At 36.6% G+C, this 204378-nt stretch carries 182 protein-coding genes, 12 tRNA genes, 3 rRNA genes, 2 pseudogenes, 6 riboswitches and 1 other annotated feature (1 of these 206 cut by a window edge); of the genes and pseudogenes, 165 read left to right on the plus strand and 34 right to left on the minus strand.

What is annotated here, in order from left to right; translation table 11 throughout:
• The 4 genes in view from NSS71_RS23450 to tuaH are tightly spaced (at most 29 nt apart) and all read left to right on the plus strand, a layout consistent with a single transcriptional unit that may run on beyond the window.
• Positions 1-517: the end of an O-antigen ligase family protein gene (locus NSS71_RS23450; RefSeq protein ID WP_341152074.1), read on the plus strand. Its footprint begins 923 nt before the window's first position; 517 of the gene's 1440 nt are visible here — the last part of the coding sequence; the start codon falls outside the window, past its left edge; its stop codon occupies positions 515-517.
• 29 nt (positions 518-546) lie between these two features.
• Entirely contained in the window at positions 547-1212 is a 666-nt protein-coding gene (locus tag NSS71_RS23455; protein WP_341152075.1) for a hypothetical protein, read from the plus strand.
• 15 nt (positions 1213-1227) lie between these two features.
• Entirely contained in the window at positions 1228-1977 is a 750-nt protein-coding gene (tuaG, locus tag NSS71_RS23460; RefSeq protein WP_047944264.1) for a teichuronic acid biosynthesis protein TuaG, read from the plus strand.
• Between the two features lie 20 nt (positions 1978-1997).
• The gene (tuaH, locus tag NSS71_RS23465) at positions 1998-3164 is read left to right on the plus strand and encodes a teichuronic acid biosynthesis protein TuaH (protein WP_341152076.1); all 1167 of its coding nucleotides are present in this window, start codon (positions 1998-2000) and stop codon (positions 3162-3164) included.
• 40 nt (positions 3165-3204) lie between these two features.
• Here tuaH and NSS71_RS23470 read toward each other — a convergent pair whose 3' ends face one another.
• On the minus strand, positions 3205-3627 hold the full coding sequence (locus NSS71_RS23470; RefSeq protein ID WP_047944262.1) for an Rrf2 family transcriptional regulator: 423 nt from the start codon (positions 3625-3627) through the stop codon (positions 3205-3207).
• Between the two features lie 296 nt (positions 3628-3923).
• On the opposite strand from NSS71_RS23470, the gene NSS71_RS23475 reads away from it, so the two are divergent.
• The 15 genes from NSS71_RS23475 (at position 3924) to murB (ending at position 20385) form a co-directional block, all read left to right on the plus strand.
• Positions 3924-5312, plus strand: coding sequence for a protoporphyrinogen oxidase (locus tag NSS71_RS23475; protein ID WP_144580924.1), 1389 nt, complete (start codon positions 3924-3926; stop codon positions 5310-5312).
• Between the two features lie 219 nt (positions 5313-5531).
• Entirely contained in the window at positions 5532-7112 is a 1581-nt protein-coding gene (locus NSS71_RS23480) for a histidine kinase N-terminal 7TM domain-containing diguanylate cyclase (RefSeq protein WP_341152077.1), read from the plus strand.
• 324 nt (positions 7113-7436) lie between these two features.
• The gene (locus tag NSS71_RS23485) at positions 7437-7760 is read left to right on the plus strand and encodes a DUF3870 domain-containing protein (protein WP_047944259.1); all 324 of its coding nucleotides are present in this window, start codon (positions 7437-7439) and stop codon (positions 7758-7760) included.
• Between the two features lie 121 nt (positions 7761-7881).
• Complete coding sequence (locus tag NSS71_RS23490) at positions 7882-8709, plus strand: M55 family metallopeptidase (protein WP_047944258.1); 828 nt, start codon at positions 7882-7884, stop codon at positions 8707-8709.
• A 12-nt stretch (positions 8710-8721) separates the two neighbouring features.
• Positions 8722-9651, plus strand: coding sequence for an ABC transporter permease (locus tag NSS71_RS23495; protein WP_047944257.1), 930 nt, complete (start codon positions 8722-8724; stop codon positions 9649-9651).
• Between the two features lie 2 nt (positions 9652-9653).
• Positions 9654-10616: an ABC transporter permease gene (locus NSS71_RS23500; RefSeq protein WP_176473312.1), complete on the plus strand. Its 963-nt coding sequence runs from the start codon at positions 9654-9656 to the stop codon at positions 10614-10616.
• A complete protein-coding gene (locus tag NSS71_RS23505; protein ID WP_047944255.1) occupies positions 10616-11608 on the plus strand; it encodes an ABC transporter ATP-binding protein in 993 nt (330 codons plus the stop codon). Before NSS71_RS23500 ends, NSS71_RS23505 begins: the two co-directional genes overlap by 1 nt.
• Positions 11609-11708: 100 nt before the next feature.
• Positions 11709-13322, plus strand: a complete 1614-nt coding sequence (locus NSS71_RS23510; protein WP_328283229.1) for a peptide ABC transporter substrate-binding protein — start codon at positions 11709-11711, stop codon at positions 13320-13322.
• An 83-nt stretch (positions 13323-13405) separates the two neighbouring features.
• Complete coding sequence (locus tag NSS71_RS23515; protein ID WP_328283228.1) at positions 13406-14326, plus strand: S66 peptidase family protein; 921 nt, start codon at positions 13406-13408, stop codon at positions 14324-14326.
• Positions 14327-14410: 84 nt separating this feature from the next.
• Entirely contained in the window at positions 14411-15511 is a 1101-nt protein-coding gene (locus NSS71_RS23520) for a dipeptide epimerase (protein WP_047944251.1), read from the plus strand.
• The gene (locus NSS71_RS23525) at positions 15508-16425 is read left to right on the plus strand and encodes a C40 family peptidase (RefSeq protein ID WP_341152078.1); all 918 of its coding nucleotides are present in this window, start codon (positions 15508-15510) and stop codon (positions 16423-16425) included. The genes NSS71_RS23520 and NSS71_RS23525 overlap by 4 nt, the downstream gene beginning before the upstream one ends.
• 12 nt (positions 16426-16437) lie before the next feature.
• Positions 16438-17397 (plus strand): ABC transporter ATP-binding protein, encoded by a 960-nt coding sequence (locus NSS71_RS23530; protein ID WP_047944249.1) that lies wholly within the window; start codon positions 16438-16440, stop codon positions 17395-17397.
• A gap of 11 nt (positions 17398-17408) precedes the next feature.
• Positions 17409-18200 carry a serine hydrolase gene (locus tag NSS71_RS23535; RefSeq protein WP_341152079.1) on the plus strand — a complete coding sequence of 264 codons (792 nt, stop codon included), beginning with the start codon at positions 17409-17411 and terminating at the stop codon, positions 18198-18200.
• 256 nt (positions 18201-18456) lie between these two features.
• Positions 18457-19275 (plus strand): ABC transporter ATP-binding protein, encoded by an 819-nt coding sequence (locus tag NSS71_RS23540; protein WP_341152080.1) that lies wholly within the window; start codon positions 18457-18459, stop codon positions 19273-19275.
• A gap of 198 nt (positions 19276-19473) precedes the next feature.
• On the plus strand, positions 19474-20385 hold the full coding sequence (gene murB / locus NSS71_RS23545) for a UDP-N-acetylmuramate dehydrogenase (RefSeq protein WP_341152081.1): 912 nt from the start codon (positions 19474-19476) through the stop codon (positions 20383-20385).
• A gap of 82 nt (positions 20386-20467) precedes the next feature.
• On the opposite strand, the gene NSS71_RS23550 is transcribed toward murB, so the two are convergent.
• Positions 20468-21097 carry a VanZ family protein gene (locus NSS71_RS23550; protein ID WP_053215787.1) on the minus strand — a complete coding sequence of 210 codons (630 nt, stop codon included), beginning with the start codon at positions 21095-21097 and terminating at the stop codon, positions 20468-20470.
• 174 nt (positions 21098-21271) lie between these two features.
• On the opposite strand from NSS71_RS23550, the gene NSS71_RS23555 reads away from it, so the two are divergent.
• Positions 21272-22171 carry an aldo/keto reductase gene (locus NSS71_RS23555; RefSeq protein WP_235850483.1) on the plus strand — a complete coding sequence of 300 codons (900 nt, stop codon included), beginning with the start codon at positions 21272-21274 and terminating at the stop codon, positions 22169-22171.
• Positions 22172-22581: 410 nt separating this feature from the next.
• Entirely contained in the window at positions 22582-24258 is a 1677-nt protein-coding gene (gene ilvD / locus NSS71_RS23560) for a dihydroxy-acid dehydratase (protein WP_047944245.1), read from the plus strand.
• Between the two features lie 93 nt (positions 24259-24351).
• On the opposite strand, the gene NSS71_RS23565 is transcribed toward ilvD, so the two are convergent.
• Entirely contained in the window at positions 24352-25383 is a 1032-nt protein-coding gene (locus tag NSS71_RS23565; RefSeq protein ID WP_047944244.1) for an AI-2E family transporter, read from the minus strand.
• Between the two features lie 229 nt (positions 25384-25612).
• Between NSS71_RS23565 and NSS71_RS23570 the strand changes: the two genes are divergently transcribed.
• From NSS71_RS23570 to NSS71_RS23665, 20 genes are all read left to right on the plus strand, one after another.
• Positions 25613-25750 carry a MerR family DNA-binding transcriptional regulator gene (locus tag NSS71_RS23570; protein WP_186440704.1) on the plus strand — a complete coding sequence of 46 codons (138 nt, stop codon included), beginning with the start codon at positions 25613-25615 and terminating at the stop codon, positions 25748-25750.
• A 388-nt stretch (positions 25751-26138) separates the two neighbouring features.
• Complete coding sequence (locus NSS71_RS23575; RefSeq protein WP_047944243.1) at positions 26139-27443, plus strand: hemolysin family protein; 1305 nt, start codon at positions 26139-26141, stop codon at positions 27441-27443.
• A 241-nt stretch (positions 27444-27684) separates the two neighbouring features.
• On the plus strand, positions 27685-29121 hold the full coding sequence (locus NSS71_RS23580; protein ID WP_341152082.1) for a PTS mannitol transporter subunit IICB: 1437 nt from the start codon (positions 27685-27687) through the stop codon (positions 29119-29121).
• A gap of 246 nt (positions 29122-29367) precedes the next feature.
• Entirely contained in the window at positions 29368-31446 is a 2079-nt protein-coding gene (locus NSS71_RS23585) for a BglG family transcription antiterminator (protein ID WP_047944241.1), read from the plus strand.
• Between the two features lie 15 nt (positions 31447-31461).
• Positions 31462-31893, plus strand: a complete 432-nt coding sequence (locus NSS71_RS23590; protein ID WP_047944240.1) for a PTS sugar transporter subunit IIA — start codon at positions 31462-31464, stop codon at positions 31891-31893.
• Between the two features lie 4 nt (positions 31894-31897).
• Entirely contained in the window at positions 31898-33049 is a 1152-nt protein-coding gene (locus NSS71_RS23595) for a mannitol-1-phosphate 5-dehydrogenase (protein WP_341152083.1), read from the plus strand.
• A gap of 427 nt (positions 33050-33476) precedes the next feature.
• Positions 33477-35576, plus strand: coding sequence for a PBP1A family penicillin-binding protein (locus NSS71_RS23600; protein ID WP_341152084.1), 2100 nt, complete (start codon positions 33477-33479; stop codon positions 35574-35576).
• A gap of 617 nt (positions 35577-36193) precedes the next feature.
• Complete coding sequence (qoxA, locus tag NSS71_RS23605) at positions 36194-37123, plus strand: cytochrome aa3 quinol oxidase subunit II (protein WP_047944237.1); 930 nt, start codon at positions 36194-36196, stop codon at positions 37121-37123.
• Positions 37113-39065 (plus strand): cytochrome aa3 quinol oxidase subunit I, encoded by a 1953-nt coding sequence (qoxB, locus tag NSS71_RS23610; RefSeq protein WP_047944236.1) that lies wholly within the window; start codon positions 37113-37115, stop codon positions 39063-39065. The genes qoxA and qoxB overlap by 11 nt, the downstream gene beginning before the upstream one ends.
• Entirely contained in the window at positions 39065-39673 is a 609-nt protein-coding gene (gene qoxC / locus NSS71_RS23615) for a cytochrome aa3 quinol oxidase subunit III (protein WP_047944235.1), read from the plus strand. Before qoxB ends, qoxC begins: the two co-directional genes overlap by 1 nt.
• Positions 39674-39679: 6 nt before the next feature.
• A complete protein-coding gene (qoxD, locus tag NSS71_RS23620; protein WP_047944233.1) occupies positions 39680-39985 on the plus strand; it encodes a cytochrome aa3 quinol oxidase subunit IV in 306 nt (101 codons plus the stop codon).
• A gap of 234 nt (positions 39986-40219) precedes the next feature.
• Positions 40220-41176, plus strand: a complete 957-nt coding sequence (locus NSS71_RS23625) for an ABC transporter permease (RefSeq protein WP_341152085.1) — start codon at positions 40220-40222, stop codon at positions 41174-41176.
• Positions 41166-42119: an iron chelate uptake ABC transporter family permease subunit gene (locus tag NSS71_RS23630; protein WP_341152120.1), complete on the plus strand. Its 954-nt coding sequence runs from the start codon at positions 41166-41168 to the stop codon at positions 42117-42119. The genes NSS71_RS23625 and NSS71_RS23630 overlap by 11 nt, the downstream gene beginning before the upstream one ends.
• Positions 42113-42871, plus strand: coding sequence for an iron ABC transporter ATP-binding protein (locus NSS71_RS23635; RefSeq protein WP_341152086.1), 759 nt, complete (start codon positions 42113-42115; stop codon positions 42869-42871). The genes NSS71_RS23630 and NSS71_RS23635 overlap by 7 nt, the downstream gene beginning before the upstream one ends.
• A gap of 282 nt (positions 42872-43153) precedes the next feature.
• Positions 43154-44104, plus strand: a complete 951-nt coding sequence (locus NSS71_RS23640; protein ID WP_061800086.1) for a siderophore ABC transporter substrate-binding protein — start codon at positions 43154-43156, stop codon at positions 44102-44104.
• A 172-nt stretch (positions 44105-44276) separates the two neighbouring features.
• Positions 44277-45269 (plus strand): Gfo/Idh/MocA family protein, encoded by a 993-nt coding sequence (locus NSS71_RS23645; RefSeq protein WP_341152087.1) that lies wholly within the window; start codon positions 44277-44279, stop codon positions 45267-45269.
• A 32-nt stretch (positions 45270-45301) separates the two neighbouring features.
• Positions 45302-46183 carry an ROK family protein gene (locus tag NSS71_RS23650; RefSeq protein ID WP_047944223.1) on the plus strand — a complete coding sequence of 294 codons (882 nt, stop codon included), beginning with the start codon at positions 45302-45304 and terminating at the stop codon, positions 46181-46183.
• Between the two features lie 288 nt (positions 46184-46471).
• Entirely contained in the window at positions 46472-47893 is a 1422-nt protein-coding gene (locus NSS71_RS23655; protein ID WP_047944222.1) for a sensor histidine kinase, read from the plus strand.
• A gap of 195 nt (positions 47894-48088) precedes the next feature.
• Positions 48089-49528 carry a S1C family serine protease gene (locus tag NSS71_RS23660; RefSeq protein ID WP_047944221.1) on the plus strand — a complete coding sequence of 480 codons (1440 nt, stop codon included), beginning with the start codon at positions 48089-48091 and terminating at the stop codon, positions 49526-49528.
• A gap of 186 nt (positions 49529-49714) precedes the next feature.
• Positions 49715-50617 (plus strand): peptidylprolyl isomerase, encoded by a 903-nt coding sequence (locus NSS71_RS23665; RefSeq protein ID WP_061800108.1) that lies wholly within the window; start codon positions 49715-49717, stop codon positions 50615-50617.
• Positions 50618-50679: 62 nt separating this feature from the next.
• Here the strand turns inward: NSS71_RS23665 and def are convergent, their stop codons facing one another.
• On the minus strand, positions 50680-51261 hold the full coding sequence (gene def / locus NSS71_RS23670; protein WP_047944219.1) for a peptide deformylase: 582 nt from the start codon (positions 51259-51261) through the stop codon (positions 50680-50682).
• A gap of 211 nt (positions 51262-51472) precedes the next feature.
• Here def and NSS71_RS23675 point away from each other — a divergent pair, with 211 nt between their 5' ends.
• The 8 genes from NSS71_RS23675 to NSS71_RS23710 all read left to right on the plus strand — a co-directional run bounded on the left by NSS71_RS23675 (position 51473) and on the right by NSS71_RS23710 (position 58366).
• A complete protein-coding gene (locus tag NSS71_RS23675; protein ID WP_095322687.1) occupies positions 51473-52186 on the plus strand; it encodes a hypothetical protein in 714 nt (237 codons plus the stop codon).
• 417 nt (positions 52187-52603) lie between these two features.
• Positions 52604-52855, plus strand: coding sequence for a hypothetical protein (locus NSS71_RS23680; protein WP_047944217.1), 252 nt, complete (start codon positions 52604-52606; stop codon positions 52853-52855).
• Positions 52856-53127: 272 nt separating this feature from the next.
• Positions 53128-53670 (plus strand): helix-turn-helix domain-containing protein, encoded by a 543-nt coding sequence (locus NSS71_RS23685; RefSeq protein ID WP_047944216.1) that lies wholly within the window; start codon positions 53128-53130, stop codon positions 53668-53670.
• 45 nt (positions 53671-53715) lie between these two features.
• Positions 53716-54822, plus strand: a complete 1107-nt coding sequence (locus NSS71_RS23690) for an ABC transporter ATP-binding protein (RefSeq protein ID WP_047944214.1) — start codon at positions 53716-53718, stop codon at positions 54820-54822.
• The gene (locus tag NSS71_RS23695; RefSeq protein ID WP_047944213.1) at positions 54812-55609 is read left to right on the plus strand and encodes an ABC transporter permease; all 798 of its coding nucleotides are present in this window, start codon (positions 54812-54814) and stop codon (positions 55607-55609) included. The genes NSS71_RS23690 and NSS71_RS23695 overlap by 11 nt, the downstream gene beginning before the upstream one ends.
• A gap of 1 nt (position 55610) precedes the next feature.
• Positions 55611-56414, plus strand: a complete 804-nt coding sequence (locus NSS71_RS23700) for an ABC transporter permease (RefSeq protein WP_047944212.1) — start codon at positions 55611-55613, stop codon at positions 56412-56414.
• Positions 56411-57484, plus strand: coding sequence for an ABC transporter substrate-binding protein (locus NSS71_RS23705; protein WP_047944211.1), 1074 nt, complete (start codon positions 56411-56413; stop codon positions 57482-57484). Before NSS71_RS23700 ends, NSS71_RS23705 begins: the two co-directional genes overlap by 4 nt.
• Before the next feature lie 96 nt (positions 57485-57580).
• Positions 57581-58366 carry a divergent polysaccharide deacetylase family protein gene (locus NSS71_RS23710; protein WP_047944210.1) on the plus strand — a complete coding sequence of 262 codons (786 nt, stop codon included), beginning with the start codon at positions 57581-57583 and terminating at the stop codon, positions 58364-58366.
• Between the two features lie 199 nt (positions 58367-58565).
• Here the strand turns inward: NSS71_RS23710 and NSS71_RS23715 are convergent, their stop codons facing one another.
• The 5 genes from NSS71_RS23715 to mgtE all read right to left on the minus strand — a co-directional run bounded on the left by NSS71_RS23715 (position 58566) and on the right by mgtE (position 64614).
• Positions 58566-60071 carry a mechanosensitive ion channel gene (locus NSS71_RS23715; RefSeq protein WP_341152088.1) on the minus strand — a complete coding sequence of 502 codons (1506 nt, stop codon included), beginning with the start codon at positions 60069-60071 and terminating at the stop codon, positions 58566-58568.
• 303 nt (positions 60072-60374) lie between these two features.
• Entirely contained in the window at positions 60375-61034 is a 660-nt protein-coding gene (locus NSS71_RS23720) for a potassium channel family protein (RefSeq protein WP_047944208.1), read from the minus strand.
• A gap of 177 nt (positions 61035-61211) precedes the next feature.
• Positions 61212-61664 carry a Dps family protein gene (locus tag NSS71_RS23725; protein WP_172865829.1) on the minus strand — a complete coding sequence of 151 codons (453 nt, stop codon included), beginning with the start codon at positions 61662-61664 and terminating at the stop codon, positions 61212-61214.
• Positions 61665-61940: 276 nt separating this feature from the next.
• On the minus strand, positions 61941-63101 hold the full coding sequence (locus tag NSS71_RS23730) for an FtsW/RodA/SpoVE family cell cycle protein (protein WP_144545978.1): 1161 nt from the start codon (positions 63099-63101) through the stop codon (positions 61941-61943).
• Between the two features lie 154 nt (positions 63102-63255).
• The gene (gene mgtE, locus NSS71_RS23735; protein WP_095257993.1) at positions 63256-64614 is read right to left on the minus strand and encodes a magnesium transporter; all 1359 of its coding nucleotides are present in this window, start codon (positions 64612-64614) and stop codon (positions 63256-63258) included.
• Between the two features lie 227 nt (positions 64615-64841).
• Positions 64842-64940, plus strand: a riboswitch (purine riboswitch).
• A 63-nt stretch (positions 64941-65003) separates the two neighbouring features.
• On the opposite strand from mgtE, the gene NSS71_RS23740 reads away from it, so the two are divergent.
• The 23 genes from NSS71_RS23740 (at position 65004) to NSS71_RS23850 (ending at position 87946) form a co-directional block, all read left to right on the plus strand.
• A complete protein-coding gene (locus NSS71_RS23740) occupies positions 65004-66338 on the plus strand; it encodes a 5'-deoxyadenosine deaminase (RefSeq protein ID WP_341152089.1) in 1335 nt (444 codons plus the stop codon).
• A 99-nt stretch (positions 66339-66437) separates the two neighbouring features.
• Positions 66438-66575, plus strand: coding sequence for a hypothetical protein (locus NSS71_RS23745; RefSeq protein ID WP_176474081.1), 138 nt, complete (start codon positions 66438-66440; stop codon positions 66573-66575).
• 310 nt (positions 66576-66885) lie between these two features.
• Positions 66886-67662, plus strand: a complete 777-nt coding sequence (locus NSS71_RS23750) for a hypothetical protein (RefSeq protein ID WP_047944203.1) — start codon at positions 66886-66888, stop codon at positions 67660-67662.
• A 27-nt stretch (positions 67663-67689) separates the two neighbouring features.
• Entirely contained in the window at positions 67690-68406 is a 717-nt protein-coding gene (gene sfsA / locus NSS71_RS23755; RefSeq protein WP_341152090.1) for a DNA/RNA nuclease SfsA, read from the plus strand.
• An 80-nt stretch (positions 68407-68486) separates the two neighbouring features.
• A riboswitch (cobalamin riboswitch) is annotated at positions 68487-68685 on the plus strand.
• 126 nt (positions 68686-68811) lie between these two features.
• Positions 68812-69774: an ABC transporter substrate-binding protein gene (locus NSS71_RS23760; protein ID WP_341152091.1), complete on the plus strand. Its 963-nt coding sequence runs from the start codon at positions 68812-68814 to the stop codon at positions 69772-69774.
• On the plus strand, positions 69761-70798 hold the full coding sequence (locus NSS71_RS23765; protein ID WP_341152092.1) for a FecCD family ABC transporter permease: 1038 nt from the start codon (positions 69761-69763) through the stop codon (positions 70796-70798). Before NSS71_RS23760 ends, NSS71_RS23765 begins: the two co-directional genes overlap by 14 nt.
• Positions 70798-72264 (plus strand): adenosylcobinamide amidohydrolase, encoded by a 1467-nt coding sequence (locus NSS71_RS23770; protein ID WP_341152093.1) that lies wholly within the window; start codon positions 70798-70800, stop codon positions 72262-72264. Before NSS71_RS23765 ends, NSS71_RS23770 begins: the two co-directional genes overlap by 1 nt.
• Positions 72261-73223, plus strand: a complete 963-nt coding sequence (gene cbiB / locus NSS71_RS23775) for an adenosylcobinamide-phosphate synthase CbiB (protein WP_341152094.1) — start codon at positions 72261-72263, stop codon at positions 73221-73223. Before NSS71_RS23770 ends, cbiB begins: the two co-directional genes overlap by 4 nt.
• On the plus strand, positions 73198-74289 hold the full coding sequence (cobD, locus tag NSS71_RS23780) for a threonine-phosphate decarboxylase CobD (RefSeq protein WP_341133243.1): 1092 nt from the start codon (positions 73198-73200) through the stop codon (positions 74287-74289). The genes cbiB and cobD overlap by 26 nt, the downstream gene beginning before the upstream one ends.
• Positions 74259-74810, plus strand: coding sequence for a bifunctional adenosylcobinamide kinase/adenosylcobinamide-phosphate guanylyltransferase (locus tag NSS71_RS23785; RefSeq protein WP_341152095.1), 552 nt, complete (start codon positions 74259-74261; stop codon positions 74808-74810). Before cobD ends, NSS71_RS23785 begins: the two co-directional genes overlap by 31 nt.
• A gap of 2 nt (positions 74811-74812) precedes the next feature.
• Positions 74813-76318: a cobyric acid synthase gene (locus tag NSS71_RS23790; protein WP_163185669.1), complete on the plus strand. Its 1506-nt coding sequence runs from the start codon at positions 74813-74815 to the stop codon at positions 76316-76318.
• Complete coding sequence (cobS, locus tag NSS71_RS23795; RefSeq protein ID WP_163185667.1) at positions 76315-77109, plus strand: adenosylcobinamide-GDP ribazoletransferase; 795 nt, start codon at positions 76315-76317, stop codon at positions 77107-77109. The genes NSS71_RS23790 and cobS overlap by 4 nt, the downstream gene beginning before the upstream one ends.
• Positions 77067-77693 (plus strand): histidine phosphatase family protein, encoded by a 627-nt coding sequence (locus tag NSS71_RS23800; protein ID WP_095258000.1) that lies wholly within the window; start codon positions 77067-77069, stop codon positions 77691-77693. The genes cobS and NSS71_RS23800 overlap by 43 nt, the downstream gene beginning before the upstream one ends.
• Complete coding sequence (locus tag NSS71_RS23805; RefSeq protein WP_047944192.1) at positions 77642-78079, plus strand: bifunctional adenosylcobinamide kinase/adenosylcobinamide-phosphate guanylyltransferase; 438 nt, start codon at positions 77642-77644, stop codon at positions 78077-78079. The genes NSS71_RS23800 and NSS71_RS23805 overlap by 52 nt, the downstream gene beginning before the upstream one ends.
• 76 nt (positions 78080-78155) lie before the next feature.
• Positions 78156-78755, plus strand: a complete 600-nt coding sequence (locus NSS71_RS23810; protein ID WP_341152096.1) for a cob(I)yrinic acid a,c-diamide adenosyltransferase — start codon at positions 78156-78158, stop codon at positions 78753-78755.
• Positions 78736-79221, plus strand: coding sequence for an ECF transporter S component (locus tag NSS71_RS23815; protein WP_341152097.1), 486 nt, complete (start codon positions 78736-78738; stop codon positions 79219-79221). The genes NSS71_RS23810 and NSS71_RS23815 overlap by 20 nt, the downstream gene beginning before the upstream one ends.
• A complete protein-coding gene (locus NSS71_RS23820) occupies positions 79218-79931 on the plus strand; it encodes a hypothetical protein (RefSeq protein WP_047944190.1) in 714 nt (237 codons plus the stop codon). The genes NSS71_RS23815 and NSS71_RS23820 overlap by 4 nt, the downstream gene beginning before the upstream one ends.
• 236 nt (positions 79932-80167) lie before the next feature.
• Positions 80168-81241: a D-alanine--D-alanine ligase gene (locus NSS71_RS23825; protein WP_047944189.1), complete on the plus strand. Its 1074-nt coding sequence runs from the start codon at positions 80168-80170 to the stop codon at positions 81239-81241.
• Between the two features lie 116 nt (positions 81242-81357).
• On the plus strand, positions 81358-82719 hold the full coding sequence (locus tag NSS71_RS23830; RefSeq protein ID WP_410796096.1) for a UDP-N-acetylmuramoyl-tripeptide--D-alanyl-D-alanine ligase: 1362 nt from the start codon (positions 81358-81360) through the stop codon (positions 82717-82719).
• Between the two features lie 141 nt (positions 82720-82860).
• Entirely contained in the window at positions 82861-83553 is a 693-nt protein-coding gene (locus NSS71_RS23835) for an alpha/beta hydrolase (protein ID WP_047944188.1), read from the plus strand.
• Positions 83554-84430: 877 nt separating this feature from the next.
• A complete protein-coding gene (locus tag NSS71_RS23840) occupies positions 84431-85897 on the plus strand; it encodes a DEAD/DEAH box helicase (RefSeq protein ID WP_047944187.1) in 1467 nt (488 codons plus the stop codon).
• A gap of 149 nt (positions 85898-86046) precedes the next feature.
• A complete protein-coding gene (locus NSS71_RS23845) occupies positions 86047-86526 on the plus strand; it encodes a PH domain-containing protein (protein WP_341152098.1) in 480 nt (159 codons plus the stop codon).
• Positions 86519-87946, plus strand: coding sequence for a PH domain-containing protein (locus tag NSS71_RS23850; protein ID WP_047944185.1), 1428 nt, complete (start codon positions 86519-86521; stop codon positions 87944-87946). The genes NSS71_RS23845 and NSS71_RS23850 overlap by 8 nt, the downstream gene beginning before the upstream one ends.
• 376 nt (positions 87947-88322) lie before the next feature.
• Here the strand turns inward: NSS71_RS23850 and NSS71_RS23855 are convergent, their stop codons facing one another.
• Positions 88323-89048 (minus strand): rhomboid family intramembrane serine protease, encoded by a 726-nt coding sequence (locus NSS71_RS23855; protein WP_341152099.1) that lies wholly within the window; start codon positions 89046-89048, stop codon positions 88323-88325.
• 109 nt (positions 89049-89157) lie between these two features.
• Here NSS71_RS23855 and acpS point away from each other — a divergent pair, with 109 nt between their 5' ends.
• The 14 genes from acpS (at position 89158) to NSS71_RS23925 (ending at position 100112) form a co-directional block, all read left to right on the plus strand.
• Positions 89158-89508: a holo-ACP synthase gene (gene acpS / locus NSS71_RS23860; protein ID WP_047944183.1), complete on the plus strand. Its 351-nt coding sequence runs from the start codon at positions 89158-89160 to the stop codon at positions 89506-89508.
• A gap of 318 nt (positions 89509-89826) precedes the next feature.
• Complete coding sequence (locus tag NSS71_RS23865) at positions 89827-90837, plus strand: LolA family protein (RefSeq protein WP_047944182.1); 1011 nt, start codon at positions 89827-89829, stop codon at positions 90835-90837.
• Positions 90838-90990: 153 nt separating this feature from the next.
• Entirely contained in the window at positions 90991-92148 is a 1158-nt protein-coding gene (gene alr / locus NSS71_RS23870; protein ID WP_047944181.1) for an alanine racemase, read from the plus strand.
• Between the two features lie 335 nt (positions 92149-92483).
• Complete coding sequence (locus NSS71_RS23875) at positions 92484-92765, plus strand: CopG family ribbon-helix-helix protein (RefSeq protein WP_047944180.1); 282 nt, start codon at positions 92484-92486, stop codon at positions 92763-92765.
• A gap of 4 nt (positions 92766-92769) precedes the next feature.
• The gene (ndoA, locus tag NSS71_RS23880; RefSeq protein ID WP_016201246.1) at positions 92770-93120 is read left to right on the plus strand and encodes a type II toxin-antitoxin system endoribonuclease NdoA; all 351 of its coding nucleotides are present in this window, start codon (positions 92770-92772) and stop codon (positions 93118-93120) included.
• 122 nt (positions 93121-93242) lie between these two features.
• Positions 93243-93452, plus strand: a complete 210-nt coding sequence (locus NSS71_RS23885; RefSeq protein WP_095258005.1) for a hypothetical protein — start codon at positions 93243-93245, stop codon at positions 93450-93452.
• A gap of 196 nt (positions 93453-93648) precedes the next feature.
• A complete protein-coding gene (locus tag NSS71_RS23890) occupies positions 93649-94014 on the plus strand; it encodes an STAS domain-containing protein (RefSeq protein WP_047944178.1) in 366 nt (121 codons plus the stop codon).
• Between the two features lie 3 nt (positions 94015-94017).
• Positions 94018-94419: an anti-sigma regulatory factor gene (locus tag NSS71_RS23895; protein WP_047944177.1), complete on the plus strand. Its 402-nt coding sequence runs from the start codon at positions 94018-94020 to the stop codon at positions 94417-94419.
• Between the two features lie 11 nt (positions 94420-94430).
• Positions 94431-95441 (plus strand): PP2C family protein-serine/threonine phosphatase, encoded by a 1011-nt coding sequence (locus NSS71_RS23900; RefSeq protein ID WP_047944176.1) that lies wholly within the window; start codon positions 94431-94433, stop codon positions 95439-95441.
• Positions 95442-95496: 55 nt separating this feature from the next.
• Entirely contained in the window at positions 95497-95829 is a 333-nt protein-coding gene (locus NSS71_RS23905; protein ID WP_047944175.1) for an anti-sigma factor antagonist, read from the plus strand.
• Positions 95826-96296: an anti-sigma B factor RsbW gene (rsbW, locus tag NSS71_RS23910; RefSeq protein ID WP_047944173.1), complete on the plus strand. Its 471-nt coding sequence runs from the start codon at positions 95826-95828 to the stop codon at positions 96294-96296. The genes NSS71_RS23905 and rsbW overlap by 4 nt, the downstream gene beginning before the upstream one ends.
• Positions 96274-97071: an RNA polymerase sigma factor SigB gene (gene sigB, locus NSS71_RS23915; protein ID WP_047944172.1), complete on the plus strand. Its 798-nt coding sequence runs from the start codon at positions 96274-96276 to the stop codon at positions 97069-97071. Before rsbW ends, sigB begins: the two co-directional genes overlap by 23 nt.
• Complete coding sequence (locus NSS71_RS23920; protein ID WP_047944171.1) at positions 97068-97664, plus strand: PP2C family serine/threonine-protein phosphatase; 597 nt, start codon at positions 97068-97070, stop codon at positions 97662-97664. The genes sigB and NSS71_RS23920 overlap by 4 nt, the downstream gene beginning before the upstream one ends.
• A 258-nt stretch (positions 97665-97922) precedes the next feature.
• Positions 97923-100112: a Tex family protein gene (locus tag NSS71_RS23925; protein WP_341152100.1), complete on the plus strand. Its 2190-nt coding sequence runs from the start codon at positions 97923-97925 to the stop codon at positions 100110-100112.
• An 88-nt stretch (positions 100113-100200) separates the two neighbouring features.
• Here NSS71_RS23925 and cmpA read toward each other — a convergent pair whose 3' ends face one another.
• Complete coding sequence (gene cmpA, locus NSS71_RS23930; protein WP_095258007.1) at positions 100201-100317, minus strand: cortex morphogenetic protein CmpA; 117 nt, start codon at positions 100315-100317, stop codon at positions 100201-100203.
• 221 nt (positions 100318-100538) lie between these two features.
• On the opposite strand from cmpA, the gene NSS71_RS23935 reads away from it, so the two are divergent.
• The 20 genes from NSS71_RS23935 (at position 100539) to tsaD (ending at position 110549) form a co-directional block, all read left to right on the plus strand.
• The gene (locus NSS71_RS23935; protein ID WP_047944169.1) at positions 100539-101015 is read left to right on the plus strand and encodes a SprT family protein; all 477 of its coding nucleotides are present in this window, start codon (positions 100539-100541) and stop codon (positions 101013-101015) included.
• 156 nt (positions 101016-101171) lie between these two features.
• Positions 101172-101246, plus strand: a tRNA-Asn gene (locus NSS71_RS23940).
• A gap of 7 nt (positions 101247-101253) precedes the next feature.
• A tRNA-Ser gene (locus tag NSS71_RS23945) sits at positions 101254-101344 on the plus strand.
• A gap of 22 nt (positions 101345-101366) precedes the next feature.
• Positions 101367-101438: transfer RNA gene (locus NSS71_RS23950), tRNA-Glu, on the plus strand.
• A gap of 23 nt (positions 101439-101461) precedes the next feature.
• Positions 101462-101538: transfer RNA gene (locus tag NSS71_RS23955), tRNA-Asp, on the plus strand.
• A 14-nt stretch (positions 101539-101552) separates the two neighbouring features.
• A tRNA-Gln gene (locus NSS71_RS23960) sits at positions 101553-101627 on the plus strand.
• Between the two features lies 1 nt (position 101628).
• A tRNA-Lys gene (locus NSS71_RS23965) sits at positions 101629-101704 on the plus strand.
• A gap of 16 nt (positions 101705-101720) precedes the next feature.
• A tRNA-Leu gene (locus NSS71_RS23970) sits at positions 101721-101805 on the plus strand.
• A gap of 57 nt (positions 101806-101862) precedes the next feature.
• Positions 101863-101946: transfer RNA gene (locus NSS71_RS23975), tRNA-Leu, on the plus strand.
• A gap of 64 nt (positions 101947-102010) precedes the next feature.
• Positions 102011-102087 (plus strand) — tRNA-Arg (locus NSS71_RS23980).
• Positions 102088-102091: 4 nt separating this feature from the next.
• Positions 102092-102168 (plus strand) — tRNA-Pro (locus NSS71_RS23985).
• A 41-nt stretch (positions 102169-102209) separates the two neighbouring features.
• Positions 102210-102283 (plus strand) — tRNA-Gly (locus NSS71_RS23990).
• A 123-nt stretch (positions 102284-102406) separates the two neighbouring features.
• Positions 102407-103954, plus strand: a 16S ribosomal RNA gene (locus tag NSS71_RS23995).
• Between the two features lie 477 nt (positions 103955-104431).
• Positions 104432-107367 (plus strand): 23S ribosomal RNA (locus tag NSS71_RS24000).
• 113 nt (positions 107368-107480) lie between these two features.
• Positions 107481-107597: ribosomal RNA gene (rrf, locus tag NSS71_RS24005) — 5S ribosomal RNA — on the plus strand.
• The 16S, 23S and 5S rRNA genes sit together here with 12 tRNA genes alongside, the layout of an rRNA operon.
• Before the next feature lie 19 nt (positions 107598-107616).
• Positions 107617-107690, plus strand: a tRNA-Met gene (locus tag NSS71_RS24010).
• A 213-nt stretch (positions 107691-107903) separates the two neighbouring features.
• Positions 107904-108359: a tRNA (adenosine(37)-N6)-threonylcarbamoyltransferase complex ATPase subunit type 1 TsaE gene (gene tsaE, locus NSS71_RS24015; protein WP_047943321.1), complete on the plus strand. Its 456-nt coding sequence runs from the start codon at positions 107904-107906 to the stop codon at positions 108357-108359.
• Positions 108356-109072: a tRNA (adenosine(37)-N6)-threonylcarbamoyltransferase complex dimerization subunit type 1 TsaB gene (gene tsaB, locus NSS71_RS24020; protein ID WP_047943322.1), complete on the plus strand. Its 717-nt coding sequence runs from the start codon at positions 108356-108358 to the stop codon at positions 109070-109072. The genes tsaE and tsaB overlap by 4 nt, the downstream gene beginning before the upstream one ends.
• On the plus strand, positions 109072-109518 hold the full coding sequence (gene rimI / locus NSS71_RS24025; RefSeq protein WP_047943323.1) for a ribosomal protein S18-alanine N-acetyltransferase: 447 nt from the start codon (positions 109072-109074) through the stop codon (positions 109516-109518). Before tsaB ends, rimI begins: the two co-directional genes overlap by 1 nt.
• Positions 109515-110549, plus strand: a complete 1035-nt coding sequence (gene tsaD / locus NSS71_RS24030) for a tRNA (adenosine(37)-N6)-threonylcarbamoyltransferase complex transferase subunit TsaD (protein ID WP_144581469.1) — start codon at positions 109515-109517, stop codon at positions 110547-110549. Before rimI ends, tsaD begins: the two co-directional genes overlap by 4 nt.
• A 200-nt stretch (positions 110550-110749) precedes the next feature.
• Here tsaD and NSS71_RS24035 read toward each other — a convergent pair whose 3' ends face one another.
• On the minus strand, positions 110750-112678 hold the full coding sequence (locus NSS71_RS24035; protein ID WP_341152101.1) for an ABC-F family ATP-binding cassette domain-containing protein: 1929 nt from the start codon (positions 112676-112678) through the stop codon (positions 110750-110752).
• 139 nt (positions 112679-112817) lie between these two features.
• Here NSS71_RS24035 and moaC point away from each other — a divergent pair, with 139 nt between their 5' ends.
• Entirely contained in the window at positions 112818-113303 is a 486-nt protein-coding gene (moaC, locus tag NSS71_RS24040) for a cyclic pyranopterin monophosphate synthase MoaC (protein WP_047943326.1), read from the plus strand.
• Between the two features lie 39 nt (positions 113304-113342).
• Complete coding sequence (locus NSS71_RS24045) at positions 113343-114023, plus strand: redox-sensing transcriptional repressor Rex (RefSeq protein ID WP_047943327.1); 681 nt, start codon at positions 113343-113345, stop codon at positions 114021-114023.
• A 105-nt stretch (positions 114024-114128) separates the two neighbouring features.
• Here NSS71_RS24045 and NSS71_RS24050 read toward each other — a convergent pair whose 3' ends face one another.
• On the minus strand, positions 114129-114350 hold the full coding sequence (locus NSS71_RS24050) for a YdiK family protein (RefSeq protein WP_047943328.1): 222 nt from the start codon (positions 114348-114350) through the stop codon (positions 114129-114131).
• A 1-nt stretch (position 114351) separates the two neighbouring features.
• Positions 114352-115086, minus strand: a complete 735-nt coding sequence (locus tag NSS71_RS24055) for a CPBP family intramembrane glutamic endopeptidase (protein ID WP_095320928.1) — start codon at positions 115084-115086, stop codon at positions 114352-114354.
• Positions 115087-115441: 355 nt separating this feature from the next.
• On the opposite strand from NSS71_RS24055, the gene groES reads away from it, so the two are divergent.
• Together groES and groL are read left to right on the plus strand one after the other, a co-directional pair.
• Positions 115442-115726: a co-chaperone GroES gene (groES, locus tag NSS71_RS24060; protein WP_047943330.1), complete on the plus strand. Its 285-nt coding sequence runs from the start codon at positions 115442-115444 to the stop codon at positions 115724-115726.
• A gap of 73 nt (positions 115727-115799) precedes the next feature.
• Positions 115800-117434, plus strand: coding sequence for a chaperonin GroEL (groL, locus tag NSS71_RS24065; protein WP_047943331.1), 1635 nt, complete (start codon positions 115800-115802; stop codon positions 117432-117434).
• A 100-nt stretch (positions 117435-117534) separates the two neighbouring features.
• Here groL and NSS71_RS24070 read toward each other — a convergent pair whose 3' ends face one another.
• Complete coding sequence (locus NSS71_RS24070; RefSeq protein WP_341152102.1) at positions 117535-118089, minus strand: site-specific integrase; 555 nt, start codon at positions 118087-118089, stop codon at positions 117535-117537.
• Between the two features lie 579 nt (positions 118090-118668).
• On the opposite strand from NSS71_RS24070, the gene NSS71_RS24075 reads away from it, so the two are divergent.
• Positions 118669-119589, plus strand: a complete 921-nt coding sequence (locus tag NSS71_RS24075) for a DMT family transporter (RefSeq protein WP_341152103.1) — start codon at positions 118669-118671, stop codon at positions 119587-119589.
• Positions 119590-119620: 31 nt separating this feature from the next.
• Positions 119621-119950: a tRNA-binding protein gene (locus NSS71_RS24080; RefSeq protein WP_095323047.1), complete on the plus strand. Its 330-nt coding sequence runs from the start codon at positions 119621-119623 to the stop codon at positions 119948-119950.
• A gap of 158 nt (positions 119951-120108) precedes the next feature.
• On the opposite strand, the gene NSS71_RS24085 is transcribed toward NSS71_RS24080, so the two are convergent.
• Both NSS71_RS24085 and NSS71_RS24090 read right to left on the minus strand, forming a co-directional pair.
• The gene (locus NSS71_RS24085) at positions 120109-120510 is read right to left on the minus strand and encodes a GNAT family N-acetyltransferase (protein WP_095323048.1); all 402 of its coding nucleotides are present in this window, start codon (positions 120508-120510) and stop codon (positions 120109-120111) included.
• Between the two features lie 303 nt (positions 120511-120813).
• Positions 120814-121392 (minus strand): hypothetical protein, encoded by a 579-nt coding sequence (locus tag NSS71_RS24090; protein ID WP_176474115.1) that lies wholly within the window; start codon positions 121390-121392, stop codon positions 120814-120816.
• A 731-nt stretch (positions 121393-122123) separates the two neighbouring features.
• On the opposite strand from NSS71_RS24090, the pseudogene NSS71_RS24095 reads away from it, so the two are divergent.
• Positions 122124-123683 (plus strand): annotated as a pseudogene (locus tag NSS71_RS24095) (IS1182 family transposase); the annotation flags it as partial.
• 110 nt (positions 123684-123793) lie between these two features.
• Here NSS71_RS24095 and NSS71_RS24100 read toward each other — a convergent pair.
• Positions 123794-124186: a hypothetical protein gene (locus NSS71_RS24100; RefSeq protein WP_341152105.1), complete on the minus strand. Its 393-nt coding sequence runs from the start codon at positions 124184-124186 to the stop codon at positions 123794-123796.
• 812 nt (positions 124187-124998) lie between these two features.
• A complete protein-coding gene (locus NSS71_RS24105) occupies positions 124999-125517 on the minus strand; it encodes a hypothetical protein (RefSeq protein ID WP_341152106.1) in 519 nt (172 codons plus the stop codon).
• 388 nt (positions 125518-125905) lie between these two features.
• Positions 125906-126140, plus strand: a binding site (T-box leader).
• Between the two features lie 59 nt (positions 126141-126199).
• Here NSS71_RS24105 and NSS71_RS24110 point away from each other — a divergent pair.
• Together NSS71_RS24110 and NSS71_RS24115 are read left to right on the plus strand one after the other, a co-directional pair.
• A complete protein-coding gene (locus tag NSS71_RS24110; RefSeq protein ID WP_095259364.1) occupies positions 126200-127549 on the plus strand; it encodes an amino acid permease in 1350 nt (449 codons plus the stop codon).
• 279 nt (positions 127550-127828) lie between these two features.
• Positions 127829-128632, plus strand: coding sequence for an SMI1/KNR4 family protein (locus tag NSS71_RS24115; protein WP_053215736.1), 804 nt, complete (start codon positions 127829-127831; stop codon positions 128630-128632).
• Between the two features lie 188 nt (positions 128633-128820).
• Here the strand turns inward: NSS71_RS24115 and NSS71_RS24120 are convergent, their stop codons facing one another.
• Positions 128821-128943 (minus strand): helix-turn-helix transcriptional regulator, encoded by a 123-nt coding sequence (locus NSS71_RS24120; RefSeq protein ID WP_141231720.1) that lies wholly within the window; start codon positions 128941-128943, stop codon positions 128821-128823.
• A gap of 377 nt (positions 128944-129320) precedes the next feature.
• On the opposite strand from NSS71_RS24120, the gene NSS71_RS24125 reads away from it, so the two are divergent.
• Entirely contained in the window at positions 129321-129716 is a 396-nt protein-coding gene (locus NSS71_RS24125) for a VOC family protein (RefSeq protein ID WP_047943333.1), read from the plus strand.
• Positions 129717-130252: 536 nt separating this feature from the next.
• Here NSS71_RS24125 and NSS71_RS24130 read toward each other — a convergent pair.
• Both NSS71_RS24130 and NSS71_RS24135 read right to left on the minus strand, forming a co-directional pair.
• Positions 130253-130393, minus strand: a complete 141-nt coding sequence (locus NSS71_RS24130) for a hypothetical protein (protein WP_156485486.1) — start codon at positions 130391-130393, stop codon at positions 130253-130255.
• 363 nt (positions 130394-130756) lie between these two features.
• On the minus strand, positions 130757-131101 hold the full coding sequence (locus NSS71_RS24135) for a hypothetical protein (protein WP_047943334.1): 345 nt from the start codon (positions 131099-131101) through the stop codon (positions 130757-130759).
• Positions 131102-131283: 182 nt separating this feature from the next.
• On the opposite strand from NSS71_RS24135, the pseudogene NSS71_RS24140 reads away from it, so the two are divergent.
• The 14 genes and pseudogenes from NSS71_RS24140 to NSS71_RS24205 form a co-directional block, all read left to right on the plus strand.
• A pseudogene (locus NSS71_RS24140) lies at positions 131284-131420 on the plus strand (SMR family transporter); the annotation flags it as partial.
• 487 nt (positions 131421-131907) lie between these two features.
• Positions 131908-133404, plus strand: a complete 1497-nt coding sequence (locus tag NSS71_RS24145; protein ID WP_047943335.1) for a BglG family transcription antiterminator — start codon at positions 131908-131910, stop codon at positions 133402-133404.
• Positions 133394-133828, plus strand: a complete 435-nt coding sequence (locus NSS71_RS24150) for a PTS sugar transporter subunit IIA (protein ID WP_047943336.1) — start codon at positions 133394-133396, stop codon at positions 133826-133828. Before NSS71_RS24145 ends, NSS71_RS24150 begins: the two co-directional genes overlap by 11 nt.
• Positions 133829-133839: 11 nt before the next feature.
• Entirely contained in the window at positions 133840-134157 is a 318-nt protein-coding gene (locus NSS71_RS24155; protein ID WP_047943337.1) for a PTS fructose transporter subunit IIB, read from the plus strand.
• Between the two features lie 17 nt (positions 134158-134174).
• Entirely contained in the window at positions 134175-134627 is a 453-nt protein-coding gene (locus NSS71_RS24160) for a PTS sugar transporter subunit IIA (protein WP_235850147.1), read from the plus strand.
• A 43-nt stretch (positions 134628-134670) separates the two neighbouring features.
• Positions 134671-135762, plus strand: a complete 1092-nt coding sequence (locus NSS71_RS24165) for a PTS fructose transporter subunit IIC (protein ID WP_047943339.1) — start codon at positions 134671-134673, stop codon at positions 135760-135762.
• Positions 135763-135884: 122 nt separating this feature from the next.
• Positions 135885-136577 carry a D-allulose 6-phosphate 3-epimerase gene (gene alsE, locus NSS71_RS24170; protein ID WP_047943392.1) on the plus strand — a complete coding sequence of 231 codons (693 nt, stop codon included), beginning with the start codon at positions 135885-135887 and terminating at the stop codon, positions 136575-136577.
• 117 nt (positions 136578-136694) lie between these two features.
• Positions 136695-138695 (plus strand): transketolase, encoded by a 2001-nt coding sequence (tkt, locus tag NSS71_RS24175; RefSeq protein ID WP_336044553.1) that lies wholly within the window; start codon positions 136695-136697, stop codon positions 138693-138695.
• 490 nt (positions 138696-139185) lie between these two features.
• Positions 139186-139557 carry a DUF956 family protein gene (locus NSS71_RS24180; RefSeq protein WP_047943341.1) on the plus strand — a complete coding sequence of 124 codons (372 nt, stop codon included), beginning with the start codon at positions 139186-139188 and terminating at the stop codon, positions 139555-139557.
• A gap of 453 nt (positions 139558-140010) precedes the next feature.
• A complete protein-coding gene (locus NSS71_RS24185; protein WP_047943342.1) occupies positions 140011-140982 on the plus strand; it encodes a mannose/fructose/sorbose PTS transporter subunit IIA in 972 nt (323 codons plus the stop codon).
• Between the two features lie 34 nt (positions 140983-141016).
• Positions 141017-141823: a PTS mannose/fructose/sorbose transporter subunit IIC gene (locus tag NSS71_RS24190; RefSeq protein ID WP_047943343.1), complete on the plus strand. Its 807-nt coding sequence runs from the start codon at positions 141017-141019 to the stop codon at positions 141821-141823.
• A gap of 17 nt (positions 141824-141840) precedes the next feature.
• On the plus strand, positions 141841-142752 hold the full coding sequence (locus NSS71_RS24195; protein WP_047943344.1) for a PTS system mannose/fructose/sorbose family transporter subunit IID: 912 nt from the start codon (positions 141841-141843) through the stop codon (positions 142750-142752).
• Between the two features lie 123 nt (positions 142753-142875).
• Entirely contained in the window at positions 142876-143892 is a 1017-nt protein-coding gene (locus NSS71_RS24200; RefSeq protein WP_047943345.1) for an oxidoreductase, read from the plus strand.
• Positions 143893-144051: 159 nt separating this feature from the next.
• Positions 144052-145725 (plus strand): ribonuclease J, encoded by a 1674-nt coding sequence (locus tag NSS71_RS24205; RefSeq protein WP_047943346.1) that lies wholly within the window; start codon positions 144052-144054, stop codon positions 145723-145725.
• Positions 145726-145829: 104 nt separating this feature from the next.
• Here NSS71_RS24205 and NSS71_RS24210 read toward each other — a convergent pair whose 3' ends face one another.
• Positions 145830-147101 carry an FAD-binding protein gene (locus NSS71_RS24210; protein WP_061801103.1) on the minus strand — a complete coding sequence of 424 codons (1272 nt, stop codon included), beginning with the start codon at positions 147099-147101 and terminating at the stop codon, positions 145830-145832.
• A 215-nt stretch (positions 147102-147316) separates the two neighbouring features.
• Positions 147317-147403, plus strand: a riboswitch (cyclic di-GMP riboswitch).
• Positions 147404-147530: 127 nt separating this feature from the next.
• On the opposite strand from NSS71_RS24210, the gene NSS71_RS24215 reads away from it, so the two are divergent.
• The 15 genes from NSS71_RS24215 (at position 147531) to NSS71_RS24285 (ending at position 164681) form a co-directional block, all read left to right on the plus strand.
• The gene (locus NSS71_RS24215) at positions 147531-147899 is read left to right on the plus strand and encodes a hypothetical protein (protein ID WP_047943348.1); all 369 of its coding nucleotides are present in this window, start codon (positions 147531-147533) and stop codon (positions 147897-147899) included.
• A 55-nt stretch (positions 147900-147954) separates the two neighbouring features.
• Positions 147955-148665 carry a hypothetical protein gene (locus NSS71_RS24220; protein ID WP_235844557.1) on the plus strand — a complete coding sequence of 237 codons (711 nt, stop codon included), beginning with the start codon at positions 147955-147957 and terminating at the stop codon, positions 148663-148665.
• Positions 148666-148711: 46 nt separating this feature from the next.
• Positions 148712-149899 (plus strand): methyl-accepting chemotaxis protein, encoded by a 1188-nt coding sequence (locus NSS71_RS24225; RefSeq protein WP_047943349.1) that lies wholly within the window; start codon positions 148712-148714, stop codon positions 149897-149899.
• A 94-nt stretch (positions 149900-149993) separates the two neighbouring features.
• Positions 149994-150070, plus strand: a riboswitch (cyclic di-GMP riboswitch).
• Between the two features lie 100 nt (positions 150071-150170).
• Positions 150171-150335: a hypothetical protein gene (locus NSS71_RS24230; RefSeq protein WP_336044551.1), complete on the plus strand. Its 165-nt coding sequence runs from the start codon at positions 150171-150173 to the stop codon at positions 150333-150335.
• 44 nt (positions 150336-150379) lie between these two features.
• Positions 150380-152029, plus strand: a complete 1650-nt coding sequence (locus NSS71_RS24235; protein ID WP_341152107.1) for a pyridoxal phosphate-dependent decarboxylase family protein — start codon at positions 150380-150382, stop codon at positions 152027-152029.
• A 252-nt stretch (positions 152030-152281) separates the two neighbouring features.
• Positions 152282-153877: a DcuS/MalK family sensor histidine kinase gene (dcuS, locus tag NSS71_RS24240; RefSeq protein WP_336044549.1), complete on the plus strand. Its 1596-nt coding sequence runs from the start codon at positions 152282-152284 to the stop codon at positions 153875-153877.
• A gap of 1 nt (position 153878) precedes the next feature.
• Positions 153879-154586 carry a response regulator gene (locus NSS71_RS24245; protein ID WP_336044546.1) on the plus strand — a complete coding sequence of 236 codons (708 nt, stop codon included), beginning with the start codon at positions 153879-153881 and terminating at the stop codon, positions 154584-154586.
• 194 nt (positions 154587-154780) lie between these two features.
• Positions 154781-155749, plus strand: a complete 969-nt coding sequence (locus NSS71_RS24250) for a 2-keto-3-deoxygluconate permease (RefSeq protein ID WP_095323059.1) — start codon at positions 154781-154783, stop codon at positions 155747-155749.
• Positions 155750-155898: 149 nt separating this feature from the next.
• Positions 155899-157602: an NAD-dependent malic enzyme gene (locus NSS71_RS24255; protein WP_341152108.1), complete on the plus strand. Its 1704-nt coding sequence runs from the start codon at positions 155899-155901 to the stop codon at positions 157600-157602.
• Positions 157603-158397: 795 nt separating this feature from the next.
• On the plus strand, positions 158398-159180 hold the full coding sequence (locus NSS71_RS24260) for a sugar phosphate isomerase/epimerase family protein (RefSeq protein ID WP_061801098.1): 783 nt from the start codon (positions 158398-158400) through the stop codon (positions 159178-159180).
• Positions 159177-159986, plus strand: a complete 810-nt coding sequence (gene surE, locus NSS71_RS24265) for a 5'/3'-nucleotidase SurE (protein ID WP_341152109.1) — start codon at positions 159177-159179, stop codon at positions 159984-159986. Before NSS71_RS24260 ends, surE begins: the two co-directional genes overlap by 4 nt.
• Positions 159979-161019 (plus strand): ABC transporter substrate-binding protein, encoded by a 1041-nt coding sequence (locus tag NSS71_RS24270; RefSeq protein ID WP_095259352.1) that lies wholly within the window; start codon positions 159979-159981, stop codon positions 161017-161019. Before surE ends, NSS71_RS24270 begins: the two co-directional genes overlap by 8 nt.
• Before the next feature lie 27 nt (positions 161020-161046).
• Positions 161047-162771: an ABC transporter permease gene (locus NSS71_RS24275; RefSeq protein WP_341152110.1), complete on the plus strand. Its 1725-nt coding sequence runs from the start codon at positions 161047-161049 to the stop codon at positions 162769-162771.
• On the plus strand, positions 162764-163840 hold the full coding sequence (locus NSS71_RS24280; protein ID WP_144581454.1) for an ABC transporter ATP-binding protein: 1077 nt from the start codon (positions 162764-162766) through the stop codon (positions 163838-163840). Before NSS71_RS24275 ends, NSS71_RS24280 begins: the two co-directional genes overlap by 8 nt.
• 16 nt (positions 163841-163856) lie before the next feature.
• A complete protein-coding gene (locus NSS71_RS24285; protein WP_061801094.1) occupies positions 163857-164681 on the plus strand; it encodes a PHP domain-containing protein in 825 nt (274 codons plus the stop codon).
• A gap of 48 nt (positions 164682-164729) precedes the next feature.
• On the opposite strand, the gene splB is transcribed toward NSS71_RS24285, so the two are convergent.
• Together splB and NSS71_RS24295 are read right to left on the minus strand one after the other, a co-directional pair.
• Positions 164730-165758: a spore photoproduct lyase gene (gene splB / locus NSS71_RS24290; protein WP_341152111.1), complete on the minus strand. Its 1029-nt coding sequence runs from the start codon at positions 165756-165758 to the stop codon at positions 164730-164732.
• Positions 165755-166018: a transcriptional regulator SplA domain-containing protein gene (locus NSS71_RS24295; RefSeq protein ID WP_341152112.1), complete on the minus strand. Its 264-nt coding sequence runs from the start codon at positions 166016-166018 to the stop codon at positions 165755-165757. The genes splB and NSS71_RS24295 overlap by 4 nt, the downstream gene beginning before the upstream one ends.
• Before the next feature lie 163 nt (positions 166019-166181).
• On the opposite strand from NSS71_RS24295, the gene NSS71_RS24300 reads away from it, so the two are divergent.
• Both NSS71_RS24300 and NSS71_RS24305 read left to right on the plus strand, forming a co-directional pair.
• The gene (locus tag NSS71_RS24300) at positions 166182-166547 is read left to right on the plus strand and encodes a carboxymuconolactone decarboxylase family protein (protein ID WP_061801109.1); all 366 of its coding nucleotides are present in this window, start codon (positions 166182-166184) and stop codon (positions 166545-166547) included.
• Between the two features lie 40 nt (positions 166548-166587).
• Positions 166588-167016 carry a pyridoxamine 5'-phosphate oxidase family protein gene (locus NSS71_RS24305; protein ID WP_341152113.1) on the plus strand — a complete coding sequence of 143 codons (429 nt, stop codon included), beginning with the start codon at positions 166588-166590 and terminating at the stop codon, positions 167014-167016.
• Between the two features lie 26 nt (positions 167017-167042).
• On the opposite strand, the gene uvsE (NSS71_RS24310) is transcribed toward NSS71_RS24305, so the two are convergent.
• From uvsE (NSS71_RS24310) to NSS71_RS24320, 3 genes are all read right to left on the minus strand, one after another.
• Positions 167043-168008 (minus strand): UV DNA damage repair endonuclease UvsE, encoded by a 966-nt coding sequence (gene uvsE / locus NSS71_RS24310; RefSeq protein WP_341152114.1) that lies wholly within the window; start codon positions 168006-168008, stop codon positions 167043-167045.
• Between the two features lie 43 nt (positions 168009-168051).
• The gene (gene uvsE / locus NSS71_RS24315; RefSeq protein WP_047943366.1) at positions 168052-169005 is read right to left on the minus strand and encodes a UV DNA damage repair endonuclease UvsE; all 954 of its coding nucleotides are present in this window, start codon (positions 169003-169005) and stop codon (positions 168052-168054) included.
• 138 nt (positions 169006-169143) lie between these two features.
• Complete coding sequence (locus tag NSS71_RS24320) at positions 169144-170790, minus strand: ABC transporter substrate-binding protein (protein WP_341152115.1); 1647 nt, start codon at positions 170788-170790, stop codon at positions 169144-169146.
• A 97-nt stretch (positions 170791-170887) separates the two neighbouring features.
• Between NSS71_RS24320 and NSS71_RS24325 the strand changes: the two genes are divergently transcribed.
• Positions 170888-172144 carry an MDR family MFS transporter gene (locus tag NSS71_RS24325; protein WP_144546420.1) on the plus strand — a complete coding sequence of 419 codons (1257 nt, stop codon included), beginning with the start codon at positions 170888-170890 and terminating at the stop codon, positions 172142-172144.
• A 62-nt stretch (positions 172145-172206) separates the two neighbouring features.
• Here NSS71_RS24325 and NSS71_RS24330 read toward each other — a convergent pair whose 3' ends face one another.
• The gene (locus NSS71_RS24330; protein ID WP_047943369.1) at positions 172207-173391 is read right to left on the minus strand and encodes a DUF4317 domain-containing protein; all 1185 of its coding nucleotides are present in this window, start codon (positions 173389-173391) and stop codon (positions 172207-172209) included.
• Positions 173392-173605: 214 nt separating this feature from the next.
• On the opposite strand from NSS71_RS24330, the gene NSS71_RS24335 reads away from it, so the two are divergent.
• Complete coding sequence (locus NSS71_RS24335) at positions 173606-174250, plus strand: SDR family oxidoreductase (protein ID WP_341152116.1); 645 nt, start codon at positions 173606-173608, stop codon at positions 174248-174250.
• Between the two features lie 332 nt (positions 174251-174582).
• On the opposite strand, the gene NSS71_RS25760 is transcribed toward NSS71_RS24335, so the two are convergent.
• Positions 174583-175002 (minus strand): DUF2812 domain-containing protein, encoded by a 420-nt coding sequence (locus NSS71_RS25760; protein ID WP_445668947.1) that lies wholly within the window; start codon positions 175000-175002, stop codon positions 174583-174585.
• A 388-nt stretch (positions 175003-175390) separates the two neighbouring features.
• Between NSS71_RS25760 and NSS71_RS24340 the strand changes: the two genes are divergently transcribed.
• The 7 genes from NSS71_RS24340 to licT all read left to right on the plus strand — a co-directional run bounded on the left by NSS71_RS24340 (position 175391) and on the right by licT (position 184865).
• Entirely contained in the window at positions 175391-176080 is a 690-nt protein-coding gene (locus NSS71_RS24340; RefSeq protein ID WP_144546422.1) for an FCD domain-containing protein, read from the plus strand.
• Between the two features lie 41 nt (positions 176081-176121).
• The gene (gene uxuA / locus NSS71_RS24345) at positions 176122-177207 is read left to right on the plus strand and encodes a mannonate dehydratase (protein ID WP_047943373.1); all 1086 of its coding nucleotides are present in this window, start codon (positions 176122-176124) and stop codon (positions 177205-177207) included.
• 253 nt (positions 177208-177460) lie between these two features.
• A complete protein-coding gene (locus NSS71_RS24350; protein WP_341152117.1) occupies positions 177461-178864 on the plus strand; it encodes an MFS transporter in 1404 nt (467 codons plus the stop codon).
• A gap of 15 nt (positions 178865-178879) precedes the next feature.
• On the plus strand, positions 178880-180298 hold the full coding sequence (gene uxaC / locus NSS71_RS24355; protein ID WP_341152118.1) for a glucuronate isomerase: 1419 nt from the start codon (positions 178880-178882) through the stop codon (positions 180296-180298).
• Positions 180299-180553: 255 nt separating this feature from the next.
• Positions 180554-182461, plus strand: coding sequence for a beta-glucoside-specific PTS transporter subunit IIABC (locus tag NSS71_RS24360; protein ID WP_095259342.1), 1908 nt, complete (start codon positions 180554-180556; stop codon positions 182459-182461).
• 35 nt (positions 182462-182496) lie between these two features.
• Positions 182497-183918 carry a 6-phospho-beta-glucosidase gene (locus NSS71_RS24365; protein WP_328282915.1) on the plus strand — a complete coding sequence of 474 codons (1422 nt, stop codon included), beginning with the start codon at positions 182497-182499 and terminating at the stop codon, positions 183916-183918.
• Between the two features lie 116 nt (positions 183919-184034).
• Complete coding sequence (gene licT, locus NSS71_RS24370; RefSeq protein ID WP_047943378.1) at positions 184035-184865, plus strand: BglG family transcription antiterminator LicT; 831 nt, start codon at positions 184035-184037, stop codon at positions 184863-184865.
• A gap of 277 nt (positions 184866-185142) precedes the next feature.
• On the opposite strand, the gene NSS71_RS24375 is transcribed toward licT, so the two are convergent.
• Positions 185143-185319, minus strand: a complete 177-nt coding sequence (locus NSS71_RS24375; RefSeq protein ID WP_156485495.1) for a hypothetical protein — start codon at positions 185317-185319, stop codon at positions 185143-185145.
• Between the two features lie 339 nt (positions 185320-185658).
• On the opposite strand from NSS71_RS24375, the gene NSS71_RS24380 reads away from it, so the two are divergent.
• The 5 genes from NSS71_RS24380 (at position 185659) to guaA (ending at position 193522) form a co-directional block, all read left to right on the plus strand.
• A complete protein-coding gene (locus tag NSS71_RS24380) occupies positions 185659-187068 on the plus strand; it encodes a TerD family protein (RefSeq protein ID WP_445668948.1) in 1410 nt (469 codons plus the stop codon).
• A gap of 143 nt (positions 187069-187211) precedes the next feature.
• Positions 187212-188165, plus strand: a complete 954-nt coding sequence (locus NSS71_RS24385) for an AAA family ATPase (protein WP_047943380.1) — start codon at positions 187212-187214, stop codon at positions 188163-188165.
• Positions 188165-189370, plus strand: coding sequence for a DUF58 domain-containing protein (locus NSS71_RS24390; RefSeq protein WP_095320930.1), 1206 nt, complete (start codon positions 188165-188167; stop codon positions 189368-189370). The genes NSS71_RS24385 and NSS71_RS24390 overlap by 1 nt, the downstream gene beginning before the upstream one ends.
• A complete protein-coding gene (locus NSS71_RS24395; protein ID WP_095259338.1) occupies positions 189371-191605 on the plus strand; it encodes a transglutaminase TgpA family protein in 2235 nt (744 codons plus the stop codon). It begins immediately after the preceding gene.
• A gap of 29 nt (positions 191606-191634) precedes the next feature.
• Positions 191635-191736: riboswitch (purine riboswitch) on the plus strand.
• Positions 191737-191971: 235 nt separating this feature from the next.
• Positions 191972-193522 (plus strand): glutamine-hydrolyzing GMP synthase, encoded by a 1551-nt coding sequence (gene guaA, locus NSS71_RS24400; RefSeq protein ID WP_047943383.1) that lies wholly within the window; start codon positions 191972-191974, stop codon positions 193520-193522.
• A 224-nt stretch (positions 193523-193746) separates the two neighbouring features.
• On the opposite strand, the gene NSS71_RS24405 is transcribed toward guaA, so the two are convergent.
• The 3 genes from NSS71_RS24405 to NSS71_RS24415 all read right to left on the minus strand — a co-directional run bounded on the left by NSS71_RS24405 (position 193747) and on the right by NSS71_RS24415 (position 196277).
• Positions 193747-194550, minus strand: a complete 804-nt coding sequence (locus NSS71_RS24405; RefSeq protein ID WP_047943384.1) for a sulfite exporter TauE/SafE family protein — start codon at positions 194548-194550, stop codon at positions 193747-193749.
• Between the two features lie 263 nt (positions 194551-194813).
• Complete coding sequence (locus NSS71_RS24410) at positions 194814-195635, minus strand: pyruvate, water dikinase regulatory protein (protein WP_047943385.1); 822 nt, start codon at positions 195633-195635, stop codon at positions 194814-194816.
• A gap of 12 nt (positions 195636-195647) precedes the next feature.
• On the minus strand, positions 195648-196277 hold the full coding sequence (locus tag NSS71_RS24415; protein ID WP_144546466.1) for a CBS domain-containing protein: 630 nt from the start codon (positions 196275-196277) through the stop codon (positions 195648-195650).
• 191 nt (positions 196278-196468) lie between these two features.
• Here NSS71_RS24415 and ppdK point away from each other — a divergent pair, with 191 nt between their 5' ends.
• From ppdK to ptsG, 4 genes are all read left to right on the plus strand, one after another.
• Positions 196469-199078 (plus strand): pyruvate, phosphate dikinase, encoded by a 2610-nt coding sequence (gene ppdK, locus NSS71_RS24420; protein WP_341152119.1) that lies wholly within the window; start codon positions 196469-196471, stop codon positions 199076-199078.
• Positions 199079-199171: 93 nt separating this feature from the next.
• Positions 199172-199274, plus strand: a riboswitch (purine riboswitch).
• A 140-nt stretch (positions 199275-199414) separates the two neighbouring features.
• A complete protein-coding gene (locus tag NSS71_RS24425; RefSeq protein WP_061801243.1) occupies positions 199415-200743 on the plus strand; it encodes an NCS2 family permease in 1329 nt (442 codons plus the stop codon).
• A gap of 180 nt (positions 200744-200923) precedes the next feature.
• Positions 200924-201766 carry a glucose PTS transporter transcription antiterminator GlcT gene (gene glcT, locus NSS71_RS24430; RefSeq protein WP_047943389.1) on the plus strand — a complete coding sequence of 281 codons (843 nt, stop codon included), beginning with the start codon at positions 200924-200926 and terminating at the stop codon, positions 201764-201766.
• A 187-nt stretch (positions 201767-201953) separates the two neighbouring features.
• The gene (gene ptsG, locus NSS71_RS24435) at positions 201954-204023 is read left to right on the plus strand and encodes a glucose-specific PTS transporter subunit IIBC (protein ID WP_336045093.1); all 2070 of its coding nucleotides are present in this window, start codon (positions 201954-201956) and stop codon (positions 204021-204023) included.
• Positions 204024-204378 lie beyond the last annotated feature (355 nt).

A 204378-nucleotide genomic window follows, 5' to 3' on the forward strand; every position in this document is an offset into this window, starting at 1 on the left:
ACTAGGAGGGATTTTGTTTGCTAACAGAGGATTTAGTAAAATTCAGAGTCTTATAGAGTTAGCCGGACAATATGAGCTTAATGAAGTGTTACCATCAAACTTAGCGAGAATCAATCTTTTAAGAAATACGTTTTCTTATTTGCTCGATTCTTACGGATTTGGAATCGGAGCAGGAAATATTCCTTATTATCTGGAGTATAAGAGTTATTTTCCAACAGGAAATGTCTACCAAGTGCATAATTGGTATGCTGAAATCGCCGGCAACTTTGGGTTAATGATTTTGTTTGGCTACTTAATGATATTGATTTATGCATTTATATCATTCTATCGAGCATACGAGAAGGCGGACAGCGGTACCGATAAAATGTTGTTAGAGGCGTGTATGATCGGAATGGTAGCATTCGTTATTTCGAGTATCAGCCCAAGCTCTGTGATGAACTTATATTTTCATTGGGTATTTCTTGGGTTTATTTTATGTACTCTGTCTGTTTATAAAAATAGAAAGCTAGAATCTTAACTTTCATAGCAGAAAGGGAGAGTTCGTTTGTGAGGTCTGTTTTATCAATTATAGCAGCTAGATGGAAAAAATATTTTATCCCTTTATTATTGCTTAGTGTCCTTTTAGGAGCAATAGGATGGTTTGTCCCAGCTGGGAAAGAAAAGGGAGCAGTTAAAGCAGAGGCCACTATTTTACTAGGGAATTATGAAAATGAGTACTTAAATAATAGTGAAGTAATTGCATCCTTATTAAGAAATGAAACGACTTTTGTACACTATTTACCCAGTGTCGATATAGAGAAGGAACAGCTTCTTATTTCTGCGGATACCCCTAAAAAGATCAGCTTTACACTTACTGGTTCAAGTGAACAAGAAGCCGTAGATTCCTTATCAGAATTAGTAGCTGCCTTTCTGGAAATGGATCAACAGTATTATCAAGAAAAAGAAGAAATTATCTCAGAAAGCATTGATCAGCTTCAAGAAAAACCTGTTCAAGCAGAATCAGCTGTTGATCAACAACGATTTCTATATGAACTAAAAACGAAACAAGTAAATATGCAGCCAGCAATGTTAGTTAAGGATGTCGCAGCAATAAGTGGGGATAATCGTGTAATCTCTCCCCAAGATCGAGCGCTAATGGGTGTAATGATCGGCATCATGCTCAGTTGTTTATGGATAATTTATCCGGTGTTCTTAAAATCCGAGATCGAATAAAGAGGTGAGTGGGAGATGGTTCCATCTGTATCCATTATTATGCCTTCCTATAATTGTAAAGAGTATATATCTTTTAGCATCCAGTCTGTTAGGGAACAAACATACACAGATTGGGAACTGCTCATTGTTGATGACCATTCCACAGACGGCACAGTCGAGGTATTAAAAGAATGGGAAAAAGTAGAGGAGAGAATTCGAGTTTTTTACCGAACGGTTAATGGAGGAGCGGCTGTTGCTCGGAATATGGCGCTCGAGCATGCGCGTGGAAAATATATTGCCTTTTTAGACAGTGATGACCGATGGAAACAAGAAAAGCTTGAAATTCAACTAGCATATATGAAGGAAAATCAGTATGCTTTCACCTTTACTGCTTATGAGTGTATTGATCAAAAAGGAGAGCGGATAAATAAATATATTCGGGTTCCTGAGCAAGTGGATTATCAAACCATGCTAAAAAATACAATTGTTGGCTGTCTGACTGTTCTAATTGATCGTGATCAAGTAGGGGATTTTCAAATGCCCAACATCCGTACTCGGCAGGATCTAGCAACTTGGTTAATGATTTTGAAGCGAGGTTTCCGTGCATTTGGCTTAAACGAAATATTAGCAGAATATAGAGTAGGAAATGATTCTATCTCTAAAAATAAATGGAAAGCAGCAAAAAATAATTGGCATGTTTATCGTCAAATAGAGCAGTTAAATTTCTTGCAGTCATCCTGGTATTTTTCTCATTATGCTTATAATGCTATTCGGAAGAGACTGTAGAAGGTAGAGGAGCATAGAAAATGAGAACAATCCATGTTATCGTTGCAACTGGCGTTTGGAATTTAGACAATTTGACTTATCGAAGACATCGATTTGCAGAGTTTCTGCAAAAACAGCAGGAAACTGAGGAAGTAATCTGGTTATGTCCAGGGGAAAAACAGACATCAGAAGTAACGAGGTTAGAAAATGGTATTTACCAGTGGATAATCAGTGATTTGGGAAATTATAAAGTACAACGTTTCGCTCGATTTATCCCTTTTTTCCACCAAAAGAAGCTCCGAAGTTTAAGTAATTATTTAGCAGAAAAGAAAGGGGATTATTTGGTGAATTTATGGTATACCTATCCTGCTTTTCCGACTTTGCATAAGATATATTCATGGGATCAAATCGTTTATGACTGCAGTGATTTATGGGCAGAACAATTGAGCGGGAAATTTTCTTTCCTTTCTTATTTAAAGCAAAAGATCATCTATCAAAGTGAACAAACAATTGTTGAAAAAGCAAGTTATATTACTTGTACTTCATGCTTTTTAGCGGCGGAAATAATAAGTAGAACACCAGCCTATCGAGACAAGATTTTTACGTATGAAAACGGAGTAGAATACCAGCTTTTTCAGGAACAGAAGAATAGGGAGCCGGTTATTGAGAAAGAAGGGCTGATGATTGGGTACATTGGTGGGATTAAACCAAAACTTGATTTTGAATTAATCCAGCAAATTGCACAAAGAAGAAGAGATTGGACCATTTTATTAGTTGGACCTGATGGAACGAATAACAGCCCGGAATTTATGAAATTATTGAAGGAACCAAATATTCGATGGATGGGAAGTGTCCCGAGAAATCAGGTTCCTGCTTATATGCATATGCTTGATATAGGGATTATGCCATATAAGGATACTCCATATAATAAGGCTATTTTTCCATTAAAGCTTTTTGAATTTCTTGCTGCTGGAAAACCAGTGATAGGGATGAACTTGCCTTCAACAAAAGGATATGTGGAAGGAGGCGTTTATGAACTTTTGCTAGGGGAGACAGAAGTGAATCAATTTATTCATGCCTGTGAAAAGATGGCAGAGAATGCTGGTAGCCAAGCGTGGCAGAGCAGAAGAAAGCAACTTGCCATGTTAAAAGATTGGGAGAATATCTTCCAAGAGATGATCCAAGTCGACAAAAAAACTAGCATATGAGGATACCTGATGGCTAGTTTTTTTGTCGTTCTTATTCAGGCTAAATTTTACTGTATATTTCCATTTCATCCATTATATCTTGTAATGTAATATGTTCTAATTCCTTTTCCATTGTTAGTTGGATGGTAGAAAAAGTCTGGTTTAAGATTGGATGAATTTTGCTTCCTATCGGGCAACGGTGATTTGGATGATCATGTATTGCGAACCATTCACTTTTTGATTGAACGGCTAAATAAATGTCTAAAAGGGTAATATCAGCAGGAGGTTTTAATAAGGATGCCCCAGAAATGCCTGCTCTGCTCGTTAGCATTCCTCCTCTTTTCAAAAGTCCGCACATTCTTCTTATCACTACAGGATTTGTATTCACACTTTCTGCAATAGAATCAGAGGTTATTTGTTCGTATGGTTTCGAGGCAATTAAAGATAGGATATGAATAGCAACAGATAGCCGGCTGTTAGCCATAATAGATAAACACCACCAATCAAATTTTTTGTCATTCATTAGGAATACGTTATAATTGTTGCGTTGATAAAATTGATAGCGAATCCGAAGAGAAGCGCTTACATTACGTGGCTACTATTATTATACAATGGAATATAAGGGCATAATCAGCTAATTTGCGATTTAATTGTGAACAAATAGACACAAAAAAAGCGATGATGGTGAGAAAGAAAATGGTCATGATGCTTTATAATAAAAAAAGCTATTAATAAGAAGGTATTTAGAAGAGGGAATTTTGCTAAAAGAGGTGGAAGAAAGTGAAAACGGTTTTAGTTGTAGGTGGTGGGATAACAGGATTATCTGCCATGTATTATTTGCAGAAGGAAAATAGAGAAAGACAATTAGGACTTCGACTAGTTTTAGTGGAGGCAAATGACTACCTAGGCGGGAAAATCCATACGGTTACAAAAGATGATCTGCTTATGGAAACAGGAGCAGATTCCATTGTTGCCCGCAATAAAAATGTTCTTCCCTTTGTTAAGGAACTTAATTTAGAAGAAGAAATTGTTTATAACGCAACAGGGACATCTTATATTCATACACAAAACAAATTATTAGAAATTCCCAAGGATTCTATTTTCGGTATTCCGATGACATTAGAAGCTCTTTTTACAAGTGAACTACTTTCCACTCGAGGAAAGCTAGAGGCTTTAAAGGATCTTTTTCGTACTAAGTCAAGCTTTACGAGAGAATCCTCCATTGGTGAATTTTTAGAGTATTATCTGGGAAAGGAAATCGTAGAAAAGCAGATTGCACCAGTTCTTGCGGGCGTTTACTCTGGAAATATTTATTCATTAACAATGGGCTCCACCCTACCTTATCTGCTCGAATATAAGGAAAAGTATGGAAGCATCATCCGTGGGCTAGGGAAGAATAAAGAATCGTTTCAATCGGCTGCGAATAAGAAATTTATTTCTTTTAAAGATGGGTTATCTACAATTATTGATCGACTGGAGAAGGTATTAGAAGATGTATCCGTTAGAAAGGGAATAGCTGTTACACGAATAAATAAGGAAGCAGACCAATATAAAGTTCAATTATCCAATGGGGAAGAAGAAGTGGCAGACATGGTTGTCTTATCTACTCCCCACAATGTAACACAGCATATTTTAAGGAAGGATGAATTAAATCCTGTCTTTAGCAAGTTGAAAAATTCGTCCAATATCACCTTATATTTGTCCTATGATATTTCCGATGATGAACTGCCTAAAGATGGTACAGGCTTTATAGTCGCAGGGGATAGTGACATTGTTTGTAATGCTTGTACGTGGACAAGTAGAAAGTGGAAGCATACATCGAAGAATAATCAGCTATTATTGCGTCTATTCTATAAAAAAACAAATCCAGCCTATGAACGGCTAAATAGCCTTACAGAAGAGGAACTAATCCAAGAGGCTAGAAAGGATATAGAGAGAAGCCTTGGTATTACTTCAAAACCTAAAAGTTATGAAGTGACAAAATGGACTAATGCGATGCCTGTTTACTCATTAGAACATAAGCAAGCAGTAGAACAACTTAGCCAAGACTTAGCTCTTTTATATCCTAATGTGCATCTAGCTGGTTGTTCCTACTATGGAGTAGGAATTGCAGCATGTATAGCGAATGGGGAAGAAACAGCTAAGAAAATTTTGCATTCCATAGAATAAGAAAAGTGCAGAGCCATAGTAGGAAGGCTCTGTTCTTTTGTGAAATGATTTGATAGATGGAGCAATCGCTTGCTATTTATTTTGTAAAATAGCCGATTTTTAATCTCTTAATCTAGTAACGGGTTTTCACAAGATTTATAATAGGTGGAAGAACATAAAGAAAAGAGGAACTAACCAAATGAACAAAAGCCAGATGATGAGGATACAGGAGCAAAAGTAATGGATCATACTGTCATGGTATTTATTGTTTTAATCACGATGTCGGGTGCATTGCATGTGATATTAGCCATTATTGCGTATATGAATAGACAGGCATTTGAAGGAATGCGAACATTCCTATGGTTCTCCTGTTTTAATGCTATTTATGCATTTGGGTATGCATCAGGTCTCGCCAGCTCAACGATAGAAGAAATGAAATTTTGGACAGCTGTTCAGTATTTAGGTATGCCGTTTTCGGCACCAGCTACATTAATTCTTGTTTTACAATATATCGGCTACGATAGGCATTTAAATAAAAAAATGTATTTTTTCTATTATTTAATCCCAGCGCTTTCCTTTTTACTCGTTGCGACAAATGATTATCATCATTTATTCTATCAATCTGTATATTTAGAATATCGAAACGCAACTCCTCTCATGCAAATTACGATGGGACAATGGTATTTACTACATGGTGCTTATTCGTTTGGAACGTCTGCCATTGCCTTTATATTACTATCGATTTATTGGTTTAAAGAGAAATCTAGGCAAACAAAACAAGTAGCCATACTATTGACAGGAATTCTTGTCCCTGTTGGCGCGTCTTTTTCTTATTTGATAGGACTTACTCCAAACGGCTTAGATCCTGTTCCAATTGCCATGCTATTTTCTAGTTCTCTCTATTTATATGCCATTATATCTACGAAATTTTTGCTGGTTCCGCCAATAGAAAAAGATTATATATTTGAAAGTATGGGAGATGCAGTATTAGTTTTAGATCAGACATATCATCTAAAAGACTTTAATAAGGCTGCTTCTAGGTTGTTTTCGGATGTAAAAACAGGAAAACACATAGCAGCTGTATTAGGGTTGGATGATCAGGTTCTTGGGCTGCTAAAAAACATCGATACGGATTCTGTCATATCGGAAGTAGAGAGGACTAATAAATCAGCAACGGAATATTATCAAGTTAAGATCTCTCCGATTAAAAAAGGAGAGTCAGCTATTGTTGGTATTTCGATTATATTTACGAATATTACGGAACAAAAGAAGGAACAGCTCAGTTTAACAAAATTGGCATACACAGATAGTCTGACACAAATATCTAACCGTGCCTATGTGACAGCAATTGCTGAAGAGATGCTTACCAAGCATAGAAAGATAGCCGTTATCCTGTTTGATGTTGATCATTTCAAGAAAATAAATGATACATATGGACATTTTGGGGGAGACGAAGCATTAAAGCATATTGCCTCTCTAAGTAAAGCTCTTGTGCCTAAGAATGGAGTTTTTGGCAGATATGGTGGAGAGGAATTTATTCTTTTTCTATTTGGAAAAGAAGCAGAATCAGCCATTTCTATTTCTGGGAAATTAAGGAGGGTAATCGCAGAAACCCCTTTATATTATAAGGAAATAGTAATTAATATTACTGCGAGCTTTGGTGTAGCTATAAAGGAAAACTGTCTAGCTCTTACCCCGTTGATTAGCGAGGCGGATGAAGCGCTATATGCATCTAAAAGAGAGGGAAGAAATACCGTTTGTGTAGTAGAAAATGGAGAATACATTAAATTAGACTCTTCTCCGTTAGTAAAAGGAAAATAATATAGGAAGGGCGTCCCCTCATACGGTATGCAGATGTTAGCGGTGGTGTTCTAATAATGTTATTTTTTCTTACACCATTTGTTAAAATATTTAGAAAATACTCAAAAATGTATTGCGTAAAAAAGAGTGGTGTATTACAATTTTTTATATAATCTAAATCTATCTTTTTTCGTCTAGGTCAAAATGATAGAGAGAAAAGTTTGTTAGTTTTGCTGTTATTCAAGACAGAGCCCTTTTCTTACGACATATGCATTGCTTCGAATGTTTATGATGATCTCATAAATATCTCGTGCAATATCCAGATGTTTATAGGAGGAGTATCACATGTATCATGCAAATACCATATATATTATTGGAGAAAGTAAAACATCCTCTAATAATGCCATTATGCAGCAATACAATGGTTTTTTTATTGCATTAGTGGTGGATAGAGTCTCTCATACAATTATTGATGCAGAATGTTCTTCCACTATCAATATAACCTCTTCCTTCATTAAGTCTATTGTTGTCGGGAAATCGATGGTAGATTTAGACACCGTTTTAAAGGAAGTAGAAAATCGTTATTTTGGATCTTCTCAAAAAGCAGTTATGGTTGCTTTTAAGAATGCCCATATTAAATATAAACAACTATTAAAAGAATTGGTATAAACTGCTTTTTCTGTTATACGCAGAGAAAATCCAGTTGATAGAGATTTTACTTCTCTGTTAGCTGGATTTTTTTATTTTGTACAAATAAGATGGACCAAAAAAATGTGGGAGGTTTTTCTAAATGGGCAAAATTTATATGTCAGTTGATATGGAAGGAATAACAGGGTTAATTGATCACACACAGGTTGATTCTAATAAGCTAAATTATGAAAGAAGCCGCATCTTGATGACAGATGAAGCAAATTATGTTGTCACAAGTCTATTTGATCAAGGCATAGAAGAAGTGGTTGTAAATGACAGCCATAGTAAAATGAATAATTTATTAATAGAAAGATTTCATCCAAAAACAAAGTTAATAACAGGGGATGTGAAGCCATATTCAATGGTGCAAGGGCTTGATGCTAGTTATGACGGGGCAATCTTTGTCGGGTATCATGCGCGAGCTTCTGTTCCTGGTGTTATGACCCATAGCATGATTTTTGGAGTCCGTAATATGTACATAGATGACGTTGTTGTTGGAGAATTAGGATTTAATGCTTATGTTGCAGGATATTTTGGTGTTCCAATTATTCTTGTAGCAGGGGACGATCAAGCAGCACAAGAAGCAGAGCAGCTAATTCCTAATGTAACAACAGCGATTGTGAAAAATAGTATTTCAAGATCAGCAGCGATGAGTTTAACTCCTGCCCAGGCTGGAGAATTGCTAAAAGAAAAGACAAGGGAAGCGTTAGAAAAAAAGCACTTAGTAAAGCCTTTAGTACCACCTGCTACTCCATTGCTCCGCATCGAATTTGCGAACTATGGACAAGCTGAATGGGCTCATCTAATGCCGGGAACCGAGATAGAGCCTGGTACTACAATTGTTCGTTTTCAAGCAAAAAACATCTTAGAAGCATATCAAGCTATGCTGGTTATGACTGAACTTGCGATGAGAACAACATTTTGTTAGGTGGTGAGACCGATGAAATCTTATTATGTTAAGCGCTTTTTCTCGATGCTCGTGACGTTATGGGTCATTATTACGATTACTTTCTTTTTAATGCATTTTACACCAGGTTCTCCATTTAATGATGAAAGAACGACAAATGACGCGATTCAGAAGAATTTAGAAGAGCAATATCATTTAGATAAACCGCTCATTGTTCAATATGGTATGTATTTAAAACAAATAGCAACCTTTGACTTTGGCATTTCGATAAAAAAATCATCGCAGACAGTAAATGAAATGATTGGAAGAGGATTTCCTGTCTCTTTTGAACTTGGCATGGTTTCCTTAATAGTCGCGGTTATTTCGGGGATAACACTTGGCGTAATTGCCTCCCTTAAACACAATGGGGTCATCGATTATGCAGCGATGACAATAGCAGTAATAGGAATTTCCATTCCTAACTTTGTTTTAGCAACCATGTTGATTCAACAGTTCGCTGTTAATTGGAGGATACTCCCAACGGCTACTTGGTCAAGCTGGAAGCATATGATTCTACCAACGATAGCACTTGCGACAGGTCCAACTGCCATTATTGCTCGGTTAACGAGAACGAGCATGCTAGAGGTATTGACACAAGATTATATAAAAACAGCTAAGGCAAAGGGACTTTCTCCATTCAAAATAATTGTCAAACACGCCCTGCGCAATGCTCTTTTGCCAGTTGTAACTTTATTAGGTGCTTTGGCAGCCAGTATTTTGACTGGTACCTTCGTGATTGAAAAAATATTTGCGATTCCTGGTATGGGGAAATACTTTGTAGATAGTATTAATAATCGTGATTATCCTGTTATTATGGGGACGACTATTTTTTACAGTACCATTTTAATTATTATGCTGTTCCTCGTTGATTTAGCATATGGCATATTGGATCCGCGAATAAAACTTCAGAAGAAGGAGGGCTAGCAATGGGCTTACGTCAAGAAACAATGTATGAAAAAAAGGACGATATTGCTCTTGATGAATGGTTTGTACCAATAGAGAAACAGCTTGGGGAGGCTGAAGCCGTTGTTCGTCCAAGCCTATCCTATTGGCAAGAAGCATGGAGAAATCTTTGGAAGAATAAATTAGCGATGGGAGCATTTTTTTTCTTAATTTTATTAATTATTATGTCTATCATTGGTCCGATAATTTCTCCCCATTCGATTTCGGAGCAAAAGCTTATTAATCAAAATCAGCCGCCTTCTTCTGAGTATTGGTTTGGGACAGATAGTCTGGGCAGAGACGTCTTTTCAAGAACCTGGTATGGGGCCAGAATATCGTTGTTTGTTGGGATTGCAGCTGCCGTCATTGATTTTTTGATAGGAGTTGCATACGGTGGGCTATCGGGATACAAGGGTGGCAAGATGGATCACATCATGATGAGAATAGTAGAAGTACTATATGGACTCCCATATTTATTAATTGTTATTTTAATGTCTGTTGTGATGGGTCCGGGACTAGGATCTATTATTATTGCCTTGTCTATTACAGGATGGGTTGGAATGGCCCGCATAGTTAGAGGACAAGTTCTTCAAATAAAAAACTATGAATTTATTTTAGCATCGAAAACTTTTGGAGCTAAAACTTACAGAATAATTAGAAAAAACCTCCTTCCAAATACAATGGGCCCGATAATTGTTCAAATGACTTTAACAGTTCCCTCTGCAATATTTGCAGAAGCGTTTTTAAGCTTTTTAGGGCTTGGCATTCAAGCACCTTTAACAAGCTGGGGGGTTATGGCAGATGAAGGATTATCTGCTATTTTAACAGGTCATTGGTGGAGGCTGTTTTTTCCAACCTTATTTATATCGCTTACGATGTTTGCTTTCAATGTATTAGGGGATGGACTCCAGGATGCTCTTGATCCAAAGCTGAGGGGTGGAAAATAATGACGACTATACTAGAAATCCGTAATCTTCATGTTTCTTTTGCGTCTTATGGAGGAGAGGTAAAAGCGGTACGAGGAGTAAATTTTTCTTTGGAAAAGGGGGAAACTTTAGCCATTGTTGGAGAATCTGGCTGTGGAAAAAGTGTTACATCGCAAACGATTATGCGATTAATTCCGAGTCCGCCAGGAAGAATTACAGATGGCTCTATTTTATATAAAGGGATGGATCTCACCAAGCTGAAAGATGAAGAGATGAGAAAAATTCGCGGTGCCGATATCTCTATGATTTTCCAAGATCCAATGACAGCTTTAAATCCTACGCTGACGATTGGAGATCAGATTATGGAAGGGATTAAACAGCACAAGCAGATTTCAAAAGCAGAAGCTAAAGATAAGGCGATTGAAATGCTTACATTAGTTGGCATCCCTAATCCCGAAATGCGATTGAAACAATATCCTCACCAATTTAGCGGAGGGATGAGACAGCGAATAGTGATCGCGATGGCATTGATTTGTGAACCAGAGATTTTAATTGCAGATGAGCCTACAACAGCTTTAGATGTAACAATCCAAGCACAGATTTTGGACTTATTCCGAGAGATTCAACAAAAAAGAGAAGTGTCCATTATTCTAATCACACATGATTTAGGGGTAGTTGCTCAAGTAGCTGATCGTGTAGCGGTTATGTACGCAGGAAAAATAGTGGAGATGGGGAATAGAAGAGATATTTTCTATTCTCCCCAGCATCCATATACAAAGGGCTTGCTAAATTCTGTCCCAAGATTGGATCAGGAAGGAGAGCTGGTGCCAATAGACGGAACTCCTCCAGATTTATTTTCTCCGCCAGAAGGCTGCTCCTTTACGGCAAGATGCCCGTATGCGATGGAAGTGTGCAAAAGAGTGTATCCGTCAAAAAGTAATTTGAGTGCTCAACATCAAGTCAATTGCTGGCTGCAGGATGAGCGGGCAAGGCGGGTATTGCACACGATTTAACGATTGGAAATCTTCGAAATATAGTTTTTAGCTATTTTTTGACTTTAAAGAAAAAGTCATTTTATAGATTATGAGATGAAAACGATGTGGGGGGAATACGATGAAAAAGATAACGATCGGTTTTTTGGCTATGATGATAATTTTGTCACTTGCTGCTTGTACAGCAAATAGTGATGCAGGAAAGGAAAAGGCGACTGGGGAAACGAAAGAAAAGGTATTAAATTTAAACAATGGACAAGAGCCTAGTTCCTTCGATCCGCCGATTGGTTTTGATAGTGTTTCGTGGACAGCTTTAAACAATTTAATGGAGGGGTTAACACGATTGGATAACAATCATGAGCCTCAAGCGGCTATAGCTGAAAAATGGGATGTGTCAGAAGACGGAAAAGTATACACTTTCCATTTAAGAGAGAATGCAAATTGGTCTAATGGAGATCCAGTTACTGCGGGTGATTTTGTCTTTGCTTGGAAACGATTGTTAAATCCAGATACGAAATCGCCAGCTGCTTTCCTTGGTTATTTTATTGAGGGGGGAGAAGCATATGCAAACGGAGAAGGTTCAGCAGAGGATGTAAAACTTAAAGCAGTTAATGAAAAAACGCTTGAAGTTACCTTAACAAACCCGCAAGCTTATTTTCTAAATGTTATCACTAATCCTGCATTTTTTCCGATTAATGAAAAGGTAGCGACAGAAAATCCAGAATGGTTTTCAGAGGCAGATTCATTTGTAGGAAATGGTCCATTTAAATTAACTAAATGGGAGCATGACAGCTATTTTGAAATGGAGAAAAACGAAAAATATTGGGATGCTGATACCGTTAAGTTAGATAAAATACACTGGGCAATGGTGGATGATTCCAATACAGAGTATCAAATGTTCCAAAATGGGGAATTGGATGTTTCTGATGTTCCAGCAGAATTAAGTGAGCAGTTATTTAGTGAAGGAAAAGTTAAAGTAGAAGACCAGGCAGGAACGTATTTTTATCGATTTAATGTGACAAAAGAGCCGTTCACAAATAAAAATATTCGTAAAGCTTTTGCTTTAGCTGTTGATCAACAGCAAATCGTCGATTATGTAACAAAAAATCAAGAGAAACCTGCCTATGGCTTTGTTTCATATGGATACTTGGACAATGACGAGAAGGATTTCCGTGAAACGAGTGGAGATTTAATAAAGACAGATGTGGAAGCAGCAAAGAAACTGCTTGAACAAGGAATGAAGGAAGAAGGATATACAACCTTGCCGGAAGTAACGCTTACCTATAGTACTAGTGATACTCATAAAGCAATAGCGGAAGCTTTACAAGCAATGTTTAAGGATAATCTTGGCGTAGACGTCAAGCTTGCCAATATGGAAGCAAGTGTCTTTACGCAAGAACAAACTGCACTAAAGCTGCAATTATCCAGAAGCTCTTTCCTTGCAGACTATGGAGATCCGATTAACTTTCTTGAAAACTTCCAATCTGGTTTGGCAATGAATAGAACAGGTTGGTCAAATGCGGAATATGATCAATTAATTAAAGATGCTAAAAATGAATCGGATGAAGCAAAACGTTTTGAATTAATGTATAAAGCAGAAAAATTACTGTTGGATGAGGCACCAATTTTCCCTATTCATTTCTATAACTATGTGTATTTACAAAACGACAGTGTGACGGGAATTGTTCGTCATCCGGTTGGATACCTTGAATTAAAATGGGCGGATAAAAAATAAGAAGAGAGCAGAAGGGATGAACAAAAGGCATCCCTTCTTTCCTTAAAGCATTAAAAAAACGAAAAAAGAAAGGGATAATAAAAGTGATAAAGCCGGAACGTTTAAAAAAAGGAGATACCATTGCCGTTATTGCTCCAGCTAGTCCGCCATCGCCCGATTCTTTACAAAAAGGCATCCAGTATTTGGAAGAGGAATTAGGGTTAAAAGTAAAGGTTGGACAACATGTTTACGATCAATACGGTTACTTAGCAGGAGAAGATGAAGCCAGATTAATAGATTTAGAAAATGCTTTTTTAGATCAAGAAGTAAAGGGAATTATTTGTGCTTGTGGGGGTTATGGAACCGCTAGATTGGCAAGTCAAATTAACTATTCCATCATTGCTCAAAATCCGAAGATATTTTGGGGCTACAGTGATATAACGTTTCTGCATACTGCAATTGCTAAAAGAACTGGATTAGTAACTTTTCATGGTCCGATGCTTTCCTCGGATATTGGAATGGAAGACTGTCATCCTTTATCGAAAGCTTTATTAAAACAATTATTTCAACCGCAAGAAATAATGTATACAGAAGAGTACTCAAACGTGGATGTTTTAGTAGAAGGGAGGGCCTCAGGAAGGATGACAGGAGGAAACCTTTCTCTTATCACAAGCTCGATCGGTACTCCTTTTGAAATAGATACCAAAGCAAAAATTCTACTGATAGAAGATATAAATGAAGAGCCGCGATCCGTAGACCGAATGCTTAATCAATTACAGCAAGCTGGAAAGCTGACAGATGCTGCCGGAATTATTATTGGTGATTTTCATCAATGTCAACCCAAAAGAGACAAGTCGCTTGCGTTAGACGAAGTGATCAACCACTATATTCAAAGAGCAGGGAAACCAACTATGAAGGGATTTAAAATAGGACATTGTTCGCCACATATATCTATTCCGCTAGGGGTTAATGCAGAAATAAACACGAATGAAAAAGTACTAATGATTGATAGCGGAGTGGAATAAATTAGAAGAAGTAAAAGCTGGAGAGTAAGTTAATTGGCATAGCAACACCAGAAAACAAGATTTTAAAAATAAGGATGATACATAGTGAAAATAACTAAAATCGAAACATTCCGTGTCGCAGTTCCATTAATTAAACCTTTTAAGACAGCGTTACGAACTGTAACGATTGCTGATTCTGTATATGTAAAAATTACATGCGAAAACGGAATTGTTGGTTGGGGAGAAGCACCGCCGACTTTAGTAATAACAGGAGATAGTCTAAAAAGCATCGAAGCATCCATTCATGAAGTGTTCAAACCTTATTTATTGAGCAAAAGCATTTTGCAGCTTGAATTATTGCTTCAAGGAATCCAGCAAATACTTGTTGGAAATGTGAGTGCAAAGGCAGCAATTGATATGGCCCTATATGACTGTTTTTCTCAATATTGTAAGCTGCCACTTTATCAATTATTGGGTGGATATAATAATACATTGGAAACAGATTATACAGTTAGTGTCAATGACCCGGTAGAAATGGGAGAAGACGCAATGAGCTATGTTAAACAAGGGTTTAATGTATTAAAGATTAAAGTGGGAAAAGATGAAATACAAACAGATATTAATAGAATAATAGAGATTAGAAGAAGAGTAGGAAGTGAAATTAAATTAAGACTGGACGCTAACCAAGGCTGGAGCCCGAAAGAGGCAGTTGTAGCTATACGAAAAATGGAGGACTTAGGGCTTAATATCGAATTAGTGGAACAGCCAGTTAAAGCGGATGATATCCAAGGTTTAAAGAAGGTAACTGATTCAGTAGACACATTAATTATGGCTGATGAGGCTGTATTTACTCCACAGCAGGCCTTTGAGGTGCTGAAAACACGCAGTGCAGATTTAATTAATATTAAATTAATGAAATCAGGGGGCATCTACCGTGCCCAGATTATCAATCATTTAGCTGAAGTTTCAGGAATGGAATGTATGGTCGGAAGTATGATTGAAACTAAATTAGGAATTACTGCTGCGGCTCATTTTGCAGCAAGTAAAAAGAATATAACTCGTTATGACTTTGATGCACCACTGATGCTGGCCCGAGATATAGTAGATGGCGGTGTTCAATATGACGGAAGAAACATCATTTTATCTAAGCAATTTGGTTTAGGGATAAATCATATTCTTGTACACGAAAAGGAGAATGTGGGATGACGAAATATGATGTGAAAATAGTGGATGTTCCTGTTGCTACCCTCTGGACAACTGAATATTCAGCAAGAGAAATAGACGCAGGGGCAATTGATAATCCTTGTGATATAAAGAGCTGGATTGCGAGTCTTGATTATGAAAAAGGACTAGAGCTTTGTACAGAGAACTTAGTACAATCACAAGTATTGTATGGGCAAGAGGTATATGTATTGGAAGAAAAAGGCGACTGGACATATGTAGCATTGCCCAATCAAGCAACTCGGAAAAATCAGCTTGGCTACCCGGGGTGGATACCTAAAAAACAACTTGTAAAAAGGGAAGGTTATTCTTTACAAAGTGGACCGATTGCAATAGTTGAAGCATCTGCAGCAGAGTTATGTGATGGTAATAAAAATGCAATATTGTCATTATCCTTTCAAACGAGACTCCCGCTAAAAAAACAAGAAGGAGAATGGGTTCAAGTGTCGACACCTTCTGGGGAAGGGTGGATTAGAGCAGCGGATGTAGTCGTTTATCCCTCTTTTCAAGATGTCCGTAAAGGAACAGGGAAAGATATAGTAAAACAAGGAGAACGATTTTTGAAACTGGACTATTTATGGGGCGGCATGAGTTCGTTCGGTTATGATTGCTCTGGTTTCAGTTACAGTATGTGCTTAGCGAATGGGTATGTGATACCGAGAGATGCCAGTGAGCAAGCAGAGGCAGGGAAAAATATTCCTTTAGAGGAAATGGAACCAGGAGATTTATTGTTTTTTGCTTACGAGGAAGGGAAAGGACATATCCACCATGTAGGTATTTATTATGGAGAAAATAAATTGCTTCATTCCCCAAAGACAGGAAAGACAATCGAAATTATTCCTTTAGAAAATACAATCTATGAAAAAGAATTATGTGTAGCAAGAAGATATTGGGAATAAGGAGAGAGTGGGATGACACAGCAGGTTCTATTGAAAGTAGAAAATGTATCGAAGCATTTTGAATTAGAGAAGAATACGACATTACAAGCAGTATCTAATGTATCCTTTTCTATCAAGAAAGGAGAAACATTTGGTATTGTCGGTGAATCAGGCTGTGGAAAATCGACATTAGGCAGAACGATTATGGGATTATATAAAGCATCGAATGGGCAAGTTTTATACAATGATATCAATATGGGAAGTATGTCTGAAAAGGATAATTTTTCCTTTCGACGAAAAATGCAAATGATTTTTCAGGATCCCTATGCTTCGTTAAATCCTCGTTCCACGGTCCGGGAAATTTTGGCAGAGCCTTTAGAAATTCATGGAGTCTATCGAACAAAGGAAGAAAAAAATACTCGTATAGATGAGTTATTGGAAAGTGTAGGGCTGAATAGAGAACATGCCAATCGTTTTCCCCATGAATTTAGCGGGGGACAAAGACAAAGAATTGGCATTGCGAGAGCATTAGCCCTAGAGCCGGAATTTATTATTGCAGATGAGCCGATCTCCGCACTAGATGTTTCTGTGCAAGCACAAGTAGTAAATCTATTAAAAAGGCTGCAAAGAGAAAAACAATTAACCTATCTATTTATAGCCCATGATTTATCGATGGTAAAGCAGATTAGTGATCGAATTGGTGTCATGTACTTAGGGAATTTAGTAGAGTTAACAGACAGTAAGGCATTGTATTCCAATCCCCTACATCCATATACACAGGCACTTCTTTCTGCTATTCCTATTCCAGATCCAGATATAGAAGACAAAAGAGAACGAATTATCTTAAAAGGGGAATTACCAAGTCCAGTTGACCCGCCAAGTGGTTGTGTTTTTCGAACCCGCTGTCCCCATGCGATGGATATTTGTGCCAATAAAAAGCCAGATTGGCAAGAGCGAGAAAATGGCCATTTTGTAGCCTGTCACCTTTATTAGGATATAACAGGATGAATATGGAGAAATTAAGCAAGCTTATAAATAAAATTGTACAGGAATATGAGGGAGAAGGTCATTTTGGGATAGCTATGGAATGGAGAGGGCAAGTTTTTTTTCTAAATGAAAACGACGTCTTCCCCAGTGCTAGTCTCATTAAATTACCAGTTATGGTCGAAAGCTTTATGCAAAGCTCAGGTGGAACACTGGCGTTAGAAGATTTAGTGGAGGTTAGAAGCCTCCTAAGAACAGGGGGAGCGGGTATTGTTCAATACATGTCTCCGCAAAGTCGTTTATCGATTCGTGATTTACTTACTTTAATGATGATTGTTTCGGATAATATGGCAACCAATTATTTGATTGAGCGACTTGGCATGGACAATGTGAATAGAAGATGTCAACAGCTTGGGATGTCATCAACCGTTCTGCAGCGAAAAATGATGGACCGAGAAGCGCGAGAAAGAAAAATTGAAAACTATACCTCTCCTCATGATATTCTCCGATGTCTAAAGGCGATTTATAACGATAGAAATCAGAGTGGGAAGACAATCTTATTTCATCAGCAACTTCTTGATAAACTGCCGTATTATCGCGGAGAGAATAGTGGTATTAGAATTGCTAATAAAACTGGAGAATTGGATAAGGTGGAACACGATTGTGCCATCATAGAGCACGAGGATGAAATTATCTTTATTGCGATTTTAACAGATCAGCTTACAGCCAATCAGAAAGGGAAAGAACTAATCCAATTAATTGGAGCCAGTATTTTTGAGTGTTTATATGATAAAAAAAGTCTGAACGGATAAGGCAGACTTTTTTTTGCGTGAGTCAAATCAGAAAGGTGCAAGAAAAATTCGTGTAAATATGTGAAACAGTCTTGAATGAAATCCTCGTTCAAACTATAATAAATAATGAAAATCATTATCATTTATAATTTGTAAAGAAATAGATATCTCTTTTATCTTCGAATAAAGAAGGAAATAACGGCGGAAAATAGCAACAGAAAATGACTCCGAATTTATTATAAAACATTTAGAAAGTACAGGAAGGAGGGGAAGAAGAATGGACATACTGGCTACAGATCAACTCAAAATTGGATATGAAGATAAAATTATTGTCGATGACTTGAATCTACGCGTGAAGGAAGGGGAAATTACAACCATTATTGGGCCTAATGGTTGTGGTAAGTCCACGATATTAAAGACTCTTGCGCGGATTCATAAAGCAAAGGCAGGGTTTGTATATCTAGACGGAGAAATGATACACAAAATCCCTACTAAAAAAATTGCCCAAAGAATGGCAGTGCTTCCTCAATCACCAGACGCACCGAATGGATTAACGATTTATGATTTAGTTTCCTATGGTCGTTCCCCTCATCAAAGAGGATTTGGGCGATTAGGAGAGAAAGATAAAGAAGTGATAAATTGGGCATTAGAAGTAACTGGTTTAACAGAGCTGAAGGATCAAGAAGTTGATACATTATCAGGTGGTCAGCGTCAAAGAGCGTGGATTGCGATGGCGATTGCGCAGGAAACAAATCTTCTGTTATTAGATGAACCGACAACGTATTTAGATATGGCTCATCAACTGGAAGTACTGAAATTGTTAAAGAAACTGAATGAAGAAGAAAATCGAACTATTGTGATGGTTATTCATGATCTGAACCATGCAGCAAGATTTTCCGATCATATGGTCGCGATGAGAAATGGTAAATTGATGAAAGAGGGAACAGCGGAAGAGGTAATGACAGAAGAGGTTCTAAAAGAAGTTTTTCAAATAGATGCTGTTGTTGTAAAGGACCCTAGAACGAATAAGCCTGCTTGTCTTTCTTACGACTTATTACACCAAAAGGAAAGAGAATTAATAGCATTCGCTAAGTAATGGATAAAAGATTACTTAGCTTTTTTTATATATGAAAACTTGTCTTATTCTTTTTTTAGCATGAAGAGAAGGGGGTTCTCATATAATGGGATTGAGTAACATTTCACATAAATTTGCTTATTATCGTCGTACCTATTTATAATTTTGGTATACTATTAGAATAGTGTAGTCAGAAATATGTATAGAAGGTTGAGATTAATGGATAAAAATATACTGCTAAAAAAATTTCTTGAAATATTGCCTGAAGAAAGTGTAAAAATGGATGAGGCGTTAAATAAATATACGTATACTAAAATTGGTGGGAAGGCTGATTTTTTACTTTTTCCGCAAACATATGAACAATTACAGTCAGCGTATAAATTAGCCCTTACACAAAATGTGCCGATTACGATATTAGGAAATGGTTCTAATGTGTTGATTAGAGATGGTGGAATTCGTGGGGTTGTATTTAATTTAACTAAGCTTGAGGAAATTTCTCTTGCAGACAATAAAGTGGTTGCCCAAAGTGGTGCGGCGATTATTGAGACCTCTAGATTTGCATTAGAGCATTCTTTAACTGGATTGGAATTTGCTTGTGGAATTCCAGGTTCTGTCGGCGGAGCGTTATATATGAATGCGGGGGCCTATGGTGGAGAGGTTGCTGATGTTTTGGAATCAGCAAAAGTATTAACGAAAACAGGTGAAATTCAAACAGTAACAAAAGAGGAATTAGAACTTGGCTACCGTACTAGTAGTATAGAGAAAAATGGCTGGGTGGCATTAGAAGGAACTTTCTCTCTGCAAACAGGTGAGTATGCAGAAATTAAGGCGAAAATGGATGAACTTACTTTCTTGCGTGAATCTAAACAACCGTTAGAATATCCTTCATGTGGGAGTGTCTTTAAAAGACCGCCTAACCATTTTGCAGGGAAACTGATTCAAGACAGCGGTCTTCAAGGAACGAAAATAGGTGGTGCACAAGTTTCTACGAAACACGCAGGGTTCATTGTGAACGTAGAAGATGCTACAGCCAATGACTATCTATCCTTAATAAAACATGTCCAAAAAACAGTAAAAGAAAACTTTAACGTCGACCTTGAGACAGAAGTTAGAATTATTGGTGAGGAATAATAGGTTTGTTCTGTTTTCTTTAACAGGACAAAAGGGGTATTTGAAGGAGAATTCATCTTTTTCAGATACCCCTTTTTGGTGATTATTTTCTATCTATTTTCCGCAAAAATAACCGCATTAATAGATAGAGAAGATATCCTATTATCGCACCAAAGACATTTAGAATGAAATCATCTATATCGGCAGCTCGATCTGTAGTAAAGAAAAATTGGATTAGTTCAATGGAAAGGGAGCAGAGGATAGCAAGTCCTATTGTGATCAATGCTTGAAAGTGTTTTTTATATAACATAGGCAGTATAAAACCAAAGGGAATAAACAAGACGATGTTGCCTAAAGTATATAACATCCAAAAGAAAGGCGGCTTATATTTATATTGATACAAAATTTGAACATAGGGTGTAATATTCATTTTTCCTTCCGTTATGGTTGGTGGAGTGAAGTGAAAAGGAGCTAAAGTCACATAAGCAACAGTCAGTAAATAAAAGAAAAATAGATTGAGCAGAATTTCTTTAGAAAAAATGACTGAATTTCTTTCGTTCTTTCGTTGAAGTCGGAAATAGACCCATAACGGCACGGCCAGAATAAGAATAAAAGGAAAATTTAATCGTAATTGAACTCCACTCATCGACCATAATGTAATAAATAGAAAGAGAAAAATGATGACAAAGATTCCACTTTTTAATACATGCACAGATAATCGAAGTCCTTTCATTAATGTTTGTTCTCCTAAAAGTATATGAAGCTTGTTTGAAAATAGAATACAAAGCGAATTGCTTTACTCTTATTAAAGAAAAAAGCATACTAGGGGAGAAAGAGAATAGTTGTCTATATACTAATGAAGGAGATGAATCTTTTGAGTAGTAAAGTTCAAATCGGTCAAACGGCTATGCATGTTACGAAGCTAGGATATGGTGCAAACTCTGTCGGTGGTCATAATTTATTTCCGAATTTAAGTGATGAAACAGGAAAAAATGTAGTAAGAAGTGCATTGGATGCTGGGATTGATTTTCTTGATACCGCTTATGTATACGGATTAGGGAGATCAGAGGAATTAATCGGAGAGGTGCTGAAGGAAAGAGGCAACCGCCAAGATATTGTTCTTGCAAGCAAGGCTGCTCATAAATTAGTAGATGGCAAAATTGAACTTGATAATAGTAAAGAATTTTTACGTAAAGCGGTAGAAGATAGTTTAAAGCGTCTGCAAACAGATTATATTGATTTATTTTATGTTCACTTTCCAGATGGAGTTACTCCTATGGCTGAGGTAGCAGGAACATTAAAAGAATTAAAGGATGAAGGAAAGATTCTTGCAGTTGGAGCTTCGAATTTAGATGCCGAACAAATAGAGGAATTTAACCAAGATGGTTATCTAGAGGTATTCCAAGCAGAGTATTCTTTATTTAAAAGACAAGCAGAGGAAATATATTTACCATATTGTGTAGAAAACAATATTAGCTTTATTCCGTATTTTCCATTAGCTTCTGGATTATTAACCGGGAAGTACTCGAAGGATTCGATCATCAGCGGCGGAAAAGAAAATAATCCACTTTTCCAGGGAGAAGCATTTATTCGTAATGTAGAAAAGGTGGATCAATTAAAGCAAATGGCTGAAGCTAAAGGCTTTGATGCAACACATTTTGCACTAGCATGGCTGTTAGAGCAGCCTGCGGTTGATGTAATCATTCCAGGGGCGAAATCAACTGAACAGCTTAAGAATAATCTTCGAACATTAGACGTGTCATTAACGGAAGAAGAAGTAAAGAAAATTAGTGAGATATTTGCATAAGAAGTAATGCATCTAATGTGCGAATAAACTTGAGAGAGAATAATGATATCAATAAAAAAGCGATGAAGGGATATAAAACTTCATCGTTTTTTTTAAGGTTTTTACAACAGTCAAAAATTGAGAAAAGAAAGAAAGTTATTTTAATATATCTTTATTTTGGAGCTGTATCAAGAAAATGGAAGGAAATATAAAAAATAGACGGGACTGTTTGTTAGGTTTTCTAACATTTATCGTTAGATGGTTATTGATATAACGATGTTTTTACCTTTTTCTAGAAAAAGTAAACAAAATAAACTTATCTGAATAATCACAAGAATAAATTATACCAATTTTGTTATCATAGTGTTACAATAGGTAAAAGTTTAAATATACAGATTTTTCGATTTAGTCGGATAATTGGAGGGGTAAAAGTGACACAATTGAGAAGTAATATGATTAAGAAAGGATTCGACCGAGCTCCGCATAGAAGCTTACTGCGTGCAGCTGGTGTTAAAGAGGAGGATTTTGATAAACCGTTTATTGCAGTGGTCAATTCATATATTGATATTGTTCCAGGTCATGTCCACTTACAGGAATTTGGGAAAATTGTAAAAGATGCAATAAGAGAAGCGGGCGGCGTTCCCTTTGAAATGAACACAATTGGGGTAGATGATGGGATCGCAATGGGACATATTGGAATGCGCTATTCATTACCAAGCCGTGAAATTATTGCAGATTCTATTGAAACAGTAGTTGCAGCACACTGGTTTGACGGGATGGTTTGTATTCCTAACTGTGATAAAATCACACCTGGAATGATGATGGCTTCTTTACGCTTAAATATTCCTACTATTTTTGTAAGTGGGGGGCCGATGAAAGCTGGAGTTACTAGTGATGGCAGAAAGATCTCCTTATCATCTGTATTTGAAGGTGTAGGGGCTTACCAGTCAGGTAAAATCGATGAAAGTGGACTAAGAGAATTAGAACAATTTGGCTGTCCGACATGCGGTTCTTGTTCCGGCATGTTCACAGCAAATTCCATGAATTGTTTGGCAGAAGCTTTAGGTCTTGCTTTACCTGGAAATGGGACAATTCTTGCTGTGGCACCAGAGAGAAAGGAATTTGTAAAGAAATCTGCGAAACAGTTGATGAATCTAATAAAAGAAGATATCAAACCGAGAGATATTGTTACAGAAAAGGCAATCGATAATGCGTTTGCTTTAGACATGGCATTAGGTGGATCCACTAATACAGTGCTTCATACATTAGCATTGGCTCATGAAGCAGGTGTAGAGTATCCTCTTGAAAGAATCAATGAAGTAGCATCTAGAGTACCTCATTTATCGAAGCTTGCGCCTTCGTCTGATGTACATATTGAAGATCTGCACGAAGCAGGCGGTGTGTCAGCAGCGCTATACGAATTATCGAAAAAGGAAGGAGCTCTCCATTTAGATACGTTAACTGTTACAGGAAAAACACTTGGAGAAAATATCGCTGGATGTAAAGTGAAAGATTATCAAGTCATTCGACCAATTGATGATCCTCATACTCAAACAGGTGGATTGGCAGTCCTATTTGGGAATTTAGCTCCTCAAGGTGCTATTATTAAAACAGGTGGAGTCCAAAATGGCATTCAACGACATGAGGGACCAGCTATTGTGTTTAATTCACAAGATGAAGTGCTGGAAGGATTAGTAAAAGGAAAAGTGAAGGAAGGACATGTTGTCATCATTCGCTATGAGGGACCAAAAGGAGGACCTGGTATGCCGGAAATGCTGGCACCTACTTCCCAAATTGTTGGAATGGGTCTTGGTCCAAAAGTAGCACTGGTAACAGATGGGCGTTTTTCCGGGGCTTCTCGAGGTATTTCGATTGGTCATGCTTCTCCTGAGGCAGCCGAAGGAGGACCATTGGCATTTGTAAAAGATGGCGATCATATTGTAATTGATATTGAAAATCGTACAATGGATGTTGTTGTTCCAGAGGAAGAATGGGAACAGAGAAAAGCAGAATGGAAAGGTTTTGAGTCGAAAGTAAAAAGCGGCTACTTGGCACGTTATTCGAAGCTTGTGACATCTGCGAATACAGGAGCAGTATTAAAGTATTAATTTGAACTGCTCATTATAGAATAAAAGCAGGCTGGATTCACTTTCTTGTGGTTGAATCCAGCCTGCTTTTATTGAATAGAAATGAAGCGAGAACTATTCTTTTACTAAGTTTGTTTTCCTTTTTGGATCCATACTTTGTACTTGGAGGATATCTAAAAGAAACACAAACACAGGTATACCAATGATTAATCCCCATACTCCAAAGAAATGCTCTGAGAAGATAAGGACAATAAAGGTGAAAAATACAGGTAAATTTGTTTTCGAAGACATGAGCTTCGGGTTAAGAATATAAGCTTCGATTGCATGAATGATACAAATAAAAATAATCAAAATAATGATATAGGGGTATCCGCCAATGGTATATCCAATTGTTAATAAGGGAATGAGGGAAATAATAACCCCGGCAACTGGAATAAGACCAAGAACAAATACCATAAGAGATAATCCTAGTAATTGAGGAAAACTGAGTATCCATAATCCGATTGTCGTTAAAATGCAATTTACCAAAGCGATAATAACCTGTGCTTCTAATACTTTTCCGAAAGTTAACACAAACTTTTTGCCGAAAAACTCCATTTCGTTATAAAAAGGAGCTATTTTACTTGTGCGGAAGTTTTCTTTATATTTAATCAAACGCGGCTTCTCTAACAGGAAGAAGAAGCTTAAGATAATAGCTAGTATGAATTGTAAACTTAGGGAACTAATACTGGAAAAATATTTAACGATAATGCCCAGCCCTTGTTCCAAATAGCTGTTTATTTGTCTTTCTTGAATAATGGAAACAATATAATTTAAGACAGCATTATCATGGGGACGAGAGTAAAAATCCATTAGTTGTCTAACTAATGCTGTTATTTCTTCCACTAACATTGGCAAATATTTAATAAAGCTATAAGAAAGTAATCCGATGGTTATGAGATAGAGGATGCTAACTATAACGTTTCGTTTTACGTGAATTCGCTTAGAGATAATTTTTTCCATACGATCCATTAAAAATGAAAGAATAAAGGTAAAAAGCATTAAATTAATCATACTCCTAAGTGTGTAGATACCCAGAATCATGAGAGCAAAGATGAAAAACCTTTTTACACTTTTACTTGTAAGAAAATTGATAATTGTTTCCACTCCATTTCCCCTTTTTGATATATTTTTTCTTGTCTATCTATCTACCTATATTCTAACCTAAATTGATTTTTAATCATATAAAAAAGCCGACATTTTTGAAAATTTAGCAAGATAAAAAGCGTGTGCAAAATATATTGGAAGTATTTTGCTTGAAACTTTTCTCCTTAGACTTATATAATTAATTAAGTATAACTAAAACGTTATGGTTAGGAGGAGAAGCGATGGGGCTGTGAAATTAAGAATTGGTGATTTAGCAAAAGCTACTGGTGTGGCAAAAAGAACCATTGATTATTATACAAACCTTGGCCTTCTTCAAGCAGAGCGTTCCCAAACTAATTATCGTTACTATGGTGAAGAACAAAATTGAATAAATAAAGCGATTGAAGAATACAAAAAGAGTAAGCTTACGCTGGAGGAAAAGAAGGAACGATTAAATAATCAACAAGTGCATTCCATAGGTATAGAGGAACTGAGAGCAAATAGGAAGAGTCTAAGTGATAAAATGCCTCAGATGCTTACCCCTAGAGATGCACAGGTCCAACATAAAAATAGAGAAGTAAGAAATACTATTATCCATGAAAGCATTTCTTTATACAAGCACTGCTTCTTTTGCTAAATTAACTGTTTTGCATTTATTTATATATTCGGAAGTAGGAATGAATTTTAACTAGTAGCAGCGTCTTTCCTTTTGTAATGTGAGAAAGGCATGCGGCTTTTATTAATCAGGAGGTGTAAGCCCCTTTACGGGCTACTTATTGGAAATTTTTAATTTGATTTTATTCGTGATATTAATTGCATTTACTGCTTTTTTCGTGGCAACAGAGTTTGCGATCGTAAAAGTCAGGAGTTCAAGAATTGATCAGTTAGTTGCTGAAGGTAAAAAAGGAGCATTAGCAGCAAAAAAAGTTACGACACATTTAGATGAATATTTATCAGCTTGTCAATTAGGGATAACTGTGACAGCCTTAGGTCTTGGTTGGATTGGAGAATCTACTTTCGCAGAAATTCTAGAGCCTCTATTTGTTCATTTATCGATCGGAACGGCGCTATCGCACTTGATTGCCTTCATTATTTCTTTTTTACTTGTAACTTTTTTGCATGTCGTTGTTGGAGAATTAGCTCCGAAAACAGTAGCTATTCAAAAAGCAGAATTAATAACATTAACCTTTGCAACACCAATTATTTGGTTTTATCGTCTATTATACCCTTTTATTTGGTTGTTGAATGGCTCTGCAAGACTTTTGACAAGTATCTTTGGATTAAAGCCAGCGTCAGAACATGAACTTGCTCACTCGGAAGAAGAGTTAAGAATTTTAATGTCAGAAAGCTATAAAAGCGGTGAAATCAATAAAAACGAATTAGCATATGTAAATAATATTTTTGAGTTTGATGAACGAATTGCCAAAGAAATAATGGTCCCAAGAACAGAAATGGTGACTATCAGTGTGGACAATACATTTGATGAAATAATGGCTATCTTAGAGGAAGAAAATTATACTCGCTACCCGTTAGTAAATGGGGATAAGGATAATGTGATCGGCTTAATTAATATTCGCGAATTTCTTACTGCAACTATTCAAAGCAGAGAAGCAATTCAATTAGAGGATTATATGAAACCAATTATCCGCGTAATTGAAACAGTTCCTATCCGCGAATTGCTGATTAAAATGCAAAAGGAACGTACTCATATGGCGATTTTGCTTGATGAGTATGGTGGTACTTCAGGAATTGTTACAGCTGAAGATATTCTGGAAGAAATTGTTGGAGACATTAGAGATGAATTTGATGAGGACGAAATCTCTGACATTCGCAAAATAAAGGATAATCATTATATTCTTAATGGCAAAGTATTGATTAGTGAAGTAAATGATCTTTTAGGCACTCACTTATCAGAAGATGAAGTAGATACAATAGGCGGATGGTTTTTGACTAATAATTTTGAAGCGGTTGAAGGAGATATATTAAAAGAGGAAGGATATATCTTCAAAATTAAAAATATTGAAGAACACCATATACATTTCATTGAAGTAATCAAAGATACAAGTGTAGTGGAAGCTTGATGAAAGACTTTTAAGAGAAGGGGAAACCCTTCTCTTTTTATGTGTAGTTACGTATAAATAGGAAGGTTGGTGGCATTTTATAAAGAGGAAATTAAAGTGAATGCTGATTTTATTGAATTTTACCAATTAAATTAATTTAATTGTGTCAACATTGTGTCTGTCAAAAGTGTATTTACTTTGAATTGAGAATAATCTGTAACCGCTTTATAATCAAACTGAAATATTAAGGGGGTTAAACAAAATGTCAGACGAAAATAAAAATGGTTTTCGTGTCAAAATACAGCGTTTTGGTAGTCATTTAAGTGGCATGATTATGCCTAATATAGGAGCATTTATCGCATGGGGGTTAATTACCGCCTTATTCATTGAAACAGGATGGGCTCCTAACAAAGAGTTAGCAAAACTAGTAAGTCCAATGATTACGTATTTATTGCCATTATTAATTGGTTATACAGGCGGTAAGATGGTTTACGCAGAGCGCGGTGGTGTAGTTGGTGCAATTGCAACCATGGGTGTAATCGTCGGTGCAGATATTCCGATGTTCCTTGGTGCGATGGTTATGGGTCCACTTGGTGGCTACTTAATCAAAAAAGTGGACGATTTATTTAGAGGAAAAATTAAAGCCGGATTTGAAATGTTAGTAAATAACTTCTCAGCTGGTATTTTGGGAGCGCTTATTGCCATTATTGGTTTTAAATATGTTGGTCCAATTGTAGCAGCATTAAGTAATTTCTTATCGAACGGTGTAGAATTAATTGTTAATGCAAACCTCTTACCATTAGCAAGTATCTTTATTGAGCCTGCTAAAGTATTGTTCTTAAATAATGCCATCAACCAAGGTATTTTAGGTCCGATTGGGGTAGAACAAGCGAAAGAGGTAGGAAAATCTATTCTATTCTTACTAGAATCAAACCCTGGTCCTGGGTTTGGGGTACTATTAGCTTATTGTATATTTGGAAGAGGTACATCAAGACAGACAGCACCTGGGGCAGCAATTATTCACTTCTTGGGTGGTATTCATGAAATTTACTTCCCATATATTTTAATGAAACCTGTAATGTTATTAGCTGTAATCGCTGGTGGTATGGGTGGAGTATTCACCTTTACACTATTTGATGCAGGTCTAGTAGCGACTCCATCCCCTGGTAGCATCATTGCGTTAATGATGATGGCGCCAAAAGGACAACATTTAGGTGTTATCGCTGGTGTTGTGGTTGCAACGATTATTTCTTTCGTGATTGCAGCTATTATTTTGAAAACAAGTAAAGATAAAGAAGAAGATATTAATGCAGCAACAGAAAAAATGGAAGCATTAAAAGGGAAGAAAAGTTCAGTTGCAAGTGCAATTACTGAGACTACAGCAACTCCTGCTGCAGCTGAAACTTCAGAATTTGATTACAAATCAGTGAAGAAAGTAATCTTTGCTTGTGATGCTGGTATGGGATCTAGTGCGATGGGTGCATCAATTATGCGTAATAAAGTTAAAAAAGCAGGAATTGAAGGAGTAGATGTAACAAATACTTCTATTGCAAACCTTCCAAGTGATGCGGATCTTGTTATTACCCATAAAGATCTAACAGATAGAGCAGTAGAAAAATTACCGACTGCACACCATGTTTCTGTTGAGAATTTCATGAACAGCCCTAAATATGATGAGATCATTGAAAAATTAAAATAAGTATTAGCAGAAATACCGGCCAACTTAGTAAATTGGCTGGTATTTTTTGTGTTTAACGCGGTATATGTCTATTTAATCTTTTTCCATGAAAAAGTAGTTAATTTTCAGTATTTATAGATAAAAATAGGGAAGTATAAATTAGAATTGGCAACAATGAAATTGAAAAAAATATGTTTAATACTGTTTGAATAAGTGTATATAACAGTTTTATAATTAAATTATGTCAGGTGATTAAGGGGATAAGCTATGATTATTTCCGCTCGAGAAAGAATTATTTTACAGATACTATTAGAAAATATAGAGGAAGAAATGACGATTAAGGGAATTGCTGAACATGTAAATGTTAGTGAACGAACGATACATCGTGATTTAAAGAACGTTGAATCTATACTAAAAGATTTTCATCTTCAAATGAATAAAAAAGCTGGAGTCGGCGTGAAAATTGTAGGAAATCCTAATGATATTTATCAACTAAGGGTGTCTATCTTAAAACAGGATTATATAGAATACACACCCGATGAACGGATAATCGTGGCCTTATGTACCTTACTAGATCATCAAGAACCGATTAAACTATTTTCTTTAGCAAAAGAACTAGGAGTAACAACTGCCACGGTAAGCAATGATTTGGATAAGCTGGAACCGATTATAGCAAAGTATGATTTGCAATTAATGAGAAAAAGAGGTTATGGTATTGAATTAGTTGGAACAGAGGAAGATAAGAGAAAAGCGATTCGCAGTCTTATATCCGACCGATTTGATGTCCCAGAGTTTCTTAAAATGGTGAAGGAAAACATTCAAAAAAAGTCTAGCAATAAAATCGACTCAATTTCCGAACGGCTTTTAGGATTGGTACAAAAAGAAAAATTGCTGCGTATTGAAAATATTATTGAAGATATCAACGAGCAATTACCTTATCCGCTGGCGGATAGTTCTTATGTTGGATTGGTCGTACACATTGCTCTTGCTATGGAGAGAATCCAGCGAGGAGAAAATATTTCTTTTAAAGAAGATTATTTAGGGGAGCTGTCGCAAACAAAAGAATTTGATTTTGCGCGCCAAATCGTATCAAGACTAGAACGTACTTTTGATATTTCGATTCCTACAGAGGAAGTCGGTTATATTACGATGCATTTAAGGGGAGCAAAGGTACGTTATGACAATAAAGTCGGCATTGAAGATGAAAATGTTGAAGTAGCAATGCTAGTTAGGACATTAATTGCAAATGTCGAAAAATTACTGCATACAACATTGGCAGATGATTCTTTATTTCAAGGGTTATTAGCTCACCTTCAGCCTACATTATATCGTTTAGATCAGAAAATGAGTATTTCCAATCCCTTATTAGAAGATATTAAAGAGGATTATGCTGAGTTGTTTGAAGTGGTTCAGCAAGCTGTGGAAAAAACACTTGTTGACAGAGATGTACCAGAAGAAGAAATCGGCTATTTAGTTCTTCATTTTGGTTCTGCGTTAAATGATAGAAAAATAACAAAAAATATCAAGTTATTGATCATTTGTTCAAGCGGAATTGGGACATCTAAAATGCTTGCAGCAAAAATTGTTAATCAAATTCCAAGCCTATCAGAAGTGAAAACAGCATCTGTATTCGAGTTAAAGAATATTTCCATCGATGATTATGATGCCATTCTTTCGACTATTCCATTAGAGGATATCTCTAGAGATTATTTATTAGTAAATCCGATTTTAAATGATAAGGATTTGGAAGAAGTAAAAACCTATCTTCAAAAGAATATCGGTCATGTAATAAGGGAAGAAAAGGGAATAGAAGTTCCTAAACAAAAATGTATTGATTTCCAGACCTTTCTCCTTTTTTCAGAGCAAGCCCAGCTATTATCCTCTATTTTAAAGGAGCTGGATATTTGGGATGAGAGAGCAAGTTTAAGTGCAAGCTTAAACAAGGGATTAAGGATATTGAAACAACAAGGTTCTATTTCAAGCGTGGAAGAAGTATTTGCTGCTTTAGAAGCACGGGCTGAAATAGGGGGACTTGCTATTCCGGAAACCAATTTAGCTCTTTATCACACAAGTAATAATCAAATTGAAAAACCATCTTTCAATATCATAGACTTGCCCGAGATGGTGAGTTTGAGGGCAATGAATGGTGCTAATGAAATGGTGAAGCGGGTATTACTTTTGCTTGCGCCGTTAGATGCAAATCAAAATGTAATGGAAGTATTAAGTTTTTTAAGTGCCTCTATTATTGAATCGGAAAGAAGTATTCATGTATTCAGTAACGGCAAGAAAGAAGAACTATTAAATTTTATTAGCAGCAGGTTTTTAAAACATCATTTGAGAAATTAATAGGAGGAATAAACAATGAGTATTTTAAAAAAAGAGAACATTATTTTAAACAGCAGTCTAGCAAGTAAAGAGGAAGCAATCAAAAAAGCAGGTCAAATTCTAGTGGAACAAGGCTATGTTTCAGAGGATTATGTCCCAGCTATGCTGCAAAGAGAAGAAATTTCATCAACTTATATGGGTAACTTCTTAGCTATTCCCCATGGTACAGATGAAGCAAAAACAGCAGTATTAAACTCTGGATTATCTGTTATTCAAGCACCAAACGGAGTAGACTTTGGAGATGGCAATATTGTTAAATTAATCATTGGAATTGCTGGGAAGGATGGCGAACATTTAGAGCTGTTATCACAAATTGCCATTGTATGTTCAGAAATGGAAAATGTCGAAAAATTAGTTGCTGCGAAATCAGAAGAGGAAATAATCCAAATTTTAAGCGAGGTAGAATAATACGATGAATGCTATTCATTTTGGAGCTGGAAATATAGGTAGAGGATTTATTGGTCTATTACTACATCAGTCAAATTATGCTATTACCTTTGTGGATGTAAACGAACAGATTATCGATGAAATTAATCGTGTTGGTCAATATCATGTTTTATTGGCAAATGAAGCGAAAGATCAATTCACAGTTAAGAATATTAAAGGAATTAATAGTAAAGTAAATCCAGAACAAGTGGTTGAACAATTTATCCATGCAGACATTGTGACTACAGCTATCGGACCTAATATTCTAAAGTTCATCGCGCCGCTAATTGCTGACGGAATTAAAGCACGAATGAAAAGTAATCAAACACCTGTTAATGTAATTGCTTGTGAAAATATGATTGGTGGTAGTAGTGCCCTTAAACAGTTTGTGTTAGAGCATTTAAATGAAGAGGAAGCAGCTTGGACAGAGGAATACGTTGGTTTCCCTGACTCAGCTGTAGATAGAATTGTGCCAAACCAGAAGAATGAAAACTTATTAGATGTTCTGGTAGAACCTTTCCATGAGTGGGTTGTAGATGAAACGGCAATTAAAGGAGCGAAACCTGAAATTGCCGAGGCGCATTTCGTAAATAATTTACAGGCATATATTGAAAGAAAGTTATTTACTGTAAATACTGGTCATGCAGCAACAGCCTATTTAGGCAATAGAAAGAATTATGAAACCATTTCTGAAACAATTCAACATGAAGATGTGAAAGAAAAGGTGCTTCATGTTTTACAAGAAACGGGAAAAGTATTAGTAGCAAAATATGGTTTTAATGCAGCAGATCATCAAAAATATATCGTCAAAATTTTAGGCCGCTTTGCGAATGTTTATATTGTAGACGATGTAAAACGAGTTGGTAGATCACCGCTTCGAAAATTGGGCGGGAATGATCGATTAGTTGCTCCAGCGCTAGCATACTATAATGAGTTTAAAGAAATTCCTTCTTATTTAGTAGAAGTAATGGCATCGGCTCTTCACTTTTTTACAGCAGAAGATCAAGAGTCTGTTGAATTAAAGAACTTAATAGATGAAAAAGGAGTTCAAGCTGCTTTTAGTGAAGTCTCTGGTCTAAGCGAAGATCATGCTTTAGTGAAAGAAGTAGTGCTTACTTATAACAAAATAAATGCATAAATAAAAAATCCAATGAGGTTTCAAAGCCCATTGGATTTTTTATTTCTAGAGTAATTAGAAGCTCTTAGAGCGTGTTGCTAATGCTGAGGTTGCCTTTGACTGTTTGCGCTTGTCCCACATTTTTTTGGCGAAGGGATAAATGATAGGTCCCCACGTAATTAGTCGTCTGAACATTTTTTTCATTATCTCTCACATCCTTTTAGCCTTTACTTATTCTTTTCCCAAGAAATCAAATGGATAAACAATAACCCCTATTCTAGTTAAATTTGGTAATATTAGATAGAGATCCCTTCTTGTAATTTAGAAAAAAAGAGAATATAGTTTTCATAGATAGTTGCAACATATAAGAGAAAATAACCGTCTAATGATTAGAGAGAAAAACGGAAGAAGATTTATTCTATGAGTAAAAGTAAAGGATAGGTAATAGATGGATCGATTAAAACCATATTGGGAAGGGTTTCGACGTTTCTGGAAAAAGAGACATCTTACCCAAATTATACTGTTGGCTTTGTTATTATTTGTTTTATTAGCGATATTATATTTTACGTACCTAGCAACACAAGCGAATGTTAGTACATTAAAGGCTGGCTTAAGTCAGGCGACCATTATTTATGACAAAGATGGAGATGAAGCAACTCGAATAAGAACGGAAAGAACAGAAGGCATTGAATTAAAGGATGTCCCGAAATATGTTCCAGACGCAGTTGTTTCTATCGAAGATGAACGTTTCTATCAACATAATGGGTTTGATATTAAAGGGATCAGCCGTGCGTTTTTTAAGAATATTTTTGCAGGGAGAATTACTGGTGGAGGAAGTACGATTACCCAGCAATTAACAAAAAATGCTTTGTTAACTTCCGAACAGACCTATAAGCGGAAAGCAGAGGAACTATTCCTTGCTGTAGAAATAGAGAAGCATTATGAAAAAGATGAAATTCTACAAATGTATTTGAATCACGTTTATTTTGGCAGTGGTGCCTGGGGTATCAGCCAAGCATCCTTGAAATATTTTAATAAAGATATTAAGGATGTATCTATTAGTGAGGCTGCATTGCTAGCAGGAATAGTGCAAGCTCCATCTGCATTAGACCCTTATAAAAATTATGAGGGTGCGATTAATCGCCGCAACCTTGTTCTGAAGAAAATGGCAGAGTTAAAAAAAATTACAGAAGAGCAGTACCAGCAAGCAGTGAACGAAAAAATTGTATTAGAAAATGGGGGAGGATCTTTTATTGAAAGAGATTATCCCTACTTTGTAGATGCAGTGATCGATGAAGCAATCAGCAAGTATGGACTTACACAAGAAGAAATCTTAAAAAGAGGATATAAGATTTATACAGAAATGGATCAAAACCTTCAATCTACTTTAGAAAAAACTTTTGCAAGAGATTCCCTGTTTCCAAGAAGTTATGATGGAACACTAGTGCAAGGCGGAGCGGTTTTACTTGATCCGGAAACAGGGGGAGTAAGAGGATTAGTGGGAGGAAGAGGAGAGCAAGTTTTCAGAGGCTTTAATCGAGCTACTCAAATTAAAGTCCAGCCAGGATCTACGATGAAGCCACTTGCTGTTTATACACCTGCTTTAGAAAAAGGGTATAAAATTGACTCTATGCTTGAAGATAAGCCTTTCAAAAAGGGTGATTATGAACCGAAAAACTTCACGAAGACTTATAGAGGCGAAGTTCCTATGTATGAAGCATTAGAAGATTCTTTAAATGTGCCAGCAGTCTGGCTGCTAGATAAAATTGGTTTGGAAAATGGTCTTAAATCCCTTGATCGCTTCGGCATTCCTTATGAAAAAGAGGATGAATATCTAGGAATAGCTTTAGGCGGGATGTACAGTGGTGTTTCACCATTACAAATGGCGAGCGCTTATTCTACATTTCCTAATGAGGGAGTCCGAATGGAAAGTCATTTGATTACAAAAATTGTTGGACCGACAGGCAATGTTGTGGCTGAATATGAGCCAAAATCGACAAGAGTTACTTCCAAATCCGTGGCAAATGACATGACCTCCATGTTATTGGATGTTATTAAATCAGGAACTGGCCAAGGAGCAAAAATAACAGGATTTCAACTTGCCGGAAAAACAGGTTCCACTCAATTAAAGGATTCGAATATTCCTGGTACAAAGGATCAATGGTTTGTAGGGTATACCCCTAATTTAGTTGGGTCGATGTGGCTTGGATATGATAAAACAGATAACAATCATTATCTGCCAAGCAAAAGTTCTGGCGATGTAGTACCAATTTTCAAAACAATTATGGATCAAGCCGTACAATATGTAGAGCCAGAGAATTTTCAGGTTCAATCTGTAAGTGATAGACTTGCAAATAAGGATAGTAAAAATGTAAATAAAAAAGTAGAAGAAACAAAAAAGGCAATTAAAGAGAAAGCAGAAGAATTAGAAACAACTATAAAAGAGAATTCTTCCAAGTGGAGCCAAGTTGTAGACGAGATTAAAGAAGATGCGAAAAAGGTAAATGAAAAGGTAAAAGGGAAATTACAAGAAATACTAGGAAATTAATCGTTTCAAAAGATAGAAATTTATACTGATACTAGTGGCAGCTGCTATTAGTATCAGTATAAATTTCTATCTTTTTTTTCATAAGCAGCAAGAAGGGAAGATTTGTTTCTTATAATTTTGTATAACTAGAGATAAATAATGGATAGAATTAGGGAAGAGTATGAGGTTTATTTATATCGAGCCTGTGATAAATATAACAGAATAAATAAAAGGGGGAATGTTCATTTACAGAAGGAAAACACGAATAAAATGATGGAAAAAGCAACCAGTATAAATTATAATTGATGTAAGCGTTTTTAAAAGGGGATTTGAAGAAAGGTTCTAATTTGTAAAAATGTTTGTGACATAATTGTGGACGTGGATTTTAATAATGGTATCTGCTATAATAAAAAGGTTGATAAAATCTTGGATATAGAAAAACATAAGGATAGAAAATGTGAAAATTGGTAAAATTATACTTACGTTTTTTGTCACATATAATAGGTTCAAGATATGATATCATCATACAGGTAGTAATAATTCCTATTTTACCTCTGTAATATGAATGTTCTGTGTCTAAATATCGAACATTCTGTGAATAATTTAACATTTTAATTTATATGGAAGGAGCTGTACAAATGAAAAAGGGAGTTTTAGTTTCGCTTTTAGCAATTGTACCATTATTCATTTTAAGTGGCTGTGAATCCATGGTAGTATTTGACCCGCAAGGTCCTGTTGCTAGAAGTATTACGGACTTGATTAACTGGTCAATTGTATTAATGGCTTTTGTTTGTCTAGTAGTTTTTGCACTATTTGGCTACATAGTTTGGAAGTATCGTGCAACAAAAGAAAATGCTGACTATGAACCAGATGAACATGGAAGCACAAAGCTTGAAATTGTTTGGACTGTAATACCGTTCTTAATAATCATTGCATTAACGGTTCCAACTGTAAAAACAATCTTTGCTTTAGAAGATGTTCCAAAAGATTATAAAGATCGTGATCCAGTAGTGATTAACGTTACTTCTGCAGATTGGAAATGGATTTTTAGTTATCCAGAAGAGGGGATTGAAACAGTTAATTATGTAAATATCCCTGCTGGTGTACCTGTTGAGTTTAAGTTAACTTCTGCTGGTACCATGCAATCATTTTGGATTCCAGCTTTAGCTGGTCAAAAGTATACAATGTATGGTGCTGAAACAGAACTTTATGTGGTAGCAGATAACCCAGGTAACTATGAAGGACAAAATACAAGCTTTAACGGTAAAGGTTATGCGGAGATGAAGTTTGATGTCGAAGCAAAATCTGTTGAGGATTATGATAAATGGGTAGATGAAGTAAAAGACACTGCTCCTAAGTTAACAGAGGAGAAATACAGAGAAATTATCAAGCCTACACATTTAGGGCGTATGACTTTCTCTAATACACATTTAGAGTGGATTGACCACGGTAAAGGTGGAGACTCAAACTATTATTTAAACCCTGAGTTATATCGAGTTCATGGATATCCAGGTAGAACTTTTGAAAAGAATCAAGAGTCTGACGGAGGTGAAAAGGATGCACATTAAGTGGGATGACATTGTTATTACTGGTGATCCCCTAATATTGTCTGCTCAAATAGGTATTATTCTAACCATGCTTGCTGTAGTAGTTGGTGTTACTTATTTTAAGAAGTGGCAATATTTATGGGATGAATGGATAACAACGGTTGATCACAAAAAAATCGGTATCATGTATATTATTGTTGCCGTATTAATGTTCTTCCGTGGTGGAGTAGACGGTTTGATGATGAAATATCAAACATCAGCTCCTGAAATGAAATTTTTAGATCCACAGCATTATAATGAAGTATTTACAACGCATGGTGTTATCATGATTCTTTTTATGGCGATGCCAGCATTGATTGGATTAATGAACGTAGTTATTCCATTGCAAATTGGTGCACGTGATGTTGCGTTCCCACAATTGAATGCATTAAGCTTCTGGTTAACATTCAGTGGAGCAATGCTATTCAATATTTCTTTCGTAATTGGTGGTTCTCCTGATGCAGGATGGACATCCTATTTCCCTCTAGCGGGGAAAGAATTTACACCAGGAGTTGGAAACAACTTCTATGCAATTGGACTGCAAATCGCAGGTATTGGTACGTTAATGACAGGTATTAACTTTATTGTGACAATCCTGAAAATGCGTGCTAAAGGGATGACCTTAATGAAAATGCCAATGTTTACTTGGACTTCATTAATTACAAACGTAATTATTGTGTTTGCATTCCCTATTTTAACTGTTGCATTAGCATTAATGACATTTGACCGTCTATTCGGAACTCATTTCTTCACGATTTCTGGTGGAGGAAATGCGATGTTATGGAATAACCTATTCTGGTTATGGGGACATCCAGAGGTATATATTGTTATCTTGCCTGCATTCGGAATGTTCTCTGAAGTTATTGCTACATTCTCGAAAAAACGCCTATATGGTTATAATTCAATGATTATTTCTATTGTCGGTATTGCATTATTGAGTTTCCTTGTGTGGGTTCACCATTTCTATACAATGGGATCTGGACCAGTTGTAAACTCTGTATTCTCAATCACAACTATGTTAATCGCAGTTCCAACTGGGGTTAAGATTTTCAACTGGTTGTTTACTATGAGAAAAGGACGTATCCAATTTACAACGGCAATGCTATGGGCGCTTGCATTTATTCCGACCTTTACTATTGGTGGGGTAACGGGAGTTATGCTGGCAATGGCTGCAGCAGACTATCAATATCATAATACATTATTCTTAGTAGCTCATTTCCACTATGTATTAATACCAGGTGTTGTATATGCAGTATTTGCTGGTTTCTATTACTGGTGGCCAAAAATGTTCGGTTATGCATTAAACGAACGTTTAGGAAAATGGCATTTCTGGTTGTTTAATATTGGTTTTAATGTAACCTTTATGCCTATGTTCTTCTTAGGCTTAAAAGGAGCAGTAAGACGTTCTTATACTTTCTCAGCTGAATCTGGATTTGCACCATTGTTCATGTTATCAGCAATCGGATCTCTTATTCTTGCTGCTGGATTTGCCGTACTAGTTTATAACATCTACTATAGTACTCGTTATGCAGATAGAAAGATTTCTACAGATCCATGGGATGCAAGAACGCTAGAATGGCATACAGCTTCACCAGTTCAGCCATATAACTTTGCAATTACTCCAGAAGTAAAAGCATTAGATGCGTTCTGGTATATGAAGAAAAATAATGAAGGCTTAGTATTAAAAGAAGAAGAACTAGAGGAAATACACATGCCAAGCAACTCTGGGCTTCCATTCTATATGTGTGTTGTATTTGGTATCGTCGGTTTCTTCCTAATATTTGAATGGTTTATTCCAGCTGCAATTTGTAGCTTAGGTATTTTTGTTGGCTTAATCATTCGTTCCTTTGATTATAACGAAGGTTATCATATTAAACTGGATGTTATTAAGAAAACGGAACGTGCATGGAGAGGTGAGAAATAATGGCAAAAGTCGATAAGTCCTTACCACTAGAATATCAAACAGAGCAAAGTCGTTTAAATATTCTAGGCTTCTGGATTTTCCTTGGTGCGGAGGTTGTATTATTCGCTACCTTATTTGCAGCCTATGGATCTTTAAAGGATAACTTTGCAGGCGGACCTACTCCAGCTGAATTATTTAAATTAAAAGATGTAATGATTGAAACACTTTTACTATTAACAAGTAGTTTCACTTGTGGGATCGCTATCTGGTATATGCGTCGCCAAAATTTAAAAGGATTATTAACATGGTTAATTATCACTTTAGCATTGGGTGCAGGCTTCGTCTTTGTGGAAGTAAATGAATTTATTCATTATGTACATGAAGGAGCGACAATGCAGACAAGTGCCTTCCTTTCTTCGTTCTTTGTATTGCTAGGAACACACGGATTGCACGTATCCTTAGGTATAGGCTGGGCGATATTGATTATTATTCAATTGCTTAAACATGGCTTAACACCAACAACTGCTCGTAAGACATTTATTATAAGTTTATACTGGCATTTCTTAGACGTTGTGTGGATTTTCATCTTCACATTCGTTTATCTTGCTAGAATGAAAATGGGAGGGTAATAAAAGATGGCAAAAAATCATGAAAATGAAAAATTTCCAATTAGTCATATTGCAGGTTTTATTGTTTCTTTATTACTTACCTTCGCAGCTGTAGGGGCTAAGTTATATACAGATCTTCCAATGGTTACTGTAATGTGGATTATCGGGGCATTAGCTGTGATTCAGGCAATTCTTCAACTGTTTATGTTTATGCATCTTACAGAAGGAGAAGGGCAAGTACAGACTATTAATATCATTTATGCTTTCTTCTGCGCAATTGTCGTTGCCGGTGGAACAATTTGGGTAATGACATCAGGACATGTACATTACTAATAAAGTTAGAAAAAAGCCTCCATTTGGGGGCTTTTTTTTGCATATAAAAGACTAAATAACTAGGTAATAGGGATTATTATTTTTGAAATGTTGCGATAATTACATTTGGCCTTTTAAAAAGCATTGACGGTCTAGAAAAAGATGATAAAATAAAGAAAGAATCTAAATGATAATGAAAATCATTTGCGATGAAGTTGGGAGTGAGGGGAACGAGTAATATTACTCATTGGCACTATGAAAATTAGACACTTAACTATAATGTTAATAGTTTTATCTATCATCTCCCTATTTGTAGGAGTAATTGATATTCATCCACAAAATATTTTTCATTTAACAGCAGATCAGAGAGAAATTCTCCTGATTAGCAGATTTCCTCGCTTAGTCAGTATTATTATAGCTGGTGTTAGTCTAAGTATTTGTGGACTTATCATGCAGCAGATATCGAGGAATAAATTTGTTTCTCCTACAACTGCTGGAACAATGGACTGGGCGAGACTTGGGATTTTAGTAGCTTTAATGCTTTTTACAGGCGAGAGCCCGATTATTAAAATGTTAATCGCTTTTGTATTCGCACTTGGAGGAACCTTTTTGTTTATGCGAATACTTAATTTGATTAAATTTAAAGATGCTATCTTTATTCCATTAATCGGTTTAATGCTAGGGAATATTGTTAGCTCGATTACCACTTTTTTTGCCATGAAATATGATTTGATTCAAAATATGTCTTCATGGTTACAAGGAGATTTTTCTTTAATCATGGAAGGACGTTATGAACTTCTTTACATAAGTATTCCGATGGTTATTGTTGCATACTTATATGCCAATAAATTCACAATTGCTGGACTAGGTGAGGATTTTTCTACTAATCTTGGTCTCAATCACAAAAGAGTAGTGAATATAGGGTTAATTATCGTAGCGTTAGTCTCTTCTGTTGTATTGCTGACAGTAGGAATGATTCCTTTTCTAGGTCTAATTATTCCCAATATTGTTTCGTTATACAGAGGAGATAATCTGAAAAATAGCTTAACCCATACAGCATTATTAGGAGCAGTCTTTGTATTATTCTGTGATATTCTTGGCAGAGTGATTATTTATCCGTATGAGATATCGATCGGTGTGATGGTGGGTGTCATTGGAAGTGGAGTATTCTTGTATTTACTAGTAAGGAGAAAGTCTTATGATGCAACCTAGAGTAAAACTAATAATACTAGCTATAGTGGCAGTATTATTAATTTCCATATTTATGCTAATAAAGGTTAGTAGTAATAACTGGGAATATGTGATTCCACGTAGAGCCATAAAAATTATCGCGATTCTTTTAACAGGCGGCTGTATCGCCTTTACTTCGATGGTATTTCAGACGATTACAAATAATCGTATTTTAACACCGAGTATTTTAGGACTAGACTCCCTTTATCTCTTCATTCAAACTGTAGTGGTTTTCGTTTTTGGTTCAAGTACAATGACTGTGATGAATAGCAATATTAATTTTTTGTTATCCGTCGTTTTAATGGTTTTTTTCTCAAGTATTCTTTATAAGCTATTCTTTAGGAGAGATAATCAAAACATATTATTACTGCTGTTGATTGGAATTGTATTAGGAAGCTTTTTCTCTAGTCTCTCTTCCTTTATGCAGGTGTTAATTGATCCAAATGAGTTCCTTATTATCCAAGATAAAATGTTTGCAAGTTTTAATAATGTAAACACCAATGTTTTAATAATCAGTATTATTATTGTTACTATTGTGTCTGTCTATGTTACGAGATATAGTAAATTCTTTGATGTCATGTCATTAGGAAGAGACCAGGCCATTAATTTAGGAATTGAGTATGAGAAAGTAGTACGCAGTATGCTAATTGTGGTGTCGATCCTAGTGTCGGTTTCCACTGCCTTAGTGGGACCCATCACCTTTCTTGGATTATTGGTTGTTAATTTAGCTCGTGAGTTTTTAAAAACATATAAACACCGAACTTTAATTACTGGATCTATCTTATTGAGTATTATTTCTTTAGTTGGTGGGTTACTGATTGTAGAACGTGTATTTACTTTTTCAACGACAATCAGTGTGATAATTAACTTTGTAGGTGGAGTGTATTTTATCTATCTATTACTAAAGGAGAGAAAAGCATGGTAGAAGTAAAGAATATTACCAAACAATATGGGGGCAAAAAAGTGCTCGATAATGTTTCTCTTTCAGTAGAGAAAGGGAAAATCACTTCCTTTATTGGACCAAATGGAGCAGGGAAAAGTACATTGCTTTCAGTAATAAGTCGCTTAACGAAAGCAGACAGTGGAGATGTCTTTATTGATGGACAGCATATCGATAAATCGAAGAGTAATGATCTTGCCAAGAAAATTTCTATTTTAAAACAGGCAAACCATATAAACCTCCGCTTAACTGTAAGAGAACTTGTCAGTTTTGGCCGATTCCCATATTCGCAAGGAAAATTAAATGCCCTTGATGAGAAAATGGTAGACGAAGCTATTAAATATATGGAATTAGAAGATATGCAGCATAAATACATAGATCAACTAAGTGGAGGACAAAAGCAAAGAGCCTATATTGCGATGGTAATTGCTCAAGATACAGAATATATCCTATTGGATGAGCCATTAAATAATTTAGATATGAAGCATTCTGTCCAAATAATGAAGGTTCTAAGAAGATTAGTAGAAGAGCTGGGGAAAACAGTAGTAATCGTAATCCATGATATCAATTTTGCCTCAGTTTATTCCGATAATATCGTAGCATTAAAGAATGGCAAAATCATAAACGATGGACCAGCAAAAAAAATCATTAATCAAAAAGTATTGAAAGATATTTATGAAATGGATATGCAAATTGAAGAAATAAATAATCAAAGAATATGTGTTTATTTCGCATAAAAAATGAACATTGATTATGGATAAATGATTGATTCATTGTAGAAAGAAGCTAATGGTGGTAGAAAAATAGAAAGGGGGCAGTGTAATTATGGCTGACTTAAATAAGTCCCTTCGCCAGAAGAAAACCATAATAACACTACCATTAGATATTAGCAAAATCCTAAATCATTCTAGGAAAATGAGGAAGGAAAAAGGCTAATAATACCTTATCATAGGGTATTCTGTCTTTAAATGCAATGCATTCAATTTAGTTTATATATTAAATTTAGAGGTGTTTATAAGATGAAGAAAAAGCTTTCCCTATTATTATTAACATTCATTTTTGCAGTATTAGCTGCATGTGGAAATACAGAAAAATCGAATGCTGATACAAAGAAAGGTAGCGAGAAATCGGCAGAAATTAAAGTAACCCATGATTTAGGAGAAGATACAGTTAAAGCAGATCCTAAAACAGTTGTTGCTTTTGATTTTGGTGTTTTAGATACTTTAGATAAATTGGGAATAGAAGTAGCCGGGGTTCCACAGGCGAATATTCCACCATATCTTTCTAAATATGAAGATTCAAAATATACAAATGTAGGTAGTTTAAAAGAGCCAGATTTCGAGGCAATTAGTGAATTAGAACCGGATGTAATCTTTATTTCTGGAAGACAGTCGGCTGCATATGAAGAATTGAAAAAAATTGCCCCAACTGTATATCTTGGAGTTGATACAACAGATTATATGAATTCCTTTAAGCATAATATGAATATTATTGGAGAGATTTTTGATAAGAAACAAGAGGTTACCAAAGAATTAGCAAAAATAGATGAAGATATTGCTGCACTTAACGAAAAGGCAAAAGCAGTAGATGGTAAATCCTTAATCTTATTGGTGAATGATGGTAGCATAAGTGCGTACGGGAAAAACTCTCGTTTCGGCATTATTCATGATGTTTTTGGGCTGGCACCGGCAGATGAAAATATTGAAGCTTCTACACATGGACAAAAGGTTACTTTTGAATATGTAGCAGAAAAAAATCCAGCCTATTTATTTGTTATTGATAGAGGAGCAGTTGTTGGAGGGGAGTCTTCTGCTGAGAAGGTCCTTGATAACAAACTTATAAATGGAATTGATGCAGCTAAAAATGATCATATTGTTTATTTAGACCCAAGCTATTGGTATCTATCAGGGGGCGGTCTTCTGTCAACAAGTGAGATGGTTAAAGAAATTTCAGAAGCCATTTCTAAATAACGCTGGTAAAGAGTCCAACGAGTAAAAATTACTTGTTGGATTTTTTAATAGTAAATAAAATAATAGATCATTTTCAAAAGATAAAAATTCTAGTAGATAGTTGCTTTTTTTAGGAGTTCCCTCCAAAATAAAAGGGAAGAAGGGAATATTCATCGAATGAGGAGGTCTTTGGATGACGATTAAATTTGGAGTTATCGGAACCAATTGGATTACAGAATCTTTTATAAAGGCAGCTGGTGAAATAGAAGATTTTCATTTAAATGCCGTATACTCACGAACAGTGGATAAAGCGAAAGCGTTTGCTGCTAAATTTAATGTTGAACATACATATACTAATTTAGAAGAAATGGCAAAGAGCGACAAAATAGATGCTGTATATATTGCAAGCCCTAACGCTTATCATGCGCAACAGGCAATCCTATTTTTGAAAAATAAAAAGCATGTTTTAACAGAAAAAGCGATGGCTTCTAATACAGCAGAAGTGAAAGAAATGATTACTGCGGCCAAGGAAAATGAAGTTCTTTTAATGGAGGCACTCAAAACAACATTTCTTCCTAATTTTAAAGTTGTTCAAGAAAATTTACATAAACTTGGGAAAATTAGACGTGCGTTTGTAAGTTATTGTCAGTATTCTTCGCGGTATGATGCTTATAAAGAAGGAACAGTATTAAATGCTTTTAAGCCAGAGCTGTCAAATGGAGCATTAATGGATATTGGGGTTTATTGTCTCTATCCTATGGTACTTCTTTTTGGAAAACCAGAGAAAGTTAAGGCAAATAGTTTCTTATTGGAAACAGGTGTTGACGGCGAAGGAAGCATTATTCTAGAGTATCCAGATATGGATATCATTCTCATGTATTCGAAAATAACCAACTCTCATATCCCGTCTGAAATCCAAGGGGAAGATGGCAATTTAATAATCAATCAAATGAATACTCCTACAAAAGTAGAGTTTATACCACGGAATGGAGAAGGGGAGAATCTTACCCTTCCTCAAAAGGAAGCTTCGATGTTTTATGAGGCACAGGAATTTATGGAATTGATTAAGGCAGGAAAAACCGAATCCTCTGTTAACTCTTTTAATATTTCTTTAGCGGTAATGGAAGTGATGGATGAGGTAAGAAGACAAACGGGAATAGTTTTCCCGGCTGACACAAAACAGTAAGTATATAAAACTATTATAAGGAGAGAGAAACCATGTCACTATACGGCGCTATTGAAGCTGGTGGAACAAAATTTGTCTGTGCAGTAGGGGATGCAAAAGGAAATATCCAAGAAAGAATATCCATTCCAACAACAACACCGGAAGAAACGATGCCAGAGGTTATTGCTTTCTTTAAAAAGTTTTCCGTTGACGCAATTGGAATTGGCTCGTTTGGTCCTATTGATGTGGATAAAAACAATGCCACATATGGAAATATAACAACGACACCAAAGCTTGCATGGAAGGACTTTCCATTGCTAAAAACAATAGAAGATGAATTTTCTGTTCCAACTGGTTTTAATACAGATGTAAATGTTGCCGCACTAGGAGAAGCAAAGCTAGGCGCTGCTAAAGGTGTGGATAATTGTTTATATATAACGATTGGTACAGGGATTGGCGCTGGAGCTTATATTAATGGGGAATTGCTGCAAGGATTAACACACCCAGAGATGGGTCATATTTTAGTAAGAAGGCATCCCAAAGATAGCTATAAAGGCAGATGCCCATACCATGCAGATTGCTTAGAAGGATTAGCAGCTGGGCCGGCAATTGAAGAACGCTGGGGCGAGAAAGCATTTCACTTAAGTGATAAAGAGGAAGTATGGGAAATGGAAGGCTATTACATTGCACAAGCCCTTATGCAATATATTCTTATTCTATCTCCCAAAAAGATTATCCTTGGCGGCGGGGTTATGAATCAGGAGCATGTGTTAACATATGTTTATCGCTATTTGGGAGAGCTTTTAAATGGCTATGTTTCCTACCCTGAAGTGCAGGATAAAATGAATGAATATATTGTTAGACCAGGTTTAGGAGATAATGCTGGAATTACAGGTGGACTTCTCCTTGCAGAAAAAGTTTTTCACGAAAGATAAGTCAATAATGGAGGCCATTTAAAGGAGAATATCTTTTAAATGGCCTTTTTATGTTTTTAGCTTTCCTGATGGAGATTTTATTCGCGAAAATATGTGACTTATTCGCTAAAAATCATTAATAATTCGCGGAAAACTTCTCGTAATTCGCGAAAATCCACAATATTGTCCAAAGCCAAGCAATTATTTAAAAAAGTAAATAGAGTGTGTTGGCATATCCACATTTCTGCCTAAATAAATATGATATGATTAATTTAACCATTTATAAATTTGATGAAACGGTGGTAATACATGAGAATTAAATACATCTATCAGCAGCTAATTAGTCACTTAAGCGTTATTCTCGTAGCCCTATTAGTATTAAGTCTTGTTTTTTCACATTATATTGAGAAATTGGTTTTCTCTATGAAGGCAGATGAACTAAAGGGATACGGATATAATATAGTCCAAGACGTTCAAGGAGCGGATTTATGGTCCGCAGCAACTTATTCTACCTTATTACGATATTCGGAAGAGCTAAAGGGCACTGGGATAACGATTGGCATCTTCAATACACAAAGAAATCGTATTTGGTCTTTTGGAAAGGATTTGGATATCAATATTACTCATGCAGAGTGGGATGAAATAAAGGATGGTCGCAGTACAGTCATTAAACCTAGTACAAAAAGAGGAGACCAAGAGGTAGCTTTAGTTGCAATTCCGTATTCTGTTAATGATGTAGTTGTGGGAGGAATCATCTTAACGTCACCTCTTTTAGAAGCAAAAGAAATGATTCAGGAAATTAATCGCTATTTAATTTATATTCTTTTTCTAGTGTTTGCGATTGCCTTATTGATGAGCTTTATTTTTTCAAGAGTACATGTTAATCGAATAAAAAAACTTCAGGAAGCTACAAGCCATGTTGCAGAAGGAGATTATAGCGTGAAAGTTTCCTCTTCTACATTTGATGAGATTGGAGAATTAGGGGAAGATTTTAATCAGATGGTAGATAAATTAAGAGAGTCGAAGGAAGCAATTGATGCACTAGAAAATCGGAGACGGCAATTTATGTCAGATGTTTCTCATGAATTAAAGACCCCGTTAACAACGATTAGCGGTGTCATAGAAGGATTAAACAATAATATGATACCAGAAAATGAGCGGGAGAAAGGTCTGAAATTAATTAGCCATGAGGCAAAAAGACTTATTCGATTAGTAAATGAGAATCTTGATTATGATAAAATACGTTCCAACCAAATTGTACTGATGAAGGAGTTTATTTCCCTCCAAGAAGTATTAGAAATAATTGATGACCAGCTGTCTATTTTAGCAGAGGAGAAAGGGGTTAAAATCCACATTGATGTGGATAGTGATGCTGTGATTTATGCTGATTATGATCGGCTTATCCAGATCATTATGAACATCACGAAAAACAGCATACAGTTTACCGAGAACGGAAATATATGGTTAAGAGGACGAACGGAAGCAAGCAAAACAATCATAGAGGTAAAAGATACTGGAATTGGTATAGATGCACACGAAATAGAAAACATTTGGAAAAGGTTTTATAAAGCGGATCTCTCTAGAACCAATAACCCTTACGGCGAATTTGGACTTGGTTTATCTATTGTTAAGCAATTAGTTCAGTTCCATGAAGGGAATATTCAAGTGTCGAGCGAAAAAGGGAAAGGCACTACCTTTACTCTTTTCTTCCCTCTTCCAGAAGAAAAGTAACAGAGCTTTCATGCCTTGTATAAAATAGGTTGAGGGAATAAAATGTTCTAAAATTCTTCTATGTCTTTTCAAACTTTGTTCATAATTTATTCATATATGATGGTTACTATGTATGTATAAACAAATTATTAGAAATGAAAAGAAAAGTAATGAACTGAAATATATGTTGATACTTGTTAATAGGAGGAACAAATAATGAGTGATTTGGAAAAAAGAAATGAATGGGAGAAAGATCGCCCTGAGGCTGCAGATACAAACCTTGGGGGAGAAGAAATATTAGAAGAGAAGGAAGACCGAACAGTTTCAGAAGATTCTGTAGTGAAAGAAGAAATAAACAAGCCTGAAGAAGCGGAATATGCTGCTGGAAAAGAAGAGCAAGTTCATCTTGAAAAAGAAGAAGAACAAGCAGAAGCCAGTTCGGAAAGAACACAATATAATACTCGAAAAGATGCTTCAAAAACAAAAGGTTTCCTTTCTTTGTTGGCAGCAGGTGTTGTCGGTTCTGCGTTAACTTTTTTTACGATTCCCCATACAGACCTTTATAATGATTCCTATGATAAGCTCGAAAAGCAGGTCGCAGAGCTATCTAATAAAGTGGAAGGTAAACAGACGGGAGCAATTACTGCCAATACAACATCGAATACAAAAACTAGTGATGGTACATTAGCTATTGCGGATATGGTGGAGTCATCTTCTAAAGCAATTGTAGGGATTGTAAACATGCAAAAGCAATCAAATCCATTTTCTCAGAATTCCAGTGATGTAGAATCTGGTTCTGGATCTGGTATTATCTTTAAGAAAGATAATCAATATGCATATATAGTGACAAATAACCACGTAATCGAAGGAGCAAATGCATTAGAAATCTCCCTTTATAACGGGGATAAAACGGAGGCTAAGCTAATTGGGGCAGATGCCTTAACTGATTTAGCGGTAGTAAGAATTGATGCTAAATATGCTTCTGATATTATCAATTTTGGCGATTCTTCTACATTGAGACCTGGCGATCAAGTATGGGCTATTGGTAATCCACTTGGGCAACAGCTTTCTCGAACAGTCACACAAGGTATAGTAAGTGCTGTAGATCGAAGCATTACAGTAAATACATCTGCCGGTGATTGGGAATTTAATGTTATTCAAACCGATGCAGCTATTAATCCTGGTAACAGTGGTGGAGCATTAATCAACTCAAAAGGAGAGGTAATTGGCATAAACAGTTTGAAAATCGCTGATAGTGGTGTTGAAGGACTAGGCTTTGCGATTCCAAGTAATGACTTAATTCCAATAGTTAATGAGATAATTGAGAAGGGAAAAGTAGAACGTCCATATCTTGGAGTAGGATTAGCAAGCTTAGAAGAAGTTCCTCGTATGTATTTGCAAGACCTTCCAAATAAAGTTTCAGAAGGAGTAATGATTACTAATATTGATGCTAATTCTGCCGCTGCTAAAGCTGGTTTGAAAGTTCAGGATGTTATTGTAGCCATCGATGGCAAAAAAGTAGCTAATTCAACAGATTTACGAAAATATCTATATTCAGAAGTGAAAATTGGCGATAAAGTAAAACTAGAAATTTATAGAGATGGCAAATCTCAAAAAGTGGAATTAACGTTAACAAGTAATAATACGATAAATTAATCGACAAGTTTCATGTGAAACATACGAAATTTGTCGAAAAAATTCCATCTTATTTCGTAATAGGATGGAATTTTTTTAAATCTGTTAATAATTTCGTCATAATTATATGATAATATAGTGTAAGAGTTATAATAGGGGTATGCCCGTTATATCCAAAATTTTGTGCAGAGAGGATTTTAGCTTAATATGAAAAATAAGAAGGTTCTTATTCCTATTCTAGCGGTAGTACTAGTAGCGTTAATAATAGGAGCGGTTTATCTAACACAACGAAGTAAAACAGTCGCAACGGTGGAAAACGAAAAGATTACACAAGAGCAACTAAATAAAGAGCTAAACAAACAATATGGCGCAACTGTATTAAATATGATGATCTCTAATAAAGTAGTAGATCTTGAAGCTGATAAAGCGAAAGTGAAAGTAACGGATAAAGACGTCCAAGCAGAATTGGACAAGATGATTAAACAGTACGGTGGGCAAGAAACCTTTAATATGTTGTTAGCTCAAAATGGGATGACAGAAGATTTATTTAAAGAACAAGTGGAACAAAATCTAAAAGTAACAAAAATTCTTGAGCCGTCTATCGAAATCACAGATGATGAGATTAAAACATACTTTGAAGATAATAAAGCAAGTTTTGGCACTCCAGAGCAAGTGGAGGCAAGTCATATCTTAGTAGAAGATGAAAAAACTGCAAAAGAAGTGAAGAAGAAGTTAGACGACGGGGAAGACTTTGCTAAATTAGCTAAAGAATATTCTACTGACACACAAACAAAAGATAAAGGTGGAGAATTAGGCTACTTTACTACAGGAAAAATGGTTGAAGCCTTTGACAAAGCGGCGTTCTCAATGAAAGTAGATGAAATTAGCGACCCAGTTAAAACAGATTTTGGATACCATATTATTAAAGTAACTGGTAAAAAAGAAGCAAAAGAAGCAACATTAGAAGATTCAAAAGCGAAAATTAAAGAAGCTTTATTAGCACAAAAGGTGCAAGAAAAAGCTGGTACTTGGTTAAATGAGGCTACTGCAAAATATAAAATTGATAATAAGTTAGAAAAAGATCAAAAAGATCAAAAAGATAAAAAGTAAATAAAAAAAGCGGATAGCAAATGCTATCTGCTTTTTTATATTCAGAATGAAGAAATAAAAAGTTAATATAAAGGAGTAATATCCACATTGGCAGGCAGCTCAAATGGATTTTTACTATTGATATGATCATAAAATAGTATTCCGTTTAAGTGATCTATTTCATGTTGAAAGACGATTGCTTCATAATCCTTTAATTTAATTTTTACTTCTTCGCCATGTATATTGTATGCTCGAACCGTTATCCTACGATAGCGTGGAACATAGCCAACAATGGATCGATCAATAGAAAGACAGCCTTCACTCTCGGGAATATAGGTCATGGCAGTAGAATGACTAATGATCTTAGGGTTGATTAACATATATTCCAATGCTTCACCGTTTTCTTGCCTCATATAACTCGCAAACATTCGTTTATTTAAGCCAATTTGGTTTGCCGATAATCCTACCCCTGCTCGTAGTTGGTATTTTTTTGACAAGATTGGATCCTGACTATTTTTCAAATATTGCAGCATGCATTGCAGCTCTTCTTTATCCTCTTCAGTAGGAGGAATAGATACTTCCTTTGTTTTTTCACGAAGGATAGGATCGCCTTCTCTCACAATATCCTCCATGGTTATAATATATTCCTTTGTAAATTTACTCATCTAATAAACTCATCTCCAGCAAATATGGTATATATGTAAAATAGCAGAAGGAGCTTTAGATGTCTAATGGTTAAGCATAAATCCTTAATTAGATAAGAAAATGGATTACAAAAAAGCAAATATTTTTAGGAAAATCTTACATATAAAACAAAGAAGAGGAAAGGCTATGAAGGTATAAATTTTACCTATTTAAATGGAAAGGAAGAGTTAGATGAAAAAAATAATGTTGCTGTTGATGCTAACTACTATAGCATTAACCAGCTTTAGTTCTTTAGCAAGTGCAACTCCAGCTCCAGAGAAAAGAGAGATAACCCAAGAAGATAAACAGTTTCTAATAGAAATGGCAAGAAGTCTGGGAATAAAGACAGAAGGTAAAGACACAGCTGCGATTAAAAAAGAAATTCATGACGTATTAATAAAGAAGGAAGCACAAAAATTAGGAATAAAAACAGAGGGGAAAGATTTACAGCAAATAGCGATGGAAGTACATACTGCCCATCTTAAAGAGGAAGCAAAGTCGCTAGGAATCAGTACAGAGGGGAAAGATGCCAAAACATTAATGAAAGAAGTGTTTGAGGCGAAAATTTCGAAACAGGCAAAAGAACTGGGAATAGATACAAAAGGAAAAACAATGCAGCAGCTAGGTAAAGAAGTGCAAGAAAAAATGATTATGACTGAAGCAAAAAAGCTTAATATTCAAACGGAAGGAAAAGATTTTAAGCAAATCGCCGATGAGATAAGAGATACACAAATTATTAAGAAAGCGAAAGAGTTGGGGATTGAGACAGAAAAGAAACAGCCAAAAGAGTTATTAAAAGAAATGATGATTAAACATCCAGAAGAAGTGAAAAAGTTAAAATTGTTTCCCTCGTATGGGGAACATTTCATGTTTAAAAAGCACTATAAATTAAACAGAGAACATTAAATATTACCTAAAAAAACACTTGAATAATTCAAGTGTTTTTTTCCTTATCTCCTATTTTGTTCATTATTTAGAACAAAATAGGAGATTGGTGTATTCGAAATAGGGGAAAAGAGTCAAAAACAGCATTTACCAATAGGGGATTGATTACCAAAAAAATAGGAAAGAGGAAGAGGTGTTCAATATATTGAAATAAACCTTTTGCCCTATTAACAATTGGGATTTTGAAACGTATTATCTATTTTTAAAAAAAATAGCATAAAAGCCTGTAATTTTTATAAAGGATTAGTATGCTTAACTTAGCAGACTTAGACAGTATATATGGTTTATGGAAAATTTAGACGAAAAAGAATAGTTATGTAAGGGAAAAGAAATCTGTTAATAGCTGCAGTAAAATGGGAGCAATAGGAGGAATAAAGATTGAAGCAATATTCCAAACTACGAATTACGGAAAAAGATGAAAATATTTATAACGCACTGTGTGATTTGTATAAGGAAAAAGGGGGAAAGGTAGGGATTGGCCCTACAGAGATTGGAATAAGAGTTGGTAGAGATTCCTATGATGCTTCTGCATATTGCAATGCATCTTTAAAAAAGCTGATTCATTTTAAAAAAATTGAAAAAATAGATAACGGAAAGTATATACCACTAGCGACAGGGAAAGAAGAGTAATAAAAGGTCGCAGTTGCCTCATAAAAAATGTTGTAGAGCGGTGTTTTGTTTACAAACACTACAAGCTTTAAAACATTATGTTATGGGGCATTTTTGCTTTATAGAAATAATTTATATGAATGCTATTGGAAAATAGTTCACAGAGCGAAAAAGGGATTGAAAGTTAAAGAAATTAATGTATAATAACTGGGTATAACTAAACTTTAAGTTTAGTTATACAAAACTTTTGTGCCTTCAAGTTTACTATTTCTAAACAAAAAGTAGGTTGAATCATGGAAATTGGAAAAAAAATAAAGAATTTACGGTTGAAAAAAGGGTTAACACAAGAAGAATTAGGAGAAAGAACCGATTTAAGCAAGGGATATATATCTCAGCTAGAGAGAGACTTAAGTTCTCCTTCCATTGAGACATTCTTTGATATTTTAGAAGTGTTGGGATGTTCACCGAAAGAATTCTTCGACGATGAAGAGCGAAAGCAGAAGGTTGTTTATACAGAGGAAGATATAACAGATTTTCTTGATGAAGAGAAAGGGTATCGGATTCAATGGCTAGTTCCTGAATCAAATGAAAAAGAAATGGAACCAATACGGCTATTCTTTTCTAAAAATGGAGAATTTAAAAAATTTGAACCTTCTTTATCAGAAACATTTGCATACGTAGTAGAAGGGGAAATTCTGTTGAAATTAGGCAGACAAGAGTATCGGGCTAAAAAAGGGGAATCTATTTACTATCATGCTACAGAGGAACATCAATTAATAAATCTAGCAGATGATGTTACGGAATTAATTCTTGTAGTCACAGATTCTTATTTATAGGAAGAATTCATAAACAATAAAAAAATAAATGAAGAGGGGGATATTATGTCTGAGCAGCATATTATTCAATTTGAAAATGTAACAAAGAGCTATGATCAAGATACGACCGTTTTAGAAAATGTAAGCTTTGAAATTGAGCGAGGAAAATTTTATACATTGCTTGGTCCATCTGGCTGTGGTAAAACGACTGTTTTACGATTAATTGCTGGATTTATGGAACCGACAGAAGGAAATATTTACTTTAACGGTAAGCTGATTAATAAAATACCAGCAAATAAAAGACAGGTAAATACCGTTTTCCAAGATTATGCGCTATTCCCCCATTTAAATGTATTTGAAAATGTGGCCTTTGGTCTTCGTATAAAAAAATGGAAGAAGCAAGTAATTGAAGAAAAAGTAAAAGAGGCTCTACGTTTTGTTAACTTGGAAGGCTATGAGAATAGAGAAATTAGTGAGATGTCTGGTGGACAGAGACAACGTGTTGCAATTGCAAGAGCTATTGTAAATGAACCAGAAATTATTCTTCTCGATGAACCATTATCTGCACTTGATTTAAAGCTTCGTACAGAAATGCAATATGAGTTAAGAGAATTACAGAGAAGATTAGGGATTACTTTTATCTTTGTGACACACGATCAGGAAGAAGCTTTGGCCATGTCAGATGAAATCTTTGTTTTAAATAAAGGACGCATTGAGCAAAGCGGAACACCAACTGACATTTATGATGAACCAATTAATCGTTTTGTAGCAGACTTTATCGGGGAATCGAATATTGTACCAGGGACGATGAAAAAAGATTTTGTTGTTCATTTTGGCAGTAAAACTTTTGATTGTGTCGATGGTGGCTTTGACGATAATGAAGCTGTTGAAGTAGTTATACGCCCGGAGGATTTAGAAATTACTTCTTTAGAAGCAGGTAAATTAAAGGTAAAGGTAGACTCTCAATTATTTAGAGGCGTACATTACGAGATTTGTGGGTATGACGAGGATGGAAATGAATGGCTTGTTCACTCTACAAAGAAAGCAACGGTAGGAACCGAAATTGGCCTTTATTTTGAACCAGAGGCTATTCATGTTATGCGCCTTGGAGAAACAGAAGAAGAGTTTGATAAACGACTAGAAGCGTATGAGGGGGCAGCCAATGAAAAGTAGTACTAAATGGTATACGGTCCCTTACTATCTTTGGATTGTACTTTTTGTTATTGCTCCAGTTGCACTTGTTGTTTATTATTCTTTCTTTGATATTGAAGGGACATTTACGTTTGAAAATTATCAGAAGTTCTTCACACCAGTTTATTTGAAAATGACGTTAAGCTCCTTTTGGTATGCTTTTTTAATAACGTTCTTTTCCTTAATTATTGCATATCCTACTGCGTATTTATTAACTAAAACGAAGCATAAGCAATTATGGCTGTTATTAATTATTTTACCATCATGGATTAATCTTCTATTAAAGGCATATGCGTTCTTGGGGATATTTGGAACACATGGTGCAGCCAATCAAATGCTCAATTTCCTTGGAATTGGGGAACAACAAATACTCTTTACAGACTTTAGCTTTCTATTTGTAAGTGTGTATATCTTTATTCCTTTTATGATTCTGCCTATTTTCAATGCATTAGAGAAGATGAATCCTAGCTTAGTTGATGCGTCCCAGGATTTAGGAGCGTCATCTTGGACGACATTTAAAAAGATTGTCTTTCCTCTAACATTAAATGGAGTAAAGTCTGGGTGCCAAGCTGTATTTATTCCAGCTCTATCCCTATTTATGATCACTCGTTTAATTGCAGGGAACCGTGTTATAACATTAGGTACTGCGATTGAACAGCATTTCCTGATTACACAAGATTGGGGAATGGGTTCGACGATAGCTGTATTTTTGATTATTAGTATGATTATCATCATGGTTCTTACGGGGAACAGAAAGAGAGGGATATAAGATGAAAAAGCTATCAAAATGGTCTGTATTGTACTTATGCATTGTTTTTATCATATTATATGCCCCTATCTTTTATTTGATTTTTTACTCTTTTAATAGCGGGGGAACCATGCATGATTTTGATACCTTTACATTTGACTGGTATAAGGAGTTGTTCCAAGATACACGATTGCTCATAATCGTTTTAAATACGATTATTATTGCTCTTTTGTCTGCAGCCGTATCAACTATTATTGGAGTACTTGGGGCTATTAGTATTTCTATGATGAGAAAAAAGGGCTTAAGGAATTCTATTTTGTCTTTAAACAATGTGCTTATTGTAAGCCCTGATGTTATTATTGGTGCTTCCTTCTTAATCTTTTTTACGATCATTGGAATTAAACTAGGATTCTTTTCGGTTCTGTTGTCACATATAGCTTTCTCAATTCCTATTGTTGTGATTATGGTTTTACCTAAGCTGGAAGAAATGAGTCCGACTTTGGTCGATGCTGCATTAGATCTTGGAGCAAGCTGGAAGGATGTATTGACAAAAGTCATTATTCCTTATATTTCACCAGGAATATTTGCTGGTTTCTTTATGGCATTAACCTATTCTTTAGATGACTTTGCTGTAACATTTTTTGTAACAGGTAATGGATTTACCACCTTATCTGTAGAGATTTATTCTTTAGCACGACGAGGGATCTCTTTAAATATTAATGCATTATCGACCTTATTATTCTTATTTACGTTGCTTCTGGTCATTGGTTACTATTTCATTACGCAACGTGTTAATAAAACTCCACAAGCGGGGGTGAGAAAATGAAGTCTCTCATTCGTGGATTAATTGTTATTTTTGCACTGTCCTTCATCCTGCTATTTATTGTTCATCAATTAAATTCAAGCAGAGGATATACGAGTGGTAAGACATTAACGGTATATAACTGGGGAGATTACATTGATGCAGACTTAATTTCTAAATTTGAAGAGGAGACAGGGATTAAGGTTATTTATGAAACCTTTGATTCCAATGAGGCAATGATGACAAAGATTCAGCAGGGAGGAACAAGCTATGATATTGCGATTCCCTCTGAATATATGATCGATAAAATGAAGGAAGAAGATTTATTAATTCCGATTGATCATTCGAAGCTTCCTAACTTGAAAAATATAGACAGTCGATTTATGGATCTTTCCTTTGATCCAGACAATAAATACTCGATTCCTTATTTCTGGGGAACGGTAGGAATTGTTTATAATCCAGCCATGCTTGATAATAAGAAAATTACTTCTTGGAATGATTTATGGGATAAGGATTTAAGAAATAAAATTATGCTGATAGATGGTGCAAGAGAAATCATGGGTATGAGCTTAAATAGCTTACATTATTCTTTAAATGATAAAAATCATGATCACTTGCGGGAAGCAAAGGAAAAATTGGATACTTTAACACCAAATGTAAAGGCAATTGTGGGTGATGAAATTCGTATGCTCATTGAAAATGAAGAAGCATCAATCGGTGTTTTATGGTCTGGAATGGCTGCTGAGATTATGTGGGAAAATGAAGATGTAGAATATGTTGTCCCAGAAGAAGGATCTAATCTATGGTTCGATAATATGGTTATTCCAAAAACAGCCAAGAATATCGATGGGGCTCATCAATTTATTAATTTTATGCTAGATGCTGAAAATGCGGCCCAAAATACAGAATATGTCGGTTATTCTACTCCTAACAAGGCAGCAATGGAATTTTTGCCAGAGGATATTACAGGGGATGAACGTTTCTATCCAGATGAAGAAATGACATCTAAATTAGAAGTATACGAAAATCTCGGTCATCGTTCTCTAGCAGAATATAATGATTTATTCTTGGAGTTTAAGATGCATCGGAAATAATGAAAACAAGACAGTTCGCTGAATTTTTAGCGGGCTGTTTTTGTATGTAACCACCTGTTATAGAAAATACTAACGAAAAACAAGGTAGGTTATAACATGAAAAAATTAATATGCTTCTTCTGTTTTTTTACGTTTCCGCTGGGAATCTTCGCTCAGGAGGCAGCGCCATCTAAAAATCAAGTTAGAAAAGAGCTTGCCATCGTCATTGATGACTTTGGTAATAATATGAAAGGGACAGATGAGATGCTCAATCTACCTGTTCCTATTACGGTAGCGATTATGCCTTTTCTATCTACAAGTAAAGAAGATGCCATTCGTGCCCATAAAAAAGGACATGAAGTGATTGTTCATCTGCCGCTAGAGCCAAAAAAGGGAAAAAAGAGCTGGCTTGGACCAGGTGCTATCACAACAGATTTATCGGATCAAGAAATTAGAAAACGGGTAAAGGATGCGATTGAAAGTATTCCTTATGCGGTTGGAATGAATCATCATATGGGTTCAAAGGCGACAGAAGATAAAAGAGTAATGAGGATTATTCTAGAAGAATGTCGAAATCATAGTCTTTATTATTTAGACAGTAAGACAACAAGCAATAGTGTCATAAAGGAATTGGCCGAGGAAATAAATGTCCCTTATTTAGAAAATGATCTTTTTTTTGATCATATATATACAAGTCAATATATTAATAAGCAAGCTAGTCGATTAGCGAAAAAGCTAGATACAGAACAGGAATTTATTGCGATTGGCCATGTCGGAGTTTCTGGGCCAGCTGTAGTAAGTGTTTTAAAGGAGTACATTCCACTTTATCAAAAAGATGCTGATATTGTACCGCTTTCGACTCTAGTAGAAGGCTATGAACTGTTGGATACAGACATACCATAATTTATATAAGAGCAAAACCATCACGCTATACCGAATAATGAAATTGGTATATAACGCTGGTCTATACTCTCCTAATTAGATTAAACTATGAAACGGGTTTCATAACAATAGGCGTTTTGAAGATATTGTAAAAATACATCGTCTTACCTATATAGAAAAAGGACAGACGAGAATTTTTCGCCTGTCCTTTATAGCTTGGTTAGCTATTTAAAGGATTATCATCATTTGGTTTTTGAATAGAAGTTTGTTCCATTTTTCTATCCAGTTTATCCAAACGTTTTTTAGCAAATTCTTTGCCGCCAAGTCCAAAGGCAAGACCAAATGCTAGTGCAAGACCGCCAAGGATTAAGATAAAGGCAGCGTTGACAATAGAAGAAGCTACCTTTAATTGGTCAAGTGCCATAAAGACAGACAAAGTGATAATCGCATATTTTGCGATAATTGGTAACACTTTAAAGTGGCTGCCTTGTAAAACGCTGCTTAGTAGTTTCTGCACAAGATAACCTAGCCATAAGCCGATGCCAATAATGACAATAGCAGCAATCACCATTGGTAAATAAGCAATAACAGCCGTAGATAGTGTAACTAAAAATTCAAGTCCGACAATATTTAAAGCTTGTACAGCTAATAAGAAAATAATCAGAATTTGAACAATTGTCCCAATAATGTTTGAAATACTAGTATTAGCGTTTAAGCCCATTTTTCGCACATACGTATCTAAGCTTAGTTTAACTAATAAAGTAACAACCATTTGTTTTACCCATTTTCCTATCCAAATACCAATTAAGATAAGGAAAATGGCTGTCGCAATATTAGGAATCATTGTCAGAATATCATTTAGCATGTTAATGGCTGGCTGAGAGATTCCTTGAATGTCCAATTTCTCAAGCGCTGAAATAACAGTTGGAATGAGAATTAAAATGAAAACAATGTTCCCGATAACAGAAGATAAGCTTACGTTATCAAGAAGCTTGTTAATACCTAAGCGTTTAGCTAAGGCTTCTGTGCCGATTGCTTGTAGGAAGTTTGTTAGAATCGTACGCACCATTTTTGCAACAAACCAGCCTACTAAAACGATTAATGCTGCTGCTAAAAGTTTTGGTAAGAAAGCAAGCATGTTTTGAAGCATATTAGCAAATGGTTCAGAAACACCATATAAATTAAGGGCACCTAGGATAGCAGGTAAGAATAATAAGAGTACTAAATAGAATACAATATTAGCTACTTTATCCATTATGTTTTGTGGGTTATTCTTTTCTGCAAGATTCCATTTCTGTAATCTCTCATGAACCTTTAAGGTACTTCCTGTCTTTTTAATAAGATATCTTAATCCGGAAGCAACTACCCAGGCAATTAATAGAATTAATGCTGCCTTTAAAATATTTGGTATTGCTCCTAGAATGGTGGAAAGTAGATTTACCAACGGAGATGTAATTACCGTTAAATTTAATATATTAAAGAATAGGGTAAAGACAAAAACTAATAATAGATAGAAAACAATCTTACTAATTATCTTTTCAGATGAATATTTTTTGGGTTTGCCTTCAGGGAAAATTTTCTCATCAACATTTGTTTTTTGCAGTCCTTTATAAAGGGCTTTTTCAATGATTTTTGCAATAATCCACCCGATAATTAAAACGACCACTGCTAGAATAAAATCAGGTAGCTTGTCCCAAAAGGAATTCCAATTCCAGTTATAGTACATACTCTTCACTCCTTGATTTAAATTAGGCATTTTAAAGAATGTTGTTCGTATAGAAATGAAATAAGTTAATTTTTACATAAGTAAAATTATTTGTTCCGATGAGCTTTAGAAAATTGATACGTTTCCTATTAAAAACAACAAACTTTAATCAGCCTTAATGTATTCTACTTAATACCCAGTGAGGATAGGATTAAACGTTGGATAAAATGGAGTTTAAGGTAGGAAAGGATCAATAAAAAAAGAGAAGACTGAATGAAAGCCTTCTCCTAAGGAGTGATTTTCTATTATGTTTTTCTAAAAAGATTATCTTAATGCTTTTTCCTCAAATTTATATAAACAGTCATTACTGCCAACCATAATGAGGATATCGCCCTGATGGATTACTTCATTTGCGGATGGAGAGACAATTGTTTCTCCTGCTCGTTGGATGCCAATAATAGTACATCCATAATTAGCACGGACATCTAAATCTAAAATCGACTTATTATGTATTTTCGGAGAAGCTACCATTTCCACAATTCCGTGTTCTTTTGAAAGCTCGATATAATCAATCATACTATCAGAAACAACATGGTGGGCAATTCTTTTTGCCATATCCTGTTCTGGATGAATGACGCGGTCAGCACCGATTTTTTCTAAAACGCGTTTATGATAGACATCGGCTGCTTTCACCCAGACCTTGCTAAGACCCATCTCTTTTAACAGCATGGTCGTAAGGGTGCTAGACTCGACGTCATCTCCAAACGAAACAAAAGCGTGATCAAAATTCCGAATACCGATTTGCGTTAGTGATGCCTCCGTAATATTTGTCATTTGCACACAAAGGGTAGCGAAAGGTCGATATTTTTCCACTTTCTCAAGAGATTGATCAATGGCTAATACTTCCGCTCCCATTTTATGAAATTCTTCCACTAAACTACCACCAAAGCTGCCTAATCCTATTACAACAAATTGTTTTTTCATATTTATCCTCCTAGGGATGAAAAATACATACTTTTGCCATCATTATACTTTTTTATCGAAAAGAAGGAAAATGATTTTTCTTCTTTTCAGAGATAAATAGGGAGAAGAAGCTTTAAGGGAAAATAAAAAACCACTTTTTCGTTAAGAAGACGAAAAAGTGGTTGATTCATTCCAATATTATTCAGAAAGGTATGCAGTTAACATCCATAAGTGTTTTTCAATTTTGCCAATTAAATCAATGGCTAAATCATTGGTAATCACATCTTCTAATTCATCTGCATGTGCTGCTAGTGCTTTTAATTGTGTATTAATATGGCTATAATCCTCTACTAAAGATTTCACCATATCATTTGCAGATCGTTTTTCCGTACTTTCTTGTAATGTGGAAGTTTCCATAAATTCTTTTAATGTAGAAACAGGTTTACCACCAATAGCAAGCAAGCGCTCTGCAAGTTCATCTACTGCTTCACCAGCTTCGTCATATAACTCTTCGAATTTTTCATGAAGTGTGAAGAAAAATGGTCCTTTTACATACCAGTGATGTTGATGTAGTTTTGTGTATAATACGCTCCAGTTAGCAATTTGTACGTTTAGTTCTTTTTGTAATTCTACTTTTGTTTGTAATCCCATGTTTAACAAACTCCCTTCGACTGATTATATATTAATTATAACAAATTCTAAATTAAAATCAATACTTATTTATAATTATTTTAATTTAGTTTTTATTACAATCAGATAAAACATAGTCATCTTTTTGCTGCTAAAATTTCTTTATAGTTTTTGTTGTTCTATTAAAATATATACCCTAATTACAGAGGAAAGAAAACAAAAGGGAGAAAGATTTCATCAAATGGACAAATATAAAAAAAGACTCAGCGATGCGCGGAGTCTAAATGTTCCTTATAATTAGAAAGAAAGAGATTTAGAAGAAAACATATAAGACTTATGGTGATAACGAATACTAAATATGAGTCCCATTGCCATTAAATTGCACATTAGAGAGCTGCCCCCATAACTTATAAACGGAAGGGGAATCCCTGTTATCGGCAATAATTGTATAGTCATTCCGATATTCTCAAAAACGTGGAATGTAATCATACTAATAACCCCGACACTTATATAAATACTGTAGGGATTGGCTGTTTGCAATGCAGTTCGAACTAGGTGGAATATTAAAAGAAAATAAAGAATAATGACAATACTGCCCCCAATAAATCCGTACTCCTCCCCAATAATCGTAAAAATAAAGTCTGTATGTCTTTCGGGAATATACACTTCCTCTTTTCCTAAGCCTTTACCACTAATAAGTCCAGAGCCTATCGCCATCAGCGATTTGACTAACTGCAAGCCATCATCGCCAGCATTATGAGGATCTAGCCAGGAATTAACACGAGCGAATTGATAGGGATCCACTCCTAGATATTTTTCTAATAGTTCTCTTCCGAAGATAGCTAAGTATAAAACAATGGAACCAAATGCTGCAGCAGCACCATATAAAGGAATGAGCAGTTTCCATGAAATTCCTGATACTAGCATCATTCCAATTAATATAGCCATTAACACGAGTGTAGTCCCAAAATCCTGCAAAATGACTAATGCTATTGGAACACCAGCTACGATCGCCAGTTTACACATCAAAATAAAATCTGTTCGCAGAGATTTATGAATGGTTTTGACATTATGATTATTTATAACTTTAGCAATCGCTAAAATATAAAAGACCTTCATATATTCAGACGGTTGAATACTGCCAATATGGGGAATGACATACCAACTTTGCGCTCCGCCTCTGCGTGGAGTAAATGCCGTTTCTGGAGCAACTAGAAGACCGATTAATAAAACGGCCCCTATTCCATACAAAATCCAAGTGATTTGTTGAATCTGCTCATTATCAAAATACATAATAATGGCAATTACAACCGCGCCAATAACATACCACATAATTTGTGATTGTAAGTAAGCAGCGTTCGCGCTGTATATAGCAATACTGCTAACTAGACAAAATAACATAAGCAAAAGACATAATGTCCAATCAAATCTTTCAGAAAAAACATTTCTTGTTCTCATTTCTGCAAACCCCTAGTCCAAATTTCTTACCTATTTATATAGACGGAAATGGAAACAGAATTGTTTCCTTATTTTTCATAATCGATAAAAAAAGATAGTTGGAAAAAATAGACAGGATTTAAAAGGACTGCCTTTTGACAGACAGTCTTTTCTTTCACATTAAATGGGCAAGAAAAATTTGTGCGATTCCGAAGTAAATAAATAACGAAAATATATCATTAAGAGTTGTAATTAATGGTCCAGACGCTACTGCTGGGTCAATATTTAACTTATAAAGAATAATGGGAATAATAGTGCCGGATAGCGTTCCAATGATAAGCGTACAAATTAAAGAAAGACCAACGACTAAGCCAAGCATGAGATCGCTTTGCCAGACATAGGCAATAATCGTAATAATAACGCCGCAGGTAATCCCAATGATCAAACCAACTAATAATTCCCTAAAAATCAGTTTTGTTACAACTGCTTTATTAATCGTATTAGAAATAAGTCCGCGAACAACAACAGCTAATGATTGTGTTCCCGTGTTCCCAGTCATTCCAGAAATCATCGGCATAAAAAAAGATAATGCTACAACTTTTGTAAGAACATCCTCATAATTGCTTATAATACTGCCAGATACAACCCCAATAAAAAGCAGCAAGATTAACCAAGGAAGTCTTCTGTAGGCTGCAACAGATGCTTTTGTATCAAAGTCTATCGATTTACCTGAAGCTGAAAGCTTTTCGATATCTTCATTTGCTTCTTGAAAAACGACATCAATCATATCATCAACTGTAACAATCCCCATTAAGATATTTTCTTCATTAACAACGGGAATGGCTAAGAAATCATATTTTTGGATGGTTTGCGCTACTTCTTCTTGGTCCTGATCCACTGTTACACTAATAACCCGTTCATACATAATGTCACGAATTTTGTCCTGCGGTTCAGCAATCAAAAGATCACGATAGGAAACAACACCAACTAATTTTCTATTCTGATCAATGACGTATAAATAGCTTAATGTTTCCGCGAAATCTGCAAACGATTTTAGTTTATCGACAGCTTCACGCGTAGTGTAATAGTCACGAATCCAGACAAAACGATTCGTCATAAGACGTCCAGCAGTTTCATCTGGGTAGTTCATTAAGTTTTGTACAATAATGGATTCTTCTTTTTTCATTCCAGAAAGGAGTTCTTTAATTCTTTCTGGTGCTAGTTCATTTAAAAGGGAAGCTAGGTCATCATTGTCCATTAAATCTAGAACTTTCCCTGTTTTGTCCATTCCTAATGTATTTAGAACTTCCAGCTGTTCCTCTTTATCCAATTCCTCCAAGAGATGGGCTAATAAGTCGACTTTTAAGAAAAGCAAAAAACGAGCCCTATGCTTATCGGGGAGACTCTCATAAATTTGAGCTATATCATATGGTTGTAGCTCATCAACGATGGATTCAAATTCAGATTTTTTATTATCTTTTAGTGTCTGAATGATGTGAAGTGTGATCTGATTTTCTGTCATTTTGTGTATCATACTTCTCACTCTCCCTTCCGATGTTTATAGGCTATTATTCGACATATACCCTGTTTTATTATATGTAATTAAGTGAAAGAATGAAATGGATAAATCTTTGTAAAAAAGGAGATTTTGAGAAAAAACAGATCCCTTGAAAAAACATTGTTAAGTTTTCTGACAATTAACTTGAAAAGAATTGCCTCTCGACTAAAATAAGGGTATAACATGCATGACCGCAGGCAACTGCTGCTATTGCGCCTTTTTTTCGTATATCCTTAATAATTGGGTTAAGGGTCTCTACTGGAAACCGTAAATTTCTTGCTACGAAAAATATGCTTTGAACTAGCATATTTTTCGTAGTTTTTTTGTGTTTATGCGGAAATTTAAACAAGCATGGGGGAGTTTAAATGGGAAATATGTTAATCAAAAATGCACAGATAGTCACAATGAATCAAGCAGAAGAAATTATAACCGGAGATATTTATATAGAAGGGAATATCATTAAGGAAATAGGAGAGAATCTTGAAAAAAATCACGTAGATAAAATGATTGATGCGACAAATAGAACGGTAATTCCTGGGTTTGTTCAGACTCATATTCACTTATGCCAGACACTTTTTCGCGGAAAAGGGGATGATCTTGAGCTAATGGATTGGCTTAAACAAAGGATCTGGCCACTTGAGGCTGCTCATGACGAGGAATCTATTTATTATTCCGCCATGCTTGGTATTGGAGAGCTATTGGAAAGCGGGACAACAACGATTGTTGATATGGAAACGGTTCATCATACGGAACATGCTTTTCGCGCACTTGCGGAAAGTGGAATCCGGGCTCTTTCTGGAAAGGTAATGATGGATAAAGGGGATGAAGTCCCCTTAGCATTGCAGGAATTAACAGCGGAGTCTATTCAACAGAGTGTAGATTTATTAGAAAAATGGGATGGCTTTGATAATGGAAGAATTCAATATGCCTTTTCGCCAAGATTTGTGGTTTCTTGTACGGAAGAGCTATTAAAAGAGGTGAAGATTCTTTCAGATAAATATGGTGTAAAAGTGCACACCCATGCCTCAGAAAATAAGGGAGAAATTCAAATCGTGCAAAAAGAAACAGGTATGAGGAATGTGGTGTACTTAGATCATCTCGGTTTAGCAAATGACCGCTTGATATTGGCGCATTGTATTTGGCTGGATGAAGAAGAAAAGCGGATTATTCAAGAGAAGGGTGTCCATGTTAGTCATTGTCCCGGCTCTAATTTAAAGCTAGCATCAGGGATAGCTGATACACACCATCTTACTTGCAATCATGTTTCCGTCAGTTTAGGGGCAGATGGGGCTCCGTGTAATAATAACTTGGATATGTTTAATGAAATGAGATTAGCTGCACTTATTCAAAAGCCAATACATGGACCAACAGCGATGGATGCGAGAACAGTGTTCCGCATGGCAACCTTAGGCGGAGCAAAAGCAGTCGGACTTGAAAAGGAAATTGGCAGTCTGGAAATTGGCAAGCGAGCAGATTTAGCTATTTTAAACCTGCAAAATTTTCATACCTTTCCGTCCTATGATGTTGATCCTATCTCAAGAATTGTCTATTCCGCAACACGAGCAGATGTAGAAACAACCATTATAGACGGTAGAATAGTAATGGAAAATAAAATCATGAAAACAATAGATAAAAGTATCGTGCTAAAAGAAGCGGATAAAAGTATGAAAAGATTGTTAAGCAAAACAACCATAAGTTGAGCTGGATTTGATTGACACCGTTACTAGGATTTTGGAAAATTGCGTTATTCCATTTCCTAGTACGGTGTATTTTTGTTGGGGGGAGGTAAGTGGTCGAGATTGGCTGATAAAATCAATTATTTAGCTAAAAACATTAAAATTCATCTAAAAACGACTATTACTGCCCCTTTGAACAGCACAAAATTAACTAAAATCGCTCTGATGGATGTCTCTTGGCTGAATAATCCGCAATATTAATGAATATTCCAGTTAGCTTTCTCCTAAATGATTCACATGCCAAGTATTCACTTCCTTTTTTTTCTAAATTTTAGATTATGTAAGCTATTTTTCCTCTTTTTTGTTAAACTAAAATGGTTACAATAAGTACAACTAGATGTATGATGGATAGTATGTATAAGCAGATCATGGAATTTAAATATAATATATAAAACAAGAGAATATTTCTTGTCATGATTTCGATAAAATGGAGTAAAGGCAATTTCGGTAACAAGAAAGTAAGCTAAAGCTCTTTAAGTTTACAAGCTAATAATGTTTGGAGGTTTACTTGATGAAAAAAGGTAATAATGATATTCGAGATGTGGTTTATATCCATCTAAATGAGAAAGAACGTTTTGTGCTTTCTTATGGTATAGAGTTTAGAGAGTTTTACAGGATTCTTGCTGATACTCTTGCCTCTATTTTGTTGTTAAAGCATCAGTTTGAAGATGGAGAATTTCATATACATACTCAGTTCGAATATGTTCCAAACAATAAATTAGCATCGTTATCGATGGAAGATGTTTATGGATATGGGGACTTTGTATGGGTCGATTTTGATGAGACGGAAACATTAGATATTTTAGAAGGGCAAACGATTGCGGAACTCTTGTATTTGGGACATAAACAGGAGCCTTTAAAAAAGCCATTTTTTCAACAATTAAACAACCAATATGCCTATTTAGCTCATGATGACGGCTGGTTTAATAAAATTTATTATAAAAACATGGAGTCCTTTTATCAATTATTTTGTGAGGTTATTGCAAATAAAGTGACAGAACTTAAATTAGAGAAAGCGTTGTTGGGAATTAAAAAGAAAAGGCTTTATCCGCCTCTTCCGAAAGAAATTGTAACAGAGTTAAAACGTTATATGAGTGAGGGCATGGTACTATCTATTGAAAAAGCCTATCAAACACGATTGAAGCTGGAGATACCAATTTGGGTTTTAGGGGATTTTGATAATATGGATGATATGTATGAAGAATATGAGAAGAACGCTAAGAAAAAAAGTGATGCTTTACTTGTTTTTGATAAAAAATTAAGAGAATGGCAATTAGCTATCGTTTAATTGGTGACGAATATGAGGGGAAAAGTAATGGTAAGCTTTCCGGCAGCATTAAAGAAAATGACGTTTGTGGAGCGCCCTAATCGGTTTATTTTACACTGTTATAATCAGGAAACAGAAGAAATAGAAAAGGTCCATTTGGCAGATCCAGGGCGGCTGATCGAACTTTTAGTTGAAGGGGCTGTGATTTATGTTCTTCCGAGCATGAATCCTAATCGGAAAACAAAGTGGACGGCTGTATATGTGGAATCAAATAGACTGCTTGTGTCAATAAATACTACGTATCCTAATAAGTTAGTCGAATTAATGTTAAAGGAAGCCATGATAGAGGAGCTTTCTACTTATCATTGGGTTAAGTCTGAATATACCTATGGTAGTTCACGATGGGATTTCTTATTAAAAGATATAAAAGGCAATCAGCTGCTTCTCGAAGTAAAGAGTGTCACCTTAGCGAGCAATGGAATTGGGATGTTTCCAGACGCTGTTACCAAAAGGGGTTCTAAGCATGTGCAAGAATTAACTGCTATTGCGAGAGAAGGAATAATAAAAACAGCTATTTTATTTGTTGTGCAGAGAGAAGATGTGGAAATAGTGACAGGAGCAGCTGCAATTGATCCAGTATTCGCAAAAAGCTTGGAAGAAGCTGCACATGCTGGGGTGCAATTATTAAGCTACACCTGCATATTGTCAGAGCAGGGAATAGCATTAGGCCATGCGGTTCCTGTCGACCCATTTTTAAAACTTTAGTAAAGGAATATATTTATTTACACATCCTTTAATTGTATAATCAGAAAAGACGAAAAATAAAATAGATAGATGATGGTGAGACTTTTGGGAAATGGTTGATGAGGAATTCTTTAGCCTTTTTACCAGAAGTCTCTTAAAAGGGAAGTTAGTGAGAATCTAACACGGTCCCGCCACTGTAAATGATTGCAGCATGGAAAAGTGCCACTGTACGGATGTATGGGAAGGCTTCATGTGGTGAAAATCATGAGTCAGGAGACCTGCCATTCTCTATACACCAAATAAACCTACGAGGATAGGGAGGTGTGGAGCACTTTGAAAATATTTTTGAAGACATCCCAACATCTCTATGGACAATGATAGAGATGTTTTTTATTTTTCCCATATTTATTTAGGAAGGTGAACTAGATGAAAAAGTTTTATTCCATACTGTTAGCGATGCTGCTCGTTGTAGGTGTGCTTGCAGGTTGCGGAGAAACGAAGACAGAAAATAAGCATAATAAAGAACAAACTACTACAGAAGAGGCTAGCTTCCCTGTCACCATTAAGGATGGATTGGATCAAGAAGTTGTAATAGAGAAAAAACCAGAAAAGATAGTTTCCTTAATGCCTAGCAATACGGAAATTATATTTGCGCTTGGGCTAGGGGAGGAGTTAGTTGGAGTTAGTGACTTTGATAACTATCCAAAAGAAGCGGCAGAAAAAGAGAAGGTAGGCGGGATGGATTTTAATGTGGAGAAAATAATCTCTCTAAATCCAGATGTAGTATTAGCACATGCATCGAGCGCCCATAATTCTACGGAAGGCTTGCAGCAAATCAGGGATGCGGGCATTGATGTTGTTGTTGTGAATGATGCCACTTCTTTTGAAGATGTTTATAAAAGCATGGACATGATTGGACAAGCCACTGGAACAGAGAAAGAGGCAAACAAGCTTGTTGCTGATATGAAAGAAAAGTTAAGTGCTATCAAGGAGAAAGCAGCAGCCATTTCCGATAGTGATAAAAAGGCAGTTTACATAGAAGTAAACGCGGAACCAAATTTATTTACGACTGGTAAAAAGACATTTATGCAAGAGATGTTAGACACTATTCGCGCAAATAATATCATTTCTGAGGAAGGCTGGATTCAAGTGGATCAAGAGGCAGTAATTGCAGCTAATCCGGATGTTATTATTACTACTTATGGTGCCTACTCAGAAAAAAGTCCAATCGAGCAAATTAGCTCGAGAAAAGGCTGGGAAAAGATAAATGCAGTAAAGGAAAAGCAAATAGTAGATGTAGATTCTGACACAGTAACTCGTTCTGGTCCTCGTTTAGTCGATGGAGTAGAGGCAGTTGCCAAAGCGGTGTACCCGGATGTTTTTAAATAAAAGAAAAGCGGCTTATGTTTATGCCGCTTTTTTTCTCCTTTTTGCGATTGTGATGGGAATATCCATTGGAACGATCTCTGTCCCTGTTTTATCAGTATTAAAAATATTTGCAAGCTACATTGGACCAGAAAGCATATTAACGAATGTCGATCCCATGCATGTTAATATAGTTCAAAATATTCGCCTCCCTAGAGTGCTTTTGGCAGGACTTGTCGGTGCCAGTCTTTCCATAGCGGGAGCTGCATTTCAGGGATTATTAAGAAATCCATTGGCAGACCCATATACACTTGGGGTTTCATCTGGAGCATCGGTTGGAGCCGTTATTACGTTATTTTTCCACTTTACCATTCCGTTTCTTGGCGGATTGACTTTGCCATTTATGAGTGTATTATTCTCCTTTCTGACGATATTATTTGTCGTTTTTTTTGCAAAAAAAATGGACCCTGCCATGCGGGTTGAAACAATTATTTTAACGGGCATCATTATTGGTTCTTTTCTAAGTGCATTTATTTCTCTTATGATTGCATTAACAGGGAACGAACTACGCCAAATTATAGGCTGGTTACTTGGAAGTGTCTCTATGAGAGGATGGGAATACATTAAAATTATCCTGCCTTTTTTTGTAGTTGGTTCCGGTCTCCTTCTTTCGCAAGGAAAGGAATTAAATGCTTTAGCATTTGGCGAAGAAAGAGCCCAGCATTTAGGGATCCATGTACAGAGAAGAAAAATGGTTATTTTGCTGGCTGGTTCCATGTTAACAGGTGCGGCTGTTGCTGTATCTGGTACGATCGGATTTATAGGTCTTGTGATTCCACACTTTGTCCGGATTATCGTAGGTCCTGATCACAGACATTTAATGGGAGTCTCTCTTTTTGCTGGCAGTGGTTTTATGATTTTGGCTGATTTATTGGCTAGGACGATTATCTCTCCGACAGAACTCCCGATAGGGGTCATAACAGCTATAGTAGGTGCTCCAGTGTTTGCAGGATTATTAATGAGAAGAAGGAAGAGGAGTTTAAAATAATGCTGAATGTACGAAATCTCTTTTTTCAATATGAAACAAAACAAATTTTACAGAATATTTCTTTTTCTGTGAATAAAGGGGAAATGATTGGTATCCTTGGGCCAAATGGCAGTGGGAAAACGACTCTAATGAAAATTATCAGCGGTATTTTAGCCCCGCGAGAGGGACAGGTGGAGATAAAGGGCACATCCATTGACCAGTATAAAACAAAAGAATTAGCAAAGGTAGTCGCCGTGCTTTCTCAGCATGTGAATGAATCATTTTCCTATACTGTTCGAGAAATTGTATCGCTCGGGAGGTATGCACATCAATCGGGGCTGTTTCAGTCCTGGACTTCTAAAGATGAAGAAGTAATCACACGAGTAATGAAACAAACGGGGGTCTTTGTTTTTCAAGACAAGTCTATTCATGCATTGTCTGGCGGGGAAAAGCAGCGTGTTTATTTGGCTCAGGCCCTGGCACAAGAGCCAGAAATCCTTCTGTTAGATGAACCTACTAACCATTTGGATCTATCCTACCAGAAGGAGTTATTGGATAGCTTAAGAGAATGGAGCAGAGAAAAAGACCTAACAATTGTTTGTATCTTTCATGATTTAAACTTGGCAGGATTATATTGTGATCGACTCCTTTTATTACATGATGGAAAAGTAGAAGTAGATGCCTCTCCTTCTGATGTATTGCAAGAAAAAAGAGTGAAAAGAATCTATAAGACAAATGTGAAAAATACTTTTCATCCAAGCATACCAGCTTCTCAAATAGCGCTTGTGCCAAGAGAGCTAGAGAGAAAGAAAGTTCAAATAGATACAACGGCAATTACTGTTACTTCAGAAAGAGTAGAAATGAAGGCTCCTTTCCCATTATACACGCTTTCATCTGGCGTAACGGGTGCTGGGATGGGCTGGTATAAAAACTTTGTAAACCGCCATGTAGATAAGACATACCGCTGCGAGGATTACCGGAAAGACATGTACGAGTATTTGCTTCAAAATGGCTTTAGCCCACAAGAGACAGTCGGAATGATGACAGCTGTTCATACAGAAGATGCAGCCTATCAGTTATTAGAGCAAGGGGATTTCTCTGTCATGATTGTGGTAACAGGTGGAGTAGGAAATGCTGTCGATGCAGCTAAGACAAACGCGCATTCATCCTCGTTCCATCCAGAGACCATTAATACTTGGATTTTTGTCAATGGGACATTATCAGAGCAAGCCTTTTTGCAAAGTGTCATTACTGCTACCGAAGCAAAAGCAGCCGTCTTGCGTGATCGGAAAATAAAGGATATGGAAACAGGAACTATTGCAACAGGTACATCAACAGATAGTATATCGGTCGCTGCCACTCAAGTAGGAACATACCTTGAATTTGCCGGTACGATTACTTCACTTGGGAAGTGTATAGCAGAAGGGGTCTATCACTGTTTAACAAAGTCATTAGATAAAAGGGATAGGAGGCTGGCAGCTAAATGATCGGTCATTTAATCAGCATTACCATTGCGATTATTTTAGATAAGTTGATTGGGGATCCTCCAAGCTGGCCACATCCTGTGAAAGGGATGGGAAAGTTAATTTCCTATTTAGATCAAAGATTAAATAAGGGGAGAAATCGGCAGTTAAAAGGATTATGGATGCTCATGAGTGTTTTAGTGCTTACCTTTTTGCTTAGCTGTTTCCTTGTTTATATTAGCTATCAGCTTCATTGGTGGATCGGCGTAATAATAGAAGCTCTACTTATCGCCACAACCATTGCCCAGAAGAGTCTGAAGGATGCTGCGATAGAGGTCTATGAACCATTGCAGGCTAATGATCTAGTGCTGGCAAGAAGAAAGCTGTCTTATATTGTGGGAAGAGATACAGAGCAGTTAGAGGAAAAAGAAATTGTCCGGGCAACGGTAGAGACTGTGGCAGAAAACACTAGTGATGGCATTACAGCTCCACTGTTTTGGGCATTTATTGGTGGTGCTCCTTTCAGTCTTGTATATAGGGCCATTAATACATGTGACAGCATGGTTGGTTATAAGAATGATAAATATAGAGAATTCGGGTATTATGCTGCGAAATGTGATGATATTGTTAACTACTTGCCGAGTCGAATAACAGCAATGCTTTTGCTTTTGGTTAGTCGTACTCCTTTCCATTCGAAAAAGGAAGCCTGGAAGCTGCTTTTCCAAGATGCGAAGAAGCATCCATCTCCAAACAGCGGCTGGGGGGAAGCAGTAACTGCTATTCTCCTTGGCGTACAGCTCGGTGGGATTAATTATTATCGAGGACAGAAATCAGATCGGGCTAGAATGGGAACAGCACTGCAGCCTTTAGGAAAGAAACATATTATCGAGTCGACTAAAATTGCTAATAAAGCAGTTGTTTACTTCTATCTTTTTTTATTTATAGGAGGAATTGGATTTGAACTGGCCAATGCATGGAGCTAATCCCCAGTATATATATGAAAAGACAAATCTAGAAATGCCAGTGGATGCAATTGATTTTAGTGCAAATATTAATCCATTAGGACCTCCGCCGATTTTATTAAAGAAGTGGAATGACCTTTTTCAGACCGTTCATCTTTATCCAGATCCTTTTGCAAGTCGCCTAAAAGAAAAAATTTCAAACCACTATGGAATTCCTTCCAAGCAGCTTTTGATTGGAAATGGAGCTGCGGAAATCATTTCCTTATTAGGGAGAATTCTGACGGGAAAAAAGGTATTGCTTCTTCAGCCAGCCTTTTCTGAATATGAAGAAGTGTGCCGGATTAATAATTGCGACATCTATCATCATTATTTATTCGCAGAAACAGGATGGGAGCTGTCTCCCGCTAAATTGGAAAAGGATATTCGTCAAGTCGATGCTGTATTTTTATGTAATCCTAATAATCCAACAGGGATATTTTATCCGAAGAAATTAGTAGAAGAGTTATTGGATATTTGTATGCAAAACGATTGTTCCGTTGTTCTAGATGAAGCTTTCTATGATTTTGTAGTTGGATATGAGGATATGCTTCCGCTCTTAAAAAATTACCCAAATCTCATTATTTTACGTTCTTTAACTAAAATGTACAGTATACCAGGAATACGCCTAGGCTACGTATTAGCATCAGAAGAACTAATTGCACAACTGCAGCATTTGCAAACACAATGGAGTATAAACGGAATTGCTTTAAAGGCTGGCGAGTTATTAATAGAGCAGGAGGAGTTTCTAAAAAAAACGCAAAGCTATATAGAAGAGGAGAAGAAAAAGCTATTTTCCTTCTTTAAGAATGAATATTTTGCGTACTCCAACTCTGCTGCTAATTATTACTTGTTAAAGGATCCAAGGTTAACGGATCAAAAGGAATTCCTTACTTTCCTGCTAAACAATGGCATCATTGCAAGACATACATATAATTATCCAAGTTTAGAAGGAAGCTGGCTGCGGTTTGCGATTAAAAGCATGGAACAGAATCAGCGATTGCGGGGAGTGTTAACTAAATGGAAACAAAATCATCCATCATCTTTGTAACTGGTGGCGTGAGAAGTGGAAAATCTTCGCTTGCTGAGAGATTGGCAATCAAATATGCGCAAGATGAAAGAGCAGAATTGCATTATATCGCTACTGCTGTCATTACGGATGCTGAAATGGAAGAAAGAATTATCAGACACCAACAAAACAGAGAGGTACAAAAGGTGAAATGGAATAGCTATGAAAAGCCAGTTGATATTGGGGAGTTAGCGGCTGTCTTTACAAAAAAGGATGTTGTTTTGCTCGATTGTTTAACCGTTTTGGTCAATAATGAACTTTTTTTCCAAGATAAACAACAGGAAGGGATAGAGGGAAAGCTGAAAAAGGATCTAGTAGAACTAAGCCGAAGTTGCCGTTATCTTATCCTTGTTAGTAATGAGGTTACATATGAACCGTCTCTCGATCCAGCTGTACAGAAATATTGCAGGATTTTAAATCGGCTGCATCATTTTCTCGTACAGCATGCACATGAGGCATATCTAGTAGAAAACGGAATCGCACAACGGAAGAAGGGAGGATAAGAATGAAGGGTGTGATGATACAAGGGACTTCATCTGATGTGGGGAAAAGTCTGATTGCGACTGCTTTATGCAGAATGCTAGCAAATGAGGGAATAAAGGTAGCGCCATTTAAATCACAAAATATGTCGAACAACTCTTATGTCACAGTAGATGGAAAAGAAATTGGAAGAGCACAAGGAGTGCAGGCGGAAGCAGCAAAGATAGAGGCAACAGTTTGGATGAATCCAATTCTCCTAAAACCAAGATCTGACTTCCAATCAGAAGTTGTCCTGCTTGGAGAAGCAAGTAATACTCTTTCAGGAAGAGGGTATCGTGAACAGTTTTATGAAGAAGGCATTCGTGTTATTCAAAAAAGTCTTCATTACCTGCAAAGGAATTATGAGATGGTAATCATGGAAGGGGCGGGAAGTCCAGTAGAAATAAATTTAAAAGATAGAGAGCTTGTAAATATGAAGGTGGCAGCAATGGCTGACATCCCGGTTATTCTCGTTGCTGATATTGATCGCGGCGGTGTGTTTGCGAGTATTGTTGGTACCCTCTCCTTATTTTCAGAAGAGGAACGAAGCAGGGTAAAGGGGATTATTATTAATAAATTTCGCGGTGATGTCACGCTTTTTGAAGATGGTGTGCAATGGCTGAAGGAGAAGACCGGCATCCCTGTTCTCGGAGTTCTTCCTTTTATTCATAACCATATGATTGAAGGAGAGGACTCCTTGTCTATACGGGAGAAAAGAATAGCAACTTCACAAGAAGTGCTTGATTTAGCAGTAGTAAACAATCGTTATATGTCTAATTTTACGGATATAGAACCATTTTTCCTAGAGGAAGATGTTACTATCCGTCTGATTGATAAAGGCGAAGATTTAGGAAAGCCAGATGCAGTCATTATTCCAGGTACAAAAAGTACGATAGAGGGTTTAAGAGAAATGAAAAGCAATGGATTAGATGTCCAGCTTAAGCGCTATTATAAAGAAGGCGGCAGAGTAATAGGTTTATGTGGAGGCTATCAAATGCTGTGTTCTGTCTTATTGGATCCGTATGGAGCTGATACTGGAATCGCAGGCGAAGAAATAGAAGGGCTGGGGCTTATACCTGCAAAGACGGTGTTTGAACAGAAAAAAGAAACAATTCGCGTGGAAGGTAGTTATCATCCCTTCACAAAGCTATCCTCAGAAAAAATAGAGGGGTATGAGATTCATTTAGGTAAAACAGAGTATGAGAATTCTGCCGAAAGATGTCCGTTTCTATTACTTAATAATAGGGATGAGGGTTATTATCGAGAAGACGGAAAATTGATAGGAACCTATATGCATCATCTTTTCTACAACGATGTGTTTCGTAATACATGGTTAAATCAGATACGACTGCAAAAGGGCATGGCAGAAAGAAAAACACTGTTTATGCGAGAGCAAAAGGATAAACGCTTTGATGCGCTTGCTGATGAGATGAAGAGACATCTTGATTGGGAGAAAATATGGGAAATCCTTCAAGCTGGTGATGACCAATGAAAAAATGGTGTATTGGTTTTTTAGTAAATATACAGTTCTTTACGGCAATACCAGTGAGAAAGGTGCTGCCGATGGAAGGGGAGTTTCTGCAGAAAAGTATAAAAACATTCCCTTTGCTAGGCCTTTTCCAAGGCTTTATTTATATGGGGATTTTCTTTTTGCTAAATGAATATACTCCATTTACAGCTCTCGCCGTTGCTTTTATTGTTTGGATCAGTACGATTTTATTAACAGGCGGACTTCATTTAGATGGCTGGATGGATGCAAGTGATGCTTATTTTTCTTATCAAGATGCAAAAAAAAGATTAGAAATTATGAAAGATCCTCATGTCGGTGCCTTTGGTGTTTTGTCTGTCATTCTTTTATTGAGTACGAAGTTTTTTTTTATCTATGAAATCGTGACACATATGCAAGAATTCACCTATTTTTTTGTGATGCTCTTGCCATTCTTTTCTAAAGCGGTAATGGGCTGGAGCTTACTATTTGTTCAAGAGGCAAAAAGGGACGGACTCGGCGCATACTTTAAAAAGTCTGTCCAAGGGCAGCGCATGTTTTTTTATAGTGGATATATTGCAGCTGTTTTGCTAGTTTTCTTGTTATTGTTTCCCAAATGGCTGCCATTATTCTTTTTGTTTCTTTTCGTGAGCATCGGCTGCTACTTATTATTCAGCCGATTTATGAAACAGGCTTTTGGTGGATTAACAGGTGACTTATTAGGTGCAAGTGTAGAAGGGACGGAAATGGCACTATGGGCGACACTATGGTTATTGCATTACTTCGTCATGGGCTAACGGCTGCAAATGAACGAAAGGCATATATTGGCTGGACGGATGCGCCTTTAAGTGGAAAGGGAAGAAATATGCTTTATGAAAAAGGAAGGCCAGTGTCTAAATATGACTGGATAAGTACAAGTGATTTATTGCGGACGAAAGAGACAGCAGCATATTGGTTTCCTGAACAGATTCTGCACAGTGTTTCTGCTTTTCGTGAAATAAATTTTGGGGATTGGGAAGGAAAAACATACGAACAATTAAAAGAGTTACCTGAATATTGCAAATGGTTAAATGCTCCATTTACTAATGCTCCAACAAATGGAGAATCTTTTGCAGAGCTGATAGAGCGAGTGGATAGGGGCTGGAATCACTTAATTAAACAGAGTACTCGAAATAATAGAATGGCGGTAGTTACACATGGCGGTGTCATTCGATACTTGCTTAGTAAATATGGTGTAACAGAAAGGGATTTTTGGGATTATACGATTTCTCCTGGTGAAGGTATCGAGTTAATTTGGTCCCACAAAGAAAGTTTTAGGAGGAAGGAAAGATGCACTTTATTACAGGAGGTAGCTTTCACGGGAAAAAAAGCTGGACAGTAACATTTGCAAGAGAGCAGGGATTTACAGAAGGAAAGGTTCTCCGTCTATTTGATGAAAAGGAAATAAACATGGCAAATAATGAGAAGGGTTCTTTCTATAGGATAGAAGGACTAGAGTGGATGATCAAAAATCGTCTGCAGGAAGAAACATTGGAGCAAACAGTCGATTATATAGAAAAACTAGTGGAAGCTTTGCTTCAATGGGAAAGAGAAGAGAATAATCGCTGCGTGTTTATAATTGGCAGTGATATTACAAAAGGCGTTGTTCCGATTGATAGAAGAGATCGCTTGTGGCGTGATGCCACAGGGCTGATCTTTCAGCGAATTGCTGCTGCTGCAGACAGAGTAGATGTTATTTGGTATGGGTTAAATGAGCGGTTAAAGTAGTGATCGATCGAATGATAGGAAGCAGCAAACTGCCTATAGGCATAAAATAAGGACATAACAGAAAGAGGGGGAGAAAATGCGTATCTATACAAAAACAGGTGATAGCGGGGAAACGAGTATTATAGGAGGGAGAGTATCAAAGGATGATATTCGAGTAGAAGCCTATGGAACGGTCGATGAGTTGAATTCTGTTGTCGGGCTGATTGTTGCGCAATTAACAGGGGAACAATTTGCTGATATTAAGGACGATTTAGAGAAAATCCAGCATGAATTATTTGATTGTGGCGGGGATTTAGCTAGTATTTCGACGAGAAGACAACTAAAGTTAACAGCATCTGCTATCACTTATTTAGAGGACAGAATTGATAATTTTATGGAGGAGACACCAGATTTGGAGCGCTTTATCCTGCCTGGAGGGACAGAAGCGGCAGCTACTGTTCATATTGCACGAACGGTGACAAGAAGAGCGGAACGCTTAGTCGTGACATTAATGAAGACAATGGAAGACATTCCAGAAATGCCCTTAAAATATTTAAATAGACTTTCTGATTACTTTTTTGCACTGGCGAGGGTAATAAATTTCCGAAGCAATGTGGCAGATATCGAGTATATTCGAAGCGCAAAAGTATTTCGAACAAGTAAAAAGGGAGAGCGAAATGAACGCGAAGAAAATTAATGTCCTTGCTATTTTTATTGCTATATCAGTTATTGGGGCTTTTATAAAAATACCAAGTTTTATTGGAAGTGTTGCCCTTGATAGTTCTCCAAGTCTTATTGCTGGAGAACTTTTAGGCGGGCTAGCTGGAGGAATAGTTGCAGCCCTCGGTCACCTTGTTTCTGCATATTTAGGCGGGCTGCCACTAGGCATGCTTCATCTCTTTATCGCAGTAGAAATGTTTCTGCTTGTTTTTACTTTTTCAAAAATCTATCAAACTGGAAATAGCATAATCTCCATATTGTTCTTTGTGTTAGGAAATGGTGTAATACTTCCACTTCCTTTTTTATATCTAATGGGAAAGGGCTTTTACATTTCGATGGTTCCAGTACTGCTGATAGGAGCTGTATTGAACGGCATTATTGCCCAGTTGTTAATGCCAAGGCTTACAGTTTTTCTTAAAGAGTGGAGAGTGGTCAAGCAGTGAGAGATGTACAAGTCGTACCGTGGAATCAGAAAGAAGAGCTGATTATTAGTGCGGATAATAGTGGAGGAATTGGGCAGAAAGAAGCCGATCAACTTTCCGTCCCTTATGATATTGTTTCCTATTTTTCCTTTCGTGTAGCGGTTATGGAATGTATGGCAGCGGGGGGAGTACCGTTCTCGGTAATCCTGCAGAATTTTTGTGGAGACGATGCTTGGGCTTCCCTTTTGGCAGGTATATATAAAGGAATAGAGGAGCTTGGATTAGAGAGGGAAATTGGAATAACAGGAAGCACAGAAAGCAATTTTTCTCTCCGTGAATCAGCAATAGGACTCACAGTCCTTGGAAAAAGAACTGCAGATTCACAGAATGCCACTATTATCAATGGAAAAATGGCTGTAATAGGCAGTCCTCTTGTTGGAGAAGAAGTGATTCGACAAGAAGAAAATGTAGTGCCTTTAGCAGTATTTTTCCGAGTGGCGAAAGTAGATAGATGTCGAATTCAGCCTGTTGGGTCAAAGGGGATTCTTTATGAATTGGGGCAGCTAAAGGGCGATTTGATTCAAGAGGAAGAAGTGCAGTGTTCTGTAGATCTTTTAAAATCCGCTGGTCCAGCTACGTGCTTTATTGTTGAATATGAAAAGGAAGTAGAGGCAGAAATAAAAAGACTAACGAGGGGCTTTTTTCAAGAAGTGCAAGTTACTTCGAGATAAGAGAAAAGCACAAAGTGGTTTTTTCTTTCTTTAGGAGATATTTAAATAAATAAGCTTCCATTTTTCCCTTTTTTCATATTGTATTAAGAGTTAAAATGGAAAAGGATTAATAGGCACTATTACAGGAATATGTGTTTTCGATTAAATTATTATTTGACTCACATGTTTTATTTTTAAAGGTATGATTCTAGTGGTAGAATAAACAAGTGCATTGATTAAATGGAGGTATACTCATAATGAAAAAGAAACTGGGATTATTATATGGCGGTAAATCAGCTGAACATAAAGTTAGCATGCAAACAGCAATGGCTGTAATTAAAGCACTAGATACAGATAAATATGATATTCACCCAATTTACATATCAGAGAGCGGTGAATGGGTTCGTGGTCCTCAATTAATGGGACCAGTTGAAAATGTAAAAGAGCTTGCGTTTAACACACAGGAGCAAATCGGCTCGAATGCCCTTTCTACTACACTCTTTCAAGCGAATGACGAAGCTTCCTTAGATGTTATTTTTCCACTGCTTCATGGACCAAATGGAGAAGATGGAACAGTACAAGGATTGTTAGAACTTCTTAACCTTCCTTATGTTGGGAATGGTGTGCTAGCCTCTTCAGCTGGAATGGATAAAGTAATTATGAAAAACATCTTTGAAGTAGCTGGATTAAATCAAGTGAAATACAATTCTTTTATCCGCAGTGACTGGCAAAGTGATAAGGATGCAGCCTATGAACGTGTAGAAAAAGAATTAGGTTTCCCTTGTTTTGTTAAGCCTGCTAATCTTGGTTCAAGTGTAGGGATAAGTAAATGTACAACAAGAGAAGAGCTAGAAACAGCCTTTATTGAAGCATTCCAATTTGACCGCAAGATTATTGTAGAAGAAGGCTTAACAGCAAGAGAAATTGAAGTAGGGGTACTAGGAAACGACCATCCTGAAGTTTCTGTAGCTGGTGAGATTGTTCCGAAAAAAGATTTCTATGATTATAAAGCAAAATATGAAGATGGAGATACAGCTTTAATTATTCCTGCAGACGTGACAGATATGGAGTATGCAGCGATTAAAGAAGATGCTATTAAAGCATTTAAAGCACTTGATTGTTCTGGCCTAGTCCGTGCAGATTTCTTTCTGACAAAAGAAGGAAAAGTTTATATTAACGAAGTGAATACAATGCCTGGATTTACACCATTCAGTATGTTCCCGTTATTATGGAAACACACAGGTTTAGAATATGATGCACTGATCAATAAATTAGTGGATCTAGCTGTGGAAAGACACACTGAAAAGCAAAGTATTAAATATACGATTTAAAAAGAAGAACATAAAAGGAGAGGTGAGAAAAATGCCTCTTCTTTTGTTCCATCCAATGAAAGTTTTTTAGTAGAGAAGGGCAGTAGTCTCCGCTCATTTTTAAAGGAGGTTTTATTTTGATTAAGCGTACATATGCAGAAATTGCTTCAATGTCAAGCAGTACTCGTTTTTTTGAGCAATATAATGAGGTGCTTATTAGCGGGGTAACGATTGATTCGAGAAAAATAGAAGCAGGACAATTATTCATCCCTTTTAAAGGAGAAAGGACGGATGGGCATGAATATGTCGCAGATGCAATTAAACAAGGCGCTGCTGCGGCATTTTGGCAAAAGGATGTCCCGAATCCGCCTGAGAATCTCCCTCTTATCTTTGTGGACGATTCGTTAACAGCGATTCAAACGCTTGCTAAAAGCTATTTACAGCAATTGAAGGTTAAAATTGTGGGAATAACAGGAAGTAACGGAAAAACATCTACGAAGGATATGACAACAAGTCTTCTTTCTTTAAAATATAAAGTGCAAAAAACAGAAGGCAATTATAATAATCATCTTGGTCTGCCTTTAACTGTACTTGGTTTAGAGGAGGATACAGATATTGCTGTGCTCGAAATGGGCATGAGCAGTCGTGGAGAAATCGACTTTTTGAGCCGGTTAGCAGAACCAGATATTGCTGTAATTACGAATATCGGGGAGTCTCATATGCAAGATCTCGGATCAAGAGAAGGGATTGCAGAGGCGAAGTTAGAAATCTTAAATGGATTGAAGGAGAAAGGACGATTTGTTTACTTTGGAGATGAACCTCTTCTTTCAACCCGTGTTAAAGACAGGAACCTGGATATGAAAACCTTTGGAATGGATCCTGCCAATGATTTATACCCATATGAAATAAAGGCACTTGAAAATGGCAGTGTTTTTCAAATTAATAAAGCGGCAGAACCATTTGAATTGCCTGTTTTAGGAAATCATAATATTTTAAATGCGTTGGCAGCAATGCTAGTGGCAGAGTATTTTGAAATTCCTTATGAAGAGATGAATAAAGGTCTTCAATCGCTAAAACTGACAAATATGCGCATGGAGTTAGTCGAAGGGCAGTTAGGTGTGAAAGTTATTAATGATGCATACAATGCCAGTCCTACTTCTATGCTTGCAGCTATTGATGTGTTAAAGAAGCTGCCAGGTTATAAGCAAAAAATCGCAGTTCTTGGAGATATGCTAGAGTTAGGAGACCAAGAAGAAGCTTTTCATTATGAGATGGGAGAGCATTTAGAAGGAGTCGATTACGTTTTAACATATGGAAAGCTGGGTAATTTCATTGCAGAAGGTGCAAAAACAGTTCTTCCTGAAGATCATGTTTTTTCTTTCCAAGAAAAAGAGCCATTAATAGAAACTTTACTGCCTTTTCTAAATAAAGAAACAGTAATTTTAGTCAAAGCTTCTAGAGGAATGAAGTTAGAGGAAATCGTTAAGGCAATACAATAATAGAAGGAGGCCAGCCTATTTGAAAAACGAAAAACGTTTTCCTTGTAGGTTCGGCTTTTTTTAGAGTGGATAGTTAAGAAATGTATATAAAAAATGAATTACTCTTATAGTGTAAAATATCTCTAAAAGGAGGGGGAGTAAATGACAGCGTGTTTATGTATACATGGATTTACAGGTTCTCCAATGGAGGTAGAACCACTAGCTGAATATATCCAGAACTATACCAATTGGGAGTGTATGGTTCCAACACTTCCTGGGCATGGCGATCAATTAAGATTAAAAGGGATTATATATAATGAGTGGATCCAATATGCGGAAGAAGCGTTAAAGGATTTATTAAAAAGACACGACACAGTATATGTTGTTGGTTTTTCCATGGGTGGATTAATAGCAAGCTATTTAGCAGCAAAGTATCCGATTAAGAAATTAATTCTCTTAAGTGCAGCAGCCTATTATGTAAACTTAATCCAGCTTCAAAAGGATATAAGAATAATTTGTGCTGATTTTTTTCGAGGGAAAATTAGAGAGAATGAGCAATTTATCCGCTATATGAACAAAATTAAAAGTACTCCTTTAGCCGCTGCCATTCAGTTTAGGAAGCTTGTGCAATATGTAAAACCATTGTTAGCTAACATTCAAGTGCCTACATTGATTGCCCAAGGGGAGAAGGATGGAATTGTCCCATTGAAGAGTGCAACCTATTTGTATAATACAATTCGTGCAGAAAATAAGAAGATCTTATACGTGCAGGAATCCAAGCACTTAATTTGTCATTGTGAGAAAAGAGAAGCATTATTTCAAGAAATAATAACATTCCTCAAGGCGCCCTCATAAGTTAAAAGTAACCTTATATAATCGTATAGATTTAAGGTTGATTGGAAAGAGTAAAGGAAGGGAGGTTCGGCCAATTTTGGTCTGTACTTAAAAGATCACTTTGTGTCAAAACGGCTATAAAAGAACGTAAGGGGCTCTTTATTCCGCATAAAGCGTTTACATGGTAAAAATGGTAAAAACACGTATAAAACCTAGATTTTCAGCTGCCCAATTTATTGCAAAGCGTATATCTTAATGATAATATTATTTTAAAAAGTAGGGTGACAAACTTAACATTTTGGGCATAATGTTAGAGAAAAAAACCTCTTTGTAAACGATAAATTAGTCAAATAGAGAGAAATGAATGGAAGAAGAATTCCGAGAAAATGAATTCTTTTGTTTAGGAAGGGAATAACCATTGTTCTTTGTATTTGGCTAACTTTTCTAGATTAGCTGATTTGGTTTTAAGCTCCGTGAAAAAATCATGTTTTTTCGAGCGTGAATTTTGAAGATTCTCATTTTGGAGAAACAGACTAATCATTAAGTGGTAACAGAGCTATTATAAAAATAAATAGAAGTCATTTGAAATTTCCTCCTATTTATAACTAAGTTAAATAGTATCTCATAACTAATAAGACTTAAATATTTTGCATATACCCTCATCATTCTCCTGATAAAGGTTGTAAGGCTATTGAAACCAACAATAACTTTCATCATTTATATATAACGAGCATCATTATCTTTTTAATTGTATGGGGAAGGCATAATGTGATGAATACGATATGCCATTTTAATATGTTTCATTTAGAAAAATGAGGTACATACAAATGGTTGGCATGATGGATTTATTCCATCTGTTTATGGATATTTTTTAATGACTAGAAGGAGATTGGATATATTGGTAAAGTTTCAAGATTTAGGTATTAGTCCTGCTACAATGAAAGCATTAAAAAGAATGGGGTTTGAGGAAGCGACGCCTATTCAGGCAGAAACGATTCCATTGAGCCTTCAAAATAAAGACTTAATTGGTCAAGCACAAACAGGAACAGGGAAAACAGCTGCTTTTGGAGTGCCTTTAGTTGATAAAATTGACGTAGCGAATGAAGTAATTCAAGGGATTATTATTGCTCCGACAAGAGAGCTAGCTATTCAGGTTTCAGAAGAATTATACAAAATTGGTTATGGAAAGCGTACAAGAGTATTATCTATTTTCGGCGGACAGGATATAAATCGCCAAATTCGTGCATTGAAGAAAAACCCGCATATTATTGTTGGGACGCCTGGACGTATATTAGATCATATTAATCGTAAAACACTTCGATTAGATAATGTTCAAACAGTTATATTAGACGAAGCTGATGAAATGCTAAACATGGGATTCATTGATGATATTGAAGCAATCCTTTCAAAAATTCCAACAGAAAGACAAACATTACTATTCTCTGCTACAATGCCTGGACCGATTAGAAAAATGGCAGAGCGCTTTATGAAAGATCCAGAAGTAGTTAAAGTGAAAGCAAAAGAAATGACTGTGCCGTTGATTGAACAGTATTATATCGAAACACAAGAGAAAACGAAATTTGATATTTTAACAAGATTGCTGGATATTCAATCTCCAGAGCTAGCTATTATATTCGGTCGCACGAAACGTCGTGTTGATGAGCTGTCTGAAGCATTAAATCTACGTGGTTATACAGCAGAAGGCATTCATGGAGATTTAAGCCAAGCGAAACGTATGTCTGTTCTTCGTAAGTTTAAAGAGGGAACGATTGATGTACTAGTGGCAACAGATGTAGCTGCACGTGGACTTGATATTTCCGGTGTAACACATGTTTATAACTTTGATATTCCTCAAGATCCAGAAAGCTATGTACATCGTATCGGACGTACTGGCCGTGCAGGAAAAGAAGGGGTAGCTATTACGTTTATTACGTATCGTGAAAGATCTTATCTGCAGGTTGTGGAAAAAACAACGAAGCGAAAAATGGAAAAGATGATTCCTCCAACAGTCGACCAAGCAATAGAAGGTCAGCAAAAAGCTGTTATGGAAAAAATATCACAAATTATAGAGGAAAATAATTTAGATTCTTATCGAAATGCTGCGGATGACTTATTGGAACAAAAAGATGCTTCTACTGTTGTAGCTGCAGTTCTAAAGATGCTTACAAAAGAACCAGATACAACTCCTGTTAAATTAACAGAAGAAAAGCCATTGCCAATGAAACGTGACCGCAGACCATATGATAAAAATAATGACCGTGGTGGACGCAAAAACTATAATCCACGTCAACGCCAAGGCTATGGCAGCAATAAACGTCAAGGTCAATCAGGCAATAGCTACAATAAATCAAAGTCTTACCGTTAAGCTTTGTGTTAAAAACCTCCATGAATGTCGTGGAGGTTTTTTATTTCGGGGATAGTGATAGAGAGACAGAAAAATATGAAACCACCTTATCGTATTTTCGTATATAGTTAAGAGATACAGACAAAATTCAGAAAATAGGAGGAGTGTAATTGATAACAATACCTCAAAATAGGTTATCGAAAAAGGGGATCACTGTTTGGCGCTTAACAGGAGTTATATCTTCGCTCATTATGATGGTTATTGGTGCTGGGGTAATTACGTTTGCTATTCTTTTTGATTGGCACATACTTATAAGTATAGGAACGATAATTTATCTTCTTTTTCATATGGCTCTCACAATTGGCATCCTGCCGCCTTTAAAGTGGAAAAGATGGAGATATGAAGTAAGAGGAGATGAAATTGAAATACAGCAAGGGGTTATTGTAATAAAGCGAACGCTCATTCCAATGATTAGAGTGCAGCATGTAGACATGAAGCAAGGACCTCTATTAAGAAAGTACGAGCTTGCCACAGTGTCGATTTCTACAGCAGTAACCGTACACGAAATCCCTGTACTTCAAGTGGATGAAGCAGAAGAGATTAGACAGTATATTTCTAGCAAAGCAAAGGTGGCAGAAGAAGATGTTTAAGCAAAACAGACTTCATCCTGTTTCCATCATTTACGTTATTTTGAAGCGGTTAAGAGAGTTTATTTTTCCGTTTATTGGAATTATTGTACTTGGAGGTAAGCCTACCGAGTGGGGATTATATACAATTCTAGGAGCGTCATTCTTACTTTTGATTATTCTCATTAGCGGATTTTTGTCATGGAACTTTTTCACCTTTTATGTAATGGGAAATGAATTACGAATCGAGTATGGTGTATTTATAAAAAAGAAACGCTACATACCCTTTGAACGAATTCAAAGTATCGATTTTACAGAGGGAATTTTTCATCGTCCATTTAGTTTAGTAAAAGTAAAAATTGAAACAGCAGGTGGTGCTGAAGCTGAAGGCGAACTTACCGCTATTTCTAAAAAGGTTGCTCAAGAATTAAAAAGATATATTATTCAAAAAAAGAATGAGCAGATTGAAACGGACGAAATAATAGAAGAGGTAGAACCTGCTCAACAAGAAATCTACCGGATTTCATCTAAAAAATTAGTCGTTTTGGCGTCAACTTCGGGCGGCGTAGGTGTGATTATCTCGGCAATATTTGCTTTTATTTCACAATTCGATGATTTAATTCCGTATAAGGAAATCTACAAACATGTTCAACAAGTCATTACAAGCGGTGTAGCGTTAGTTTCTATCGTTGTTTTTGTTTTATTTGTATTGTTATGGGTTTTATCTTGGTTCATTACTATATTAAAATATGCGAATTTTACATTATCGAAGACGAAAGATGATTTGATTATTACACGTGGCCTAATTGAAAAAAAGCAGATTACTATTCCGCTGAAACGGATTCAAGCAATTAAAATAACAGAAGCGATGCTTAGACAGCCGTTTCAATTAGTTAGTGTATCTGTTATTAGCGCTGGTGGATCTTTTGATGATATAGAAGCTTCTGATGTAGTTGCCGTTCCGTTATTAAAGAAAAAGGAATTACCACTTTTATTAAAAGAAATGGTACCTGAGTATGAATGGAATGAGGAGCTGCATTCGCCGCCAAAACGATCAATTTGGAGATATATTATTAAAAATAGTTGGATAGCATTACCTGTTATTATCGCTATGATTTACTTTTTTCATGAATGGGGAGCGTTATCGTTGTTGTTATTACTAGTTTTACCATTATGGGGCTACTGGAATTATCGTTCAGCTGGATATCGTATTTCAGGTAAGCAGTTAACATTATCCTTCCGCCAATTTAATAAAACGACTTTCCTGATGAGACGAAATCGAATTCAAGCCCTTTATTACACAGAGGGATGGTGGCAGCGAAAAGGGGAGCTTGCTTCTGTACAGGGTGTTGTTCTTTCTGGTGCTGGAGGAGCCACTGGGGTAGTTACAGACCTGACCAAAGAAGATGTAGAAAAGGTATATGAATGGTATTCGCTAAGTTAAGTGAGTGTCGGATAAAGCTAAATAGCCCAACAAGCTCTAATTTAGTAGTCAAATCAATTCGGTCTATCATTTTTTTCAAAAGAAAATAAAACGGAGCAAACTGAATACACGTACACTCCTATGGGAGCTGCGAGAAAGTCCGAGACCCTGCAGGATCATATGAGACGAAGCGGCTCGCCCCCATGGAAAGCGGAGTGTATTCAGTCTGCGGGTGATGACTACACACATTCTTTCTTAAATTGAAATAAAAACTCCAAAACAAGTATACGAATTTATAAGATATATGTATACTTGTTCGGAGTTATATTTGGTCAAATTATTTATGTCTCATCTTGTTTTGAAAGAGACTGGGACAAAGCAATATATATAATGGTTATTATTGACTAACAAATCCTATAATGGCAAGACCGAAGATGATAATCCAAATGATAATAGATTTTGCTTCGGGCTTTTTTGTGCGGCGGAGCTGTTGTTGTAAATAATACCATTCTTCTTTATAACTGGTAAGTATCTTCTTTCCCTTTGATTCCGATAAACTTCCGACGATGACCCCTGTTAGAAATCCAAAAATATGGGCAACAATATTTATATTTGGCTGTAAAAAGGTCATGATTAAGCTAAGAACAGCAATGGTCGTAATAATTTGGGCGTTCCCTTGAGAAATAATGTCTTTTCGAAATACAACTAGACTAATATAATAGCCGAATAGACCAAATATTGCTCCACTAGAACCTAAGTGGACATAAGTAAGTGGTTCGATAAGAAGAGTGATAATATTTGCTGCGATACCAGTGACTAAGTAGATAAGGAGAAACTTAAATTTGCCAAGTATTCTTTCGAGTCCGGGTCCGAATAAGAAAATGCTGAAACTGTTAAATAGAAGATGGGCAAAACCTCCATGGATGAAAATAGGAGTGATTAATCGCCACCATTCTCCTTCTACTATATAAAGGTTAACACCCATCATAGTTTCTAATAAATATTTATTTGGAAAAATAGGAAGATTGGTTAATAAATAGAGAATTAGATGAATAAGTAAGATCATGGAAACGACAGGATAATACATAATATACTCTTTAAAGCTTTCTCTTCTGGTAAACAACAGTATTTAATACCTCCTAAATAAAGCTTCTTTCTACCATAATAGCCAAAGAATAGGGAAAGATACAATATATTATGCTCACTATGAATAGAATAGAAGGAGTTGTCTTATGATTAAAGGCACGGGAATTGATATAACAGAAATAGACAGAATCGAATCTTTACTCCAAAGTAAGCCGAAGTTTGTGAAGCGCATTCTGACAGATACGGAAATGGAAAAATTTCAGCAGCTATCTGGGCATCGTAAATGTGAGTTTTTAGCAGGACGATTTGCAGCAAAAGAAGCATTTTCAAAAGCGCTAGGCACAGGGATTGGAGCGAACTTAAGCTTTTTGGATATTGAAATAGGATATGAGGAAAAAGGGAAGCCGTGTATTGTAAAGCCATTTTCAAAAGGAGTCCATTTATCTATAACTCATAGCAAACACTATGCCTTTGCCCAAGTTATTATTGAGGAATAAGGAGAGCGAGAGGGTTTTCATCGTTTTTCTTATTCTTTTGTTTGGGAGGGGGAATGGCAGGCTTTTTGAAGCGGGTCTGTTTTTGGTTTAGGCAAAGAGAAATAAACAGAAGAAATATCAACAAAAAGACTTATGATTTCAAGTAGCATATTCCCGAAGGTTGTCTCATATATTCATAGAGAAATAGGAGAGACAAGTATGGTTTCGCGGTTTCTAATAGGCAATTCCAAGAGAGAAGGAAGAGGAGTTTCTATTAGAAATGCTGTTTGCTTATTTTTCTCTCTTTCGACGTGAAATGAGAATAGGGGAGTTGAAAAAATGAACAAGAAGATTTGGTTGCTATTTGTAGGGCTAACGGTCATGCTTTTGTTAACTGCCTGCGGAACAAAATCGAAAGAAGATGTTCTGACTGATTTAAAAGAAAAGGTCGAGACAAAGGGGTATAAAGCAGACGCCGAAATGACTCTCAAGATGGGAACAGAACCACAGACTTATGAAGTGGAAGTGTGGCATAAGGACCCAAGTTTTTATCGAGTGAATTTAAAGAATTCAGCAAAAAATCAGAGCCAGATGATTTTGAAAAATGAAGAAGGCGTCTATGTATTAACGCCAGCTTTAAACAAATCCTTTAAGTTTCAAAGTGAGTGGCCGGAAAATAGTAGTCAAGCTTATCTCTATGAGTCTTTAGTGAAGGATATTGAAGAAGATAAAGAGGTGAAATTTTCTGCTACAGATAAGCATTATGTTTTTGAAACAAAAACACGCTATCAGAATAATAAAATGCTTCCAACTCAAGAGATTGCCTTCAGTAAGAAGGATCTTTCTCCTGTCAGTGTAAAAGTAAAGGATGTAGAGGGAGTAGCATTGGTTACGGTGAAGTTTTCTAATGTGAAGTTTGATGTTTCCTTTGATAAAAAGGACTTTGATTTACAAAAGAGCATGACTGCGGCTAAGATGGTAATCCCGGTTATGGGAGAAATTGAAGACAAAGACTTTACTGTGAAATATCCTGAAGAACCATTAGAAGGAGTTAGCTTGGTAGAAGAGAAAAAAATGGCTTCTGAAAACGGGAATCGTGTAATCCTCACATATGATGGAGAAAAATCTTATACGATTATTCAAGAAAAAGCAGTAGTAGCACCAGCTACAGCAGGACCAATTGTTAGTAAGGGCGATCCAGTGGATTTAGGATTTACCATTGGAGAAGTTACAGATTCTAAAGTATCATGGACGTTTGAAGGCGTCGATTATACGATTGCATCAAGTGACTTAACTCGTGATGAATTAGTTACTGTTGCGCGCTCCGTACAAGGAGAGGCAATAAAATAAGTACTACTCAGGCAGCCTTCTACAGGGGGCTGTTTTTTTATGTGGAATAATTACTTCTTCTGCTAAACTTATAAGGATAGAATTGACAAGTGGATCAATCAGTAGAATAATTTAAGGAACAAGTTTGTTAATTAAAAAGGACGTGTGTGGATTTTGAATCAAGAAGATACCTTTTATCGAGATACATGGGTGGAAATTGATCTTGATGCTATTGCATATAATGTTGGTGAATTAAGAAAAAAATTACATCCAGAAAATAAGTTAATAGCAGTAGTAAAGGCAAATGGATATGGGCATGGAGCTCTGCAAATTGCCAGAACTGCTTTACGGTCTGGTGCGAATTACTTGGCTGTAGCATTTTTAGACGAAGCAATCAGTTTAAGAAAGCAAGGAATAACAGCACCGATTCTTGTACTTGGTGCAAGTAGACCGAGAGATGTCATGACAGCGATAAAATATAAAATAACTTTAACTGTTTATTATAAAGAATGGTTAGAAGAAGCTGTCCAATTTTTAAATAAGGATGCTTCATTAACGATTCATTTAAAGTTAGATACAGGTATGGGGAGAATTGGGTTTAGAAACGAGTTGGAAATTCAATCCGTAGAAGAATTGCTGGTAAAACACCCAAATATTGTAGTCGAGGGCATTTTTACTCATTTTGCGACAGCGGATGAAAAAAACTCTTCCTACTTTGAGAGCCAAATTCAACGCTTTAAGGAATTGCTCTCTTCTTTTACAAAACTGCCTGCAATTATACATTGTAGTAATAGTGCTGCGAGTCTTTTGCATCCTGATTTACAATATAATGCTGTGCGTTTCGGTATTTCGATGTATGGATTAACACCTTCTCTTGAAATTGAACAAGATTTACCTTATCCATTACAAGAAGCCTTTTCCTTGCGGACAAAATTAGTCCAAGTGAAAAAATTAAACAAGGGCGATAAAGTAAGCTATGGAGCGACTTATGAGGCAAAAGAAGAGGAATGGATAGGGACTTTACCAATCGGTTATGCAGACGGATGGTTACGTAAACTGCAAGGTCAAGAGGTTCTCGCTGAAGGAATAAGAGCGCCGATTGTAGGGAGAATTTGCATGGATCAATGTATGATAAGGCTGCCGTTTTATTTAGAGCCAGGAACAGAAATAACGTTAATTGGGAAGCAAAGGGATGCTGAAATCTCTGTGAATGAAATTGCTGCTAAACTAGAGACGATTAATTATGAAGTCACATGTATGATTTCTACAAGAGTCCCGCGGATTTTTAAACAAAATGGAAATGTCACAGAAACAGTAAATTTCTTAATCTAGAGGAAGACAAAGCAATGGTGGTTTCGGAATCTTGCTGCCAAATGAATATTTTAAACTCAAGATCAAATAAAAGTAATGGATAAGGAAATGACTGAATACATTAATTATGGTCACAGATACCATTTGAAGATCTATTTATATGAAAAATATGGAAGAACAGCTATTATTTTTGTGAATAATTTTCGTTTTTCTATTCTTTCATGCATAAAAGGGATAATTTTTGGCGGATAATACAGTAGAATTGCTGAATGGACTTTGCAGAAACACTTATTAGTGGTATGATTAAAAAAAGCAGAGCTAAAAATGGTGTGTAGTGATGGTGGAGGTGTATGTTTGTGTCTGAATCTAGCACAACGACAGAGATCATGATAAAATTACCAAAGCATTTGTTAACTGAATTGGACGGCTTCGTTAAGCAGGAAAATGTTAATCGTAGTGAATTTATTTATCAAGCAACGAAAATGTATCTTCGCGAACGGAAAAAGAGACATATCCGCGAATCGATGAGACGAGGATATATGGAAATGGCTAAATTAAATTTATCCATTGCATCAGAAAGCTTTCTCGCAGAATACGAGGCAGAGCATACAGTAGAACGTCTTGTAAGCGGAGGGTAATCCTTTGATTGTCAAACGTGGTGACGTTTATTTTGCAGACCTATCCCCAGTTGTTGGTTCAGAGCAAGGCGGCGTCCGTCCTGTACTTGTCATTCAAAACGACATCGGGAATCGGTTCAGTCCCACAGTCATTATTGCAGCAATTACAGCTCAGATTCAAAAGGCTAAATTGCCGACTCATGTGGAAATTGATGCGAAGCGATATGGTTTTGAAAGAGATTCGGTAATTCTTTTAGAACAAATTCGTACGATAGATAAACAGAGGCTAACGGACAAAATTACTCATCTTGATGAGGAAATGATGGAAAAAGTCGATGAAGCTCTACAAATTAGTTTAGGTCTCATTGAATTTTAAGTATAATGCGCTCATTGAAGCGCTTTTTTTAATAACCCTAACTGCAACCTTTTTGTATGTAAAAAAGCTCGTATGTCAAACTAGAAAGAACCTCCTTATTTAGTAAGGAGGTTCTTTCTAGTTTGACAGGAAATAGTGAAGCATTATTTTTACTAAATAACAAAAAAATTTCTATAATAGGTTTGAAGGATAAGGAAAATGGGAATATAGAAAAGTCATCACCTATCTTTAGTAGAAGGATGAATAAATTTTCAAGTGGAGAATATGCCCAAAAGTACCACTTGTTTTTCAATATACCCATTTTTGAAAATAAAAAGTCTCTGTTAATATGATAAAATGAAGGAAGTAACTCAGGAAAATATGGAGCAATCAAATTGGTGATTATGGATGGGTTTTTTTATAATCTTTAGGTTTACCAAGTGAAGCTTCTTGCATTTATTTTAGATTTTCTTCCATCTAAATAGAGGATCCCTAACGCGGGATGGATAAGTGTGTAAAAAATATTAAAAGAAAGTTGGTTGGTTTTGGGTGAATAGAGTAAGAATACCAATATTAAAACTTTATGACTACTTACTAGTATCCATTCAATGGGAATTAGATGACCAAACAGCCCTTCAGTTTCAAGAGGATTTATTAAATAAAATCCATGAAACCAGTGCCAACGGGGTAGTTATTGATTTAACTTCTATTGATTTTATAGACTCATTTATTGCAAAAGTATTAGGTGATGTTATCGGTATGTCGAAGCTAATGGGGGCTAAGGTGGTACTGACAGGGATTCAGCCTGCTGTTGCCATCACCTTAGTAGAGCTAGGTATCAGTTTAAACGATGTTTTAACTGCCTTAGATCTAGAAAAAGGTTTGGAGAAATTACAACAGGAATTGGAGGACTGACCTATGGGAGACCAATCCTGTGTAAAAATCATAAATGAATGGGATATCGTTGCCGCTCGGCAATTAGGCAGAAACCTCGCCAAAGAGCTCGGCTTCGGTACCGTTGATCAAGCCCGTATAACTACAGCAATTAGTGAATTAGCAAGAAATATATATTTATATGCTGGTCAAGGACAGATTTGTATAGAAAAGCTTTTTGATAATGGGAAAGCTGGTTTAAAACTAATTGCGATGGATAGTGGTCCTGGAATTAAGGATATTAGACAAGTGATGCAAGATGGTTTTTCTACTTCTGGCGGGTTAGGAGCCGGATTGCCAGGTGTGAAACGTTTGATGGATGAGTTTGATATTAAAACCTCTATTGGCGATGGAACAGAAATCCAGGCGGTGAAGTGGCTAAGATAGGGGGGGAGATAATGGATTTCCGAGAAATGATGGAATCTAAATATCGAGATCTTCTTGTGAACTATATTAAAGATGAATCTGAACAAGCTCTTTATCAAGGGCAAAAGTTTAGTAGGAAATCAATTGAACAAAAAATATCACCAGAAGACATAATTAGTTTACATAAATCTATTCTGATGGATTTATATCCAGATATACCTGGATATGTAACAAAATCCTTCGATATACTTCTAGAGGTTATGATAGGCTATGGATTTGCTTATAGAGAACATCAAAGCTTGCGTCATGTTCAGCAAGAGTTAAGAAGCGAAATGGAAATAGCAGCAAATGTACAGCAAACATTATTAAGCACAGATATTCCAAAAGTCGATGGATTAGATATTGGGGCAATAAGTGTACCGGCTAAAATGATGAATGGCGATTATTATCACTTTGTTCATGATGATGATCAGATTATTAACATTGCCATTGCAGATGTGATAGGGAAGGGTATTCCTGCTGCTATGTGCATGTCGATGATTAAGTATGCGATGGACAGTCTTCCGGAAAATAGGAATAAACCAAGCAATGTTCTAGAAAATTTAAATAGGGTTGTAGAACAAAATGTAGATCCTAGTATGTTTATTACCATGTTTTACGGAGCATATGATGTGCTATCACATGTATTTCATTATGCGTCAGCTGGTCATGAGCCTGGCTTATATTATCAAGCGGAAACGAAACAGTTTAGTGAGCTGAAGACTAAGGGATTGCTGCTGGGTGTTGATAAAAGAACGAAATATCAGCAGTTTGAAAAGCAAATTTATCCAGGAGATATGATTGTTTTAATGTCAGATGGAGTAACCGAGTGTAGAACAAAGGAAGGCTTTATTGAAAAAGAAACGCTTCTTGGATACATAAGGAAACATATGCATTTAGATGCACAGAATATTGTAGAAAATGTCTTTAAGGAATTAGAAAAAATTCAAGATTTTCAATTACGTGATGATTTTACTTTAATTATTTTTAAAAGAGAAGTTTAATGGTACCTCCAATAGGGTATAAGACAATATCGTAATAATGTGAAGGTGGGTCGGGATGAATATCATAATAGATGTAAAGGAAAAAGAATTGGATGTAGAAGTTAAGGTTTCTGGTGAAATTGATGCGTATACTGCTCCGAAATTAAGGGAGCGGATTTATTCCTTCTCTGAGAAAAAAGGAATAAAAATGATAATAGATTTATCCGATGTAAATTATATGGATAGTACTGGTTTAGGTGTATTTGTAGGTATATTTAAGAATGTTCGAGCGAATAATGGTGAATTTAAGTTAGTAGGTCTATCAAGCCGCTTAATCAGATTGTTTGAAATAACCGGATTAGCAGACATTATAGACATAAATAGCAAGATAGAAGGTGGAATACAATGAGTCATTTTGAGTACATCGAAATGAAAATTCCTTCTAAACCAGAGTATGTTGGGATAATTCGCTTAACGTTGTCTGGGATTGCAAGCAGAATGGGCTTTAGCTACGATGAAATTGAAGACTTAAAGATAGCAACAAGTGAAGCCTGTACAAATGCTGTGCAACATGCGTATAAAAATAAAGACGCAGGAGAAGTTTTAGTTGGATTTCGATTATATAATGATCGATTAGAAGTCATTGTAGCCGATAATGGGAAAAGCTTTGACTTTCATTCCACTACAAAGGATCTGGGTCCGTATGAGCAGGATGAGTCGGTGGAATTTCTTCGTGAAGGAGGACTTGGCCTATACTTGATCGAAACATTAATGGATGAAGTCAAGATTCACCATAATAACGGGGTAACTGTTTTCATGACAAAATACCTCGAAGGAGAGCAGGTGGAGAGGGATGCAGAAACAATCTCAACCTAATCGCCATTTATCAAAAGAAGAAGTAAATGCTTTAATTAAAGACTTTCAAAGTACACAAAATGAGAAGGCGCAAGAAGCGCTTGTTATAAACTATCGCGATTTAGTAGAAATGCTGGCACGAAAGTATTCTAAAGGTAAAATGTTTCATGAGGATATTACACAGGTTGGAATCATTGGATTAATAGGGGCTATTCATCGCTATGATGAAAGCTTCGGAAAAAGTTTTGAAGCCTTTGCGGTTCCAACCATAATTGGAGAAATTAAACGGTTTTTAAGAGATAAAACTTGGAGTGTTCATGTACCCAGAAGAATAAAAGAGCTTGGTCCTAAAATAAAGAAGACGGTTGAGCAGCTTACTACCGATTTACAGCGTTCTCCAAAGGTGGATGAAATCGCCGATTATTTAGATGTATCTGAAGAAGAAGTGCTAGAAGCAATGGAAATGGGAAGAAGTTATCAAGCATTGTCTGTTGATCATTCGATTGAAGCAGATTCGGAAGGTGGAACTGTTACACTTCTAGATATTGTCGGAGATGTAGATCAAGGCTTTGAAAAAGTAAATCAAAAGTTAGTGCTGGAAAAAGTACTCCATGTACTAACAGAGAGAGAGAAGAGTATTATTCAATATACATACTTGGATAATCTTAGTCAGAAGGAAGCTGGAGAGAAGCTGGGGATTTCTCAGATGCATGTTTCTAGGCTTCAGAGAAGAGCAATCAAAAAGCTGCAAGAAGCAATTCAGGCGGAGACCAGTAATTCGGAGTTTATCTTATGAATGAGTTGAAAGACAATAATGTTCATGTGCTTTCCTATCAGACTAGCAAGAAAGGGAAAACCCTTTGTGGAGATAGTTTCTTTTATACATCAACGGATGAATACTTTGTTTGTGTATTAGCAGATGGACTTGGCAGCGGCGAATATGCAAACGAGGCATCCGTTGCAGTTACGGAGATAATTAAAGAAAACCATGGGAAGTCTGTAGATGAATTAATGGAACTATCGAATAATGTTCTAGTCAAGAAAAGAGGAGCTGCTGTTTGTGTTTTTAAAATAAACTATGCTTCTAAGACAATTGTTTACAGTTGTGTAGGCAACATACGATTCTTTCTTTATTCTCCTTCAGGTAAACTGACATATCCACTCCCAGTAACGGGGTATTTATCAGGAAGGCCTCAACATTATCATACACAACGTTTTACTTTTGAAAATCATGCTAAATTTCTTGTTTTTTCCGATGGATTTAATATTCAAGGAATTAAAAATTTGCTAAGAGGATATTTGCCTATTAGGTCCATAGCAGATGATATTATTGGGAAATATAATAATTCTAACGATGATTCTACTTTTATACTAGGAAGCTTACTTTGAAAAGTAAGCTTTTTTTTGTTCAAAATGAAAGTTCATTCATTTAGCCGTATCCTTTGCTTCGATAGTGAAACCTATAAGCTAGTAAAATAGAAAGAGAAAGGAGGGGATGGAATTTCCTTTATGTTGATAATATGTTTTCCAAGAACCTTTTGATAAAATAGAGATAGATCAAAATAAAAGGTATTACTTCCAAGTATAAAGAGAATGGAATAATAATTTACGTGATGTTCGACGGATCTAGAAAGGATAGTGAGTGTTATGGAGAAGGCTTTGGAACAGGAAAAAGGACAGAACTATTTAGCGATTATAGCAAAAGAACAGAGTGTATCAATTAAACAAGTGAAAAGCGTTATTACATTAATAGAAGATGGAAATACGGTTCCTTTTATTGCTAGATATAGAAAGGAACAAACAGGGGCACTAGATGAGGTGCAAATAAAAGATATCATTGATCGGTATACATATATTCAAAACTTAGCACAACGAAAAGAAGAAGTTATTCGTTTAATTGAGGAACAGGGGAAGCTCACAGAAGAGCTGCATAACAACATTATAAAGGCAATTAAGCTACAAGAAGTAGAAGATTTATATCGTCCGTATAAACAAAAGCGTCGAACAAAAGCAACCATTGCAAAAGAAAAAGGGCTGGAGCCTTTTGCAGAATGGTTAATTAGTAAAGAAAAGAAAAACTCTTTAGAAGAAGAAGCAAATAAATACATCTCGGAGGAAAAAGAAGTCTTATCCATTGAGGATGCAATTAATGGAGCGAAAGATATATTGGCAGAACAGATATCAGATGATGCAGAGAGCAGAAAATGGATAAGAAATAAGACAATGCTTACTGGGAAAATTCAGTCTAGCGCTAAAAAGGTAGAGAAGGACGAAAAAAATATTTATGAAATGTATTATGAATATGAAGAACCAGTAAATAAAATTGTCCCTCATCGAACTTTAGCTTTAAATAGAGGTGAAAAAGAAGATATTTTAAAAGTAGCCATCGTTGCTCCGATAGAAGTAATTACTGAATACTTGGAGAAAAAGTGGTTAACAAATGCCCAATCCCCTGAAGGATTAATCATAAAAGAAGCTATTGATGATGGCTATAAACGTCTTATTCAGCCATCCATCGAAAGGGAAATAAGAAATGAGTTAACTGAGAAAGCGGAAGAACAGGCAATACACATTTTCTCAGAGAATCTTCGCAATCTATTATTACAGCCACCCCTAAAGGGGAAAATGGTTCTTGGAGTGGATCCAGCATATCGGACAGGCTGTAAGTTAGCGGTAGTAGATGAAACAGGAAAAGTATTAGAAATAGGGGTTATCTATCCTCATCCGCCTGTATCTAAAGCAGCAGAAGCAAAAGCGAAGTTCCAAGAAATCCTAGATCGATATGATATTGAAATGGTTGCAGTAGGTAATGGTACTGCTTCAAGAGAAACGGAACAATTTGTAGCAGATATGCTAAAAAAGCAAAATAAAGAAATCTATTATTTAATAGTGAATGAAGCTGGAGCGAGTGTATATTCTGCTTCAGAAATTGCTAGAGAAGAGTTCCCGGATTTCCAAGTAGAAGAAAGAAGTGCTGTATCGATAGCGAGAAGACTGCAAGATCCGCTTGCTGAATTGGTTAAAATTGATCCAAAATCCGTTGGAGTTGGTCAATATCAACATGATGTATCTCAAAAAAAATTAGCAGAATCATTGCACTTTGTAGTAGAAACAGCAGTTAACCAAGTTGGGGTTAATGTAAATACAGCATCTCCTTCTTTGTTACAATATGTTGCAGGTCTTTCCAAAGCGGTTGCTAATAATATCGTAAAGAAACGAGAAGAAGAAGGGAAATTCATAAGTCGAAAACAATTAAAGAAGATACCGCGCTTAGGTGCAAAAACATATGAACAGGCAATTGGGTTCCTACGTGTATTGGATGGAGAGGAGCCTTTAGATAGAACGGGCATACATCCAGAGCATTACGATGAAGTAAAAAAACTCTTATCTACATTAGGATTTAAAACAAAAGATATCGGTACTACAGCTTTAAGGGAAGCATTAACAAAGGTTAATCTGAAGGAAAGTGCACAGGAACTTAATATAGGGGAATTAACGCTAAAGGATATTATTGAGGCATTAGTTCGTCCATCCCGAGATCCACGTGACGATTTAGCTGCACCATTATTAAGAAAAGATGTATTGAAACTAGAGGATCTGCAAACGGGCATGGAACTACAAGGAACGGTGCGAAATGTAGTTGATTTTGGGGCGTTTATAGATATTGGTGTAAAGCAAGATGGCTTGGTCCATATTTCGAAGCTAAGCAATAAGTTTGTTAAGCATCCCCTTGATATAGTAGGTGTGGGAGATGTTGTTACTGTTTGGGTAGACAGCGTCGACCATAACAAAGGAAGAGTTGCACTAACGATGCTAAATCCAAAAGAAGAAAAATAGCAATAAAAAGAAGCCTGCGTTGATGGAAGAGATAACGCAGGTATTCTTAGTTTATAAAGAGAAAGTGAGTTCATTTTATAATGAAAAGTTAATTAGCAGTATTTTTGCGGCAATAGTAATACCAGCATTGATTCAACAGCTTGACTTGATAGCTATTTTTTTCATAGAAAGCTTTTTTGATTTGGTTTTGTAACCAATTAGGCATTATATTCACTCCTTGTTTTTTGATTTTGGCTAGCTAAAAAAAGATAAATTTGCTTTAGCCTTTCATGCCGATAACTAAAAAAGGTAGAAAATTGCCTAGTTTAAGGTGAGATTATAGAATTATCAATTTAACATAATTACATGATTGTGTACGTTTTAGTAAGTTATAAAACTATTGTATGCTATAATGGTTTGTCTTGTTGAGGAGGAATGAGCGGTACGATGACAAATGAGGAATTGCAAAAGTTAGTGGAGAATATATCGTGGGATTACTTTAAAAGAAGTTTTGAGCACAAGGCAATTTTTAATCCGCGATTAAGAACCACTGGTGGAAGATATTTGTTAAGCACTCATAATATTGAAATCAATAAAACATATTATGATCTGATGGGTTTGGATGAATTAGTAGGGATTATAAAACATGAATTATGTCATTATCATCTTCATTTATTAAACAAAGGATATCAGCACAAGGATGCCGATTTTAAATCTCTTCTAAAAATGGTAGGTGGTCCAAGATATTGTTCACCGTTACCAGTTGAAAGTAAGAGAGGGAAATCGAAGAAAATACTTATTTACTCTTGTGTTTCCTGTAAACAGCAATATACGAGAAGAAAAAGAATGGATATAAAAAAGTATGTTTGTGGGAAATGTAAGGGAAGATTAAAATTAGAAGAAGTGATTCAGATGGATAAGTAATGAAAGATGGATGGATTGTGTTTTAAAAAAAGTTTTGAAAGGTGCTTGACTTATTATTTATATGTCCTTATAATGTAAAGAGTCGACAAGAGAGCAGTTGTTATAACGCTGCTAGTGATTGTTTCTTTTGATAACAAATATGTCGATGACAATTATTCCGCAGTAGCTCAGTGGTAGAGCATTCGGCTGTTAACCGAACGGTCGTAGGTTCGAGTCCTACCTGCGGAGCCATTTTTTTGGGGAAGTACTCAAGAGGCTGAAGAGGCGCCCCTGCTAAGGGTGTAGGTCGCGTAAGCGGCGCGAGGGTTCAAATCCCTCCTTCTCCGCCAGAAAGCAATTTGGTGGTATTATGGCCCGTTGGTCAAGCGGTTAAGACACCGCCCTTTCACGGCGGTAACACGGGTTCGAATCCCGTACGGGTCATTTATTATTTTATAAAAAAGTTTGGTCCGGTAGTTCAGTTGGTTAGAATGCCTGCCTGTCACGCAGGAGGTCGCGGGTTCGAGTCCCGTCCGGACCGCCATTTATATTTAATATTGGGCTATAGCCAAGCGGTAAGGCAACGGACTTTGACTCCGTCATTCGTTGGTTCGAATCCAGCTAGCCCAGCCAAGAGCCATTAGCTCAGTCGGTAGAGCATCTGACTTTTAATCAGAGGGTCGGAGGTTCGAATCCTCCATGGCTCACCATTATATATTAGAATAAGCGGGTGTGGCGGAATTGGCAGACGCACTAGACTTAGGATCTAGCGCCGCAAGGCGTGGGGGTTCGACTCCCTTCACCCGCACCATCTAATTTTGATGAACGAAACAGATTTATGAATGTACAATGGATCATCTCTTATAGTGCGGTCGTGGCGGAATGGCAGACGCGCTAGGTTGAGGGCCTAGTGGGGGTTAACCCCGTGGAGGTTCAAGTCCTCTCGGCCGCATCAAAAAAAGTGTTGACAGCCGATAAAAAATATTGTATGATTATAAAGTCGCTTTCGGAAATATGCGCCCGTAGCTCAATTGGATAGAGCGTCTGACTACGGATCAGAAGGTTATGGGTTCGACTCCTTTCGGGCGCGCCATATTCGGGAAGTAGCTCAGCTTGGTAGAGCACTTGGTTTGGGACCAAGGGGTCGCAGGTTCGAATCCTGTCTTCCCGACCATGAATGTTCGTCAAGCAAAAAAAGTATATCACTCTTATTATGCGGGTGTAGTTTAATGGTAAAACCTCAGCCTTCCAAGCTGATGTCGTGGGTTCGATTCCCATCACCCGCTCCATTTTATTTTATTGCTCTTTGAAAACTGAACAAACAAACGTCAACAATAATCGTTTTATAACGAATGTTGTAAAACAAAAAAAGTAATAAAAAGCTAGAGTTTAGCAATGAGCTAATCAACTCTTTATTGGAGAGTTTGATCCTGGCTCAGGACGAACGCTGGCGGCGTGCCTAATACATGCAAGTCGAGCGGACTTTAAAAGCTTGCTTTTAAAGTTAGCGGCGGACGGGTGAGTAACACGTGGGCAACCTGCCTGTAAGACTGGGATAACTTCGGGAAACCGGAGCTAATACCGGATAATCCTTTTCCTCTCATGAGGAAAAGCTGAAAGACGGTTTACGCTGTCACTTACAGATGGGCCCGCGGCGCATTAGCTAGTTGGTGAGGTAACGGCTCACCAAGGCGACGATGCGTAGCCGACCTGAGAGGGTGATCGGCCACACTGGGACTGAGACACGGCCCAGACTCCTACGGGAGGCAGCAGTAGGGAATCTTCCGCAATGGACGAAAGTCTGACGGAGCAACGCCGCGTGAGTGATGAAGGTTTTCGGATCGTAAAACTCTGTTGTTAGGGAAGAACAAGTACAAGAGTAACTGCTTGTACCTTGACGGTACCTAACCAGAAAGCCACGGCTAACTACGTGCCAGCAGCCGCGGTAATACGTAGGTGGCAAGCGTTGTCCGGAATTATTGGGCGTAAAGCGCGCGCAGGCGGTCCTTTAAGTCTGATGTGAAAGCCCACGGCTCAACCGTGGAGGGTCATTGGAAACTGGGGGACTTGAGTGCAGAAGAGAAGAGTGGAATTCCACGTGTAGCGGTGAAATGCGTAGAGATGTGGAGGAACACCAGTGGCGAAGGCGACTCTTTGGTCTGTAACTGACGCTGAGGCGCGAAAGCGTGGGGAGCAAACAGGATTAGATACCCTGGTAGTCCACGCCGTAAACGATGAGTGCTAAGTGTTAGAGGGTTTCCGCCCTTTAGTGCTGCAGCAAACGCATTAAGCACTCCGCCTGGGGAGTACGGCCGCAAGGCTGAAACTCAAAGGAATTGACGGGGGCCCGCACAAGCGGTGGAGCATGTGGTTTAATTCGAAGCAACGCGAAGAACCTTACCAGGTCTTGACATCCTCTGACACTCCTAGAGATAGGACGTTCCCCTTCGGGGGACAGAGTGACAGGTGGTGCATGGTTGTCGTCAGCTCGTGTCGTGAGATGTTGGGTTAAGTCCCGCAACGAGCGCAACCCTTGATCTTAGTTGCCAGCATTCAGTTGGGCACTCTAAGGTGACTGCCGGTGACAAACCGGAGGAAGGTGGGGATGACGTCAAATCATCATGCCCCTTATGACCTGGGCTACACACGTGCTACAATGGATGGTACAAAGGGCAGCAAAACCGCGAGGTCGAGCAAATCCCATAAAACCATTCTCAGTTCGGATTGTAGGCTGCAACTCGCCTACATGAAGCTGGAATCGCTAGTAATCGCGGATCAGCATGCCGCGGTGAATACGTTCCCGGGCCTTGTACACACCGCCCGTCACACCACGAGAGTTTGTAACACCCGAAGTCGGTGGGGTAACCTTTTGGAGCCAGCCGCCTAAGGTGGGATAGATGATTGGGGTGAAGTCGTAACAAGGTAGCCGTATCGGAAGGTGCGGCTGGATCACCTCCTTTCTAAGGAAAATGGAATTTACATTCCATCAAAGATTGTTGACGATTTGATTGTTCAGTTTTGAGGGAGCAATTCCTCAAAAACAGTAATAAGTTTGAGGGTAAAGAGAAACGAGTAGATCAAGGAAGCGAATGCGCGAGCACCGGAGCGTACAACAGTACGTGAGGAGCAGAGCGAAGAAGCTGACGAAGAGATGCGAAGTTTATCTTTAGCCGAAATTGTTCCTTGAAAACTAGATTATGAAAAGTAAGAACCAAGAAAGAAACCGAGTAATCGCCATCTTAGATTCTCTATTTTAGAGAATTACTTCTTTGGAAAGTAATCGTATTAAACGAATACTCCTTCAAAGATTGGAGAGCAAAGAGAAGCAAGTAGATCAAGGAAGCGACCGAAACGAGCACCGGAGCGTACGACAGTACGTGAGGAGCAGAGTGAAGAAGCTGACGAAGAGATACGCCGCTTATCTTTGGTCGAAACTAAGTTAAGTTAGAAAGGGCGCACGGTGGATGCCTTGGCACTAGGAGCCGATGAAGGACGGGATTAACACCGATATGCTTTGGGGAGCTGTAAGTAAGCTTTGATCCAGAGATTTCCGAATGGGGAAACCCTCTATCCGTAATGGGATAGAATCTTTACCTGAATACATAGGGTACTGAAGGCAGACCCGGGGAACTGAAACATCTAAGTACCCGGAGGAAGAGAAAGCAAACGCGATTCCCTGAGTAGCGGCGAGCGAAACGGGATTAGCCCAAACCAAGAGGCTTGCCTCTTGGGGTTGTAGGACACTCTATATGGAGTTACAAAGGAACGGGGTAGACGAATCGATCTGGAAAGGTCAGTCGTAGAAGGTAAAAACCCTGTAGTCGAAACTTCGTTCCCTCTTGAGTGTATCCTGAGTACGGCGGGACACGAGAAATCCCGTCGGAAGCAGGGAGGACCATCTCCCAAGGCTAAATACTCCCTAGTGACCGATAGTGAACCAGTACCGTGAGGGAAAGGTGAAAAGCACCCCGGAAGGGGAGTGAAATAGATCCTGAAACCGTGTGCCTACAAGTAGTTAGAGCCCTTTTATGGGTGATAGCGTGCCTTTTGTAGAATGAACCGGCGAGTTACGATTACATGCGAGGTTAAGTTGAAGAGACGGAGCCGCAGCGAAAGCGAGTCTGAATAGGGCGAAATAGTATGTGGTTGTAGACCCGAAACCAGGTGATCTACCCATGTCCAGGGTGAAGTCCAGGTAACACTGGATGGAGGCCCGAACCCACGCACGTTGAAAAGTGCGGGGATGAGGTGTGGGTAGCGGAGAAATTCCAATCGAACTTGGAGATAGCTGGTTCTCTCCGAAATAGCTTTAGGGCTAGCCTCAAGATTTAGAGTATTGGAGGTAGAGCACTGTTTGGACTAGGGGCCCCCATCGGGTTACCGAATTCAGACAAACTCCGAATGCCAAATACTTATTCTTGGGAGTCAGACTACGAGTGATAAGATCCGTGGTCAAGAGGGAAACAGCCCAGACCACCAGCTAAGGTCCCAAAGTATACGTTAAGTGGAAAAGGATGTGGAGTTGCTTAGACAACCAGGATGTTGGCTTAGAAGCAGCCACCATTTAAAGAGTGCGTAATAGCTCACTGGTCGAGTGACTCTGCGCCGAAAATGTACCGGGGCTAAACGTATCACCGAAGCTGTGGATTGACATCTATGATGTCAGTGGTAGGAGAGCGTTCTAAGGGCGTTGAAGCTAGACCGTAAGGACTGGTGGAGCGCTTAGAAGTGAGAATGCCGGTATGAGTAGCGAAAGATGAGTGAGAATCTCATCCACCGAATGCCTAAGGTTTCCTGAGGAAGGCTCGTCCGCTCAGGGTTAGTCGGGACCTAAGCCGAGGCTGAAAAGCGTAGGCGATGGACAACAGGTTGATATTCCTGTACCACCTTTAAATCGTTTGAGCAATGGGGGGACGCAGGAGGATAGGGTAAGCGTGCTGTTGGATTAGCACGTCCAAGCAGTTAGGCTGGTAATGAGGCAAATCCCATTACCACATAAGCGGAGCTGTGACGGCGAGGGAAATATAGTACCGAAGTTCCTGATTCCACACTGCCAAGAAAAGCCTCTAGCGAGATTTAGGGTGCCCGTACCGCAAACCGACACAGGTAGGCGAGGAGAGAATCCTAAGGTGAGCGAGAGAACTCTCGTTAAGGAACTCGGCAAAATGACCCCGTAACTTCGGGAGAAGGGGTGCTCTTGCGGGTGCAAGCCTGCGAGAGCCGCAGTGAATAGGCCCAGGCGACTGTTTAGCAAAAACACAGGTCTCTGCGAAGCCGCAAGGCGAAGTATAGGGGCTGACACCTGCCCGGTGCTGGAAGGTTAAGAGGAGGGGTTAGCACGTTAGTGCGAAGCTCTGAATTGAAGCCCCAGTAAACGGCGGCCGTAACTATAACGGTCCTAAGGTAGCGAAATTCCTTGTCGGGTAAGTTCCGACCCGCACGAAAGGTGTAACGATCTGGGCACTGTCTCAACGAGAGACTCGGTGAAATTATAGTACCTGTGAAGATGCAGGTTACCCGCGACAGGACGGAAAGACCCCGTGGAGCTTTACTGCAGCCTGATATTGAATTTTGGTACAGCTTGTACAGGATAGGTAGGAGCCTTGGAAGCCGGAGCGCCAGCTTCGGTGGAGGCATTGGTGGGATACTACCCTGGCTGTATTGACATTCTAACCCGCACCCCTGATCGGGGTGGGAGACAGTGTCAGGTGGGCAGTTTGACTGGGGCGGTCGCCTCCTAAAAAGTAACGGAGGCGCCCAAAGGTTCCCTCAGAATGGTTGGAAATCATTCGTAGAGTGTAAAGGCACAAGGGAGCTTGACTGCGAGACCTACAAGTCGAGCAGGGACGAAAGTCGGGCTTAGTGATCCGGTGGTTCCGCATGGAAGGGCCATCGCTCAACGGATAAAAGCTACCCCGGGGATAACAGGCTTATCTCCCCCAAGAGTCCACATCGACGGGGAGGTTTGGCACCTCGATGTCGGCTCATCGCATCCTGGGGCTGTAGTCGGTCCCAAGGGTTGGGCTGTTCGCCCATTAAAGCGGTACGCGAGCTGGGTTCAGAACGTCGTGAGACAGTTCGGTCCCTATCCGTCGTGGGCGTAGGAAATTTGAGAGGAGCTGTCCTTAGTACGAGAGGACCGGGATGGACGCACCGCTGGTGTACCAGTTGTCTTGCCAAAGGCATCGCTGGGTAGCTATGTGCGGAAGGGATAAGTGCTGAAAGCATCTAAGCATGAAGCCCCCCTCAAGATGAGATTTCCCATAGCGCAAGCTAGTAAGATCCCTGAAAGATGATCAGGTTGATAGGTCAGAGGTGGAAGCGTGGCGACATGTGGAGCTGACTGATACTAATAGATCGAGGACTTAACTAAAATGAAAAGCGGAAACGCCTGTTTATCGGCGTTGGAGCTGGACAATACTGATTACTCATTCTTTCTTTTACTTCATAATCTAGTTTTGAGGGAATAACCTCACAAATAAATAGTCTGGTGGCGATAGCGAGAAGGTCACACCCGTTCCCATACCGAACACGGAAGTTAAGCTTCTCAGCGCCGATGGTAGTTGGGGGTTCTCCCCCTGTGAGAATAGGACGTCGCCAGGCTTTTATTATTTTATATCGTCGCGGGGTGGAGCAGTCTGGTAGCTCGTCGGGCTCATAACCCGAAGGTCGCAGGTTCAAATCCTGTCCCCGCAATCAAACAATGAAAAATCCTTAGGAATCAAACCTAAGGATTTTTTTGTTCGTCTAGGAATTCTTTAAATGGAGAGACTGTGGATAACTAAATAAAAATAAAATCGCAAGATCAGAAGGTTTTCCACAAAAAACAAAAGACTACCTTTAGACTCAGTGGGTAATTGAGTATAATAAAAGATAATACCATTATTAAATTTGTATTAGGAGTAATTTATGAATAACTTTGAATGGAAGGCAGATACTGCGGAAGGAACGATTGATTTTGCTGAGCGGATTGCATGGCTTTTACAAGCAGGAGATGTAATCACTTTAGAAGGTGATTTAGGTGCTGGCAAAACAACTTTTACAAAAGGAATAGCGAAAGGGTTAGGGATAACTAAAACAGTTAATAGTCCTACCTTTACAATAATTAAAGAGTATCAAGGGAAATTGCCATTGTATCATATGGATGTTTATCGTTTAAAGGATAGCGATGAGGATTTAGGATTTGATGAGTATTTCGAGGGTGAAGGCGTTACAGTAGTGGAGTGGGCTCATTTGATTGAGGAGCAGTTACCAGTGGATTATCTGCAGATTAACTTATACTATGATAATACATCGGGAAGAAAAATTGTCTTATCACCTAAGGGCTCCCGTTATATGCAATTATGTAAGGAGTTATTTTCATGAAGATATTAGCAATAGATACATCAAATTTTGTATTAGGGGTTGCCTTATATGAGAATGGGAAGGTAATCGGGGAGTATATTACAAACCTAAAAAAGAATCATTCGATTAGAGCAATGCCAGCAATTGAACAGTTAATGAAGGACTGTGATATAAAACCAAAGGATCTTTCTAAAATTGTGGTAGCAAAAGGTCCAGGATCTTATACAGGTGTGCGTATTGGTGTTACCATTGCGAAAACGCTGGCTTGGACGTTGAACATCCCACTCGTAGGTGTTTCTAGTTTAGAAGTGCTTGCTGCATCTGTGGGAAGATACTTTGATGGATATGTTTCTCCCTTATTTGATGCGAGAAGAGGACAGATTTACACAGGACTTTATCAATTTAGCAGAAATGATATCGAGATCGTAAAAAATGATCAGTTAATCCTTTCAACTGATTGGATAGAGGAACTTGTCCCATTAAAACAGCGAATATTGTTTGTAGGAAATGACTTACCTATACACCAAGATATCTTAACAGAAGGATTAGGAGAGTTTGCTCAGTTAACAGATGCTGTGGACTTTAATCCTAGACCGTCGATTCTTGCAATGTTAGGGGAAGCTAGAGAGGGAGAAGCGATACATACGTTTACCCCTAATTATATTCGCTTAGCAGAAGCAGAGGCAAATTGGCTGAAGGCAAATAAAATAGAGAAAAAGGAAGACAGGGGATAATGTCAACATTTGAATTTCGCAATATGACAGTCGCGGATATCGATGATGTTTTTAAAATTGAAACGATTTCTTTTAGTACTCCATGGAGCAAAGAGGCTTTTTATAATGAGCTGACCCAAAATCGGTTTGCAAAATATATTGTCATCCAATATGAAGACGAGCTTGTTGGATATTGTGGTGTATGGATTGTTGTAGATGAAGCACATATTACAAATATCGCTATTCTGCCTGATTTTAGAGGGAAAAAACTTGGTGAAATGCTGCTCACAAAGATTATGGATGAAGCAAGGAAGCTTGGTGCAACTACTATGACACTAGAAGTTCGTGTAACAAATAAAGTAGCACAAAATTTATATAGAAAACTTGGATTTCAAAATGGAGCAATTAGAAAGAAGTATTATACAGATAATCTAGAAGATGCTTTAGTAATGTGGGTGAAATTATGAAGAATAATAATGTAATAATAATGGGCATGGAAACAAGCTGTGATGAGACGGCTGTTTCTATTGTAAAAAACGGAACAGAAATCCTTTCTAATATTGTTTCTTCTCAAATAGAAAGTCATAAACGATTTGGCGGAGTAGTTCCAGAAATTGCTTCAAGACATCATGTGGAGCAGATTACGCTTGTGATTGAAGAGGCCCTCTCGAAAGCACAGATAAGCTATGAGGACATAGATGCTATTGCTGTAACGGAAGGTCCTGGTTTAGTCGGTGCTCTTTTAATAGGTGTAAATGCAGCTAAAGCAATAAGTTTTGCACATGATATCCCCTTAGTTGGTGTACATCATATTGCTGGGCATATTTATGCTAATCGACTTGTGGATAACTTAGAATTCCCTTTATTAGCGCTTGTGGTTTCTGGTGGTCATACCGAATTAGTATTAATGAAAGAGCATGGTCACTTTGAGGTTATTGGAGAAACAAGGGATGATGCGGCTGGCGAAGCATATGATAAAGTCGCAAGAACGCTCCAGCTTCCTTATCCAGGTGGTCCTCATATCGATCGATTAGCAAGCGAGGGAGACCCAAAAGCCGTAAAGCTGCCACGGGCATGGATAGAAGGCACGTATGATTTTAGTTTCAGTGGATTAAAATCTGCAGTTATCAACACTGTGCATAACGCTGAACAACGTGGAGAAGTTATTAGACCAGAGGACTTGGCTGCTAGTTTTCAGGAAAGTGTAGTGGATGTATTAGTTTCAAAGACTGTGGAAGCAGCAAAGGAATACAAGGTAAAACAAGTTGTATTAGCGGGCGGTGTTGCTGCTAACAAGGGTTTAAGAACAGTACTTGCAGAGAAATTTGAACAGTTAGAATCTGTAAAGTTAACCATTCCTCCATTATCTTTATGCACAGATAATGCAGCAATGATTGCAGCAGCCGGTACCATTTTCTTCGAAAAAGGACAGCGGGCACAATTGGATTTAAACGGAAATCCAGGATTAGATATAACTATCCACAATGAAAAGGAATAAGCCTTTTTACTTAGATGCATAGAAAAGAGTAATTGTGAATAAATATGATGTTATATACATAAAATGTGGATAATGTGTATAACTTATTATTGTTTTGTGGATAATGTGGGTAAATATGTGGAAAGCTTATATAATAACTCTTTAATATGTGGATAATAATGTGGAAAAAAAGTACTGGGTATTGGCATACCCAGTACTTTTTACTTATCTGACAATTCGGTCCATTCATCCATCAAACGATCAATTTGACCTTTTAACTGTTCAAGGCTGTTATTTAGTTCTAAAACCTTGGCATGGTCCTGAAAAATTTCAGGTTCACATAGGAGATTTTCCTGTTCCGATACTTTTAGTTCTAGTTCTTCGATCGTTGTTTCAATTTCTTCAATTCTTCTGATTCTTTGTCTTTCTAGCTTTTTGGCTTCCTTATCCATCTGATAAGATGTTTTGTCTTCTGTACCATTGTCACGTTCAACCTGAATAGAAGCCGTTGCTTCCAATGCTTTAATCTCTGCTTGTTCTAACTTCTTTTCCACATAATAATCGTAGTCACCTAAGAATTCTGTAGATCCCTCTGCACTTAATTCAATCACTTTTGTTGCGATTCTATTTATAAAATAACGATCATGTGAAACAAATAAAATGGTGCCCGGATAATCAATTAGAGCATTTTCAAGTACTTCTTTACTATCTAAATCTAAATGGTTAGTTGGCTCGTCCAATATTAATACATTGGGTTTTTCCATCATTAATTTGGACAATGCTAAACGCGCTTTTTCCCCGCCGCTTAATGAGTTAACTGTTTTTAAAACATCATCACCTGAGAATAAGAAGTTACCAAGTACCGTTCGGATATCTTTTTCAGGAGTTAGTGGAAAATCATCCCATAATTCATTTAATACGCGTTTGTTTGATGTCAATTCCGCTTGTTCTTGATCATAGTAGCCGATCATTACATTTGATCCAAGTGAAATGGAGCCAGCATGCTTTGGCAGCTTTTCAATAATTGTCTTTAATAAAGTAGATTTACCAACACCGTTTGGTCCGACTAATGCCACACTATCTCCTCGTTTTATTTGGAAGGATATGTGTTTGGATACAGTATTATCTTTATAACCAATAGAAAGATCATCCATTTTTAAAACATCATTTCCTGTTTGTTTTGTAATTTCAAACCCAAAAGAAGCTGATTTTTCATTTCCGTCTGGACGATCCATCCGTTCCATTTTATCCAATGTCTTTCTACGGCTTTGTGCTCTTTTGGTAGTAGATGCACGTGCTAAGTTTTTTTGAATAAATGTTTCTAGTTTGGCAATTTCATCTTGCTGCTTTTCATAAAGTTTCATTTCACGCTCATAATTTTCTGCTTTTTGCTCAAGATAACCGCTATAGTTACCGAGAAACTTTTGAATATGATGTCTAGATATTTCATAGACTTGTGTTACTACTTTGTCAAGGAAGTAACGGTCATGGGAAACGATTAATACGGCTCCTTTATAGCCTTGCAAGTATTGCTCTAACCAGGAAAGTGTTTCAATATCTAAATGGTTAGTCGGCTCATCCAGAATTAAAATATCTGGTGTCGTAAGAAGCAGTTTAGCTAATGCCAGTCTTGTTTTCTGGCCACCACTTAAAGAGGAAATTTTAGTACTGTAATCGAATGTATTAAAGTTAAGTCCGTGTAAAACGGAACGTATATCTGCTTCGTATTGATAGCCGCCATTTTCCTTAAAATCGTATTGCAGATTGTCATATTCTTTTAAAATTTTCTCAAAAGCATCTGGGTTCTCGATAGTGCCAGGATCCGACATCTGTTGTTCCAGTTTTCTTAAATGCTTCTCTTTTATTTGAAGTTCGTGGAATACAGTTAACATCTCATCCCAAATGGAAAGACTTGATTCCAGCCCTGTATTTTGGGCGAGATAGCCTATTTCGACATTTTTCGGTTTTATGATTTCACCAGAGTCATGAGACAGTTGTCCAGCAATTATTTTTAATAAGGTAGACTTCCCAGCACCATTTCTTCCCACGAGAGCGATTCTATCTCTTGCTTGTACTTCTAATTTTATATTTGATAAGATAAGTTCAGCTCCAAAGTGCTTGGTTAGCTGATTTACTTGTAATAGTATCATTTCTTCACCTCAGGGGATTATGTACCATAAGTGTAACCTAAAAATACGTTATACTGCAATAAAGGTGAAATGGGAAAAAAGTGATAATAAATACACATTCTCTTTAAAATAGTGTATCATTTTGCTTAGAGGTGTTATTATGGGGGAGTTTACACATTTTAATCATGAGGGCCGTGCAAAAATGGTTGATATCTCAGAAAAAAGTGAAACCGTTCGCATAGCTGTTGCTCAATCTAGCATTAAAGTAAGGGAAGAAATCTATCAGAAAATCACAAATCTAGAAATCAAAAAAGGGGATGTCTTAGCTGTTGGGCAAGTGGCAGGAATTATGGCTGCTAAGAAAACGGCTGATATTATCCCTATGTGTCACCCAATTATGTTGAAGGGTGTCGATATATCGTTTCGATGGGAAGAAGAGGCAGGATTTTTCCACCTAATTATTTCAGCAACGGTAAAGACAGTTGGGAGTACGGGTGTGGAAATGGAAGCCTTAACTGCTGCTTCTGTCACAGCGTTAACTATTTATGATATGTGTAAAAGCATGGATAAAGGGATGGTAATTGGGCACACCTATTTAGTCGAGAAATCGGGTGGAAAAAGCGGCAATTACAAAAGAGAGCAGTAGAAATAACTGCTAATTTTTAAATATAGGTAGGGGATAAGTATGCATAATGAAGTAATGAAAATACCGCAGGCAACAGCGAAGCGGTTACCATTATATTATCGTTTTTTAAAAAACTTGCATTCATCGGGAAAGCAGAGAGTTTCTTCCGCTGAATTAAGTGAAGCAGTCAAGGTTGATTCTGCTACGATAAGACGGGATTTTTCATATTTTGGTGCTCTTGGAAAAAAAGGATATGGTTATAATGTAAACTATTTATTGTCATTTTTCCGTAAAACATTAGATCAAGATGAACTAACAAAGGTTGCTTTAATTGGTGTTGGTAATCTGGGGGTTGCCTTTTTAAAATATAACTTCTTAAAAAATAATAACACAAAAATAGAAGTGGGATTCGATGTGATAGAAGAAAAGATTGGCACTTTAGTGAACGATGTGCCGATTCATCATATGGATGATCTAGAGAAAGTTCTGCAAGAAAATGGAGTAGAAGTGGCGATATTAACGGTTCCTGCAAGTGCTGCTCAGATAATCACTGATCGTTTAGTGGAAAGTAATATTAAAGGGATATTGAACTTTACTCCTGCTCGTCTAAATGTGCCATCAAATGTACGAGTTCATCATATTGACTTAGCAGTAGAGCTGCAATCTCTTGTTTATTTCTTAAAACATTATCCTACTCCGGATGCGGAAGTAGAAGTAGAGGCTGAGGAAACGGAAGAATAAAAAGGAAATGCGTGTATAAGAGTGTAGAGGGAACTACATTCTTATACACGCATTTTTTTGAGAAATTTTTGCTCGTTGATTTCCAACAGAAGCCAACGGACTTGATTATTGTTTTGGTTTTTTAGTGTCGCGTTGGTTTTTTTTCAGGAAAAAGTGAAAATTGATTAGCTTAATTCCTGAACCGATATCAAAGGTCGCGAGGATGACTAGTAAATATGTATAAAATCCCCATTCTTGGTTTCGTTGTAAATCATGTACTGCAAAGTATATAAAGAAAGCTCCGAATATAATATATAGAACTCCTGAAAATAGCGGTGATCTTCTCATTTTATAAAAATCCTCCAATAAAGTGTGTGACGCCTGAGTACTTTTCCTGCCATTCGATAATTCTATCATAGTTTAATTGCATGATAACTACGAATGAATTCATTGCGACATGGGCGAAGATTGGCACAAGAATCCTTTTGGTCCTCACATATAGGAAAGCAAATGTAAATCCCATGCTTGCATATAGTAGAATATGGGAGAAATCTCTATGAGCAACCGCAAAGATAAGGGAGCTAATTAGTGCAGAGATAAAAAATCCGAACCGCTTATATAGGGAACCGAAAATAATTTTACGAAACACAATTTCCTCGAGAATGGGTCCAATCATACTTACTACGATAATGACAAGAGGTGCAGCATTAATAAGCTGCATGATTTGCTCTGTGTTTTCCGATCCAGCTTCTATGCCTAATAGTCGTTCGATTATGCCTGCGAAGGTTTGTGCAAATAAAGATAGAAAAATGCCCCCGATTGCCCAGCCGATAGAAGAAGGAATATTCATCATATCGGAACGCATTGGATTTCTCATTTCTTTTCTTAACAGAAAAAGACAGATTATAAGGGTAACGACAAAACTAAATATCAACCAAATAACGTTAGATTGGAATTGAATCGCTTTAGATGCTGGGTTATACCCAAGCAAACCAGCGATAAAAAGAACAACAGGAACTCCAACAAAAGTAGAGAGCTGCATGGCAATGTAAGCTATTATGATAATCCAATATTCTTTTTTCAAAATAAAAGCTCCTTTAAATAAATATGGTTTAAAAGTTTGTGACATAGGAATTATATCTAAGCTGATCTGTTCATATTATATTGAAGATAACAGACAATCATACTTTCTATTCTACTAATAAGGAGTGTCTTGTTTCAAATAGTAGCAACTAAAATAATAGAAAGAATGAATATTTAAGGCGTAAAGGTATATACTTTGTAAGGGCAAAAGAAACTAGAAAAAAATTTACGAAAAAATAAGTCTTGTCTCTTGCATTCTGAGAAAAGATTAATTAATATAATAATTGTGTTAGCACTCATTGTGATTGAGTGCTAATAATAAAAAATTTGTATATAATTTGAGGAGGTTGTTTCACTTGTTAAAGCCATTAGGAGATCGCATTATTATTGAGCTTGTTGAAACAGAAGAAAAAACTGCAAGTGGTATCGTATTACCAGACTCTGCTAAAGAAAAGCCTCAAGAAGGTAAAGTAGTAGCTGTAGGAACTGGTCGTGTACTAGACAACGGAGAACGTGCTGCGCTTGAAGTATCTGTTGATGACCGCATTATCTTCTCAAAATACTCTGGTACTGAAGTGAAGTACGAAGGGAAAGAATATTTAATCCTTCGCGAAAGCGACATTTTAGCTATTATTGGCTAACTTTATTTTAACATAAGAGATTACTGAATTATAAAAATACATGAGATAACAATACTTGAGGAGGTTTTTCAAAATGGCTAAAGATATTAAATTTAGTGAAGAAGCTCGCCGTGCAATGCTGCGTGGGGTAGACGCTCTAGCAGACGCTGTTAAAGTAACGCTTGGACCAAAAGGACGCAACGTGGTTCTTGAAAAAAAATATGGTTCACCACTTATTACAAATGATGGTGTAACAATTGCAAAAGAAATCGAATTAGAAGATGCATTCGAAAACATGGGTGCAAAACTAGTTGCTGAAGTAGCAAGCAAAACAAATGATGTTGCTGGAGACGGTACAACAACAGCAACAGTTCTAGCACAAGCAATGATCCGCGAAGGACTTAAAAACGTTACTGCTGGAGCTAACCCAATGGGTATCCGTAAAGGGATGGACAGAGCAATCTCAACTGCGATTGAGGAATTAAAAGCTATCTCTAAACCAATCGAAGGCAAAGCTTCTATTGCACAAGTTGCTGCTATTTCTTCTGCAGATGAAGAAGTAGGACAATTAATTGCTGAAGCAATGGAACGCGTTGGTAACGACGGTGTTATCACAATCGAAGAATCAAAAGGTTTCACTACTGAGCTAGACGTAGTAGAAGGTATGCAGTTCGACCGTGGATATGTATCACCTTACATGGTAACTGACTCAGATAAAATGGAAGCTGTTCTTGAAAATCCATATATCTTAATTACAGATAAAAAGATTACAAACATTCAAGAAATTTTACCAGTGTTAGAGCAAGTTGTTCAACAAGGTAAACCATTATTAATCGTTGCAGAAGACGTTGAAGGCGAAGCAAATGCTACATTAGTATTAAACAAACTTCGCGGTACTTTCACTGCAGTAGCTGTTAAAGCTCCTGGATTCGGTGATCGTCGTAAAGCAATGCTAGAAGATATCGCTGTTTTAACAGGTGGTCAAGTAATCACAGAAGATCTTGGCTTAGAGCTTAAGACAACATCTATTGAATCTTTAGGACGCGCCGCAAAAGTAGTAATCACAAAAGAGACTACTACAATTGTAGAAGGTGCTGGTTCAACAGAAGATATCCAAGCACGTGTAAACCAAATCCGTGTTCAATTAGAAGAAACTACTTCTGAATTTGACCGTGAAAAATTACAAGAACGTCTTGCAAAACTTTCTGGCGGTGTAGCAGTAGTGAAAGTTGGAGCTGCAACAGAAACAGAATTAAAAGAACGCAAACTACGTATCGAAGATGCTCTAAACTCTACTCGCGCTGCTGTGGAAGAAGGTATCGTAGCAGGTGGTGGTACAGCACTTCTAAACGTATACAATAAAGTAGCTGCTATCCAAGCAGAAGGCGACGAAGCAACTGGTATCAACATCGTTCTACGCGCGATCGAAGAACCAGTTCGTCAAATCGCATTCAACGCAGGTCTAGAAGGATCCGTAATCGTTGAGAAATTGAAAAACGAACCAGTGGGAACAGGATTCAACGCTGCTAACGGCGAATGGGTAAACATGATCGAAGCTGGTATCGTTGATCCAACTAAAGTTACTCGTTCTGCCTTACAAAACGCAGGTTCAGTTGCTGCTATGTTCTTAACAACAGAAGCTGTAGTTGCTGACAAGCCAGAACCAGCTGGTCAAGGTGCTGCAATGCCTGACATGGGTGGCATGGGCGGAATGGGCGGCATGATGTAGGCAAATTCCTGAATCCCAGTACTACCATGGGTTTCAAGGGTTTGAAAGGGATGAGATAGTGTTTTTGCCCATCCCTTGCCCAATTTTTCTTCTCAAAAATTTAAATTATGAAGCTTTCGCTGAGAGAATTGATCTTAGCGGTAGCTTCTTTTTTTTGTTGTTCTGTTTGATGAATATAAGTACTATTTGTTACATGAGATCCTTTTGCGTGTCCAAGTCTTGCTTGAATATATTCAAACTCTACTCTTTTTTCTCTTAACATGGTAGTATGGGTATGTCTAAGTGTGTGTGGTGAAAAAGAAGGATCCAAATCAGCAATTCTTAATAATAGATTCATACGAGTTTCTATTTTTTTAACAATTTCTGCCTCGCCAAATTCTTTCGCAAAAACAAACCCATTATCAATATAGTCTTTACGTAACTCCATCTTGTGTTTATTTTGTTTAACTTTATGTTCTTTTAGCAATCTTATTAGGTGATCATCAATATCCACAAAACGAATGGAACTTTTATTTTTAGGAGGTACCAATAGTGTTTCATTTTTATTATTGTTGGGGTTATACACAGTTTTGCTTATGTGGATAACTTTCTTTTCTAAATCAACTCTATCCCATGTTAATGCACATAACTCACCTACTCTTAATCCTGTAATCAAATCCGTTGTACAATTTGTGATAAAAATATTTTGTTAAATGAAAAAATATATGTAGATGAAGTACATACTCTAACACACCAATATTGCGGTTAAGCACTCGACTCTGGTGTTTAAGTTATTGAATTATGTTTTTAAAGATATAAGCCTTGCTAAATTTTATAACAGTAATGCTCCTTAAAGGTGTTTAATTTCTATTCATTTAAATGGGTTTACTTTCAAAAATGTATAATAAAGTTTAATTCTTATTCACTAAAGCCCTCCTAGAGTTTCAGTGTAACACTTCACATAAAATCCCTTTAAAGAATTTAGAACATAGAGCAGTGTTTCCAAAAACTAAAACGAAAAATCAAGTCAGGAGAATGGTTTTATTTTCTCTTTAATTAACAATGTTCAACAAAATGATTATTTGTTACAATATGAAAATACGTAAAATTGTTATGAGGTGAAAACATGTATTGGACTCCATTATTTGAAAACGATGTACCAACAGCACTCTCCCAATCTTAACGGAGAGAAAATTTTAGAATTGTATTCTCTCCGTTAGGTCCAAACAGACCTGAAAATACGGAGGGTAAAAATATGAAAAACACAATAATCGGTTCTTTATTTTTAATAATAGCTTCAAGTATATGGGGAGGTATGTATGTTGTCGTAAAGGTAGTGGTGTCAGTCATACCACCATTAGAACTTGTATGGATTCGATATATTATCGCACTTGTTGCGTTAGTAATCATTGGATTGGTTACTAAACAAAAATGGAAGATTAAAAAGAAACATATAGGGTTAATAACTGCAATTTCAATTGTAGGATATGTTATTTCCATTGTTACCCAAGAAACAGGTACCATGCTTTCTAGTGCCCAAATGGGAGCTATTATCACTTCTACAACACCTGCATTTATGGTTGTGTTTGCTAGTCTAATGCTTAAAGAGCGTTTAACTTTTAAGAAAGCAATTTCTGTCAGCTTAGCCACCATTGGGGTCATTATTATCGTTGGAATTGATGATATTAATATGTCAAGTATGCTAGGTGGCATCTCGCTTATTATAGCTGCGTTGACATGGGCTTTAATGTCCGTTCTAATCAAATGTTTACCTAGTGGTTATTCACAAATTGTAGTAAATACCTATGCAACTTTAATTGCTTTTGTTGTTTTAACTCCTTTTGTTATTACAAAATTAACTAAATTAAATTTGGCCGAATTAACAAACCCTTCTATATGGGGAGGCTTGTTATATTTAGGGATAGTATCAACAGCTATCGCATTTCTATTGTGGAATCGTGGATTACAATTGCTAAATGCCTCTGGTGGTGGAGTTTTCTTCTTTTTTCAACCCGTTGTTGGAACATTATTAGGTTGGTTGATTTTAGGTGAAACTATTAGTATTACTTTTTGGTTTGGTTCTTTCTTAATTCTTTTGGGTGTACTAATTGTTTTAAGAGATAGAAAAGAAGAACAGAATCTTATTCAATCAAATCTCAAATGTAAAAAAGAGTGAAAAATACTCAAAATATAGTGGAGGAATTGTAATGATAACTTTTAACGATTTTCAAAAAATAGATATGCGTGTTGGAGAAATTATCAGAGCAGAAGCATTTCCTAAAGCAAGAAAACCAGCGTATAAATTATGGGTTGACTTTGGAGAAGAAATAGGAATTAAACAAAGTAGTGCTCAAATAACTGATTGTTATAGTTTAGATGAACTTGTTGGAAAACAAGTAGTAGGAGTAGTTAATTTCCCTCCAATGAAAGTAGCTGACTTTAGTTCGGAAGTTTTGGTAATGGGGACCTATTCAAAACAAGGTGTTGTTCTAATAGAACCGCAACAAAGGGTCGAAAAAGGTGACCGATTAGGCTAAAGTTCGAAGAACACAAATGATATATTTTCATTTGTGTTCTTTTTTTACGTTCTTCCACTAATCTGCCATGATTGTTGCATAAGGAGTCTACTCTACATTAATTACAAGAAAGGAATACTACTATATTTTTTCAATAATAACTACTTTTTTTAAGATTTTTAATTCGTATATACACATAAGAACCGTTCTACACTTGGGTACTTTTCTCCTAAACTTGTTATTTTAAATCCATTTTTCCGATAAAAACCCACTGCGTCGTTGTCTGTTTCAGCAGAGATAAATGTATACTGCTTAGAAAGAAATTTAATCATTTGGCTGCCAACGGATTTTCCTCTTTGTTTTGTAGATACTGCAATATGTTTAATTACACACTCGTTAGGATTAATAATTTCAATTCCAATACAACCAACGATTTCCCCGTATTGTTGAAGAAAGAATAACTGTCTGTTAAATGTATTTAAATACTTTTCATATTCATACTCAACCTTAGAATATGTAGTTGCAAAGGAAAGAAGTTCTCGGATTGATGGATGAATAGTTTTCGTACTTACCTTTTCCAAATCACACCATCCCTTTATCATGTGTTGAATACATAATTCGGTATTAAACCAACTTTAATATTTTTTAAAGAACATTATTATACGTGAATACACAAGACACTTCGGTGTCTTTTTTTATATCATCCATTATCGGATATCTAAAAGCATGCTTCAAAGATCATTAATTAATTAAAAGCGAAAAGATCATCATATCAACTAAATCTGCATAATACAATTATTCTTGGACATATTACGTATGTAGATATTTCACTAGCCGCGGGATTATATATTTCATAAACCTAAAAAAGAGCAACATGTGCCCTTTTATACGGTTGGTTCTAAACCATCAATCTTTGCTTCAGAAGCAGCAATTTCCCTTTGATAAGCTTCTGTTACAAGTTCAGTATGTAAATAATCAAGAATTTTTGTAATGCATTGCTGGAAACGTGGTTTTCCATTTTTCTTCATGTAGTCACGTTCATAGGCTAGAATCCTAGAAACTTTTCTCTCTAGTTCCTCGACTAGCTTTTTGTTTTTTAAGACAACCTGCACCTGTTTACCAGCATATGTATATTCACGATCAATATATTTTTTGGTCACTGGCACTACTTGCGACACATTGAAAATAGACTTTTTATCTGTTTTCCCAACGTGATAATAACAAGAGCGTATTTTGTGTTCCGGGGAGTCTAAATAACTTTGAATTCTAGCTTGCCCCCTAGCATCTCGATGATTGTAATTTCCTAATGGAATAGCCCAATATATTTCAGGATGTTGCTTTGATTGGATTAGTGTAACCACTGGGCGTTTCTTCACATCGTCCCAAGTGCCACCTAAATTCCTAATTAATTGAAAAAACTCTTCTTTTGCGAAATACATACCTTTTTCAATAATCTCAGACATCTTTTCCCCCTTATCAGCAAAAAAGAACCCCGTTTATAGAGGTTCCTTCTTCCGATGTTAAAAAGGGTGCACACCGGGAAGCACGATTCTCTTTCTCAACGATTTTTAAGGCGTAATATCGTGAAACGCTATGGAAATCTCGACGATTTTTAGGCGTAGTATCGTGAACGCTTTTTAATAATCCCAACGATTTTTAAGGCGTAATATCGTGAAACGCTTTTTTTGACACTCAATAATAACAATTATTGAGGCTCAATGTTCGTGTACATTGAGAAACCTGTTACCGCGCTGTGCGCTAAAATCCGAGCTGAAAATAAATCTGATAGTAGGTCGCTCTATCTAGCTTGACCTACACAAACCCAACATTCCATGATGGAAGTTGTTGTTACACTCTTATTATAGCCTTAGCGATAAAAAATATCCACATTTTTGATCAAATTTTCTTGACATATTTTTCTCTATGTACGTTATTGACTAATTTCAGTCTATGTACATTATTGACGATTTGTCAAGTGATTTATGTTTGTAATGTATAGAGATAATAAAGACGTTTAATTTTGAAATAAAAAACAAGAAGAGGCTGGGACAAAACCCTCCTCTAAGACGAAAAAAACGGTGAAATTTTACGACAAGTAAAATTTCACCGTTTTGCTTATTTACAATAAAAAATAAGGACAACTTCTGATAAAATTAAGTTACCACACAAAATCTAATCAGAAAGAAGTGTCCTTATGTTTAAAGATTATACCATGAATCAAATCGTTTTACCTTTAGATTTAGAAGTAAAGTTACAAAATAATGATATTGCCTTCCATGTCCATCATTTAGTGGAAAGTATCCCTCAAGAAGCGTTTGAACCATTTCTTCGAAATGAAGGTTGTCCTGCCTATCATCCACGCATAATGCTTAAAATTATTTTATGTGCCTATACTCAATCTGTCTTTTTGGGGCGTAAAATGGAGGCCCTATTAAAAGACAGTATCCGTATGATGTGGTTAGCTCAAGGGTATGAACCAAGCTATCGTACAATTAACCGATTTCGTGTTCAACCAGAAGTAAAAGATTTAATCCGTCAATGTTTTATCCAATTTCGCTGCCAATTGATTGAAGAAAAACTGATTGATCAAGAAGCGATATTTATCGATGGTACAAAGATTGAAGCGAATGCGAATAAATTTACGTTTGTCTGGAAGAAAGCGATTGAGAAATTTCATCAGAGTTTAATCGATAAGTCAAACCAGTTGTACAATGAGTTGCTTGAGAACGAAATCATACCCCAAATTGAACGGGAAAGTGATGAACAGCTATCATTTGGAGAACTCACTCAAATGGTTCAAAAAGTAGAAGAAGTAGTGACCGAATATGATAAACAAATGGAAGCATCTTCAGATGTTACTGAACGAAAAGCCTTACGAAGTGAACGAAAATACCCGAAACAAGTGCGTAAACAGTTGATTGATTTTGTCTTGAGAAAACGGAAGTACCAACAGGATCTTAAAATCTTTGGACCACGTAATAGCTATTCTAAAACAGATCTAGATGCGACATTGATGCGAATGAAAGATGATTATATGAAAAACGGGCAATTGAAAGCTGGTTACAATGTACAAGTCGCAACGGAAGGTCAATATGCGCTTGCTTATAGTTTATTTCCAAACCCAACAGATACACGTACGTTAATTCCATTTTTAGATGAGATCGAGCAACATTATTTCGAGTTACCGAAACATATTGTTGCAGATGCAGGTTATGGTAGTGAACAAAACTTTAGTGATATTCTCTCAAACAGAAACCGAGAAGCACTGATAACATATAACATGTTTTTGAAGGAACAAAAGAAAAAGTACAAACAAAATACATTTAATCCTGATAACTGGGAATATGATCAAGAAACCGATACATATATGTGCCCTAATCAGAAGCGTTTAGAATTTCAATATCATTCTTTCCGAACGGACGCTACAGGTTTCCAAAGGAGTTTCAAAATCTACGAGTGCGAAGACTGTTCAGGATGCCCATTCCGCTCATCATGTACCAAGGCAAAAGAAGGAAACAATCGAAAACTAATGGTGAACAAAAAATGGGAACAGCAAAAAGAATATGTGAGAGCGAAGCTTTCAGAAGAGAAAACGAGTGCCATCTATCGAAAACGCAAAACCGATGTGGAACCAGTTTTTGGATTCTTGAAGGCTAATTTGCGTTTCACTCGATTTTCTGTACGAGGAAAATCGAAGGTGGAAAACGAAATGGGCCTCGCGTTAATGGCAGTGAATTTAAGAAAATTCACTGCCATTAACTAAGATAATAGAAGAATTAACACGAAAAAATAGAGAAAGGTGAATTTGAGTGGACTCAAATTCACCTTTCTCTTTATTAGAGGCTAGTTATGTCCCACCTTCTTTTAGTTTATCTTATCGATATAATTTTTACTTCTATCATTAGCAAATATGATTCTACAAATCTCATCTATAATAAATAAACCTAATGCGATTAAGAATGAATAAACAGTTAGAAAATATAGTAGAAAAATTGGAAGTAGCCCAAAAAATAAATGTAAAGTTAATGCAAAGAAAAACCTTGCTTCTTTAAATTTTCTTGTTAAAAATTCAATTAAAATGGTTATAGGAAATCCATAAAAGGTAAGTCCGATGAGAACATACAATGTTGAAATATAAAGGTCACCTAGTACGTCTCTTTCTTCTCCTAATAATGCACTGGGGGGAAGAATAATAGTGATTAGAGTGACTGCTATAACAAAAGTTATACCTGTCGCAACTATTTTTCTTTTTATCATAACCAAATCTCCTCATTTCACCTACAATTTTCCGTTAATTATATCACAAAATTCCAATTGTTGGGAAATTTGTGATAATAATAATACTTACCATAAACACAGATCTTTTATTGTATTTTCACATAAACACACCGCCTCGGCTGTTAAGTAATTCTTCTTCTTAGAAATGAGCAAGGGGCTTTTTTTAATTACTTTAAATAAACCTCAAAGAAATCGAGGACTTTTCCGCCATAAGGTCCTCGATGCTAACTAAGCTAGAGAATTACTCAATATTAATAAACAGAGATTAAGTCAATTAGTCAAAACAAGGTAGAATAGTACCAATCAAAGAAATATCTAGAAATAACCTTTATTTAAAGCAACAGGTCCTTGTCTTAAAAAAAGAATTAGAGGCAGCTAGAAAAATATATGGTACAAATAGAAAAGGTTTACTATATATTTATCCTCCAAAGATTTCCATTCCGCATATTGAAGGTTTTATAGAAACATTTTAAATATCTTTTTCATACCTAACTAAAAGGCATGCAAGAAGAATGTATGGTCTAAGTCGGGAAGAGTTGTAGAGAGTATTATAAAAAATATTATTAGCTTTGCCCAATTTTTACCCAACTTTAGAATAAATAATGGTAAAAACAAATAAAGTAAGAGGAATGTTTCTGGATAATATGTTGAGGGATTAACAAGGTAAATACAATTAGATAAAAACATATAAAAACGTAAATTACATGGGCGGCATGATGTAATCTGCCCCTTGAACCCTTGATAGATAAGGATTTGTTGGTAAGATGAGAGTGATTTGCTAACATAGAGGTTTATAACGGAGGCTTCTCATTAGTTCTGTGAACTTTTGGGAAGCTTCTTTTTTCTGTCTTTAGTAATGTGAAGATAAACTTGTGTAGTTGTTTCATCTTCTTTATGTCCCAATCGATCCATGATATGAAGTAATTCAACTCCTGTCTGCTAAAAGAGAAGTGTGTGTCTGCTTTAATGAATGAGGGCTTAATGGTTTTTTTGTGGATATCTGGCGTTTTCTTTAGTAAGCTCTCCATTCGGTTTTCAATTGTCTTAATAAAATGTGGATAACCAAAATAAGGCGCATTTAGTCTTCCAAAAACGAAATCTTTATCATAATAGTCTTTCCCTAATTGTAGTTTTATTTCCTTTTGGGGAAGTTGATGTTTTTTTAGTGTATTATTAACTTCTTCTACTTCTATTTTTCGAATTGATCCTTTTTTTGGAGGAATTAGTTGAAAGTTCTTTGTATTATAATACGTTTTATTAACGTTAATGGTATGTTCTTCAAAGTCAATATCTTTCCATTTAAGGGCCATATCCCCAGCTCGCAATCCAGTCCAAGCAAGAGTTAAGAAAATTACATAGTCATCTGGATGTTCCGAATTTTTAGCTGCATCAAGGAATATTTTTAACTCATCATTTTCAAGGTGAAGGTCATCTTTCTCTTTCCAAAAGAAAGATTGTGAAGAATTGACTTAGTCACTAACCGGGGAGCTTTACTTGTTGCCGCTTGCAAGTTTTCCCGGGGATTAGGCATCAGATTATATTTTAGATAGTATTTTCCTGATTTATTTATATAACTATGTCACCACATTTTTCTTATGATTTGTTTCTTTTAATTTATTATCTTGAAAAAAATATTGACAAATTCACGTATTGTCCGTATAGTATTGGATATTATAAAAAATATTCAGATATAATTTTCACAACGCAAAGATCAGGAGTAGTAAAAGCTCATTATTCGGTTAAGAGAGCTGCGGGTTGGTGCAACGCAGTCCAATGATACTTTGAACTTGCCTGGGAGTGGTAAAGCGAAAGATTAGAGTTCATCTATTCCTGGTTTTAACGATTGACCTTCGTTACAAGGTTTTTAAAGTAGGGTTCGAAAAGGGCCAATAAGAGTGGTACCGCGGTAAGCTTAAGGCATATCGTCTCTTTCTTCATAATCAAATGAAGAAGGGACGATATGCCTTTTATGATTTTTTTGGAGGTTAGGATATGGAAACGGATAAACGGAATTTACAAAGGACAATGACTTCAAGGCATATTACGATGATGGCATTAGGTGGAGCCATTGGGGCAGGTTTATTTAAAGGAAGCAGTTCAGCAATTGATATGGCAGGTCCATCCACAATAATTGCCTACTTGATAGGGGGCATCATTCTATTATTCATCATGCAAGGTTTAGCTGAAATGGCGGTCCGTAATAGCGGTGCAAGAACATTCAGGGATCTTGTCCAATCTATTTTAGGAAAGTATCCTGCCTATTTCCTTGATTGGATCTATTGGAAAATGTGGGTATTGAACATCACGGCCGAATCAATCGTTGCGGCTATTTTCATTCAATATTGGCTGCCTGAATATCCAATCTGGATACTGGCATTAGCTGTTTCGGTGTTAGTTACAGCAATCAACTTGCTATCAGTAAAGGTTTTTGCTGAAACGGAGTACTGGCTTGCTTTAATTAAAATAACCGTCATCATTGTGTTCATCATGGCTGGATTATTGTTGCTGCTCGTTACTTTTGGTGATCATACAGCAGTTGGTTTCTCTAACTTGACTGATCATGGCGGTTTCTTTCCGAATGGATCAACTGGTTTAATCACGGCGATGCTGGTGGTAATTTATTCATATGGCGGGACAGAAATTATCGGGGTCACATTGGCAGAAACGAAAAATCCCGAAAAAGTAGTTCCAAAAGCCGTTCGGAGTACATTGGTCAGAATCATTTCTTTCTATATCATTCCATTTTTTATCATTGTTAGTTTAATTCCTTGGAACGAAGTAAACGGGGTGCCTGAAAGTCCGTTTGTGATGGTCTTTCAAATGATAGGGATTCCAGGTGCTGACCATATTATGAACGCCGTTGTTCTAATAGCGATTATTTCATCGATGAATTCTGGATTGTATGGTTCATCCCGCGTTCTATATACGCAAGCCGTGGACGGCCGCATTCCGAAAATCTTTTCAAGTTTATCGAAGAAGAAAGTTCCTGTTTTTGCAATATTAATTTGTACTTCTACTTTATTTGGCGGTGTACTGATTTCCTTATTTGCTGGAAGCAAGACCTTCGATTTTCTGATGGGATCACTGGGATATACCGTATTATTCATCTGGTTGATCATTGCCTTCGCCCATTTGAAATCACGTAAACAACAGCCTGGAAAAACAAGCGCCTATTCAGTTAAATGGTTCCCATATACGACTTGGGCTGCGATTATCGCTTTAATTATGATCCTGATTGGAATCATTCTCACGACATCCATCATCGTAACGATCATAACACTTTTCATCTACATCTTTATTACCTTAACGTATGTATGGAAAAGACGCCTTAACAAAATCTAGCAGAAGTGATAATTAAATAGTTCAATAGGGAGCGAAAATTTCTTATAAAAAAGTCAAAGAGTTATTAATAGATAATCCATTTTGAATAATCTTTCTTCAAAATGGATTTTTTGTATTCTTTGATAAAATAAAAAGCAAATATATTTTAATCAATCTTTATTTCGAAGCTACAGAAAGGAATATCTATCTATAATAAAGAAAACTCCTATTAGTAAGTAGTAAGGAAGGGAGGAAAGAAAGTATGAACGGACAATTTTTAAAAAAAGAGGGAGAAAAAATATGAATATTTGGAAGGGTGGGGCTAATGATTATACGTTAGATGACTTAGTTCAAGATGATATTATACTTGCAGAAAAACATTTTAATGTAAAATTACCTAAATCATATATTGATTTATTAAAAATTAAAAATGGTGGAACATTACAATATAATGCGCTACCATTCAAACAGAATCATGAGGAAGATGACAATTATATTATAATAGAGTATTTATTTGGAATTAAGCAGGGTGAGGGAATATTTCAAACGAAATACTTTGTGGAAGAATGGCAAATTGAACGAGAAAATATAATAATACTTAGTGGAGAGGGTCATGAGTGGCTAGCATTAGATTATAATGAGTCTTCTTCTAATCCAAGTGTAATTTACATATTTTCAGAGGAAAATGAATTTATCCGCTTATTCGATTCATTTGATGAAATGTTAGATAATTTGTACATATATGAGGAAGAGGAGGAAGAAGTAGATGGTGCTATCGTTTTCACCTTAGAAGAAGCCAGAGAACTAATAAAAAGTAGTGATACTACGGATGTTTTAAATGGTATCAGTGCTTATGAAAAATTATATGGTGAAGATGGAAAAGTTCTTAATGAACAACTTCAGAATTTATTAGTTTTAATAAAAAGTGAAAATGAAATTATTTCAAATGAAGCAGGAAGATCTGCATGGTATTTAATAACCTATGAGTTAACAAACGATAAACAATTCATAAATAAAATAGTAAGAATATATGAGGAAAGTACAAATCCAGTATTTAAACTATTTAGAGAACAGATATTAGAATATATAGAAGGTAATAAGTAATTGGATATTATATGTATAGCAAAACAGTCATCGTAAAAGATGACTGTTTATTGTTTGTAGGAGAAATTTGGAAATTGGAGCATCTTGGTTGGATCAGCAACACTAGCAGAGGGTTTTTAGTCTTCCAAAATATACAAGTTATTTACAATATGATTAAGTATTTTAGTGATCTTATAAGCCTTTTATATTCAAGGGTAATCCCTATTATTTTCAAAATCGTTCAATTGCTGATGAGAACTTCTTACCTGTTGAGCAACATATTTCTGCATTAATCCTTTAGCCTTTCTTATTACACCTATCTGAGATTTCATATTTTAAACTTCCTTATGGCTAACTTCCTATTTATTTTCATTATTCCAACATTATTCCTTCTGTCTTATAAAAGTATGTAGATAACGTAATTTATTATAAAAAAGCCAGCATGTATTTGTAATATGAAGCTTCCAGTTAAAAAACAATGGATAATTCATTCCTAACTAAAAGGCATGTAAGAATGGATGGTCGGAGATGAGAAGAGTTGCAGAGAGCATTTTAAAAAGGAATATTAGCTTTGCCCAATTTTAACCAACAAAAAACAAATAAAATATTTTTCTAAGGATATTCTCAAAGAATGTTGTTTTTAAATAATTGTAGCTCTAAAATTATCTGATAAAATAATCGATATAGATTTAGAAAAGGAGGGCATCCATTGTCAAAAGGTCTTATTCACCATATTGAAATATATGTTTCAAATTTGAAAAGTTCAATCGCTTTTTGGGGGTGGTTTTTAGAGGAATTAGGATATGAGTCTTTTCAGTCGTGGGAAAGTGGACATAGCTGGAAAATTGGAGAGACATATATTGTTTTCGTACAAGCAGAAGAACGGTTTATGGACATACCTTACCATAGATGTCGGGTAGGACTAAACCATTTGGCATTCCACGCAAGTTCTCGTCAACAAATAGACGATATGACAAGAAAGTTAGAACGAAAGGGTGTTAAGATCCTTTATACCGACAAACATCCCTATGCAGGAGGGGAAAAACATTACGCGGTTTATTTTGAAGATCCGGATAGAATTAAGGTTGAATTGGTAGCCCCTTGACCACTATATTTATAGAGCTTTTAACATCTCAACAGTTGTGTAACTGGATTTTTGACATGCTAAAATAGTATTTCATTAAAGAATAGAACATTTATAAGGAATAAAAAGTGATGGAAAAACTCCATCACTTTATAGGCTTCTCATCAGTTCACCAAGCTTTTGAGAGGCTTCTTTTTTTCTGTCATTAGTAATGTGTATGTTCCTACCGGTCCATGATTTGAAGTAATTCATTTCCTGCTTCTGCTAAAAGAAAAGTGTGTATGTCTTAATGAATGAGGGGTTAATCGTTTGTGGATAGCTGGCGTTAATGGTATGTTCTCCAAAGTCAATACCTTTCCACTTAAAGGCTTATAATCCTCCAGCCCGCAATCTAGGTATAGGCAAGAATTAAGAAAATTACATAGTCATTTGGATATTCGAGCTTTTGGCTGCATCAAGGAATATCATCATTTTTAATCCTTCGGGGAGAGAAGGAAAGGCATAATTGTTTCATAAAAGTAAATCAATAAAGGTTCCAATGTATTACTGTACAAAATTTAATAAGCCCAGCACGGAACTGGATGTTCTGAACCACCACAGTCAGAAATCATTGGTTTCACATCTGAACCAAATACTGGTGATGACACAGAGAAAATTAATCCAAAAACCATTGTAATTTTCAAGAGATTTTTTTTCATGAATTCACCGCCTTTCAAACGTAATAAGTATATTTATGGTATATCAAATACTGGAATTATTAAAGGAATAGAATTCCACAAAAAACTAAAAGATTCGACATGAAGTGAAAACAGATAACTAAAGTGAAGCAAGGAGGAGTAAAGTTGGCTAAGGTTTTAGACGATGTCGTGGGAGTATGGTGTTTTTGTTTGATATAGAAAATGAAGACATCGTTTTCATGAAATTAACAAGAATTAGATACGGAAATATGTGATGGACGAAAGCTAATAGTTAAACGTAAGGAAAGTAGATAACAGCTGTGCAATCGGAAAGAAAAGCTCTAATTTAATACAAAAAGCGTGAGAGAATTCACGCTTCTATTATTACTGACGTTTTTTTAATTGGAGATTCCCTTTAAAGATAATAACAGCATTGAAAGCTTCATATAAAGCATAAACGGGATAGCAAAATGCTAGGAAAATTATTGCTGTGGGGATTTTTTCCACAACAGGAAAGAAGTTAGTTAAAATGTTTTTGACAGTGACACCAAGTAAAATAAAGAGAGGAATTATGATTATTGCTACTAAAATTAATATTGGTGTCATCTTCGTTTCTTTTAACTTGGCCTTACAATGCGGGCATTTCATATTAAATGGTGATGGAAAATCTTCAAAATGTTCGATTGTAAGAGATTTATTACAGTTAGGGCATGGGGTAGATGTTTTCATAATTCATTTCTTTCTCCTTAGTATAGTTTTAAATACATTATAAGTTGTAATTATTTTAATAGAAAGTAAATTTTATACAAAAATCAACTTAAATGAACAGTACAAAACTTATCCGCAGAAAGGAGAGTAAGAGATGATCAATAAAGAAGTATGTTGACGAGAACTTCTAGACTATAGTTGGTTTATTTAGCTCAGGGTTTGGCTTACGTTTTATTTTACTTGCCTATGTAATGGAAATCCAATGGGAACAGCGTATGTAATATGGACTGGAATAGGTGCATCTGGAGGACCAATTTTAGGAATGGTATTATATAATGAAAGGAACAGAATTTGCTATTAATCAAAGTTGTGCGGACATGGAAGAAGATGAAAACCCTATATCAACCAAATAGAAAAAATTCGCAGGATTTACAATCATAATTTAAAAGAATTAGTATAAATAAAATCTTGCCAAATGGCAGGGTTTATTTTATTTTTGTATTTTTGGTGATCTTAAGAAATATAAGCTACTAAAAAGGAATCTTCCTGTAGAAAGGATATGACGGTATCAATGTTTAAAAAAAAGACGCCTAATAAGTTCGCTGAACTTATTAGGCGTCTCTGTTTCTTTTTATAACATGAATAAACACACTACAGGTGTAGAAGGGCTTTGTCCACCATAAACCATTTATGCATAATGCTTTGTCAGTCTGACGATGGAAAGAAATCACCTAAAGATTCTATGAAAAAATGACCGTTGCAACGGTCATTTTCCAGCGAAGCGTATGTTATTGTATAGGTTAATATAATAGCAAGGAGGCAAGGAGATGAGTTCTAAAAGTAATTATGAACAAGATCTGTTACTGTTTCTTTCAAAGACTCAAGGATATGTTACTTCGAAGGAACTCCTTGAAGTACTAAATGTTTCTCAAAAAACAGTCTATCGTTTAGTAAATAAAATTAATGACGAGTACGAGGATGGCCCTTTAATCATATCTGAAAGAGGGAGAGGATATAAACTAGATTACGAAAAATTTATTCATGCACAAAAAAGCAATTATAAAGACAAGAAAATGCAGTTTTCTCCTCAAGAGAGACGTAAACGAATAATGGAACAACTATTATTGTCTTCGCCGAAACCTATAAATGTTTATCATTTATTTAGTGACTATTATGTAGGAGACTCTGTTGCTTTTAATGATGAACAAATAATGAGTGAAGAGCTAAAAAAATACAATTTAGTTTTAGAGCGAAAAAATAGAACTTTAGCCATTCTTGGGGATGAAGTGAATATTAGGAAGGCAATTAAAGATATTATTGAGATCTTTCATATTATTGATATTGATGATTTAAAGCGGAATCCGAAATTAAATTTTAATCAATACGATGTCTTATTTATATTGGAGCAATTGAGAAAGATGGAAGAGGATTTAAACATAACGATTCCTTATCCATATAATGTGAATATTTTTTCTCATTTATATATACTTTTGAGCCGATCAAGGAAAGTTCCTATCAGGTTATTTACTGATGAGATTTCTTCTAAAGAAATGGAAAACATGCAGCGAGATATTTTGTATCCGCTTGCTAAGATGATTGTGCAGAATATCGAGAAATATTTGAACAGTCCTTTGCCAGATATGGAAGTGTATTTTCTTTATCAATATCTAGTGTCATCAAGAATGCAGGGATCGCATGCTATTACTTCTACTTTTTCATCAGAAGTGATTAGAGTAACGAAGGCCTATATTGAAGGAATGAGCACCAGCTTAGGAATGGATATAGACAGCCAGTGTCAGTCTATATTTGTCGATTTAGCCAATCATATTAAACCAATGCTGAATCGATTGGAGCACAAGATTCGGGTTAAAAATAATTTGTTAAGTCAGATTAAGTTGACGTATGAAGAAGTATTTATGGGGGTAAGGAAGGTTTCTGGATCGATTAGTGAAAAATTCAACTTACCAGCGATAAATGATGATGAAAATGGTTTTATCACCCTCTATTTTGCAAAGGCGCTGGAAACGAGACAATATCAGCATCCAATCAAAACATTAATCATGTGTACAACGGGAATTGGAACTTCAGAACTTCTAAGAGCAAAGGTTTCCAAGAAATTCCCCGAGTTAGAAATAGTGGATGTAGTGGCATCACGAAATACACAGATATTAAAAGAGAAGTACTCAGATGCTGAATTGATTTTAAGTACAGTTCATATGAAGGAAGAAGTAGCTATTCCTTATTTATTAGTGAGTGCAATGTTTACAATGGATGATCAGAAGAGACTTCAGGGAAAAATAGAGGAAATTTACCATGGATATTAATTCAATCTATCAAGTTTATTTTAATTGTGAGTTAAAAACAAAAGAAGAAGTCTACTCTTTTATTTCTAAGATTGTTTCACAAGATAATCCTATATCAAAAGAGGAAGTGATCCATCAATTAAATGAGAGAGATAAAATAGGCAGTACGTTAATCGCAGAGCATGTAATGCTGCCACATATTGAAAGTGATCAACTCAAGAAAAGTCAAATTCTATTTATTCGTTTAGTAAATCCAATCATAACATGGGATCAGTCAAAAGATATCTGTCTAGTGATTATTATTTTATTAAAGAAAAATGAAAGCGTTAATATAAAGAAACGCATCTCTTCATTTATCCGATCTTTTGCAGATGAAGAGTATCTAAACCGCTTATTGAAAAGTCATGAAGAAGAAGAATTCAGCGAAGAAATTATAGGATATTAGGAGGAATAATCATGAAAATAGTTGGAGTTGCAGCTTGCACAGTTGGGATTGCCCATACGTATATCGCACAGGAAAAATTAGAGAATGCTGGAAAGAAGGCAGGTCATGAAATTCATATTGAAACACAAGGAACGATTGGAATAGAGAATGAATTATCGCAACAGCAAATAGCTGAAGCAGACATCGTAATTTTGGCTACAGATGTCAAAATCGCAGGAAGAGAACGGTTTGACGGAAAGCGAATTATCCAAGTCACCACAGAGATAGCTGTTAAATCACCAAATAAACTAATTGAAAAAGCAGCAGAGGTTGTAAGTCAAAAGAAATAATCGTAAAAGGAGAGAGAATGATGGAAGTAAACAACATTGTAGATATAAATACAATCAAAACCAACATGAGCGCTAAAAGTAAAGAAGAAGCTATTCAGGAATTAGCTGAGGTGTTACTTGAAAACAAGTACATTAAAGATATCGAAGAGTTCACAAAGGATATTTATGCGAGAGAAGCAATCGGACAGACTGGGATAGGCAATTATATTGCTATTCCTCATGGTAAAAGCGATTCTGTTGAAAAAATAGGGGTAGCCATTGGTATAACGCAAGAGGAAATTGCTTGGGAGAGCCTCGATGGAAAGGGTGTAAAAGGAATCATTCTGTTTGCTGTTGGAAACGATGACGGAGCACAAAGTCATCTGAAATTATTATCATTATTTGCTAGAAAACTAGGAAATGATGAAGTCATTAAGAAGATGCTGCAATCCAAAAATGCGGAAGATGTGAAAGAAGCTTTATGTAGCTAAGAAATTTATGGAGAGAGGTCTTTAATTAAAAGGAGGGTTAATAATGAGTGGAGTAAAAAAATTAAATTTAAAAGGCCATTTATTAACAGCAATTTCATTTTTGATTCCAATTGTTTGTGGAGCAGGTTTCTTAATCGCAATTGGTATGGCTTTTGGCGGGACTAGTCAAGGTACCTTAGTACAAGGGGAATTTAACATATGGGATGCATTAGCAACAATGGGTGGAGCAGGTTTAGGGTTATTACCTGCCGTTATTGCAACAGGGATTTCTTATTCCATTGCTGGTAAACCAGGAATAGCTCCAGGATTCATTATTGGTTTAACTGCTAACGCGATTGGTGCTGGATTTATTGGTGGTATTTTGGGAGGATTTTTATCAGGTTATCTTGCTATAGCAATTATAAAACATTTTAAAGTTCCTAGCTGGGCTAAAGGGTTAATGCCAACCCTAATTGTTCCATTCTTCACATCCATTATTGGTGGATTAATCATGGTATACATTATCGGTATCCCGATTGCTGCCTTTACATCCTTATTAACAGATGCATTAAACAGTTTAGGAACCTCCTCTTTATTAGTATTCGGCGGAATTGTTGGTCTATTGAGCGGAATTGACTTTGGCGGTCCAATTAACAAGACTGTGTTTGCCTTCGTATTAACCATGCAGGCAGAAGGAATTAATGGGCCGATCACAGCTTTACAATTAGTAAATACAGCAACTCCAATTGGATTTGGATTAGCTTACTTTATTGCAAAAGTCTTTAAGAAAAATATTTATACTCGATCAGAAGTAGAGACATTAAAGTCAGCGGTGCCAATGGGTGTTGTTAATATCGTTGAAGGGGTAATCCCAATTGTTATGAATGATATCGTTCGTACTGTAACAGCTGTAGCCATTGGAGGAGCAGCTGGCGGAGCAGTAACAATGGTGTTAGGAGCAGATGCAACAGTACCATTTGGCGGCGTATTTATGTTACCAACTATGTCCAATCCTTGGGCGGGTGTTGCAGCTATTCTAGTGAATGTAGTCGTTACAGGATTAGCGCTTGCCTTAATTAAGAAAAACGTAAAAGAAGACGAACAAGTAGAAGTGGAAGAGGAAGATATTGATTTAGATGATATACAAATTCTTTAACTAAATGCACGGACCATTAACTGATATACCAGTAAAGCTAAGTTTTATTAGTTAATAAGTTTGGTTTAAAAAAAGAGCATTAATTTAAAGAAAATAGCAGGTTTGTGGAGGTTTAGCAAATGATGAAAAAAGTAGGATTTTCACCATCCTTAATGACTATGGATTTAGATAAATTTAAAGAACAAATCACATTTTTAAATCAGCATGTAGATTCTTATCATATTGATATTATGGATGGGCATTATGTGCCGAATATTACTTTATCCCCTTGGTTTATCGAGGAAGTACGGAAGATAAGTGATTTACCTATGTCTGCCCATCTTATGGTTACAAATCCAAGTTTCTGGGTTCAACAATTGATTGATTTAAAGTGTGAATGGATTTGCATGCATGCGGAAGTACTTGATGGTTTAGCTTTTCGTTTAATTGATCAAATACATGATGCTGGGTTAAAAGCTGGAGTAGTACTGAATCCAGAAACGCCTATTGAAACAATTTTTCCATATATTGAATTAGTAGATAAAATAACCATTATGACAGTGGATCCAGGGTTTGCCGGGCAGCGTTTTATCGAAAGCACATTAGATAAAATTGTAGCATTAAGAGAATTACGAGACAAAAAGGGATATCAATATGTTATTGAAATGGATGGTTCCTCTAGTCGAAAAACATTTAAGAGAATTGATGAAGCTGGTCCTGACATTTATATCGTCGGCCGCAGTGGCTTATTTGGAGTAAATGAAGATATTGAAAAGTCATGGGAAATTATGTGTCAAGATTACAAGGACATGACTGGGAAAGAAGTAGAATCCTAATTTTTTAAAGGGGTGGGGGAAGGAAACCCGCCTCTTTATTCATTGTAAAATCCTTTTAAATAAATAATAGATATTCAGAAAAACAAACAATTTAAAAAATAAAGGAGCTTTATTAAATTGACTACAAACCAATTGATTGACCAATTAGCTATTAACACTATTAGATTATTATCCATTGACGCAATTGAACAAGCGAACTCTGGTCACCCAGGAATTGCAATGGGGGCTGCTCCAATGGCTTATACGTTATGGGCAAAAGAAATGAATATAAATCCTGCTAATCCTAAATGGCTGAATCGTGATCGTTTTATCCTGTCGGCTGGTCACGGTTCAGCCCTGCTATACAGTATGCTTCATCTATTCGGATATGGGCTGACGATTGAGGATTTAAAGAATTTCCGTCAATGGGGAAGCAAAACACCTGGACATCCTGAATATGGACATACAGAAGGAGTAGAAGCGACAACAGGCCCGCTTGGTCAAGGTATCGCGATGGCGGTTGGTATGGCAATGGCAGAAAGTCATCTAGCTGAAAGGTATAATAAGGAGAATTTCCATATAATAAATCATTTTACATATAGTCTTTGTGGCGATGGGGATTTAATGGAAGGGGTATCTGCGGAAGCAGCTTCCCTAGCAGGGCACTTAAAGCTAGGTCGTTTAGTTGTGCTATATGATTCTAACGATATTTCACTAGACGGGAATCTCAATCTATCTTTTTCTGAAAGTGTAGCAGATCGATTTAAAGCATATGGATGGCAAGTCCTGCGCGTAGAAGATGGTAATAATATTGAAGCTATCCAAAAGGCAGTGAAAGAAGCAAAGACAGATTTAGAACGACCTACTTTAATTGAGGTTAAAACAACAATTGGTTTTGGTTCACCTAATAAGTCTGGTTCCTCGGCGAGTCATGGTGCACCTCTTGGGAAAGAAGAAATTGAATTAACGAGAGCGGCTTATCAGTGGGAAGCAAAAGAACCATTTTTTGTACCAGAAGAAGTAGAAAAGCATTTTGCGAGTATCAGAGAAAAAGGAAAAGCCATAGAGCAAGCGTGGAATGAACAATTTGAGGAGTACAAAGCAACCTATCCTGAACTTGCAGCGCAATTTGATAGTGCTGTAAAAGGCGAACTTCCTATAAACTGGCGAAAGGATCTGCCTATATTTGAATCAGGATTAAAAATAGCAACGAGGGAATCTTCAGGAAGAGTATTAAATGCAGCAGCAAATGCCATTCCACAAATGATCGGTGGTTCAGCTGATCTTGCAGGATCTAATAAAACTTTGATTTCATCGGAAAAGAACTTTGCGTTAGATGGTTATGAAGCACGCAATATTTGGTTTGGTGTTCGTGAATTTGCAATGGGTGCCGCATTAAACGGGATGGCTCTTCACGGTGGAGTGAAAGTATTTGGAGCAACCTTTTTTGTTTTCTCTGATTACTTACGCCCAGCGATTCGCTTAGCCGCACTGATGAAGTTACCAGTTACTTATGTATTTACACATGACAGTATTGCAGTCGGGGAAGATGGGCCGACACACCAGCCAATCGAGCATCTTGCGGCATTAAGGGCAATGCCTGGTATTTCAGTCATTAGGCCAGCAGAGGCGAAGGAAACGGCGGCAGCATGGCGCTTAGCACTTGAAAGTCAAGACCATCCGACTGCTTTAGTGTTAACTCGCCAAGATCTTCCAACTCTTAAGGCTGATCAAGAACAAGTGTATGAAGGGGTAAAAAGAGGCGCTTATGTTGTATCACAAGCAAAAGGAAAAGTAGTTGGTCTGTTACTTGCTACGGGTTCAGAAGTAACCCTTGCTCTTGATGCACAAGAAGTGTTAGAAAAGGAAGGCATATATGTTTCTGTTATAAGTATGCCAAGCTGGGATCTTTTTGAACAACAACCAGCAGATTATAAGGAAAGGGTGATTCCTAGTCATATAACTGCACGTGTGGCAATCGAATTAGGCTCTAGTTTAGGTTGGAGAGAATATATTGGACATAATGGAAGAATGATTACCATTGATCATTTTGGTGCATCCGCTCCAGCAAATAGATTAATGGTGGAATATGGATTTACAGTAGAGCATATTGTAGAGACATTTAGGAGCACCCTCTAATGGATCATCACCGATTGAGGAAGGCTGAAAAATAAACAAGATAGCGATTTGGTTATGATTTGTATTTTATGCATATCGTATCTGATATTAATTCCTCATTTCCTGATCAAAAGAAAAAAGCGAAACCAATTTTAGTCCTATTATGGTCAAATAGACAGCCCTAAAAATACTCTCCATGCGTGTCGATGTTGTAAAATCGGCACGCATGATTTCAAACTTTTTTTAAATACGTTCGGAAATAATAATTATCCGTGAACATATAGATTGGAGCATTCCCAACCAATATTTAAAGTGGAGCATTCCACTTCCAATATTTGATCAACATCATCAAAACTATTTGCTAGTAATTCTAAAGATATCGCTGAATACAATAGCTTCTTAATTGCATAATCTAAATTCTTAAGTTAATGTGAACTCTCCCAGAGTATTTGCTTAAAGCAAAAAAACACGTATAATTATTAGTATTAAAAGATAGAAATGGAGTAAACAAATGGTCCAATCAATTAATACAAAAGTCGATTTAGTTATGAATGCAACTTCACACACAGGAATCTCAGAATATGGGAAGATTATGATTGGGGACAAGGGCTTTGAATTCTTTAATAGCCGTGATGCTCGCAAGTTTATCCAGATTCCTTGGGAAGAGGTAGATTATGTAATTGCTTCCATCATGTTCAAGGGGAAATGGATCCCGCGTTATTCTATCCAAACGAAGCGAAATGGGACGTATACATTTTCTTCTAAAGACCCGAAAAAAGTTTTACGAGCAATTCGTGAGTATGTTGATCCGAAGCGTATGGTTCAATCGTTGAGTTTCTTTGATGTTATTAAACGCGGATTAACGGGTAAGTCGAAAAAATAACAGATCCGCAGTAGAAAGGATAGAGGAAAAAAATATATTGCAATTAGGAATCTCAGCATTGTTTTTGAGAGAGGTTTTAAGAAAATGATAGCGGAATCAAAAAAATAAATTTCCCTATTGAAAGAGAAAATCCAGTGTGCTATAATTTTTTTTGCAAGCTTACTAAAGTGAAGCAGAAGGATATTAATTACTCCGTTTAAAGCGTTTACAGAATAAATTGAATAACTATCGTCATTATTTTACGTGTTACTGATTCGATCAGGCATGAGTAAAAAAGTATGATTGAATGAAGAGAATAGGGGCATTCTATACCTATAAATTCATTTAAATCGACTTTTTACTCATGCCTTTTTTATTTTTATCAAACACTGTAATCGCTTATATGTAATCGCTTTAGATGAGTTGGAAAAATGCAGCTTGATAGCTGTAAAAATAATAATGGGAGGTAAAAAGATGGTAGGAATTATCATTGCTAGTCACGGTGAATTTGCCAGTGGTATCTTGCAATCTGGAGCAATGATCTTCGGAGAGCAAGAAAATGTAAAAGCTGTTACATTGATGCCAAGCGAAGGACCTGCAGATGTAAAGGCAAAAATGCAAGAAGCAATCGCCTCTTTCGATAACCAAGACGAAGTACTATTCTTAGTTGATCTTTGGGGTGGAACTCCTTTCAACCAAGCCAATAGCTTGTTTGAAGAACACAATGAAAAATGGGCAATTGTTGCTGGTATGAACTTACCAATGTTGATTGAAGCTTATGCATCACGCTTTACAATGAACACTGCACATGAAATTGCCGCACATATTTTAGGAACAGCTAAAGAAGGAGTTAAAGTAAGACCTGAAGCTTTAGAACCAGCAGAAACAGCTGCTAATACGACTGCTCAGCCAGTAAGTGCAGGTGCTCCTGGAAAATTTGAATATGTGTTAGCACGTATTGATTCTCGTTTACTTCATGGGCAAGTAGCAACGGCTTGGACAAAAACGACACAGCCTACCCGTATTATTGTTGTCTCTGATGAAGTAGCGAAGGATGAACTTCGTAAGAAATTAATCCAACAAGCTGCTCCTCCAGGAGTAAAAGCACATGTTGTTCCAGTGAAAAAAATGATCGAACTTGCAAAAGATGATCAACACTTTGGTGGTCAACGCGCTTTACTACTATTTGAAAATCCACAGGATGCTCTTAGAGCAGTTGAGGGTGGTGTTCCATTGAAGACAATCAACGTAGGTTCTATGGCACACTCACCTGGTAAAGTTCAACCGAATAAGGTGTTAGCTTTTAACCAAGACGATATTGATGCATTTGCGAAGTTAAAAGAAGCTGGTTTAAGCTTCGATGTACGTAAAGTTCCGAATGATTCAAAAGGTAATATGGATGAAATAATCAAGAAAGCACAAGAAGAGTTAAATAGACGAAAATAATCCGAATATCAAAGAAAAAGGAGGATTAATAAACATGGATTTGAATATGATTCAAATATTATTAGTCATTATTGTAGCGTTTTTAGCTGGTGTTGAAGGAATCCTGGATGAATTCCACTTTCACCAACCAATCATTGCCTGTACGTTAATCGGCTTAGTTACAGGAGAATTAGTACCATGTCTTATCTTAGGTGGTACCCTTCAAATGATCGCTTTAGGTTGGGCGAACATTGGGGCTGCCGTAGCACCGGATGCTGCATTAGCATCAGTTGCATCTGCCATTATTTTAGTTTTAAGCGGTCAAGGGGATGCCGGTGTATCCTCTGCCATTGCGATTGCAGTTCCACTTGCAGTTGCTGGTTTATTATTAACTATCATCGTTCGTACAATTGCAACAGGATTGGTACATTTGATGGATGCGGCGGCGAAAGAAGGAAACATTAAAAAAGTTGAACTATGGCATATTTTTGCGATCATCTTACAAGGATTACGTATTGCTATACCAGCTGCGTTAATTATCGCTATTGGGGCAGGTCCTGTGAGTGACTTACTTACAGCTATGCCAGATTGGTTGACAAACGGTTTAGCAATCGGCGGGGGAATGGTTGTTGCTGTTGGTTACGCAATGGTTATTAACATGATGGCTACAAAAGAAGTATGGCCATTCTTTGCGATTGGTTTCGTATTAGCGACTGTTTCACAAATTACACTTATTGGTCTTGGGGCTATCGGTGTGGCTCTTGCTCTTATCTATCTTGCGCTTTCTAACAAAGGCGGCTCTGGTAATGGCGGAAATGGGAACACTGGTGATCCACTAGGCGATATTATCGATAATTACTAAGAAGGAGGGGACAGAAAATGGAAAAAGCATTTAAATTATCAAAAAAAGATCGTATTTCGGTTTGGTGGCGTTCCACGTTTATTCAAGGTTCTTGGAACTATGAACGTATGCAAAACGGTGGTTGGGCATTCGCCATGATTCCTGCAATAAAAAGATTATATAAATCAAAAGAAGATCGTGCGGAAGCGCTAAAACGTCACTTAGAGTTCTTTAATACACATCCTTATGTCGCTTCACCTATTCTTGGTGTAACATTAGCGCTTGAAGAAGAGCGTGCCAATGGAGCACCAGTGGATGATAAAGCAATTCAAGGGGTTAAAGTCGGAATGATGGGACCATTAGCTGGTATTGGAGATCCAGTTTTCTGGTTTACAGTGAAGCCAATCCTTGGTGCTTTGGCTGCTTCTCTTGCTTTAACTGGTAATATTCTTGGACCAATTATTTACTTCTTTGCTTGGAACCTTATCCGCATGGGATTCACTTGGTATACACAAGAAGTTGGCTACAAAGCTGGTTCAAAAATTACGGATGACTTATCTGGTGGGTTGCTGCAAAACATTACAAAAGGGGCATCGATTCTCGGGATGTTTATCCTCGGTGCACTCGTAAACCGGTGGGTATCGGTCAAATTTACCCCTGTAGTATCGTCAGTAGAGCTTGATGAAGGTGCTTATATTGATTGGGATAAATTACCTGCTGGAGCAGAGGGGATTAAAACCGCCTTGGAACAGCAAGCTGCTGGTCTTTCATTAGATCCAATAAAAGTAACAACATTACAAAGTAACTTAGATAGCTTAATTCCTGGTTTAGCTGGATTATTGTTAACACTTCTTTGTATGTGGCTGCTTAGAAAGAAAGTTTCTCCAATCGTTATGATTCTTGGCTTATTCGTGGTAGGTATTGTATTCCACCTAATTCACTTAATGTAAGTAAGACAATATAAAAGAGAAAAGCACCTCCTAGTATGATTTTTTTAGGAGGTGCTTTTCACATGACAAATAGAAAGAAAAATGGGATAAATAGTATAATAAATAAATTTTTAGGAGGCTGCTATGCTTACTATTGGTTATATTGGAAATGGGAAAAGCACAAACAGATATCATCTGCCGTTTGTATTACAAAGAGAGAATATCAAGGTAAAAACAATTTATCAAAGAAATCCAAAGCATGAAAGCTGGGATCGAATTGCAGGAGTCAATTATACATCTGATTTAAATGAATTACTAAATGATAAAGACATTCAATTAATTGTTATTTGCACAAGACATGACAGTCATTTTGAATACACTAAATTAGCACTAGAACATAATAAACACTGTTTAGTTGAAAAACCTTTTATGGAAACTGCCCAGCAGGCCAGAGAAATATTTGCATTGGCGAAAGAAAAGAATTTAATTGTGCAGGCGTATCAAAATAGACGTTTTGACAGTGATTTTCTGACTGTGCAGAAGGTCATCGAAGAAGGCAAATTAGGGGACTTGCTGGAAGTGGAAATGCATTATGATTATTACCGTCCGGAAGTGCCAGAATCTGCAGAGACTTTTAATCCTGCGGAGTCATTTTTATATGGACATGGCTGCCATACGCTTGATCAGGTCATCAGCTATTTTGGCAAACCTGATCATATTCATTATGATGTAAGGCAATTATTAGGACAAGGAAGAATGAATGATTATTTTGATTTAGATTTATATTATGGGAAGATGAAAGTGTCTGTAAAGTCTAGTTATTTTAGATTGAAAGAAAGACCAAGCTTTGTCGTTCATGGAAAAAAGGGATGTTTTGTGAAAGAAACAAAAGATCGTCAAGAGGAACATTTAAAATTATTTTACATGCCGGATAATAAAGATTTCGGGATAGATACGATAAAACACTATGGAGTATTAACCTACATTGATGATGAAGGGACAATCCATGAAGAAACAGTGAAATCGGTAAACGGCGATTATGGAAGAGTGTATGATGATTTATACAAAGCGATTATAAATGGGGAAGATAAGACCATAACAGACGAACAAACGTTATGGCAAATGGAAGTATTAGAAACTGGCATAAAAAACTTAAAATAGTGAATTTTGGATTAAGACCCCTTATTGGGGTTTTTTCTTTTTCTGCAGGAGCCTTTTCTTTAAAGTTTCTTAAGCAATAGATGTGTTTCTCTTCTTTTTGCATGAAAGCTAAATAAAAAAGAAATAATAACAATATTTAGTGCGATAAGGAGGAGAATAATGAAAGTGGATGAGAATGCTTTGTCGTTTTTTGCATTAGGCGGAATAAATGAAATCGGAAAAAATATGTATGTCGTTCAATATCAGGATGAAATTTTTGTTATTGATTGTGGAGGGAAATTTCCTGATGAAAGCTTATTGGGTATTGATTTAATAATTCCAGATATAACCTATTTGGAGGAGAATCAAGATAAAATAAAAGCTTTAATCGTTACCCATGGTCATGAAGACCATATTGGTGGAATCCCCTATATTCTAAGGAAATTAAGCATTCCTATTTATGCTACAAGATTTACCTTAGGTTTAATAGAGCTTAAAATCAATGAGCATAAGCTAAACGGAGAGACAAAATTAATAACTATTGATTCTAGCTCCAAGCTAGAGTTTGGAGAAGTGCAAGTTTCCTTTTTTAAGGTAAGTCACAGCATCCCAGACTGTCTTGGAGTTGTTTTCCACACCCCAGAAGGAAATATTGTTCACACAGGTGACTTTAAATTTGATTTAACCCCGGCTAATAACCAATATGCTGATATACATAAAATGGCGGAAATCGGGCAGCAGGGAGTTTTAGCATTAATATCAGAGAGCACAAATGCAGAACGAAAGGGGTTAACTCCTTCTGAACAAATGGTTGGTTCTCATTTAGATGAAGCCTTTATGAAAGCAGATGGGAAAATTTTCATTTCGACATTTGCTTCGAATGTTAATAGAATACAACAAGTAGTAGAGTCTGCTATAAAAACGAATCGTAAATTAGCATTGCTTGGCCGCAGTATGGTAAATGTGGTGAACGTTGCTATAGAACGTGGCTATCTTCATATGCCGGAGGGAATGTTAATTGATGTCAGTCAAGTAGATCAACTGCCAGTAGAAAAAGTTGCCATTCTCTGTACAGGTAGTCAAGGAGAACCAATGGCTGCTTTGTCACGTTTAGCAAGTGGGAACTTTCGCGATGTTACAATATATCCGGGGGATACCGTGATTCTAGCAGCATCTCCAATCCCTGGAAATGAAAAAGACGTCTCTAAAATCATAGATAATTTATTTCAACTTGGGGCAAAAGTAATTTATGGTTCTGGCAGTACAACCGGTATGCACGTTTCCGGTCATGGTTATCAAGAAGATTTAAAGCTAATGTTAACCTTAATGAAACCAACCTACTTCATTCCCATTCATGGAGAATCTCGTATGCTCTACCATCATCGAATATTAGCAGAATCAGTGGGAGTGGAAAAAGAGAATACTTTTATTATTAAAAATGGAGAAGTTGTCGATATCAAAAATGGAGTAGCCCGTCAAACACGCTTTGTCCCAGCAGGAGACACATATGTAGATGGGATGGGTGTTGGGGATGTTGGCGATATTGTGTTAAGAGATCGAAAGCAGTTATCGGAAGATGGGATGCTTGTTGTTATTATCACCATCAGCAAGGGCGACAGGAAGATTATTTCTGGCCCAGATACGATTACGAGGGGATTTGTTTATGCCCGTAACTCTGATGAATTACTGAAGGAAGTAAACCGTTTGGTCAAAAAGACTGTCAATGACTTGCAATCAGAGAATATTCATAAATGGAATGTAATGAAACAAAATATTAAAAAATCAGTTGGCCAGTATTTATTTAATCAAACAAAGAGAAAGCCGATGATTCTTCCGATTATTATTGAGATTTAGGATGAAAAAATTTATATTTTCTAAAAAGCAATGGGGGCAATAGATTAAGCATCCATTGCTTTTTAGTTTAGAAGCAGCCTAGCGACATTTTATTGTAAACGGATTCAATTCTGTTCGTTAAAAATATACCTATTCATAAAAGTATTGCGGAACTTACCTTGTGGGTCATACTTCATAAGTAAATGCTGGAATGCGGGCATTTTTTCATATAGCGATTGTATTTTGGAAGGGGCAGTAGTAAATAGCTTCCCCCAATGTGGCTTTGCTTGAAAAGGCTCGAGCTTGGATTCGATTAGCGGGAGTACTTGCTGAACTTCTTTCCACTTATCTTGCCAAGTAAAATGAATAGCGACGGAATCCTGTTTATAGGATGGACTTAACCAAAGTTCGTCCTTCGCAATTGTCCGCACTTCAGAAATAAATAAAAGGGGTGCAATGTATTCACGAATGTCACTAAGGGCACAAAGAGCGTTATAGGCATGTTCTCGCGGGAAAATATATTCACTTTGCAGCTCTTGTCCCTTACTTGGAGTGAAGTCCATTCGGAAATGTGGCATGCGGTCAAGCCAATCTCCTGGAACACCGAGCTGTGCCGTGCAATTAGTTGCAGCGACTCCTCGTACTGGATGAAGATTTTCTTTGGCTGCTTTTGCTCCGTAAAAGTCATCACCTAGTGAAAAAGTCTGGTCATTTGTCAGCTTGCTCTTTAACCACACTTGATTAAATGTTTCGTTCTGCCAATCTGTAAACAGACTGACACTATAAGCACTGGAAGAAATGATATCAAAATGATCAGCTATTTGAGCGAATGGAAGATTTTCATAAACATCTTGCCGCATTTGATGACTTGGATGAATAGCTAAGGTTAGTTTTGTAACAATACCAATTCCTCCTAATCCAACGACTGCACCATGTAATTCCTCTTCTGACTTTTCTCTTGAAAAAGTTATGATACTACCGTCCGCTGTAACGACTTCCATAGCGGAAACTGCAGCAGATAAATTTTGATTGCGATTACCTGAACCATGTGTTGCTGTGGCACAAGCTCCAGCAATCGAAATGTGTGGTAGGGATGCAAGATTATGTAAGGCATAGCCATGCTGCTGAAGCACTTGGCATAGATCTCCATACTTCATTCCTGCTTCTACAGTTACTGTTTTTTCTTCCCTATTAATAGCAATAACTTTATTCAGTTTTTGCAAAGAGACGATATTCTCGTCTGAATCTGCGATGTTATTAAATGAGTGGCGAGTTCCAATTACACGAAGCTTTTTTAACTTTAAAACTAATTGTTGAATTTCCTCCACTGATTCTGGTTCGTGCCAGTTCGTCGTGCTATATTGATAATTACCTGCCCAATTCCTTTTTAATCCCATAACTTCACTCCTTTATTGGGTTTTTTATACATTTTAACTATATACGCAAGGAGAGAGAATTTTCAAATATTATCGTTTGGAAATCACAAGGTAATTAGACCTATTTTTTGTTTCTTTTATGTGAAGAGAAAATCCTGGTATCGACAAAAAATGACAAGTTCCTTATAATGGAATAGTAATATGTATACATGCTATTAGAACTATTGTTTTCCTGAAATTGAAAAAAGCAAACTTATCGAAAGGTAAGGACGCAAAGCTACGAGTCTAAAATCCTCTTGGATAATGATAGTCGGGTTGCCAGGTATACTTTAAGCAATTATTTGGCTATCCCTATTTATGTATTAGGATAGCTATTTATTTTTACTTTGGATTCGTGGGAGAACAATAAAAAATATAAACTAAACAAACTTATAGAAAAGGAGATTCGAGATGATTGTTGTAGACAAAAAGAAGTATAAAATGGAAATAGATGAAAACTCAAAAGAAGTACGTGTACAGGTACATGGGTTGATGAGAGAGGAAGACGCAGAGGGGTATATGGTTGATTTACAGGATACGATAAGTAAAGTATCCAAAAAAGACTATACTTTTGTCGTGGATGGTACTCATCAAACGCCCGTTCCATCAAAGGTGGTACCTCAGTTAGAACAAACAATGCAATTTTACTCTAGCTTAGGTTTTAAGGATGTTCTTGTAATTAAACCTTCGTCTAAAATTGCCCAAGTGCAAATTAGAAATGCCCTAGAAAGAATTGATTTTGCAGGTACATTTATTGATCGTGCATCTCATTCTAAGTAATGCCAGGTTGTAAATAGAAAGCTGTTTTTAATCGGATTTGAAGGGGAGTTATGAAGTGAAAAAGGTAGAAATGTCGTATAAATATGAAATTATAACAAAGGAACAAACGGATCTAATCGAAAAGGCTGCTGACTGTCTTGCAAGCTCATTTATTGGAGTAGATATAGCTGGGAAATGGGTTCAAGAGCCAATGGTTGGTCAATTAAATATAGGCTATGATGATTTCTATCAGTTCACGAAAGATTATATAGATGCTACTGTGGAGCAGGGATATTGTGCAGTCGCTATAGATAATAATCAAAAGGTTGTTGGTGTTCTTGCTGGAGATACTAATGCGCCAGAGATTATTGGGGAAGATGTATTTGAAGGCACCTTTTTAGATATGAATGTTATTCTACATGTTCTTGAAGATGTAGATAAACGCTTTATGGAAGATTATAAGCAGCGTACTGGAAAAGAACTGCAGGATGGCGAGATACTTCATTTATTTATGTTAGGAGTAACTGCTGAACACGAGCGTCACGAAATTATTAAGCAATTAGGAAATAAATTAATAACGAAAGCATCTGAACAGGGATTAAAGGCTGTTGTTGGAGAAGCAACTAATCCTAAGTCTATACGTGTAATGGAAAAATATCACAATATGAAAAAATATAAAGATGTTAAAGGAAATTATATTGTTCATAGATATCAAGAAAATAGTAGATTAAAAGATATTCCTGCAACAATCGCAGACGGCACATATATCATTATGAAAGAACTTTAAAATTTCAAATGTCTAAACAAATATATAAATAGGAGAGTTATTTATTATGGAGGCTATATTGCTAGGTATTATTGTTATCTTATTGGTTACCACCGTGTATTTTGCTTATCGATATTTTACATTGAAAAACCATCCTCATATTAATAAAGAAATAATGAACGGGATGAAAGAAATAGCGGCAGGTAATATGAGCAGCAAAGTAGAAGGAGCAAGTTCTTATCATGCTACCTTTAATCAAGTAATTGAATTTTTAGAGCATGTGAGGGGAAAGTTCTTTTCTTTTTCCAAAAACGTACATAAAAAGGGAGAAAGTTTAACGGAGATCGGTGAATACGCGATGGAAAAGGCGGACATTGTAAGAGCTGCAATTGATGAGGTTGGCAGAGGTTTGCAGAAACAATTAGTCGCTACAGAGGAAAGCGCCCTTTCAATGGAGGAAATGGCTCAGGCGATTGAAGATTTGTCCATAAGATCCAATCAAATTTCTGAACAGTCCAATACTACGTTAGAATTAACGCAAGAGGGAGACGAAAAGTTAAAGGACTCTTTAGTGAAAATGAAGCAATTTAACCAAACAATCAATACGACTTTTCATGCGATAAATAATCTTGGTGAAAAGTCTAAAGAAATTGGTACAATCGTAAAAGTAATTACAGGGATTTCTGAACAAATTAATCTATTGGCATTGAACGCAGCAATAGAAGCAGCTCGGGCTGGTGAACACGGTAAGGGATTCGCTGTTGTAGCAGACGAAGTACGAAAATTGGCTGAACAGTCCCGTCAGTCCTCTTCAGAAGTATCCAATATTGTGAAAAATATTCAAGAAGAAACGAATATAGTTGTCAAATCAATGCAGCAGGGCACAGAAGAATTCAAAGAGACAAATACGAACATTCTAGAGGTTGGAACAATGTTTGAACAGATTTTGTCTACGACAAAGGTTATTGCGGAAAATAATGAAAATTCTTCTGCAAGTACAGAAGAATTATCGTCAGCTTCTCAACAAATCATGGCAACAATTGTACAGATAGCTTCTATCTCACGGGAATCGGTTGAAATGTTTGAGGAATTAATCGAAATCAGCGATGATGAATTACAAACAATTCAAAATTTAGTACAAGAAGCCGAAAATCTTTTAGAATTGAAAAATGATGTGGATAAACTATTATCTACGTGGAATCAAGAATCAGCACAAAACCCACATGCTGAAGGTGATGTTAGTGTAGCGGTTTAAGCTAGAAAAAAAGCTTCTCATCGGTAATCAAACTTGTGAGAAGCTTTTACTTTCATTCCACTTTTAACGTAAATAACAGTATTTTGTTATATTCCTTTGAAAATAGCAAACTCATTGAAACATGAGGACGCAAAGCTGCGGGCCAATTTCCATGGCAGCCGGGTTGCCAAAAAAGGCTGGATATTTGCTAATAAGCAATATATTGCTTTTTTATGTCCTCTTTCGTGTGGACTTTTTTATTTGGACTTTTGTCTCTAGCAGAAGGGAGTATATGCTGCAAAAGTGGAAAGGGAGTAATTATGTCACAACAAGAGCAATGGAGAGCAAAAATAGGATTGGCAGGGTAAGAATATGTATTTTTTACATCCTGTTGAAATACATTGTTCCTATTGTCCTAATTATCGTTATCTTAGACGCAGCAGGCCTATCAGGTTGATTATTACTTTGTTAAATAATAAGAAGCATTCAGGAGGTCAAATAATGAAGGAAATACAAGAATTGTTTCCTAGTATGGACGGAAATGACTTTCAACGAGAGGAATTGCTGTCCTACTTTAAGACAATTTTAACAAAAATAGATGAATTAAAGGATCCTGACAAATTAACACTTGGAGAAATGCCAGAGTACACAGAGGATTATTATAATCGTGTGATTCAAAATGCGAATGTTCCTCAAGCAGGTGTGTCGATCAATGAAGTAATCAAGGAGCTTCTAAAATTGGTAGAAGGTCATCGCTATGTCAATCGTAATTATGTGGCAAATGCAGCACCTTTGCCGAATATTGCTAGTATCATAGGTAATTTAGTCATGGTGCTTGTAAATGGCAATAACCTTTGGGATGTAGAAGGTCCAGCCGCAGCTACAGCTGAGGTGGAAATCACAAGTATGCTTTCTAAATTAATCGGATATGACGAAAATTTAAGTGCGGGCTATACAACATGGGGAGGACAAGGGGCTGTTTTCAATTCTTTACGCCTCGCTATTGCTCGTTATGCTCCTTCCTCTAACCTAATGGGCATTCCGAAAAATCTTTATTGCTTCTGTTCGGAGCTATCTCACTACAGCTTATATAAATCGGTAGAAGCTGCCGGAATTGGGGTAGAAAATATGGTTCGAGTCAAGGTGAACCAAGATCATTCTATGAATCTTGAAGATTTAAAGGAGAAAATAGAACAGGTTATTGCAAAAGGTGGGGTGCCTCTTTATATTCTGGCAACAATGGGTACAACAGATACCTTTGGAATCGATGACATAAAGGGAATTAAGCAGCTTGCGGAGGAGTTAGAACGCAGACATTGTTTAAGCCCGCTCTATATTCATGCAGACTCAGCGATGGGAGGAATGTATACCTTTTTTAATAATTATGATTTTGCGAGAAATCCTCTTCAATTGGCAGAAGATGTTAAGGAAGTTTTGCAATCCTATCAACAGAAGTTTACACAAATCAAACTTGCTGATAGTATGGTATTTGATTTCCATAAGCTAGGACAAACACCGTATATTACGAGTTTATTTTTGGTTAAAAACAGAGAGAGTCTTAAGTATGTTGATTTAGACGAAGAGGAAACTCCTTATGTTGGCAATCGTGGTTACGGCAGCTATCATACAGGCTATACATTAGAATGTTCGAGAATGGGAAGTGCGTTAGCAATTTATGCATCGTTATTAGCATTTGGTGTGGAGGGCTATCAAAAGCTGCTAGCTAACTATATTCGTGTGAATAGTAAATTTAGAGAGACGCTGACAAAAGAAATCCCGAATGCTGCCATTACGAATGAGGTTTCACCGATTACCACTTTCCGTTTTTATCCAGAAGAGCCAAAATGGATAGAAGAAAGGAACGGTCTTTTAACTGCTGAGGAAATGATTGAAATTAATCAATTTAATGATGCGTTTGCAGAAATAATCGGTGCTGAAAGAGATACGATCTTCTTTGGAAATACAAAAAAGCAGTGCCTAGTAAAAGCAGCAAATTCAAACAAGCAAATCCCTGTATATGCGCATAAATTTTTCACTATTTCGCCATACTCTACAGTAGAAGAGATTGACCGTTATGTGGCATTTTTAAAAGAACACTTATCATTTTTTATGAAAACAAAACCAACCTATGACAGCATTTCTTTGTTGTAAGGAAGGACTTTTTTTAATTACAAAAAGGCCCCATAGCTTATTTAAGTATATAATAAATTAAAAAAACTTTCTCTTAACAGGGGAAGGTTTTTTAGTTTTCATGGCCATATATATCAACAGATAGAAACTCTTTTATTAAATGATAGCCTTTATGATAGAGAATGGAGTCTGCTTCTATCCCTTTTTGAGCGCAGCAGTTTTTTATTTACGTATGACTAAAACAATTAACCCTATAACACTTTGGAGGAGAATATGAAAAAAGGCAAATTCAGTTTACAAGCTAGCATTATTATTTTTGTATGTATAGTTGTTGCATTGTCTCTTGGCATTACGGATTTGATTATCAGTAATAGTATTACCTCCAGCGTGGAAGAAACACAGAAAGAGAAGGCACTGAATGTTGCGAGGATGATGGCGATAACTCCGCAAGTAATAGAAGTTCTTGAAGGCAGAGAAAATACAGAAGATGTACAGGTGTTTGCCAATAAAATTAAAGCACAAACGAATGTGAACTTTGTTGTGGTGATGGATATGAACGGAAACCGTCTATCCCATCCGGAATCTAGTAAAGTTGGAAAGCATTTCAGTGGAGGGGATGAAGGACCAGTACTTAATGGAAAGGAATATGTTTCTATTTCCAAAGGAACGCTTGGAAAATCGATGCGGGCATTTACGCCAATAAAAAACGCTGAGGAAGAGCAAATTGGTGCAGTGGCAGTAGGAATTTCTTTAAAGAGTGTAACAGAAGCTGTCCACAAAGGACGGATGGGGATTGGAATAGGGACATTAATAGGAATTCTCATTGGCATAATTGGGGCTGTAGTGCTGGCGAGATATTTCAAAAAAATTCTGTTAGGGCTCGAACCCTTTGCTATTGCCAAGCTTCTGGAAGAACGAAGCTCGATGCTGCAGTCTGTGCGTGAAGGCATTATAGCCATTGATCAAGAGGGAAAAATCACGCTTGTGAACAAGGCAGCTAGTAAGCTTTTTCAAAAAGCGGGCATTGGGGAGGATGCTATTGGAAGGAACATTGAAGATTATTTACCAGAAACTCGGTTAACACGCATTATAAAATCCGGTGAAATGGATTTGGATCAAGAGCAGAACTTGCATGGGGTAACCATTTTGGTAAATAGAGTTCCTGTAGTGGTAGAAAATCAAGTAGTTGGGGCTATTGCCACATTCCGTGATAAAACAGAGGTTCAGCAATTAGCTGAGCAGCTGACAGGGGTGCGCAATTATGCGGATGCGCTCCGTGCTCAGGCGCATGAGTTTATGAATAAACTCCATGTTATCCTTGGTTTAGTTCGTACGGAACAATATGAAACCCTTGCTAATTATGTAAGTGAAACGGTTAATCACCGGGAAACAGAGGTAGGCTTTGTTACGAAGAAGGTTCAAGATCCTGTACTTGCTGGGTTTTTGATTGGTAAGCTAAGTTTTGCTAGAGAATCAGGCGTTTCCCTTTCCTTTGCTTGTGAAAATATCCTTCCAAAACCAGCAGACCCGGAGATTACAAATGAACTAATTACGATTATCGGAAATATCTTTGATAATGCAATAGAGGCAATGGTAGACAGCATAAACAAAAAGGTAGATCTTACCTTGGATTATGCAGAAGAAATTTTAACCATCGAAGTGAAAGATACTGGAATAGGAATGACGAATGCCCTTCAAAATAAAGTGCTAGATAAAGGCTTCTCTACTAAAGGAAATAATCGGGGATTTGGATTGTATTTATTGGAAATGGCGATTGAAAGGCTAGAGGGGGAACTTATTATTTCGTCCAAGCCTGGAAAGGGCACCACTTTTGCCGTATATATACCATATAAAGCAGAGGATGAATAAAATGATTAATGTGATGATTGTGGAAGATGATCCGATGGTAGCAGAAATTAATAAACGATACCTTTCTCAAATCAATGGGTTTCATTTAACTGCAACCGCCAATTCAGTAGATGATGCGATTTCTTTATTAAAAAAAGAAAAAATAGAGCTTATCCTTTTAGATATTTTTATGCCTGGTAAGATTGGACTGGAGCTATTAGCTTATCTACGAAAAAATGATCTTGCTATTGATGTTATCGTGATTTCAGCTGCTTCTGATCTTGAGCGCATTAAGAAGGCTTTAAGACATGGTGTAGTCGATTATTTAATAAAGCCATTTGAGTTTGAAAGATTTAACACAGCGCTGACAACTTATCTAGAACAAACTAGGATTACCAATATGCAAGCTTCCATTAGTCAACAAGAGTTGGATGCGCTTCTTTTGCATCGAGAAGAAACTGTGACAGTGGAAGAATTGCCGAAGGGATTAACAAAGGATACGTTAAAACAAGTATGGGAAGCAGTTCAAAAATTAAAAGAGGAACCCTTTTCGACCGATGATGCTGCGAACTTAGTAGGTATATCAAGAGTATCTGCTAGAAAGTATTTAAATTTCTTAAAAGATTTAGGAATACTGGAAGTTAAGGTAATCTATGGCACGATTGGAAGACCTGTTTATCAACATGAATATAATCGATTAAAAGAACACAGAATAAAAAACTTTTTGTAAGCAGTATGAAGGCTGCTTACTTTTTTTATTTACAAAAAGAATTATTAAACTTTCATAAACTATGAAAGCGTTTAACAGGGGAGTAAGATGAACTTGTAAAAAACAAAAGCAGTTTGAGCATAACAATCTCAAACATATTGATAAAGGCTCAAAGGAAGTCGATAGGGAGTAAAAACTTTGTTAGGAGGATTAAAATGCATATTCCAATTAAGAAGACACTTGATAAAATTCCAGGTGGTATGATGGTTGTACCGTTATTTTTAGGGGTATTAACTAACACATTTTTTCCGCAATTTTTAGAAATTGGCCATTTTACAACAGCTTTATTCAGTAAGGAAGCATCATCCACCATTCTTGCTTTATTTATGTTTCTGATTGGTTCACAAATTAATTTCAAACTTGCCCCAAAGGCAATCAAAAAGGGTGCCATCTTACTAACAGGTAAATTTATAGTAGGGGCAGGGATAGGGATTGCAGTCGCCATATTTTTTGGACCTGCTGGAATATTAGGGTTATCACCATTGGCAATTCTTGCAGCCCTATTAAATGCGAATGGAGGATTATATGCATCGCTTGCTTCTTCCTATGGTGATGAAACAGATGTAGGAGCATATGCATTATTTTCTTTAAAAGACGGACCATTTTTCACGCTAGTTGCACTAGGAGCATCCGGACTTGCAGCCATTCCTTTCCAGGCACTTGTAGGTGTCTTAATCCCAATTTTGATTGGAATGATTTTGGGAAATATTGATCCAGACATGAGAAAGTTTCTTGGTAGCAGTAAATTATTATTAATTCCATTCTTTTCTTTCCCATTAGGAGCAGGAATGGATCTTAGAACCATTGTAGAAGCAGGAGGACCTGGATTATTACTAGGATTAATAGCCGCATTTACAGGAATTGGAGCTTATCTTCTTTTGAAATTATTTAAAGAAAATCCAATTGTTGGCTTAGCAACAGGCTCTACTGCTGGGAATGCTGTCGCTACACCAGCTGTGGTTGCAGCCGCAGATCCGACCTTATCTTCTATAGCCCCAGCAGCTACTGCTCAAGTTGCAGCAGCATGTGTTGTATCTGCCATTATCTGTCCGATTATTGTTAGCTATGTATTTAAAAGGTCGCAAAGAAAGAAGACTAAAAAATCGATGGCGAGTGCGGCATGACAGGTAAAAAGGAGTACTGCATTATTTAGTTACAAAATAATGAATTTAAGTTAAATAAACTAGTGAGAAAGTACAAACAGTAATAACATAGGAACAAAAGAAAGCGATCTTTTGATCATCATTTTAAATAGAAAGAAGGATCACCCACAATGACTGTGTCAGATAATGTAATTATCACAACATTAAAAGGAAAAGAAATTCTCTCTAATCCCTTTTTAAATAAAGGAGTAGCTTTTACAAAAGAGGAAAGGGAAGACCTTGGTCTAGACGGTCTGTTACCGCCCCAAGTACTTACGCTTGATGAACAAGTAAATAGAGTCTATGAGCAATATTTAATGCGGACCACCAACCTTTTCAAAAATGGCTTACTGAATGACTTATATAACCGAAATGTCGTTCTATATTACCGACTTTTAAAGGAACATCTTGCAGAAATGCTGCCGATTGTTTATACCCCGACTGTCGGTGATGCTATCCAGTCTTACTCTCATAGCTACCATCGTCCAGAAGGATTATATCTTTCCATTGATCATTTGGAAGGGGTGGAAAAGGCGTTTCGTAATCTAGGAAAAGCCAAAAATGATATAGATTTAATTGTTGTCACTGATTCGGAAAGTATCCTTGGTATTGGAGATCAAGGAGTAGGTGGTATTAATATTGCAATAGGAAAACTAGCGGTATATACAGCTGCTGCTGGTATTGATCCTAGCCGAGTTCTGCCGGTTGTACTAGATGTTGGTACGAATAATCAGTCCTTAATTGATGACCCTATTTATATTGGTAATAAGTTTGCCCGTGTTCGTGGAGAACGTTATGATCAATTTATTGATTTATTCATTCATACCGCAAGAAAGTTTTTCCCAGAAGTACTACTTCATTGGGAGGATCTTGGCAATGTGAACGCCCGCAATATTTTGGATAAATATGGGGACAAAATTCTTACTTTTAATGATGACATTCAAGGAACAGGTGCTGTAACGCTTGCAGCGATTATGTCTGCATTAAAAGTAACAGGCGGTGCATTGAAAGATCAGCGCATCGTTGTGTTTGGCCCAGGGGCTGCAGGAATCGGCAATGCAGACCAAATGGTTGATACAATGGCTCTGGAAGGACTTACTAAAGAAGAAGCATATGAGCGTTTCTGGGCGATTGACTATCGAGGATTACTGACAGATGAAACACCAGATGTTTTGAAATTTCAAATGCCTTATGTAAGAAGAGCAGAAGAAGTCAAGCGATGGAATCGAAATGAGGATGGGATCATTTCTTTAATGGAAGTAGTTAAAAAGGTGAAGCCAACCATCCTAATTGGTACTTCTGGCCAAGCCGGTGCTTTTACGGAAGAAATCGTGAAAGAAATGGCAAAGCATGTAGAACGTCCTATCATTATGCCGATGTCCAATCCTACTAATCTTGCTGAGGCAATGCCGGAAAACTTAATTAAATGGACGGACGGAAAAGCACTAATTGCGACTGGAAGTCCGTTTGCTGATGTAGAATATAATGGTGTTTCCTATGAAATCGGGCAGTCGAATAATGCATTTGTCTTCCCGGGTTTAGGGCTTGGAGCTATTGTTGCAAAAGCGCAAATTATTTCCAAAGGAATGTTTGCCGCAGCCGCCAATGCGGTAGCCGAGATGTGCGAAACGAACCAACCAGGGGCATCGTTACTCCCTTCGATTGAGAAATTACATGATGTATCTATCTATGTGGCAGTTGAAGTCGCAAAAGCGGCTATAGAGGAAGGAATTGCAAGAGCCGAGATTACGGATGTAACAAAGGCTGTGGTTGATGCAGTTTGGCAGCCTGAATATAAGAAAATTAAGAGTGTTGGAATTTGGGCCAATGTTTAATGAAATTATAAATTAGAAAAAATGCCTCTACTCCTGGTAGAATCGGATTGTTCGATTAGCCAGTGGTAGCAGGCATTTTTAATTTTAAAATTCATGGTTTTCTTTCTTTTTTCTATATTTTATAACATCCGTAATTACCCATAGAGGGATAATAAGAACGACAAAAGCAATTTTTAACCAATAATCAACAACACTAAAGAGAATAAAAAGCATAAATAGAGCATAACAAACAAATTTCAAAACTAAATTGACTAATTCAGATTTAAACATCGTTATCAACACCATTCGCTATTTTTACTATCCTATACGAATAACGAAATCAATAAGTTTCGTTAACCTCGAACAAAATCCGCATTTACAAGCACAATTTCTGATTTATTTATTTTTCAATATTAAAGCAAGCAGAAAAGCGTTCTCTATGCCCCAAAGGAAGAGGAGGAAAGGAAAAAGGGAACAGAGAAAAACAAACAAGCTGAAGCAACTCCTATTCGGAGAGGCATTTTTTCTTTAGAATAATTTTGCTTTTACTTAGCTATTAGAAATCTTCCTAGGTCTTTTCAAACCTATGTTAGTTTCTCCTACATAAATTGCTGTGTATTTTAATCGAATGTAAATAATTTACGCTTCTTTTACAAAAGCTCGCTTTTTTCCTGTAAAAACAATCCCTTCATCTTAAATAAACAGAATTTTATTTAATGATTTCTTTACACTACTCCCTAATGTAGCTTTATATTTGTTTTCTAAAATTTAAATTAATAGAGAAATTAATGTAATCAAAAGGAGTGAGGTACTTTTATGCATTTTGCGTCCACACTAGCTTGGGCTTATCCGGTAGATCAAGTGGTCCAGCTTGCTAAGCAGAGCGGGTTATCAGGATTAGAAATTTGGGCAGAACATGTGTGGTTTCACGGTACAGATCCAAACAAAATTCGTGAAGCGAATCGGGATCAGTCTATCAACCTAACTATGCATGCGGCGAGTTGGGACTTAAATATTAGTTCTTTAGAAAAAGAAATAAGAGAAGGCTCTGTAAAGCAGATACGGAATTCTATTAAGTTAGCAGATGAGATAGGGGCAGACTCGATAACGTTTCATCCGGGGAGGTTGACACTTCCGCAGATAAAACAGGAAATATACGAAGCTTTCATGATGGAATCCATTTTTACATTAATCGAAACAGCAAAGCGGTACAAGAAAACCTTAAGCATAGAATTGATGGAGGTAAAGACAAAGGAATTCGTGACAGCTCCGGAAATAATGAATCGATTAATCGCGAGCTTCTTACCGGAACTGAAAACAACCTTTGACGTTGCTCATATTTCAGAAGGAACTCCACAGCAAGCCTTTGCTCAGTTAATAAATGTGGACAAAGTTCATATTAGTGACAATTCACGAGCTCAGCTGCATGTTCCTCTTGGTATGGGTATTCTGGATAGAAATATGCTGAATGAATTCATATCGATAAATGATCTTCCTGTTGTAGTAGAGGGCTTTGATGCATCAGAAAGTTTAAACTGGTGGAATCATAATCTTCATTATTTAAAAAGCCTAGAAATGATGAAGGGGGTACCGCAATGAAAGTGCTCGTAACAAACGATGATGGTATTTTTGCTCCAGGTCTTCAGGCTCTAGTTGAAGTGCTTCAGCATTTTGCAGATGTTTATGTGTCCTGCCCAGATCAGGAAAGAAGTGCTGTCAGTCATTCGATAACATTAAGAGTTCCTTTAAAAGCAAAACCACTACCGCTTTTTCCTGGTGTAAAAGGCTGCTGGGCTGTTAATGGAACTCCGGCAGATTGCGTCAAGCTTGGAATAGAAGTGCTAATGAAAGAGCCGCCAGACTTTGTTGTTTCAGGAATAAATCTTGGACCAAATTTAGGGCGTGATCTTTATTATTCAGGCACCATGGCTGGAGCGGTGGAAGGGCTGCTTTATGGAATTCCAGCTGTAGCAGTATCATTAAATGCCTTTTCTGATATGGATATCAATTATGAGAAAGTAAAAAAGCTGCTTTATCCTATTGTGGAAGTACTTCTGCAAAACAAGATTCCAAAAGGAGTTTTTCTTAATGTGAACTTACCATACCTTTCAAGGGAAGTTTATAAGGGAGTACGTATTGTCCCTCTGGATATGGATGTTGCCAGGTATTCATATGTTGGACTAAATGATCCACATGGACAAGTGTACTACTGGCTGAAGGATCAGCTTCACAATATGAAGGACCTTAATGCAGATAGTGATTACACTTTGTTGAGAACAGGCTTTGTGACTATATCACCGATTGAGTTTAGAACATTTCATAGAAGAAAAAAAGAACAAATTGAACGTTGGTTTGCTCATTTAAATATTGCTGGTACAGATGAGGAGGAAATAGATTATGCGTAAGTGGATGCTTGTATTAATGTTTGGAATATTGATGGTTTTTGCAGCAGGCTGTGGCAGTAAGGAAAACAGTGAGCCCGGTAATGCATCTAAAGATACAGGTTCATCAGAATCGAAGCTAGAGGGATCCCTTCATTTTTATACCTCACAGCCCGATGCAGATGCTGCTAAATTAGTAGAAGGATTTCAAGCTAAATATCCTGATGTAAAGGTAGAAACATTCCGTTCCGGAACAGAGGAAGTCATTTCAAAAATTAAAGCGGAAAAAATGGCTGGCAAGATTCAAGCAGATGTTCTATTGGTAGCAGATGCAGTAACATTTGAAAGTTTAAAAGAAGAGGATATGCTCAAAGCATATGAATCAAAAGAAGCTGCTGAAATTCCTGCTGAGCTTGTGGATCCAGATCATACTTACTATGGAACGAAGGTCATGGCAACTGGATTAGTTGTAAACACGCAAAAAGTAAAAGAAATGCCAACAAGCTGGAATGTCCTTACTTCTAAAGAAGCAAAAGGAAAAATTATTATGCCAAGTCCATTATATTCTGGTGCTGCTGCCTATAATTTAGGAGTGTTCACTCGTCAAGATAACTTAGGATGGGACTTTTACAAAAATATTGCTGCAAATGATGTAACGGTTACAAAAGGGAATGGCGATGTACTTAAGGGTGTTGCTGGTGGAGAAAAAGACTATGGGATGGTTGTAGATTATCTAGTTACACGCGCGAAAGCAGAAGGATCTCCAGTGGAGCTAATTTATCCTGAAGAAGGGGTGCCAGTTATCACTGAACCAATAGGAATTATGAAAGACGCCGAGAATTTAGGGGCAGCAAAGGCCTTTGTTGATTTCGTTCTATCCGAGGAAGGACAAAAGCTTGCTGCCGAGCTTGGATATACACCAATTCGCAAAGAAATTGAAGCTCCTGAGGGACTTAAAACGATTGATGAAATGAAAGTCCTTTCTACCGATGTGCAAGAATTATATCGTGCCAGAGATGGTGATAAGAAAGAATTTGAAACAGTAATTAGTGAATAGAACACTTTTTATGAAGGAGTGGACATAATGAACTCATCTATTCAGAGCTCTGAAAGGAAGAAGGAAGCATTATTTCCGCTCTCCTTTTCTTATTTTTCCAGTAAGTGGTGGGGGATTCCTGGATTTCTGCTGCTTGTCTTTATCTTTTTACTTCCTGTTTGGCGTCTTGTCTGGCTGAGCATTTCCTCTGGAGAAGGAATTAGTCTGGAACTTTATCAGGAAGTAATGATAGAAAAGGCAACGTGGAAGACGATTCAAAACACTGTTATTATTACGGTCGCAAGCACATTGCTCTCCCTTATTTTAGGAGTAGGTCTTGCATTTATCATGGCATACTTGAATATCAGGACAAAAAAGTGGCTGCAATTACTCATCTTTTTACCTTTTTTGATACCATCGTATATCTCAACCCTTGCGTGGGTACAGTTTTTTGGAGGAAACGGCCCTATCCAATTTCTTTTCCATCAATCAGTTAATTTGTACAGTATGGGAGGAATCATTTTTGTTCTTGGGCTTTCCCATTATCCCCTTGTTTATTTGATGAGTGTGGAAGTATTTCGCAGGATACCAAGGGAACTGAAATATGCCGCCAATACTTCTGGGGCATCTGGGGGAGTTGTCTTTCGAAAGGTAATTTTTCCAATGGCGCTTCCGGGAATTGCGAGTGGTGGTATTCTTGCTTTTTTATCTAATATTGATAATTTTGGCATTCCGGCTTTTCTTGGTATACCAGCAAATATCCGCGTTTTGAGTACGTATATTTACGAACAGATTATTGGATATGGACCATCTGCCTTTGCAAGAGCTGCTGTTCTTTCCGTTATTCTTGGTGTAATTGCTTTACTTGGGACAGTCCTCCAATGGGCAATTATAAGAAAAAGCAATGTAAGTGAAACAGCAGCACGAGATATAGAGCCAAGGTATTTTCTCCCAAGGGGCTGGCGAAATGCAGTGGAAATAGTGCTCTGGATGTTCCTGTTGCTCACGACACTTTTACCATTAGTCGTTATGGCTTCTACATCCTTTATCAAGGCATATGGATTATCCCTTTCATGGGAAAATCTTACCTTAAAAAATTATTCGTATCTATTATTTGAGGATGCTAAAACGGGAGCTGCGATAGGAAATAGCGTAACGCTTGCCTTGGTAACCATGCTGATTTGTATGGTAATTGGAACCGTTATTGCCTATCTTCGTTTTAAAAAGCCATCTGTTTTGGTGAGGGTCTCAGAAATTATTGTAACTATTCCTTATGCTTTGCCAGGAACGGTATTTGCATTAGCGATTATCTTAATGTGGCTACAGCCGGTGCCAGGCTTTCAGCCAGGAGTTTATGGCACAATATGGATTTTGCTTATTGCTTATATCACTCGCTTTACGGTATTACAGATGCGGGGAAGCCTGACTGCCTTTTCGCAAATTGATTCTTCTATGGAGGAAGCAGCAAGAATTTCAGGGGCAAAAGCATTAGCAAAATGGAGAAGCATCCTTTTTCCCTTGCTAATGCCTGGTATATTAAGCGGCGCTGCTCTTGTGTTTCTGACTGCTCTCACAGAGCTGACTGTGTCCAGTTTATTATGGTCTAGCGGTTCTGAAACGGTAGGTGTTGTTATCTTTAGTTTTGAGCAAGCTGGATACACCACTTACTCAACGGCATTTTCCACTTTAATTGTGGGATCTGTATTGATCATGGGCATTCTATTTGTTTTATTAGAAAGAATCTGGAAGAAGAAGGTGATGAAGAGTGATTAGTATTGATGGGTTAAAAAAGAACTATGGAAGCTTTACAGCCTTAAATAATATTAACTTAGAATTGCTAAATGGTGAATTTATCGCTATTCTAGGTCCTTCTGGATGTGGAAAGACGACGTTATTACGGCTTTTGGCAGGGTTCATGAAACCGACAGAAGGTACGATTACGATAGATAATGAGTTAGCGGCAAGCTCTAGTAAACTCGTTCCACCTGAGAAAAGGAATATAAGTATGGTTTTTCAATCCTTTGCGTTATGGCCGCATATGACAGTAGAAGACCATATTCGCTTTCCTCTTAAGCATCATCGGTTTGGCAGAACAAATGGCAAAGAGGAGCAGGAGATTAGAGTTGGAGAAGCATTAGGAATGGTGGGCCTTACCCAATTGAAAACACGCTATCCGGCTGAACTTTCTGGAGGTCAAAAACAGCGAGTTGCTCTTGCTCGTGCTATCGTTCCAAAGCCGTCTCTTCTTTTGATGGATGAACCATTAAGTGCACTTGATGCGGAACTCCGTATGGAGATGAGAAGAGAGATTAGTAGGATTCACCGGAAGCTGGGAACGACCATTATTTATGTTACCCATGATCAAGGAGAAGCTTTGGCGATGGCTGATAGAATTGTTGTAATGAATAATGGAAGAATCGAGCAGATTGGTACTCCGGAAAGTATCTATAATAATCCCCAGTCGGTATTTGTTGCAACATTTGTTGGAAAGAGCAATCTGATCAAAGGAGAGTGGATTGGAGAGGATCGGTTTATTCCCGCAGAGTTTCCTAATGTTTCTTGGAAAGACATCGGAATTTCAAAGGAGATCAAATCCCAAAATCTTTACCCTGTTCGTCCTGAACAATGGAAGCTTGGCCAGGCAGAGCAAGACGAGATGACAGGAATCGTCCAGTTTGCCCAGTTTCAAGGGAATGAAATTCATTATAGCGTTCAAGTGGGGGAAGAGACAATTAATGTGTATGGATCTGTTTTTGAAAAACGATTTCTGCCAGGAGACGCTGTTTCCTTGAGGGTATATAGTGGAGTAGAGGAAAGAGCTGTGGTGGCAGGGAGCAGGTAGACTAGGAGGGAAAAGCATGATGGATTTGCATATACATTCCATCTATTCTGATGGTTTCTGGACACCACGAGAAATAGTAGAGGATAGTATCAAAAAAGGGTTGGAAATTATTGCGATAACGGATCATGATGTATTAACTGGGTATGAAGAAGCTTTATCTTATAGCAAGGATGCATTAAAGGTTATCCCTGGGATTGAACTTAATACAGATGGTCCTCAAGGTGAATTGCATATATTAGGCTATCAATTTGATCCGCAGCATCCTAAATTAAAAGATCATGTCTCTTGGAGAGTGGAGGATAGAGTTCAATGGGGAAAAAGAATAGTGGAGAAATTAAGAAATCTTGGCTATGACATTTCTTTTCACAATTGCCTTGCTCGTGTTGGAAAGGGTGTACTTGTTCGAACCCATATTGCAGATGAACTAGTATCAGCTGGTTATTTTCAGAACAGTAAGGATGCATATGAACAGCTTTTAAAAAAAGGAAAGGCTGCTTTTGAAGAAAGAGGCAGTTTTTCCGCAGAGGATGCCATTAAACTAATCCACAAAGCTGGCGGTCTTGCATTTCTAGCTCATCCAGGTATCTATAAGCATGAATTTCAGCTTCAACAGTTAATTGATTATGGGTTAGATGGTATCGAAGTATATCATTCCAAACATTCCGATAAGGAACAAAACTATTGGGGGAGAATGGCAGAAGCATTTAATCTTCTTGTATCTGGAGGTAGTGACTTTCATGGTCCAGAATCGCGGAATCCTTTTCCGATTGGAAGTGTAGAGATACCGCATACTCAAAGACTACCATTGTTAGGCGGTACCAGAAGTTTAACGGAAAAATAATAATCAATGGAGAAAAAGGTCTCATACATAAAAGACCTTTTTCTTTTTTTACGTAAAATATTCTAGTTTAGCATCAGGGAAAAATTTTTTCATATAAGAATGCAGGTGATCCTTTATGTCTTCTTCTTCTTCTTTTTGATAAATATATTTTCCTATTCCATATTTCCCCCATTTATACCTGCGTTTTTCTTCATCTAGCTCTAATTTAGTCATTGGATAATTTTTTTGGATTACCCTTTTAGCAGGCTTTGTAAAGCGGTGCTGGATAAACTCAAATGTTAAATCCTTCTTTGCTTCTGGGGGCAGCTCAGCATCTAGGCGTTCAAACATATGCAGATAGCCTTCTTGCCATCCTTCATGGAGGTAAATGGGTGCCACGATAAATCCTAGGGGATATCCGGCTCTTGCGACTTTTCCAGCAGCCTCTATTCTCTTTTCCAAAGGAGAAGTCCCGGGCTCGAAGTTTTTGATGACGTAATCTGCATTGACACTAAAGCGAAAGCGGGTTTTTCCATTGTGCTTCGCATCAAGTAGGTGATCAACATGATGAAATTTTGTGACAAATCGCAGTTTGCCGTACTCTGATTTCCCGAAGTGTTCAATGGCACGTTTAAGCGTATGGGTTAAATGATCGATTCCAACGATATCAGATGTACAGGATGCTTCGAAACGTGTAAATTCTGGAGCACGTTCTTTCATATAGTTATCGGCAGCTTCTAAAATTTCCTCGACATTTACATAGGTGCGGATGTATGGCTTGCTTCCCATTGTAGTTTGCAAATAGCAATAATGACAATGTCCCATACAGCCGGTAGCAAAAGGTATGGCATATTCGGCAGAGGGCTTAGATGTATCAAATTTGAGTGTTTTGCGAATGCCGACAACAAGCGTTGACTTTGCCACTCGGTAACGTTGAAAATCATTGTCGCCAGGAAGATTTCTAACTTGATTATGGGAAGTGGTATAGCGAATCTCTATATCCATCTTCTTGAATTTCTCCAGCAGTTCTTTCCCTAATGGATACTCTAATGCTTCCGGTTCAAAATAGACAAGCTTTGGAGTGAAGGGTTTAATCATTCCAATCTCCCTTCTGAAACATCTCCATAGTAATAATAGTAGGCTTCTTGAGCTTCTGCTTCTGTAGCATATACAGCAACTTCGTTTGAGAGAGGGTAGTAATTTTCGTATAGAAATAAAGATAATTCATTAGAATCGTCTGGATTTTTTACAACAGCGGCTGCTTGGATATTCGCTACATCTTGGATATGCGGGTTTCGGTAAAAAACATAGACGATGTCTCCAGCTTGATAGGCATGATTTTCATTATACAGTTCCATTCACTCACTTTCTACATTGAATATAATGCCATTTTTCCCTTCCCAATCACCAGTTATGTATCACTTTTTATGGAAGTTATGGGAAATGAATAAGGGATAATTAATTCGTTTGAAGTTTACTTATAATAAGTTTGATGTACAGCTTAATCAAAAAAAGGAGTGTTTGGAAATGGAAGCTAGCAATTCAATAGAATCTACCTTGTTGTCGTTTAAAAAGGGAATAGGTGATTTTACACAAAAAATGCCTGAGTTTGCAAGTAGATATAATGCTTTTACAGAAGCCTGCTTTGAAGAAGGTGCATTAACTCAAAGGCAAAAGCAATTAATTGCTTTAGGAATTAGCCTTCATGCTCAGGATGAGTATTGTATTATCTATCATACAAAGGGCTGCTTAGATCAAGGGTGTTCCGAACAGGAAATTCTAGAAGCAGTAGGCGTAACTGCTGCATTTGGCGGGGGAGCGACCATGAGCCAAGGAGTTACCCTTGTACAAGAATGCATTCAGGAATTGAATCGTTTAGAACATTAATAGCTGAAAAATAACAGTAATTATAGGAGCAAAGCAGAATATGGCAAATCAAAATTTAAAGAAACAAGTTATTAACATTATTTCAGGTCATCGAACAGGAGTATTTTCATCTGTGGAAAATAATAAACCCCATTCCCGGTATATGACATTCTACTATGAAGATTTAACTTTGTACTCGCCCGCTCAAATGGATACAGAAAAGATGGATGAGATAGAAAAAAACCCTCATGTTTCTGTATTGTTAGGCTATGAAGAAAAGGGACAAAGCGATTCTTATGTTGAAATAGCTGGAACTTGCTCTATTAATAATTCTGAAACATTAAAAAAGCAGTTTTGGAACGAGTCATTACAACAATGGTTTGAAGGCCCAATGGATCCAAATTATGTGTTCCTTCAAGTGCAGCCTGACGTTATTCGAATTTTAAATAGGAATGGCGAACCTGCACAAGAGTTAATACTAGGCAATTAATGAATTATTTTAGGCTCTTCTTTCCTTTATTTAAGACGGAAAGAAGAGGCATCAATCATTTCTACATCGTTTCTAATGTTCACTTCTTCTATTAACTTAAAAAGAGCCTCATCCTTCTTTTTAGCTTCTATCATGCAATCGATAACAGGAATGCTTCCTTTTATGCGGTTTAGGAAATCGAAAAACATATCTATATCAATATAATCGGCATGATGACGGAAATGCTTTTCATCTTTGGGACTCGAAATATGCATTTTAATTGGTAATGGAGATGTACTCCATGTTTGAAGAATGCGACTCCAGTTATCTTCCCAATTGGGATTATGATGATGGGCGAGATGGTGATGATAATCAAACACAAGCGGAATCCCTAATTTCTCGCATAAGTAAAGAGTATCTTCCAATGTGAAAGAGGTATCATCATTTTCAAGCATGATCATGTCTTGAATAGAGTTTGGGACTAGCATCCAATTATCAATAAATTTTTCTAATGATTTTTCGGTATCTTTATAATTTCCTCCCACATGCATAACACAGCGATGAGTTGTATCAATCCCCATTCCCTTTAATAATAAATAGTGTAATCTTAAAGTTTTAATTGAGTTCTTCCATATATGTTTTTGATTGGAATTAAGGAGAACGAAGTGATCAGGATGAAAATCAATCCTAATCTGATGCTTTCTGGCAAATTCACCTATTTCTTTTAAAGGCTCTGTTAAAGGTTTCATATAATCCCAATCAAGAAGCTCTTCGTGATTGGCTAATGGAATCAGCCTGGAGGTAAGGCGGTAAAAATGGATATCGGAAGCAGCGGTATGTTTTAGGAGCCGAAGCGTATTATGGAGATTTTGCAAGGCGATTCGTTCCAGCTTACGAAGGCCTGCTTCCCGGTCATCTATTTTTTGAAACTGTTTAAATGTCATCGTCCTTGAAGGGGATGCATTTTTTACCATCATGCTCATTGCGACATATCCAAGTCGAACAATAGTCATCCATTACACCTCGTTGTTAGTATTCAAATGTAGAGAAACATTCCTACCATTCTATTGTTCCACCGGAAACTCTCTTTACTCCTCTAATAGAGGCAATGTCCTCGATAAGCTTAAACATAGCCAGATTTTTTTGTTTTGCTTCTATCATAACGTCGAAATCTTGATTAAGATTTTTAGCTATTTTTAAAAAGGGCTGTACAAAATCAAATGAGACAAAGTCAGCATGAGAACGGAAGGCCAGAGTGGATTTCGGGGAGGAAATATGGACTTTAGGAATCATTCTATGATTTTCCCACGTTCTAAAAATTCGCTCCAAATAAAGGGCTAAGTCAATATCTTCTTTATTGGCCATATGGTGATGATAATCAAGGATCATGGGAATGTTTTCCTGCTCACAGGTTATCAGTGTTTCTCTCACATTATATGTTTTATCATCATTTTCAAGGGTCATCTGGTTCTTAATTGCCATAGGAAGTTGCTGGATATTTTGCTGGAATCTCTGTAAAGAAGTCTCTTTATCACCATAGGCTCCACCAATATGAATATTAATAAGGCTATTATCAAGGGCATCCATAGCTTCTAGCATTTTATAATGGAAGGTCATATCTTTTATCGCATTTATGGTTACTTCTTCCCTAGGACTAGTAAAAAGCGTAAATTGGTTGGGGTGAAAACTAACCCGCAGTTTAAATTGTTTAACTAATTGGCCAAGTTCTCTCCACTGTTCCTGAAAAGGAGTTATGAAATCCCAGTTTACATCTGGATGCGTTGCTAAGGGGACTAACGAACTGGATAAGCGATACAATGGAATTTCATTGGCAGCATTATAATAGAGAATTCTTTTCGTATTTTTTAAATTTTGAGCTGTAACAGCTAATAGCTTTTCTGTAGCTTCCTGTTTAGGGAGTGCTGAATATCGGGAGAAGGTTAAAGCCTTTGAAGGACTTGCATCCCATAATCCTAGTGCATTAGCCACATAGCCAAAGCGAATCTTCATCTGTTTAGTTCCTTTCCATAGAGTCCAGTAGTTTCTCTTTTTATATTGCCTTATCTCCTGGAACTCTATGTGCTGTTTTTGCTTAGTTAATAAAACGATGCATAAAAAAATCCTGAGAATGTCTCTTTTCTATACCACTCATTCCTTCGGCCGAACCCACACTTTTGAAAAATCTACATAGCCAAAATGGCTAATTTTAATATTGCTTATATCGGTTGAAAATGGAATATATCGCTTTTGATAATAAAGGGGAATCATAATCGATTGATTGATCAATTCTTTTTCGATTTCTAGATTTAAAGCTGTCCATTGTTCAAATGGTGTTTCCTTATATTTACCCATTAAGTTTGTAAGTGTTTCATTATTTGCTATCATTTGGGAAAGTGGGGAAAACCCATTCATTAAAAAGTGGTAAAAGGAAAAATCTTGATTGAATTCAAAAACTTCTCCATGTACGAAAAGATCTACGTTTAATGTCTCGGGATGCTTTGTTAATATATCAGCAAAGGAAAACCATTGAATATCTGTAGGGATATTTTCTTTTGCGAATATTTCTGCAAGCCATTGTGTAGTATTAGCAGTATGTCTGGCACCTCTTATCACAATTGGTTTAGAAAATATTGGCCGTTCTACTTCAGAAATAGTCAACTGTTGATTTTGGCCGACTATTATACTCTTATCATTCGGTATTAGTCTTGGACTTAGGTTACCAATAGTATGACGGTTTTTAGCGATAATCCAATGAAGGTAATCTCTTACTTTCTTCTGTCTAATAGCAGAATCTCTACAGGAGTTCATTACGATAATACCAAACCCCGAGTCGCTTTCTACTTCGAAGGAGGAAGAGGTATTCTCCTCCATAGGAGAATGATAGATTCCTTTAAAATCCTCAGGCACTTGAATGAATTCTACTACATCAATTAATGGTCTTTCTCGAAAATGATCTTGAAAAGCAGTTAAAGTTGTCTGCTTATCACTGTTTTGTTGCAGGATAAAGTAACCAGTGCCCAATAGTTTTTCATTCGTCTCTCTATAGATGCTTGCACACATCATACTAAGCATAGGAAGGATATAGCTGCATCCATTGGGATGGAGAATATCGAGTATAAGTGGAGACTTTACTTCAATTCTTTCGACAGGTGTCCATAAATCTTTGTAATAAGCATGTGCCCGAAGCTTGTCAAGACATTCGGCCACATCATTTGCTGTCAGAACAGAACCGTCATGAAATTTAATGTCTTTTTTTAGATAGAGTCTTAATTTAGAAGGGGTGCTATCCCAACTATGGGCAATTTCAGGTAATACTTTCCCATCTTCTGTATGAGTGACAAGCCGATTAAACACATTTGCCACTAAATGCGCACTGAAGACATCTCCAGCCTCAAGCGGATGGACGGAATGGAAAGGATATCTTTTTGGTACGATTAATTTATCATTTGACTCTTGGACAAAGCCAAGTTTTGTGTGAAATTTATTCATTAATCTCATTTTACTGTTTGTGGACCAATCATACATTAAGTATTTGCTTGTTTGTTCTACTGGTTCCAGATTAAATCGCTTTAAAACTTCTTCCTCGTAAGAAGTTTCTACCTCTTTTTTCCATAACAAAGTTGAGATGTTTCCGCGTCCTCGTCCGGGTGTAAATGATAGCCAGCCTTCCTCCATCCATTTTTTTAAATAACGTGTTGTTTGTTTCGAGCTCAATTGCAAGGTTTCAGACATTTCCTCCATTCGAATACTGCCAGAAGGATAATATCTCCAAAGTGTAAGTAATTTGTTATCCATTCTTTTTCCTCCTAAAAGGGGACATTGTTTTGTTAATTGTCTATTTTTAGAATTATTCGTCTAGTTTAATATACAGTAATAACAAGGGGGAGACAACATGAAATGGAAGGAATTACCGCGAAATATCAAAGTTAGGATGATTACCTCTTTCTTTAATCGGGCGGTATCATCAGCAGTTATGCCATTTATGGCTTTATTCTTTGCGCAGGAATTAAACAAAATTTGGGCGGGCTTATTTTTGATCACTACTGTGGTTATCGGATTTTTGATCAATTTAGTTGGAGGATATATTTCTGATCGCTTTCCGAGAAAAAAGGTTTTAATGATAACATCCTGGCTGAATGCATTCTTCTTTTTAATCATGACGATCAGTCTATTTCCGACCAATAAAATAATTGTATTGTTTGCTTTGGCATACGTTGGATTTATTATCACAAGCAGTCTAGGGCGACCAGCAATGCATGCGATTATTATTGATTCCACAACACCAGAAAATCGAAAAGCTATTTATGCGCTCGATTACTGGCTGATTAATTTATCGATGGCTATTGGGGCAGCACTTGGAGGACTTTTATATTTGAATCATCAGAAAGAATTATTCATCATGCTGACTTGCACATCTACATTGATTCCAATTGCCTACGGGGTTTGGCTGCAGGACAAGTTCACAGATCAGTTACAGAAAAAGCACAAGAATGTCTTGGTTGACTTAATCAGCAATTACAAAGTGGCATTTAAAGATACAGCCTTTGTAAAAGTGGTTACAGGCTCCACCTTTATTTTTGCAGCTGAATTTTCATTAAATAGTTATATTGGGATTCGCCTTGCTGAAACTTTTGAAGCAGTTCGTATTGGGAGTTTTGAAATTGTTGGGGTACGAATGCTAAGTATATTAAATATAGAAAATATGCTGCTCGTAGTCTGCTTTACTTTTATTATTAATCGGTTCACAGATAAGATGAATAAAAAGAATGCTTTAATAACAGGTCTTATTATATATGGAATTGGATATGTGACTGTTACTTCGGCAAATACGTGGTACATGCTCGTTTTATTTAATTTGATAGCAACGATGGGCGAATTAATTTATTCACCGATTCGAAATGCAGAGCAGGCGAATATGATTCCAAGCGATAAACGTGGATCATACTCTGCTTTTTCCAACCTATCATTTAGTGGAGCAGATTTAATTGCAAGAGCTAGTATTATTATCGGGGCATTCTTAATTCCAACAATGATGTCTGTCTACATTGGCTTCATTGTAATGGTGGGGACTATTCTTATTTATACAGGATTATTCGCGAAAACCATAAAAGTAAACAAGCTAGTCAATAAAGGCGTTAGTGGCGACTAGAGCAGTAAGTTCAAAATAGATTTATTGGCTTCTTCTTTATAAAGAAGAAGCCTCTTTGAATCTTAGTCTTCTTCTGGACTTCCGCCGAAGGCTTCGGGAATCATTGTAAATCCTTCGATTACGGTGTCTTCTTCGACTTCAATCATCAAGTAGCGTTTGCCGCTAAATTCGATTTGCTTCACATATCTTAAGTCAGGAGGGCTGATGGCAATGTTAGCAATTTTGGTGCTGATCTTAATCGATTTTGACGTGAATTTTGGCAAGATATTACTTGCTTTTAATTCATATTTATCATCATCAATAATTTTTTTGAAGGCAAACTCGACTTTTTCTGGACTAATGTCCTCTACGCCGCTCATCTTTAAGACTTGTTCCACGTCTTTGGAGTCTAATTTTGGAACCTCTTCTTCTTCATTTTCGACAATCATTCGGTTAATTTCCTCATAAACATTGGAAAGAGTAGAGGTGCTCAATTGATCGCCAGTCACATCTTTAATGATTTCCTCAAACACAATTTTATCATCTTGAGCAGTCATCATTTCCTCGCCGTTGAGAACTTCTTCAATAAATTGATAATCTGGCTCATGGATCTTGCCGGCAGCATAGAGAATATGATTAACATCTGCTGCGTTATCTGTGAAGCTTGGGAAAAGAAATCCACCCATTGGCGCATTCAGATTAATAATGGGGTCAACAACAATATTGTATTTAAATTCTTTCTCTACATAGTCAAAAAGCAATTCTTTTTTCGGCTCTTGGGTGTTGTTGATACTGCATAAAATGAAAGGATGAGAGAAAACTGTATCTCGGTCACTTTCTTCAGACTCTTCACTGCGGCGCTTCTTTGGCTTTAAATACTCACCGCGAATAAATGTGATGACAATATCTTTGTCATATTGTCTGCTATTAAGCATCTTGTCTACCAGCAGCAGCATTTGCTCTTTCCAATCCTCTGTTTCAGAGCTAAGTAATCCTTTATGTAAAATAAGCTGACTATTATTTTCTGCCTCTCTTTGAAACTTTAATTCAAACAGCTTTTCATCCAAATTACCGGCAAGTAATTTCTTGAAATTATGTAAAAATAATTCTTGTTGATCTTGATCAAGCATGCCAAAGGGCTGACTTTGATAATGAAATATATCACTTGATTCTTTCATGACATAAACATTAAACATATCTGTTATTCTAAGTAGATCATTATTCATTTTGAATTGTTTTCGGATGTTTGCTATATCTTTTTTATTCATTCTAAGTTACACTCCTATGTTACTTTGAAAATAAATGATGGATGTTTGATAAGCCTTAGACTTTGAGCTCTGTATTTACACTCAATTTAGTCATTCATCCATTCTATCATATTTGGTTTCCCTATTATAAGAAACAACATGTTCTTTTGTATTATTTGAAAAAGAAACAATTGGATGAAATAATAGTAGAAAATGGATTAGAAAGGAGTTTGCTGTGAAAGTATTAGTGGTTGGAGCAAACGGGCAAATAGGTAAACAGCTTGTGACATTATTACATGAAAGTAATGAGTTTTCTGTTAGAGCATTGGTAAGAACAGCAGAACAGCAGAAAGCGTTTGACAAAATCGGAGTAGAAACTGCTTTAGGTAATTTGGAAGAAACGGTGGAACAGCTAGAGTCTGCAGTGAAAGGCTGTGATGCCGTCGTATTCACAGCAGGTTCAGGTGGGAAAACGGGGTATGATAAAACATTATTGATTGATCTAGATGGTGCTGTGAAAATGATGGAGGCAACAAAGCGTGCAGGGGTAGAACGGTTTGTAATGGTTAGTGCGTTGCAGGCACATCATCGAGAAAACTGGAGTGAACAAATTAAACCATATTATGTAGCAAAACACTATGCCGATCGTATTCTTATGGAGAGTGGATTAACCTACACCATTATTCGTCCGGGTGGATTAACAAATGATACTGGCACTGGTTTGGTTACAGCTGCTGAGAATCTAGAAAGAGGAATGATCCCAAGAGAAGACGTAGCAGCGACAATCATGGCTTCTATAAAAGAAAAAAATGTGTTTAATAAATCATTTGATTTAGTTTCTGGTGAAACGGAAATGGAGAAAGCAGTGAAGAATTTATAAAGAGTCATTAGTGGAGCAGCGTTCTATGCAGCTTGTGGGTTTTGCTGAAAAGAGTGAGTTTTTGGCTGATAAATCAGAAGTTTGGCTGAAAAGAGTGAAGTTTTGGCTGATAAATCAGAAGTTTGGCTGAAAAGAGTGAAGTTTTGGCTGATAAATCAGAAGTTTCGCTGAAAAGCATTAATTTGGCATTGGAAACCTGCCAGTTTTAGCTGGAAAACCAAAAGTTAGCTCGGAGTACTCATACCCAAAAGGCCAACAAAGGCAGGTCAAATAGACGCAATAACATATAAAATAGGTTATTTCTAATTAAAGCGATAATTTCTTGTTCCTTTTTAGAATATAAATTTTTTAGTAAGAGGAAATCCAATAATAAGGAAGAGAATTCCTATAACAATGAAACCAGTATTTAATAGGATATTAAATACTGGTTTGTCTCTTAGAAAAATGACTTGGAGGCCGGAATAAAGAAAAATTATGGCTAGAATATACCAGATAAAGTTAATTCTTTGATAATGTTCCATTTGGGAATCAATATCTGAATATATAACGAACTTTCCTAAGGCAGCATCTTTTCGAAAATAGTGCCATCTGTTGGCTGATGCGATATGTTCCACATTTAATGCTAGATTATTATTTTTTGGCGTACTCTCTTTTAGAAATGCGATTCTGTAAATAAAATTACCAGGAATGTAGTCTTCCAATAAATAAAATCGTTTGGAAATTTCTTTAAGCGCATACTCTTTTATACACATTTTATTTAATCATGCTTCTTCTTTTTCAATATTAAAAAAGAAATTTTTATAAATACTTCTGTTCACTTTTTTCATCGTATTGTTTCCTCTCTCCGGTTCTGTTTTAGCATTTCATTCTATATCAATAATTATTTAATAATTCACATAATAGTTCATTACTTCTAATAAAAGTATAAATATATTGCAAAAGCTGTTAATGGAATTGTCACATTTTAGTACTATTTTTGAATTGTATTCCAAAAGAAATGAAGTTATAATGTACTTAACTACCATATTAGTATATTAATATGTTTTAAAGGAGGCGATTATTGAAATTATTGAAAATGAATGACATTTAACCCTCCTTTTTATATACTAAAAAAATATAAAAAGGAGAAGAGGGTCCCTCATGTCAAATAATAGTGCGAAAGTATTTGCTTATAACCAATTAAAAAATGAAATTTTAAAATTAAAGCTTATACCTGGTACAAAAATCAGTGAAAAAATTATGTCAGATGAATTGCAGGTTAGTAGAACACCTATTAGAGAAGCATTTATAAGATTAGCGCAAGAGGAGTTATTAACGATTGTTCCGCAGAGTGGTACATTTGTCTCTCTAATTAACCTTAGCCTTGCCGAAGAAGCGCGCTTTGTTCGTGAGATAATTGAGACAAATATCGTTGGTTTATGCTGTGAGAATATGACTGATGAAATTTCCCTGAAGTTAGAAATGAACTTAAAGATGCAAGAAATGCTGGCAAGTAATGAAGTAGGAAAACAGGAAAAGGAAAAATTCTTCGATTTGGATGAAAATTTTCATAAGGAACTTTTTATTTGCTGTGGCAAAGAGCGTACTTGGAAAATGATTCAGGATATGGCTGGCCATTTGAATAGATTTCGCTTATTAAGATTAAAAGACATAAAGGATTTAGACTGGGAAATATTAATTAGTCATCATAAAGAAATTTATGAAGCAATCTTAGGTGGAAATCGGACAAAAGCAGAACAATTAATGTCTGACCATATGAGATTAATGCTTTCTGAAAAAGGCGTTTTATTACAAGAGTTTCCTGAATATTTTTATCCGCAGCAATACTAATGGAAAAAGTATGATGGTGCGACAAAGGAGGAAAACAAAATATGCAAATGACGTTTCGATGGTATGGAGAAGGGAATGACACCATCACTTTAAAACAAATACGCCAAATTCCAGGGGTTAAAGGGATAGTGTGGGCTCTGCATGATGTACCTGTTGGAGAAGTCTGGCCGGTGGAGCGTATTGCGGAAGTAGTAAATCAGGCGAAGCAGTATGGATTTCATACAGATGTTGTTGAAAGCGTTAATATTCACGAGGATATAAAACTAGGATTAAATTCAAGACAGCAATATATTGATGCATATAAAGAAACATTAAAGAATCTTAGTCAATTTGGCGTAAAAGTAGTATGTTATAACTTTATGCCTGTCTTTGATTGGCTGCGTACAGATTTATTTAAAGAAACAGAAGATGGCAGTACGGCGTTGTATTTTGATGCTGCAAAAGTCATTTCTCTTACACCTGAGCAAGTAGTGAAAAATATGGAAGAAAATACAAAAGAGTTAACGCTGCCTGGATGGGAGCCAGAGAGACTAAAAGATTTACAGCACTTATTTTCTTTATATAAAGATGTATCTGAAGTGGATTTGTTCGATAATCTGGTATACTTTCTAGAAGAAATTACTCCTGTTGCAGAGCAATGTGGAATTAAAATGGCTATTCATCCGGATGATCCGCCTTTTTCTATCTTTGGGTTGCCGCGGATTGTCAAAAATAAAGAAGATATCGAACGGATTTTAACTAGCGTAGACAGTCCAGCAAACTGTTTAACTTTTTGCTCTGGCTCACTTGGAGCAAATCCAAGTAATGACTTAGTTGATATTGTGAAAACATTCACTAATAGAATTCCTTTTGCGCATATTAGAAATGTAAAGCACTTTGAAGATGGTAGTTTTATAGAAACTTCTCATCGTGCGGAGGATGGGTCTGTACCTATTACTGAAATTGTAAATGGGTTATATGAAAACGGTTTCGTTGGATATGTTCGACCTGATCATGGGAGACATATTTGGGATGAAGTTTGCAGGCCGGGATATGGGTTATATGATCGTGCGTTAGGGGTAATGTACTTATTAGGCGCATGGGATACTAATAAAATTTTAACAAAAGAGAAAATGCAAAAAATATAAATGGTTTAAAAGATAATAGGAAAAGGAGAGGTTCCTGACACTTTCCTTTTTCCTATTATACTTTCAAATAAATGAAAACGTTTTACCTATATTCGTATTGATAATAAATAGGAGGCGTTAGAAATGGAAAAAAAGCAAAAGGATGTTACGCTTGCAAGGAGTATTGGATACGGCTTAACAGATATGATGGGCGGAGGGGCTTTTACCATTATAGGAGCATGGCTTTTGTTTTTTTTATACAAGTTATGCTGGTTTGACGCCAGTTCAAGGTGCTTCTATTATTGCAATTGCTCGTATAGTAGATGCAGTCGTCAGCTTATTTATGGGAAGCTTTTCAGACAACTTTTTAAAATTTAAGTTAGGAAGAAAATTTGGACGGCGAAGATTTTTCTTATTGATTGGTTCACCACTAATGCTTGTATATGTATTACTCTGGACTTCGGGAATGAATTATTTATATTATCTTCTTACTTATTTAGCATTTGAGATTATTGCAGCGATGGTTTTAATTCCATGGGAAACACTCCCTTCTGAAATGAAAACGGACTTTAATAAACGAACGAAATTATCAACTGCTAGAATGTTTATCTCAGGACTTGGAACCTTTTTAGCCACATTTATACCTGGGCAGCTCTTTAGTATTTTAGGACAAGATAATTCCCTTGCTTTCTTCATTAATGGTGCCTTTTTTGCAGTTGTTTTTGCTATATGTGTGTATATTTCTTTCCGTTCTACATGGGAACGAGAAGTTTCGCCTGAAGAATTACAACTACTGATAAGCCAGAAGAAAGAACGAAAAAATGGTTTAAAGGTAGTGATACAAATGTTTGTGGACTTTGCTTCCACTTTCAGGGTGAAAAGCTTTCGTAAGCATTTATTAATTTATATTTGTTCGATGACAGCGAAAGATGCTTTTAACGCAGTATTTGTATTCTTTTGTGTATACGCTTTAAATAGTACTTCCACTGTAGCAGCGAATCTACTTTCATTTAGTATTATTGGGCTACCTGGAGCTATTCTATATGGATTTTTAATGATTAAAATTGGACCAGCAAATTTATTTAAAATATCGTATTCTACTATGATTCTGTGTTTATTAGGATATGGGGCGGTTTATTTATATCATCCTAGTAATCTAATCCTCGTATTAGGGGTTATTTCCTTCTTGTATCAAATTGGAAGAAGTATGCTGGAATTCGTTCCTTGGAATGTCTTTCCGTTTATTCCAGATGTAGATGAAATGATTACAACGAAAAGAAGAGAAGGAATCTTTGCTTCTGTAATGACGTTCTTTAGAAAGTCTTCTGTTGCACTTGCGACCTTTTTAGTTGGAGCCATCTTAGAGAAAGGGGGAGGGGGATTTGTACAAGGCTCGGCAACGCAGCCACAGAGTGCTGTTGATACTATAATGTATATCATGATTATTGGGGTAGGTCTTTTGCTTTTTATTTCATTAATTGCAGCATTCACCTTTAAATTAAATAAAGAAACGCATGGAATTCTTGTAGAGGAAATTGAACGTTTAAAGAACAACGGTTTAAAAAAGGATGTAGATCCAAAAACGAAGAAAGTGGTCGAATCCTTAACAGGTTATTCCTATGAAAAGCTTTGGGGTGGAAAGACAGATGAAGATTTAACACAAGTAAAGATTAATTAAGAGGAGGATAACAAAATGAAGACTTTTATGGATAAAGATTTTTTACTGCAGACAGAAACAGCGAAAACATTATTTCATGATTATGCGGCGACCATGCCAATCTATGACTATCATTGTCATTTAGATCCAAAGGAAATTTATGAGAATCGAAGATATGAAAACATTACAGAGCTGTGGCTGGAGGGGGACCATTATAAATGGCGTGCCATGCGTGCTAATGGTATAGATGAATTCTATATAACTGGAGATGCAGACGACTACAGTAAGTTTGAAAAATGGGCTGAGACTGTAGAGAAGTTAATTGGAAATCCACTTTATCATTGGACGCATTTAGAGTTAAAACAATATTTTGGAGTGGAAGCAATTCTAAAACGAACGTCAGCAAAGGAAATATGGGAAACTTGTAATCGCAAAATACAGAGTCCAGACTTTTCAGCAAGAAGCTTAATTGAAAGGTCAAATGTAGCTCTTATTGGTACTACAGATGATCCGATTGATGATTTAGTTTTTCATAAGTTATTACAAGAAGACAAAACTTTTTCAACAACTGTTTTACCAGCATTTCGTCCAGATCATCTAATGGCTATTCAAAGCAATTATTGGGCGGAGTATGTTGAAAAACTAAGCAATCTTACAGGAGTAGAAATTACGAGTTATAGCACTTTGATGGAGGCAATAGATCATAGGATAGATTATTTTCATGAGATTGGCTGCAAATTGTCTGACCATAGTTTAGAAATGGTCGTATATGAATCAGCAACAAGGGAAGAGTTGGATATGATAGTAAAAAAAGCGTTGACTGGTGAGGCTATTACTCTAAAAGAAAATAATCAGTTTTTGACTAGTTTACTTGTCAGCCTTGGTAAAGCATATAGCCAAAGAGGATGGGTGATGCAATATCATATCGGAGCATTAAGAAGTGCCAACTCTCGTTTATTTCAAACAATTGGTGCAAATATAGGCTGTGATTCGATGCAAGATAGTCCTATTGCTATTCCATTAGCGAAATTATTAGATGAGCTGGATCGAGATGGCAGCCTGCCAAAGACCATTCTGTATGGATTAAATCCGAATACTAATGAAGTTTTAGCAACAATGGCTGGAAATTTCCAAGAAGGTGGAATTCCCTCTAAACTACAATTCGGATCTGGCTGGTGGTTTAATGATCATATTGATGGCATGGCAGCACAAATGAAAACACTTGCAAATCAAGGGCTATTATCGAGATTTATTGGAATGCTGACAGATTCGCGCAGTTTTTTATCTTATAGCCGTCATGATTATTTTAGAAGAATTCTATGTAATCTAATAGGGAATTGGGTGGAAAATGGGGAGTACCCAAATGATGTGGAATGGCTCAGTCAAATTGTTCAGGATATATCTTACTATAATGCTCAGCGCTATTTTGATTTTCAGTTAAAAATGGATTATTAATTGAAAGAAAATAAATAGGAACTTAAATAAAAAAATTAATTTTTCTAAAAAGAAAGCGTTGACATGTATAACGAGACGTGATAAATTACAGATATCAAATAACAAAACTTAAAAGTTCCGTGAAGGAATGTTACCTTAAGTGGGCATAACCTGAACTGACTAGAAAAACATGCTATTGTTTTGCGTGTATTTTAGTCAGGTCAGGTTTTTTTATTTGTAAAAACCAAATTCCATAGCTGAAGGAAGGGTAAAAAAATGAAATATGAGCAATTAGCAAAAGATATCATTGCGAATGTAGGTGGAAAAGAAAACGTTTCCAGTGTTGTGCACTGTATTACACGTCTCCGCTTTAAGCTTAAAGATGAAAGTAAAGCGAATACAGAAGTCCTAAAAAATATGGATGATGTTGTAACTGTCATGAAAAGCGGCGGTCAATACCAAGTCGTTATCGGCAACCATGTTCCAGATGTATACAAAGCAGTTGTTTCAGTAGGAGGTTTCCAGAGCCAGCAGCCTGTAGAGGAAGAGGAAGGTTCTAAAGGTTCACTTTTCAATCGATTTATCGACATGATTTCAAGTATTTTTACGCCAGTTCTTGGTGTTTTAGCAGCTTCAGGGATGATTAAAGGGTTTAATGCACTATTTCTATCAACAAAATTGTTAACAGAATCATCTGGTACTTATCAAATTTTAAATGCCACAGGTGACGCACTATTTTATTTCTTACCAATCTTCTTAGGATATACTGCGATTAAGAAATTTGGAGGAACACCGTTTATTGGAATGGCGATAGGGGCTGCATTAGTTTATCCAACCTTATCCACTTTAACGACGGGTGATCCATTATATACTTTGTTTGGAGGTACATTATTTGAATCGCCGATCCATGTTACGTTTTTAGGGATACCAGTAATTTTAATGAGTTATTCTTCTTCGGTTATCCCAATTATTTTATCGACATTCTTTGCATCTAAAGTAGAGAAATGGCTAAGAAATGTCATTCCTGATGTAGTGAAAACATTTATTGTGCCATTATTTACATTAGTGATTGTAGTTCCAGTCACATTTCTTGTTATTGGGCCTATTGCAACATGGGCAAGTACATTAATCGGTCAAGGATCTTTATTCTTATATAATTTAAGTCCCGCTATTGCAGGTTTATTGATTGGTGGATTCTGGCAAGTGCTTGTTATTTTCGGTCTTCATTGGGGATTAGTGCCAATTGCTATTAACAATGTAGCGACACTTGGCTATGATACGATTTTATCTCCAGTCTTCGCAGCGTCTTTTGCACAGATCGGTGCAGTTCTTGCAATTTTGATCAAAACAAAAAATCAAAAGTTAAAAACATTGAGTTATCCAGCGTTTATTTCCGGTATCTTTGGTGTAACGGAGCCAGCTATTTACGGAATTACCTTACCTTTAAAGAAACCATTTATTATTAGCTGTATTGGTGCAGGTATTGGTGGTGCTATTGCCGGGTTAACAGATGTAAAGGGTTACATCGTTGGTGGTCTTGGAATTTTTGGTATTCCTTCTTATATTACACCTGAGGGAATCAATATGAACTTATGGGGAGCACTTATTTCCATCATTGTTGGCTTTATCGTAGCGTTCTTATTGACATTGTTCTTTGGCGGCATTAACAAAGGCCAAAATTCAACAGGAAATACTACAGCATCGAACCAAGTAGCAGCAACAAAGGTAGAAAAAGAGGAAGTGTTAAGCCCCCTAAAGGGGGAGGTAAAACCTTTATCAGAAGTTAAAGATGAAGCATTCGCATCTGGGGCACTTGGCCATGGAATTGCTATTGAACCGAGTGAAGGGAAATTATATGCTCCTGCTGATGGGACGGTTTCTGCTTTATTTCCGACGAAACATGCAATTGGGATTACAACAGATACTGGTGCAGATATTTTGATTCATATCGGAATGGATACTGTGCAATTAGAAGGCCAGCATTTTACTGTACACACCACACAAGGTGAGTTAGTGAAAAAAGGACAATTGCTTATTGAATTTGATATAGATGAAATAGCTAATTCCGGCAAGCCTTTAACGACACCAATTGTGATTACAAATTATAGAGAGTTTCATTTAGAGGTAACAGATAAAAAACAGATTCAACAAGGAGATTCTTTATTCCACCTCGAAACTAAGTAAAAATAAGCAAGAATTATGAGAAAGGATGAGACATTATGGCATTTCCACAAGGTTTTTTATGGGGCGGTGCAATTGCCGCTAATCAAGCAGAAGGAGCCTATTTAGAGGATGGGAAGGGCTTAACTACGGTTGATTTATTGCCAACAGGTAATAAAAGATTTGAAATTATGATGGGCAAGCTTCCTTCTTATCAACCACTGGAAGGGGAATTTTATCCTTCGCATGAAGCGATTGACTTCTATCATCGTTATAAAGAAGATATTGCTCTATTTGCAGAAATGGGATTTAAAGCATTGCGCTTATCGATTTCATGGGCTAGAATTTTTCCAAATGGAGATGACGCTGCTCCAAATGAAGCGGGATTGAAATTTTATGATAATGTTTTCGATGAGCTCTTAAAATATGGAATCGAGCCAGTCGTAACCATTGCTCATTTTGATGTACCAATAAATCTAGTAAAGAATTATGGCAGCTGGAAAAATCGTAAATTAGTCGATTTCTTTGAAAAATATGCAACTACCTTATTTGAGCGATATAAGGATAAAGTGAAATATTGGATGACCTTTAATGAGATCAATATGCTTTTACATTTACCGTTTGTTGGAGCAGGTTTGGTATTTGAAGAAGGAGAAGATAAGCTTCAAGTGAAATATCAAGCAGCCCATCATCAATTGGTTGCTAGCAGCTTAGCGGTAAAAGCTGGGCATGAGATAAATCCTGAGATGAAAATTGGCTGTATGCTGGCGGCCGGTCAAACGTATCCATATTCTTGTAATCCAGATGATGTCTTGGATGCAATGGAAAAGGATAGAGATTCTTTCTTTTTCATAGACGTTCAATCTCGTGGGAAATATCCTGGCTATGCGAAAAGGTTTTTCCGAGATAAGAATTTAAAGATTGAAATGGAAGAACAGGATGAAGCGTTATTAGAGAAATATACCGTTGACTATATAGGCTTTAGTTATTATGCAAGTCGTACGACAAGTACAAATCCAGAGGTCAATAAGCAGACCTCGGGTAATGTGTTTGGTTCTATTGAAAATCCATACTTGGAAAAGTCGGAATGGGGTTGGACGATTGATCCTAAAGGTTTCCGTATCACTGCAAATCAATTGTATGATCGCTATCAAAAGCCGCTATTTGTAGTAGAAAATGGGTTAGGTGCTGTCGATATACCTTCGGAAGATGGAGAGGTAAAGGACGATTATCGGATAGATTATCTACGAAAGCATGTTATAGAAATGTCTGAGGCCATAGAGGATGGTGTAGAAATGATCGGATATACGAGCTGGGGGCCAATTGATATTGTAAGTGCTTCTACTGGTGAAATGAAAAAACGCTATGGTTATATTTATGTAGATAAAGATAACGAAGGGAACGGAACATTAGAGCGATCAAAGAAAAAGAGCTTTGATTGGTATAAAGAGGTTATTGCCTCCAATGGAGAGAATGTATAAAGGGAAATAGGAAAGTTGATTTTTCAGCTTTCCTTCTTTCCTATTTTTAAACCATACTATCACGATCACTTATCCATGATAAGGAAAAAAAGCCATATTAAACTACAGGTGGTCAAATGAAAATAGAAAAAGTATATAACAATAATGTAATTGCTGCATTTAATGAAAAAGACGAAGAATTAGTAGTAATGGGAAGAGGGATAGCTTTTCAAAAGAAGCCTGGTGATTTAGTGGAAGAAGCAAAAATTGAAAAAATATTTGCTTTGAAAAATAATGATATGTCGGAAAAGTTTAAAACACTTTTATATGAAGTACCTGTTGAATATATCGAAATCACAGAGGAAGTCATTAAGATTGCTAGCAGCAGGCTAGGCAGAAAGTTAAATGATAGTTTTTATATCTCTTTAACAGATCATTTGCATTTTGCTGTTCAGAGAATCGAAAAGGGGTTTGAAATTAAGAACGCTTTATTATGGGAAATAAAAAGATTTTATAAGGAAGAGTTTGCTATTGGTTTAGAGACCATTCAACTAATGAAGGAGAAATTAGGCATTGAGCTGCCAGAAGATGAAGCTGGATTTATTGCGATGCATCTAGTTAATTCAGACCTGAGTCAAGAAATGCCTAATATCGCGAACATCACAAAGGTTATGCAAAATATATTAAATATTGTTAAATACCATTATAAGATGGAATTTGACGAGGACTCTTTAAATTACTTTCGATTTCTTACTCATTTGAAGTTCTTTGCGCAAAGACTCTATAGTAAGACATACATGGATGATGACGATCCATATCTATTCGAAATGGTGAAACATAAGCATAGGGAAGCTTTTATATGTACGGAAAAAATAAATGAATATATTGAAAGTCAATTCAATTATTCTTTAACAGATAATGAAAAGTTATATTTAGCTATTCATATACAAAGAGTTGTTAATCGTTAGTTTCTCCATTAAGAGAATTTAGAGGTTATAGGAGATCAACTGTCCATAAAAATTTGATGGTTCACATTAACCATCAGTGAGGAGGAAACACCTCCCGCTGATAGAAGTTTTAATATATTGAAGATAAGTTAAATCAATTAGGCTTTGTTCAAATAAAATGTTGTTTAGAAAGCATGCCATAGAGAAACAAGGAAAGAAAGCATTCATCTTTTTGCCAAAAACATTCATTGAACAAAGCCTTAAATGAAGAAGATATAGAATTTTATATGATAAATGATTACTGTGTAATCGATTGATCTGTAATATCTTTTTCCTCTGCTTGTTCCTCTGTGGTGTCTTCTTGTAATTTCTCGTATTCTTTTCTTACCTCTCCGCAAGTGATGCATATACCACTGTAATAATAATTATATTTATGATATTTTCGTATCTTACAAATAAGGGAACCAAATAACATACATAACAACTCCTTTACCTTTTCCATTCTACCGTACAAGAGAATTTTGTTCGGTTAAATAACCGTTACGAACCTACCAAATTCATGACAAACATGTCTTCTTCATCTTTTTTATGACAAACCTCCAAAAAACATTACAAATTAGAAGAGAAAAGGTATAGAAAGAATAGAGATATTGAGGAATAGCTAAAAGAGGAAACTTTTTCATGGTTTATATCGTAAAAGGTGTAGTTGTAATACAACTGTAAATGAATATACGTACAATTACCTAGATAATGCTGTAAAATAATAGTTATCGATAGTTGGAAGAAAATGATTGTAAAAAAGGAGAGGTTCTTTGTGGGGGTCATGCTTAGCAAGGGTCAAAAGATAGATTTGACAAAATCACATCCTGGGTTAAGTAAGGTAGTAATTGGTTTAGGGTGGGATATCAATCAACATGGTGCCAACTATGATTTAGATGCGTCAGCTTTTTTGTTGGGCGATAATCATAAAGTATGGAGTGATAATGATTTTATTTTTTATAATAACCCAACTGGTCCTAACGGATCGGTAGTATATAGTGGGGATAACCGGACGGGGCATGGCGGAATGGATGACGAACAAATTCGAGTGAATTTATCCCAAGTACCTGCCGCTATTCAACGCATTGCTTTTACCATTACCATTCATGATGCGTATAATAAAGGACAAAATTTTGGTCAAATATCTAATGCCTATGTCAGAGTTTTTAATGAGGGAGATCAAGTAGAACTTCTTCGTTTTAATCTTGGAAGAGATTATACAATTGAAACTGCTATTGTTGCAGCCGAGTTATACCGTCATCACGGAGAATGGAAATTTAATGCTGTCGGAAGTGGCTTTCAAGGTGGACTAGCTGCCTTATGCCGCAATTTTGGAGTAACAGTTGATGATGAACCGCAAGCACCTGCTTATCCTAATGAATCTATCCAACAAGCTTATCAAGAACCTAATAGGCCTTATTACCAGTCATTTGAAACGCAAACTTATCCGGCTTTTAGCAGCGGGGCTTATCAGCCAAACGGGCAACCTTCTTATTCAACAAATACGCATCCACAAATGTATGGACAAGCTGCTGTCAATGACGCATATTCTAGTGATCATATGCAGTGTATGAGATGCAGAAGTACCAATGTCCGTACCGGTGAAAAAGGCTTTGGGATTGGCAAAGCGGCAATTGGTGGATTGATTTTAGGACCTGTCGGTTTATTAGGTGGATTTATTGGAAAAGGACAGCTGAAAATAACATGCAATAGTTGTGGCTATAGTTGGTCTCCATCTCAGACGGATTATGCAGAATGGGGAAGGCAGCAGAAACAAAGAGCTAGAGATATCTTTATGCGCTATAAAAATCCAGAAGTATTAGACGCTGTTGTTGCTGCATGTGCATTAGTAGGTATGGCTGACGGAAGATTGGACCATACGGAAGAACAAAAAATGATGGAGTTTATCCATCAAAGTGAGGAATTACGTGTTTTTGATACAAATAAAGTAATTCAGCAATTTAATTACTTTGTCCGAAAAATAGAATACGATCAAATTATTGGTAGAGCCGAAAGCTTTCGCGCACTAGGAAAAGTTCGCTCAAAGCCAGAGATTGCTAGACTTGTAGCTCGGTATTGTATTGCGATTGGATATGCAGATGGTCATTTTGATCAAAGGGAAAAACAAGTGGTGACGGAAATTTGTCGAGAATTAGGTTTAAACCCACAGGAATTTTTATCTTAAAAAATGGCAATGCTTGATATAGAAGCTAGATGAATAAGAATGGATTGATTACTAGTAAGAAAAATGATTACTTAGTTGAAAGATAGTGTCGTAACAATGCAACTAAAACTAGCAATTTACTAGAATGCAACAGGAGGAGAAGAATGGCAGGAAATCATAGTTTGGTAATTAACAGAATAATCGGTAATATCGAAAAGGTGATGATTGGGAAAAGGGATGTAGCAGAACTGAGTTTAATTGCTTTGCTTGCCCAAGGACATGTTTTATTAGAAGATGTTCCAGGAGTTGGGAAAACAATGATGGTGCGAGCTTTAGCGAAATCAGTAGGTGCTAATTTTCGTAGAATTCAATTCACTCCAGACCTCTTACCTTCTGATGTAACGGGAGTGTCTATTTATAACCCGAAAGAGCTAGAATTTCAATTTGTGCCAGGACCAATTATGGGGAATATTATTCTAGCTGATGAAATAAATCGAACATCACCAAAGACTCAGTCAGCTCTTTTGGAAGCGATGGAAGAAAGTAGTGTAACGATTGATGGCGTGACACATCATTTACAAAAGCCATTCTTTGTTATGGCAACCCAGAACCCAATTGAATATGAAGGAACCTATCCTCTTCCAGAAGCACAGCTAGATCGTTTCTTATTGAAAATGAATATGGGATATCCAACCGTAGAAGAAGAAATAGAAGTGCTGACTAGAGTCCAAGTAGCAGCGCCAATTGAAAAATTAGAGTCAGTTGTAAGCTTAGATGAGTTACTTACTCTTCAAGATGAAGTAAGACAAGTGTATGTGGATGAAACGATTAAAAAATACATTGTGGAGCTCGCAACAGCAACTAGAGAAAATGCGAGTATTTATCTAGGAGTCAGTCCGAGGGGTTCCATTGCATTAATGAGAGCATCCCAAAGCTATGCCTTTATTCAAGGAAGAGATTATGTCATCCCAGATGATGTGCAATTCTTAGTAAAAGCTGTTTTTGCTCATCGAATGATTTTAAAATCAGAAACAAAGTTCGATGGGATAACAGCAGAAGAAATTATTAATCGAATTATCGGGCAAGTGCCAGTACCAGTACAAAGGTTAGTGAAGTAATGAAAAGATTTTTGCATAAATTAAATCGGGTTTGGAAATTAATTTTGCTATTTTTACTAATAGTGATGGTATTTTCCTATGCTATGTTTCAAGGTGGGTTTGTAAGCTGGTTTTTATTTTATAGTTTTTTACCATTTGCTTTATATGGTCTTTTAATTGCAGTCTATCCAATGCGGGATTGGCAAGTAAAAAGAAAAATTTTGAAATATGAATATAGGGCGAAAGAAGAAATGCAAGTAGAAATTGAATTAACGAGAAACTCGTTTTTTCCTGTTTTTTATATGGTGGTGAGAGATTCATTTAATTCCACAATGGGGCAAAAAATAGAAGAAAAGAGAATGTTAATGCCTGGATTAAAGCGGAGACTCCGCTTTAATTATACGGTGAAGGAGTTGCCAAGAGGAGAGCATGTATTTGATCAAATCTTTCTCCAATTGGGTGACCCTTTAGGTCTGATTGAGAAGGAGAAGGTCTATATTCAAGTAGAACGGATTCTAGTGTATCCTCCTATTGAAGAAATGATATACAAACCGCTGGAAAATCACTATGAGCAAGGAATGACTTCATCGAAGGAGCGAGTGCAGCGAGATACGACAATGGCAGTTGGTGTGAGAGAGTATCAGCCAGGTGACCGCTTTTCATGGATTAACTGGAAAGCAAGTGCAAGGCGCAACAATATGATGACAAAGGAATTTGAACAAAAACAGTCGCATGACATTATGATTGTGATGGATTGCCAAGAAAATAAAAGATTTGAAACGACAGTGTCTTTCACTGCTTCTATCCTTCGAGCTATTTTAAAAAAAGGTGCGCAAGTAGGCTTATTATCGGTAGATACGGAGCGTAAGATTTTTCCAATAAGGGGAGGGGAAAGTCACCAACAATACCTGCTCTATCATTTAGCAAAAGTACGTGCTACAAAGGAAATCACATTAGCAGAGGTTGTAGATTATGAAAGTAGTCAATTGCCTCCACAGGCCACAATCATGTTAATTACTTCCCAAGTAACAAGAGAACTTATAGATAAAGCTGGGTGGTTGGCAAGTAAAAGATATAATATCGTGATGTTTGCCATCACTGGACAAAAGGAAGGTTTATCTAGTGAAGAAAGAACATTAAGTGCTTTTGCTGGAAAAAAAGGCATTCAAATCATTCCTGTTTCTGAGGGGAGATTTAAAGAAGCTTTTGGAGAGGGGCTGGCATAAATGGGAACGCCCTATAGCAAAAAACATATCACAATTGCTAATTTTTTATTATACATTTTAGGTTTCTTACTAATTTGTGAATGGCTCGGACCATTAGAAGAATTAACGAATACAGAGAATGTGATTGTCTTTCACTTATTTCTTGCGTTATCTTTATTGTTAGCCTTTTCCCGGACACCAAGCTGGGTAAGCGGCACATTGAAGACTGTTTATATTATATTTATTCTTCAATATTTATATTATGAGGAATCATTTTTTACTTTCCAATGGATTCAACCTTTTGCAGCCGAATTTATCGATAATTTAGCATTGGTATTTAATACAAAGTGGCCGGAAATGACGAATATGTTTAAAAGCAGTCTCTGTTTCATTTTATTATGGCTGATGGCGTATTTAATTGATTATTGGCTAATTAAGCGAAGAAAGATTTTTACATTCTTTTTGCTGACAATTATTTATATTACCGTATTAGATACTTTTACGATTTATAGTGCTGATTTGGCAATTATTCGTACGGTAATCATAGGTTTTACAGCAATGGGCATGTTAACATTTTTTCGATTAAGTGATAAAGAAGGATCTGGAAATACTAACAGTTCGATCGTAAAATGGATGATTCCTTTACTTCTATTCGTAATAGGAAGTGCTGGAATTGGCTATTTATCACCAAAGGCAGATCCTATTTGGCCAGACCCTGTTCCTTTTATCCAGACAATGGGGGATAAAGGAGGAGTAGAGGATGGAGATATTCCAGGAAGCGGTATTCATAGAGTTGGTTATAGTGTTGATGATTCAAGATTAGGGGGAGACTTTATTGGTGATTCTTCCTTGGTCTTTGTTGCGGAGGTAGAAAAGCCTCATTATTGGAAGGTAGAAACGAAAGATACTTATACAGGAAAAGGCTGGGTCCAATCAGAGGAATCCTTAAAATTAAATCGGGACAACTTTGAAGTATTAGATCAAGGTGGCGCAATTCCTTTTGTCTCTTTTGTAGAAGGGGAAAATGTGAAGCGGACAGAGTCTGAAAGCACTGTGCAATTTACGAATGGCTTTTCTTATTTACTATATCCATTAGGAGTAAAAGAAGTGTCTGCTGCTAATTCGTTCATGGAAATTGAAAGTGGGAATGAACGTGGCGTTTTTAATGGATATGTAGAAAGTTACTCGGTAAAATATGATGTGCCGGAATACAGTCTAAATGCGTTAACAACAGCTGATATGGAAGACTTTATAAGAAATAATCCAGATATGGTGAATCGCTACCTTCAGCTTCCCGATTCATTACCGCAAAGAGTGAAAGACCTTGCTGCTGATATAACGAAAAATGATGAAAATGTATTTGCAAAGGTACGTGCGATAGAAACCTATTTCTCATCTAATGGTTTTACTTATAGTCAAAATAATGTGGCAGTCCCGAATGAGAAAGAGGATTATGTGGACCAATTCTTATTTGAAACAAAGCTGGGTTATTGTGATAACTATTCGACTTCTATGGTTACCTTGCTGCGTTCTATTGGGATTCCCTCAAGATGGGTTAAAGGTTTTACAGAGGGAGAATTTGTAGAAGCGGACGGGGATATTCGCCGCTATGAAGTTACAAATAATAATGCACATTCTTGGGTAGAGGTTTATTTTCCAGATGTAGGCTGGGTTGCTTTTGAGCCAACGCAAGGATTCTCTAATGCGAATACGTATATAAATGATGTGGAGAGCAATCAAAATACTGGGAATACTGAAACGCAAACGCCGGAGCAACAGGAACGAAAGCCAGAAACCCCAGAAAATAAACCAGAAAATCCAGAGCAAACAATGGAGAAAACATCACCATCTACAGATGGGCAGAAGAATTACACAACTATTGTTAAAGACAATTGGCAGTGGGTCACTACGGTTCTAGTAATCATTATTACAGCAGGATTAGCAGCTTATAAATTTCGCTATAAATGGCTTCCTTATTATTATATTTGGAAATTCCGAAACACAACGGAGGAAACTAACTTTCCGAAGGCTTATATGGTGCTGCTGCATCTACTAGAGATAGCTGGACTCCGCAAGAAGGAAGAAATTACCTTAAGAGAGTATGCGAAGCAAATAGATCACATTTATTCAAGCAAAGAAATGAGCCAATTGACTGCTAAATATGAGGAATATCTGTACAAAGGTTATATGCAAAAAGAGACTTGGGAAGATATGAGAGAATTGTGGGAAAATTTAATTAAAAAAACAACAGCTTGACCATCGATTCGACATGTTGTTACAATATTCACATCTATATATAATTCCTTCATATATCCTCGATGATATGGTTCGAGAGTCTCTACCGGGTCGCCTTAAATGATCTGACTATGAAGGCAGATAAGTCTTTGGATTATTTAGCTTATATGAAGAAACCAAAAAGACTAGAATTCTGCCTTCGTTTTTATTTGAGGCGGATTCTAGTCTTTTTTTGTGGTTACATTATAAAAGTTGGTTGATTGAATTTAAATCAGCACTTTTGTAAAAAAACAGAATCTAATTTAGAGAAAAGATAAGCATGAATAATGAAGGTATTTGGAAATAGTAAGAAGAGAAATTCAAATAGAGTAGTTGGGGTGAATAGGAATGGGGAAAGCGCATATAGAAGGTCAAGAAATGATCGTTGTCCTAGATTTTGGTAGTCAATATAATCAATTGATTACAAGAAGAATAAGAGAATTTGGAGTATATAGTGAGTTGCATCCACATACCATTACAGCTGAAGAGATTAAGGAATTAAGCCCTTCAGGAATCATTTTCTCAGGCGGCCCTAATAGTGTATACGACGAAAATGCATTTGGCGTAGATAAGAAAATATTCGATTTAGGACTTCCTATTTTCGGTATTTGTTATGGGATGCAATTGATGACCCAGCATTTTGCCGGAAAAGTGGAAAAAGCAAAGCATCGTGAATATGGAAAAGCAGCAATTAATATTGAAAACAACTCTAAATTATTTGCTGACCTTCCAACAGAACAAATCGTTTGGATGAGCCATGGTGATTTAGTTGTTGAAGCACCTGCTGGATTTACAATTGATGCAACGAGCGCTTCTTGTCCGATTGCTTCGATGAGTAATGAAGAAAAAGGATTATATGCTGTTCAATTCCACCCAGAAGTTCGTCACTCTGTATATGGAAATGAATTATTGAAAAACTTTGTGTTCGGTGTTTGTGGCTGCAAAGGTGACTGGTCAATGGAGAACTTCATTGAAATTGAAATGGAAAAAATTCGCCAGACGGTCGGCGACAAAAAAGTTCTTTGTGCCCTAAGTGGTGGAGTAGATTCTTCTGTTGTTGCTGTGTTGATTCATAAAGCTATTGGTGATCAATTAACCTGTATATTCGTAGACCATGGACTTCTTCGCAAAGGCGAAGCGGAAGGAGTAATGAAGACTTTCACAGAAGGCTTTAATATGAACGTCATTAAAGTAGATGCGAAAGAACGCTTTATGTCTAAGCTAGAGGGCGTAAGTGACCCTGAGAAAAAACGTAAAATTATTGGAAATGAATTCATCTATGTGTTTGATGATGAAGCAGCAAAATTAGAAGGAATTGATTTCTTAGCACAAGGTACTCTTTACACAGATATTATTGAAAGTGGTACAGCTACTGCACAAACCATTAAGTCCCATCATAATGTAGGCGGACTTCCTGAAGACATGCAATTCCAATTAATTGAACCTTTAAATACGCTATTTAAAGATGAAGTACGTGCTCTAGGTTCTGAGTTAGGAATAGCTGATGATATCGTTTGGAGACAGCCATTCCCTGGCCCTGGTTTAGGGATTCGTGTATTAGGTGCTATTACAGAAGAAAAACTAGAAATCGTCCGTGAATCAGATGCCATTTTACGCGAAGAAATTAAAAAAGCTGGCTTAGAACGCGATGTATGGCAATACTTTACTGTCCTTCCTGATATCCGCAGTGTTGGAGTAATGGGAGATGCGCGTACGTATGATTATACAATCGGAATTCGCGCAGTTACTTCTATCGATGGAATGACATCTGACTGGGCAAGACTGCCATGGGATGTACTAGAAGTGATTTCTACAAGAATCGTTAATGAAGTAGCCCATATTAACCGTGTCGTGTATGACATTACTAGTAAGCCACCTGCGACGATTGAGTGGGAGTAAGAATACAACTTAATTTGAAGAGGGAACACCGATTTATAAGGGTTTAACCTTGTTAAAAATGGTCAAATACCATATAAAATAATATGGTTCCCTGCCAAAAACCCTACCAAGAAAAAATTTGGTAGGGAATTTTGCTTTTTCATTGAATTTTGGTAGGGAACATTTTCTGTAGATAACTTGGTTATATTATAATAAATATCTCTATGTATAATGTTATTCCGTAATTAGCTTATAATCATCATAATGACCACAATAAGCAGAAGAATTAAGTATATTTTGGAAAAGAGTTTGTCAGATAACTTTTGAGCCCAAGACCTTCCAATAGGTACGCCAACAAAACCACCGATTGTAAACCCGATTAGCGCAGGTAGGTATATAAACCCTAGAGTTGATGAAGGCATTGTATCTATCTGCCTTCCTGTAATTAAATAAGTAAAGGTTCCAACGATAGCAATTGGCAGACCTAATGGGGTAGCTAGAGCTACAGAATGTATCATACGCATACCTCTATTTCTAAGGTAAGGAATTGTCATGGTACTTCCGCCAATACCTAACAAGGTTGAAAGAAATCCAATGCCTATTCCAATAAAAGATGCTGAACTTTGCTTAGGCATATGAAATGATTGGTCATCAATCTCTCTGGTGAATGATTTTTTGAAAATGTTTGAAACCAAAACGTAAATTAAGAGACCAATGAACGCAAACCTAAGGAAATCGCTATCAATATAGACTGCAAGCATACCACCTATTAAAGAACCTATTGAAATATACCCTACTAATAGTTTGAAGACTGACCATGTCACATTGCCTTTTTTCGCATGATTATATGTTGAATTGAATGAATTAATAATCATAACTGCTAATGACGTACCAATAGCTGTATGCATTAAATATTCGCTTGGAATCGAATCTGGTAAAAATGCAAATAGGATAGGAACTACTACGAATCCACCCCCAAAGCCAAACATACTTGATAGAATTCCAATAATAACACCGATTAATGCAAACATTAAAAATGATAATTCCACTAAAAATCATCCCTCTTTACTTATATTAATTAAAAATCGTTCTTAGTATCAATATAATGGTACCATACTACAAAGAGATGCTGGGCTAATTCAAGCTGTTTGTACATTTATTGAATTTCTTGAGAAAAGAAGGTGGAAATATAGAGGAATAAGAATAAGTACTGGTATGCAATATTGCTTTATCGGAAAAAACGGATCATTATTTCATGCAATTGAATACTCAAGAATGCGTTGATTCAAAAAGAAGTAAGTATCCACCGGCTCTACCAGTGGATACTTACTTCTTTTAGATGTTTTTCTACTAGATAAGCTGTTTCCTCAATTGATTTATCTGTTACATCAATCACATAGGCGTTATGCTTTTTAAATACTTGCTTTGAATACTCTAACTCTTCATAAATTCTTTCTAAATTTGTATAACTAGATGAGTGACTCAACCCTAAAGAATCTAAGCGATTACTTCTGATTCTGGATAGGTTTTCTGGATTACAAATCAAGCCGATTATCTTCTGTCCCTCTACCTCCTCTAAAATGGAAGGTAAGGGAACTTCAGGTATAAGTGGTAAATTCGATACCTTATACCCTTTATTGGCTAAATACATACTCAAAGGAGTCTTGGAAGTACGAGAAACACCGAGTATTACAGCATCAGATTGAAGAAATCCTTGTGGGTTCTTTCCATCATCATATTTTACTGCAAATTCGATTGCTGCTATTTTATTAAAATATTCTGTATCTAGCTTATGTACAATACCAGGTTCTTCTATTGGGGTAGAACCTGTTTTAGATTTAATAATTTCAAAAAAGGGATTCATTAAATCCAAGTAATGTAACTTTGTTCGATTGCTGAAATCTTTAGCGACATTAGCTAAATGGTTATCAACTAATGTGCTAACTACTACTGCATCATCTTTTACCGCGTCATTTAATATATCAACTAACTCTTCTTCCTTGTTAACAAAAGAAAAACGGTAGCTGTTGTTGAATACTAAATCTGGAAATTGAGCAGTAACGGCTGCTAATAATTTTTGTGATGTTTCCCCTATTGAATCAGAAATGGTATATACAATGATTTCATTTTTCATAAAAAATCTCCTCTATCCATTTAATTCTGCCTTTCTTGCCTGTTGAATAATGAAATTTAATATTCTAGTTTTAGTGATTTTCCCAATCACTTTTCTTTCATTTTCATCATCCACAACAGGTAATGAGTCCACCTCAAAATCTTGAAGAATACTTGCCGCTTCTAAGATGTCCATGTCTTTTTTACAAACTTTAATATGAGGTACGCGAGTCATACAGACCGCTACAGGTGTCTGATCTATATTCGTATTTAATGAGGCTCTTAATAAGTCCTTTCTTGATAAAACCCCTAATAAAAGTTTTTCTTCTCCAGTGACATATAATGAACCTACATCATACATAAATAAAGTTGTTATAGCATCTCGAATGGAAGTATCTTGATTAACCATTAACGGCGGCATCATTATCTCATTTACTTTTGTATTAAAAGTTTTAAAAAAGAAAAATTTTTCTAAATCTGATCCCGAATAGGTGTACCCAATTTTGGGGGTAGCTTGTAAGATTCCGACAAGCGTTAAAAAAGATAAATCTGATCGCAGGGTGGCTCTAGATACATCCAATAAATCAGACACTTTTTCTCCACTTACAGGTTGATATTCTTTTACTATTTTAATAATTTTTTCTTGTCTTTCACTTAGTTTCATTATTATCTCCCAAAAAATAGATAGTTTAATTAGATAATAGGATTATCATCATTATGCATCTATTATACATCGATAATTTAATTATTCAACTTTAATATGTGTGTTATTTTTCGTATTGACAACTATATATGTGTCATATTAAAGTGTAAATAAAGTTAATGTGATACATATTTGAAATATGGAGGTAGACGATGGCAAAGTTGATTTATTTTTTCGAGGAAGGCAGTAGTAAAGACAAAGGATTATTAGGCGGCAAAGGGGCAAATTTAGCTGAAATGACTCGTTTAGGTTTACCAGTGCCAGCAGGGTTTACGATTACAACGGAAAGCTGTATGAAGTATCTAGAAGAACCATCCTTTTTTGAAGATTGGTTAAAAAAGGATGTTTTGGAAGCGGTTATAAAATTAGAGGCAGAGACGAAAAAGTCTTTTACAGGTGATGAAAATATTTTATTAGTTTCTGTAAGAAGTGGCGCAGCTTTTTCCATGCCAGGTATGATGGATACGATTCTTAACTTAGGATTAAATGATCTACGAGTTCAATCTTTAGCTCGATTAACTAGTATGGATTTTGCATTTGATTGTTATCGAAGATTATTGCAAATGTTTGGTGAAGTAGTATATGGCATACATAAGGATAAATTTAATATACGACTCCAAAAAATGGAAAAACACTTTAGCAAAACAGCTGCAGATTTTCAAGGAAAGGAACATTTGCAAGTAATTGAGTCCTTTAAAGAGCTATATATAGAAAACGAGAGGGTCTTTCCACAAAATCCAATAGATCAATTATTGGAAGCTGCTAAAGCTGTTTTTAAATCATGGAATAATCATCGAGCAAAGGTTTATCGCGAATTACATGAAATTCCTCATCATTTAGGAACGGCAGTAAATATTCAATCAATGGTTTTTGGGAATAGTGGAAATGAAAGCGGTACAGGTGTTGTGTTTACAAGGAATCCTGCCACTGGCGAAAATAAATTGTTTGGTGAATTTCTGCTAAATGCTCAAGGGGAAGATGTGGTAGCGGGTATCCGTACACCAGAATCTATCGAAGCATTACAGCAAGTCCTTCCGGAAGCATATGCAGATTTTAAAAGATATGCCAATATACTAGAACAGCATTATAAAGATATGCAAGATATTGAATTCACGATTGAAAATGGGAAATTATTTATTCTGCAGACAAGAAACGGAAAGCGGACGGCTAAAGCGACACTGCGAATTGCGTTGGATTTAGTTAAGGAAGGATTAATTACAAAGAGTGAAGCCTTATTACGTATTTCACCTGGAACGATTGATCAGCTAATCCATCCTATTTTTGATCCGCAGGCTATTCAAAACGTCGAATTACTGGCAGAAGGTTTACCGGCCAGTCCTGGCGCAGCTACCGGCGCCATTGTTTTTACTTCGGAAAAAGCTAAAGAATGTCATGCACTTGGCCAGAAAGTAATTCTTGTGCGACAAGAAACTTCACCCGAAGATATTGAGGGTATGATTGTCAGCGAGGCTATCGTTACAAGTCGAGGAGGAATGACTTCGCATGCAGCAGTTGTTGCCCGAGGAATGGGAACTTGCTGTATAACAGGATGTGAAGCATTAACTGTCAATGAAGAATTGAAAACAATCACTTGTGGAGAAAGGATTCTGACGGAAGGTGACCTTCTCTCTGTAGATGGTACTGCTGGTAAATTGTACTTGGGCGAAGTCCCTACTGTTGTAGCGGAAAACGACCAGAATTTAGAGCTTCTTCTTTCTTGGGCTGATGAATATGCTGATTTACAAGTACGCGCGAATGCTGAGACAGTTCAAGATTTAACAACGGCTATCGAGTTTGGAGCATCTGGTATAGGTTTAGCGAGAACGGAGCATATGTTCTTTGGTGAAGAACGAGTGCTGGAAATGCGTCGTTTGATATTAGCGGAGAATAAAGAAGAAATCAGAGAAGCATTAGACAAATTGCTGGCCTTCCAACAAGAAGATTTTTACCAGATGTTTCAAGTTGTTGAAGATAAACGAATGGTCATTCGCTTACTAGATCCGCCTATGCATGAATTTCTGCCTAGTGACCTAAATGAAATGAAGCAGTTAGCGGTAAAGTTAAATAAACATCCATCGATTGTTGAAGAGCAAATTAAGAGGCTGCAAGAAACGAATCCAATGTTAGGCCATCGTGGCTGTCGTCTAGGAATAACAGAACCACAAATTTATCAAATGCAAGTAAAGGCTATCTTCCATAGCGCAATCCAGTTAACAAAAGAAGGATATACTGTCTTTCCTGAAATTATGATTCCTCTTGTGGCAGAAAAAGAAGAACTGGCCTATGTGAAGGCATTTTTAATAGAAACAATTGAAAGTATCTTTGTTAATCATCAAATGGAGCCTTTTCCGTATGAAATCGGAACAATGATTGAATTACCACGTGCCTGTATAATAGCTGATCAACTTGCTCAAGAAGCCGATTTTTTTAGTTTCGGTACAAATGATCTTACACAAATGACATATGGTTTTTCTAGAGATGATATTGGGAAATTTATTCATTCATACAAAGAGAAGAATGTTATGGTGAATGATCCTTTTCAAACTCTCGATCAAAATGGAGTAGGGGAATTAATTAAATTAGCAGTAACGAAAGCACGACAGACTAAAGAAAACTTGATGATTGGTATTTGTGGAGAGGTTGGCGGAGATCCTAAATCGATAGCTTTCTTCCGAAATATTGGTATCGACTATGTTTCTTGTTCACCATATCGTATTCCTGCTGCTCGCTTAGCTGTTGCCCATGCAAGTATAAATAAATAAATATTTGTTAGAAAGCGAACGATTATTAATTTTTAATTATAATTGTTCGCTTTTTGTATTGACGAGTATTCGTCAAGCTGATAAACTGGATTTACAACTGAAAAAGATTTTACTCGTATAATATCGGGGAATACGGCCCGAAAGTTTCTACCGAGCTACCGTAAATAGCTTGACTACGAGGTAAGTGTATATAGGGAATCGTAATGAAATCATTTTTATTTTATTAAGTAATTTGCCCTTCCTATATAACACAAACCCTTAGTCAACGCTCCTTAATCGTAGGAGTGTTTTTTTGTTTTAGTAGATAATTAAAGCATTATGAGAGGGGAAAGATCAATGAAGAAGTTTTTCAAATTTGAAGAACTAGGCACAAATTACCGCAAAGAATTTTTAGGTGGTTTCACTACATTCCTTGCGATGGCTTATATTTTAGCGGTAAATCCATTTACATTATCATTAGGGGATGTAGCTGATCTTCCTGATGCGCTGCGTATGGACTATGGAGCAGTGTTTGTTGCAACAGCTCTTGCTGCTGCTGTAGGTTCTCTAATTATGGGTATTTTCGCTAACTATCCTATTTCATTAGCGCCAGGATTAGGGTTAAATGCATATTTTGCTTATACCGTTGTTTTAACACAGGGACATCCATGGGAATATGCGTTAGCGGCAGTATTTATTTCAAGTGTATTTTTCTTATTGTTAACAATCTCTGGACTTCGTGAGAAATTAATTAATGCTATTCCAGTAGAATTAAAGCTTGCGGTTGGCGCAGGTATAGGGCTATTTATAACGTTTATCGGATTGCAAAATTCTAAAATTATTGTTGATAACTCAGCGACACTTGTCCATATTGGTGATTTAACTAACCCAAGTACATTGCTAGCGATATTTGGTATTTTCATTACTATTATTCTTATGGTTAGAGGGATTCATGGCGGTGTATTCTATGGAATGATCATTACAGCAGTAGTCGGCATGATTTTCGGTGTAATTAATACTCCTTCTGCTGTGGTATCTGCTGTGCCAAGCATTGAACCGACATTTGGAGCATTATTCTCTGCGCTTGGTGATCCAGGATTTTATACACAGAGCATGTTAGTGGTCGTTTTAACATTTTTATTTGTAGACTTCTTTGATAATGCGGGCACATTAGTTGCGGTTGCTAATCAAGCAGGACTTATGAAAGAGAATAAATTACCAAGAGCAGGAAAAGCATTATTCGCAGATTCCATTGCTTCTATGGTAGGTTCTATATTCGGTACATCTACCACAACCTCTTTTATAGAGTCTTCAGCAGGTGTAGCGGCTGGTGCTCGTACTGGGTTTGCGGCAGTAGTGACAGCCGGATTCTTCTTACTATCCTTGTTCTTCTTCCCACTATTGGAAGTAGTCACATCAGCAGTTACAACACCAGCTTTAGTAGTAGTAGGTATTTTGATGGTTTCGTCCCTTGGTAAAATTGATTGGACAAAGTTTGAAGTGGCTGTGCCGGCCTTCCTTACTATTGTTGCGATGCCTTTAACATACAGTATTGCGACAGGTATAGCAGTAGGATTTATTTTCTATCCAATCGTAATGATTGTTAAAGGTCGTATCAAAGAAATTAATCCAATTATGTACGTATTCTTTGTTATCTTTGCATTGTATTTTGTCTTCTTGCAATAGCAGAAAGGGATTTAGAAATAAAAATAGTGTAAGATTTTATGAGTTTGAGAAAGTATATTTTCTTAGTAGGAAGAGGATATCCCTTTTTGGGTATCCTTTTTCTCATTTTTTCGTTGACTTACTATAAAGACTTTAATAACATTGAGTTACCGAGATGTCTGTCGAAGTGGGGAAATAAGTATGCCTAATTTACTAATAAAGAAAGCGCTGAATAATAATGTGCTCATTGGAGATCATCCGACCTATGGAGAAGTAGTGCTTATAGGAAAAGGTATAGGCTTTAATCAGAAAAGCGGAGATTATATTGATATTAGTGTTGTGGAAAAGTTATTTGTCTTAAAGGATGAAAAGGAGCAGAGCAATTATTTAAAGCTTCTTCCTCAAGTAGATAATGATTTATTAGATGTAATAGTATCATCTATTGAATTGATTAAAAACAAGACAAATGCAAAGTTGAACGAGCATATTCATATAGCGTTAACAGATCATATTATGTTCGCTTCCTCGAGAGTTTCGAACGGACTAGTATTAAATAATCCATTTTTGATTGAAACAAAGGCGTTGTACCCGTTTGAGTATTCAATAGCTGAAGAGGTTGTAAAATTAATAGGAGAACAAACAGGGCTTCAATTACCAGTGGGTGAAATCGGTTTCATCGCTTTGCATATTCATAGTGCCATGATGAACAAAAATTTATCAGAAGTTAATCGGCATTCACAGTTAGTCACACATCTAGTGAATTTAATAGAAGATCAACTAGAAACGAAAATTGATAAAGATAGCATCGATTATATGCGCCTTGTTAGACATTTGCGTTTTGCGATTGAACGGGTCAATACAGGAGAAAAAGTAGAAGAACCAGAAAAAATAACATTGCTATTGAAGAATGAGTATCCCCTATGCTATAATCTTGCGTGGAAGCTCATAAAAGTAATGCAACAAGTACTTAAAAGGCCAGTCTTTGACGCAGAAGCGGTATATCTGACAATGCATTTACAAAGACTTCAGAAAAAAATTAAATAGGTATTATCTTATCAACGTGTTACTGATTCGATCAGGCATGAGTGAAAAAGATGGTTGAGTTAAATGTTTTAGGGTAACCTACCCTTGAAGGTTTTTTTCAATCTCTCTTTACTCATGCCTTTTTTGTTTTTTTACTCTTGATTGGGAAAGCTTTTTGAGCCGAAAAATAACTTAGGAGGATTATGAAATGTTTAAAAAGATTTTTGGTGTTTTACAGAAAGTCGGTAAAGCACTTATGCTCCCAGTAGCTATTCTTCCGGCTGCCGGTATCTTGCTTGCATTTGGTAATGCACTGCAAAACCCAACACTACTAGATATTGCACCGTTTTTAAATAATAGTGGTGTGGAGATGGTTGCATCTGTAATGGAGGATGCAGGGAACATTATATTTGGTAACCTTTCCTTACTATTTGCTGTCGGAGTTGCCGTTGGTTTAGCTGGCGGTGAGGGGGTTGCTGGTTTAGCAGCTATTATTGGATTCCTTATTATGAATGTTACAATGGGTACTGTTCTAGGCATTGATGCGAAGGACTTAGAAGGCAGTACAGAATATGCAGCTGTTTTAGGGATACCTACTCTTCAAACCGGTGTGTTTGGTGGTATTATTGTTGGTATTGTTGCTGCCTCGATGTATAATCGTTTCTTTGAAATTGAGTTACCATCCTATTTAGGATTCTTTGCTGGAAAACGATTTGTTCCAATTGCGACAGCTGCAAGTGCTGTTATTTTAGGCTTAATCATGATTGTTATTTGGCCGCCAATACAACATGGATTAAATGTTTTCTCTGAAAACATGTTAGGTGCTAATTTAACTTTATCAGCATTTATTTTTGGTTTAATTGAAAGATCATTAATTCCATTTGGTTTACACCATATCTTCTATTCTCCTTTCTGGTTCGAATTTGGTAGTTATACTACGAAAGCAGGAACAATTGTAAAAGGTGACCAAGCTATCTTTATGAGCCAAATTAAAGATGGAGTTCAAAATTTAACAGCAGGTACATTTATGGTTGGTAAATTCCCATTTATGATGTTCGGGTTACCTGCAGCAGCTCTTGCGATTTATCATGAAGCGCGCCCAGAGAAAAAGGCAATTGTTGGTGGATTAATGGGATCTGCAGCGTTAACTTCTTTCTTAACTGGTATTACAGAACCACTGGAATTCTCATTCTTGTTTGTAGCGCCAATATTGTTTGGGATTCATGCTGTTTTTGCGGGTTTATCCTTTATGACAATGCATTTATTAAATGTAAAAGTAGGAATGACATTCTCTGGTGGTTTAATCGATTATGTGTTATTCGGTTTAATTAATCCGCAAACAAATGCATGGATTATTATTCCAGTAGGTTTAGTGTTCGCGGTTATTTACTATTTTGGTTTCCGTTTTGCGATTCGTAAGTTCAATCTTAAAACACCTGGTAGAGAAGACGAGACAGAAGAAAGTGACAGTAGTTCAACAGGAGCAACTAGCGATCTTCCGTACGATGTGTTAGAAGCAATGGGTGGACAAAACAATATTGCCCATTTAGATGCGTGTATCACTCGTCTTCGTGTATCTGTTAATGATATTAAGTCTGTTGATAAAGATCGTTTGAAAAAACTCGGTGCTGCTGGAGTGCTTGAAGTAGGGAATAATATTCAAGCTATCTTTGGTCCTCGTTCAGAAACGATTAAAGGTCAGATGAGAGATATTATGAGTGGGAAAAGACCACGTCCTGCTGCACAACCATCTATGGATAAAGAAGTACAAGAGCAAATTGAAGAGGTAAATCCAAGTGCCATGCAAAGTAATATAACAAGTGAAGATTCATTTGTTGCTCCTATTAAAGGAGAATTGGTTCCTATTACAGAGGTACCAGATGCGGTATTTGCAGGCAAAATGATGGGAGATGGCTTTGCGATTATTCCTTCTGAAGGAACGGTTGTTTCTCCTGTTGATGGAAAAATCGTTAACTTATTCCCAACGAAGCATGCTCTTGGAATTTTAGCCGACAACGGTCGTGAAATTTTAATTCATTTTGGTATTGATACAGTTAAATTAAAAGGGGAAGGCTTTGAAACACTTGTGTCTGAAAATGATCAAGTGAAACAAGGACAGCCTCTGTTGAAAGTAAACCTTGACTATATTAAAGAAAATGCAACAGCAACAATTACTCCAGTTGTGTTTACGAACTTAGCTGAGGGTGAAGCTGTACAAATTAATAAACGTGGTAATGTGGAATTTAAAGAGGAAGATGTAATAACCATTACTAAGTAATAGAATATATAGAAAAAACTCGGTCTCTTGATCGAGTTTTTTCTATATTATAATGAAGTTTTTTACGTGAGATATGATGTGTTAGAAAAAATCACTTATTTTAAGTTATATTCTTTTGGAATAATAATATTCGAAGATGTTGTTAAGAGAGATGTTAAAATAGCAGATGGTTTTTATTTTTTAGTATTATTTATATTTATTATTGACTAAACTATTAAAAGTTGATATTATATATAAACAGCCTTGCGAATGCTGTTGATTCTTTTGAATTGATAGTGAAATGAAAAATTATATTAAAAAAGTAATTGACTTATTTAGCAAAGGTTGATATGATATAAAAGTTGCTTTTGATAGT

The sequence above is a fragment of the Niallia sp. FSL W8-0951 genome, from assembly GCF_038006525.1.
Taxonomy (GTDB): domain Bacteria; phylum Bacillota; class Bacilli; order Bacillales; family Cytobacillaceae; genus Niallia; species Niallia circulans.

Coding starts and splice junctions, on each gene's coding strand:
- tuaG (WP_047944264.1), top strand. CDS start 1,228: ATGGTTCCATCTGTATCCATTATTATGCCTTCCTATAATTGTAAAGAG.
- tuaH (WP_341152076.1), top strand. CDS start 1,998: ATGAGAACAATCCATGTTATCGTTGCAACTGGCGTTTGGAATTTAGAC.
- NSS71_RS23470 (WP_047944262.1), bottom strand. CDS start 3,627: ATGGCTAACAGCCGGCTATCTGTTGCTATTCATATCCTATCTTTAATT.
- NSS71_RS23480 (WP_341152077.1), top strand. CDS start 5,532: ATGGATCATACTGTCATGGTATTTATTGTTTTAATCACGATGTCGGGT.
- NSS71_RS23485 (WP_047944259.1), top strand. CDS start 7,437: ATGTATCATGCAAATACCATATATATTATTGGAGAAAGTAAAACATCC.
- NSS71_RS23490 (WP_047944258.1), top strand. CDS start 7,882: ATGGGCAAAATTTATATGTCAGTTGATATGGAAGGAATAACAGGGTTA.
- NSS71_RS23495 (WP_047944257.1), top strand. CDS start 8,722: ATGAAATCTTATTATGTTAAGCGCTTTTTCTCGATGCTCGTGACGTTA.
- NSS71_RS23500 (WP_176473312.1), top strand. CDS start 9,654: ATGGGCTTACGTCAAGAAACAATGTATGAAAAAAAGGACGATATTGCT.
- NSS71_RS23505 (WP_047944255.1), top strand. CDS start 10,616: ATGACGACTATACTAGAAATCCGTAATCTTCATGTTTCTTTTGCGTCT.
- NSS71_RS23510 (WP_328283229.1), top strand. CDS start 11,709: ATGAAAAAGATAACGATCGGTTTTTTGGCTATGATGATAATTTTGTCA.
- NSS71_RS23525 (WP_341152078.1), top strand. CDS start 15,508: ATGACGAAATATGATGTGAAAATAGTGGATGTTCCTGTTGCTACCCTC.
- NSS71_RS23530 (WP_047944249.1), top strand. CDS start 16,438: ATGACACAGCAGGTTCTATTGAAAGTAGAAAATGTATCGAAGCATTTT.
- NSS71_RS23535 (WP_341152079.1), top strand. CDS start 17,409: ATGAATATGGAGAAATTAAGCAAGCTTATAAATAAAATTGTACAGGAA.
- NSS71_RS23540 (WP_341152080.1), top strand. CDS start 18,457: ATGGACATACTGGCTACAGATCAACTCAAAATTGGATATGAAGATAAA.
- murB (WP_341152081.1), top strand. CDS start 19,474: ATGGATAAAAATATACTGCTAAAAAAATTTCTTGAAATATTGCCTGAA.
- NSS71_RS23550 (WP_053215787.1), bottom strand. CDS start 21,097: ATGAAAGGACTTCGATTATCTGTGCATGTATTAAAAAGTGGAATCTTT.
- NSS71_RS23555 (WP_235850483.1), top strand. CDS start 21,272: ATGCATGTTACGAAGCTAGGATATGGTGCAAACTCTGTCGGTGGTCAT.
- NSS71_RS23580 (WP_341152082.1), top strand. CDS start 27,685: ATGTCAGACGAAAATAAAAATGGTTTTCGTGTCAAAATACAGCGTTTT.
- NSS71_RS23585 (WP_047944241.1), top strand. CDS start 29,368: ATGATTATTTCCGCTCGAGAAAGAATTATTTTACAGATACTATTAGAA.
- NSS71_RS23590 (WP_047944240.1), top strand. CDS start 31,462: ATGAGTATTTTAAAAAAAGAGAACATTATTTTAAACAGCAGTCTAGCA.
- NSS71_RS23595 (WP_341152083.1), top strand. CDS start 31,898: ATGAATGCTATTCATTTTGGAGCTGGAAATATAGGTAGAGGATTTATT.
- NSS71_RS23600 (WP_341152084.1), top strand. CDS start 33,477: ATGGATCGATTAAAACCATATTGGGAAGGGTTTCGACGTTTCTGGAAA.
- qoxA (WP_047944237.1), top strand. CDS start 36,194: ATGAAAAAGGGAGTTTTAGTTTCGCTTTTAGCAATTGTACCATTATTC.
- qoxB (WP_047944236.1), top strand. CDS start 37,113: ATGCACATTAAGTGGGATGACATTGTTATTACTGGTGATCCCCTAATA.
- qoxC (WP_047944235.1), top strand. CDS start 39,065: ATGGCAAAAGTCGATAAGTCCTTACCACTAGAATATCAAACAGAGCAA.
- qoxD (WP_047944233.1), top strand. CDS start 39,680: ATGGCAAAAAATCATGAAAATGAAAAATTTCCAATTAGTCATATTGCA.
- NSS71_RS23625 (WP_341152085.1), top strand. CDS start 40,220: ATGAAAATTAGACACTTAACTATAATGTTAATAGTTTTATCTATCATC.
- NSS71_RS23630 (WP_341152120.1), top strand. CDS start 41,166: ATGCAACCTAGAGTAAAACTAATAATACTAGCTATAGTGGCAGTATTA.
- NSS71_RS23635 (WP_341152086.1), top strand. CDS start 42,113: ATGGTAGAAGTAAAGAATATTACCAAACAATATGGGGGCAAAAAAGTG.
- NSS71_RS23640 (WP_061800086.1), top strand. CDS start 43,154: ATGAAGAAAAAGCTTTCCCTATTATTATTAACATTCATTTTTGCAGTA.
- NSS71_RS23645 (WP_341152087.1), top strand. CDS start 44,277: ATGACGATTAAATTTGGAGTTATCGGAACCAATTGGATTACAGAATCT.
- NSS71_RS23650 (WP_047944223.1), top strand. CDS start 45,302: ATGTCACTATACGGCGCTATTGAAGCTGGTGGAACAAAATTTGTCTGT.
- NSS71_RS23655 (WP_047944222.1), top strand. CDS start 46,472: ATGAGAATTAAATACATCTATCAGCAGCTAATTAGTCACTTAAGCGTT.
- NSS71_RS23660 (WP_047944221.1), top strand. CDS start 48,089: ATGAGTGATTTGGAAAAAAGAAATGAATGGGAGAAAGATCGCCCTGAG.
- NSS71_RS23665 (WP_061800108.1), top strand. CDS start 49,715: ATGAAAAATAAGAAGGTTCTTATTCCTATTCTAGCGGTAGTACTAGTA.
- def (WP_047944219.1), bottom strand. CDS start 51,261: ATGAGTAAATTTACAAAGGAATATATTATAACCATGGAGGATATTGTG.
- NSS71_RS23675 (WP_095322687.1), top strand. CDS start 51,473: ATGAAAAAAATAATGTTGCTGTTGATGCTAACTACTATAGCATTAACC.
- NSS71_RS23685 (WP_047944216.1), top strand. CDS start 53,128: ATGGAAATTGGAAAAAAAATAAAGAATTTACGGTTGAAAAAAGGGTTA.
- NSS71_RS23690 (WP_047944214.1), top strand. CDS start 53,716: ATGTCTGAGCAGCATATTATTCAATTTGAAAATGTAACAAAGAGCTAT.
- NSS71_RS23695 (WP_047944213.1), top strand. CDS start 54,812: ATGAAAAGTAGTACTAAATGGTATACGGTCCCTTACTATCTTTGGATT.
- NSS71_RS23700 (WP_047944212.1), top strand. CDS start 55,611: ATGAAAAAGCTATCAAAATGGTCTGTATTGTACTTATGCATTGTTTTT.
- NSS71_RS23705 (WP_047944211.1), top strand. CDS start 56,411: ATGAAGTCTCTCATTCGTGGATTAATTGTTATTTTTGCACTGTCCTTC.
- NSS71_RS23710 (WP_047944210.1), top strand. CDS start 57,581: ATGAAAAAATTAATATGCTTCTTCTGTTTTTTTACGTTTCCGCTGGGA.
- NSS71_RS23715 (WP_341152088.1), bottom strand. CDS start 60,071: ATGTACTATAACTGGAATTGGAATTCCTTTTGGGACAAGCTACCTGAT.
- NSS71_RS23720 (WP_047944208.1), bottom strand. CDS start 61,034: ATGAAAAAACAATTTGTTGTAATAGGATTAGGCAGCTTTGGTGGTAGT.
- NSS71_RS23725 (WP_172865829.1), bottom strand. CDS start 61,664: ATGGGATTACAAACAAAAGTAGAATTACAAAAAGAACTAAACGTACAA.
- NSS71_RS23730 (WP_144545978.1), bottom strand. CDS start 63,101: ATGAGAACAAGAAATGTTTTTTCTGAAAGATTTGATTGGACATTATGT.
- mgtE (WP_095257993.1), bottom strand. CDS start 64,614: ATGATACACAAAATGACAGAAAATCAGATCACACTTCACATCATTCAG.
- NSS71_RS23740 (WP_341152089.1), top strand. CDS start 65,004: ATGGGAAATATGTTAATCAAAAATGCACAGATAGTCACAATGAATCAA.
- NSS71_RS23750 (WP_047944203.1), top strand. CDS start 66,886: ATGAAAAAAGGTAATAATGATATTCGAGATGTGGTTTATATCCATCTA.
- sfsA (WP_341152090.1), top strand. CDS start 67,690: ATGGTAAGCTTTCCGGCAGCATTAAAGAAAATGACGTTTGTGGAGCGC.
- NSS71_RS23760 (WP_341152091.1), top strand. CDS start 68,812: ATGAAAAAGTTTTATTCCATACTGTTAGCGATGCTGCTCGTTGTAGGT.
- NSS71_RS23765 (WP_341152092.1), top strand. CDS start 69,761: ATGTTTTTAAATAAAAGAAAAGCGGCTTATGTTTATGCCGCTTTTTTT.
- NSS71_RS23770 (WP_341152093.1), top strand. CDS start 70,798: ATGCTGAATGTACGAAATCTCTTTTTTCAATATGAAACAAAACAAATT.
- cbiB (WP_341152094.1), top strand. CDS start 72,261: ATGATCGGTCATTTAATCAGCATTACCATTGCGATTATTTTAGATAAG.
- NSS71_RS23785 (WP_341152095.1), top strand. CDS start 74,259: ATGGAAACAAAATCATCCATCATCTTTGTAACTGGTGGCGTGAGAAGT.
- NSS71_RS23790 (WP_163185669.1), top strand. CDS start 74,813: ATGAAGGGTGTGATGATACAAGGGACTTCATCTGATGTGGGGAAAAGT.
- cobS (WP_163185667.1), top strand. CDS start 76,315: ATGAAAAAATGGTGTATTGGTTTTTTAGTAAATATACAGTTCTTTACG.
- NSS71_RS23800 (WP_095258000.1), top strand. CDS start 77,067: ATGGGCGACACTATGGTTATTGCATTACTTCGTCATGGGCTAACGGCT.
- NSS71_RS23805 (WP_047944192.1), top strand. CDS start 77,642: ATGCACTTTATTACAGGAGGTAGCTTTCACGGGAAAAAAAGCTGGACA.
- NSS71_RS23810 (WP_341152096.1), top strand. CDS start 78,156: ATGCGTATCTATACAAAAACAGGTGATAGCGGGGAAACGAGTATTATA.
- NSS71_RS23815 (WP_341152097.1), top strand. CDS start 78,736: ATGAACGCGAAGAAAATTAATGTCCTTGCTATTTTTATTGCTATATCA.
- NSS71_RS23825 (WP_047944189.1), top strand. CDS start 80,168: ATGAAAAAGAAACTGGGATTATTATATGGCGGTAAATCAGCTGAACAT.
- NSS71_RS23835 (WP_047944188.1), top strand. CDS start 82,861: ATGACAGCGTGTTTATGTATACATGGATTTACAGGTTCTCCAATGGAG.
- NSS71_RS23850 (WP_047944185.1), top strand. CDS start 86,519: ATGTTTAAGCAAAACAGACTTCATCCTGTTTCCATCATTTACGTTATT.
- acpS (WP_047944183.1), top strand. CDS start 89,158: ATGATTAAAGGCACGGGAATTGATATAACAGAAATAGACAGAATCGAA.
- NSS71_RS23865 (WP_047944182.1), top strand. CDS start 89,827: ATGAACAAGAAGATTTGGTTGCTATTTGTAGGGCTAACGGTCATGCTT.
- NSS71_RS23895 (WP_047944177.1), top strand. CDS start 94,018: ATGGGAGACCAATCCTGTGTAAAAATCATAAATGAATGGGATATCGTT.
- NSS71_RS23900 (WP_047944176.1), top strand. CDS start 94,431: ATGGATTTCCGAGAAATGATGGAATCTAAATATCGAGATCTTCTTGTG.
- NSS71_RS23905 (WP_047944175.1), top strand. CDS start 95,497: ATGAATATCATAATAGATGTAAAGGAAAAAGAATTGGATGTAGAAGTT.
- rsbW (WP_047944173.1), top strand. CDS start 95,826: ATGAGTCATTTTGAGTACATCGAAATGAAAATTCCTTCTAAACCAGAG.
- sigB (WP_047944172.1), top strand. CDS start 96,274: ATGCAGAAACAATCTCAACCTAATCGCCATTTATCAAAAGAAGAAGTA.
- NSS71_RS23920 (WP_047944171.1), top strand. CDS start 97,068: ATGAATGAGTTGAAAGACAATAATGTTCATGTGCTTTCCTATCAGACT.
- NSS71_RS23925 (WP_341152100.1), top strand. CDS start 97,923: ATGGAGAAGGCTTTGGAACAGGAAAAAGGACAGAACTATTTAGCGATT.
- cmpA (WP_095258007.1), bottom strand. CDS start 100,317: ATGCCTAATTGGTTACAAAACCAAATCAAAAAAGCTTTCTATGAAAAA.
- NSS71_RS23935 (WP_047944169.1), top strand. CDS start 100,539: ATGACAAATGAGGAATTGCAAAAGTTAGTGGAGAATATATCGTGGGAT.
- tsaE (WP_047943321.1), top strand. CDS start 107,904: ATGAATAACTTTGAATGGAAGGCAGATACTGCGGAAGGAACGATTGAT.
- tsaB (WP_047943322.1), top strand. CDS start 108,356: ATGAAGATATTAGCAATAGATACATCAAATTTTGTATTAGGGGTTGCC.
- rimI (WP_047943323.1), top strand. CDS start 109,072: ATGTCAACATTTGAATTTCGCAATATGACAGTCGCGGATATCGATGAT.
- tsaD (WP_144581469.1), top strand. CDS start 109,515: ATGAAGAATAATAATGTAATAATAATGGGCATGGAAACAAGCTGTGAT.
- NSS71_RS24035 (WP_341152101.1), bottom strand. CDS start 112,678: ATGATACTATTACAAGTAAATCAGCTAACCAAGCACTTTGGAGCTGAA.
- moaC (WP_047943326.1), top strand. CDS start 112,818: ATGGGGGAGTTTACACATTTTAATCATGAGGGCCGTGCAAAAATGGTT.
- NSS71_RS24045 (WP_047943327.1), top strand. CDS start 113,343: ATGCATAATGAAGTAATGAAAATACCGCAGGCAACAGCGAAGCGGTTA.
- NSS71_RS24050 (WP_047943328.1), bottom strand. CDS start 114,350: ATGAGAAGATCACCGCTATTTTCAGGAGTTCTATATATTATATTCGGA.
- groL (WP_047943331.1), top strand. CDS start 115,800: ATGGCTAAAGATATTAAATTTAGTGAAGAAGCTCGCCGTGCAATGCTG.
- NSS71_RS24075 (WP_341152103.1), top strand. CDS start 118,669: ATGAAAAACACAATAATCGGTTCTTTATTTTTAATAATAGCTTCAAGT.
- NSS71_RS24080 (WP_095323047.1), top strand. CDS start 119,621: ATGATAACTTTTAACGATTTTCAAAAAATAGATATGCGTGTTGGAGAA.
- NSS71_RS24090 (WP_176474115.1), bottom strand. CDS start 121,392: ATGTCTGAGATTATTGAAAAAGGTATGTATTTCGCAAAAGAAGAGTTT.
- NSS71_RS24100 (WP_341152105.1), bottom strand. CDS start 124,186: ATGATAAAAAGAAAAATAGTTGCGACAGGTATAACTTTTGTTATAGCA.
- NSS71_RS24105 (WP_341152106.1), bottom strand. CDS start 125,517: ATGGCCCTTAAATGGAAAGATATTGACTTTGAAGAACATACCATTAAC.
- NSS71_RS24110 (WP_095259364.1), top strand. CDS start 126,200: ATGGAAACGGATAAACGGAATTTACAAAGGACAATGACTTCAAGGCAT.
- NSS71_RS24115 (WP_053215736.1), top strand. CDS start 127,829: ATGAATATTTGGAAGGGTGGGGCTAATGATTATACGTTAGATGACTTA.
- NSS71_RS24120 (WP_141231720.1), bottom strand. CDS start 128,943: ATGAAATCTCAGATAGGTGTAATAAGAAAGGCTAAAGGATTAATGCAG.
- NSS71_RS24130 (WP_156485486.1), bottom strand. CDS start 130,393: ATGAAAAAAAATCTCTTGAAAATTACAATGGTTTTTGGATTAATTTTC.
- NSS71_RS24135 (WP_047943334.1), bottom strand. CDS start 131,101: ATGAAAACATCTACCCCATGCCCTAACTGTAATAAATCTCTTACAATC.
- NSS71_RS24145 (WP_047943335.1), top strand. CDS start 131,908: ATGAGTTCTAAAAGTAATTATGAACAAGATCTGTTACTGTTTCTTTCA.
- NSS71_RS24150 (WP_047943336.1), top strand. CDS start 133,394: ATGGATATTAATTCAATCTATCAAGTTTATTTTAATTGTGAGTTAAAA.
- NSS71_RS24155 (WP_047943337.1), top strand. CDS start 133,840: ATGAAAATAGTTGGAGTTGCAGCTTGCACAGTTGGGATTGCCCATACG.
- NSS71_RS24160 (WP_235850147.1), top strand. CDS start 134,175: ATGATGGAAGTAAACAACATTGTAGATATAAATACAATCAAAACCAAC.
- NSS71_RS24165 (WP_047943339.1), top strand. CDS start 134,671: ATGAGTGGAGTAAAAAAATTAAATTTAAAAGGCCATTTATTAACAGCA.
- alsE (WP_047943392.1), top strand. CDS start 135,885: ATGAAAAAAGTAGGATTTTCACCATCCTTAATGACTATGGATTTAGAT.
- NSS71_RS24180 (WP_047943341.1), top strand. CDS start 139,186: ATGGTCCAATCAATTAATACAAAAGTCGATTTAGTTATGAATGCAACT.
- NSS71_RS24185 (WP_047943342.1), top strand. CDS start 140,011: ATGGTAGGAATTATCATTGCTAGTCACGGTGAATTTGCCAGTGGTATC.
- NSS71_RS24190 (WP_047943343.1), top strand. CDS start 141,017: ATGGATTTGAATATGATTCAAATATTATTAGTCATTATTGTAGCGTTT.
- NSS71_RS24195 (WP_047943344.1), top strand. CDS start 141,841: ATGGAAAAAGCATTTAAATTATCAAAAAAAGATCGTATTTCGGTTTGG.
- NSS71_RS24200 (WP_047943345.1), top strand. CDS start 142,876: ATGCTTACTATTGGTTATATTGGAAATGGGAAAAGCACAAACAGATAT.
- NSS71_RS24205 (WP_047943346.1), top strand. CDS start 144,052: ATGAAAGTGGATGAGAATGCTTTGTCGTTTTTTGCATTAGGCGGAATA.
- NSS71_RS24210 (WP_061801103.1), bottom strand. CDS start 147,101: ATGGGATTAAAAAGGAATTGGGCAGGTAATTATCAATATAGCACGACG.
- NSS71_RS24215 (WP_047943348.1), top strand. CDS start 147,531: ATGATTGTTGTAGACAAAAAGAAGTATAAAATGGAAATAGATGAAAAC.
- NSS71_RS24225 (WP_047943349.1), top strand. CDS start 148,712: ATGGAGGCTATATTGCTAGGTATTATTGTTATCTTATTGGTTACCACC.
- NSS71_RS24230 (WP_336044551.1), top strand. CDS start 150,171: ATGCTGCAAAAGTGGAAAGGGAGTAATTATGTCACAACAAGAGCAATG.
- NSS71_RS24235 (WP_341152107.1), top strand. CDS start 150,380: ATGAAGGAAATACAAGAATTGTTTCCTAGTATGGACGGAAATGACTTT.
- dcuS (WP_336044549.1), top strand. CDS start 152,282: ATGAAAAAAGGCAAATTCAGTTTACAAGCTAGCATTATTATTTTTGTA.
- NSS71_RS24245 (WP_336044546.1), top strand. CDS start 153,879: ATGATTAATGTGATGATTGTGGAAGATGATCCGATGGTAGCAGAAATT.
- NSS71_RS24250 (WP_095323059.1), top strand. CDS start 154,781: ATGCATATTCCAATTAAGAAGACACTTGATAAAATTCCAGGTGGTATG.
- NSS71_RS24255 (WP_341152108.1), top strand. CDS start 155,899: ATGACTGTGTCAGATAATGTAATTATCACAACATTAAAAGGAAAAGAA.
- NSS71_RS24260 (WP_061801098.1), top strand. CDS start 158,398: ATGCATTTTGCGTCCACACTAGCTTGGGCTTATCCGGTAGATCAAGTG.
- surE (WP_341152109.1), top strand. CDS start 159,177: ATGAAAGTGCTCGTAACAAACGATGATGGTATTTTTGCTCCAGGTCTT.
- NSS71_RS24270 (WP_095259352.1), top strand. CDS start 159,979: ATGCGTAAGTGGATGCTTGTATTAATGTTTGGAATATTGATGGTTTTT.
- NSS71_RS24275 (WP_341152110.1), top strand. CDS start 161,047: ATGAACTCATCTATTCAGAGCTCTGAAAGGAAGAAGGAAGCATTATTT.
- NSS71_RS24285 (WP_061801094.1), top strand. CDS start 163,857: ATGATGGATTTGCATATACATTCCATCTATTCTGATGGTTTCTGGACA.
- splB (WP_341152111.1), bottom strand. CDS start 165,758: ATGATTAAACCCTTCACTCCAAAGCTTGTCTATTTTGAACCGGAAGCA.
- NSS71_RS24295 (WP_341152112.1), bottom strand. CDS start 166,018: ATGGAACTGTATAATGAAAATCATGCCTATCAAGCTGGAGACATCGTC.
- NSS71_RS24305 (WP_341152113.1), top strand. CDS start 166,588: ATGGCAAATCAAAATTTAAAGAAACAAGTTATTAACATTATTTCAGGT.
- uvsE (WP_341152114.1), bottom strand. CDS start 168,008: ATGACTATTGTTCGACTTGGATATGTCGCAATGAGCATGATGGTAAAA.
- uvsE (WP_047943366.1), bottom strand. CDS start 169,005: ATGAAGATTCGCTTTGGCTATGTGGCTAATGCACTAGGATTATGGGAT.
- NSS71_RS24320 (WP_341152115.1), bottom strand. CDS start 170,790: ATGGATAACAAATTACTTACACTTTGGAGATATTATCCTTCTGGCAGT.
- NSS71_RS24325 (WP_144546420.1), top strand. CDS start 170,888: ATGAAATGGAAGGAATTACCGCGAAATATCAAAGTTAGGATGATTACC.
- NSS71_RS24330 (WP_047943369.1), bottom strand. CDS start 173,391: ATGAATAAAAAAGATATAGCAAACATCCGAAAACAATTCAAAATGAAT.
- NSS71_RS25760 (WP_445668947.1), bottom strand. CDS start 175,002: ATGTGTATAAAAGAGTATGCGCTTAAAGAAATTTCCAAACGATTTTAT.
- NSS71_RS24340 (WP_144546422.1), top strand. CDS start 175,391: ATGTCAAATAATAGTGCGAAAGTATTTGCTTATAACCAATTAAAAAAT.
- uxuA (WP_047943373.1), top strand. CDS start 176,122: ATGCAAATGACGTTTCGATGGTATGGAGAAGGGAATGACACCATCACT.
- uxaC (WP_341152118.1), top strand. CDS start 178,880: ATGAAGACTTTTATGGATAAAGATTTTTTACTGCAGACAGAAACAGCG.
- NSS71_RS24360 (WP_095259342.1), top strand. CDS start 180,554: ATGAAATATGAGCAATTAGCAAAAGATATCATTGCGAATGTAGGTGGA.
- NSS71_RS24365 (WP_328282915.1), top strand. CDS start 182,497: ATGGCATTTCCACAAGGTTTTTTATGGGGCGGTGCAATTGCCGCTAAT.
- licT (WP_047943378.1), top strand. CDS start 184,035: ATGAAAATAGAAAAAGTATATAACAATAATGTAATTGCTGCATTTAAT.
- NSS71_RS24375 (WP_156485495.1), bottom strand. CDS start 185,319: ATGTTATTTGGTTCCCTTATTTGTAAGATACGAAAATATCATAAATAT.
- NSS71_RS24385 (WP_047943380.1), top strand. CDS start 187,212: ATGGCAGGAAATCATAGTTTGGTAATTAACAGAATAATCGGTAATATC.
- NSS71_RS24390 (WP_095320930.1), top strand. CDS start 188,165: ATGAAAAGATTTTTGCATAAATTAAATCGGGTTTGGAAATTAATTTTG.
- NSS71_RS24395 (WP_095259338.1), top strand. CDS start 189,371: ATGGGAACGCCCTATAGCAAAAAACATATCACAATTGCTAATTTTTTA.
- guaA (WP_047943383.1), top strand. CDS start 191,972: ATGGGGAAAGCGCATATAGAAGGTCAAGAAATGATCGTTGTCCTAGAT.
- NSS71_RS24410 (WP_047943385.1), bottom strand. CDS start 195,635: ATGAAAAATGAAATCATTGTATATACCATTTCTGATTCAATAGGGGAA.
- NSS71_RS24415 (WP_144546466.1), bottom strand. CDS start 196,277: ATGAAACTAAGTGAAAGACAAGAAAAAATTATTAAAATAGTAAAAGAA.
- ppdK (WP_341152119.1), top strand. CDS start 196,469: ATGGCAAAGTTGATTTATTTTTTCGAGGAAGGCAGTAGTAAAGACAAA.
- NSS71_RS24425 (WP_061801243.1), top strand. CDS start 199,415: ATGAAGAAGTTTTTCAAATTTGAAGAACTAGGCACAAATTACCGCAAA.
- glcT (WP_047943389.1), top strand. CDS start 200,924: ATGCCTAATTTACTAATAAAGAAAGCGCTGAATAATAATGTGCTCATT.
- ptsG (WP_336045093.1), top strand. CDS start 201,954: ATGTTTAAAAAGATTTTTGGTGTTTTACAGAAAGTCGGTAAAGCACTT.